Origin of the sequence: uncultured Ruegeria sp., from assembly GCF_947489545.1 — a bacterium.
Taxonomy (GTDB): Bacteria; Pseudomonadota; Alphaproteobacteria; order Rhodobacterales; family Rhodobacteraceae; genus Ruegeria.
This window is the reverse complement of record NZ_CANLDZ010000006.1, coordinates 1-226,704: the sequence shown is the minus strand read 5'-3', so window position 1 is coordinate 226,704 and position 226,704 is coordinate 1. Positions and strand designations below refer to the sequence as shown.

The 226,704-nt window shown below is 57.1% G+C and carries 230 protein-coding genes, 4 tRNA genes and 1 other RNA gene (1 of these 235 only partly in view); 151 read left to right on the top strand and 84 right to left on the bottom strand.

The genetic code is table 11. The annotated features are described in order from the left end of the window. From gatA to Q1B13_RS11245, 7 genes are all read left to right on the top strand, one after another. Positions 1–1,153: the 3' portion of an Asp-tRNA(Asn)/Glu-tRNA(Gln) amidotransferase subunit GatA gene (gene gatA / locus Q1B13_RS11275; RefSeq protein WP_299079593.1), read on the top strand. The gene continues 335 nt to the left of window position 1, outside the view; only the last 1,153 of its 1,488 coding nucleotides appear in the window; its start codon lies beyond the left edge, outside the window; the stop codon is at positions 1,151–1,153. Positions 1,154–1,191: 38 nt separating this feature from the next. Then, positions 1,192–1,896, top strand: coding sequence for a hypothetical protein (locus Q1B13_RS11270; RefSeq protein WP_299079596.1), 705 nt, complete (start codon positions 1,192–1,194; stop codon positions 1,894–1,896). After that, on the top strand, positions 1,880–2,566 hold the full coding sequence (locus Q1B13_RS11265; RefSeq protein ID WP_299080095.1) for an N-acetylmuramoyl-L-alanine amidase: 687 nt from the start codon (positions 1,880–1,882) through the stop codon (positions 2,564–2,566). Before Q1B13_RS11270 ends, Q1B13_RS11265 begins: the two co-directional genes overlap by 17 nt. Positions 2,567–2,691: 125 nt before the next feature. Next, an RNA gene (rnpB, locus tag Q1B13_RS11260) (RNase P RNA component class A) lies at positions 2,692–3,091 on the top strand. Positions 3,092–3,253: 162 nt separating this feature from the next. Next, positions 3,254–3,961 carry a DUF533 domain-containing protein gene (locus Q1B13_RS11255; RefSeq protein ID WP_299079599.1) on the top strand — a complete coding sequence of 236 codons (708 nt, stop codon included), beginning with the start codon at positions 3,254–3,256 and terminating at the stop codon, positions 3,959–3,961. Positions 3,962–4,088: 127 nt separating this feature from the next. Beyond that, the gene (gene rpmG / locus Q1B13_RS11250) at positions 4,089–4,256 is read left to right on the top strand and encodes a 50S ribosomal protein L33 (protein WP_007799108.1); all 168 of its coding nucleotides are present in this window, start codon (positions 4,089–4,091) and stop codon (positions 4,254–4,256) included. A 219-nt stretch (positions 4,257–4,475) separates the two neighbouring features. Continuing rightward, on the top strand, positions 4,476–4,982 hold the full coding sequence (locus Q1B13_RS11245) for a hypothetical protein (RefSeq protein WP_299079602.1): 507 nt from the start codon (positions 4,476–4,478) through the stop codon (positions 4,980–4,982). Positions 4,983–5,156: 174 nt separating this feature from the next. Here Q1B13_RS11245 and Q1B13_RS11240 read toward each other — a convergent pair whose 3' ends face one another. Further along, positions 5,157–5,894, bottom strand: coding sequence for a Bax inhibitor-1/YccA family protein (locus tag Q1B13_RS11240; RefSeq protein WP_298933385.1), 738 nt, complete (start codon positions 5,892–5,894; stop codon positions 5,157–5,159). A 183-nt stretch (positions 5,895–6,077) separates the two neighbouring features. Beyond that, positions 6,078–6,287 carry a DUF1127 domain-containing protein gene (locus Q1B13_RS11235; RefSeq protein WP_298933383.1) on the bottom strand — a complete coding sequence of 70 codons (210 nt, stop codon included), beginning with the start codon at positions 6,285–6,287 and terminating at the stop codon, positions 6,078–6,080. A 127-nt stretch (positions 6,288–6,414) separates the two neighbouring features. Between Q1B13_RS11235 and Q1B13_RS11230 the strand changes: the two genes are divergently transcribed. After that, positions 6,415–7,296: a LysR family transcriptional regulator gene (locus tag Q1B13_RS11230; RefSeq protein ID WP_298933381.1), complete on the top strand. Its 882-nt coding sequence runs from the start codon at positions 6,415–6,417 to the stop codon at positions 7,294–7,296. 6 nt (positions 7,297–7,302) lie between these two features. Here the strand turns inward: Q1B13_RS11230 and Q1B13_RS11225 are convergent, their stop codons facing one another. Further along, the gene (locus Q1B13_RS11225; protein ID WP_299079605.1) at positions 7,303–8,259 is read right to left on the bottom strand and encodes an NADPH:quinone oxidoreductase family protein; all 957 of its coding nucleotides are present in this window, start codon (positions 8,257–8,259) and stop codon (positions 7,303–7,305) included. A gap of 344 nt (positions 8,260–8,603) precedes the next feature. Here Q1B13_RS11225 and Q1B13_RS11220 point away from each other — a divergent pair, with 344 nt between their 5' ends. The 3 genes from Q1B13_RS11220 (at position 8,604) to Q1B13_RS11210 (ending at position 11,262) form a co-directional block, all read left to right on the top strand. After that, positions 8,604–8,975: a helix-turn-helix transcriptional regulator gene (locus Q1B13_RS11220; protein WP_298933377.1), complete on the top strand. Its 372-nt coding sequence runs from the start codon at positions 8,604–8,606 to the stop codon at positions 8,973–8,975. A 45-nt stretch (positions 8,976–9,020) separates the two neighbouring features. Further along, complete coding sequence (gene hisN / locus Q1B13_RS11215) at positions 9,021–9,812, top strand: histidinol-phosphatase (protein ID WP_299079607.1); 792 nt, start codon at positions 9,021–9,023, stop codon at positions 9,810–9,812. Positions 9,813–9,927: 115 nt separating this feature from the next. Further along, positions 9,928–11,262: an 8-oxoguanine deaminase gene (locus tag Q1B13_RS11210; RefSeq protein WP_299079610.1), complete on the top strand. Its 1,335-nt coding sequence runs from the start codon at positions 9,928–9,930 to the stop codon at positions 11,260–11,262. Here the strand turns inward: Q1B13_RS11210 and guaD are convergent. Beyond that, positions 11,259–12,545 (bottom strand): guanine deaminase, encoded by a 1,287-nt coding sequence (gene guaD / locus Q1B13_RS11205; RefSeq protein ID WP_299079612.1) that lies wholly within the window; start codon positions 12,543–12,545, stop codon positions 11,259–11,261. The genes Q1B13_RS11210 and guaD overlap by 4 nt on opposite strands. Before the next feature lie 139 nt (positions 12,546–12,684). Between guaD and mgtE the strand changes: the two genes are divergently transcribed. Then, positions 12,685–14,079, top strand: coding sequence for a magnesium transporter (mgtE, locus tag Q1B13_RS11200; RefSeq protein ID WP_299079615.1), 1,395 nt, complete (start codon positions 12,685–12,687; stop codon positions 14,077–14,079). Continuing rightward, on the top strand, positions 14,076–14,633 hold the full coding sequence (locus tag Q1B13_RS11195) for a 5-formyltetrahydrofolate cyclo-ligase (RefSeq protein ID WP_299079617.1): 558 nt from the start codon (positions 14,076–14,078) through the stop codon (positions 14,631–14,633). The genes mgtE and Q1B13_RS11195 overlap by 4 nt, the downstream gene beginning before the upstream one ends. A gap of 2 nt (positions 14,634–14,635) precedes the next feature. On the opposite strand, the gene Q1B13_RS11190 is transcribed toward Q1B13_RS11195, so the two are convergent. Next, complete coding sequence (locus tag Q1B13_RS11190) at positions 14,636–14,869, bottom strand: DUF333 domain-containing protein (RefSeq protein ID WP_298933365.1); 234 nt, start codon at positions 14,867–14,869, stop codon at positions 14,636–14,638. A 132-nt stretch (positions 14,870–15,001) separates the two neighbouring features. Here Q1B13_RS11190 and Q1B13_RS11185 point away from each other — a divergent pair, with 132 nt between their 5' ends. The 3 genes from Q1B13_RS11185 (at position 15,002) to Q1B13_RS11175 (ending at position 18,508) form a co-directional block, all read left to right on the top strand. Beyond that, a complete protein-coding gene (locus Q1B13_RS11185) occupies positions 15,002–15,814 on the top strand; it encodes a TIGR00282 family metallophosphoesterase (protein ID WP_299079620.1) in 813 nt (270 codons plus the stop codon). Between the two features lie 86 nt (positions 15,815–15,900). Continuing rightward, positions 15,901–17,679, top strand: coding sequence for an SLC13 family permease (locus Q1B13_RS11180; protein ID WP_299079623.1), 1,779 nt, complete (start codon positions 15,901–15,903; stop codon positions 17,677–17,679). Between the two features lie 94 nt (positions 17,680–17,773). Next, a complete protein-coding gene (locus Q1B13_RS11175; RefSeq protein ID WP_299079626.1) occupies positions 17,774–18,508 on the top strand; it encodes a YbaY family lipoprotein in 735 nt (244 codons plus the stop codon). Positions 18,509–18,514: 6 nt separating this feature from the next. Here Q1B13_RS11175 and Q1B13_RS11170 read toward each other — a convergent pair whose 3' ends face one another. The 4 genes from Q1B13_RS11170 to Q1B13_RS11155 all read right to left on the bottom strand — a co-directional run bounded on the left by Q1B13_RS11170 (position 18,515) and on the right by Q1B13_RS11155 (position 23,642). Continuing rightward, on the bottom strand, positions 18,515–20,176 hold the full coding sequence (locus Q1B13_RS11170; protein WP_299079629.1) for an FAD-binding dehydrogenase: 1,662 nt from the start codon (positions 20,174–20,176) through the stop codon (positions 18,515–18,517). A gap of 11 nt (positions 20,177–20,187) precedes the next feature. Beyond that, the gene (locus Q1B13_RS11165; RefSeq protein ID WP_299079632.1) at positions 20,188–21,045 is read right to left on the bottom strand and encodes a bile acid:sodium symporter family protein; all 858 of its coding nucleotides are present in this window, start codon (positions 21,043–21,045) and stop codon (positions 20,188–20,190) included. Positions 21,046–21,118: 73 nt separating this feature from the next. Next, entirely contained in the window at positions 21,119–21,853 is a 735-nt protein-coding gene (locus tag Q1B13_RS11160) for a glutamine amidotransferase (RefSeq protein WP_299079634.1), read from the bottom strand. A gap of 16 nt (positions 21,854–21,869) precedes the next feature. Continuing rightward, positions 21,870–23,642: an SLC13 family permease gene (locus Q1B13_RS11155; RefSeq protein WP_298933348.1), complete on the bottom strand. Its 1,773-nt coding sequence runs from the start codon at positions 23,640–23,642 to the stop codon at positions 21,870–21,872. Between Q1B13_RS11155 and Q1B13_RS11150 the strand changes: the two genes are divergently transcribed. From Q1B13_RS11150 to Q1B13_RS11140, 3 genes are all read left to right on the top strand, one after another. Continuing rightward, positions 23,641–23,847, top strand: coding sequence for a hypothetical protein (locus tag Q1B13_RS11150; protein WP_299079637.1), 207 nt, complete (start codon positions 23,641–23,643; stop codon positions 23,845–23,847). The two genes, Q1B13_RS11155 and Q1B13_RS11150, sit on opposite strands and share 2 nt — an antisense overlap. Positions 23,848–23,883: 36 nt before the next feature. Further along, entirely contained in the window at positions 23,884–24,624 is a 741-nt protein-coding gene (locus Q1B13_RS11145) for a YebC/PmpR family DNA-binding transcriptional regulator (RefSeq protein ID WP_299079640.1), read from the top strand. 175 nt (positions 24,625–24,799) lie between these two features. Continuing rightward, the gene (locus Q1B13_RS11140) at positions 24,800–26,074 is read left to right on the top strand and encodes a permease (RefSeq protein WP_298933342.1); all 1,275 of its coding nucleotides are present in this window, start codon (positions 24,800–24,802) and stop codon (positions 26,072–26,074) included. On the opposite strand, the gene Q1B13_RS11135 is transcribed toward Q1B13_RS11140, so the two are convergent. Then, on the bottom strand, positions 26,071–26,976 hold the full coding sequence (locus Q1B13_RS11135) for a LysR family transcriptional regulator ArgP (protein ID WP_298933340.1): 906 nt from the start codon (positions 26,974–26,976) through the stop codon (positions 26,071–26,073). The genes Q1B13_RS11140 and Q1B13_RS11135 overlap by 4 nt on opposite strands. A gap of 86 nt (positions 26,977–27,062) precedes the next feature. On the opposite strand from Q1B13_RS11135, the gene Q1B13_RS11130 reads away from it, so the two are divergent. From Q1B13_RS11130 to Q1B13_RS11100, 7 genes are all read left to right on the top strand, one after another. Beyond that, entirely contained in the window at positions 27,063–27,662 is a 600-nt protein-coding gene (locus tag Q1B13_RS11130; RefSeq protein ID WP_299079643.1) for a LysE/ArgO family amino acid transporter, read from the top strand. A 40-nt stretch (positions 27,663–27,702) separates the two neighbouring features. Further along, complete coding sequence (locus Q1B13_RS11125) at positions 27,703–28,611, top strand: DMT family transporter (protein WP_299079645.1); 909 nt, start codon at positions 27,703–27,705, stop codon at positions 28,609–28,611. 87 nt (positions 28,612–28,698) lie between these two features. After that, positions 28,699–29,271: a transcriptional regulator BetI gene (gene betI, locus Q1B13_RS11120; protein WP_299079648.1), complete on the top strand. Its 573-nt coding sequence runs from the start codon at positions 28,699–28,701 to the stop codon at positions 29,269–29,271. Next, positions 29,268–30,776 carry a choline-sulfatase gene (gene betC, locus Q1B13_RS11115; RefSeq protein WP_299079651.1) on the top strand — a complete coding sequence of 503 codons (1,509 nt, stop codon included), beginning with the start codon at positions 29,268–29,270 and terminating at the stop codon, positions 30,774–30,776. Before betI ends, betC begins: the two co-directional genes overlap by 4 nt. A 73-nt stretch (positions 30,777–30,849) precedes the next feature. Further along, positions 30,850–32,508 carry a choline dehydrogenase gene (betA, locus tag Q1B13_RS11110; protein ID WP_299079654.1) on the top strand — a complete coding sequence of 553 codons (1,659 nt, stop codon included), beginning with the start codon at positions 30,850–30,852 and terminating at the stop codon, positions 32,506–32,508. A 54-nt stretch (positions 32,509–32,562) separates the two neighbouring features. After that, entirely contained in the window at positions 32,563–33,210 is a 648-nt protein-coding gene (locus tag Q1B13_RS11105; RefSeq protein ID WP_299079657.1) for a thermonuclease family protein, read from the top strand. Between the two features lie 88 nt (positions 33,211–33,298). Further along, entirely contained in the window at positions 33,299–33,538 is a 240-nt protein-coding gene (locus tag Q1B13_RS11100) for a DUF465 domain-containing protein (RefSeq protein ID WP_298933327.1), read from the top strand. Positions 33,539–33,610: 72 nt separating this feature from the next. Here Q1B13_RS11100 and Q1B13_RS11095 read toward each other — a convergent pair whose 3' ends face one another. Both Q1B13_RS11095 and Q1B13_RS11090 read right to left on the bottom strand, forming a co-directional pair. Then, entirely contained in the window at positions 33,611–35,011 is a 1,401-nt protein-coding gene (locus Q1B13_RS11095; protein ID WP_299079660.1) for a short-chain fatty acyl-CoA regulator family protein, read from the bottom strand. 65 nt (positions 35,012–35,076) lie between these two features. Next, entirely contained in the window at positions 35,077–36,282 is a 1,206-nt protein-coding gene (locus Q1B13_RS11090) for a multidrug effflux MFS transporter (protein WP_299079663.1), read from the bottom strand. Positions 36,283–36,465: 183 nt separating this feature from the next. Here Q1B13_RS11090 and Q1B13_RS11085 point away from each other — a divergent pair, with 183 nt between their 5' ends. The 6 genes from Q1B13_RS11085 (at position 36,466) to Q1B13_RS11060 (ending at position 42,750) form a co-directional block, all read left to right on the top strand. Next, positions 36,466–37,998: an acyl-CoA carboxylase subunit beta gene (locus Q1B13_RS11085; RefSeq protein WP_298933322.1), complete on the top strand. Its 1,533-nt coding sequence runs from the start codon at positions 36,466–36,468 to the stop codon at positions 37,996–37,998. 78 nt (positions 37,999–38,076) lie between these two features. Continuing rightward, on the top strand, positions 38,077–38,562 hold the full coding sequence (locus Q1B13_RS11080; RefSeq protein ID WP_298933321.1) for a DUF6497 family protein: 486 nt from the start codon (positions 38,077–38,079) through the stop codon (positions 38,560–38,562). A 136-nt stretch (positions 38,563–38,698) separates the two neighbouring features. Next, positions 38,699–39,052 carry a hypothetical protein gene (locus Q1B13_RS11075; RefSeq protein WP_298933319.1) on the top strand — a complete coding sequence of 118 codons (354 nt, stop codon included), beginning with the start codon at positions 38,699–38,701 and terminating at the stop codon, positions 39,050–39,052. 529 nt (positions 39,053–39,581) lie between these two features. Next, positions 39,582–39,785, top strand: a complete 204-nt coding sequence (locus Q1B13_RS11070) for a hypothetical protein (RefSeq protein WP_298933317.1) — start codon at positions 39,582–39,584, stop codon at positions 39,783–39,785. A 117-nt stretch (positions 39,786–39,902) separates the two neighbouring features. Then, positions 39,903–41,948, top strand: a complete 2,046-nt coding sequence (locus tag Q1B13_RS11065; RefSeq protein ID WP_299079666.1) for an acetyl/propionyl/methylcrotonyl-CoA carboxylase subunit alpha — start codon at positions 39,903–39,905, stop codon at positions 41,946–41,948. A gap of 7 nt (positions 41,949–41,955) precedes the next feature. After that, positions 41,956–42,750 carry a hypothetical protein gene (locus Q1B13_RS11060; protein ID WP_299079668.1) on the top strand — a complete coding sequence of 265 codons (795 nt, stop codon included), beginning with the start codon at positions 41,956–41,958 and terminating at the stop codon, positions 42,748–42,750. Between the two features lie 118 nt (positions 42,751–42,868). On the opposite strand, the gene Q1B13_RS11055 is transcribed toward Q1B13_RS11060, so the two are convergent. Next, complete coding sequence (locus Q1B13_RS11055; protein WP_299079671.1) at positions 42,869–43,315, bottom strand: DUF4174 domain-containing protein; 447 nt, start codon at positions 43,313–43,315, stop codon at positions 42,869–42,871. A gap of 167 nt (positions 43,316–43,482) precedes the next feature. On the opposite strand from Q1B13_RS11055, the gene scpA reads away from it, so the two are divergent. The 6 genes from scpA (at position 43,483) to Q1B13_RS11025 (ending at position 48,973) form a co-directional block, all read left to right on the top strand. Next, positions 43,483–45,609, top strand: coding sequence for a methylmalonyl-CoA mutase (gene scpA, locus Q1B13_RS11050; RefSeq protein WP_299079674.1), 2,127 nt, complete (start codon positions 43,483–43,485; stop codon positions 45,607–45,609). A 135-nt stretch (positions 45,610–45,744) separates the two neighbouring features. Continuing rightward, entirely contained in the window at positions 45,745–46,347 is a 603-nt protein-coding gene (locus Q1B13_RS11045) for a VOC family protein (RefSeq protein WP_299079676.1), read from the top strand. Then, positions 46,344–46,832 (top strand): GNAT family N-acetyltransferase, encoded by a 489-nt coding sequence (locus tag Q1B13_RS11040; RefSeq protein ID WP_299079679.1) that lies wholly within the window; start codon positions 46,344–46,346, stop codon positions 46,830–46,832. Before Q1B13_RS11045 ends, Q1B13_RS11040 begins: the two co-directional genes overlap by 4 nt. A gap of 45 nt (positions 46,833–46,877) precedes the next feature. Then, the gene (locus tag Q1B13_RS11035) at positions 46,878–47,558 is read left to right on the top strand and encodes a molecular chaperone DjiA (protein ID WP_299079682.1); all 681 of its coding nucleotides are present in this window, start codon (positions 46,878–46,880) and stop codon (positions 47,556–47,558) included. A gap of 4 nt (positions 47,559–47,562) precedes the next feature. Then, a complete protein-coding gene (locus tag Q1B13_RS11030) occupies positions 47,563–48,564 on the top strand; it encodes an endonuclease/exonuclease/phosphatase family protein (protein WP_298933302.1) in 1,002 nt (333 codons plus the stop codon). A gap of 37 nt (positions 48,565–48,601) precedes the next feature. Further along, positions 48,602–48,973, top strand: coding sequence for a hypothetical protein (locus Q1B13_RS11025; RefSeq protein WP_298933300.1), 372 nt, complete (start codon positions 48,602–48,604; stop codon positions 48,971–48,973). A 12-nt stretch (positions 48,974–48,985) separates the two neighbouring features. Here Q1B13_RS11025 and Q1B13_RS11020 read toward each other — a convergent pair whose 3' ends face one another. From Q1B13_RS11020 to Q1B13_RS11000, 5 genes are all read right to left on the bottom strand, one after another. After that, complete coding sequence (locus Q1B13_RS11020; protein WP_299079685.1) at positions 48,986–50,530, bottom strand: Ppx/GppA family phosphatase; 1,545 nt, start codon at positions 50,528–50,530, stop codon at positions 48,986–48,988. Positions 50,531–50,579: 49 nt separating this feature from the next. Then, positions 50,580–51,269 carry a DnaA/Hda family protein gene (locus Q1B13_RS11015; RefSeq protein ID WP_299079688.1) on the bottom strand — a complete coding sequence of 230 codons (690 nt, stop codon included), beginning with the start codon at positions 51,267–51,269 and terminating at the stop codon, positions 50,580–50,582. Then, positions 51,270–52,343 (bottom strand): AI-2E family transporter, encoded by a 1,074-nt coding sequence (locus tag Q1B13_RS11010; RefSeq protein WP_298933293.1) that lies wholly within the window; start codon positions 52,341–52,343, stop codon positions 51,270–51,272. Between the two features lie 90 nt (positions 52,344–52,433). Next, the gene (locus Q1B13_RS11005; protein WP_299079691.1) at positions 52,434–53,408 is read right to left on the bottom strand and encodes a 2OG-Fe(II) oxygenase family protein; all 975 of its coding nucleotides are present in this window, start codon (positions 53,406–53,408) and stop codon (positions 52,434–52,436) included. Next, complete coding sequence (locus Q1B13_RS11000; RefSeq protein WP_299079693.1) at positions 53,408–54,772, bottom strand: FAD-dependent oxidoreductase; 1,365 nt, start codon at positions 54,770–54,772, stop codon at positions 53,408–53,410. The genes Q1B13_RS11005 and Q1B13_RS11000 overlap by 1 nt, the downstream gene beginning before the upstream one ends. A gap of 167 nt (positions 54,773–54,939) precedes the next feature. Here Q1B13_RS11000 and proS point away from each other — a divergent pair, with 167 nt between their 5' ends. After that, entirely contained in the window at positions 54,940–56,280 is a 1,341-nt protein-coding gene (proS, locus tag Q1B13_RS10995) for a proline--tRNA ligase (RefSeq protein ID WP_299079695.1), read from the top strand. Positions 56,281–56,375: 95 nt separating this feature from the next. Here the strand turns inward: proS and Q1B13_RS10990 are convergent, their stop codons facing one another. After that, positions 56,376–56,735, bottom strand: coding sequence for a hypothetical protein (locus Q1B13_RS10990; RefSeq protein WP_299079699.1), 360 nt, complete (start codon positions 56,733–56,735; stop codon positions 56,376–56,378). 691 nt (positions 56,736–57,426) lie between these two features. Here Q1B13_RS10990 and Q1B13_RS10985 point away from each other — a divergent pair. Beyond that, the gene (locus Q1B13_RS10985) at positions 57,427–58,722 is read left to right on the top strand and encodes a lipoprotein-releasing ABC transporter permease subunit (protein WP_299079702.1); all 1,296 of its coding nucleotides are present in this window, start codon (positions 57,427–57,429) and stop codon (positions 58,720–58,722) included. Beyond that, positions 58,715–59,401: an ABC transporter ATP-binding protein gene (locus Q1B13_RS10980; RefSeq protein ID WP_299079705.1), complete on the top strand. Its 687-nt coding sequence runs from the start codon at positions 58,715–58,717 to the stop codon at positions 59,399–59,401. Before Q1B13_RS10985 ends, Q1B13_RS10980 begins: the two co-directional genes overlap by 8 nt. Here the strand turns inward: Q1B13_RS10980 and Q1B13_RS10975 are convergent. Continuing rightward, positions 59,385–59,822: a DMT family transporter gene (locus tag Q1B13_RS10975; protein WP_299079708.1), complete on the bottom strand. Its 438-nt coding sequence runs from the start codon at positions 59,820–59,822 to the stop codon at positions 59,385–59,387. The two genes, Q1B13_RS10980 and Q1B13_RS10975, sit on opposite strands and share 17 nt — an antisense overlap. A gap of 97 nt (positions 59,823–59,919) precedes the next feature. Between Q1B13_RS10975 and Q1B13_RS10970 the strand changes: the two genes are divergently transcribed. Continuing rightward, on the top strand, positions 59,920–60,327 hold the full coding sequence (locus tag Q1B13_RS10970; RefSeq protein ID WP_299079711.1) for a cytochrome c: 408 nt from the start codon (positions 59,920–59,922) through the stop codon (positions 60,325–60,327). A gap of 4 nt (positions 60,328–60,331) precedes the next feature. Here Q1B13_RS10970 and Q1B13_RS10965 read toward each other — a convergent pair whose 3' ends face one another. Next, positions 60,332–61,018 carry a hypothetical protein gene (locus Q1B13_RS10965; RefSeq protein ID WP_299079714.1) on the bottom strand — a complete coding sequence of 229 codons (687 nt, stop codon included), beginning with the start codon at positions 61,016–61,018 and terminating at the stop codon, positions 60,332–60,334. Positions 61,019–61,146: 128 nt separating this feature from the next. Here Q1B13_RS10965 and Q1B13_RS10960 point away from each other — a divergent pair, with 128 nt between their 5' ends. The 3 genes from Q1B13_RS10960 to Q1B13_RS10950 all read left to right on the top strand — a co-directional run bounded on the left by Q1B13_RS10960 (position 61,147) and on the right by Q1B13_RS10950 (position 64,122). Continuing rightward, positions 61,147–61,668, top strand: a complete 522-nt coding sequence (locus Q1B13_RS10960; protein ID WP_299079717.1) for a DUF2478 domain-containing protein — start codon at positions 61,147–61,149, stop codon at positions 61,666–61,668. An 88-nt stretch (positions 61,669–61,756) separates the two neighbouring features. Then, complete coding sequence (locus Q1B13_RS10955; RefSeq protein ID WP_299079720.1) at positions 61,757–63,004, top strand: D-arabinono-1,4-lactone oxidase; 1,248 nt, start codon at positions 61,757–61,759, stop codon at positions 63,002–63,004. Then, the gene (locus Q1B13_RS10950) at positions 63,001–64,122 is read left to right on the top strand and encodes an alanine racemase (protein ID WP_299079723.1); all 1,122 of its coding nucleotides are present in this window, start codon (positions 63,001–63,003) and stop codon (positions 64,120–64,122) included. Before Q1B13_RS10955 ends, Q1B13_RS10950 begins: the two co-directional genes overlap by 4 nt. A gap of 34 nt (positions 64,123–64,156) precedes the next feature. Here the strand turns inward: Q1B13_RS10950 and Q1B13_RS10945 are convergent. Then, positions 64,157–64,240: transfer RNA gene (locus tag Q1B13_RS10945), tRNA-Tyr, on the bottom strand. 116 nt (positions 64,241–64,356) lie between these two features. Here Q1B13_RS10945 and rlmB point away from each other — a divergent pair. The 3 genes from rlmB to Q1B13_RS10925 all read left to right on the top strand — a co-directional run bounded on the left by rlmB (position 64,357) and on the right by Q1B13_RS10925 (position 66,649). After that, on the top strand, positions 64,357–65,127 hold the full coding sequence (gene rlmB, locus Q1B13_RS10940; RefSeq protein WP_299079726.1) for a 23S rRNA (guanosine(2251)-2'-O)-methyltransferase RlmB: 771 nt from the start codon (positions 64,357–64,359) through the stop codon (positions 65,125–65,127). 402 nt (positions 65,128–65,529) lie between these two features. Further along, positions 65,530–65,982, top strand: coding sequence for a YHS domain-containing (seleno)protein (locus Q1B13_RS10930; RefSeq protein WP_299079728.1), 453 nt, complete (start codon positions 65,530–65,532; stop codon positions 65,980–65,982). A gap of 196 nt (positions 65,983–66,178) precedes the next feature. Then, complete coding sequence (locus Q1B13_RS10925; protein ID WP_299079731.1) at positions 66,179–66,649, top strand: CoA-binding protein; 471 nt, start codon at positions 66,179–66,181, stop codon at positions 66,647–66,649. Between the two features lie 2 nt (positions 66,650–66,651). Here the strand turns inward: Q1B13_RS10925 and Q1B13_RS10920 are convergent, their stop codons facing one another. The 3 genes from Q1B13_RS10920 to hisF form a co-directional block, all read right to left on the bottom strand. Continuing rightward, entirely contained in the window at positions 66,652–67,227 is a 576-nt protein-coding gene (locus tag Q1B13_RS10920) for a hypothetical protein (protein ID WP_299079734.1), read from the bottom strand. Positions 67,228–67,311: 84 nt separating this feature from the next. Further along, positions 67,312–67,629 (bottom strand): phosphoribosyl-ATP diphosphatase, encoded by a 318-nt coding sequence (locus Q1B13_RS10915; RefSeq protein ID WP_299079737.1) that lies wholly within the window; start codon positions 67,627–67,629, stop codon positions 67,312–67,314. Beyond that, complete coding sequence (gene hisF / locus Q1B13_RS10910; protein ID WP_299079740.1) at positions 67,626–68,387, bottom strand: imidazole glycerol phosphate synthase subunit HisF; 762 nt, start codon at positions 68,385–68,387, stop codon at positions 67,626–67,628. The genes Q1B13_RS10915 and hisF overlap by 4 nt, the downstream gene beginning before the upstream one ends. 117 nt (positions 68,388–68,504) lie before the next feature. Between hisF and Q1B13_RS10905 the strand changes: the two genes are divergently transcribed. Further along, positions 68,505–68,951: a DUF302 domain-containing protein gene (locus Q1B13_RS10905; protein ID WP_299079742.1), complete on the top strand. Its 447-nt coding sequence runs from the start codon at positions 68,505–68,507 to the stop codon at positions 68,949–68,951. Between the two features lie 11 nt (positions 68,952–68,962). Here Q1B13_RS10905 and Q1B13_RS10900 read toward each other — a convergent pair whose 3' ends face one another. After that, a complete protein-coding gene (locus Q1B13_RS10900) occupies positions 68,963–69,427 on the bottom strand; it encodes a DUF2867 domain-containing protein (protein ID WP_299079745.1) in 465 nt (154 codons plus the stop codon). A 4-nt stretch (positions 69,428–69,431) separates the two neighbouring features. Then, a complete protein-coding gene (gene hisA / locus Q1B13_RS10895; protein WP_299079748.1) occupies positions 69,432–70,154 on the bottom strand; it encodes a 1-(5-phosphoribosyl)-5-[(5-phosphoribosylamino)methylideneamino]imidazole-4-carboxamide isomerase in 723 nt (240 codons plus the stop codon). 134 nt (positions 70,155–70,288) lie between these two features. Here hisA and Q1B13_RS10890 point away from each other — a divergent pair, with 134 nt between their 5' ends. Further along, entirely contained in the window at positions 70,289–70,687 is a 399-nt protein-coding gene (locus tag Q1B13_RS10890; protein WP_299079751.1) for a DUF2147 domain-containing protein, read from the top strand. Between the two features lie 5 nt (positions 70,688–70,692). On the opposite strand, the gene hisH is transcribed toward Q1B13_RS10890, so the two are convergent. Then, on the bottom strand, positions 70,693–71,331 hold the full coding sequence (gene hisH, locus Q1B13_RS10885; RefSeq protein ID WP_299080098.1) for an imidazole glycerol phosphate synthase subunit HisH: 639 nt from the start codon (positions 71,329–71,331) through the stop codon (positions 70,693–70,695). Between the two features lie 57 nt (positions 71,332–71,388). Beyond that, positions 71,389–71,976: an imidazoleglycerol-phosphate dehydratase HisB gene (hisB, locus tag Q1B13_RS10880; protein WP_298933248.1), complete on the bottom strand. Its 588-nt coding sequence runs from the start codon at positions 71,974–71,976 to the stop codon at positions 71,389–71,391. Between the two features lie 153 nt (positions 71,977–72,129). Here hisB and Q1B13_RS10875 point away from each other — a divergent pair, with 153 nt between their 5' ends. Continuing rightward, positions 72,130–72,369, top strand: a complete 240-nt coding sequence (locus Q1B13_RS10875; RefSeq protein ID WP_298933246.1) for an Lrp/AsnC ligand binding domain-containing protein — start codon at positions 72,130–72,132, stop codon at positions 72,367–72,369. Positions 72,370–72,372: 3 nt separating this feature from the next. Here Q1B13_RS10875 and Q1B13_RS10870 read toward each other — a convergent pair whose 3' ends face one another. The 4 genes from Q1B13_RS10870 to Q1B13_RS10855 all read right to left on the bottom strand — a co-directional run bounded on the left by Q1B13_RS10870 (position 72,373) and on the right by Q1B13_RS10855 (position 73,504). Continuing rightward, complete coding sequence (locus tag Q1B13_RS10870) at positions 72,373–72,825, bottom strand: hypothetical protein (protein ID WP_299799801.1); 453 nt, start codon at positions 72,823–72,825, stop codon at positions 72,373–72,375. Between the two features lie 8 nt (positions 72,826–72,833). Next, a complete protein-coding gene (locus Q1B13_RS10865) occupies positions 72,834–73,301 on the bottom strand; it encodes a GNAT family N-acetyltransferase (protein ID WP_299079757.1) in 468 nt (155 codons plus the stop codon). Between the two features lie 19 nt (positions 73,302–73,320). After that, positions 73,321–73,395: transfer RNA gene (locus Q1B13_RS10860), tRNA-Gly, on the bottom strand. A gap of 34 nt (positions 73,396–73,429) precedes the next feature. Beyond that, positions 73,430–73,504, bottom strand: a tRNA-Gly gene (locus Q1B13_RS10855). 151 nt (positions 73,505–73,655) lie between these two features. On the opposite strand from Q1B13_RS10855, the gene Q1B13_RS10850 reads away from it, so the two are divergent. Continuing rightward, a complete protein-coding gene (locus tag Q1B13_RS10850) occupies positions 73,656–73,802 on the top strand; it encodes a hypothetical protein (protein WP_298933244.1) in 147 nt (48 codons plus the stop codon). A 39-nt stretch (positions 73,803–73,841) separates the two neighbouring features. On the opposite strand, the gene Q1B13_RS10845 is transcribed toward Q1B13_RS10850, so the two are convergent. From Q1B13_RS10845 to Q1B13_RS10830, 4 genes are all read right to left on the bottom strand, one after another. Next, positions 73,842–74,225, bottom strand: a complete 384-nt coding sequence (locus tag Q1B13_RS10845) for an MAPEG family protein (protein ID WP_298933242.1) — start codon at positions 74,223–74,225, stop codon at positions 73,842–73,844. A 77-nt stretch (positions 74,226–74,302) separates the two neighbouring features. Then, positions 74,303–77,740, bottom strand: a complete 3,438-nt coding sequence (locus Q1B13_RS10840) for a pyruvate carboxylase (RefSeq protein ID WP_299079759.1) — start codon at positions 77,738–77,740, stop codon at positions 74,303–74,305. 146 nt (positions 77,741–77,886) lie between these two features. Beyond that, positions 77,887–79,023 carry an alpha-hydroxy acid oxidase gene (locus Q1B13_RS10835; RefSeq protein WP_299079761.1) on the bottom strand — a complete coding sequence of 379 codons (1,137 nt, stop codon included), beginning with the start codon at positions 79,021–79,023 and terminating at the stop codon, positions 77,887–77,889. 39 nt (positions 79,024–79,062) lie between these two features. Further along, a complete protein-coding gene (locus Q1B13_RS10830; protein WP_299079764.1) occupies positions 79,063–80,853 on the bottom strand; it encodes a diguanylate cyclase in 1,791 nt (596 codons plus the stop codon). 188 nt (positions 80,854–81,041) lie between these two features. Between Q1B13_RS10830 and Q1B13_RS10825 the strand changes: the two genes are divergently transcribed. Continuing rightward, positions 81,042–83,438, top strand: coding sequence for an ATP-dependent helicase (locus Q1B13_RS10825; RefSeq protein ID WP_299079767.1), 2,397 nt, complete (start codon positions 81,042–81,044; stop codon positions 83,436–83,438). 403 nt (positions 83,439–83,841) lie between these two features. On the opposite strand, the gene Q1B13_RS10820 is transcribed toward Q1B13_RS10825, so the two are convergent. After that, positions 83,842–84,066, bottom strand: a complete 225-nt coding sequence (locus Q1B13_RS10820; protein ID WP_298933232.1) for a DUF1127 domain-containing protein — start codon at positions 84,064–84,066, stop codon at positions 83,842–83,844. 945 nt (positions 84,067–85,011) lie between these two features. Here Q1B13_RS10820 and mraZ point away from each other — a divergent pair. The 9 genes from mraZ (at position 85,012) to Q1B13_RS10775 (ending at position 94,671) form a co-directional block, all read left to right on the top strand. Beyond that, on the top strand, positions 85,012–85,479 hold the full coding sequence (gene mraZ / locus Q1B13_RS10815) for a division/cell wall cluster transcriptional repressor MraZ (RefSeq protein ID WP_299799799.1): 468 nt from the start codon (positions 85,012–85,014) through the stop codon (positions 85,477–85,479). 4 nt (positions 85,480–85,483) lie between these two features. Next, entirely contained in the window at positions 85,484–86,476 is a 993-nt protein-coding gene (gene rsmH, locus Q1B13_RS10810; protein WP_299079770.1) for a 16S rRNA (cytosine(1402)-N(4))-methyltransferase RsmH, read from the top strand. After that, positions 86,473–86,841, top strand: coding sequence for a cell division protein FtsL (locus Q1B13_RS10805; protein ID WP_299079773.1), 369 nt, complete (start codon positions 86,473–86,475; stop codon positions 86,839–86,841). The genes rsmH and Q1B13_RS10805 overlap by 4 nt, the downstream gene beginning before the upstream one ends. Continuing rightward, positions 86,838–88,625, top strand: coding sequence for a penicillin-binding protein 2 (locus tag Q1B13_RS10800; protein ID WP_299079776.1), 1,788 nt, complete (start codon positions 86,838–86,840; stop codon positions 88,623–88,625). The genes Q1B13_RS10805 and Q1B13_RS10800 overlap by 4 nt, the downstream gene beginning before the upstream one ends. A gap of 22 nt (positions 88,626–88,647) precedes the next feature. Next, complete coding sequence (locus Q1B13_RS10795; protein WP_299079779.1) at positions 88,648–90,129, top strand: UDP-N-acetylmuramoyl-L-alanyl-D-glutamate--2,6-diaminopimelate ligase; 1,482 nt, start codon at positions 88,648–88,650, stop codon at positions 90,127–90,129. Further along, positions 90,126–91,520, top strand: a complete 1,395-nt coding sequence (murF, locus tag Q1B13_RS10790) for a UDP-N-acetylmuramoyl-tripeptide--D-alanyl-D-alanine ligase (protein ID WP_299079781.1) — start codon at positions 90,126–90,128, stop codon at positions 91,518–91,520. The genes Q1B13_RS10795 and murF overlap by 4 nt, the downstream gene beginning before the upstream one ends. Before the next feature lie 35 nt (positions 91,521–91,555). Next, positions 91,556–92,638: a phospho-N-acetylmuramoyl-pentapeptide-transferase gene (gene mraY / locus Q1B13_RS10785; protein ID WP_299079783.1), complete on the top strand. Its 1,083-nt coding sequence runs from the start codon at positions 91,556–91,558 to the stop codon at positions 92,636–92,638. Positions 92,639–92,790: 152 nt separating this feature from the next. After that, positions 92,791–94,191 carry a UDP-N-acetylmuramoyl-L-alanine--D-glutamate ligase gene (gene murD / locus Q1B13_RS10780; RefSeq protein ID WP_299079787.1) on the top strand — a complete coding sequence of 467 codons (1,401 nt, stop codon included), beginning with the start codon at positions 92,791–92,793 and terminating at the stop codon, positions 94,189–94,191. Between the two features lie 105 nt (positions 94,192–94,296). After that, positions 94,297–94,671 carry a glycine zipper family protein gene (locus Q1B13_RS10775; protein WP_298933213.1) on the top strand — a complete coding sequence of 125 codons (375 nt, stop codon included), beginning with the start codon at positions 94,297–94,299 and terminating at the stop codon, positions 94,669–94,671. Here Q1B13_RS10775 and Q1B13_RS10770 read toward each other — a convergent pair. Continuing rightward, positions 94,668–95,846 (bottom strand): NAD(P)/FAD-dependent oxidoreductase, encoded by a 1,179-nt coding sequence (locus tag Q1B13_RS10770; RefSeq protein ID WP_299080100.1) that lies wholly within the window; start codon positions 95,844–95,846, stop codon positions 94,668–94,670. The two genes, Q1B13_RS10775 and Q1B13_RS10770, sit on opposite strands and share 4 nt — an antisense overlap. Positions 95,847–95,986: 140 nt before the next feature. On the opposite strand from Q1B13_RS10770, the gene Q1B13_RS10765 reads away from it, so the two are divergent. From Q1B13_RS10765 to Q1B13_RS10690, 16 genes are all read left to right on the top strand, one after another. Continuing rightward, on the top strand, positions 95,987–96,385 hold the full coding sequence (locus Q1B13_RS10765; RefSeq protein ID WP_299079789.1) for a rhodanese-like domain-containing protein: 399 nt from the start codon (positions 95,987–95,989) through the stop codon (positions 96,383–96,385). Between the two features lie 176 nt (positions 96,386–96,561). Next, the gene (ftsW, locus tag Q1B13_RS10760) at positions 96,562–97,725 is read left to right on the top strand and encodes a putative lipid II flippase FtsW (protein WP_299079792.1); all 1,164 of its coding nucleotides are present in this window, start codon (positions 96,562–96,564) and stop codon (positions 97,723–97,725) included. Then, positions 97,725–98,822, top strand: a complete 1,098-nt coding sequence (locus Q1B13_RS10755; RefSeq protein ID WP_299079795.1) for a UDP-N-acetylglucosamine--N-acetylmuramyl-(pentapeptide) pyrophosphoryl-undecaprenol N-acetylglucosamine transferase — start codon at positions 97,725–97,727, stop codon at positions 98,820–98,822. Before ftsW ends, Q1B13_RS10755 begins: the two co-directional genes overlap by 1 nt. Next, positions 98,819–100,228, top strand: a complete 1,410-nt coding sequence (gene murC, locus Q1B13_RS10750) for a UDP-N-acetylmuramate--L-alanine ligase (protein ID WP_299079798.1) — start codon at positions 98,819–98,821, stop codon at positions 100,226–100,228. Before Q1B13_RS10755 ends, murC begins: the two co-directional genes overlap by 4 nt. A 76-nt stretch (positions 100,229–100,304) precedes the next feature. Beyond that, positions 100,305–100,553, top strand: a complete 249-nt coding sequence (locus Q1B13_RS10745; protein WP_299079801.1) for a DUF2484 family protein — start codon at positions 100,305–100,307, stop codon at positions 100,551–100,553. After that, the gene (locus Q1B13_RS10740; protein ID WP_299079804.1) at positions 100,550–100,792 is read left to right on the top strand and encodes a DUF2484 family protein; all 243 of its coding nucleotides are present in this window, start codon (positions 100,550–100,552) and stop codon (positions 100,790–100,792) included. Before Q1B13_RS10745 ends, Q1B13_RS10740 begins: the two co-directional genes overlap by 4 nt. Positions 100,793–101,064: 272 nt before the next feature. Beyond that, on the top strand, positions 101,065–102,012 hold the full coding sequence (gene murB, locus Q1B13_RS10735; RefSeq protein ID WP_299079807.1) for a UDP-N-acetylmuramate dehydrogenase: 948 nt from the start codon (positions 101,065–101,067) through the stop codon (positions 102,010–102,012). 112 nt (positions 102,013–102,124) lie between these two features. Further along, positions 102,125–103,039, top strand: coding sequence for a D-alanine--D-alanine ligase (locus tag Q1B13_RS10730; protein WP_298933195.1), 915 nt, complete (start codon positions 102,125–102,127; stop codon positions 103,037–103,039). After that, the gene (locus Q1B13_RS10725; protein ID WP_299079810.1) at positions 103,027–104,034 is read left to right on the top strand and encodes a cell division protein FtsQ/DivIB; all 1,008 of its coding nucleotides are present in this window, start codon (positions 103,027–103,029) and stop codon (positions 104,032–104,034) included. The genes Q1B13_RS10730 and Q1B13_RS10725 overlap by 13 nt, the downstream gene beginning before the upstream one ends. 8 nt (positions 104,035–104,042) lie before the next feature. Further along, positions 104,043–105,377, top strand: a complete 1,335-nt coding sequence (gene ftsA / locus Q1B13_RS10720; RefSeq protein ID WP_298933476.1) for a cell division protein FtsA — start codon at positions 104,043–104,045, stop codon at positions 105,375–105,377. Beyond that, positions 105,364–105,783, top strand: a complete 420-nt coding sequence (locus Q1B13_RS10715; RefSeq protein WP_299079813.1) for a hypothetical protein — start codon at positions 105,364–105,366, stop codon at positions 105,781–105,783. Before ftsA ends, Q1B13_RS10715 begins: the two co-directional genes overlap by 14 nt. A gap of 347 nt (positions 105,784–106,130) precedes the next feature. Further along, on the top strand, positions 106,131–107,750 hold the full coding sequence (gene ftsZ, locus Q1B13_RS10710; protein WP_299079816.1) for a cell division protein FtsZ: 1,620 nt from the start codon (positions 106,131–106,133) through the stop codon (positions 107,748–107,750). A 213-nt stretch (positions 107,751–107,963) separates the two neighbouring features. After that, entirely contained in the window at positions 107,964–108,884 is a 921-nt protein-coding gene (gene lpxC / locus Q1B13_RS10705) for a UDP-3-O-acyl-N-acetylglucosamine deacetylase (RefSeq protein WP_299079819.1), read from the top strand. A gap of 127 nt (positions 108,885–109,011) precedes the next feature. Continuing rightward, a complete protein-coding gene (locus Q1B13_RS10700; protein ID WP_298933185.1) occupies positions 109,012–109,875 on the top strand; it encodes an outer membrane protein assembly factor BamD in 864 nt (287 codons plus the stop codon). Between the two features lie 36 nt (positions 109,876–109,911). After that, positions 109,912–111,561, top strand: a complete 1,650-nt coding sequence (gene recN / locus Q1B13_RS10695; RefSeq protein ID WP_299079822.1) for a DNA repair protein RecN — start codon at positions 109,912–109,914, stop codon at positions 111,559–111,561. A 90-nt stretch (positions 111,562–111,651) separates the two neighbouring features. Then, positions 111,652–113,337, top strand: coding sequence for a chloride channel protein (locus Q1B13_RS10690; RefSeq protein ID WP_299079824.1), 1,686 nt, complete (start codon positions 111,652–111,654; stop codon positions 113,335–113,337). A 3-nt stretch (positions 113,338–113,340) separates the two neighbouring features. Here the strand turns inward: Q1B13_RS10690 and Q1B13_RS10685 are convergent, their stop codons facing one another. The 3 genes from Q1B13_RS10685 to Q1B13_RS10675 all read right to left on the bottom strand — a co-directional run bounded on the left by Q1B13_RS10685 (position 113,341) and on the right by Q1B13_RS10675 (position 115,880). Further along, positions 113,341–114,708: a DUF3179 domain-containing protein gene (locus Q1B13_RS10685; protein WP_299079826.1), complete on the bottom strand. Its 1,368-nt coding sequence runs from the start codon at positions 114,706–114,708 to the stop codon at positions 113,341–113,343. Positions 114,709–114,901: 193 nt separating this feature from the next. Next, on the bottom strand, positions 114,902–115,528 hold the full coding sequence (locus Q1B13_RS10680; protein WP_299079828.1) for an alpha/beta hydrolase: 627 nt from the start codon (positions 115,526–115,528) through the stop codon (positions 114,902–114,904). Continuing rightward, positions 115,515–115,880 (bottom strand): glycine zipper family protein, encoded by a 366-nt coding sequence (locus Q1B13_RS10675; RefSeq protein ID WP_299079831.1) that lies wholly within the window; start codon positions 115,878–115,880, stop codon positions 115,515–115,517. Before Q1B13_RS10675 ends, Q1B13_RS10680 begins: the two co-directional genes overlap by 14 nt. A 162-nt stretch (positions 115,881–116,042) precedes the next feature. Between Q1B13_RS10675 and Q1B13_RS10670 the strand changes: the two genes are divergently transcribed. Next, entirely contained in the window at positions 116,043–116,552 is a 510-nt protein-coding gene (locus tag Q1B13_RS10670; protein WP_299079834.1) for a hypothetical protein, read from the top strand. 9 nt (positions 116,553–116,561) lie between these two features. Continuing rightward, positions 116,562–116,768, top strand: coding sequence for a helix-turn-helix transcriptional regulator (locus Q1B13_RS10665; RefSeq protein ID WP_120635971.1), 207 nt, complete (start codon positions 116,562–116,564; stop codon positions 116,766–116,768). Between the two features lie 49 nt (positions 116,769–116,817). Here Q1B13_RS10665 and Q1B13_RS10660 read toward each other — a convergent pair whose 3' ends face one another. The 6 genes from Q1B13_RS10660 to cobS form a co-directional block, all read right to left on the bottom strand. Next, entirely contained in the window at positions 116,818–117,159 is a 342-nt protein-coding gene (locus tag Q1B13_RS10660; protein WP_298933170.1) for a DUF427 domain-containing protein, read from the bottom strand. A gap of 63 nt (positions 117,160–117,222) precedes the next feature. Beyond that, positions 117,223–119,013, bottom strand: a complete 1,791-nt coding sequence (locus tag Q1B13_RS10655; protein WP_299079838.1) for an aminopeptidase P family protein — start codon at positions 119,011–119,013, stop codon at positions 117,223–117,225. Positions 119,014–119,087: 74 nt separating this feature from the next. Continuing rightward, positions 119,088–120,254 carry a winged helix-turn-helix domain-containing protein gene (locus Q1B13_RS10650; RefSeq protein ID WP_299079841.1) on the bottom strand — a complete coding sequence of 389 codons (1,167 nt, stop codon included), beginning with the start codon at positions 120,252–120,254 and terminating at the stop codon, positions 119,088–119,090. A 296-nt stretch (positions 120,255–120,550) separates the two neighbouring features. Then, a complete protein-coding gene (cobT, locus tag Q1B13_RS10645) occupies positions 120,551–122,428 on the bottom strand; it encodes a cobaltochelatase subunit CobT (RefSeq protein WP_299079844.1) in 1,878 nt (625 codons plus the stop codon). After that, the gene (locus Q1B13_RS10640; RefSeq protein WP_299079847.1) at positions 122,428–123,126 is read right to left on the bottom strand and encodes an aspartate/glutamate racemase family protein; all 699 of its coding nucleotides are present in this window, start codon (positions 123,124–123,126) and stop codon (positions 122,428–122,430) included. The genes cobT and Q1B13_RS10640 overlap by 1 nt, the downstream gene beginning before the upstream one ends. A gap of 12 nt (positions 123,127–123,138) precedes the next feature. Then, the gene (gene cobS / locus Q1B13_RS10635) at positions 123,139–124,125 is read right to left on the bottom strand and encodes a cobaltochelatase subunit CobS (protein ID WP_298933159.1); all 987 of its coding nucleotides are present in this window, start codon (positions 124,123–124,125) and stop codon (positions 123,139–123,141) included. Between the two features lie 391 nt (positions 124,126–124,516). Between cobS and Q1B13_RS10630 the strand changes: the two genes are divergently transcribed. Further along, positions 124,517–125,614 (top strand): hypothetical protein, encoded by a 1,098-nt coding sequence (locus Q1B13_RS10630; protein ID WP_299079850.1) that lies wholly within the window; start codon positions 124,517–124,519, stop codon positions 125,612–125,614. A 21-nt stretch (positions 125,615–125,635) separates the two neighbouring features. On the opposite strand, the gene Q1B13_RS10625 is transcribed toward Q1B13_RS10630, so the two are convergent. Beyond that, positions 125,636–126,259 carry a DnaJ domain-containing protein gene (locus Q1B13_RS10625; RefSeq protein ID WP_298933155.1) on the bottom strand — a complete coding sequence of 208 codons (624 nt, stop codon included), beginning with the start codon at positions 126,257–126,259 and terminating at the stop codon, positions 125,636–125,638. Between the two features lie 106 nt (positions 126,260–126,365). On the opposite strand from Q1B13_RS10625, the gene Q1B13_RS10620 reads away from it, so the two are divergent. The 3 genes from Q1B13_RS10620 to Q1B13_RS10610 are packed head-to-tail and all read left to right on the top strand — an operon-like array spanning position 126,366 to position 128,075. Beyond that, positions 126,366–126,620, top strand: a complete 255-nt coding sequence (locus Q1B13_RS10620) for a BolA family transcriptional regulator (protein ID WP_299079853.1) — start codon at positions 126,366–126,368, stop codon at positions 126,618–126,620. Further along, entirely contained in the window at positions 126,592–127,389 is a 798-nt protein-coding gene (locus tag Q1B13_RS10615; RefSeq protein ID WP_299799797.1) for a hypothetical protein, read from the top strand. Before Q1B13_RS10620 ends, Q1B13_RS10615 begins: the two co-directional genes overlap by 29 nt. Next, complete coding sequence (locus Q1B13_RS10610; RefSeq protein WP_299799795.1) at positions 127,389–128,075, top strand: hypothetical protein; 687 nt, start codon at positions 127,389–127,391, stop codon at positions 128,073–128,075. The genes Q1B13_RS10615 and Q1B13_RS10610 overlap by 1 nt, the downstream gene beginning before the upstream one ends. A gap of 209 nt (positions 128,076–128,284) precedes the next feature. On the opposite strand, the gene Q1B13_RS10605 is transcribed toward Q1B13_RS10610, so the two are convergent. The 7 genes from Q1B13_RS10605 to pepN form a co-directional block, all read right to left on the bottom strand. After that, the gene (locus tag Q1B13_RS10605; RefSeq protein WP_298933147.1) at positions 128,285–129,316 is read right to left on the bottom strand and encodes a fatty acid desaturase; all 1,032 of its coding nucleotides are present in this window, start codon (positions 129,314–129,316) and stop codon (positions 128,285–128,287) included. A 177-nt stretch (positions 129,317–129,493) separates the two neighbouring features. Then, the gene (locus Q1B13_RS10600) at positions 129,494–129,940 is read right to left on the bottom strand and encodes a DUF4177 domain-containing protein (RefSeq protein ID WP_299079864.1); all 447 of its coding nucleotides are present in this window, start codon (positions 129,938–129,940) and stop codon (positions 129,494–129,496) included. Between the two features lie 80 nt (positions 129,941–130,020). Further along, positions 130,021–131,277, bottom strand: coding sequence for a peptidase T (gene pepT / locus Q1B13_RS10595; RefSeq protein ID WP_299079867.1), 1,257 nt, complete (start codon positions 131,275–131,277; stop codon positions 130,021–130,023). A 148-nt stretch (positions 131,278–131,425) separates the two neighbouring features. Then, a complete protein-coding gene (gene gatB / locus Q1B13_RS10590; RefSeq protein WP_299079870.1) occupies positions 131,426–132,937 on the bottom strand; it encodes an Asp-tRNA(Asn)/Glu-tRNA(Gln) amidotransferase subunit GatB in 1,512 nt (503 codons plus the stop codon). Positions 132,938–133,018: 81 nt separating this feature from the next. Continuing rightward, on the bottom strand, positions 133,019–134,278 hold the full coding sequence (locus Q1B13_RS10585) for a hypothetical protein (protein ID WP_299079873.1): 1,260 nt from the start codon (positions 134,276–134,278) through the stop codon (positions 133,019–133,021). Between the two features lie 130 nt (positions 134,279–134,408). Beyond that, entirely contained in the window at positions 134,409–134,783 is a 375-nt protein-coding gene (locus Q1B13_RS10580; protein WP_299079875.1) for a hypothetical protein, read from the bottom strand. 50 nt (positions 134,784–134,833) lie between these two features. After that, a complete protein-coding gene (gene pepN, locus Q1B13_RS10575) occupies positions 134,834–137,386 on the bottom strand; it encodes an aminopeptidase N (RefSeq protein ID WP_299079879.1) in 2,553 nt (850 codons plus the stop codon). Between the two features lie 202 nt (positions 137,387–137,588). Between pepN and Q1B13_RS10570 the strand changes: the two genes are divergently transcribed. The 3 genes from Q1B13_RS10570 to Q1B13_RS10560 all read left to right on the top strand — a co-directional run bounded on the left by Q1B13_RS10570 (position 137,589) and on the right by Q1B13_RS10560 (position 141,190). Next, positions 137,589–139,724, top strand: coding sequence for a malate synthase G (locus Q1B13_RS10570; RefSeq protein ID WP_299079882.1), 2,136 nt, complete (start codon positions 137,589–137,591; stop codon positions 139,722–139,724). A gap of 71 nt (positions 139,725–139,795) precedes the next feature. Next, positions 139,796–140,221: a heme-binding protein gene (locus Q1B13_RS10565; protein ID WP_299079884.1), complete on the top strand. Its 426-nt coding sequence runs from the start codon at positions 139,796–139,798 to the stop codon at positions 140,219–140,221. A 189-nt stretch (positions 140,222–140,410) separates the two neighbouring features. After that, positions 140,411–141,190, top strand: a complete 780-nt coding sequence (locus Q1B13_RS10560; RefSeq protein ID WP_298933129.1) for a gamma-glutamyl-gamma-aminobutyrate hydrolase family protein — start codon at positions 140,411–140,413, stop codon at positions 141,188–141,190. A gap of 46 nt (positions 141,191–141,236) precedes the next feature. On the opposite strand, the gene Q1B13_RS10555 is transcribed toward Q1B13_RS10560, so the two are convergent. Next, entirely contained in the window at positions 141,237–143,477 is a 2,241-nt protein-coding gene (locus tag Q1B13_RS10555; protein ID WP_299079887.1) for a molybdopterin cofactor-binding domain-containing protein, read from the bottom strand. A gap of 3 nt (positions 143,478–143,480) precedes the next feature. After that, on the bottom strand, positions 143,481–143,945 hold the full coding sequence (locus Q1B13_RS10550; protein WP_298933125.1) for a (2Fe-2S)-binding protein: 465 nt from the start codon (positions 143,943–143,945) through the stop codon (positions 143,481–143,483). 99 nt (positions 143,946–144,044) lie between these two features. Between Q1B13_RS10550 and Q1B13_RS10545 the strand changes: the two genes are divergently transcribed. After that, positions 144,045–144,623, top strand: a complete 579-nt coding sequence (locus Q1B13_RS10545) for a TetR/AcrR family transcriptional regulator (protein ID WP_299079890.1) — start codon at positions 144,045–144,047, stop codon at positions 144,621–144,623. Here the strand turns inward: Q1B13_RS10545 and kynU are convergent. Further along, positions 144,616–145,809 carry a kynureninase gene (gene kynU, locus Q1B13_RS10540; RefSeq protein ID WP_299079892.1) on the bottom strand — a complete coding sequence of 398 codons (1,194 nt, stop codon included), beginning with the start codon at positions 145,807–145,809 and terminating at the stop codon, positions 144,616–144,618. The genes Q1B13_RS10545 and kynU overlap by 8 nt on opposite strands. 173 nt (positions 145,810–145,982) lie before the next feature. On the opposite strand from kynU, the gene Q1B13_RS10535 reads away from it, so the two are divergent. The 6 genes from Q1B13_RS10535 to Q1B13_RS10510 all read left to right on the top strand — a co-directional run bounded on the left by Q1B13_RS10535 (position 145,983) and on the right by Q1B13_RS10510 (position 152,645). Then, positions 145,983–146,432, top strand: a complete 450-nt coding sequence (locus tag Q1B13_RS10535) for an isoprenylcysteine carboxylmethyltransferase family protein (RefSeq protein ID WP_299079895.1) — start codon at positions 145,983–145,985, stop codon at positions 146,430–146,432. Positions 146,433–146,561: 129 nt separating this feature from the next. Further along, complete coding sequence (locus Q1B13_RS10530; RefSeq protein WP_298933116.1) at positions 146,562–148,133, top strand: Re/Si-specific NAD(P)(+) transhydrogenase subunit alpha; 1,572 nt, start codon at positions 146,562–146,564, stop codon at positions 148,131–148,133. A gap of 13 nt (positions 148,134–148,146) precedes the next feature. Then, the gene (locus Q1B13_RS10525; protein WP_299079898.1) at positions 148,147–149,601 is read left to right on the top strand and encodes an NAD(P)(+) transhydrogenase (Re/Si-specific) subunit beta; all 1,455 of its coding nucleotides are present in this window, start codon (positions 148,147–148,149) and stop codon (positions 149,599–149,601) included. Between the two features lie 93 nt (positions 149,602–149,694). Continuing rightward, a complete protein-coding gene (locus tag Q1B13_RS10520) occupies positions 149,695–150,051 on the top strand; it encodes a VOC family protein (RefSeq protein WP_298933113.1) in 357 nt (118 codons plus the stop codon). Positions 150,052–150,159: 108 nt separating this feature from the next. Beyond that, the gene (locus Q1B13_RS10515) at positions 150,160–151,437 is read left to right on the top strand and encodes a DUF3422 family protein (protein ID WP_299079901.1); all 1,278 of its coding nucleotides are present in this window, start codon (positions 150,160–150,162) and stop codon (positions 151,435–151,437) included. A 110-nt stretch (positions 151,438–151,547) separates the two neighbouring features. Then, entirely contained in the window at positions 151,548–152,645 is a 1,098-nt protein-coding gene (locus Q1B13_RS10510) for an MFS transporter (RefSeq protein WP_299799794.1), read from the top strand. A gap of 8 nt (positions 152,646–152,653) precedes the next feature. On the opposite strand, the gene Q1B13_RS10505 is transcribed toward Q1B13_RS10510, so the two are convergent. From Q1B13_RS10505 to Q1B13_RS10495, 3 genes are all read right to left on the bottom strand, one after another. Next, entirely contained in the window at positions 152,654–153,634 is a 981-nt protein-coding gene (locus Q1B13_RS10505; RefSeq protein ID WP_298933107.1) for an ABC transporter permease, read from the bottom strand. Next, on the bottom strand, positions 153,627–154,634 hold the full coding sequence (locus Q1B13_RS10500; RefSeq protein ID WP_298933106.1) for an ABC transporter permease: 1,008 nt from the start codon (positions 154,632–154,634) through the stop codon (positions 153,627–153,629). The genes Q1B13_RS10505 and Q1B13_RS10500 overlap by 8 nt, the downstream gene beginning before the upstream one ends. A 94-nt stretch (positions 154,635–154,728) precedes the next feature. Continuing rightward, positions 154,729–156,435: a peptide ABC transporter substrate-binding protein gene (locus Q1B13_RS10495; protein ID WP_298933104.1), complete on the bottom strand. Its 1,707-nt coding sequence runs from the start codon at positions 156,433–156,435 to the stop codon at positions 154,729–154,731. A 284-nt stretch (positions 156,436–156,719) separates the two neighbouring features. Here Q1B13_RS10495 and Q1B13_RS10490 point away from each other — a divergent pair, with 284 nt between their 5' ends. From Q1B13_RS10490 to Q1B13_RS10470, 5 genes are read left to right on the top strand one after another with little or no spacing between them, the layout of a single operon-like run. After that, on the top strand, positions 156,720–158,540 hold the full coding sequence (locus Q1B13_RS10490) for an ABC transporter ATP-binding protein (RefSeq protein WP_299079909.1): 1,821 nt from the start codon (positions 156,720–156,722) through the stop codon (positions 158,538–158,540). 5 nt (positions 158,541–158,545) lie between these two features. After that, a complete protein-coding gene (argE, locus tag Q1B13_RS10485) occupies positions 158,546–159,712 on the top strand; it encodes an acetylornithine deacetylase (RefSeq protein ID WP_299079912.1) in 1,167 nt (388 codons plus the stop codon). A gap of 43 nt (positions 159,713–159,755) precedes the next feature. After that, positions 159,756–160,922 (top strand): M20 aminoacylase family protein, encoded by a 1,167-nt coding sequence (locus tag Q1B13_RS10480; protein ID WP_299079915.1) that lies wholly within the window; start codon positions 159,756–159,758, stop codon positions 160,920–160,922. 16 nt (positions 160,923–160,938) lie between these two features. Beyond that, the gene (locus Q1B13_RS10475) at positions 160,939–162,102 is read left to right on the top strand and encodes a M20 aminoacylase family protein (protein ID WP_299079918.1); all 1,164 of its coding nucleotides are present in this window, start codon (positions 160,939–160,941) and stop codon (positions 162,100–162,102) included. Between the two features lie 22 nt (positions 162,103–162,124). After that, the gene (locus tag Q1B13_RS10470) at positions 162,125–163,288 is read left to right on the top strand and encodes a M20 aminoacylase family protein (protein ID WP_299079921.1); all 1,164 of its coding nucleotides are present in this window, start codon (positions 162,125–162,127) and stop codon (positions 163,286–163,288) included. A gap of 81 nt (positions 163,289–163,369) precedes the next feature. Here Q1B13_RS10470 and Q1B13_RS10465 read toward each other — a convergent pair whose 3' ends face one another. Both Q1B13_RS10465 and moaA read right to left on the bottom strand, forming a co-directional pair. Further along, a complete protein-coding gene (locus Q1B13_RS10465; protein WP_299079924.1) occupies positions 163,370–164,659 on the bottom strand; it encodes a 3-deoxy-D-manno-octulosonic acid transferase in 1,290 nt (429 codons plus the stop codon). 1 nt (position 164,660) lies between these two features. Next, a complete protein-coding gene (gene moaA / locus Q1B13_RS10460; protein ID WP_298933091.1) occupies positions 164,661–165,668 on the bottom strand; it encodes a GTP 3',8-cyclase MoaA in 1,008 nt (335 codons plus the stop codon). A 90-nt stretch (positions 165,669–165,758) separates the two neighbouring features. On the opposite strand from moaA, the gene Q1B13_RS10455 reads away from it, so the two are divergent. Beyond that, positions 165,759–166,181: a hypothetical protein gene (locus Q1B13_RS10455; RefSeq protein WP_299079927.1), complete on the top strand. Its 423-nt coding sequence runs from the start codon at positions 165,759–165,761 to the stop codon at positions 166,179–166,181. Here Q1B13_RS10455 and Q1B13_RS10450 read toward each other — a convergent pair. From Q1B13_RS10450 to glmU, 5 genes are read right to left on the bottom strand one after another with little or no spacing between them, the layout of a single operon-like run. Continuing rightward, entirely contained in the window at positions 166,163–166,855 is a 693-nt protein-coding gene (locus Q1B13_RS10450; protein ID WP_299079930.1) for a DNA alkylation repair protein, read from the bottom strand. The genes Q1B13_RS10455 and Q1B13_RS10450 overlap by 19 nt on opposite strands. Before the next feature lie 6 nt (positions 166,856–166,861). Further along, entirely contained in the window at positions 166,862–167,404 is a 543-nt protein-coding gene (locus tag Q1B13_RS10445) for a pyridoxamine 5'-phosphate oxidase family protein (protein ID WP_299079933.1), read from the bottom strand. Between the two features lie 42 nt (positions 167,405–167,446). Beyond that, on the bottom strand, positions 167,447–167,803 hold the full coding sequence (locus Q1B13_RS10440) for a hypothetical protein (protein WP_299079936.1): 357 nt from the start codon (positions 167,801–167,803) through the stop codon (positions 167,447–167,449). A 19-nt stretch (positions 167,804–167,822) separates the two neighbouring features. Then, a complete protein-coding gene (gene glmS, locus Q1B13_RS10435) occupies positions 167,823–169,646 on the bottom strand; it encodes a glutamine--fructose-6-phosphate transaminase (isomerizing) (RefSeq protein ID WP_298933081.1) in 1,824 nt (607 codons plus the stop codon). Positions 169,647–169,651: 5 nt separating this feature from the next. Further along, a complete protein-coding gene (glmU, locus tag Q1B13_RS10430; protein ID WP_299079939.1) occupies positions 169,652–171,004 on the bottom strand; it encodes a bifunctional UDP-N-acetylglucosamine diphosphorylase/glucosamine-1-phosphate N-acetyltransferase GlmU in 1,353 nt (450 codons plus the stop codon). Between the two features lie 134 nt (positions 171,005–171,138). Here glmU and Q1B13_RS10425 point away from each other — a divergent pair, with 134 nt between their 5' ends. The 4 genes from Q1B13_RS10425 to Q1B13_RS10410 all read left to right on the top strand — a co-directional run bounded on the left by Q1B13_RS10425 (position 171,139) and on the right by Q1B13_RS10410 (position 175,140). After that, the gene (locus tag Q1B13_RS10425; RefSeq protein WP_299079942.1) at positions 171,139–171,810 is read left to right on the top strand and encodes an HAD-IA family hydrolase; all 672 of its coding nucleotides are present in this window, start codon (positions 171,139–171,141) and stop codon (positions 171,808–171,810) included. 39 nt (positions 171,811–171,849) lie between these two features. Then, complete coding sequence (locus Q1B13_RS10420; protein ID WP_299079944.1) at positions 171,850–173,049, top strand: aminotransferase class I/II-fold pyridoxal phosphate-dependent enzyme; 1,200 nt, start codon at positions 171,850–171,852, stop codon at positions 173,047–173,049. 117 nt (positions 173,050–173,166) lie between these two features. Beyond that, the gene (locus Q1B13_RS10415; RefSeq protein ID WP_299079947.1) at positions 173,167–173,889 is read left to right on the top strand and encodes an EF-hand domain-containing protein; all 723 of its coding nucleotides are present in this window, start codon (positions 173,167–173,169) and stop codon (positions 173,887–173,889) included. A gap of 87 nt (positions 173,890–173,976) precedes the next feature. After that, positions 173,977–175,140 carry an isovaleryl-CoA dehydrogenase gene (locus tag Q1B13_RS10410; protein ID WP_299079950.1) on the top strand — a complete coding sequence of 388 codons (1,164 nt, stop codon included), beginning with the start codon at positions 173,977–173,979 and terminating at the stop codon, positions 175,138–175,140. Between the two features lie 50 nt (positions 175,141–175,190). Here Q1B13_RS10410 and Q1B13_RS10405 read toward each other — a convergent pair whose 3' ends face one another. Continuing rightward, positions 175,191–175,796 (bottom strand): OmpW family outer membrane protein, encoded by a 606-nt coding sequence (locus tag Q1B13_RS10405; protein WP_298933064.1) that lies wholly within the window; start codon positions 175,794–175,796, stop codon positions 175,191–175,193. Positions 175,797–175,932: 136 nt separating this feature from the next. Between Q1B13_RS10405 and Q1B13_RS10400 the strand changes: the two genes are divergently transcribed. The 37 genes from Q1B13_RS10400 (at position 175,933) to Q1B13_RS10220 (ending at position 207,495) form a co-directional block, all read left to right on the top strand. Next, positions 175,933–177,459, top strand: a complete 1,527-nt coding sequence (locus Q1B13_RS10400) for an AMP-binding protein (protein ID WP_299079951.1) — start codon at positions 175,933–175,935, stop codon at positions 177,457–177,459. Next, the gene (locus tag Q1B13_RS10395; protein ID WP_299079954.1) at positions 177,456–177,971 is read left to right on the top strand and encodes a hypothetical protein; all 516 of its coding nucleotides are present in this window, start codon (positions 177,456–177,458) and stop codon (positions 177,969–177,971) included. The genes Q1B13_RS10400 and Q1B13_RS10395 overlap by 4 nt, the downstream gene beginning before the upstream one ends. Next, complete coding sequence (locus Q1B13_RS10390; RefSeq protein WP_299079957.1) at positions 177,968–179,572, top strand: carboxyl transferase domain-containing protein; 1,605 nt, start codon at positions 177,968–177,970, stop codon at positions 179,570–179,572. The genes Q1B13_RS10395 and Q1B13_RS10390 overlap by 4 nt, the downstream gene beginning before the upstream one ends. Position 179,573: 1 nt before the next feature. Further along, a complete protein-coding gene (locus tag Q1B13_RS10385; RefSeq protein WP_299079960.1) occupies positions 179,574–179,999 on the top strand; it encodes an ASCH domain-containing protein in 426 nt (141 codons plus the stop codon). A gap of 5 nt (positions 180,000–180,004) precedes the next feature. Continuing rightward, positions 180,005–181,939 carry an acetyl/propionyl/methylcrotonyl-CoA carboxylase subunit alpha gene (locus Q1B13_RS10380; protein ID WP_299079963.1) on the top strand — a complete coding sequence of 645 codons (1,935 nt, stop codon included), beginning with the start codon at positions 180,005–180,007 and terminating at the stop codon, positions 181,937–181,939. Continuing rightward, on the top strand, positions 181,936–182,559 hold the full coding sequence (locus Q1B13_RS10375; protein ID WP_299079966.1) for a glutathione S-transferase family protein: 624 nt from the start codon (positions 181,936–181,938) through the stop codon (positions 182,557–182,559). Before Q1B13_RS10380 ends, Q1B13_RS10375 begins: the two co-directional genes overlap by 4 nt. Positions 182,560–182,607: 48 nt before the next feature. Further along, positions 182,608–183,459, top strand: a complete 852-nt coding sequence (locus tag Q1B13_RS10370) for a hydroxymethylglutaryl-CoA lyase (RefSeq protein ID WP_299079969.1) — start codon at positions 182,608–182,610, stop codon at positions 183,457–183,459. Position 183,460: 1 nt separating this feature from the next. Further along, positions 183,461–184,249, top strand: a complete 789-nt coding sequence (locus Q1B13_RS10365; RefSeq protein ID WP_299079971.1) for a crotonase/enoyl-CoA hydratase family protein — start codon at positions 183,461–183,463, stop codon at positions 184,247–184,249. 187 nt (positions 184,250–184,436) lie between these two features. After that, a complete protein-coding gene (locus Q1B13_RS10360) occupies positions 184,437–184,802 on the top strand; it encodes an NADH-quinone oxidoreductase subunit A (RefSeq protein WP_010442778.1) in 366 nt (121 codons plus the stop codon). Beyond that, entirely contained in the window at positions 184,793–185,326 is a 534-nt protein-coding gene (locus tag Q1B13_RS10355) for an NADH-quinone oxidoreductase subunit B family protein (RefSeq protein ID WP_037307875.1), read from the top strand. The genes Q1B13_RS10360 and Q1B13_RS10355 overlap by 10 nt, the downstream gene beginning before the upstream one ends. Beyond that, complete coding sequence (locus Q1B13_RS10350; RefSeq protein ID WP_299079977.1) at positions 185,323–185,748, top strand: ribonuclease E inhibitor RraB; 426 nt, start codon at positions 185,323–185,325, stop codon at positions 185,746–185,748. The genes Q1B13_RS10355 and Q1B13_RS10350 overlap by 4 nt, the downstream gene beginning before the upstream one ends. Then, positions 185,745–186,350 carry an NADH-quinone oxidoreductase subunit C gene (locus Q1B13_RS10345; RefSeq protein WP_298933012.1) on the top strand — a complete coding sequence of 202 codons (606 nt, stop codon included), beginning with the start codon at positions 185,745–185,747 and terminating at the stop codon, positions 186,348–186,350. Before Q1B13_RS10350 ends, Q1B13_RS10345 begins: the two co-directional genes overlap by 4 nt. Further along, positions 186,350–186,523: a hypothetical protein gene (locus Q1B13_RS10340; RefSeq protein ID WP_010442775.1), complete on the top strand. Its 174-nt coding sequence runs from the start codon at positions 186,350–186,352 to the stop codon at positions 186,521–186,523. The genes Q1B13_RS10345 and Q1B13_RS10340 overlap by 1 nt, the downstream gene beginning before the upstream one ends. A gap of 1 nt (position 186,524) precedes the next feature. Continuing rightward, complete coding sequence (locus Q1B13_RS10335; protein ID WP_299079980.1) at positions 186,525–186,662, top strand: hypothetical protein; 138 nt, start codon at positions 186,525–186,527, stop codon at positions 186,660–186,662. Further along, complete coding sequence (locus Q1B13_RS10330; protein WP_174235126.1) at positions 186,662–187,885, top strand: NADH-quinone oxidoreductase subunit D; 1,224 nt, start codon at positions 186,662–186,664, stop codon at positions 187,883–187,885. The genes Q1B13_RS10335 and Q1B13_RS10330 overlap by 1 nt, the downstream gene beginning before the upstream one ends. Next, complete coding sequence (locus tag Q1B13_RS10325) at positions 187,882–188,334, top strand: hypothetical protein (RefSeq protein ID WP_299079989.1); 453 nt, start codon at positions 187,882–187,884, stop codon at positions 188,332–188,334. Before Q1B13_RS10330 ends, Q1B13_RS10325 begins: the two co-directional genes overlap by 4 nt. Continuing rightward, the gene (locus tag Q1B13_RS10320; protein WP_299079992.1) at positions 188,324–189,466 is read left to right on the top strand and encodes an NADH-quinone oxidoreductase subunit E; all 1,143 of its coding nucleotides are present in this window, start codon (positions 188,324–188,326) and stop codon (positions 189,464–189,466) included. Before Q1B13_RS10325 ends, Q1B13_RS10320 begins: the two co-directional genes overlap by 11 nt. Before the next feature lie 41 nt (positions 189,467–189,507). After that, on the top strand, positions 189,508–189,732 hold the full coding sequence (locus Q1B13_RS10315) for a DUF5337 domain-containing protein (protein ID WP_298932980.1): 225 nt from the start codon (positions 189,508–189,510) through the stop codon (positions 189,730–189,732). A gap of 7 nt (positions 189,733–189,739) precedes the next feature. Further along, positions 189,740–191,038 carry an NADH-quinone oxidoreductase subunit NuoF gene (nuoF, locus tag Q1B13_RS10310; RefSeq protein WP_299079995.1) on the top strand — a complete coding sequence of 433 codons (1,299 nt, stop codon included), beginning with the start codon at positions 189,740–189,742 and terminating at the stop codon, positions 191,036–191,038. Between the two features lie 2 nt (positions 191,039–191,040). Next, on the top strand, positions 191,041–191,538 hold the full coding sequence (locus tag Q1B13_RS10305; RefSeq protein WP_298933472.1) for a DUF3291 domain-containing protein: 498 nt from the start codon (positions 191,041–191,043) through the stop codon (positions 191,536–191,538). A gap of 12 nt (positions 191,539–191,550) precedes the next feature. After that, on the top strand, positions 191,551–191,970 hold the full coding sequence (locus Q1B13_RS10300) for an MAPEG family protein (protein ID WP_299079998.1): 420 nt from the start codon (positions 191,551–191,553) through the stop codon (positions 191,968–191,970). Continuing rightward, complete coding sequence (locus Q1B13_RS10295; protein WP_299080001.1) at positions 191,967–192,470, top strand: DUF3291 domain-containing protein; 504 nt, start codon at positions 191,967–191,969, stop codon at positions 192,468–192,470. The genes Q1B13_RS10300 and Q1B13_RS10295 overlap by 4 nt, the downstream gene beginning before the upstream one ends. Before the next feature lie 145 nt (positions 192,471–192,615). Beyond that, on the top strand, positions 192,616–192,906 hold the full coding sequence (locus Q1B13_RS10290; protein ID WP_299799792.1) for a hypothetical protein: 291 nt from the start codon (positions 192,616–192,618) through the stop codon (positions 192,904–192,906). A gap of 98 nt (positions 192,907–193,004) precedes the next feature. Continuing rightward, a complete protein-coding gene (locus Q1B13_RS10285; protein WP_299080007.1) occupies positions 193,005–193,409 on the top strand; it encodes a DUF5333 domain-containing protein in 405 nt (134 codons plus the stop codon). A 3-nt stretch (positions 193,410–193,412) separates the two neighbouring features. Continuing rightward, on the top strand, positions 193,413–195,434 hold the full coding sequence (nuoG, locus tag Q1B13_RS10280) for an NADH-quinone oxidoreductase subunit NuoG (RefSeq protein ID WP_299080010.1): 2,022 nt from the start codon (positions 193,413–193,415) through the stop codon (positions 195,432–195,434). After that, positions 195,431–195,655, top strand: a complete 225-nt coding sequence (locus tag Q1B13_RS10275; protein ID WP_299080013.1) for a hypothetical protein — start codon at positions 195,431–195,433, stop codon at positions 195,653–195,655. Before nuoG ends, Q1B13_RS10275 begins: the two co-directional genes overlap by 4 nt. After that, a complete protein-coding gene (gene nuoH, locus Q1B13_RS10270) occupies positions 195,648–196,685 on the top strand; it encodes an NADH-quinone oxidoreductase subunit NuoH (protein ID WP_298932966.1) in 1,038 nt (345 codons plus the stop codon). Before Q1B13_RS10275 ends, nuoH begins: the two co-directional genes overlap by 8 nt. A 1-nt stretch (position 196,686) precedes the next feature. After that, positions 196,687–197,181: an NADH-quinone oxidoreductase subunit NuoI gene (nuoI, locus tag Q1B13_RS10265; protein WP_050602762.1), complete on the top strand. Its 495-nt coding sequence runs from the start codon at positions 196,687–196,689 to the stop codon at positions 197,179–197,181. Further along, the gene (locus tag Q1B13_RS10260) at positions 197,178–197,588 is read left to right on the top strand and encodes a carboxymuconolactone decarboxylase family protein (protein ID WP_298932963.1); all 411 of its coding nucleotides are present in this window, start codon (positions 197,178–197,180) and stop codon (positions 197,586–197,588) included. The genes nuoI and Q1B13_RS10260 overlap by 4 nt, the downstream gene beginning before the upstream one ends. Continuing rightward, positions 197,585–198,187, top strand: coding sequence for an NADH-quinone oxidoreductase subunit J (locus Q1B13_RS10255; RefSeq protein ID WP_170784220.1), 603 nt, complete (start codon positions 197,585–197,587; stop codon positions 198,185–198,187). The genes Q1B13_RS10260 and Q1B13_RS10255 overlap by 4 nt, the downstream gene beginning before the upstream one ends. A gap of 580 nt (positions 198,188–198,767) precedes the next feature. Further along, positions 198,768–199,073: an NADH-quinone oxidoreductase subunit NuoK gene (gene nuoK, locus Q1B13_RS10250; RefSeq protein WP_005984024.1), complete on the top strand. Its 306-nt coding sequence runs from the start codon at positions 198,768–198,770 to the stop codon at positions 199,071–199,073. Between the two features lie 7 nt (positions 199,074–199,080). Next, positions 199,081–201,234 (top strand): NADH-quinone oxidoreductase subunit L, encoded by a 2,154-nt coding sequence (nuoL, locus tag Q1B13_RS10245; protein ID WP_299080022.1) that lies wholly within the window; start codon positions 199,081–199,083, stop codon positions 201,232–201,234. After that, positions 201,234–202,778 (top strand): NADH-quinone oxidoreductase subunit M, encoded by a 1,545-nt coding sequence (locus Q1B13_RS10240; RefSeq protein ID WP_299080025.1) that lies wholly within the window; start codon positions 201,234–201,236, stop codon positions 202,776–202,778. The genes nuoL and Q1B13_RS10240 overlap by 1 nt, the downstream gene beginning before the upstream one ends. A 15-nt stretch (positions 202,779–202,793) precedes the next feature. Then, entirely contained in the window at positions 202,794–204,236 is a 1,443-nt protein-coding gene (gene nuoN / locus Q1B13_RS10235; RefSeq protein ID WP_299080028.1) for an NADH-quinone oxidoreductase subunit NuoN, read from the top strand. Positions 204,237–204,290: 54 nt separating this feature from the next. Continuing rightward, positions 204,291–205,040 (top strand): biotin--[acetyl-CoA-carboxylase] ligase, encoded by a 750-nt coding sequence (locus tag Q1B13_RS10230; protein ID WP_299080031.1) that lies wholly within the window; start codon positions 204,291–204,293, stop codon positions 205,038–205,040. Positions 205,041–205,051: 11 nt separating this feature from the next. Then, the gene (locus Q1B13_RS10225; protein ID WP_298932948.1) at positions 205,052–205,831 is read left to right on the top strand and encodes a type III pantothenate kinase; all 780 of its coding nucleotides are present in this window, start codon (positions 205,052–205,054) and stop codon (positions 205,829–205,831) included. Then, positions 205,828–207,495: a ribonuclease J gene (locus Q1B13_RS10220; RefSeq protein WP_299080034.1), complete on the top strand. Its 1,668-nt coding sequence runs from the start codon at positions 205,828–205,830 to the stop codon at positions 207,493–207,495. Before Q1B13_RS10225 ends, Q1B13_RS10220 begins: the two co-directional genes overlap by 4 nt. 10 nt (positions 207,496–207,505) lie before the next feature. Here Q1B13_RS10220 and Q1B13_RS10215 read toward each other — a convergent pair whose 3' ends face one another. Continuing rightward, complete coding sequence (locus Q1B13_RS10215) at positions 207,506–208,207, bottom strand: NUDIX hydrolase (RefSeq protein ID WP_299080037.1); 702 nt, start codon at positions 208,205–208,207, stop codon at positions 207,506–207,508. 21 nt (positions 208,208–208,228) lie between these two features. After that, positions 208,229–208,642 carry a DUF983 domain-containing protein gene (locus Q1B13_RS10210; RefSeq protein ID WP_299080040.1) on the bottom strand — a complete coding sequence of 138 codons (414 nt, stop codon included), beginning with the start codon at positions 208,640–208,642 and terminating at the stop codon, positions 208,229–208,231. A gap of 207 nt (positions 208,643–208,849) precedes the next feature. On the opposite strand from Q1B13_RS10210, the gene Q1B13_RS10205 reads away from it, so the two are divergent. Genes Q1B13_RS10205 through Q1B13_RS10190 form a run of 4 tightly spaced genes read left to right on the top strand, consistent with a single transcriptional unit; the run spans position 208,850 to position 210,754 of the window. After that, positions 208,850–209,317 (top strand): EF-hand domain-containing protein, encoded by a 468-nt coding sequence (locus Q1B13_RS10205; protein WP_299080043.1) that lies wholly within the window; start codon positions 208,850–208,852, stop codon positions 209,315–209,317. 6 nt (positions 209,318–209,323) lie between these two features. After that, entirely contained in the window at positions 209,324–209,938 is a 615-nt protein-coding gene (locus Q1B13_RS10200; protein WP_299080046.1) for an RNA polymerase sigma factor, read from the top strand. Continuing rightward, entirely contained in the window at positions 209,931–210,284 is a 354-nt protein-coding gene (locus tag Q1B13_RS10195) for a hypothetical protein (protein WP_299080049.1), read from the top strand. Before Q1B13_RS10200 ends, Q1B13_RS10195 begins: the two co-directional genes overlap by 8 nt. Beyond that, positions 210,281–210,754, top strand: coding sequence for a periplasmic heavy metal sensor (locus Q1B13_RS10190; RefSeq protein WP_299080052.1), 474 nt, complete (start codon positions 210,281–210,283; stop codon positions 210,752–210,754). The genes Q1B13_RS10195 and Q1B13_RS10190 overlap by 4 nt, the downstream gene beginning before the upstream one ends. Here Q1B13_RS10190 and Q1B13_RS10185 read toward each other — a convergent pair. After that, a complete protein-coding gene (locus tag Q1B13_RS10185) occupies positions 210,751–212,154 on the bottom strand; it encodes a diguanylate cyclase (protein ID WP_299080054.1) in 1,404 nt (467 codons plus the stop codon). The genes Q1B13_RS10190 and Q1B13_RS10185 overlap by 4 nt on opposite strands. A gap of 88 nt (positions 212,155–212,242) precedes the next feature. Here Q1B13_RS10185 and Q1B13_RS10180 point away from each other — a divergent pair, with 88 nt between their 5' ends. The 5 genes from Q1B13_RS10180 to Q1B13_RS10160 all read left to right on the top strand — a co-directional run bounded on the left by Q1B13_RS10180 (position 212,243) and on the right by Q1B13_RS10160 (position 216,627). Beyond that, a complete protein-coding gene (locus Q1B13_RS10180) occupies positions 212,243–212,527 on the top strand; it encodes a DUF3572 domain-containing protein (RefSeq protein ID WP_299080057.1) in 285 nt (94 codons plus the stop codon). Positions 212,528–212,556: 29 nt separating this feature from the next. Next, positions 212,557–213,264, top strand: coding sequence for an HAD family hydrolase (locus Q1B13_RS10175; RefSeq protein WP_299080060.1), 708 nt, complete (start codon positions 212,557–212,559; stop codon positions 213,262–213,264). A 105-nt stretch (positions 213,265–213,369) separates the two neighbouring features. After that, positions 213,370–214,929 (top strand): trimethylamine methyltransferase family protein, encoded by a 1,560-nt coding sequence (locus tag Q1B13_RS10170; RefSeq protein ID WP_298932925.1) that lies wholly within the window; start codon positions 213,370–213,372, stop codon positions 214,927–214,929. 121 nt (positions 214,930–215,050) lie between these two features. Next, positions 215,051–215,638: a heme NO-binding domain-containing protein gene (locus Q1B13_RS10165; protein ID WP_299080063.1), complete on the top strand. Its 588-nt coding sequence runs from the start codon at positions 215,051–215,053 to the stop codon at positions 215,636–215,638. Beyond that, positions 215,638–216,627 carry a diguanylate cyclase gene (locus Q1B13_RS10160; RefSeq protein ID WP_299080066.1) on the top strand — a complete coding sequence of 330 codons (990 nt, stop codon included), beginning with the start codon at positions 215,638–215,640 and terminating at the stop codon, positions 216,625–216,627. Before Q1B13_RS10165 ends, Q1B13_RS10160 begins: the two co-directional genes overlap by 1 nt. 43 nt (positions 216,628–216,670) lie before the next feature. Here Q1B13_RS10160 and Q1B13_RS10155 read toward each other — a convergent pair whose 3' ends face one another. The 8 genes from Q1B13_RS10155 to Q1B13_RS10120 form a co-directional block, all read right to left on the bottom strand. Continuing rightward, entirely contained in the window at positions 216,671–217,369 is a 699-nt protein-coding gene (locus tag Q1B13_RS10155) for a CbiX/SirB N-terminal domain-containing protein (protein ID WP_299080069.1), read from the bottom strand. Between the two features lie 72 nt (positions 217,370–217,441). Beyond that, entirely contained in the window at positions 217,442–218,374 is a 933-nt protein-coding gene (locus Q1B13_RS10150; protein ID WP_298932916.1) for an AEC family transporter, read from the bottom strand. Positions 218,375–218,431: 57 nt separating this feature from the next. Next, positions 218,432–219,229, bottom strand: coding sequence for an MBL fold metallo-hydrolase (locus Q1B13_RS10145; RefSeq protein WP_299080072.1), 798 nt, complete (start codon positions 219,227–219,229; stop codon positions 218,432–218,434). Further along, positions 219,226–220,032: a TatD family hydrolase gene (locus Q1B13_RS10140; RefSeq protein ID WP_299080075.1), complete on the bottom strand. Its 807-nt coding sequence runs from the start codon at positions 220,030–220,032 to the stop codon at positions 219,226–219,228. Before Q1B13_RS10140 ends, Q1B13_RS10145 begins: the two co-directional genes overlap by 4 nt. Continuing rightward, positions 220,029–221,150, bottom strand: coding sequence for a DNA polymerase III subunit delta' (locus Q1B13_RS10135; protein WP_299080077.1), 1,122 nt, complete (start codon positions 221,148–221,150; stop codon positions 220,029–220,031). The genes Q1B13_RS10140 and Q1B13_RS10135 overlap by 4 nt, the downstream gene beginning before the upstream one ends. A gap of 3 nt (positions 221,151–221,153) precedes the next feature. Further along, positions 221,154–221,780 (bottom strand): dTMP kinase, encoded by a 627-nt coding sequence (gene tmk / locus Q1B13_RS10130; RefSeq protein ID WP_298932908.1) that lies wholly within the window; start codon positions 221,778–221,780, stop codon positions 221,154–221,156. Continuing rightward, on the bottom strand, positions 221,777–222,943 hold the full coding sequence (locus Q1B13_RS10125) for a D-alanyl-D-alanine carboxypeptidase family protein (protein WP_299080080.1): 1,167 nt from the start codon (positions 222,941–222,943) through the stop codon (positions 221,777–221,779). Before Q1B13_RS10125 ends, tmk begins: the two co-directional genes overlap by 4 nt. Before the next feature lie 15 nt (positions 222,944–222,958). Beyond that, positions 222,959–224,074, bottom strand: a complete 1,116-nt coding sequence (locus tag Q1B13_RS10120) for an SPOR domain-containing protein (RefSeq protein ID WP_299080083.1) — start codon at positions 224,072–224,074, stop codon at positions 222,959–222,961. Positions 224,075–224,276: 202 nt separating this feature from the next. Between Q1B13_RS10120 and Q1B13_RS10115 the strand changes: the two genes are divergently transcribed. Then, positions 224,277–224,366 (top strand) — tRNA-Ser (locus Q1B13_RS10115). Positions 224,367–224,446: 80 nt separating this feature from the next. Here the strand turns inward: Q1B13_RS10115 and Q1B13_RS10110 are convergent. The 3 genes from Q1B13_RS10110 to Q1B13_RS10100 form a co-directional block, all read right to left on the bottom strand. Further along, positions 224,447–225,445: a site-specific integrase gene (locus Q1B13_RS10110; protein ID WP_299080086.1), complete on the bottom strand. Its 999-nt coding sequence runs from the start codon at positions 225,443–225,445 to the stop codon at positions 224,447–224,449. Then, on the bottom strand, positions 225,439–225,645 hold the full coding sequence (locus Q1B13_RS10105; protein ID WP_299080089.1) for a hypothetical protein: 207 nt from the start codon (positions 225,643–225,645) through the stop codon (positions 225,439–225,441). Before Q1B13_RS10105 ends, Q1B13_RS10110 begins: the two co-directional genes overlap by 7 nt. A gap of 193 nt (positions 225,646–225,838) precedes the next feature. Next, a partial coding sequence (locus tag Q1B13_RS10100) for a hypothetical protein (RefSeq protein ID WP_299080092.1) occupies positions 225,839–226,704 on the bottom strand: 866 nt, incomplete at its 5' end.

Here is a 226,704-nt window from a genome sequence, read left to right as displayed (position 1 = left end):
CGCCGGTGCGGTGATGCTGGGCAAGCTGAACATGGATGAGTTTGCCATGGGATCGTCCAACGAAACCTCTGCCTATGGCAACGCGGTCAGCCCATGGCGGCGTGGCAACGACGACGCGCAGCTGACACCGGGCGGCTCGTCGGGCGGTTCCGCCTCGGCCGTTTCCGCAGATCTGTGCCTGGCTGCGACCGGCACCGATACTGGCGGATCAATCCGCCAACCGGCAGCATTTGTGGGCATCACCGGCATCAAGCCGACCTATGGCCGCTGCTCGCGCTGGGGCATCGTGGCGTTTGCGTCCTCGCTGGATCAGGCTGGACCGATGACCAAAAACGTGCGCGACGCGGCGATCATGCTTGAAACTATGTGCGGACACGATCCCAAAGACTCGACCAGTGCCGAATTGGCCGTCCCTAATTTTGAGGCGATGCTGACCGGCGACATCCGAGGAAAGAAAATCGGTATCCCCAAGGAATACCGTATGGATGGAATGCCGTCCGAGATCGAAGAGCTGTGGGCCGATGGCGCCGCAATGCTAAAGGATGCGGGCGCCGAGATGGTCGATATCTCGTTGCCGCACACCAAATACGCACTGCCGGCCTACTACGTGATTGCCCCGGCCGAAGCCTCCTCGAACCTCGCACGCTATGACGGAGTGCGCTATGGCCGCCGGGCCACGCTGGCGCAGGGCGACGGCATCACTGAAATGTATGAAAAGACCCGCGCCGAAGGCTTTGGCCATGAGGTGCAGCGCCGTGTGATGATCGGGACTTATGTTTTGTCGGCTGGTTTCTACGACGCTTACTACAATCGGGCGCGTAAGGTGCGGAACCTGATCAAGAAAGACTTTGAGGATGTGTTTGCCAATGGCATCGACGCCATCCTGACGCCTGCGACACCATCGGCCTCCTTTGGTCTGGGCGAAATGACCGAGGCGGATCCGGTTCAAATGTACTTGAACGACGTCTTTACGGTCACCGTGAACCTGGCTGGATTGCCAGGTATTTCGGTGCCAGCTGGCCTGGATTCGCATGGTTTGCCTTTGGGTTTGCAGCTGATCGGGCGCCCTTGGGATGAAGGTGACCTGCTCAACACCGCCTATGCGCTGGAAAACGCGGCTGGTTTTGTGGCCAAGCCTGGAAAATGGTGGTAAGCCTCGGGCCGCCAGGACAACAGATACGGAGCCATCGAATGCGCTTTATGCCTTTGATCCCCACCGTCGCACTTTTCGCTGCGTGCAATACAGTTGCGCCGGTTGCCGGTACGGGTTTCAACACGCCACAATATCAGGCGCAGCGCGAGGCTGAACTGGCGGGGCAGGGCGCGGTTTACGATCCCCTTTTGGCCCCTGCTGATGTGTCGCAGGAAACTCTGGGCGCGCAGGGCACGGTTCTCGCGGCGACGGGGTCAAATGCCGATATCGCCAACCAGACAGCGGCCGCATTGGCCAGCACCTCTGGGGCGGCAGGCGCAACGGCAGTTGCAGCCACGGCCGCGAGCAACACAGGGATTTCCGACGAACAGGACTTTGCCGCCGTGTCCGAACGCCGCAGCATCGAATCCGATGCTGCCCGGATCGACCAGAACCGTCAAACATACGAGGTCGTTGCCCCGACCGCCGTTCCCGAACGCAGCGCTGACGGCCAACCTAACATCGTACAATACGCGCTGAGCACCACGAACCCCGTTGGTGCCCAGCTTTACAGCCGGGCTGGGTTTAACTTGCAAGCCAAGGCCCAGAGAAATTGCGCCCAATTCCCGTCATCCGACCAAGCTCAGATAGAATTTTTGTCGAATGGGGGCCCTCAGCGTGACCGCAAGGGTCTGGACCCGGATGGGGATGGGTTTGCCTGCAGCTGGGACCCCAGCCCGTTTCGCAGTGCCGTCAACAACTGACCGACTGACGCCGATCTGGCACCCATCGCCTAATTTTGGCCAGCGCCGAGATGGGTTGCTGCCGTCCCTCATCGTCATGCACTACACCGCTATGGACAGCGCCAAGGCGGCGCTTGATCGTTTGTGCGATCCACAAGCGCAGGTTTCAGCACACTATCTGATCGGTGCCGACGGGACCGTTTGGCAGATGGTACGCGAAGAAGATCGTGCCTGGCACGCAGGCGCCGGTGAGTGGCACGGCAAGGATGACATCAACTCGCGTTCCATCGGGATCGAGCTGGACAATAAGGGCGACCACCCATTTGCGCAGCCTCAAATGGATGCGTTAGAGCGTCTGCTCCCCGGTATCATGGACCGATGGACCATCGCGCCGGACGGCGTCATAGGCCATTCCGATATGGCCCCCGGGCGTAAGTCTGACCCTGGTGCCAAATTCGATTGGCAAAGACTGGAACATCAACACCTGGCAAAACAGCGCAGATGCGCCCAAGGCCCCGAGAGGGTTTCGATGGATGAGTTTCGCGCGTTAGCAAGGGATGCAGGTTTCACCTCTGATGCGGGCGATGCCACCCTGCTTACAGCGGTTCGTCTCCGGTACAGACCATGGGCCAAAGGCCCACTGACACCTGAAGATGTCTCGCCGCTCCGTTACAAAGCCCTCTCGACCTGATCCACCTTCTCATCTGGCTCAAAATATCCCGGGAATGAATTGGCCAAAGGCCAAGAAGAGGCTGGCCCCTTCCTGCCTAAACGGAGCTTGACCTGCGGCGTCGCCCGTCATACCTGAACCCTCGCGCGGAGGGCCGGATGGCCGCTGGGGCCTGAGGGCCCGAGAGGAAAGTCCGGACTCCACAAGGCAACGGTGCCGGGTAACGCCCGGGCGGGGAAACCCGACGGAAAGCGCCACAGAAATCAGACCGCCTCGGATTTCGGTCCGTGGTAAGGGTGAAACGGTGGGGTAAGAGCCCACCGCGCCGCTGGCAACAGCGGTGGCACGGCAAGCCCCACCGGGAGCAATGCCAAATAGGGTCCCCGCGCGCGTTGGTCGGCGTCAGCCGATACCACCGCTAAGCACGTCTTGGCCGAGAGGGACCGGGTTGGCAGCTTGAGCCGCGCAGCAATGCGCGGCCTAGAGGAATGGTCATCGAAGGGGGCAACCCCGGAACAAGATCCGGCTTACAGGCCCTCCGCGCATGTTCTTTTTGAGCGACCAGCGTTAAGCCGAATGTGCTGGGTCTCTTGTCTTCTTGCAGAGTGGATTTGCGACACCCCAGGTAATCCTATGAACAGTATTCTAATGTTCGATCTGCTGTTACAGTTTGAAAACGGATTGCAGTAGGAGTCTGGGAGGAAAGTTATGAGTTTCATGAAAGCGCTGGCTTCGGTTGCGGTGGGATTTGCGGCGGCCAAAGGTTTGGATAAGTACAAGCAGATGGGCGGCATGGCTGGTTTGCAGGATATGATGAAAGGGTCAGGCGGTGGGTTCGGAATGGACCAGTTGGGCAAAATGGCCGAGCAGTTCGGGATGCCCGGCGGTGCTTCTGGTCTGCAGGACATGATGGGCAAAATGGGAATGGGCGGCGGCGCCGCAGGCGCAGCCGGTCTGGGCGGCCTGCTGAACGCAATGCAGGGCGCCGCCAGAACCGGAAGCCAGCAAACAACAAATATGATGGAGACAGTTTTCCAAGGCACACCAGCCGGTGCGGCGATGGAGGAACAGGCCAAACTGATGCTCCGCGCCATGATCCAGGCTGCCAAGTCGGATGGTGAACTGGATGAACAGGAAAAGGACACCATTCTTGGCGAGTTGGGCGACGATATCAGCGATGAAGAACGCGCATTCGTGCAGGAACAGTTGAATGCACCGATTGATGTCATGGGGCTGGCCGCCGATTCAGGGGCGCCACTAAAGACCCAGATCTACGCGACCTCACTGGCAGCGATTCGACTGGATAACGAGCGCGAGGCCTCTTACCTACACCAGCTGTCCAACGCATTGGGCCTTTCCGATGAGGAGCGGGACCAGATTCATACCTATATGGGCGCGCCAAACCTGTCTGTCTAAGCTGGCGGCAGAATCCTGGCCACAGCCGATGTGATTGGCCTTGACATGCGCTGTGCAGGGCGTAAAAGCGCACGCTCATAGGAATTCAACCGAAAGGCCCCTGCCTTTTCGGACGCAGGAGATAACCATGGCGAAGCCGACGACAATCAAGATCCGTCTGAACTCGACCGCGGGCACGGGCCACTTCTACGTGACCAAGAAAAACGCGCGCACCATGACTGAGAAAATGACCGTTCGTAAGTACGATCCGGTCGTTCGCAAGCATGTTGAGTACAAGGAAGGCAAGATCAAGTAATCTGCCGTTCCGATTGGACATTCGAAGGGGCTCTGCGCAGGCAGGGCCCCTTTTTTGTTGTCCTTTTTTCCATGGTTCGACCCTATAGTGCCGTGCAATCGAAGGATCGTGCCGTTGCAGTGGCGCATCAGGGCTGAGCGCAATCGTCTTGGCTCCGGCTTGCAATTTACGCCGACCTGCACATACGGTTGAGCAAACCGCCACAAAATGTTGACCGCCATGAAAAAAATCTTGTTATCCACAATTACCGTCCTGTCGCTTGCGGGCTGTGAAGATCCCTTCAACCGTGAAGGTGTTGGGTTTGCTGGGATCGATGGCGAGCCGCGCACCATCTCGGATGTTCCGGGCGCAGTCGCGTTTGTTCCGCCAGCAACCAATATCCCAGCGGAACTTGCAGAACTTCGTACAGTGTCTGTTTTGTCCGATCAGGTTGACCCGTCCAAAGTGGCCGGTGTCGCCATCGACAATGGTGGGCGCACGGATACCTCTGCGGTTCAATTGACAGGCAGCGATACCAATCTGTTCCTGAGCACCGTCAACGTAAACGGCACATTATTCGGTGTGTTGCGTACGCCGACCAACACCACAACCGTGGACAACTCGATCGGCGCCACCTTCGGAAGTCAGACCGAGCGTTTCACCGGGTGTCTGCCGGCAGGTGACGTTTTCCGCAAAGGCTCGTCCGAGCGGAGTTCAGGCTTTGCAGTTCCTTTGAACTGTAGCTGAACCTTAGCCAACTAAGACCAATGAGGCCCTCATCTTGATGGTGGGGGTTTTGTTTTTGGGAATCTCGACATTGACCGATATCGTGTTGCGTCGCAGCCGAGCGCAGTTATTAAGACAAAAGAAAAAGGGCGGGTCGTTCGGACCCGCCCTTTGACAATTGTACTTTCCGGTTTGTTATTCGCGGCTTCCGAACAACTGCAGCAGGAACATGAACATGTTGATAAAGTCCAGGTACAGGTTCAGTGCGCCCATGATGGCGGCTTTGCCCAACCATTCCTGATCACCGGCATGTGCCATCTGCAAATAGGTGGTCTTGATCTTTTGCGTGTCATAGGCGGTCAGACCGGCAAAGATCAGCACACCCAGAATGGAGACTGCAAACATAATCGCAGGCGACTGCAAGAACAGGTTGATCACCATGGCAACGACCAGACCGATCACGCCCATCATCAAGAACGTGCCCATTCCGGACAGATCCTTTTTGGTGACATAGCCGTACAGCGACAAGCCCGCAAAGGCGATGGACGTCACCAGAAACACCTGAGCGATTGAGACGCCGGTGAAGGCGACGAAAATCCAGCTTAGCGACAGGCCCATGACCCCAGCAAAGACATAGAAGAACAACTGCGCACCGGCAGCAGACAGGCGGTTGATTGCGGCTCCAAAGCCGAACACCATTGCCAACGGAGCAAACATCACGATCCAGCCCAGAATGTTGGGGCTCAGCGTGACCGGGTCACGAAACACGGACAGTAGTTGCGGGCTGGATCCAACAGCCCAGGCCACAGCAAACGTGATCAGCATACCTACGGACATTGTGCCGTAGACTTTATTCATATGGGCGCGCAGGCCCTCATCGATCTCGGCGGCGCGCGCGCCGGATGCCGTCCGGATCGTGTCGAATTGTGCCATCAAAGGGTCTCCCTAAACATACTTCTTGTTCGCCCCACCGATGCAGAGCGCTTTCTCTGCAAATATCGGCAACTACAGGCTGTGTTTCAAGAGTTTACCGCATAAAACCGACTAAAACGCGCAACAAAAATGGCGATCCACCGCAGCGGACCGCCATTATTGCACTACAATGCTGATTTTTCGTCATTTCTGCCAGAAATCCGGTGCGTCCCATATGTAACGGCTGGCTTCTATATTGGCCTCGCTCCGAGTCACTCCGATGTCTTTCAGGGCGCGGTCATCCAGCTGAGCCAAACTGCTGCGCTGGCGCTTCAGGGACATTGCGTTTGTGATCATGCCAAGAACAGATCGCTTAGCGGGCTTGCACGGGCGATGAATTGCAACTTGGGTCATACTTATTGTCCTTTCTGCGGTTTGCGATGGATATGATGAGTTCCATCAACTTCCTTGATTGATATGGGGGAGTATGACATATATTGAAAACGAATATTTATGATGTAACCCATAAGGAATCGTGAAGATGCGAAATCTGGACATAACCACACTGCGATCTTTCGTGGCGGTGGCGGATCAAGGCGGCGTCACTCGGGCAGCCGGGTTTTTGCACCTGACGCAATCAGCGGTTTCGATGCAACTTAAGCGTCTGGAGGAACTGCTGGGCCTTGAATTGCTGGATCGCAGCGGACGAACAATTGCTCTGACCGCGTCTGGGGAACAGTTGTTGGCCTATGCCCGTCGGATGACCGCACTGAATGATGAGGTGATTTCCAAACTTACCGATCAGGCGTTTGAAGGCGAGGTCATCCTCGGAGTGCCGCATGATATTGTCTATCCGGCTATTCCGCGTGTTCTACAGCGCTTCAACGCGGACTTCCCACGGGTCAGGGTGCAGCTGGTTTCGTCCTATTCACTGCAGTTGAAGGACATGTACAAGCGCGGCGAATGCGATGTGATCCTGACGACCGAACCGTCAATTGCCGATGGGGCTGAGACAATTGCTGAGCTGCCGTTGCGCTGGATCGGTGCCCCGGGCGGGTCAGCCTGGCGCAAACGGCCGCTGCCTTTGGCGCTGGGGCGGCGCTGCCTGTTCAGACCGCAGGTGATTTCCGCACTGGATGCCGCCGGAATTCCTTGGGAGCTTTCAGTCGAGACTGAAAACGACCGTACGATAGAAGCCACTGTCAGCGCGGATCTAGCGGTACACGCGATGTTGGATGGCACAGAGGCTGCACACCTGGAGCAGATAGACACAGGGGGTGTCTTGCCTGAACTGCCCGCACACATGATCAATTTATACGGTGGCGAAGCTGGTCGTGACCCGGTGGTCGAGGCGCTAGCTGCCTTAGTGCGGCAGAATTTCCGCATGCTGGGTGGCAGCCCGTTAAGGGCCGTAGCCGGATAGACGTGTTCAGGGTTTGATAACAATCTTTCCTGTCGATTTCCGCTCTCTAAGCAACCGCATACCGTTTGCCACGTCCTGCAAAGGCAGGACATGGCTCATGTGCGGTTTAATCCTTCCCTCTGCGTGCCACCGGAACAGGGTATTGAAACTGTCGCGCACGATCTCGGGGCGGAATCTCAGATAGCCGCCGATGTAAAAGCCGATCACCGTCAAGTTCTTGACCAAGAGGTGATTGGCAGGGATCTGCGGGACGTCCCCGCCGGCAAACCCAATCGGCAGCAAACGCCCCTCGGGATTTGTGGCGCGAAACGCGGCTTTGAACACGTCACCGCCGATGGCGTCATAAACAACATCCGCCCCGCCCAACGCCCTGACCCTGTCGCGCAGGTTTTCGGACGCGTCTATTAGATGATCTGCCCCGGCGGTCTGGGCAACGGCCAGCTTGTCTTCGCCGCGTGCCTGCGCGATCACGGTGGCGCCCATCAGTTTTCCGATTTCCACTGCGGTGAGGCCGACGCCACCGGCGGCGCCAGTGACAAGCAGCGTCTCGCCCGGTTGCAATCTGGCCCGGTGATCCAGCGCGATATGGCTGGTGCCATAAGCGATCTGAATAGCTGCGGCATCTTCAAAGCTGGTGGACGAGGGCAAGGCAATTGCACGATCAGCATCGAAGACGCCGTATTCTGCCAACCCATCCTGACCGGAATAGACTGCGACCCGGTCCCCGCATTTCAGGTGTGAGACCCCGGCACCAACGGCGGCCACCACTCCGGCAATTTCCATGCCCAACGTGAACGGAGGCTCAGGCGTATCTTGATACGTGCCCTTCTGCATCAAGAGGTCAGCAAAATTCAGTCCACAGGCCTTGATCGCAATCCTGACCTGACCTGCCTTAGGGGCGGGAATGTCCACATGGCACAGTTGGGCCGCGGACCCATTAGATTGAATGCGATAAGCCAGCATAGAGAACCCTTCGGTGCTTTTCGCATATACGTTCGCGCTGAGCCAACATTGTCAATAACTTGACCCTTGCGGCAAAGTGAAACGCATAGGCGAACTGAGTCGGCAACGACAGGTGCGATTTGAAGTGATTGTGTCTCAAAACGACACAACCATAAACCACTGTGCGGTGTTGATGACTCAACCAGCTTGAAAAAAAGTCAAAAAGCAGCAATATAGGCGCCTAGTGCTGTTTCGGGGGAAGGCACGATCCGGATTAGTGAGTGCTTAAGACTGGCACGCTAATGATGCGATCACGGTCGTCGCGCGATCCCTTTCAGATGTTTGTGTAGTAGAGGAGAATACCAATGACTCATCACGTCGATGTCCATGTGGGCAAGCGCGTTCGGCATCGCCGCTGGCTGATTGGGATGACCCAACAGCAGTTGGCGCAGCAGGTTGGTATTAAGTTTCAACAGATTCAGAAATACGAAACGGGTGCCAATCGAATCAGCGCGTCTCGCCTTTGGGACATCGCCGAGACATTGGATGTACCGGTCAGCTTCTTTTTTGAGGGTTTGGAAGAAACCCAAAAGGACGAGGCAGACAAAAAGTCCGTTCCTGTGGACTTGATGGGTGACAAAGAAGCTCTGGATTTGGTGCGCTCTTACTATGCGATCCCGGAAAACCAGCGCCGTCGTCTGTTCGAGTTGGCTCGCGTTTTAAGCGACGTCGCCTGATAAATCCCGCTTGACTATCTGGGGCGTTAATCGCACCTCTGCTGCATGCGAACGACCCAGGTAAGTGATATAGAAGTTGCCGAGGAAATGGCCGACGCAGCACGCGCGGCCATTCTTCCGTATTTCCGGCAAGGAAATCTCGAAACATCCAACAAACTGGCCGAAGGCTTTGATCCGGTAACGATTGCGGATCGTGCGGCAGAGAAGGCGATGCGAGACGTGCTGTCCCGTCATTGCCCCGATGACGGTATTTTTGGCGAAGAATTCGGTCACACCGAAGGCGTCAGCGGACGTACCTGGGTTTTAGACCCAATTGACGGAACCCGTGGATTTATCAGCGGCACACCGACTTGGGGTGTCTTGATTGCACTTAGCACTCGGGACGGGCCAGTTTTGGGTGTGATTGATCAGCCCTATATCGGCGAGCGTTTTGTCGGCACGCCAGAGATCGCGCAGGTCACCGGTCCGTTGGGCACCAGCGCACTGAAAACGCGTGCGACCAAGGCCTTAGATCAAGCGATGTTGTTTACGACTTTTCCGGAGGTTGGCACATCGGAAGAGGCTGCAGGGTTTCGCTCCGTCGCCGAACAGGTTCAACTGACGCGATACGGAATGGATTGTTACGCCTATGCACTGGTTGCGGCGGGTCAGGCAGACCTGGTGATCGAGGCCGGTTTGAACGCCTATGATATTCAGGCACCTATTGCAGTCATTCATGCGGCGGGCGGGATCGTAACAGACTGGCAAGGTGGCCCGGCACATAATGGCGGTCGGGTATTGGCAGCGGCCAACCCCGAGATTCACGCTGCCGCGCTGGAGATCTTGCGCCGCTACTGAATTCTGTTGCCGTAGCGCCTGTAGGCAGGTACATCAGTCCAAGCTGGTTCTTGCGCCCGTTTTCCACCAGCTTTCGCACTCCTTGCATGAGACGGGCATATGCAGGAGGGCCCATATGACCGAATTTCTGATCAAAAACGCTGATTCCGTTTTAACAATGGACGACAAACGGCGCGAATTGTCCGGTGCAGACATCTTGATTGACAGCGGCCAGATCGTTCAGATCGGTCACGGATTGGCGACGAACGGCGAGGTCCATGATGCGTCAGGCTGTGTTGTGACACCAGGTCTGGTGAATACCCATCACCATCTTTATCAAACACTGACCCGAGCTGTCCCCGGGGGACAGGACACGTTGCTGTTTGGATGGCTGCAGACCCTCTATCCGATATGGGCGCGGTTCGGCCCGGATGAGATGTTTACGTCGGCTCAGATCGGGTTGGCGGAACTTGCCTTGTCCGGATGCACGCTCAGTTCGGACCATCTATATCTGTACCCAAATGGGTCACGATTAGAGGATACCATTGCGGCTGCTTCCGAGCTGGGCCTAAGGTTTCATCCCACACGCGGCGCGATGAGTATTGGAGAAAGCGACGGTGGTCTTCCTCCAGACAGTCTGGCCGAAGCCGAAAGTGATATCCTGAACGACATGATTCGTGTTGTGGACGCGTTTCATGATCCTCGTGAAGGGTCCATGTGCCGCGTGGGGCTGGCACCCTGTTCGCCGTTCTCGGTTAGTCGCGACTTGATGCGGGACACGGCGTTGCTGGCGCGGGACAAAGGCGTGATGTTGCACACACATCTGGCCGAGAACGACGAAGATATCGCCTATTCCAAGGCTCAATTTGGCTGTCGTCCGGGCCAGTATGCCGAAGATCTGGGGTGGACGGGTCAGGATGTCTGGCACGCACATTGCGTCAAGCTGGATGGGGCTGAAATTGATCTGTTTGCCAGGACCAGAACCGGTGTTGCCCATTGCCCCTGTTCGAATTGTCGTTTGGGGTCAGGTATCGCCCCGGTGCGAGCCATGCGGGACTGCGGCGTGCAGGTTGGCCTTGGTGTCGACGGTTCTGCCAGCAATGACATCGCCAACCTGATGGCTGAGGCGCGACAGGCCATGTTGTTGCAGCGCGTCGCGAACGGGGCGGATGCCATGTCGGCCCGCGAAGCCCTTGAGATCGCGACACGAGGTGGCGCAGATGTGCTCGGTCGCCCCGATTGCGGTCGCCTGATGCCCGGCAAACGCGCTGATATCGCGGTTTGGGATACGCGCTGCGTTGAAAGCGCAGGCAGCTGGGACCCTGCCGCTTTGCTTTTGGCAGGTCCGACGCGCGTTCGCCACCTGTTTGTCGAAGGGCGCCAGATTGTTCGCGACGGACATCTGACAACCATCGATCTGCCAAGGATCATCGAGCGTCAGAATACCCTTGCGCGGGCGCTGCGGGACTAGGCGGCCCGTTTCCCGCCGATCCAAACCTCGGATACTGCCCGGTCATCGCCCATCATGATGGTCGGGAAAACAGCTTCCCAAATGTCATTGGCGTGGGCTTCGCGCTGTGCAATGGCAGGGGTCGAAGCCAAGTCCAGCACGACCAGATCCGCCTCCATCCCCGGAACGATGTTGCCTATGCTCGCGCCCATCCGCAAAGTTCGGGCGGATCCGACTGTTCCCAGCCAAAGCAGTTGGGCCGGGTGCAGCGGGCGCCCGCGCAACTGGCCGACTTCATAGGCAGACGCCATTGTACGCAACATCGAAAAGCTTGACCCGCCGCCGGTATCAGTGGCCAGACCGATCCGATGACCTTCGGCAATCAGTCCGTTCATGTCAAAGAGGCCAGAACCGATGAATGTGTTCGATGTCGGACAATGGACCAGCGCGGCGTCTACCTCGCGCAGCCGATGGCGTTCGCGGTCTTCCAAATGGATGACATGGCCGTAGACACCGTTCTGACCCAAAAGACCGAATTTCTCATACGTGTCCAGGTAATCACGTGCATCCGGGAACAAGGATCGGACCCATTCAATCTCGTCGGTCTGTTCGCTCAGATGCGTTTGCATCAGGCAATGCGGATGCTCTGCCCAAAGGGCACCCATGGCTTCCAGTTGTTCCGGTGTGGATGTCGGCGAAAACCGTGGCGTGATCGCGTAGGACAGGCGGTCAACACCGTGCCATTTCTCCAGCAGGGCTGCGGACTGGTCATAGGCCGTTTGTGCGGAATCGCGTAGCCCGTCGGGCGCATTGCGATCCATACAGGTTTTTCCAGCCACAACGCGTTGCCCGCGTTCTTGCGCGGCACCAAAGAATGCGTCAACGCTCTCGGGATGAATCGTGCAAAAACTGCACATCGTCGTCGTGCCATGTGCCGTTGTGAGGTCGAGATAGCGATTGGCAACTTCCTTTGCATAGTCGATATCGCCGAATTTCATCTCTTCTGGGAAGGTGTAAGTGTTCAACCAGTCGATCAGGCGCTTGCCCCAGCTGGCGATCATGGCGGTTTGCGGATAGTGCACGTGGGGGTCGACGAAACCGGCCATGATCAGGTGGTCACCATGATCTCTGACCTCGGCCTCGGGATACGACCGGATCAGACTGTCAGCTGTCCCGAGTTCCGCAATGTGCCCGTCCTGAACCAAAACTGCTTCGTTAAGGCGGATTGCATCGGTCGGCTCACCCTCGAAGGGTGATCCGTCAAAACTCAATACCCGCCCTTTCAAAAGCGTCTTGTGCGCCATTTGCCCTAATCTCCAAGTGTTTTGGACCGCTCTGCAGCATAAGCGGGGGAAAGATGCGGGTAAATCTGAGCATTGTCATTGTTTTCCGGTAGCTGCTTCTTCTATTTAAGGGCCAATCGCCGTGAAAGAGGGGCAGCGCATGACGACAGGCATTGACGAAGCCAAACCTGATCAGCCCCGGGACGAAGACGTCTATGCGCTGGATCGCAAGACCGTGGCGACCATTCTGTACACCTTGGACGTGGAAGATCGCGACAAGCTGATCGAGCTGATGGAGCCGTTGCACCCGGCCGACATCGCCGACCTTCTTGAACAGATCAACCCATACGATCGGGCTCGTTTGATCCGATTGTATGACAAGGATTTTGACGGGGACATCCTGTCAGAACTGGATGAAGCCGTTCGCGAAGAAATCATCAATGTCCTTAACCCGGATGTTCTGGCCGAGGCGGTTCGGGACATGGAAAGCGATGATGTCGTTGACCTGCTGGAAGATCTTGAGGAACCGCAGCAAGAAACGATTCTGGATGCGCTTGAGGATTCCGAACGGGTTGCCGCGGAACAGGCGCTGGCCTATCCCGAAAATTCTGCCGGTCGTCTTATGCAGCGCGAAGTGGTTATGGCGCCCGAGTATTGGTCGGTTGGACAAGCCATTGACTTCATGCGCGCCAATGATGACCTGCCTGACCAGTTCTACCATATTGTTCTGGTGGACCCGCGGCTGAAACCCGTCGCCCAAGTGACCTTAGGCATGCTGATGGCCACGCGGCGCGAAGTGCCCCTGCACGATATCGCAGAAGAGGAATTTCACACCATCCCCGTCGATCAGGACGAAGAGGATGTGGCCTATGCCTTCAACCAGTACCACCTGATCTCGGCCCCTGTGGTAGATGCGGATGGCCGCCTGGTTGGCGTAATCACGATCGACGACGCGATGGTTGTTCTGGATGAGGAGCACGAAGAAGACATCTTGCGCCTCGCGGGTGTCAGCAACGAAAGCTCTCTGTCTGACAGCGTTGCTGCCACCAGTCGGCGGCGTCTACCTTGGTTGGCGGTTAACCTGTGCACATCCATTTGTGCGTCGCTGGTGATCTCGCAATTTGAAGCAGCGATTGATCAACTGGTCGCACTGGCCATTTTGATGCCAATCGTGGCGTCGATGGGCGGGAATGCGGGCACGCAATCCTTGACAGTCGCAGTGCGTGCCTTGGCCACGCGCGATCTGACGGGCGCGAACGTCATGCGGGTGATCCGGCGCGAGCTTCTGGTGGGCATGCTGAACGGGCTGTGTTTTGCCATCGTTCTTGGGACTGTCGGAATGCTTTGGTTTGGCTCTCCGTTGTTGGGGGTCGTGATTGGGTCGGCTTTGGTCGTGAACATGATCATCGCGGGTTTTGCCGGTACGGTAGTACCTGTGGTGCTGGACCGTTTGGGTGTTGACCCGGCGCTGGCGTCTGGAACCTTCGTGACCACGACCACCGATGTCATGGGGTTCTTCATCTTCTTGGGACTTGCCAGCGTGGTGCTTTTGTGACCGATCTGACCGAAATCAAAGCCGTCGCACGCAAGGTGGCGTTTGCCCGCCGCAAAGGAGCTTTCGACACGCGCCCAGCGGGCGCAGCGGGACGTTTATCCGAAGTTCTGGCCGGATACCGGGGTGTGCCGTTGTCAGGATACATGCCCATCAGGACCGAAATTGATCCGCTACCGGCTATGTCCGAGGCCATAGCCTATGGGCCCGTGGGTGTACCAGTGATTCAGGCGGCCGGACAGCCGCTGAAGTTTTCCCGCTGGTCGCCCGAAGGCATACTGAAGGACGGTCCCTTCGGGGCGAAAATACCTGAAGTTGATGATTACTTCGATCCTGAAATTCTGATCGTGCCGCTGGTTGCATTTGACGCGCAAGGCGGCAGGCTGGGCTATGGTGGCGGCTTCTATGATCGTACATTGGAAGGTCTGCGCACCAAACGCTCTACTCTGGCCATTGGCTTTGCCTTCGACGCTCAAGAGGCCGAAAACCTACCGCTTGAGCCAACGGATCAGCCGCTGAACATGGTTGTCACAGAAAGCCGAGTGCTTACTTTCTAACCCTATTGGTTTTCGAAATGGCTGCGCAGGTAGTCCCAGGCATCGACCTCGGTGCCGTCTTTCAGGATGCAGACACCGTACTCGCTGCCGTCTGAGTTTTTTCGAATCTGATACTCTCCATCGTTTTCGACGCAAAACGTGGCGGCGGGGTTGGCCATCGTTGTCTTAGTCGTCGCCTGCGCCCAGGCACCTGTGGTGGCAAAAGCGGCGATCGCGGTTACGGCAAGGGGTTTCATGAAATTCTCCGTGAACAAAATTGCTGCGTTTCAGATTGGCATCTTCGCATGTGATTGCAAGACTGCGCCGAGGCCCGTAATTTGCACGGTTCCGCCTTGTTATTGCCGTGCGCAGCCCCTACGACCCGGAATATGAGAATTTTGTTTCTGGGTGATGTCATGGGTCGTGCTGGACGCGCGGCCATTCAAGCGCACTTGCGGCGTCTTCGCGACGAGTGGCGTCTGGATTTCGTTGTGGTCAACGGTGAAAACGCCTCGAACGGGATGGGCCTGACCGGTGATCACGCCAAGCTGCTGTTGGATGCCGGGGCTGATTGCGTAACCTTAGGCGATCATGCTTTTGACCAGAAAGACATGCTGCAATTCATTGAGAAAGAACAGCGTATCGTGCGCCCGGTGAATTTTGCTAAGGGAGCGCCCGGACGGGGGCATCGGCTGTTCACAGCGCCCGGAGGTCGTAAGGTGCTGGTGGTTCAGGTGCTGGGGCAGGTGTTCATGAAGCGCCCCTTCGATGATCCGTTCTCGGCCATCGAACCTATCCTGAAATCCCACCCGCGTGGCGGGCAAGCGCAGGCGATCATCGTCGATATGCACTGCGAGGCGACCTCGGAAAAAATGGCGATGGGCCATTATTGCGATGGGCGTGCCAGCCTTGTCGTGGGAACACACACGCATATCCCCACGGCGGATTCTCAAGTTCTGCCCCAAGGAACAGGGTATCTGACCGATGCCGGTATGTGCGGTGACTACGACTCGGTGATCGGTATGGACAAACAGGAACCGCTGCGTCGGTTCATCACCGGCATGCCCAAGACGCGGTTTATCCCGGCCAATGGCGAGGCCACCTTAAGCGGCGTGTTCGTAGACACCGACGACCGCACCGGTCAGGCCAAGTCGGTGCGCATGGTGCGTGTGGGTGGACGTCTGGAACAGGCAGGCCCCTAAAAGAGACGTCGGGCTTGCCCTGTTGCACGCAATGCGTGAAACTGTTGGTCAGGCGCTTGGGCCAGGGTTCAGATAGAATACCACGAATGCAATTCCTTTCACTGACAGACACAGGCAGCGCGATTCTTGCGCTCATGATTGTTGCGGGTATGTTCGTCATGTTCCTGCGCGAGGTCTATCCGACCGAGGTTGTGGCCATCGGTGGCGTGGCTCTGATGCTGGTTACCGGGATACTCCCTTACCAGAACGCGTTGATCGTTCTGTCTAATCCAGCCCCTTGGACGATTGCCGCGATGTTTATCATCATGGGCGCTTTGGTGAGGACCGGCGCGCTGGATGCTTTCACATCAGTGGCCCAGAGACAGGCGCAGGTGTCCCCAAAGATCGCCATCGCATTGCTGATGGGCTTTGTGATTCTGGCCTCGGCCGTGGTGTCAAACACGCCGGTCGTGGTTGTGATGATCCCGGTTTTCATTCAAATCGCGCGGACATTGAATGTTCCGGCCTCGAAACTGCTGATCCCGCTCAGCTATGCAGCCATTCTGGGGGGAACCCTGACACTGATCGGCACGTCAACCAACCTGCTGGTGGACGGTGTGGCCCGGTCACAGGGCATGACACCATTCACGATCTTCGAGGTCACGCCGCTGGGCATCGCCCTGGTGATTTACGGCATGTTTTACCTACGGTTCATCGCGCCGCGGTTGCTGCCCGAGCGTGACAGTATGGCATCGATGCTCAGCGATCGGTCAAAGATGAAGTTTTTCACCGAGGCGGTCATCCCACCAGAAAGCAACCTGATTGGCCGGGAGGTCACGGGCGTGCAACTGTTCAAACGTCCCGGCGTTCGCCTGATCGACGTCATCCGGGGGGATGAATCCCTGCGGCGCAACCTAAAAGGTGTTGCACTGCAATTGGGAGACCGGGTGGTATTGCGTACCCAGATGACCGAGTTGTTAAGCCTTCAGAGCAACAAGGAACTGAAACGGGTCGATCAGGTCTCCGCGGTGGAAACCAAAACGGTTGAAGTTCTGATAACGCCCGGTTGCCGCATGGTGGGCCGTACTTTGGGCGCCATGCGACTGCGGCGCCGGTACGGTGTCTACGTACTAGCCGTTCATCGCCGCAATCAAAATATTGGTCGTCAGTTGGAGGATCTGGTCGTCCGGGTCGGGGACACTTTGCTGTTGGAAGGATCGCCGGCGGATATTCAAAAGCTGGCCGCCGACATGGACATGGTCGACGTGACCCAACCTTCGGCACGGGCGTTCCGGCGCAGCCATGCCCCTATCGCTATTGCCGCGCTTTTTGGAATTGTCGCATTGGCGGCGCTGGGCGTGGCGCCGATCCTGCTGCTGTCGATTTCGGCTGTTGCCGTGGTTCTTTTGACCCGCTGCATTGACGCGGACGAGGCTTTTTCGTTTGTCGAGGGGCGCCTGCTTGCCCTCATCTTTTCAATGCTGGCAATTGGTGCGGCTTTGGACAGTTCCGGCGCTGTGTCATTGATCGTCGAGGCCATCGCACCAGGTCTGAGCACCCTGCCGCCGTTCCTGATCATCTGGGCCGTTTATCTGCTGACGTCAGTCTTGACCGAACTGGTTTCCAACAATGCTGTTGCTGTTGTGGTCACACCAATTGCGATCGGGTTGGCCCAAGCTGTCGGCATTGATCCGCGACCATTGGTGGTGGCGGTGATGGTGGCTGCGTCTGCCTCGTTCGCCACACCAATAGGGTACCAGACCAACATGATGGTCTACGGACCCGGTGGCTACAGGTTCACCGATTTCATGAAGGTTGGAATTCCACTGAACCTGAGTGTTGGGTTGCTGGCTTCGTTGCTGATCCCACTGATCTGGCCTTTGTAAGTTCGGCACAGACCTGCCGCTGGGTTGGTGAACGTCTTGTATAAGCTCGATCAGGCACGATCTTTTAGATGTGATTGCCTGAGGAGATTTGAACATGCTCGGAACCTGTCATTCAATACTGGCCAGCGTCGCAATTCTGGCCACGCTCGCCAGCGCGACCTTTGCCGGAACGGTCGAAGGGTCGGCCACCTACCGCGAGCGGATCGCCGTTCCACCTGACGCGACTTTGTTTGTTGAGCTTCAGGATGTATCGATGGCCGACGCACCTGCCTTAACTCTTTCAGCACAACGATATGCGATCGGTGGCGTGCCTGTCGGGTTTGAACTGACCTATGACGACACATTGATACAGGACAATCACAGCTACGTCGTCAGGGCTTCGATCACGCAGGGTCAAAACCTGCTGTTCACCACGGATACGGCTTATCCGGTGCTCACGAACGGGGCGGCGAACTCCGCTGACCTGATTTTGGTTCAGGCCCAACAGGATGCTGTGCTGGAAAACACAGATTGGACTGCTGTTTTGTTGGATGGCGCGCCGATTGAAACGGATCGCCGCCCTGAGCTTTCATTTGTGTCAGGCGGCGCGTTTTCCGGGTCCGGAGGCTGCAATCGCTTTAGCGGTACGGCCGAGATTTCGGGCAATCGGATCGAGTTCCCGGAAAACATGGCCGCGACCCTAATGGCCTGCCCATCGCCACTGGACGAGGTTGAACGGCAGTTCTTTAAAGGGTTGCAGCGCGTCACCACCTATGCAGCGCAGGGAAATGCGCTGGCTCTGTTGGATGCCAATGGCGAGCCGGTCGTTGAGTTTTCACGCAAGCAGTAGCACATGTCAGGCAACAGCCCGTGATCGTCCCGCATTGCGTCCCGAGAAAATGCAACCGCCCAGGAATGTCCCCTCCAGCGCATTGTAGCCGTGATAGCCACCGCCGCCGAAGCCCGCGACTTCGCCCGCTGCGAACAGGCCTGGTACGACCTTCCCGTCGGCGCCGATCATCTGACTGTCGAGGTTGGTTTGCAGACCGCCAAGCGTCTTGCGCGTCAAAACATGCAGTTTCACCGCGATCAGCGGCCCGTTGGACGGATCCAGGAATTTGTGGGGTTTCGCGGTGCGGATCAGCTTGTCGCCACGATAGTTTCGCGCGGCAAGGATCGCCATCATCTGCGCATCTTTGGAAAACGGATTGTCGACCTGAGAATCCCTGGCCTCGATCTGGGCGCGCAAATGGCTTTCGTCGATCAGGCCACCGCCAAGTTGGTTCATACCACCGACAAGTTCAGTCAGTGTGTTCGCCACTACGAAATCTTCACCCTTCTCCTTGAAAGCCTCGACCGGGGCCGTCGCTTTGGAGCCTGAGAGTATGCGTTGGCGGATAACCTCTTTCCAACTGCCCGATGTAAAGTCCGGATTTTGTTCCGACCCCGACAAAGCGAATTCTTTCTTGATCACTTTCTGGGTCAGGACAAACCAGCTGTATTCATAGCCCGTTTTGAGGATCTCCCGCAGGGTCCCGAGTGTGTCAAACCCCGGCAGGCAGGGCGGCTCCAGTCGCTTGCCTGTTGCGTCAAACCACATCGAGCTTGGCCCGGGCAGGATACGAATGCCATGGTCGGGCCAGATCGGATCCCAGTTTTTGACGCCCTCGGTATAATGCCACATCCGGTCGCCATTGATCACATGGCCGCCCGCCTTTTCACTGATCGGGATCATTCGGCCATCTACGTGGAAGGGAACGCCCGCCACCATGTCCTTGGGTGGCGCGCCCAACCGGTCGCGTGGCCAGTTTTTGCGCACCATTTCAAAATTGCCGCCAATCCCACCTGACGTGACGATGATCGACGGGGCGTAGACTTCGAACTCTCCGACCTCGTCGCGGTTGGTCTTTTCACCGCGCTGGGCGGCGTCATCGGCCAAAACCTCACCCGAGACCCCCTTGGCAGTGCCATTCTGTACGATGAGGTGGCTGACCTGATGGCGGAACTTTATCTGGATCAAACCCGCGCTGACATGTTCCTGCACCCGGCGAATGAAATGCTCGAGAATTCCCGGTCCAGTGCCCCAGGTGATGTGAAAACGCGGGACCGAGTTTCCATGCCCGTTGGCATAAGATCCGCCGCGCTCAGCCCAACCAACAACCGGAAACCAGCGCACGCCCATCTCATGCAGCCACGGGCGCATCTCACCAGCTGCGAATTCAACATATGCTTCAGCCCATCTCTGGGGCCACTTGTCATCCTCCCGATCAAATTGCGCGCTGCCCATCCAATCACGAAGAGCAAGATCGTGACTGTCTTTGATGCCCATTCTGCGTTGTTCTGGTGTGTCGACCATGAACAACCCACCCAGGCTCCAGAACGCCTGACCGCCCAGAAAATGCTCGGGCTCCTGATCGACGATGATTACCTTCTTGCCCCGGTCCCCCAATTCTGCTGCGGCCGCCAAACCGGCCAGGCCGCCACCGACGACAATTGCATCTGCACTGTTATTGCTCATTAAATGTCCTTTCAGCGATTGCGGAACCAGGCCAGGAACGGAATCGCCACGGCGTACATTGTTATCCCGTAAACGGCCGAGGGCAGGGCCAGGGGGCTGAACCCGCTTTCCGTTCCGGTGATCAGTGCGGCCAGCGTAATGCCCAAAGTAGAGTTCTGAATGCCCGTTTCGATTGAGATCGTCTTGCTTTCATTCCAAGATAAACTTGCCGCGCGCGCCAGTCCCAATCCGATCAGCAACAAGGCAACGTTCAGGGAGATCAATCCGGCGCCCATGACGCCAAGATTATCAACAAACAGCTGCCAGTTCCCAGCCAGCGCGGCCAGGACAATCAGAACGAACAGCGCGGTGGCCAGTCTTGAAAGTGGGGCATCGATCTTTTGGGCAAAGGTGGCGGCGAAATGACGAACGCTCACGCCAATTGCCACAGGCAGGGTGGTGATCAGGAACATCGCAACTGCCAGCCCGCTGATCGAAACCTCTGGCGCATCTTCCCCCAGGAAGTGATTGATCGACCACGCGGCAAGGATTGGAACAGTCAGGATCGAAAGCAGACTAATCACCGCTGTCAGGCTGACCGACAAAGCAACATCCGCCTTGGCAAGTTTAGACAGGATATTGCTGGTCACCCCGCCGGGGCAAAAGCTCAGCAGCATGAACCCCACTGCGATTTCTGGCGGAAGGCCAAACAGTTTGACGGTCGCAAATGCAGCGACGGGTAGCAATACGACCTGACACAATGCACCGATGGCGAAGGGGTAACGACGGCTGATGACCCGCCGAAAATCCGCAATCTCTAGTCCAATGCCCAGGGACAACATGATGATGGCCAGAGAAATCGGCAGGCCGACGCTAATAAGTAGATCCAAGAACAACCCCTCCCAAAGTCGTGTCAGATCAACCTAGTCGAGCAGGGACCCAACCGGCAACCGCTCCGTTGGGTCAGGTGTACCGTTCGGCAAACCGACGCAGGATTTCGCCGGGCTGGGTGACATCCGCCGCCTTACAGGTGTCGATCAGTCGCTGGGCGTCCCCGGGTGGGAAATAGCCGTGGTGCTTATAGATGTTGATGCGCTGTTCAAAGTCTTCAGCGTCTGCCTCGGGGTGGAATTGGGTGGCATAGACATTCTGTCCCCAGCGGATCATTTGAATGGGGCAGGTGTCCGAAGCCAACAGATGCACGCACCCATCGGGCAGAGCCTGAACAGCCTCTTTATGACCTACAAAGGCGTCGAATTCTGGTGCCAGCCCCGCGGTCAATGGATCATCCTCGCCGTCGCCGGTCAGGCGACAGGTCGACGGGCCGACAGGTTCACCGAATTGTTCCTTGCTAACCTCTCCACCCAAATGTGCCGCCAATATGCCCAGGCCATAACAGCAGCCCATGAAAGGATGATCCCGCTGCGTGATCTGGGGCATCAGGCCCATGATGGTGTTTTCGATCTTTGCATCCAATTGGGTTTTTGTCGCCGGGTCATCGCTGACGCACCCGGGGCCGCCACCAACTATGACGCCTGCATAGTCGGTGACATCCAGTCCTTCGAGCAAATCCTCGCAATCCAACCGGATGCGATGGGTCTGGTCTGGCACCAAACCGGTTTTGTCCAGGATCGAGGCATACTCGGCATCCGAGGCATCGGTTTCCGGGCGCAGCTGCAAGATCAAAAAACGTTTCATCCGCTGCCTTTATCCTTCAGAGCGGCCAGAACACAAGGATGGCAGGGACCGACACACAGATGATCAAAACTTCCAGGGGCAGCCCCATGCGCCAATAATCACCGAACCGATACCCACCCGGACCCAGCACAAGCGTGTTATTCTTATGCCCGATTGGTGTGAGGAAGGCTGCCGAGGCCGCCACTGCGACAGTCATCAGGAACGGGTCAGGCGACACATCCAAAGCCCTTGCCATTTGGATCCCCACTGGTGCGGCCACAATTGCCGTGGCCGTATTGTTCAGAACGTCAGACAACGTCATGGTGACAACCATCAGCACGGTCAGAATGGCCCAAGCCGGCAGCCCATCGGTCAACTGGATCAGTGCGTTCGCAATAAGCTCGGTCCCGCCGGATGTCTCCAGCGCGCTGCCCAATGGGATCATCGATCCCAGCAAAACCACAACCGGCCATTCGATGTGATTATACAGGTCGGAGATCGGCATGATTTTGGTCAGCACGTAGCCAATCACAACCAGCCCCAGCGCCACGGGCAGGTAGATCAGCCCGATGCTTGCCGCCAGCACAGCAGCGGCGAAAAGCCCAATGGCCAGCCAGGCCTTATTGTTGGCGGTGACGTTCAAGCCGCGCTGTGCCAGTGGCAAACAGCCAAGCCATTCGGTAACGTCTGCACTACGGTCGCGGGGGCAGAGCAATAACAGGATGTCGCCAGCTTCAACCTCGGTCTTGCGGACTTGTTCGGTGATCCGCTGGCCCTGTCGTGACATGCCCATAAGCACCGTGCTTTGGCGCCAGGCAAGGCCCAGCCCCTGCGCCGTGCGCCCAGTGATGCGGGCGTTTTCGGGCACTACCACCTCGATCACCTCAAGCCCATCTCCATCGGCGGTTAACAATTCCTGTCTGCGCGTATCGGAAAAATCCAGATTCAGCGCCGCCCTAAACTCATCCAGCGCTTCCGGGCGAGCCTCAAGAACCAGCGCGTCGCCTTCTTTCAGCGTTGCGTGGGCCGACCGGCCATAGCGACGTTTGCCGTCCCGGATCAACCCGATGATGGCCACGTCAGACTTTTCGGCCGCCTCATAAAGTTCACTGACACGTTTGCCGATATGCGGGGACTCCTGCGGCAGCGTCAATTCCGCGATGTATTCGGCCAGAACCTCGGAGGTTTCCGTTTGTGGACCACGGTTTGGGATCAGCCGCCATCCGATCAGAGAGACAAAAGCCAGCCCGGCAATCGCAGCTAAGCCACCGACCGGGGCGAAATCGAACATGCGAAACGGCTCACCCAGTGTCTCTGCCCGGATCGACGCGATGATGATATTGGGTGGGGTTCCGATCAGGGTCGCCATGCCACCCAGAATGGTCGCAAAGCTTAACGGCATTAGCGTCAGGCCCACCGAACGTCCCGCTTTACGCGCGGTTTGGATGTCGACGGGCATCAACAGCGCCAAGGCAGCAACGTTGTTCATGAATGCCGACAGCACAGCACCGATCCCGCCCATAAGGGCTATGTGTGCTCCCAGTCCGCGAGAGGCATCGACCAGCGTGCGGGTGATCAGGAACACTGCACCGGATCTGACCAGCCCGGCTGAAACCACAAGGACCAGTGCAACGATGATGGTGGCAGGGTGCCCGAACCCTGCAAATGCATTATCGACGGGCACAACGCCCAGAACTACGCCGACCATCAACGCCGCGAATGCAACAAGGTCATATCGAAACCGGCCCCAAAGCAGCATGCCAAAGACGGTGAAGAAAAGTGCGAAAAGGATGATCTGATCCGTCGTCATGAGCGGACCTTATCCGCACAACCTGGCCAAAGCGAAGGGGAATTTTCCCGCAGCTGCGACGAGACCTCTGTTCGATGTCGCGTTGAAAACGATGTCAATTCCGGCCCTGTGGATGATCGAAACACCGGTGAACCCTCAAATGAGGACGTTGCGCAAGCTGGCAATGGCCGCTGATCCTATTGAAACCGAACCCATCCTTGCGTAATAGACCCGGGATTACAGAACGCGACAGGAGTAAGCCATGGCCGGTCATTCCAAATGGGCCAACATTCAGCACCGCAAGGGGCGCCAGGACGCCGCGCGGTCCAAGCTGTTTTCCAAACTGTCGAAAGAGATCACCGTCGCTGCCAAGATGGGGGATCCCGATCCTGAGAAGAACCCGCGCCTGCGTCTGGCGGTAAAAGAAGCCAAGTCGAATTCTGTCCCCAAGGACGTGATCGACCGCGCGATCAAGAAATCGGTTGCAGGCGAAGGCGACGAATACGAAGAAATCCGGTACGAGGGGTATGGCCCCAACGGCGTGGCGGTGATTGTCGAAACGATGACGGACAATCGCAACCGAACCGCGTCAACGGTCCGGTCAACCTTCTCGAAAAATGGTGGCAATCTGGGCGAAACCGGATCTGTCGGGTTCATGTTCGAACGCAAGGGTGAGGTTGTCTATCCGTTGTCAGCGGGCGATGCCGACACGATTTTCGAGGCCGCAATAGAATCGGGTGCCGAAGATGTCGAAAGCTCGGACGATGGTCACATCATCTGGTGTGCAGACACCGACCTGAACGATGTATCGAGCGCGCTTGAGACAGCGCTGGGCGAAACGGAATCCACCAAACTGGTCTGGAAACCCACGACGACGACCGAACTGGGCTTAGAAGACATGCAGCGCCTGATGAAGCTGGTTGATGCTTTGGAGGATGATGACGACGTTCAGCGCGTCACCACCAACTTTGAGGCCACGGATGAAGTCATGGCGCAGCTCTGACTGGGTCAGTTTTGGTATGATACGAAACCCGGCTTGAAAGGTTGGCTTTTTGCAAATGTTTTTGTTGGATGATTGGCCGGGGCCGCAGAACCCTTTAGGCTGACGTGCAGCACCTAACGGAGGAGAGGGGCACGCAGATATAGGCTCTGTTGTGCCGGATCTTGAGTTCATACCGATGGTAGAAGTCCCCTCGAACCTTGCAAAGCGGAATGTTCCGGTTCTAACCGGTCAAAGTATTCTCTCCCAGGTCGCATGGACCTTGGGCAGCCCTTCGGTCGTGCTGCCGTTTCTTGCTGTGTCGTTTGAACTGCCAATGTTCATCGCCGGGGCTTTGGTGTCTGTGCGGATGGTTGGGAGTATGATTGCCGACATCTTTCTGGCTCAGATGCTGGCTGCAAAACAGCAAAAGAAGCGTGGAATTGCGCTGACCGAATTCGCGGTTGGCGTGTGCCTGATTCTGGCAATCGCTGTTGCGGCCACCGGCGTGGTGCCTTTGATTGCGGTGGCGTTTGTATCGGTGTTTTTTCTGATTGGTCTGTTTGACGAGATTCAGGGCCTGATGTATGCAGATCTGCTTGGCGATCACGTGCAGTCGAAATCCCGGATGATCATGCGCTACGTTCAACTGGGGGTTGGCGGTCTGGGGGCCATCGGGCTTGCCTTGTTGGTCCACGAGATAACCAAGGGAAACCCGCCATTTTCCCGGCACTCCACCATGATCGCCGTCTCATTCGGATTTTTTCTGTTGTCCGGATTATCCATTCTGGCGATGTTTGAAATTGGGCAGCGTGATCAGCAAGTTCAGGCCTCAAAACCGTCACCGAAACTTTCCCTTGCTGCAAACATCAAAGGCATCCTGGACATGTTCGATCACGCATGGTTCAGGCGGTATATGGTTATGCGTATACCTCTGGTCTTTGTTTCTCTGTCGGTGCCCTTCTTTGCTCTGATCGCTGCCGAAGCCCATCATGCGTCAACCCGGGGCCTGACGGCGCTCATCGTATCCTCGGCGTCCGGATATCTTGTTGCCGCACCATTGTGGCAACTTGTGAACATGAAGTCTCATCGTGCGGTCATGGTGACCGGAACGCTCATGGTGGCAATCACGGGTGTGGTACTACTGACTTTCCACTATTTGCACATCGACCATGATGTACACTTGCATGCGGCTGCCTTGTTTGTTGTCACCGTCGCCTCGACAGGCGTTAGCAGTGCCCGCAAATTGTATTTTCTGGATGTCGCACCCAAAGCTCAGCGTGTTCAGGGGGCAGCTGCAGTTAAAAGCATCGCCCGTGTGACTGCTGTAGTTATCTCGGCCACATTGGCAGGGATAGCGCATTTACACGAAGTTGCGCTGGCGATCGACATTATCATCTTGGCCAGTTTGGTGGCCAGCGTTGCGTGTTATCGCATTGTTGTTCCCCCAGCCAAGGAACCGGCGCATTCCTAACGGTGCCGCTCGGCTTTGACCGGAGATAGCAATACCTTCGCGGCGGCCTTCTGAACCGCACTGGTGAGTGGCATGAGGGCAGGGGCAAGAATGCGGCCAACCTGCCAGGTCAACGTAACGTCCAAATGTGCATCCGGGATGATCGAGCGTAGTTGCCCGTCTTTGATCGGCGCGCGCACCAGCTCTTGAGGGTTCATCCCCCATCCCAGCCCGGCAATTGCGGCTTCGACAAAAGCGTGTGAAGAAGGCATGAAATGTGTCGGAGGCGAGAGGCGGCTGCCTGTCTGGGCCTCCATCCACGCATTTTGAAGGCCGTCTTTCCGGTTGAATGTCAGGCTCGGCGCCAGATCCAGCGTTTTGGCAGTGACGCCGTTTTTGAACCACGTGCTGATAAAATCGGGACTAGCCGTGGGCAGGTATCGCATGGCTCCAAGCGCCACGGCATCACAACCGGAGACAGGCTGACCGCCGACAGTGACTGCCGCGCTCACTTCACCTCGCCGCAACCAATCTGCCGAGTAGTCCTGATCATCGACAATCAGATCAAACATCATGTCCTGGGTCTGGGCCATCGCATCAACGAACCAGGTCGCAAGGCTATCAGCTGGCACCGCAATCCGTACCTGACCGGGTCCCGCGCCCTGTTCCAGGGCCAGCTCACGCGACAATTGCGCCTCAAGCAGGCCAATATCTTCTGCGTATTGGGCAATGCGCAACCCCGCCGGGGTTCCGGTGCAGGGGGATCCCCGATTGATCAACGATGCGCCCACGCGATCTTCCAGCGCTTTGATCCGCTGGGATACCGCCGACGGGGTTACAGCCAGTTGAGACGCTGCTGCGTCAAAACTGCCATAGCGCAAAATGGCGGACAGCGCGGAAAGATGATGAGGATCGAGCAGCATTAGTGCAACTTAATTCAGGTAAGCATCTTTAATTTGATAGATCGTCGGCTGGGCTTTAGTCAAATATCTTGAACACAGGAGGTTTTATGTCCCCATCTCTGATTGCTGGTTTTGCCCTTGGCTTTAGCCTGATCCTTGCAATTGGTGCACAAAATGCATTTGTCCTGCGACAGGGGCTTAGACGCGAGCATGTGTTTGTTCTGTGTCTGACCTGTGCCGTGTCTGATGCAATTCTGATCGGTGCCGGAGTGGCTGGGTTTGGCACTTTGGCGCGGGCCGTGCCATGGTTCGAAACCGTGATGCGCTATGGTGGGGCAACGTTTTTGCTATGGTACGGATTGCGCAGTTTTTGGTCTGCGTGGCAGGGCGGGTCGGCATTGGAGGTCGGTGAAGGCCATCGCACCAGCCTACGCACGGTGTTGCTGACAGTCCTGGCGTTCACATGGCTGAATCCACATGTGTATTTGGATACAGTTGTTCTGATTGGGTCGATTTCGGCGCAGTATGACGACCGGCTTGGGTTTGCCATCGGTGCGATGTCATCCAGTTTTGTTTTCTTCTTTTCTTTGGGCTACGGGGCCGGTGTTTTGTCGCCCGTTTTCGCGCGCCCTCGCGCCTGGCAGGTTCTGGATGTCGTGATCGGTGTTGTCATGCTGGGTATCGCTTTGAAACTTGTTATCATGTGAAGGGTTGTCCCCGGCCAGCTTTCCGTGTTCAACCAGGGCCATGACAACAGCTGTCGCCTCATCTCGTCCGATCGCGGGCATGTTCTGGATGTTCGCCGCCGGCATTTCATTTGTTGTCATGACGGCGCTTGTGAAATCCTTGGGCACGACGATGGACCCCATTCAGGCGGCTTTTCTGCGCTATGTTCTGGGGTTGGTTTTCGTGTTGCCCGCGCTGCGCTTGATCCTAAAAACGCACCTGACGACCCGACATCTGACCTTGTTTGGGCTGCGCGGTGTTATCCATGCAGCGGCCGTCATGTTGTGGTTCTTCTCCATGACCCAAATCCCATTGGCCGAGGTTACGGCGATGAACTACATGACGCCCGTCTATGTCACCCTCGGCGCGGCGCTGTTTTTGGGCGAGAAACTTGCCATTCGCCGCATTGCCGCGATTGTGGTCGCGTTGGTTGGGGTTCTGATCATCCTGCGCCCGGGATTCCGAGAGGTTTCCGCAGGCCACCTTGCCATGCTAGGAACTGCACTGACCTTGGGCGGATCATATCTGTTGGCCAAGCTACTGGTGCGTGACATCCCACCTTCAGTCGTTGTGGCACATCTGTCGATCTGGGTGACTATCGCGCTGATTCCCTTTGCCATCGCCGTTTGGAGCACGCCCAGCCTGCGCGATCTGGGCGTGCTGTTCTTGGTCGCGAGCTTTGCAACAGCCGGTCACTACTTCATGACGCTTGCCTTACAAGCGGCCCCGGTGGCCGTCACGCAACCCGTTACGTTTCTTCAGCTTATCTGGGCAACGGCGCTTGGCGCTGCAGTGTTTCACGAAAGCGTCGATGTCTGGGTGATTTCCGGTGGAACACTGATCCTTGCTGCAGTCAGTTTTATTTCCTGGCGCGAGGCGGTGCTCAACCGTCGAGACTTGACGCCCCCAAGTATTGCGCCAAAGCTATAGTGTGGCATAGGTCCGTCCGTTATTGATTGACGAGTCAATAAAAACCGCATAGCGTTCGCTCCCATAGCGCGTGTTCAGGGGGTAGCGATGCCAAAAGTCGGAATGGAGCCAATTCGCCGTGATGCGATCGTCCGTGCGACGATCGCTGAGCTGGGCGTCAAAAAGTCCCTCGATGTAACTGTCAGCCAGATTGCCAAACGCGCCGGTATGTCAAGCGCGCTGGCACATCACTACTTCGGCGGCAAGGATCAGATATTTCTGGCGGCGATGCGACAGATCCTCGCCGATTTTGCCAACGAGGCCCGCAGCGAACTTAAAGGGGCCGCGCCGGATCAGAGGGCCCAAGCCATAATCCGGGCCTGTTTTGCGCCGTCCTGTTTTACCCCTGATGCGATTGCAGCCTGGATGACCTTCTATGTGCTGGCACAGACCAATAAGGACGCATTGCGGCTGTGGCAGATTTATCAGGCGCGCATCCGATCCAATCTGATCTACGCGTTGCGCCCCCTTCTGGAAGATCCCGTCGAAGCGGCCGAGAACATGATCGCGCTTATTGATGGTTTGTACATTCGCGCTGCCCTTAGCGCTCCGGAAGAGCCGCAACTGGCGGTAAACCACGCGCTGCGTGTCCTCAATACTCTGCTCGAGGCTGAAAAATGACAAAGCCAAACATTCTGATCCTGATGGTGGATCAGTTGAACGGAACCCTCTTTCCCGACGGTCCCGCCGACTGGCTGCATGCGCCGAACTTGAAGAAGCTGGCGGAGCGATCGACCCGGTTTGCCAATGCTTACACCGCGTCGCCGCTATGTGCACCGGGGCGGGCCAGTTTCATGTCAGGTCAGATGCCCTCGCGCACGGGAGTTTATGACAATGCGGCCGAGTTCCGCAGTGATATTCCAACCTATGCCCATCATCTGCGCCGTGCAGGTTACTACACCTGCCTGTCGGGCAAGATGCACTTTGTTGGGCCGGACCAGATGCATGGTTTCGAAGATCGACTGACGACCGATATCTACCCGGCCGATTTCGGTTGGACCCCGGACTATCGCAAACCGGGCGAGCGGATCGATTGGTGGTATCACAATATGGGCTCGGTAACCGGTGCGGGCGTCGCCGAAATCTCGAACCAAATGGAATATGATGACGAGGTTGCCTACAACGCCACGGCCAAGCTTTATGATCTGGCACGAGGCAAGGACGACCGACCCTGGTGCCTCACCGTCAGCTTCACGCATCCGCATGACCCTTATGTGGCGCGGCGGAAATACTGGGACCTATACGAAGACTGTGAGCATCTTTTGCCCGAGATTGCGGATCTTGGCTATGATAATCAGGATGCACATTCGCGGCGGATTTTCGACGCCAATGATTGGCGGAGCTTTGACATCACCGAGGAGGATATCCGTAAATCCCGGCGCGCTTACTTCGCCAATATTTCCTATCTCGATGATAAGATCGGTGAGATCCTGGACGTGTTGGAAACCACCCGGCAAGACGCAACCATTCTATTCGTTTCCGATCACGGCGACATGCTGGGCGAGCGTGGCCTGTGGTTCAAAATGACCTTCTATGAAGGCTCAGCAAGGGTGCCGCTGATGATCTCGGCGCCGGAACTGCCAACGGGCCGGATCGACACTCCGGTATCGACTATCGATGTCACCCCGACGTTGGGTTCACTCGCCGGTGTCGACATGGAAGAAATCTCGCCTTGGACGGATGGCCAGGATCTTGTGCCCTTGGCAAAGGGGACCGAACGCACCGCTCCGGTCGCCATGGAGTACGCGGCCGAGGCGTCGTATGCCCCCTTGGTGTCCTTGCGTTACGGTAAGTGGAAGTACAACCGGTGCGATTTGGACCCTGATCAACTGTTCGATTTGGACGCAGATCCAAACGAATTGATAAATCTGGCTGACAATCCGGAACATTCGGGCACATTGGCCACCCTGCGCGCGAAATCCGAAACCAGATGGGATCTGGAGCGGTTCGACGCAGACGTTCGTGCCAGCCAGGCTCGTCGCTGGGTCGTGTACGAGGCGCTGCGGCAGGGCGGCTATTACCCGTGGGACTACCAACCACTGCGGAAAGCATCAGAACGTTACATGCGCAATCACATGGATCTGAATATCGTCGAGGAAAACGCCCGCTTCCCGCGCGGAGAATAACCTCTTCATCTTTTCAAAAATACTCCCGCCGAAGGCGCTGCAACATGTTTCGGCGGAGCAAGGAGTCGTAAGTATGGAAGCAGATTTCGTCATCGTGGGCGCCGGGTCCGCGGGTTGCGCGATGGCCTATCGCCTCAGCGAGGCGGGCGCGTCGGTTTTGGTTATCGAACATGGGGGCTCTGATGTCGGGCCGTTCATTCAGATGCCCGCAGCGCTGAGCTATCCGATGAACATGTCGCGCTATGACTGGGGCTACGAATCCGAACCGGAACCGCACCTGAACAACCGTCGGCTGGCGTGCCCACGGGGAAAGGTGATTGGCGGGTCATCCTCGATCAACGGGATGGTCTATGTGCGCGGCCATGCGCGGGATTTCGACACATGGGCGGACATGGGGGCTGACGGATGGTCTTATGCTGACGTCTTGCCCTATTTCAAACGAATGGAGACATGGCACGACGGTGGCCATGGGGGCGACCCAACATGGCGCGGAACTGATGGCCCACTGCATGTGTCACGCGGCCCCCGACAAAATCCTTTGTTTCAAGCTTTTGTCGATGCTGGGCAACAGGCGGGATACGAAGTCACCGGTGACTACAACGGTGAAAAGCAGGAGGGCTTTGGCCCGATGGAGCAGACCGTCTGGAAAGGTCGGCGCTGGTCTGCGGCAAACGCCTATCTGAAACCGGCGCTCAAGCGCGAGAATTGCGATATCGTGCGCGGGCTGGCCACGCGCGTGATCCTGGACGACGGGCGCGCAACCGGGGTTGAGCTGGTCCGTGGGGGCAGAACGGAAGTCATCCGTGCCCGCCGCGAAGTGGTGCTTGCGTCATCTTCGATTAACTCACCCAAGCTGTTGATGCTGTCCGGGATCGGCCCAGGTGCGCACTTGGCCGAACACGGGATTAACGTTGTTGCGGATCGCCCGGGTGTTGGCGCCAACCTTCAGGACCATTTGGAGCTTTACATCCAGCAGGCCTCGCTACAGCCGATCACGCTCTATAAGCATTGGAACCTGTTCAGCAAAGGCCTGATCGGGGCCCAATGGCTGTTCACCAAGACCGGTCTTGGCGCGTCGAACCAGTTCGAGAGCGCAGCATTCATCCGGTCGAAGCCGGGCGTAGAGTATCCCGATATACAGTACCATTTTCTACCTATCGCGGTTCGATACGATGGCCAGGTTGCGGCCGAAGGGCATGGGTTCCAGGCCCATGTCGGCCCGATGCGTTCGCCTTCGCGGGGGGCGGTCACGCTGCGCTCGGCCCAGCCCGAGGACGCACCAGTGATCCGGTTCAACTACATGAGCCAAGAAGAAGATTGGGAAGACTTCCGCAACTGTATTCGCCTGACCCGTGAGATCTTTGGGCAGGAAGCTTTCAAGCCCTATGCGGGAAAAGAAATTCAACCAGGCGCTGACGTACAGACGGATAAAGAGCTAAACGAGTTTATCGCTGAACATGCTGAAAGCGCTTATCATCCTTGCGGCACCTGTCGCATGGGGCGAGCGGACGACAAAAACACGGTTGTTGATCCGCAAGGTCGTGTCGTTGGCGTGGAAGGTCTGCGGGTCGCGGACAGTTCGATTTTCCCTCAGATCACCAATGGTAACCTGAACGCACCGTCCATCATGGTTGGTGAGAAAATGTCCGATTCCCTGTTGGGTAAGGGCCCTTTGCCTAAGTCAAATGATCGCCCGTGGATCCATCCAGGATGGGCGGCCGCACAGCGTTAACCTTGGTGAACAACCCCCGTTGAATATGCCTGAGTCTGGGCGCATATCGAGGGAATGTTAAGGTTTTGTTTGGCTTTTGTTTTGTTCGCCCCGTCTCTAGATATCGCGGCTGATCTGGTCGAAGGGCCAGTGAATGTTATCGATGCCGACACCTGGGATGTGGGCGGTGTTCGAGCACGATTGCATGGCATAGATGCACCGGAGCTGGGTCAGAACTGCGAAAAGAACGACGGCACAGCCTGGGCCTGTGGAAATTGGGCGACCCAAGAAGTGCGTCGGCGGTTTCATGGAAAATCTGCGCAGTGCACTCGACTGGATCGGGATCGATACGGCCGAGTGATCGCGCGTTGCCGGGTCATTGGACAGGACGCCGGGCGTGACATGGTGCGCCGTGGGGTGGCTTTTGCTTATCGTAAGTACTCGACCGATTATGTAGCGGAAGAAGCTCATGCGGCGTCCGAGCGGGCTGGATTGCACGGTGTGCATGTTCAGATGCCGTGGGTGTACCGGGCGTCTGGTGTTACGCAATCGTCCGGACCTTGCCGGATCAAGGGCAACATCTCATTTTCTGGCGCACGTATCTATCACGCGCAGGGACAAGAACACTATTCGAAAACACGGGTAAGTGCAGGTGGCAAAGAGCGATGGTTTTGTTCCGAGACCGAGGCCAAAGCCGCAGGATGGCGTAAGGCAAGTCGCTAAAAGTCACACAACTTGATCCGCGTCAAAGAGGTATGCTGCCATCAACTCTAGCTATGGATTGCAATGACAGATCAAGGAGCGAACAGGAATGTCTCACACCCCGCATGAACTGGCGGAAGAATTCCCCGACAAGACGGAACTTATGAGCCAGCTCAAGCAGTCGGACGCACATTTTGCCCGGCTGGCAGATGAGTATCACGAGGTCAATCGCGTCGTGCACAGGGCTGAAACACATGTCGAGCCGATGGAGGAGTTGGCGGAGATCGAGCTGCGCAAAAAGCGGGCCGCGCTCAAAGACGAAATTTGGACCATTTTGTCTAAGGTCTGAACAAAGAGGCGGGGCTCTGCCCCAGGCGCGGCAAGCCGCGCCTCCCCCGGGATACTTGTGGCCGGATGAAGATCAGGTGACCTCATAGGGAAGTGTCCCGCGAGTATGCGCGTCGATGGTCAGGCGACGTTCGAGCGGTGGAACCGAGCGCTGGTGACAGTTTTGCCGCTCACAGATACGGCAGGAAATGCCAATGGGTTCGAATGCGCTGGCCTTGTTGACGTCGAGGTTGTCAGCATAGACCAATGCTTGGGCGTGCCGCACCTCGCATCCCAGGGCGATGGCATATCGGCGCACAGGCGCACCGAAAGACCCGCCCGATTTCGACACGTCTCTTGCCAAAGAAATATAGCGCACCCCGTCCGGGGTTTCTGCAAGTTGCAGCAGGAAGTGGCCGGGTGTCTCGAACGCGCGATGTACGTTCCATAGTGGGCAAGCCCCACCAAAACGAGCAAATTGTAAGCGCGTCGCCGAGTGGCGTTTGGTGATGGTGCCTGCCTGATCAACCCGCACGAAAAAGAACGGAATGCCCTTGGCGCCGGGTCTTTGCAATGTGGACAGGCGGTGGGCCACTTGTTCTATCGACGCGCCGAACCGGTTGCTGAGCAATTCGAGATCGTGTCGGTCTTCCTGAGCTGCCGCCAGGAAGGCGGCATAGGGCATCAGGGACGCCCCTGCGAAGTAATTGGCCAAACCTATCTTGGCGATAGACCGTGCCTCTTCGCTTTGAAATTTGGCGAAGTCCAATGTTGCCTCGAGCAGTTTGTCTTGACTGATCAAAGCGACCTGAAGCAGCAGTTGAAACACCTGGGTTTGTGGAGCGGCGCGAGACGACAGGCGCAGGATCCTGCTTTCTGTATCGTAACTGCGCAAGGACGCGATGTCTGAAAAGATGACCTGTATCCCACGTTCGGACAGGCTGGTCAGTGCTGCCTGACGAACGCCACCCGGACCTTCGGCGCGATTTGCGAACAGTTCAGCAGCGCGGTCCACTGCGTCGATGTAATTGTCGCAATAGTGGAAGAAATCGCGCACCTCCTCCCACGGGCTGGCCTGAATACGTGCATCTTCCCGACCCAGTGCCTCGTCCAATGACGCAAGCCGTTCATGAGTCTGGCGATATGTTCGGTGCAATTCGATGAAGGCCCGCGCAAGTGCCGGAGCATTTGAGGCAGTCAAACGCAGATCTGCCAAGGGGGGAAGGACATCCGCAAATACCGGGTCCGCCAGCGCTTCGCGCATATCTGAGACCAGACGCTCGCTGTCACCTGTGCTGAGTTCAGTGACGTCCATTCCGAATTCCTGCGCCAAAGCCAAAACAACCGTGGTTGATATCGGCCGGTTGTTGTTCTCCATCTGGTTCAGGTAAGGCAGTGAGACGCCAAGTTTTGCCGCAAACTCGCGTTGCGTCAGGGTCAGGCGCGTGCGCATTTCGCGCAGTTTCGCGCCAGCATAGAGTTTTTGGGTGCCCATGTGGTGCCTTTGCAACTTTTCTAAAGTTGAAAGCTAACTTTGCAAACCCTTAAGGGCAAGTAGTGTTACAACCCCAGCTGCCGTTCGCGCCAGACCACAACACTTATGGCTGCGATGGCCAGAACAGCCGTCGCGAGCATAAGCCACAACAAGGGCATTGCTCCGGTCTCTTTTGTCAAAACTGCACCGGCGAGTGCGCTCAGCCCCGCACCGCCACCCAGCATGATTGCGCCACTCAGGCCTGAGGCTGTTGCCGCCAAATGCGGGCGCACCGACAATGCACCTGAGGTGGCATTTGGAATGGTCATTCCGTTGCCGACGCCCACGAATGTCATGAATCCGAAAAAGCTTAGCGCGGTTCCCATTCCGGCTAGGAAAAGAACAGCAGAAAGCGCCACGCCCAAAGCGTTGAGCCAGCACCCCCAAAGAACCATGCGATTCACGCCAAAGCGTACAGAGTATCGCCCGCTAAGGAAGTTACCGATAAAATAACCAACGGCCGGGGCGCCAAAATAAATGCCGACTTCGGCGGCGCTCATCCCGAACAGTTCGGTGCCAATGAAGGGGGCTCCGCCGAGATAGGCAAAAAATGCCCCTGACGAAAACGCCGATGACAGCGAATAACCCCAAAACCGCGGCGACGTCAGCAGTTCGGGATATTCCCGGAATTGCTGGAGCAACGTCTTGCCGCTTTTGGTCGAGGTTTCGCCGAAATCTGTGAATGTAAGGGCGAGAGTCAGGGCGCCGACCGCGAAGGGCAGCCAGAAGTTGGCCCTCCAGCCAAAACTTTCTTCAAGCAATCCTCCAATGGCAGGGCCGATCATCGGAACCACGGCCATTCCCATTGTGACATAGCCGATCATGGATGCGGCTTGGTCTTGATCGTAAAGGTCGCGAACAGCCGCACGGCTCAGGACCATCCCGACCACCACCACTGCCTGACACATTCGGAACGCCAGAAAAACTGCGGCGCTTGGCGCATAGATGCAGCCAAGGGTTGCAAGCAGAAATAAACTCAGCCCCCAAAGTAATACCGGTCTGCGCCCAGCTTTGTCGGCAATTGGGCCGATCAGAATTTGCAGAACAGCATTAACCAGCAGGTACAATGCAATGGACAGCTGCATGACCTTATAGTCGGTTTCGAAATGCAGAGCCATGTTGGGTAGGCTTGGCAGAAACAGATTCATGCTCAGGGCGGACAGCCCCGAGAGCAAGACAAGCGTTGTAATTGAGGGCGGTGTGCGGCGAACCGTGGACGAACTGAACTGCATTGTTCACATGTATAGTCACGGAATTTGGGATTGCCAGACGTCCACCCGTTTCAATTTGAAACTTAGCAAGTTTACACTTTGTCAGTTTCTGGTTGCCAAAACTTTGCAAATTTGCGGAAAACCACTTTGGCTGAGACATCGAAACATATACGGTCCGCTCAGATTTTACAGGGGATTATCGCCATGAAAGACATCCTTTCCGAGCTTGAAGACCGCCGCAACGAAGCCCGGCTGGGTGGCGGGCAAAGGCGGATCGATGCGCAGCATGCGCGCGGAAAATTGACTGCGCGCGAGCGTGTCGAATTGCTGCTGGACGAAGGCAGCTTTGAAGAGTTCGACATGTTCGTCAGCCACCGCTGTACTGATTTCGGAATGGAAAAACAAAAGCCTGCGGGCGATGGGGTTGTGACAGGTTGGGGCACGATCAACGGTCGCATGGTCTATGTGTTCAGTCAGGATTTCACAGTTTTCGGTGGATCACTGTCAGAAACCCACGCACAAAAGATTTGCAAGATCATGGATATGGCGGTGCAAAATGGCGCGCCAGTGATCGGTATTAACGACTCGGGCGGGGCGCGAATCCAGGAAGGTGTGGCGTCTTTGGCGGGCTACGCCGAAGTGTTCCAGCGCAATATCATGGCGTCCGGCGTAGTGCCGCAGATCAGCGTAATCATGGGCCCGTGTGCCGGTGGTGCAGTCTACAGCCCGGCGATGACAGACTTTATCTTCATGGTCAAAGACACGTCCTACATGTTTGTGACTGGCCCGGAGGTGGTGAAAACCGTCACGAATGAAGTGGTCACGGCCGAAGAGCTTGGAGGCGCATCGACCCACACCAAGAAATCCTCGGTCGCGGATGGCGCGTTTGAAAACGATGTTGAGGCGCTGGCAGAAGTGCGACGCCTTGTTGACTTCCTGCCGCTCAACAATCGCGAGAAACCGCCCGTTCGCCCGTTTTTTGACGAACCGGATCGGATCGAAAGCTCGCTAGACACGTTGATCCCTGATAACGCCAACACGCCTTACGACATGAAGGAACTGATCACCAAAGTGGCGGATGAGGGCGATTTCTACGAGATTCAGGAAGACTTCGCCAAGAATATCATCACTGGTTTCATCCGTTTGGAAGGCCAAACCGTTGGCGTTGTCGCCAATCAGCCGATGGTTCTGGCTGGCTGTCTTGACATTGACAGCTCACGCAAGGCCGCGCGGTTCGTGCGTTTCTGTGATTGCTTCGAAATCCCAATCCTGACTTTGGTCGATGTTCCCGGATTTCTGCCCGGCACCAGTCAGGAGTATGGCGGTGTTATCAAACACGGAGCCAAGCTGCTCTTTGCCTATGGTGAAGCGACGGTGCCTAAGGTGACAGTAATCACTCGCAAAGCATATGGTGGGGCTTACGACGTTATGGCGTCCAAACATCTGCGCGGCGATTTCAACTATGCTTGGCCCACGGCCGAGATCGCGGTGATGGGCGCCAAGGGCGCAACCGAGATCATTCATCGCGCCGACCTCAGTGATGCGGACAAGATTGCTCAGCATACGCAAGACTACGAGGACAGGTTCGCCAACCCATTTGTTGCGGCTGAGCGGGGATTTATCGATGAGGTGATCATGCCGCATTCGACTCGCCGCCGCGTCTCCAAGGCGTTTGCCAGCCTGCGTGGCAAACAGTTGAAGAACCCATGGAAAAAGCACGACAATATTCCGCTCTGATCTTTGAAAAGGTGTAGCGGAATGTTCAGAAAGTGCCTGAAAACAGCGCAAGTTTGACAAAAACCGCCAAATAGTTGAATGATCCGATCCATCAGACATAAAACCGCGCAGGCCAACAGCGCTGCGCGCGCGATCCCGGAAGGAGGAGCCTGCCGCTGGCGGGTCCGGGATTGCGCCATTGGTCTGATGCTTTTCTTTCATTGCGCTCCGGTTTTGGCTCAGACAGAAACACTGTTGCCGGTGCCATCGGGTCAGCCAGTTCATCTGAGCGACGTTCTTCTGGACAATAACCCCGGCGAGCTGTGGGTCCGGTTTCGTTTCATAGCACCAAAGATCGGGTCCTCAGTGGGTCGGATCGGCTACGATGTGGCCACCAAAGACATGGAGCACCTGTGCCAGACATTGGCCGTTCCTTACGTGGCGCAACATCAGTTAGAGCCGTTTCGCGTTGTTGTTTCGCTGTCCGACCGCCCAATTGATTTTGGCGATGCCGCTCCGGATGCGACACAGTTTTTCGAAGCCTACCGGCTGGAGCAGTCCCGGTGTATCTGGGAGGGACTCTGACCGTGAACCATTGCTTTCATGATCCCAGAGCGTCTCAGACCAACGGTGCGGCTTTGGAGGTGCACAACATGATCCCATCCTTTGGCGGATGCAAAATTTCCGACTTGGTAAACACTCTAGCGACTGAGGGGCCGACATGCTGAAACATCGCGGATTCCCTGGCCGTCTGACAGGCACGGACTTTCAGTTCACCATTCGTCGGGCCAACCCAAAAGGCGTCACTCCGCTGACCAAGCGCGAAAGGTTCCGTGATCGCAAACCCGCAGACAGGCGCGCGGATGCAGCTTTCATGGAGGCGCTGTGGGGGCATTTCGGAGATCAGCCTTTTGAACGTGGCAATCTGGATGCGGGTCGGATCAGTTGGCTGTTCGAACGCGAGGTTATTCCGGCAGAAGATCCGTTTGATCCTGCAAGCTATGAAGCTTTGCTGGTGATCGACCTGGATGTGGCCCGCGCATCTTTTCCCGACATCTTTGGTGAGACATCCTGATCATGGGTGCCGTGACGCCACATATTTCGGTTCCAACGGATGAAACATCGCTTCACGCGAGGTGGCGTCGAGGCGTGGCAGCACAAATGCGGCGACGCTCGACACTGTCAAGGCGCGGATTTCGCTGCGATGCAGCGCGATCTCCCGATCTTTGGAGCGCAAATCGTCGTCTGACCGTGTTCGGCACGAATTTGCGCGGTGTTTCGCCGAATGGGCAGAAACCAGCCGGAATCTTGACTGGAAACAATACTTTGCTTGCGGGCCTGATTGTGCCGTGCATTCTGATGCAGCCGTGTGGCTCTATTTTGCCTGCGCCGCACATGCACCTACTATTCCGTACCCCTTCCTTCCGCGGGCAGGCTTGTGGTTTCCACATCATCCTGCCCGCGTTTTTCTTTGCGCATGTTCCGGGCAAAAAGCGGCAGATTTCTGCGCAAAACACCGATCAACAGCATCGTTTATTGCCTGTGAGCTCCTGCTGCCCGCAACTGCACCCAAAGCAGTCAAAAACATCAGAAGGGCAGACAACATGCGAATCCCACAGATTTTCTTTGTATTGGCGACCTGTGCGGGCCTTGCGGCCTGCGGCGACACCACTGGCGAACAGGCGTTGCTTGGCGGAGGCGCCGGCGCGGTCGGGGCCGCCGTCCTTAGCGCCGACCCGCTTTTCGGCGCTGCGGTCGGTGCAGCGGGCAACGTGCTGTATTGCAAGACGCAGAACAACTGTAACTAAGACACCTTCTTTGGGGCCTGCAGCGTCCCAACACATATCGCGCAACACGCCGCTACGGGGTCAATGCCCTGTGGTGGCGTTTTTGCGTTTTCAGACCTTCAAGACAAAGGACGTACCATGTTCAACAAGATCCTGATCGCCAACCGAGGCGAGATCGCCTGCCGCGTTATCAAGACCGCGCGCAAAATGGGCATCGGCACGGTCGCCATCTATTCGGATGCGGATCGTCAGGCTCTGCATGTTGAGATGGCGGACGAGGCTGTGCATATCGGCCCGGCCCCGGCCAACCAATCCTACATCGTGATTGACAAGGTCATGGATGCGATCCGTCAAAGCGGTGCGCAGGCGGTCCACCCCGGCTATGGTTTCTTGTCGGAAAACGCCAAATTCGCCGAAGCGCTTGAGACTGAAGGTGTTGCCTTTGTCGGCCCTCCGAAAGGCGCAATCGAGGCGATGGGTGACAAGATCACATCAAAGAAGATCGCTCAGGAGGCAAATGTCTCAACAGTACCCGGGTATATGGGTCTGATCGAGGATGCGGATGCAGCGGTGAAGATTTCCAATGAAGTCGGTTATCCGGTGATGATCAAAGCCAGTGCCGGAGGTGGTGGCAAAGGCATGCGGATCGCCTGGAATGACGACGAGGCGCGTGAAGGGTTTCAGTCATCCAAGAATGAGGCAGCAAATTCTTTTGGCGACGACCGGATTTTCATCGAAAAATTCGTAACCCAACCACGCCACATCGAAATTCAGGTTCTGTGCGATAGCCATGGCAATGGTGTCTATCTGGGCGAGCGCGAATGTTCGATCCAGCGCCGGAATCAGAAAGTGGTGGAAGAGGCACCATCCCCTTTTCTGGATGAAGCGACCCGTCGCGCCATGGGCGAGCAATCGGTCGCCCTGGCCAAGGCGGTGGGCTATGCCAGTGCAGGTACGGTCGAGTTCATCGTCGATGGTGACAAGAACTTCTATTTCCTCGAAATGAACACCCGTCTGCAGGTGGAACACCCGGTGACCGAGCTGATCACCGGTGTCGATCTGGTCGAACAGATGATCCGCGTCGCTGCTGGTGAGCCTTTGTCGATCACACAGGATGATATCACCCTGACGGGCTGGGCCATCGAAAACCGCCTGTATGCCGAAGATCCGTATCGTGGCTTCCTGCCATCAATCGGTCGTCTGACCCGTTATCGCCCGCCGCAGGAAACTGCCGCTGGGCCGATGTTGATCAATGGTAAGTGGCAGGGGGATGCACCGGCGGGCGCTACCGCTGTTCGCAATGACACTGGCGTCTATGAAGGCGGCGAGATCAGCATGTACTACGACCCGATGATTGCCAAACTGTGTACCTGGGCGCCGACCCGGGATCAGGCCATCGAATCCATGCGCGTGGCGCTGGACAGTTTCGAAGTCGAAGGTATCGGGCATAACCTGCCGTTCCTGTCGGCTGTTATGGATCATCCCATTTTCATCAGTGGCGACATGACAACCGCTTTCATCGCCGAGGAGTACCCCGATGGGTTCGAGGGCGTCGAACTTCCCGAAACGGACCTGCGCCGAATTGCAGCCTCCTGCGCAGCGATGCATCGCGTCGCAGAAATTCGACGTGCCCGCGTCTCCGGTCGAATGGACAACCACGAGCGCAAGGTTGGCACTGACTGGGTCGTCACGTTGCAAGATCAGGAATTCGAGGTCGCTATCGAGGCTGACCAAGACGGCTCCACAGTGACATTCTTGGATGGTGGCGTGCTACGAGTTGCATCAGATTGGACGCCAGGGAACCAGTTGGCGGTTCTGGACGTCGACGGCAGCCCGCTAATTCTGAAGGTTGGCAAAGTATCCGGTGGCTTTCGCATTCGCAATCGTGGCGCTGATCTTAAGGTGCATGTACGCACCCCACGTCAGGCAGAGCTTGCCCGCATGATGCCAGAGAAACTACCGCCCGATACGTCAAAAATGCTGCTTTGCCCGATGCCCGGCCTGATCGTTAAGATCAACGTCGAGGTCGGCGCGGAGATTCAGGAAGGTCAGGCATTGTGCACCGTCGAGGCGATGAAGATGGAAAACATACTGCGTGCTGAAAAGAAAGGCGTTGTGACCAAGATCAACGCAGGCCCGGGTGACAGCCTGGCTGTTGATGATGTGATCATGGAGTTCGAATAGTCGGCTGATGACCGAGTTTCTCACAAATAACTGGCTTTTGTTGGCAGTGGGCGCCTGCGCCGTCCTCGTGATTGCTTTCTGGCTGTCCGAGGATGCCCATGTGGCGCGCCGCGTATTTGTGCAATTCATTCTGAATATCGCCCTTCCGCTGTTGGTCATTTTCGGCACCGGGCTGGCGATTATGGCCGTGCGCACGGATTTTGATGAACGTATCTGGGCGGCAATTATTGCAGGCTTTGTGATCACGACAGGTTGGTTAACAACAGCGATTTTCGGCGAACTCGGGAAATCCCGAGATAAGGCCGAAAAGCTGCGGGACTACCACAAAGCGCTCTACGCTGAGATTGGTAACACGCTACAGGTGCTGTGGGATCGCGGTAAGGCTGAAGACGAGGCCGAGGCGATGGTCGAACGGATGACCGCAGACCCGGATTTCATTCCATTGATCCCGCGCGAGCATCACGATTTTGTCTATGATTCTCTTGTTGATGAAATCGAGGTCCTGCCTCGCATCACGATTGATGCGGTGGTCGCCTATTACAGTCTGATCAAATCAATATCGGCGCAGGCCGAAGATATGCGTGGCGATGTATTTCGCAGCTCTGATATGGCGCAGGAACGGCGCATCCTGATGTATTGCGACTATTTTGAAACACGAAAAAGCGCCTTTGCCATGGGGCAATTCGCGCTTCGCCTGATCAAGGAATATGCGGATAAAGGTCAGCCAGCCGCTGAAAGGCTGGCCAAAAAGCTTAGTAACCCGGCCGCGGTCCAGTCCGACCTGTCACAGGGATCGGAGTAAACGGAATGTTAGGATCTTTCTCCATTCAGTTGCCCTTTCCTTGTTTGCCTGCAGGACACAACGCCCTGCATGTCCTAAATATAGGTGAATCCAACAGGTTTTACAAGCGCAGTGCGGCTCAGTTCCCGCCACGCCGGTCACGGATTTCCCGCTGGCGCAGCGGCGTTTTGTCGATGGACCGCCCGATTTCCCGTACGCTCCACGGCGCGGGTTTGCGCAGCTTCACGACACCATCCTTGTCGACGAAAACCATCTGGAACCCGCGCGGGCGCAATTCGGACCGGATTGCGGAGCGGGCAGATGGGTCGGTATCGGTCAGAACCACCACATCGCGGTCGCGCATCACATCTTCGCCCTTTGTCAGCATATCGATTTGCTGTTGGAACCTTGGGTCCGCCGGGGTGTCCGCAAAGACCACAATCGGTCGATGGGTCCACAGAAAATCGGCCAACTCACTGTCGCCGACAGGACGGACAAACGCGTCATCGACAGGCGCGGCGCCGTCGGCTGCCATAGCGGTCAAAGGGAATAGTGCCGAAAAAACAAGGACAAGCGTACGATTCATGGGGCCTCCTGTTCTGTTGAATATAGCCCCTATGCGCCCGAATGCGACCGGCGAAATGCGTCGGGCACTCAAAATGTCGCGCTTAGCCGTTTTCGAAACAACGGCCCCCAACACATTTACGCACAGGCTTAGCCCTGCGCGATCCGAAATGACGAGAGGATAACTCAATGACTGACACCAACGACTGGCGCGCGCTAGCCGGGAAAGAACTGCGCGGACGACCGCTGGACGACCTGACCAAGGAAACTCTGGAAGGTATCGAGGTCAAACCGCTCTACACGCAGGAAGACACCGCTGATCTGCCACATATGGGATCGATGCCCGGGTTCGGGCCGTTCACGCGTGGCGTGAAGGCAACGATGTATGCGGGCCGTCCTTGGACCATCCGCCAATACGCCGGTTTTTCAACGGCTGAGGAATCGAACGCCTTCTACCGCCGTAACTTGGCAGCAGGTCAGCAGGGAGTATCGGTGGCCTTTGATCTGGCGACACACCGCGGCTATGATAGCGACCATCCGCGTGTGGTTGGCGATGTCGGTAAAGCAGGTGTGGCGATCGACTCTGTTGAAGATATGAAAATCCTATTTGACGGCATCCCGCTGGACAAGGTCTCGGTCTCGATGACCATGAACGGTGCGGTGGTCCCGATTCTGGCGAGCTTCATCGTTGCGGGCGAAGAGCAGGGGCATGACAAGTCGCTGCTGGCGGGCACCATTCAGAATGACATTCTGAAAGAGTTCATGGTGCGCAACACCTATATTTATCCGCCGGAACCCTCGATGCGGATCATTTCGGACATTATCGAATACACCTCGAACGATATGCCCAAGTTCAATTCGATCTCAATCTCCGGCTATCACATGCAAGAGGCCGGGGCGAACCTGGTCCAGGAACTGGCCTACACGCTGGCCGACGGGCGCGAATACGTACGCGCCGCGACCGAGGCCGGGATGGACGTGGACAAGTTCGCAGGCCGTCTGTCGTTTTTCTTTGCCATTGGCATGAATTTCTTCATGGAGATCGCCAAGCTGCGCGCGGCCCGCACGCTGTGGCACCGGGTGATGACGGATTTTGGCGCAAAATCCGAACGCTCTAAGATGCTGAGGACCCACTGCCAGACATCTGGCGTGTCTCTGCAGGAACAGGACCCGTACAATAACGTGATCCGCACCGCTTATGAGGCAATGAGCGCGGTTCTGGGCGGTACGCAGTCACTGCATACAAACGCTCTGGACGAGGCGATTGCCTTGCCCACCGATTTCTCTGCCCGCATCGCGCGCAACACGCAACTGGTGCTGCAGGAAGAAACCGGGGTGACGGACGTGGTCGACCCGTTGGCGGGCTCTTACTACATCGAAAGCCTGACCAATGAGTTGGTCGAAAAGGCCTGGGCTTTGATGGAAGAGGTAGAGGAGATGGGCGGCATGACCAAGGCCGTTGCCAGCGGCATGCCCAAGCTGCGGATTGAAGAAAGTGCTGCGCGCCGTCAGGCCATGATCGACCGTGGCGAAGAGGTGGTCGTCGGCGTCAACAAGTACCGCAAGGAACAGGAAGATCCGATCGACATTCTGGATGTCGACAATGTCGCAGTGCGCGAAGCGCAGATTGCCCGGCTGGAACGCATCCGCGCAACGCGAGACGAAGCGGCGTGCCAGACAGCACTGGACGCCCTGACCAATACCGCCCGCGACGGCGGTAACCTTCTGGCCGCCGCGGTTGAGGCCGCCCGCGCCCGTGCATCAGTAGGAGAGATCAGCATGGCAATGGAAAAGGAATTTGGCCGCCACCGCGCCGAGGTCAAGACACTGGCCGGCGTCTATGGGGCTGCGTATGAAGGCGACGAAGGGTTTGCTGCGATCCAGAAATCTATCGAGGAATTTGCGGAAACCGAAGGCCGTCGTCCCCGCCTTCTGGTCGTCAAGATGGGGCAGGACGGGCATGATCGCGGCGCCAAAGTGATCGCCACAGCCTTTGCCGACATCGGATTTGACGTTGATGTAGGTCCGCTGTTCCAGACGCCTGCCGAAGCAGCACAGGACGCCGTGGACAACGACGTGCACGTTGTTGGCATTTCTTCACAGGCGGCGGGGCACAAGACTTTGGCACCACAGCTGGTGGAAGAGCTTAAGAAAGCCGGAGCAGGCGACATCATCGTAATCTGTGGCGGCGTTATCCCACAACAGGATTACCAGTTCCTCTATGACCATGGAGTCAAGGCGATCTTTGGCCCGGGTACCAATATTCCCGAGGCTGCGCAGGATATCCTGAGACTGATCGCTGAGGCACGCCGTTAAAGCTAAGGAACGAAGTCAGAGATCTTGCCGGACGAAAAGACGGCGAAGCAGGTACTCAATCGCAGAAAAAATGGGCGCAGCTTAGGCTTGCGCCCATTTGGTTCAACGGTAGGCTGAACGTGTTTGGGAGGTGCTATGGAACTGGATCATATCGCGGTGGCCGGCGCCACCCTGGAAGAGGCGACAGCCCATGTCGAGGACGCCCTCGGGGTAAAGCTGCAGGAAGGCGGCAAGCATGAGAAGTTTGGAACGCATAATCAGCTGTTAGGACTAAAGGACGGGCTTTATCTCGAAGCAATTTCCATTGATCCAAATGCGCGCCACCCGCAACGCACAAGATGGTTCGATCTGGATCGGTTTGCAGGGCAGCCCCGCCTGACCAATTGGATCTGCCGCGTACCCGACATCGAAGCGGCCTTGTGCGCGTTCCCAGATGGTGTTGGTCAGCCGATTGATTTGACCCGCGGATCGCTACGCTGGCGGATGGCCGTGCCACCCGATGGCCGTTTGCCGTACGACAATCTGTTTCCTGCCCTTATCCAATGGCAGGGCGATCTGCACCCCGCCCAGATGTTGAATGACAGCGGATGCCGTTTGAAACGGTTGATCGTCAGTCATCCAGATGCGCCGACACTGGAACAACATTTGGGTGAGCTAAAGGATGTGGTTTTCGAACCCGGTTCAGCGGCGTTACGTGCCGAAATTGAGACACCACATGGGATGCGTGTGTTGGAATGAACATCCGTCAGGCACGGGTCGAGGATGCTGGTTCCATAACCTCCATCACCAACACGATTATTCGTGAAACATTGGTGACGTTCACCACAAACGAACGCAGTGCTGAAAGTATCGTCGCTGATATCAGGGCCCGCGGTCCCGGCTTCCTTGTAGCCGAGCATGAGGGTGAAGTGATTGGGTTTGCCACCTATGGCCCCTTCCGTTCCGGCCCTGGATATGCGCAATGCCGCGAACATTCGATACAGCTTGCACCCGAGGTGCGCGGCAGCGGGCTGGGTCGTCTTTTGATGGCAAAACTGCAAGAGGTGGCACAGGCAGAACGCGTGCATGTGTTGATAGCAGGGATATCCTCGGCAAACCCTGCGGCTGTGGCCTTTCACGCTGCTTTGGGTTTTGCCGAAGTTGGCCATTTGCCCGAAGTGGGGTTCAAATGGGGTCAACGGCTGGATCTAGTATTAATGCAGAAAATTCTTTCGCCGGAGTGATCTGTCGCACCTGACAGTCTGGTTTTGTAGCGCTAGGGTACGCGCATGTCGATCTGGCTTAGAATATCCGATGCGCTCAGCGCGCTCGCCCAAGGCGAAAGCCTGACCGCTGTTTTTGAAAAACTGCGCACGCCGCCCGAACGTTCCGTGGCCTTCACGATTGCCGTGATTGCCTTGGGCGCCAAGATGGCCAAGGCAGATGGGCAGGTGACACGGGACGAAGTGACCGCTTTTCGCGACGTCTTTCAAATCGCGCGCGAGGATGAAGAGGGCGCAGCGCGCGTTTTCGATATGGCACGCACTGATGTCGCAGGATATCGAGATTACGCGCAGCGAATTGCGCGAATGTTCTCAGAAGACAGCACTACCTTGTGTGACCTGATGGAGGGGCTGTTTCACATAGCGATGGCCGATGGCTTCTACCATCCGAACGAAAATGAATTCCTTGAAGACGTCAGCCAGATCTTTGGCCAGACCGATGCCCAATTTATGGCTTTGCGGGCACGGTTTGTGCCAGATGCGCCAAATGATCCGTACACGGTCCTTGGCGTGCCTCGCGATATGCCGGTGTCTGACATTCGCAAGATCTGGCGCCAGTTGGTTCGCGACACACATCCCGATGCGATGATGGCGCGGGGCGTGCCTGAGGAAGCCATACGTCTGGCTGAAAAAAAGATGATAGACATCAATCGCGCCTGGGACGAAATCAAAGGCGTGCGAGCCTGATCAGATGCGATTGGCGACCTACAACATCGAGTGGTTTGCCAATCTGTTTGACCGAGAAGACAATCTGATTGTCGACAACAGTTGGTCGGGCCGCCATGACGTTACCAAGGCGCAGCAGATTGAGGCCATCGCCAAAGTCCTGACGGCAATTGATGCGGACGCCGTCCTGATCGTCGAAGCGCCGAACACCGGCAAGACCCAGAATACGGTTCGCGCCCTGCAGGTATTTGCGGAGGCGTTCGGACTGCGTACATCCAATGCCCTTATGGGGTTTGCCAATGACACACATCAGGAATTGGCGTTGCTGTATGATCGCGATGTGTTGACCGCACGCCATGATCCCAAAGGGGACGTGACGTCGACGCGTGCCCCGCGATTCGATGGTGATTTTCGGATCGATTTGGACATCGACGCGACCGAGGATGTGATTCAGTTCTCAAAGCCACCAATGGAACTGGCGGTGCGGACCCATGCAGGTTCCGAGTTCCGGCTGATCGGCGCACATCTGAAATCCAAAGCGCCGCACGGGGCGGACTCGCGGGATGAAGCGATCCGCATTTCGATTGCCAATCGCCGCAAGCAGCTGGCACAGGCGATCTGGCTGGCTCGGCGGGTCGAAACGCATATTGGTGCGGACGAGCCGGTGATATTACTGGGTGATCTGAATGACGGGCCGGGTCTGGATGAATTCGAACATTTGTTCGGGCGCTCTTCGGTGGAAATACTGTTGCAGGCGGGGTTGTATGATCCACACGCGGCCATGGCCCATGGGCCAAGGCCCGGTTCCGTCCTGTCGACGGCCCGGTTTGCGCGCCCGGACAAGGGTACATTCCTCGAGGCTTTGCTGGACTATATCATGATCAGCGAAGACCTGCAGACCAACCGACCCGCTTGGCGCATCTGGCACCCATTTCGCGATGCAGCTTGCTGGGCCTCGCCTGATCTTCGCGATGCCTTGCTGACCGCCTCGGATCATTTCCCCGTTACACTGGATATCGAGTTGTGACCTTTCAAGCGTGCATTGCGTCGCTTATATTTCACCCATGAAACGGATTCTGATGATCAGTGCGATGGTTAGTGCCTTAGGTGCGCCTACTATTGCGCAAGAAAACGGTAAGTCACTGATGGAGCAGGGGGCCGAGCTGTTTTTCGAAGGCCTGCGCAAGGAAATGGAACCAGCACTGGGGGAGTTGCTGGGGCTGGCTGATGAGTTCGGCCCGGCAATGCAGTCATTCTTTGAAGAAATGGGTCCTGCACTAGCGGAGCTGGCTGGTGAAATCCAAGACTGGAGCGTTTATGAAACGCCCGAGATATTGCCGAACGGTGATATCATCATCCGAAAGAAGCCGACACAGGACCCGCCGGAAGACGTCGAACCTGACGAAGAAGAATCTGAAGGCGTAACCGATATTTGATTTTCTGCCGGGTCAGCCCTTTACGATGACACGTGCGTCGGATTTCAGCGCGTTCGCCAACGAACTCAGGCGCGCCTCGGCAACCTCGTTGAACAGCGACGCAGCAGCTTTGGGTAGAAACAGTTCAAGTTCTCGCTTCTTTGGATAAAACCGCAACCGGCCCATATTGGCGTCACTGTGCATCCAAAGCATTGCCCCGAAGCGCATCGCTTTGCCCAATATCTCGGCTTGCTTCTGGTCCTTTTCATCCAAAAGTTCGTACAACGGGGCAAACCGGTTGCCTTCGCGCTTGTTGCGATACCTGTGTTGCAGGGCGAGACCAATGAAAACCCGTTCTGAGTGCTTTAGACCGCCCAGATTTGCGCGGGTGACATTGTCGAAACAGACCTCGGCGCGATAATCGGGATGCGCGCGCCAGCTGACGTCATGCAGCAGACAGGCCGCCTTGATCAGCCGAATGCGTGTTGGTGGGGCGGATTTGAACAGGGGTGTTACGAAATCATACAGATGACGGCCAAATCCGGGCAGTCGGGCATCCTTGGATTCGGAAAATCGGCTGGCTTCAATCAGCGGGTCCCGGTCGCGCTGCTCTTGCGACATCTGCTCATACAACAGCCCTTCGCGAATCCCATAGCTTGAGATTGCGATGTCTTTGGGTTTGAAGGTCCGGATTAGCCGGGCCAACACATCCATCGCATAGGGGACTAGCGCCATGCGCGAGCTTGAAACACCCGCCTGACTGCGCAACTTGTCGCGGTCATTCTTTTCGATGAACTTGATCGTTTCGCGCACTTGTTTGGTGGTCATACGGTATTCATGAAGAACGTTCAGCGGGTATCCTCGCCGCAACATGTCCAGTCGGGCAAAAGCCCGCCAACTGCCGCCGACAAGAAACAGCCGATCTCGCTGTGGTCCCATCTGATCGCGCAACTCTTCCATCGTGCATTTGATATGCGCCTTTCGGGCGCGTCGTCCGCCTTTGATATCGCGCAGCTTCAGCGGGCCAAGGGCAGAGGTTACCCGCCGACCAACCTGACCATCGCCGATTTCGGCCAGCTCCATGGAAGATCCGCCAATATCGCAAATCAGACCATAAGCACCGGGCCAGCCCAAAAGCACGCCTTGCGCTGATAATCGCGCCTCTTCCTGCCCGTCGATGACACCAACATGCAATCCGGTTTCGTCCCGAACCTGTTCGCAAAAATCTGGGCCATCTTTGGCTTCTCTTACGGCGGCGGTGGCCACAACATGCAAACCGGGCAAGTCCAGATCCTGTGCAAGCTGCTGAAACCGCCGCAACGCGGCCAGCGCGCGCTCCCGTCCGCGCGGGTTGAGACAGCCGGTTTCCAACAGACCCGCCCCCAGTTCGCACATCACTTTTTCATTGTAGAAATAGGCGGGCGATCGCGCCGCGCCGTCAAAGATCACCATACGGACCGAGTTTGACCCTACATCGACAACCCCAACCCGCGATAGGGCGCGGGCCCCCGGGTCATCGAACAAAGGTTTTCCGAAAGGTCCCCAATCCGGGATGTCGGCATCGACAGTCTGATCCATATCTTTTCCAGGTGTTGCAGGCGCAGGATGCGAAATCGATGCTTGCGGGTCAATCATCGGCATCAACTGAATTTACATCCGAATTCAGAACCCGAACCGCCAAAGCGCGGGTGATGTCGCGTTTCTCGGACAGCGCCAGCTGATCCAACTGCGCCACCGTATCAGCGGCGGTTTCAAAGCGCCGATCCATGTGTTTGACCAGGTAAGAGATCACGTCTGGCGAAGGGTTCAGCTGCCTGTCCAGGAACAGTTTCGCCAACACCGCGCCCAACAAGGCATCATCGGGCGGATCCAGCGCAACATGATGAGCGCCTTCAACCCGGCTTTGCAAATCTGGCAGGGGCAATTGCCAGAGTTTTGGCGCCAGACGCCCGGTCATCAACAAGGCATGCCCTTCGGCCAGAACCAGGTTGTGTAAGTGAAACAGTGCTTTTTGCTGGTCCATATCGCCAGCAATATTGGGGATATCTTCAACAGCAATTGGTGCCTGCGCCAGTTCCGGCACGTCATCATACCGAAGTGTTGTGGCCTGAACGATACGCCCGCCTGTTTCGGCTGCCCAAACATGTGCCAGATGCGTCTTACCCGCGCCGGTCGGCCCGCTGAGGACCAGCTTGTTTCCCGGCCAGGACGTAGCCGATATCATTGCAACTGCCAACGCATTGGCTGGTGAGACAAAGAAATCCTCGCGTCCCAGCGCAGTCTTTGCTGGTAGATCAAAGCTCAATTGCCGAGGCATTTATTCGTCTTCCTGATCCTGGCCCTGCAAGCCTGTATACAGGCGGCTGTCCAGATACATTGAGGTTCCGAACCGCGCCAATACGCCCAATGCTGCGGCGACTGGAACTGCGATCAGCATGCCAACAAAACCAAAAAGGGCGCCAAACACCGACAACGCAAGCAGCAGCCAGACCGGGTGCAACCCGACCGAACTGCCGACCAGTTTTGGTGTCAGGAAATTGCCCTCGGTCACCTGACCCAGTGCAAAGATCCCGGCCACCAACCCGATATGGGCCCAGTCACCCCAAAACTGAAACAGCGCCAAACCAATCGCTAAACTGCCGCCGATCAACGCCCCGAGATAGGGAATGAAGGTGACCAGACCGGCAATGAACCCAACGATCAGGCCGAATTGCAGACCCACCAGCATGAGGGCGACAGCATAATACGTGCCAAGGATCAGACAAACTGTCCCCATCCCGCGCACAAATGACGCAAGAACCGCGTCAATCTCTCCCGCCAGACGTTTGATGGTCGGCGCGTGGTCGCGTGGCAACAGCTCGGCGATCCGGGCGATCATGCGATCCCAGTCCAGCAGCAGGTAAACAGCGACAACGGGAACGATGACCAAGAGAACAACGATGTTCAGCGCGGATCCCAGTGAACTGAGGACGGTCTGCAGCACATCCCCGGTTTTGGACTTCAGCGTTTCGCCGAACGAGATCAGCATCTGATGCGTGTTCGAGTCCTGGTCGAGAAGGGCCGGAAACTGTTTTTCGATGAACCCGCGTAGTTCCTTGAACAGGCTGGGCAGCACATCGATCAGATCCAACAACTGCGTGATCAGGGCGGGAACAACCATCAGGATCATCAGGACAAACCCCAAAACCCCGACGACTGTGATGATTGCAGTCGCGGCCATGCGCGACAGGCCCAGTCTTTCCAGCCGGTCTGCAACCGGATCCAGAAAATAGGCGATCGCGCCGCCAATCACGAAGGGCAACAGGACGTCCCCAAGCGCCCAAAGCAGCAGCACGATAACCGCGGAAACGACGCCCCAGTACCTGAGCTGATCCTTTACCGGCAAAGCCATGTGGGTCCCCTTGTTGCGACCTTTCCTTGCGTTCTTGGCGTATGAAGGCTTGCGATGCAAGCGCTTCATAGATCTGCCGTTTTCGGGTCGTTAATCCTGCAACGTTCCCAGTTTCGGGGTGTCCTCGGCCGCCGTCTGGTCCGGCCAGTTGGTACGCCAGATTTCGGCTGACCAATGGCCGCAATGCACTGAGGGGCGCTCGAAGCCGGGCAGGGCGGGCAGCAATGGCGCGACAACCACATCGTGTCGTGGGACCGCGAAGTAAGGGAACGAGTAGCGCTGTCTGCCTGATTTGTTCACAACACGATGTGGCGTGGATTTCAAACGACCACCGGACCAAAGCTCCAGCATGTCCCCGATATTGACCACGAAACCGCCGGGGGGGCAGTCAGGTGTGATCCAGCCGCCATTGCGGGTCTGAATTTCAAGGCCGCCAACGGGGTCGGGGGCGATGATCGTCAGGGCATCGGTATCCTTATGCGGGTGAATCCCATAGCCGCCTTCGTCCGGGGCCTGCGGCGGGTAATGCAACAAGGTCATGTTGGTCATCGGGTCTCGAAAAGCATCGCGCAGAATGTTCGGTGGCAGATCCATACCGACCTCCAACGCGTCTAACAGGCGATCTGCGACCTGATCCAATTGAGCCCAGTATTCCAGAATGGCGTCCCGCGCCTCGGGCACCTCCTCGGGCCAGATATTGGGTCCATAGAGGGCGCATTGCTGACGAACCTCGGCATCCTCAGCTACGTCATAATGCAGCTTGTACCCTTCATACTTGTCGGTCTGCCCCGAGCCGTCATTGGGTGAAAAGAATCCCATCGGGATATAGCCGCGATAATTGTCACGGGTGATGGCCTGATCCCATTTTCGTTGCTCATCGACATCGAAAATCGCCTGGATCACGCGCCGAACCTGGTCGACTTTATCTTGTGGCGCGTGTGTTCCCGTGATCGATAAAAATCCGATTTCGGTGCAGGCTTCTAAAATCTGCCGAACTGTCTCATCGTAGCCCGCGCTGGTTTTGTCCCACAGTGGAGATATGTTTATAGTTGGAATTCGCACCATCAGTGAACCCTGACGCCCTGGCGATCCAGCTCGGCCTGGACCGGCGCAAGGTCCATGCTGTGCAGGTCCTGATTGCTTCGGAGGGCAAGCGCTGCTGCAATTCCTGCGCCTTGGCCCATGACGGCGCAACAGGCCATATTCCGGGTCGCGGCATGTGCCACCTTGTCTGATCCGTGCGAGCGGCCCGCGACCAATAGGCCTTTGATCCCTTTTGGCAGCATAGAGCGATAGGGGATCTGCATGTACCGGCCCGTGGTGGGCAGGATCAGGATGCCATATCCATCGATGAATTCGGGATAGATCCCGATCGAGTCTTCGAACCGCCCCTGATGACGCGCGTCATTTTCGCTCATGTTGTAAACCGCATCGATCTTGCGGGTATCGCGGATGCCGATGGTCATTCCGAAATTGCGCAGCCGCGCATTTTCGCAGCCCGGCATGAAACGGCGCAGCGCCTCGATCGCCTGCATGGATTGCCGCCGGCCTTCGATCTCACCTCGGGTCAGGCTGTCGGGATCTGTGCCATCGATCTCGGCCAGATGGATCAGGTTCATATAGGTCAACTCGCCGGTATCGTGCATCGCACCCCATGTGCCCGCGCTGGTATTCAGATGCGGCGGGATAAGACCTTGATCAATAGCCTGCTGAAACGGTTTGTGCACAAAGGGCGAGAACATGTCGTCCTCCTTACCGCTGGTCTCGATGTTCCACTCACCGCCACCGCCCCAGTCCTTATAGGTCTGCGGATCGGATTTGACCCCGTCCATAAAGGCACGTTTGTCGACGCCTGCAAGATGGAACATGACCGACGCCGCCATCATATCTTCCGGCGCTGTCTTGCGCGTGGGGGCACCAGCGCGATGCGCCACATCGGCGTCCCCCGTCGCGTCGATGACGAGACGGGCTAGGATCGCCTCACGCCCGGCTTTGGATTCGGTGATGATACCGGTGATCCGGTCGCCCTCCATGATCGGGGCAACGAACTGGCGGTGCAGCATGGGATGCACACCTGCCTCTTCTACCAGCTTGTCAGCGACCAGTTTGAACCCCTCGCTGTCTAGCTCGTAGCTCAGCGATTGGCTCTCAGGCACCGCTGCGCCCATATCCTTGGCGCGGGTTTCGAACTCCATGCCGATGCCACCAGCCTCGACCGTTTGCTCATGACGATACCAGGCAAACCCTTCGACGCCCACGGCGGTGATGTTGCCACCCATGCAACCGAAGCGGTCGACCAGCGAGACCTCGGCACCGGCGCGTGCGGCTGCAAGTGCTGCGGCCAAGCCCGCAGGGCCAGACCCCACGACCAATACATCTGTTTTGTGGACAACAGGGATCTGACGGGCGGGTTCCTGAATGGTCTGCATCGACGCCTCATGAAGTTTGTGGTTCCGTCACATTTGAAATTCCTGATCGGCGGGTCAATCAAAAACCGACCATTCTGAGGTCGCAAATTCATCAATGCATGATTGCCCCCGGCGGGGCTTTGGCATAATCACTTTTGAAGTCGATTTTCACCTTTGAAGGTTAAACAATGCGCCTCAGCCGTTACTTTCTGCCCGTTCTCAAGGAAAATCCCTCCGAGGCCCAGATTGTCAGCCATCGGCTGATGCTGCGCGCGGGCATGATCAAGCAGGCCTCGGCCGGTATCTATTCCTGGCTGCCACTGGGCTTCAAAGTACTGCGCAAGATTGAAAACATTGTGCACGAAGAACAGGCGCGCGCTGGCCATATCGCGATCCAGATGCCGGTCATCCAATCGGCAGATCTGTGGCGGGAATCCGGGCGCTATGATGATTACGGTCAGGAAATGCTGCGGATGAAAGACCGGCATGACCGGGACATGCTGTTCACCCCCACGGCCGAAGAGTTGGTGACCGACATCTTCCGCGGCCATGTCAGCAGCTACAAGGATCTGCCGCTGACCCTCTACCAGATCCAGTGGAAGTTCCGTGACGAAATCCGCCCGCGTTTTGGCGTGATGCGTGGCCGCGAATTCTATATGAAGGACGGCTACAATTTCGACCTAAATAAAGAGGACGCTCTGCACGCCTATAACCGCCATCTGGTGACCTACCTGCGCACCTATGAGCGCATGGGTCTGCAGGCCATCCCGATGCGCGCCGATTCCGGCCCCATCGGTGGCGACAATACGCACGAATTCCTGGTGCTCGCCGATACGGGTGAATCCGAGGTCTTCTATGACGGTGCAGTCACCGATCTGACCTTTGGTGATCGCGAGATCGATTATGACGATCGCGCGCAATGCCAGTCGATTCTCGAAGAGTTCACCTCGAAATACGCCCGCACGGATGAAACCCATGACGAAGCGCTTTTCAAACAGATCCCCGAAGACCGCCGTCGCGTGGCGCGCGGAATCGAGGTTGGACAGATTTTCTACTTCGGCACCAAATACTCCGAGCCGCTGGGCGCGACCGTCCAAGGCCCCGATGGCAAGCCGGTTCCTGTGCACATGGGCAGCCACGGTATTGGTGTCAGCCGTCTGGTCGGAGCGATCATTGAGGCAAGCCATGACGACAAGGGCATCATCTGGCCTGAAGGCGTAACCCCGTTCCATTGCGGCATCGTCAACCTGAAGCAGGGCGACGATGAAGCTGACGCAGCGTGTGACAGTATCTACAAAGCGCTGACTGCGCTGGGTCTGGACCCGCTGTATGATGATCGCAAAGAACGCGCAGGCGGGAAGTTCGCCACGATGGACCTGATAGGACTGCCCTGGCGTATCACCGTCGGGCCACGCGGTTTGAAGAACGGTGTAGTCGAGCTGACAAGCCGCCGCACCGGCAAAAGCGAAGAGCTCAGCCCCGAGGCAGCCGTCACGAAGATCGCCGAGATCTATCAGAACATCGCTTGACCTAAAGACCTCGGGCAAAAAAGGCCTGGCACCTGCCGTTCAGTGGACGGCAGGGCATCCCTGGAAGACGCTGTCTAACCGCGTGTGATTAGCGTTCAGGTCTGGGCAGATGTTGGCCGCACAGCCAGTACGTCGCCATCCGCCTGATTGCCGCGTGCAACAACGATTGGACGGCCCAGTCGGCTGATTAGGTCCTTTAATTCGAAACCAAGAAACCGTAGCCCGCAAACCCGCGCACCCGTCGCAACATCCGTGATGCACAACCGACCCTGTCGAAACGCCAGGTGGTAACCTTTGTCTTTCAGGATGTCTGACAGGTTACCCCAGCTTGCGGCGCTGGCAAAAACTGGGCGGATCGCTGCCCGCAGAAGTGCTGCGGTTTCACAATCCAGATCTGTTGATACCTTGCGGGTCAAAATCGGACCCGACCCTTCCGTGTTCGTTTGAATATACATGAGCGACCCCCGCTCTTTAAAATGTGTTCCCCCAAATCAGGGTGACAAAGTTTCTTAAAATAAGCAAAAAGCGAAATAAAATTGCCTGCGAAATGTGGCATTTTGAGTTCAGTGACTCACGTAATGCCCGCATTGACTTCATAAGTGAAACAATGCGCCCTTGTCTGTGATGAGCGTCACAACCACAGGTGTAAATCATTGGTACCGCAAGCGACTTTTTTCCGAAGATGGCCCCGCAAACGGCCGGAAATGATTCGTTTCAGAATCGCTAAACAGGAAATTTGACGGCGTGGTTTTGGTCATAAGGGGGTGCTGAAGGCCGAGAAGGATCAGGGTTTGCGGGGTTTCGCCACATCCGTTTGCTCAGGAGACTTTCCATTGCTTGGGCTCTAGGTGCTGTACTTCGCGCCGTTTGTTCGGCCGGAACAGACTACCTCGACACACGTGATCCCGACCGATATCGATGAGGCGATGCTCAAGGAAGGCATCTCGCCAAATCCGCAAGCGGCTTTGTGTTGGCAAGTCCCTTCACAGCTCGAATTCCGCAAAGTCTGCGATCGAACCACGGCCGAAACTGCGCTACAGCAAACTTCGGCCTTAAAGGGCTGAGGGGCAGGCGTCGGCACACAACCGGCTTGACCATCCGACGAAATGCCGAAAGTGTCGCCGCGATACAAAAACCGGAGCAGGTATGGCCAAAACACCCCCGCCCTTTGCGCCTTTTGAATGGAAAATTGCTTGGCGTTATCTGCGTGCGCGCAGGGCTGAAGGTGGCGTCAGTGTGATGACCTGGATTTCGTTAATCGGGATCACGCTGGCCGTGTTCGCTCTGATCGCGACGCTGGCCGTTCGGTCCGGGTTCCGGGCGGAGTTTGTCGGGACGATCCTTGGGGCCAACGCACATGTCACCATTTTTTCTTCTGGCGAGATCGATGCGCAGGGGCGAGTGGATCGCACCATGGTCGATTACGAAGAACGGGCCACAAGTATTGCGCAGGTGCCGGGTGTTGCGCGCGCTGCACCTTTGGTCAAAGGCCAGGTTCTGATCACCAATCGCGACCGCAGCAGTGGCGTCGAGGTCTTTGGCATTCGTCCGGATGACCTGCGGGATCTGCCGGGCGTTGCGCAAAGCGAACAATCCGCTGGCGATTTGTCCCTGTTTCAAACGGGCGAAGATGTGATCGCCATTGGGTCGGGCGTGGCGCGCAGTATCGGTGCGACTGTCGGGGATACGGTCAAGCTGACCTCGCCCAACGGCGTGAAGACCGCATTTGGCACCTCGCCTCGCGTCAATGCGTACCGCGTGGTTTATGTGTTTTCCGCCGGGCGCTACGACATCGATCGCACTCGCGTCTACATGCCATTTTCACAAGCGCAGGGCTTTTTCAATCGTGACGGTGTTGCCGATGAAATTGAGGTGATGGTCGACAAACCTGAAGATCTGGGGCCAATCCTGATCCCTATCCTGGAAGCCGCTGGCGAGCGCAGCCAGATCTGGACATGGCAGGACGCCTCGGGGGGGTTCCTGCGCGCGCTTGAGGTCGAAGACAACGTGATGTTCATCATTCTCTCGATCCTCGTGCTGATCGCCGCGATGAACATCGTTTCGGGTCTGATCATGTTGGTTAAGAACAAAGGCCGCGACATCGGTGTCCTGCGCACCATCGGACTGAGTGAAGGCTCGATCCTGCGCGTCTTTTTCATCTGCGGTGCCTTTACGGGGATCATCGGAACCGCGATGGGCGTGGTTTTGGGGTGCCTTTTTGCGATCTATATCGACCCGATCTTTTCATTCGTGAATGCAGTCATGGGTGGTGGGGTTTGGGATCCGTCCATTCGGGGCATCTATGCGTTACCGGCCGAGCTGCACCTGAACGATGTGCTCAAGGCCGTGGGGCTATCGCTTGGCCTGTCCTTCATCGTCACCTATTTTCCCGCCCGTCGCGCAGCGCGGCTGAACCCGGTTGAGGCACTGCGCTATGAATGATCTGACGATGCGGCTGAGTGGTCTGACCAAGACCTATCTGAAAGGAACCCCTGGCGAGGTTCAGGTGTTGCGCGGGGTCGATCTGGACCTGCGCACGGGCGAGGCTGTGGCAATGGTCGCACCATCGGGTGCAGGCAAGTCAACGCTGCTTCATATTGCCGGGCTTCTGGACAAACCTGACGATGGGACCGTCGAAATCGGCGGGCAGAACGTGTCGGGTAAAGGGGATCGGACCCGTACATCGCTACGGCGGCAAGACGTCGGGTTTGTGTATCAGTTCCATCATCTGTTGCCCGAATTCACGGCGCTGGAAAACATCACCCTGCCGCAGCTTGCCAACGGGCAGTCCGAAAAGACCGCTCAGGACAGGGCCATGAGTTTGTTGGAACGCGTGGGTGTCGCCGCGCGAGCGGATCACCGTCCGGCGGCTTTGTCTGGCGGCGAACAACAGCGCGTGGCCTTCTGTCGGGCCTTGGCCAACAAACCACGAGTGATGCTTGCGGACGAACCGACGGGCAACCTCGATCCAGACACAGCTGATCAGGTGTTTGATGCACTGATGTCGCTTGTGCGCGATGAAGGTCTGTCGGCCCTTATCGCCACACATAATCTTGAGCTTGCTGCACGCATGGACCGGATGGTCCGTCTGGACGGTGGGGTGCTCAGGCCAGTTGAGTGATGGCCACACCCACCACCATGACAGTGATACCACCCGCACGAATCCACGTCAGCGGCGTGACCTGAGCGCCAAACAGGCCGAAATGGTCAATTGCAGCGGTGCTGATCAGCTGTCCAACAAGCACAAAGAAAACGGCATTCCCGACACCGAAATGCGGCGCTACATGGGTGATCGACAGGACATAGAATGCGATCAGAACACCGCCCAGCAACAGATGTTTGGGCGCCTGGGTAACCTTTGACAGGGCGTCAAACCCGGGAAACAACACCATCAACGAAGCGGATGCCAAAAACGCGATAGCAAACAAGATGACCGCCGCAGTTGTTGGCGATCCAATCAGTTTGCCCAGCGCGGCGTTCAGCGCTGCAAGGATCGGAACTCCGATTCCAGCGGCCAGCATGATGGTGGCGTATTGTGTCATGGCCCGGACCCTTTGCGACGGTTTCGTTGATCTGGATCATTGCGCCAAGACGCCCGACGGGCAAGCCTGCAAATGTCAATCTTGACAGGAGGATGCAATGATCAAGGCAAGAATTGGGGCTGGGGTATTTGGGCTTGTTGCGTTGGCGTCCCAAGTCGGGTGGGCGCAGGATGTTGAAACAGGCGAAGACCTGTATATGCATTATTGCGCGACCTGCCATGGGATCGACGCCACCGGACAAGGACCGATGGCCGGAGTGCTGCTGATCCAGCCAACAGATCTGAAGTCTCTGGTCAGTGAGGATGGCGTTTTTCCTACAGCGCGCGTTGTCGCCCGGATTGATGGGCGCGACCCTTTGGTCAGCCACGGCAGCCCAATGCCGGTCTACGGACCTTACTTCGAAGGGCAGGACACAGCCATCAAAACCCATGAAGGTCAACCGATCCTGACCAGCCAACCGATTGTCGACCTGGTCGCGTATCTGAAAACTCTCCAAAAGGATTGAGTTCTCAGCGGCAAATCCCTTGAACTTTAGCCTCGCTCCAGGGGATAACCACGTCGCGCTCTCGCCCTTTCTGGGGCAGGGCTGACAAGTCAAAATGCTCGCCCAGCATGTTGTGCAGTCTTTGGGTGCGTTCCGCTTGGGGATCAAGCGCGCGGCAGCAGACGTATTCCTCCACAATAGCGCCTTGCTGTTCATACCCGTATGAGAGGAAGTCCGGCGACGTATCGAGGTCGAAAAGATAGGGATCTTTCCGTCCGCCATGCTCGGCCGCTGCGCGCAATGGATGGTATCCGGTTGTTTTGCGGTTCTGCCATTGCCAAACATGGGTCAATTCATGGGCCAGCAGCATTGCCGCGATCAAATTCATCTCGTCCGGGTATTCGGACATATAGTCTTCAAGAAACCAATCCCGCGCAAAATATACCCTGTTGAACAGGGCAATGGCTGCAGGCTTGCCAGAGACGGTGCCCTCTTCGATCGGCGGCAGAATGCGTTCGCGGCAGGCCAAACGCGGGCGCGCTTCGCGAAAATAGGTGATCTGCGTAACTGGCGCACCATCGACAAGGCGCACTCGGTCCAGATCAAGTGTTTCGCCTTGAACTGTGCTGGCAAATTCGCGCTCCAGATCTGTCAGGGGACGACCGCAAGACGCAAGACACAAAAGGGCAAAAAACAAACCGCGCAGAACCATGAAGTTAAGCCTAATATGCTGCACCCTTTCCGCAAGCCGTTTTCACACGCTAGTCGCAAAGAAAAGTAGCGGGGTGCCGGTCGGCGTGCTATCTGAGTCAGCAGCCTTGAAGGAACGGGGGTTTCTGAATGTATCTGGCTTATGTCACAACAACGGATCGCGGCGCGACGGATCGCCTGCTAAGTGCAGTGGCCGAACACTTGTTGGCTGGCGGTGCGCATCTTGCGGGGGTGGTTCAAACCAATACCGAATGCGCCGACGACAGCAAATGCGATATGGATGTGCGCGTTCTGCCGGATGGTGAGACCATTCGAATTTCGCAAACTTTGGGAACTCAATCCCGTGGATGCCGTCTGGACCCGGCTGCTTTGGAACAAGCCGTTGGATACGTGACCGCATCCCTGAAAGATGCGCCGCAGTTGCTGATCATCAATAAATTTGGCAAGCACGAGGCTGACGGACGCGGATTCCGTCCCGTGATTGCCGAGGCCCTGGCGCAGGACATTCCTGTTCTGGTTGGCGTGAACGGATTGAATGCCGAAAAGTTTAACGAATTCACCGGCGGTGAGGCTGAACAGCTTGTCCCAGATGTGCAAGCCATCGCAGATTGGTTAGACCGTGTCACCGCGCAGCGAGAGGCTGCTGCCTAGGTGACGATCACCTCGCGTAACGTCCTGATATACTGACTTGTTCCGCGCCGCCCGGGCTGCGATCTTCGACGGTGGGAGGAACAGTTACATGTGGACCAATTGGGCGGGCAATCAAAGCGCCAGCACAAAACTGACGCGGCCCGCAACACTGACGGCGTTGCAAAGCGCTGTTTCTGAGTCGCAAAATTTGCGAGTTGTCGGGGCAGGGCATTCCTTTACACCCATCGTGGCAGGCGCGGATCGCATTCTGGATCTGTCGAATCTGCAAATGCCCACAGTCGGGCCTATAGAGGGCGGGCAGGTTTGGGTGAACGCCAATGCGCGTCTGCGAGATCTCTCGCTAGCGCTGGCGCAACATGGCTTTGCATTTCGCAATCTGGGCGACATCAACGCCCAGTCGCTGGCCGGTGCCGTCTCCACCGCAACCCATGGAACTGGACAGGAACTGCCAAGCATCGCCGCTGAACTTACCGCTGCAAAGCTGGTCGGAGCCGCAGGGGACGTCCTTACCATATCAGATATCCCGCTGGACATGGCACAGGTCACGCTCGGGTTGCTTGGGGTTCTGACCGAGGCGTGCATCAAAGTTGTGCCTAAATTCAACCTTCGCCGTCAGGTGCGATTGGCCGCGCTGCAAGACAGTCTGGACATGATGCATCAAAACTGGACCGAAAACCGGAACTTTGAGTTTTTTTACATTCCCTTCACCGGCGCGACTGTCGAAATCCGTCATGCGTTAAGCGATGCGCCGGAAACCAATGCACCACGCGATCTGGACATGATTGCAATAAAGGTGCTGAGACTTGCGCGAAATGCCGGGCGTCTCAGCCCACGTCTGCGCGCCATGCTTTTGAAATTGCTGATACTTGCCCAGTCCGAAGAGGACTATGTCGGTGAAAGTTGGCGTGTTCTGTGCAGTGACAGGCATGCGCGTTTCAAAGAGATGGAGTATCACTTGCCACCTGACGCGGCAGGCGATGTGTTGGCCGAGGTGTTTCGGCTGCTGGAGAGGGATCACAAGGATATCTATTTCCCCGTCGAGGTTCGGCAGACTGCTGGCGATACAGCCTGCTTGTCACCGTTTCAGGGTGGGCCGCGTATTTCAGTGGCAATTCACACTGATGCGCATGAAGATCACCGCAAGTACTTTAACTCGATGGAACCGCTATTTGTCGAAGCAGGCGGAAGACCACATTGGGGAAAGATGCACAGCTTGACATACTCTGACTTGTCCAGACTTTACCCAGATTTCGACCGGTTCTGTGCGGCGAGAGAGCGATTGGACCCAACCGGGAAATTCCTGACGCCTGCTTTGTCCCGGCTGTTTCAGCCATGAGCGATCCGTATCTGGCCCAGCTGTCTGACACGCTGCGCAACTACGGCGTCGATCAACCGGTGACGGTTGTCGATCTTGACCGTCTGGAGGCCAATTGTACCATCGCATTGGCGGCCGCAGATCCTGGAGTAAACCGGCGTCTGGTCGCCAAGTCGTTGCCTTGTCTGCCGTTGTTGGACCATATCAGACATCTGATCCCGACCTCAGGCCTGATGACCTTTTCCGAGACCATGCTGACAGCCTTGCTCAGGGCGGAAACCGGCACTGACCATCTGCTTGGCAAACCGCTTCCTGTCAGTTCGGCCGCGCGTTTACTGGCGGCGTGTTCCGATGCAATCGATCGGGTGCAATGGTTGATCGATACCCCGGATCGCTTGCAGGAGTATCTGAATCTTGCGGAGGGCGGCAAATCTCGGCTGCGAATTTCGTTGGAAGTGGATATCGGCCTGCACCGCGGAGGGATGACATCTCATCAGGTGGCCGAGGCCGCGCGAGCCGTAGCCGCCCATCCAAATGCCCAACTCAGTGGGTTAATGGGGTACGAGGCCCATTTGGCCAAGTTGCCCAGATTTCTCAGATCCCGCGCCAGTCGATCCTGCGCCGAAGCCTATCGCCGTGCCATTGATGCCCTTCCGGCGACCAATTCTCAGCTTTGCTTGAATACTGGTGGCAGCCTGACCTTTCAGTCCTACAAGGCGGCAGGGTTCGCGAACGAGATCGCCTTTGGCTCGGTTCTGGTGAAGCCATCAGACTTCGACCATGCCTCGACGAGGGACTTCACACCTGCGACCTATCTGGCGACGCCAATCCTCAAGGTCATGCCCGGTAACACGTTGCCAGGTTTGGGTTTTCTGCCGCGTCGGAAAACTGATATCGCCGTCTTTGGCGGGTACTACATGGCTGATCCGCTTTATCCCAACGGGTTCGCCTATTCTTCTGTCTTTGGACGCTCAACCAATCAAGAGGTCTGGACCGGTCCAATGGCGGCATCCGTTCAACCCGGTGACATCGCCCTGCTTCGGCCCACCCAAAGCGAGGCGGTCTTGAATCAGTTCGGCAGATTGCTTGCGGTCCGGGATAACCAGGTTGTCCACGAATGGCCTTGCCTGACAAATTAAAGGCTGGTTGCTAAAATCACTCATCTTTGGAAGATGGTGGGCGACCCTGGAATCGAACCAGGCGTGCGTCTCCGCGAGGGAGTTACAGTCCCCTGCCACACCTTGCGGCCTGTCGCCCACTGTCAGGCGTTGCACCTGACGTGGAGGCGTGATTACTAGCGCGCTAAAGAAGCGTCAACAGGAAAATACCGCATTGGCGCAGGAAACCTTTCGCCCGGCTTGGAGGCCCAAGAAATGAAAAAACCCAAGTGGGTCGTCGAAAAGGAACAGGCGCGCAAAGCGACCGCATCCGAGACTGTCTGGCTGTTTGGTTTGCATGCCGTACGGGATGCTTTGATGAACCCGAAACGTCAAAAACTGCACCTTGTTGTGACCCGAAATGCGCGGGACAAACTGGCCGAAGCCATTGAGTTTGCAGGTATTGAGGCCGAGATGGCTGATCCGCGCAAATTCAGTGCTCCTGTCGATCCGGGATCTGTCCATCAAGGCGCCGCGCTGGAGGTAAAACCGCTGGATTGGGGTGGTCTTGCTGAGAACTGCATTGGTCGCGAACACCCGCGGGTAGTATTGCTTGATCGGGTGACCGATCCGCATAACGTGGGCGCAATTCTGCGTTCGGCCGAGGTGCTGGGGGCCAGTGCGGTGATTGGTACGCGACATCATTCTGCGCCAGAAACCGGGGCGCTGGCCAAAACAGCCAGTGGTGCGTTGGAACGCCAGCCCTATCTACGAGTACGAAACCTGGCCGACGCGATTGTTGAGCTTCAAAATATGGGATTTCTGGTGCTTGGACTGGACGGTGATGCCGAAAATACGATTGAGGCCGCGCTGGGTGATGGACAGGATCGTCCAGTGGCATTGGTTCTTGGGGCAGAGGGGCCCGGCTTGAGGCAAAAGACCAAAGAAACGGTGGATCAACTGGTGAAAATTGACGCAGCTGGCGGGTTCGGCTCACTGAACGTATCAAACGCGGCGGCAATCGCCCTATATGCATCTCAGCACTGAAGTTAGGAGAGCGCCATTCCAGGACCGTCCAAAATCGCGACCTGCTGTTACTGCGGCACACGCGCCGCTCTGGTGCTCAAAGGGAAAGACCGGCACGAGCTCAGCTGCTCGAGCTGCGGTGCCCCACTGCATAACCTGAAGATGTTGCCCAAGCGAAAGACGTCAGATTCCAGGCCGACGCGCGATGTAGCAGCTTACCCGTCTTCTCGAAAATCCAAGCGCAAGAAAAAGAAGAAAACGATGTTTTCGCGCGTTCTGGATGAGGCATGGGATGTGATCGAAGATATCTTCGACTAAGCCACCCTGACAGCGATACAGGCGTTCACAACCGCGTCAACGGGGGTTTCACCGGGCGTCAAAAGTTGCAATTTATCACCCTCTGATCCTGATTCTGAAACCGTGATGCTGACCCGACGTTTCCTTCTTGGCGCGCTGACCGCCATCTTTTTTTCCCCTGCTGTGCAAGCACAAGACGTGCCGGTCTACTTCGAAGCAGACGGCGCCGCCATGGCGGGTTATGACCCCGTGTCTTACTTCGAAAACGAGGTACCAGTCCTTGGTGAGCCAGAGATTGCTGTTATGTGGAAAGGGGCGGAGTGGCATTTTGCCTCTCCTGAACACCGGGAAATGTTTGAAAGCAATCCACGCGCTTTTGCGCCTCAGTTCGGCGGATATTGCTCGTACGCCGTGGCGCATGGTGTTCTCAAAAGCACTGACCCAAACGCGTGGCAGGTTGTTGACGGGAGATTGTACTTGACCCATTCACCTCAGGTCGAACAAATCTGGGATCAGGATCGAGGTGAATATATTCAAATGGCTGATGAAAACTGGCCAGCCATCCTGTATCAGGAATAGGGACGGGTGCGACATTTGTGAAAAGTCATCACAAAAATGAGCGCGACCTCTTTTTTTTAAACAGATCATGCCTAAATGTCACAGTGACCGCGGAACGGAACTGCCGCGGGTCATTTCACTGTCCCTCGTTCCATAACTTGCGCCCAAGGTTTCTTGGGCGCTTTTTTCTTTTCAGGACCCTGCTAAGTATAGGGTCATGACCGATTATTCTGACAAATACCTGAAATCCATTTTGCAACGGACCAAGACCGTGGCCGTTGTAGGGGTTTCGATGAACCCTGTCCGCCCCAGCTACTACGTAGCGCGGTATCTGTCCCTGAAAGGCTATACGGTCATTCCGGTCAATCCGGGGCATGCTGGCAAAGACCTGTTCGGTCAAACGGTACGCGGCAATCTGGCCGATATAACTGATCAGGTTGATATGGTGGACATATTCCGCCGGTCCGAGGCGGTGCCACCGATTGTCGACGAAGCGCTGGAGGTGTTTCCCGACCTTCAGACGATCTGGATGCAGATCGGCGTGGAACATGCTGAGGCGGCCGCTAAAGCGCAGGCGCGGAACGTCGATGTGATCATGAACCGTTGTCCAAAAATCGAGTATCAGCGTCTGTTTGGCGAGCTTCGCATGGGCGGGTTCAGCACCGGGATCATTTCATCAAAACTGTAACTCTAACCGCCGGTGTAGGGCTTTAAACGGGCCACCTGCTCCTGACGGCGTTTTTTCAGAACCACCTCGCGCGGAACCCAGTCGTATCGGGTATCTTCAGCCAACGGCGACCAGAACAGCACGCCACCATAGCGCCACGGGTCCAGTACGATCCCTTCATACATGGTTTCGCCACTGCCGCTGATGATGGCCGTACTGTGATCGATTCGGAACGGGTTGTCGGCGTTGGCAATGGCACGGTGCAGGGTAAGCGTGCGGAAGTTTTCCTGCTTCAATCGCCGTTCGATGTCCTCGGCCCAGTGCCAGCACAGCCCGCGCGGGCGCGTTCCTCGGTTCACCTTGGTGTTGTGGATCAGCGGCGGATCTGTGATCTGGTACTCCTGCGCCAACTGCGCGGTATAGGCATAGGCGATACTGGCCGCGCGCTGTGCCTCTTGTGGGTCAACATCTGGCCCGAGACGTTGGATTTCGGTTGCCAGACGCTGAACATCGTCACTACTGGACGGGGGTGGCGCAGAACACGCTGTGAGCGTTAGCAGCGCAAGCAGGGCCAAAACATAGGCCATGGGTCTGATCATTCCTGCGTCCTTTGATCTGTCCTGCGCGAATGCGCGTCGAGCGGTCACTATAAAGGGGAAGTCAGGGTGGCGGAACCCGCAGGATCAACTGTCAGGCCGCGATGCCTTTTCCGCAATGCCACTTGTCCCCTGACGCCGCTCAAGCTCACTCAACACCGTGCTCAACGCCACATCGCGCGACGCCAGCATAACCAGGAGGTGGTACAGCACATCCGCCGCCTCTGCGGTCAGCTTCTCTTGGTCGCCCTTGATAGCTTCGATGATGGCCTCAATGGCCTCTTCGCCGAATTTTTCGGCACATTTCTCAGGCCCCTTCGCCAGTAGTTTAGCTGTCCAGCTGGAGTCTGGATCTGCGCCTTTGCGCGCTTCAATCGTTGCTGCCAGGTCGTTTAGAATGCTCATGCCATCCTCATGGGAATGCCGGCTGCGGCCATATGTTCCTTAGCTTCTCGGATTGTATATTCGCCGAAATGAAAGATCGAGGCTGCCAGTACCGCGCTTGCCCCGCCCTCGGTCACACCTTCGACCAGATGGTCTAGGGTGCCCACGCCGCCCGAGGCAATAACAGGTACATCCACCGCATCTGAAATCGCGCGGGTCAGGGGCAGGTTGAACCCGGCTTTGGTGCCGTCCCGATCCATCGATGTCAGCAGAATTTCGCCCGCGCCCTTGGCAACAACCGTTTTGGCAAATTCAACCGCATCTATGCCGGTTGGTTTGCGCCCGCCATGGGTGAAAATCTCCCACTTGCCGGGGCTGACGGTTTTGGCGTCGATGGCAACTACGATACACTGGCTGCCGAACTGGTCCGCCGCCTCGGCCACCACATCAGGGTTAGCCACAGCGGCCGAGTTGAAACTGACCTTGTCTGCCCCTGCCAACAGCAGCGCCCGCACATCATCCTTGCTGCGTACTCCACCGCCGACGGTCAGGGGTACAAAGCACTGCTCGGCCGTGCGCTGGACGACGTCGAACATGGTGCCCCGATTTTCATGCGTTGCATGGATATCCAGAAAACAGATCTCATCCGCCCCGGCTGCATCGTAGGCCTTTGCCGATTCTACTGGGTCACCCGCGTCCCGTAGACCAACAAAGTTGACGCCTTTGACCACACGGCCATCAGCGACATCCAGACAGGGAATGATGCGGGTTTTCAGCATGGAACATCCTTTGTTGCCGCACCTCTACCGGCAAAGCCCCGCCGATGCCAGACTTGTGATTGCCCGAACACGCAAAGCTGTGAAAACTAGGGTGAAATTCACAGAAGGAAGTCCGATATGCGCAAACTGATACTGGCAACTATTTTCACCTTCGGAGGGGCGCTGTCCGCAATGGCTGACGACATCATCAAAGTTCCAACAGACAAGTCTGTGGCAGAGGCGCTGGACGCGCTTGAAGCCGCAGTGGGCAACGCTGGCGCAACTGTCTTTGCCCGCGTCGATCACGCGGCAGGGGCCGAAAAGGTGGGAACGCCCATCCCGGCTAACCAAGTGCTGATTTTCGGCAACCCCAAGCTGGGGACCCCAGCCATGATGATCGATCCCGGTGCTGGCCTGTTTCTGCCGCTGAAGGTACAGGCATATGAGGACGCGGGTGGTCAGGTTTGGTTGGCCTATGAAGACCCCAAAGAAACAATGGACGAATTCGACGAGGTCGAAAAATCACCCGTCATCGAAAAGATGCGCGGCGCGTTAAAAAAACTGACAGCCGCGGCGGCCGGTTAAGCGCGATCAGATCAGGTGCTTGCGTGGCGTACCCGCGCAAGCGCATTCCGGGCGATGAGGATGTGAAACGGTAGGATCAAAGCCAGATACAGGCGCCCGCCCAGATTGTGCCGATGGACCCAAGTGGCCAATGAAACACGACCGTTTTCCGAATGTACGGAAACCCGGAAGTCAAGATGTCGGTCGTTGAAACCCGCGATCACCTCGGTTTCGTCATCATGCTCCACCGGAAAAATTCCCAATTTGTCGCTGGCATCGGGTCCGGTCTTACTGATCCCAAACGGCGCCACCAACAGGCCACGCAGGCGAACCAGCGCCGTTGCCCATGTCGGAAAAGCGGTGATGATTTCTGCCGCCCGACGCGGTGGCAGGTCCGAGGCGACGCTGAAACAATCCAGAAAATCGCCGCTTTGTAGTCGCTTGTGCAACAGACTGCTGGCGGGTAAATCAGTCCGTTTGACACGCGTTTCGAACATCAGACTATTCTCTGAGCGCTGCCAGAGCCTCTTTCAGATCTATCGCCCCATCATACAGCGCGCGGCCCGAAATCGCACCGTTCAAATCTGAGCCACAATCGCGCAGGGCGATCAAATCGGTGATCGAAGACACACCGCCTGATGCAATGACGGGGATCGAAACCGCCTGCGCCAATGCGGCGGTGGCGTCGACATTCGGGCCTTGCATCGCGCCGTCGCGGTTGATGTCGGTGTAGATGATCGCAGCAACGCCCGCGTCCTCAAAACTGCGGGCCAGATCGGTGACCTGAACATTGGTTTCTTCGGCCCAGCCTTTGGTTGCGACCAGCCCGTTGCGCGCATCAATCCCCACAGCGACCTGACCGGGGAAAGCGCGCGCTGCTTCGCGAACGAGATCTGCGTTCTCGACCGCGACCGTGCCCAGAATGACGCGGGCCAAGCCCTTGTCTAACCACGTCTCGATTGTGGCCATGTCGCGAATGCCACCCCCAAGCTGGGCGGGAACGTCACAATCTTTGAGGATCGCTTCGACCGGGCCAGCGTTCACCGGCGTGCCCGCGAAAGCGCCGTTCAAATCAACAAGGTGCAGCCAGTCACATCCTGCGTCGACAAAAGCACGGGCCTGAGCGGCCGGGTCTTCGTTGAACACGGTGGCCTTGTCCATTTCACCGCGCAGCAGGCGTACGGCCTGGCCGTCTTTGAGGTCGATGGCGGGGTAGAGGATCATGTCGGGCGGCCCTATGTCATAGTTATTCGGGCGGGATATCGCACAAGCGGGGCAGGGGATGCAACGCGACGCAAAGTCATTCTTGCCCGAAATCCCCGACGGGGCCAGACTGCATGCAAAATAGGGAGAATATTATGAAGAAGCTTACACTCGCCGCGGTCTTCGCCGCCATGGCAACCAGCACCTTTGCAGATCAGGTTGACGGCCTTTGGAAAACGCAATCCGGCGACACGGGCGGCTATCTTCACGTGTCCATCGGGTCCTGCGGCAGTGCCATTTGCGGTACGATTGACACCGCTTTTGACAAAGATGGCAATGAGCAGCTGGAATACGAAAACCTGGGCAAGCAGATCATCTGGGATATGATTCCCGAAGGTGGCGGTAAATATGATGACGGTAAGATCTGGGCGCCAGACCGGAACAAGACTTACAGTTCGAAGATGTCGTTGGACGGCCAGAATACCTTGACCGTCAAAGGGTGCGTCGCGGGTGGTCTGGTCTGCCGTGGCCAGACATGGACACGCGTTCAGTAACCCCTTTATGGGGTCCAGGTCAGGAAATTCCCGATCATGCGGAGGCCGACCTCCTGGCTTTTTTCCGGGTGGAACTGCATCCCAATCATTGTGTCACGGCCAATCACGGCCGTGACCTCCTGCCCGTATTCCACATAGGCCAGACGCTGCGCCGGGTCAGTGACCCGAAAATGGTAGGAATGCACGAAATAGGTGTGATCACCTGATTTGACCCCGGCAAACACCGGATGATCACTTTCAAGAACCAGATCGTTCCAGCCCATGTGGGGTACCTTCAACACGCTGTCTGACGGTTCAATTCGAACCACATCGCCCGCGACCCAATCCAATCCATCCGTTTCTGTGTACTCTAAGCCTTTCGAGGCCATCAACTGCATCCCAACGCAGATGCCCAGAAACGGCCGGGCTTTCTGTTCGACCGCTTCGACCATCGCATCATAGATGCCTTTGTGCCCGCGCAGTTCGGCCGCGCAGGCCGGAAAGGCCCCGTCGCCGGGCAGAACCAGTCGGTCGGCCCGTGCGATAACATCCGCGTCCGAGGTCACCACAACTTCGCCCGCACCCATCTCACGCGCCATACGCTGAAATGCTTTTTCGGCGGAATGCAGGTTGCCGCTTTCATAGTCAATAATCGCAGTGAGCATCTGAGTCCTTTCTGCGCGCAACTTGTCCGAAAACCGGGCCGATTTTTCGAGTTGCACTTACAGCGCGCCTTTAGTCGACGGGATCGCATCCGCCTTGCGCGGATCGGTCTCGACCGCCAGCCGCAATGCGCGGGCAACGGCCTTGAACGCCGCCTCGGCAATGTGGTGGCTGTTGAAACCGTGCAATTGGTCAATGTGCAGCGTGATGCCGCCATGGGTGCTGAGCGCCTGAAAGAACTCGCGTATCAATTCGGTATCGAACGCCCCGATCTTGGGTGTCGGCAGGTCCACGTTCCAGATCAGAAACGGACGGCCCGACAGATCAAGCGCACAGCGCACCTGAGCGTCATCCATGGGCAGGTGGCATTCGCCATAACGGCGGATGCCCTTCTTGTCGCCCAACGCCTGAGTCAGTGCCTGACCCAGCGCGATGCCGGTGTCTTCGACCGTGTGGTGATCGTCGATGTGGTAATCGCCCTTGGCGCTTATCGTCATGTCGATCAACGAGTGGCGCGCCAGTTGGTCCAGCATATGATCGAAGAACCCGACACCGGTCTTGTTGTCATACTGGCCTGTGCCGTCCAGATTGACCTCAACCGAGATGTCCGTCTCGGCGGTCTTGCGGCTGATCAAAGCGGTGCGCATGGGCGAATTCCTTTTGCTACAGGCGCGCTTATAGACGGGGCAGGGTGGATTGATCCAGACCAAGCGTGGCAATCGCTGCAAACTGTTGCAGGGGATTGCGCCTGCACGCCCGGCATGCCAGCCTGCCCGCAACTCAACCAACAGGGTCAAGCCATGTCCACCTGCGTTTTCATCCAGATCCGCTGCAAACCCGGCACCACCTACAAAGTCGCCGAAGAGATCGCGCTGCGCGAAATTCACTCCGAGCTTTACTCGACCAGCGGCGAGTATGACCTGCTGTTGAAGCTCTACATCCCCGAATCCGAGGATGTGGGGCATTTCATCAACGAACACCTTCTGGTGATTCCGGGAATCGAACGATCTTTGACCACGATCACGTTCAAGGCGTTTTAGGAGTCATCCCAGCTCAAACGTGGTTACGCCAAAGATACGGTCCAAGTCGATATCAGGCTGATGGTGGGAATACATCCGGGCCGTTTCAAACACCTTTTCCAGCCCCAACTCATCCGCCAATGCAAAGGCCGAAGCGTTGGGTTGAGGCATATCCACAAACACCTCGTGTTCTTTGTGATCGTCGGGAATTGTGTCCAACACCGCCGCAATTAGGGCGCGTGCGATATCTGCACTATCTGCAAACAAAGGCCCGATCTTGTACCCGGGCTGACAGGGGCGCAGGGTGGCATACCCCTTTATCTGGCCCCTCTCGGAATAGACTTTGGAGACGTGGCTGTCGGCATCTAGCCAGCTTTGCAAAAACAAATCACGCGCGGCAGGAAACAGCTTGCGATCATAGGCTCTCAGATCGTCTGACAGGCTGACCAGTTGGATGATCTGGTCCACAGGCTCCATCAGCTTGTTCAGGATTCCGTTTTTTGTGCCGACAAAGCGATAGTTGTTGTAGGCGGAGGTGAAACCGGATTTGCGGTAATTGTCCTGCTGCTCGACCACACCTCCAATCCCATGTTGCGACCGGTGCAATGGGTCAGCGCATGCTGGGCGATTTCCAGACCGTGCCCTGACCCCCGAAACTCAGGCCGTACAATGTAGAATCCTAGAAACGAAAACGCTTCATCGTAATTCACCGCTGATACGGATGCGATCATCTCACCGTCGAGAAACCCGCCCAAAAACCCTTCGGGATCTGTGGTACGGAAACACTCGGCGTCGTGTTTGCCAGGATTCCAACCCTCGCGCCCGGCCCAGTTCACGGCGTGTTGTAGTTCGGCAGCGGTGAGGGGGCGAATGGTATAATCCGACATCGGCGTGGTCTCGTCCTGGTTGCAATCGCAGCCAGAATGGCGCAACGCCCGGGAAAGAACCAGCATGTTCAGAGAGGCTTGTATCTGGAGCGGGCGAGGCGATTCGAACGCCCGACCCTAACCTTGGCAAGGTTATGCTCTACCCCTGAGCTACGCCCGCATCAGATACTTATGGCGACCTTTCGGTCTCTCAATGGAGCGGGCGAGGCGATTCGAACGCCCGACCCTAACCTTGGCAAGGTTATGCTCTACCCCTGAGCTACGCCCGCGCCGTTGAGTGAGGCGTGAAGTATTAATTCTGGCGCAAAGCTGCAAGAGGAAAAACGCCTCATCGCTAAAAAATCTTTCGTGCGACGGAATTCATGCGCTGATCCGTTCAAAGGTCAGAAAGCAAAAACAAGCGTGTAGCAGAGGTGACAGATGACGCGGAAAGAAACTCTGAAAATGGCAATGCTGGCGGCGTTGATTGTTGTTGGTACGCTGGCCCAAACAGACAGGTATGGCGCCCAGGCGGCCGAGCCTGTCCAAGCGCCGGAATTCTGTGAAACCGACCAGTTGCAGCCCTGACGCCCTTACCCTGTTGCACTGCTGACAAGGGTTTCCTTGTCAGAGCGCCAGTACAAGGTTTGCAAGTGCAGCAACCAATATAGCGGCAAAGGTCAATAGCATGCCGATCTGGCGCAGAATGATGACCTGAGGTGTGCGCCCGAATCCGTAGGCATGCAAAACGCGACCGCCCAACAGTGACAGCCCCAACAGGTTCAACAAGAGCGCACCGGCACCTTGCAGCTCGACCATGGCGATCAACAGCAGCGCAAACGGAGCGTATTCGGCACAGTTGGAATGCGTGCGCATGGCCTTAATCATGTCTTTGCTACCTCCGTCACCAACCGAAATCCGGCCGCTTCGGCGTTGCGAGATGACATTGGCGCTGAGCGCGACGAACAATAGCGCGATTAGTGCCGCGTAGATCGGAGTGATGGCAAGCATGGGGGCCTCCGTTAGAGCATCAAAAAAGGCCACGCAGTACATTGCGCGGCCTTTGGTAGGTTAATGCTTTTTTTCTTTTATTCCAGTTCGATCAGCAGATCCTTGGCGTCAATCTGGCCGCCCGGCTGGACATGGACAGTCTTGACCGTCGCGTCACGCTCGGCGTGGATACCGGTTTCCATCTTCATCGCTTCGATGGTCAACAGCATGTCGCCTTCCTTGACTTCCTGTCCGGCTGCGACGGCAACGGTAGCCACCACACCTGGCATCGGCGCTCCGACATGGTTGGGGTTGCCAACTTCGGCTTTTGGACGCGCCTGCGTGGCAGAGGTCACCAACCGGTTTGGCACCCGGATTACGCGCGGTTGACCATTGAGCTCAAAGAACACTTTCACCTCGCCCTTTTCATCGGTTTCGCCGATGGCTTGGCAGCGGATCTCAAGCGTTTTGCCGGGGTCGATCTCGGCGGCAATCTCTTCACCTGGTTCCATGCCATAAAAGAAGGTGCGGGTGGGGAGGGTGCGGACCGGACCGTAGACCCGATGGCGCCCCATGTAATCCAGAAACACCTTAGGATACATCAGATAGCCGTTCAGATCCTCGTCATCGACCTCTTTGCCATCCAGTTGCTTGGATAGATCGGCGCGAGTGACCTCCAGATCGACAGGGTCGACACCTTTACCGGGACGTTCGGTTTTAGGCACCTCATCCTTCAGAACTTTTTGGATGATGACGTCAGGGAACCCGCCCGGAGGCTGGCCCAGATTTCCGCGCATCATATCCACAACCGAATCCGGAAAGGCCACATCGGTATCGGGGCTTTCCACCTCGGCGCGGGTCAGGCCCTGGCTGACCATCATCAGTGCCATATCGCCAACCACTTTGGACGACGGCGTTACCTTGACGATATCGCCGAACATCTGGTTCACATCGGCATACATCTGCGCCACTTCGTGCCAACGCTCCTCCAGCCCCAAACTGCGCGCCTGCGCCTTGAGGTTGGTGAACTGGCCACCAGGCATTTCGTGGAGATAAACCTCAGAGGCTGGCGCTTGTAGGCTGGATTCAAACGCCGCGTATTGACCGCGCACAGCCTCGAAGTAGTCGCTGATTTCGCGGATCGCTTTGATGTCCAGCCCGGTATCCCGCTCGGTATGACGCAGTGCTTCGACCACGGTGCCAAGCGTCGCCTGCGAGGTGTTGCCCGAGAAACTGTCCATCGCACAATCGACCGCGTCCACGCCTGCCTCGGATGCGGCTAGAATGGTCGCACTGGCGATGCCGGCGGTATCGTGAGTGTGGAAGTGGATTGGCAGCCCAACCTCTTCCTTCAATGCCCGGATCAGGATCCTGGCCGACGCTGGTTTGAGCAGGCCCGCCATGTCTTTCAGACCCAGCACGTGCGCGCCCGCATCGCGCAGCTCTTTCGCCATGCCGACATAGTATTTCAGGTCATACTTTGCACGATCCGGGTCCAGAATGTCACCGGTGTAGCAGACGGTGCCTTCACAGATTTTGCCGTTTTCTACGACTGCATCCATCGCGACACGCATGTTCTCAACCCAGTTCAGTGAGTCGAACACCCGGAACACATCGATGTTCTGCGACGCCTGACGCACGAATTCCTGCACCACATTGTCGGGGTAGTTGGTGTAGCCAACCCCGTTTGCTCCGCGCAGCAACATCTGAGTCATTAAATTCGGCATCGCTTCGCGCAGATCACGCAGACGCTGCCACGGGCATTCCTGCAAGAACCGATAGGCCACATCAAAGGTCGCACCGCCCCAGCATTCAACGCTGAATAGCTGCGGCAGGTTGGCCGCATAAGTGGGCGCCACCTTGATCATATCGATCGAGCGCATCCGGGTCGCCAGCAGCGACTGATGCCCGTCGCGCATGGTTGTGTCGGTGATAAGCAACTGCCTCTGTGCTTTCATCCAGTCGGCAACGGCCTGGGGACCTTTCTGCTCTAGCAGATTGCGGGCACCCATCTGTGGTTCGGCCTTCGGCGCGGGGGCTTTGGCCTCTTTCAAATCGGCGCGGGGTTCCGGGCGGTCTTTCGTTTCGGGGTGCCCATTCACGGTGATGTCCGCGATGTAGGTCAAAACCTTGGTGCCCCGATCGCGTCGCCGCTTGAAGGTGAACAGGTCCGGCGTCGTGTCGATGAACTTGGTGGTGTATTCATTGGACAAAAAGGTCGGGTGCTTCAGCAGGTTGATGACAAAGTCAATATTGGTGCTGACGCCGCGAATACGGAATTCACGTAGTGCCCGGTCCATCCTGCTAATCGCCTTGTCAGGCGTTGGCGCCCAAGCGGTCACTTTGGTTAACAGCGAGTCGTAATACCGTGTGATCACCCCGCCGGCATATGCCGTGCCGCCATCCAGCCGGATCCCCATTCCTGTGGCGGAGCGGTAGGCCGTGATGCGGCCGTAGTCCGGGATAAAGTTGTTCTGCGGATCTTCGGTGGTGATCCGGGTCTGCAGTGCGTGACCGTTCAGCTTTACCTCGGCCTGGTTTGCTGCGCCGGTCGCTTCGGCCAACGACTTTCCTTCGGCGATCAGTATCTGTGCCTGGACAATATCGATACCGGTGACTTCCTCGGTCACGGTGTGCTCGACCTGCACGCGGGGGTTCACCTCGATGAAGTAGAACTTGCCCGTTTCCATATCCATCAGGAACTCAACGGTGCCCGCACATTCATAATTCACATGCGCGCAGATCTTGCGGCCAAGTTCGCAGATATTGGTACGCTGTTCTTCACTGAGATAGGGGGCAGGCGCGCGCTCTACGACTTTCTGGTTTCGGCGCTGAACCGAACAGTCGCGCTCATACAAGTGGTAAATCTCACCATGCTTGTCGCCCAGAATCTGCACTTCGACATGGCGGGCGCGGGTGATCATCTTTTCTAGATACCCCTCGCCATTGCCAAAGGCGGCTTCGGCTTCGCGGCGGCCTTCCAGAACCTTTTCTTCTAGTTCATCCTCGGACTCGATCGGGCGCATGCCACGTCCACCGCCGCCCCAGGACGCCTTGAGCATCAAAGGATAGCCAACTTCAGCTGCTTCTTTGCGGATTGCATCCATGTCATCGCCCAGCACTTCGGTGGCGGGTATCACCGGCACTCCGGCCTCGATCGCAACCCGCCGTGCGCTCGCCTTGTCGCCCAGGGCGCGCATGGTTTCGGCTTTTGGTCCGATAAAGGTGATGCCGTTTTGCACACAGGCATCCACGAAATCCGGGTTCTCCGACAACAGACCATAGCCCGGGTGGATCGCATCCGCGCCGCAGTCCTTGGCAACACGGATTATTTCGTCGATCGAGAGATATGCCGCGACCGGCCCCATCCCTTCGCCAATGCGATATGCTTCATCCGCTTTGAAACGGTGCAGGCCCAGCTTGTCTTCTTCGGCAAAGACGGCAACGGTGCGTTTGCCCATCTCGTTGGCTGCGCGCAACACGCGAATGGCAATCTCGCCGCGATTGGCGATCAGGATCTTGTTGAAGTCTGTCATTTTAGGTCCCGGTCTTTTTTGTATGGCCGTGTTAATAGGCGGACATTACGGCCGCGTACATCTGTAGTTCTGGGTAGAACCGGCATGTTATCGCTCGCAAACGCCGCCCTAAGGCGCTTTCCTTTTACATACGCCGCGCTGCAGCATCAATTGTTTGATTGACCCGGGGGAAATTGGGCAAGTGTTGCGATCCCCATTTGCCCCATATTGGCCAGCATGTCCTGTCTCAGTATGTCGATGACATGCGCAGGGCCGCGTGCACCAAGCGCCGCAATTCCATAGAGAAATGCCCGGCCCAGCATGACAAAATCGGCACCCTTGCTTAGTGCGCGCAGAACATCCAACCCGCTTGCAACCCCGCTGTCGAAGATCAGCGGCAGATTGGTGACGGCGCGGATGGCGGGCAACGCTTCGATGCTGGCGGGTGCGGCATCGAACTGACGACCGCCATGATTCGAGACCCAAAGCGCATCGATACCAGCTTGTTCTAAGCGGCCCGCATCCTCGGGGCGCAGAATTCCCTTAACAACAAATGGCCCATCCCAGTGATCACGGAGCCATTTCACATAGTCCATGTCAGGAGAGGTGCGTAGCAGATATCCGATATGCGCTGTCGGCGGCAGGTTCTGGCTGTCATCGATGTATTTATCGAGCGTCCGCATATGAGGAACCCCGTAGCGCAACATGCCCAAAGCCCAAGCGGGTCTTAGCGCGATTTGCGCCATCAATCGCGGTGTCATCTGCGGCGGGTGCGTCAGCCCGGACCGTGTCTGCCGTTCCCGACGGGATGCGACCGGTACATCGGCGGTCAAAACCAGGGTTCGGAAACCCGATTGCCACGCCCGGTTCAGCAGATCTGATCGAATTTCCGGGTCTTTCGGTGGGTACAGCTGAAACCAGGCATTGTCCCCAAGGTGGGGCGCCAGATCTTCGGGGCATTGGCTGGCAACTGTCGATAATGTGTATGGTATTCCAGAATCGGCTGCGGCCCTTGCCAATATGCCTTCCGCGTCAGGCCAGACCAACCCTGACATCCCGATGGGCGCGATACCAAATGGCAATGGATAGTCATGTCCCAAGACCCGAGTGCTGGTGTCAAACTCCAGCGCGCCATGCAGGATCGAGGGGGGGAAACGGATCTGATCCAGCGCATCTCTGTTGCGGTTTACGGTCGTTTCCGCGCCGGTCCCGCTGTCGATGTACTCCCAGACGAAATGCGGCAGTCGTCGTTTAGCGCGCTGTTTCAGATCCGATATGCCGGGATAAGTGCTGTGCAGGTCCATGCATCTTGATCGGGCTTACAGCGCGATTCGGCAAGGATGTCAGGCCGCGTTTGCAGGAGGGATCGCTGCTCCAAGCTCGTTACGTGCCTGTTGATCAGCATGTTCGTGGCGGGAAATCCCGCGCGCCACCTGCATCTGATTGCGCCCTTTGTCCTTGGCAGCATAGAGCGCGTCATCTGCCGAGCGCATCAGGTCCTGCGGCATATGTCCATGGGTCGGATAATGCGCCACCCCGATGGATATCGTGATGCGTGGCAGGGATTTTTCGCCATACCGGACCGAGACAGATTCGACCGCCTGCCGCAATTTTTCCGCTCGCGTCACGGCGTCTTCGGGCGTGTTGTCCGGTAGGATTAGCATGAATTCCTCACCCCCAATGCGGCAGGCCACCTCGTCTCTGTCACAGCCTTGTTCCAGCGCCGCACCAACCGCCCGCAAGACCATGTCACCGGCATCATGACCATGGGTGTCGTTGAATTTTTTGAAATGATCCACATCCACCGCAATCAGGCTCAGCGGAGCGCCGGTCTGTTGGCTGCGGCTGATCGACTTGCGCAGGTTTTCGGTCATATGGCGGCGGTTGAACAATCCGGTCAACGGGTCGCGAACCGATTGGTCATGCAACTGATCGCGCATCCGGACATTGGCAATTGCCATGCTGATCTGCTCGGCGCACATCTGAGCGAGTTTTTTGCTGGCGTGAAACGCTTCCGCTTCCGAAGATTGTGCCCGGAGATGCAGTAGCCCAACCGTTTCACCATGCGCCAGAATTGGAAAGCAAAAGTAGGGCCTGCCATCATGCGGTTCGGCATGTTCGCAGACGAAATCAATTTCGGACGCGCCGAACTCATAGGTGCGGCCACGACGCAGGCCCCAGCATCCTTCGGGGTGAATATGCGCTTTGTGACTGCCACCATTCCAGCTCGCGCAGCCATCCAGCACATCGCGTGAATTCGAATAGACATAAACGCTGCCTTCAGCGTCGGGCAGAATATGTGTCATGAAGCGCGCAACCATATCAAACAGCTCTTCCAAAGAGCGGCTTGATTGTAACCATTCGTTAAGTTCACCCAACAGGCGCACTTCGCGCGCCAACCGCAACTGGTCGTTCAGCAGATCCCGTTCCTTGGTGTTCCGGCTGCGCAACGACGACATCCGCGATCGGTTGGTTTGGTAGATAACCAAAGAAACCGCAGCCATCGCACATAAAGCCACAGCCGATAAGACAACCAGAGACAGCCGCACCCGTTTGACAAAGGTCGCGCGAAGGTCGGTGAAATCGGTAAAGAATTCGATTGCGCCGACAAAACGCCCGTTGACCATCACAGGCACAAAAACTTCGGCGACGTGGCGCATTTCGATGCTGTTGGCGTGTTCGACATGTAGATCCAGCCCATCGATTTCGGACAATGGCAAGGTTTCGTGAATAAAGTGGATCATGCCCTGTGCGACATCGTTGCGAAAGAACGAGGCGCTTTCAAGCTGCCCGATTTCGTGGTCGCGCGTCGACCAGATGACCTGACCAGTGGTGTCGAACAGTTTGAAGCGATAGACATCTGACGCTTCCGGCAATGCTTCAAGAAACTCCTGATCATGGGGGTCCAGGTGCCCGGTTCGAAAGCCATCTTCAACGTTGCCCATGTGAAAGACCACGCGTCGTTTCCACAACTCGGCGGAATGAAGAATATCGGTCTGCAGCATCCGATCCACCAAAGGGCCCGGAATACGATAGATGCCCCAACCGGCTGCGATGGTCATGAGAACCAGCATCGCACTGATTCCGGCCCATTTCAGTCTATGTCGCGTTGTTTCTGATAGTTTTCTATTCATGATCTGACACTTCCCAACTCCAACGCAACAATGTCGGGCAGTGCTTGACAGAGGGTTAACGTCAGGCGTTTTAGACGCGGACAGTTTCAATCGAATTGGCTGAGTGGTTTGGCATATTGGTGAATTTCAGGTGAACAAGTCATGAACAAACTCTTTCCCTCGTCATCAAACCGGCGTAGCTTGCAGCCATGAGCAGTTTTGACGAAATGGACGCCTTCGAGGGCGCATCGCTGTCCCAAAGAGCTATGGCACGGCCATCAACTCCGTATCTTGATGATCTGAACCCGGCGCAGCGCGAGGCGGTTGAGCAACTTGATGGTCCGGTATTGATGTTGGCTGGGGCGGGGACTGGTAAGACCAAAGCGCTGACGACGCGTATTGCGCATCTTTTGACCACCGGACGCGCCCGCCCGAACGAGATTTTGTCGGTGACGTTCACCAATAAAGCCGCGCGTGAAATGAAAGAGCGTGTAGGGCGTCTGCTTGGCCAGCCCGCCGAGGGAATGCCCTGGCTGGGCACCTTTCACGCGATCTGCGTCAAGCTGCTGCGCCGCCATGCAGAGTTGGTGGATCTGAAGTCGAACTTCACCATTCTGGACAGCGACGACCAGCTTAGGTTGCTCAAACAATTAGTGCAGGCGGCAAATATCGACGACAAACGCTGGCCTGCGCGGATGCTGGCCGGGATTATCGATGACTGGAAGAACCGCGCACTGACACCGGACAAGGTGCCCACCGCGGATGCCGGGGCTTATAACCACAAAGGCATTGAACTCTACGCCCAATACCAGACTCGCCTGCGCGAGTTGAATGCCGTCGATTTCGGCGACCTGTTGCTGCATATGGTGACAGTCTTCCAGATGCATGGGGATGTGCTGGAACAATACCAGCGTTGGTTCCGCTACATCCTTGTGGACGAATATCAGGATACCAACGTCGCTCAGTACCTCTGGTTGCGATTGCTGGCCGGCGGGCACAAGAATATCTGCTGCGTGGGCGATGACGATCAGTCGATCTATGGCTGGCGAGGGGCCGAGGTGGGCAACATCCTGCGGTTCGAAAAGGATTTTCCCGGCGCTTTTGTGGTGCGGTTGGAACAAAACTACCGCTCGACCCCACATATTCTGGCGGCTGCTTCGAATGTCATCCGAGGCAATGAAAGCCGTTTGGGCAAGGAGCTTTGGACCGCCGAGGAGAATGGCGAGAAGGTGCGCCTGATCGGTCACTGGGACGGCGAGGAAGAGGCGCGTTGGATTGGTGAAGAGATCGACGCGATGCAGGGCGGTACCCGAGGCGTGCGTCCGATGAATCTCGACGAGATGGCTATCCTTGTCCGCGCATCCCACCAGATGCGCGCATTTGAAGACCGGTTTCTGACCATCGGTCTGCCCTACAAGGTGATCGGCGGGCCACGCTTTTATGAGCGGATGGAGATCCGTGATGCCATGGCCTATTTCCGGCTGGTGGTCAGCCCCGAAGATGATCTGGCCTTCGAACGGATTGTGAATACGCCTAAGCGCGGTCTGGGCGACAAGGCACAACAGACGATCCAGATGACGGCACGGGAAAACGGTGTGTCCTTGGTCGACGGTGCGCGGATCGCGATCGACAATGGGTTGATCAAGGGGAAAGGCAGTAAAGCGCTGAGCGAGTTGATCGACGGGCTGGCCCGTTGGAACGCGATGACCCGTGGGCCCCGGATCGAACTTGACGACGAGGCGGTGATCGACGATGGCACGGCGCCGATGCGGTTTGGCGCGCCCGAGCATACACATATCGAACTTGCCCAAATCGTATTGGACGAATCCGGCTATACTGGACACTGGCAAAACGACAAAACGCCCGAGGCACCGGGGCGGCTGGAAAACCTTAAGGAACTGGTCAACCAGTTGGATAATTTCGAGAACCTTCAAGGGTTCCTCGAACATGTCAGCCTCGTCATGGATAACGAGCAGGACTCGGATGGTGCGAAAGTGTCGATCATGACCTTGCACGCAGCCAAGGGGTTGGAATTCCCTGCCGTGTTCTTGCCGGGGTGGGAGGATGGGTTGTTCCCGTCCCAACGCTCGATGGATGAGACCGGCATCAAGGGCCTCGAGGAAGAGCGGCGGCTGGCCTATGTCGGCATCACTCGCGCCGAAGAGGTCTGTACCATTTCTTTTGCCGCCAACCGGCGTGTTTTCGGCCAATGGCAGAACTCGATGCCATCGCGGTTCATTGATGAACTGCCCGAGGACCATGTAGAGGTGCTGACGCCTCCGGGACTTTATGGCGGGGGGCAGACGACAGCCGGAATCGAAACCCGCGCGGCCGAGGCGAATGTCTATAACTCTCCTGGCTGGCGGCGAATGCAGGCCCGGCAAGGGCAGTATGGTATGTCGCAACCAAAAGAGAGCCGCAATACGGTGATCGATGCCACTGCCGTGGCCAGTTTCACACTGGGCGAGCGGGTGTTTCACCAAAAGTTTGGCTATGGCGGTGTGATCGGGATCGAGGGCGACAAGGTCGAAGTGGATTTCGACAAGGCCGGCACCAAGAAAGTTGTCTCTCGGTTTTTGTCCGCCAAGGACGATGTTCCGTTTTAATCATATGGAATGTGCCTGACGGCACATGCTCTTTTTTACAAAAGGCGCCCAGCTCTGGCTGTGGCGCTTTTTTCGTGTTGGGGAAATCAAAAACGGCGGTTTCCAGGGAGGAGGAGAGGAAACCGCCGTTCTTATTAACATCGAAGCAGGGAGGAGGAGAGCCCCGATGTATACGAACCCGGGTTTGATCCCGGTATGGGAAGACGCGGCGACATCAGGGAGGAGGAGACGTCGCCGCGCGCTTTCAACATCAGGGCAGGGAGGAGGAGAGCCCCGATGTATCAAGTTCCGGCGTTCAGGGCCGGTATTAGATGCGGCAGCATCAGGGAGGAGGAGAGATGCCGCCGCTGATTACAGACCCAAAGGGAGGAGGAGGGCCTGATCTCGGTTGTTCTTCAGGTGCTTAACGCACCGCGTTTTCTTCGGCCGCTTGCATTGCAATGCGGCGGATCATCGAACGGTGCAGGCCCAGATCGGCCAGTTCGCGATCCGACAAAGATGCCAGTTCGCTGACCGTTTGGCGGTACATGCGATAGCGATCAAAACGCGTTTTTGCTGCTTCGATCAGAGCGCTCAGCCCACCTGTGGATGCGCCTTTCAGCGCGGAAGTATTGGTTGCCACTGTCATGTGCGTAACCCGATGTCTCATGTTGTTGCCGGTGTGTTCCGGCGTTTGCTTGAGACTGAAAATAGGTGAATGCTGCAATTGCACAATAGCTGACGTCGTCAATGCTGCTATGCAGCAAACGCATAGATATCAATTCGTTGGGTGTTGATTTGGAAATTCGCCCTAAAAATATGGGTTTGGCGCGCGTCTGGTTTGCGTCAGGAATTTGCAAAAAAATGTTAGCGCAAGCGGATGCTTCATGTTTGTGCGCCCAACTCTAAAATTTGTGCGGTGGGAAACCATCGTTTGCATGCTGTGTGAGTTTGGTGCGCCTGCCGCGATGACATAGGAAACCATGGGAGGGTCGGCTGAGCTTTGTGAAAGGCATGTGGCCGGTCTTACAGGATGCGCGTGATTCGTAGCGAAATACTGAAACTCACCGCAGGTTTGAAAGGTATTTGCACTAAAGTCTGATCTATGCGGGAAATCATGGGAAATTTTGATGGCCACCTATCTGCGCATATGTTGTGCCTGCCTAGATCAATATGTCGACATAGTGTGTACATCGCGCGTTTTTCACGATAAGAATATCAGTATTACGCTGCTTGAGTCGTTTCTAGTTTAAAAATACTAGTTGATTTCCATGAATTCCCATGGCATCCCTTATTCATCCGATGAGGACGAGGCAGCAGGGGCGCCAAACGACCCCGAACCAAAAATAATCAGGTTTCATACAGGCATCTCGCTTTCATCAATCAAGAGATCCGGCGCGCGGGCGAGCAGACATCCCCCCAGGTGGCGCGTGCAGCTGGACATCCCGCACAGCGGGTCAATGCGGCGGGTTGATCAGTGGCAGCAGATCAACCCGCCGTTTTTACTTCCGGGGGAACGTAGTTTTCTGGTGGGGCGCAAGCGAAAGGGACAGTCGTCTTGGCGCGCAGGTTTAGAGGTGAAAGCCACCATAAGGTGGACACAAAAGGCAGGGTCTCGATCCCGGCCTCGTTTCGCCGTGTGCTTGAAGCGTCCGATCCCAATTGGCAGCCCGGAGACAGTCCTGAACTGGTAATTGTCTACGGTGACCACCGCCGCAAATATCTTGAGTGTTATACGATGCAGGCCATCGATGAGGTTGACGCCAAGATCGATGCCTTGCCGCGCGGCTCGATGCAGCGCCGGATGCTGCAACGCATGTTCCACGGTCAGTCGTTCCCGACCAATGTGGATGAGACCGGGCGCTTGGTGCTGCCCGCCAAGTTGCGCAGCAAGATCGATCTTGAGAATGAGGCGTTCTTCATAGCTGCCGGTGATACATTCCAGATATGGAAGCCTGAAACCTACGAGGCCGAGGAACTGGCCGCAGCCGAAGATTGGCTGGACGATCTGCCCGAAGATTTCGATCCGCTGCAGTTCCTTGATGGCACCGGGGATGCGTAGCGGCATGGCCGGCGCGACCCCCTCCTCGGATAAACCACATATCCCAGTTTTGCTGCGCCCCTTGCTGGCTGCGGTGGCCCCTGTTTCAGGCATCTGGTTGGATGGTACTTTTGGTGCTGGGGGCTACACCCGCGGATTGCTTGAAGCTGGCGCGGATAAGGTCATTGGTGTGGATCGCGATCCGCTGGCTTTTGAAATGGTTGCCGATTGGGCCGGGGACTATGGCGACCGTCTGGTGATGCAGCAAGGTGTGTTTTCGCGCATGGATGAATATGCCCATGATCTGGACGGCATCGTTCTGGATCTTGGGGTCTCTTCCATGCAGCTGGATCAGGCCGAGCGCGGGTTCTCCTTCATGAAAGACGGTCCGCTGGATATGCGCATGAGCCAGGAGGGCGACAGCGCTGCCGATATGGTCAATACTGCAACCGAGGCGCAGCTGGCCGACATTCTGTTTCACTATGGTGAAGAGCGCGCCAGCCGTCGCATCGCCAAAGCCATCGTAAAAGCGCGTGCTGAGGAGCCGATCACAACAACCTTGCGATTGGTCGGGATCATCGAGTCCTGCCTGCCGCGCCCAAAACCCGGGCAATCACACCCAGCAACACGCAGCTTCCAAGGCCTGCGCATCGCAGTAAACGCAGAATATGAAGAGCTGTTTCAAGGCCTAATGGCGGCTGAACGGGCGTTGAAACCCGGCGGGCAACTGGCCGTTGTCACCTTCCATTCCATCGAGGATCGGATGGTGAAACGGTTCTTTCAGTCGCGCGCGGGCAAAACAGGCCGGGCCAATCGTTATGCGCCTGAAATGAAAGAAGAACAGCCGCAGTTTAACCTGAAAACCCGTAAGGCCGTTGGTCCGGATGATCAGGAATTGCAGGACAATCCACGCGCGCGTTCGGCCAAGCTGCGCGTTGCTGTGCGCACGGATGCCACTGCGGGGGAAATCGATGCCCGCGCTATCGGCATGCCGCAACTTGGGGGAAGGGCAAGATGAGGGGTTTCTTGTATGTGTTGACTGCTCTGGCGGTGTTCGGATTGGCATTATGGGCGTATCAGGAAAACTACCGTACCCAGCAGGTGTTGAAAGAAACCCAAGGGTTGCAGCGACAAATCGGCACCGCACAGGTGCGGCTGGCCGTGCTCAACGCAGAATGGGCCTACCTGAACCGCCCTGATCGGCTGCGAGAGCTGGCGGATCTGAATTTCGAACGCCTCGGTCTGCTGCCGCTGCGTTCTGAACAGTTCGGGCGGGCCGATCAGATCACCTATGCCGAGGACCCGGATCTGCCGATTGTTGATCCGATCGAGCTGCAGGCAATCACCGATATTCAGGCCCTTGGCGAGGTACAGTTCCCATGACCCGCACGCCACTCCGTCCTTTGGCCCGCGTTCTGGATGCCCGCGCCCGTGGCGAAAACCCCAAAGCGATTGAACGGGAAAATATCCGCCAGCGCCACGAAGATATGAAGGACCGAGCCCGCGCCCGCGCCGAAGGGCGCCTGCTTGTACTTGGGCTGTTCTTTTTCTGCGCCTTTTCGGTTGTGGGCGTGCGCATGGGCATGCTTGCCACATCCGAGGCCCAGGAGCCGCTGGCCAGTGCGCCCGGCGCGGCAATTGCCATGCAACGGGCCAATATTGTCGACCGCGAAGGGCGCATACTGGCGACCAATCTCGACACTTATTCGGTTTACGCTCAACCGCCTTTGATGATCGATCCGAACGCGGCCGCCGACCAGCTTGTCGCGATCTTCCCAGATCTGGAGAAAGAGCGCCTGATCAAGGACTTCACTGGCAACCGCAAGTTCATCTGGATCAAAAAGCGGATCTCGCCCGAACAGAAACAGGCGGTACATGACATCGGAGATCCGGGCATCTTGTTCGGCCCGCGCGAGATGCGCCTGTATCCCAATGGCCGTCTTGCGGCACATATACTAGGTGGTTCCGGGTTTGGGCGTGAAGGCGTCAGCGCGGCCGAGGTCATCGGCGTGGCCGGGGTCGAGAAAAAGTTCGACGACTATTTGCGTGACCCGGCCAACGGCAACAAACCCCTGCAACTGTCGCTGGACCTGACCATTCAGGCCGCGGTCGAACAAGTGCTGCATGGTGGCATGAAGATCATGAACGCCAAAGGGGCCTCGGCTGTTTTGATGAATGCGCATACGGGCGAGGTCGTTTCGGCTGCGTCGTTGCCTTCCTTTGATCCCAACGACCGTCCGCGCCCGCCAACCTCGGGCTTTGATCCGTCGGACAGCCCCTTGTTCAACCGCTATGTGCAGGGTGTTTACGAGCTTGGGTCGGTCTTCAAAATCTTCACCGCTGCGCAGGCGGTGCAACTGGGGCTGGTGAATTCGAACACGATCATCGACACTTCGGGCCCGATGAAAATTGGCCGGTTTCCGATTGGCGAGTTTAACGGCAAGAACTACGGCAAAATCAGCGTGGCTGATGTGATCGTGCACAGCTCTAACCGGGGCACTGGTCGCCTAGCCTTGCAGATCGGCGCGCAGCGGCAGCAGGCCTTCCTGGAAACGCTTGGTATGTTCGAACCTACGCCGTTCGAAATTGTCGAAGCCGCAGGTGGCGAACCCCTTAAGCCCAAGAAATGGGGCGAACTGAGCACCGTGACCATCTCTTACGGCCATGGGTTGTCGACCAGCCCAATGCATTTGGCAGCAGGATATGCGGCCATCGCCAATGGCGGCCACTATGTAAGCCCGACAATTTTGCGCAAAAATGGCCCGCAATATGGGCCGCGAGTGATGTCGCAGGACACGGCCAGTCAGGCGCAGAAGATGCTGCGCAAGGTCGTCACGGAAGGGACAGCAAGTTTTGGCGATGTGTCGGGGTATTACGTTGCAGGCAAAACCGGCACTGCCGACAAACCGAAACCCCGCGGTGGGTATTATGACGATAAGGTCATTGCCACCTTTGCCACGATGTTCCCGTCTTACGATCCGAAATACGTTCTGATCGTCACACTGGACGAACCGTCCATCGTGGCCTACGGCGAAAAGCGCCGAACGGCAGGCTGGACTGCAGTTCCTGTCGCCGCCGAATTGATCGGTCGGATCGCACCGCTTTTGGGTTTGCGTCCCCGGCTTGAGCCTGAAGCCGGCGCTGCTATAACCCTGACCTCGAACTAGGTTGTTGGACAGAAGGTGGGTTATGGGCGATCAGTCAAAGAAACTTAGCCAGCTGGCCCTGACTGCGCGGGGGGGTGCGAACCCGTCGATCACCGGGCTGGCCGTCGATAGCCGCGAGGTCAAGGATGGCTACCTGTTCGCGGCCCTTCCGGGCACGCGGGTTCATGGCGGAGAGTTCATTCAATATGCCCTGCGTATGGGCGCAGCTGCGATCTTGACCGATGCCGAGGGCGCCGAAATCGCCGCGACTGATCTGTCGGCCTCGGATGTGGCCCTGATCGTGACCGAAGACCCCCGGCAGGCCTTGGCCGGATGTGCCGCGCTGTGGTACGGGGCGCAACCGCAGACCATTGTGGCCGTCACCGGCACCAACGGTAAGACATCCGTCGCAACATTCGTGCGTCAAATTTGGACCGAGCTGGGCCATGCCGCCGTAAATCTTGGCACAACCGGGGTGGAAGGAGCTTGGACCGCACCGCTGGCCCACACTACGCCCGAACCGATCACCCTGCATCGGTGTTTGGCCGAAGCGACCCATAATGGTGTAACCCACGCCGCGATGGAAGCGTCTTCCCACGGTCTTGAACAACGCCGCCTTGACGGCGTGCAGTTGGCCGCAGCCGGGTTTTCGAATTTCACGCAGGACCATCTGGACTATCACGAAACGTTCGAGGCGTATTTCGACGCCAAGGCGGGTTTATTTGATCGGGTTCTGCCACAGGACGGTGTCGCAGTTATCAATCTGAGTGACCCGAAAGGCGGGCAGGTGCGGCGGATCGCCGAAGCGCGCGGCCAATCGGTGCTGTCGGTTGGGCTTGGACAGGCAGACCTGTGTCTGATGAACCAGCGTTTTGACGCGACAGGACAAGATCTGCGGTTTTCCTGGCAAGGCAAAACCTTCCTGACTCGTCTGAACCTGATCGGTGGGTTTCAGGCTGAAAACATACTGCTCGCTTGCGGATTGGTGATTGCAGCCGGGGATGACCCGGAGCGCGTGTTCGAAACGTTACCGCATCTGACAACTGTGCGAGGCCGTATGCAACTGGCTGCAACCCGCGAAAATGGCGCGGCCGTCTTTGTTGACTATGCCCACACACCGGACGCGGTTGCGACGGCACTGAAAGCCTTGCGTCCGCATGTGATGGGGCGTCTGATCGCCATTGTTGGCGCGGGCGGGGACCGCGATGCCACCAAACGCCCCTTGATGGGCAGTGCTGCGACAAATCACGCCGACATCGTTTTTGTCACCGATGACAACCCGCGCAGCGAAGATCCGGCCACAATTCGCGCTGCGGTGATGGACGGAGCCCCAGGAGCCACTGAAGTGGCTGATCGGGCCGAAGCCATCCTGCGTGGCATTGACGCCCTGCAACCGGGCGACGCGTTGTTGATTGCGGGTAAAGGGCATGAAACGGGCCAGGTTGTCGGCGATCAGGTTCTGCCGTTCGATGATGTCGAACAGGCCAGTATCTCGGTCGCCGCATTGGATGGGAGGGTCGCATGACCCTTTGGACTGCAGCCGAGGCCGCCGGCGCAACCGCAGGGCGCGCCACCACCGATTGGGTGGCAAACGGTGTGTCCATCGATACGCGCACGCTGCGGCCTGGCGATCTTTTCGTGGCCCTCAAGGCGGCACGTGACGGGCATGATTTCGTGGCACAGGCGCTTGAAAAAGGCGCCGGCGCTGCGCTGGTCTCGCGTATTCCAGAAGGTGTCTCTGAAGATGCGCCCTTGTTGATCGTGAAAGACGTGCAGGCCGGGCTAGAGGCATTGGGACAGGCCGCCCGGGCCAGAACAGCGGCAAAAGTTATCGGGGTAACCGGCAGTGTCGGCAAAACCTCGACCAAGGAAATGCTGGCTGCGATCTTATCGACACAAGGCCGCACGCATGCCAGCGTTGCCAGCTACAACAACCACTGGGGTGTTCCTCTGACACTGGCCCGGATGCCCCGGCAGACCGAGTATGCCGTGATCGAAATCGGCATGAACCATCCGGGAGAAATCTCGCCACTGGCGCGACAAGCCCGCCCTCATGTCGCGCTGGTCACAACGGTTGCCGCCGTGCATCTGGAGGCGTTTGACTCGGTTGCTGGTATTGCTCATGAAAAAGCTGCGATCTTCGACGGATTGACCGCAGGCGGCACCGCTGTCGTCAATGCAGATATCGAACATGCTGGTATTCTGCGCCAACACGCGCAGGCGCTGGGTGCGAAAACAGTCGATTTCGGCCGTGCAGCCTGCGATTTTGTTTTGACTGATGTCGAGCAGTTATCAGACTCGGTTCACGCTGTGGCAACAATAGGCGGAAAAACCTTTGCCTATGACGTGGCGTCGGCGGGCACGCATTTTGCGATGAATGCGCTCGGCGCTTTGGCTGCTTGCCGTGAATTGGGTGTCGATATTGACCGGGCCATCGCTGGTCTGAAACTCTGGTCACCGGTGCAAGGGCGCGGGGTGCGCGAGATCATCGCACTGCCTAAAGGCGGGCAAATCGAAGTGCTGGATGATAGCTATAACGCCAACCCCACATCGCTGGTAGCGGCCCTTGATGTTCTTGCCGCGGTTCAAGGCACACGACGGATCGCTTTTCTGGGCGATATGAAAGAGTTGGGCCCAGAAGAACAGGCGATGCATGCCGACGTGGCAGGCGTGGGCGCCATGGCGCATATTGATCAGGTACATTGCATCGGCCCGTTGATGCAGGCCCTGTATCAGGCGTTGCCGGAAGGTCGGCGCGGGCTGTGGTTTGAAACCAGCGATGAGATGGCGACGCATCTGCCGGACGTGATCCGGCCCGGTGATGCGGTTCTGGCCAAAGGGTCTCTCAGCATGGCATTGGCACGGATTGTTGACGGTTTGCGGAAAATGGGGCAAGGGGGCGCGCCTGATGTGTAACCCACCCGTGAAACGCGTTTGAGAAAGGTCTTATAATGCTCTATTGGCTGACCGCCCTGTCGGACGGGGGAGATTTTTTTAACCTCTTCCGCTACATCACATTCCGCGCAGGCGGCGCCTTCCTGACTGCACTGATATTCGGGTTTCTGTTTGGCAAACCATTGATTAACGTGCTGCGCAAGAGGCAGGGCAAAGGTCAGCCAATCCGTGACGACGGGCCCGAGGGCCATTTGTCCAAAGCCGGAACGCCGACCATGGGTGGATTGCTGATCGTGGGCGCGCTTTTGACATCCACCCTGATCTGGGCCCGGTGGGACAACCCTTATGTCTGGATGGTGCTGTTTGTAACGCTGGCGTATGCGGCAATTGGCTTTGCTGATGACTATGCAAAAGTATCGAAGCAGAATTCCAAAGGTGTTTCTGGCAAAATGAGGCTTGCTTTGGGGGTCATCATCGCGGTGCTGGCCGCAGGGTGGGCATCCCTGAACCATCCCGATGCGTTGCAAAACCAGCTGGCCCTGCCGGTGTTCAAAGATACACTGATCAACCTTGGTGTCCTTTACATTCCGTTCGCAATCATCGTGATCGTTGGCGCTGCCAATGCGGTGAACTTGACAGACGGTTTGGACGGGCTCGCCATCATGCCGGTGATGATTGCAGCCTCGACGCTTGGGATCATCGCCTACGCCGTTGGACGGGTGGACTTCACTGAATATCTGGATGTGCACTATGTGCCAGGCACGGGCGAGATCCTTATCTTTACCTCGGCCCTGTTTGGTGCGGGTCTTGGCTTCCTTTGGTATAACGCTCCTCCAGCAGCTGTCTTCATGGGCGACACCGGGTCTTTGGCTTTGGGCGGTGCGCTGGGTGCCATTGCTGTCGCGACCAAACACGAGCTGGTTCTTGCGGTAGTTGGCGGCCTGTTTGTGGTCGAAGCGCTGAGTGTGATCATCCAGGTGCTTTACTTCAAGCGTACTGGCAAACGGGTTTTTCTGATGGCGCCAATCCACCACCACTATGAGAAAAAGGGCTGGGCGGAACCTACGATTGTCATCCGTTTCTGGATCATCTCACTGATCCTGGCGATGATTGGTCTGGCGACCCTCAAAGTCAGGTAATGCTCCCGCCAGGTTCGACTGGCCTGCGGCCCGCCTTGCACATGTTGGGCCCGGCTCGCGCTGCCGCGCGAGCCCGATGCCGCCCTTGCCAATGGCAATTTCTTCGGTGCAGTGTGGCGGCCAATTCAAGATTGAAGTGAAGGTAGGGCAGCATGATCCCGGTCAAAGGGTTTTCAGGACAAAAGGTGGCTGTTCTGGGGCTGGGCCGTTCGGGTCTGGCCGCGGCACGCGCCCTTCTTGCAGGTGGAGCCACGCCCATCTGCTGGGACGATAATCCGGCCACGCGTGACTTGGCCGAGCAGGAAGGATTTACCTGCGCCGATCTGTTGCGCCATGGCGCCTTTGACGATGTTGCGACGCTAGTGGTCTCGCCGGGTATTCCGCATCTTTACCCAAAACCAAACCCGGTTGTAGCCGCAGCGCTTGAAGCCGGTGTTCCGGTGGACAACGACATCGGCCTGTTCTTCCGGTCTTTCGCGGATCAGGATTGGGGCAAGTTCGAAACTCCACCACGGGTGATTGCGGTTACTGGATCAAACGGCAAGTCTACGACAGCCGCACTGATCCACCATATTCTGACCGAAGCCGGACGAGATGCGCAATTGGCCGGTAATATCGGGCGTGGGGTGCTTGATATCGAACCAGGTGGCGATGGCTCGGTCGTTGTGCTGGAACTCAGCAGCTATCAGACTGAGCTGGCCCGCGCGCTGACGCCGGATGTGGCGGTGTTTACCAACCTCTCACCAGATCATCTGGACAGGCATGGCGGCATCGGCGGGTACTTTGCAGCCAAGCGGCGCCTGTTCGCGGAAGGTGGCCCGGATCGCGCCGTCATTGGCGTGGACGAGGCCGAAGGCGCATTTCTGGCAGGCCAGTTGGCCGAAGGCCCGACCGATGACCGGGTGATCCGCGTTTCGGTTGCGCGCAAGCTTACAGGGCCGGGATGGCAGGTTTTTGCTCGTAAAGGTTTCCTGTCGGAATACCGTAAGGGGCGTCAGGCCGGTTCGATCGATTTGCGCGCCATCAAGGGCCTGCCCGGTGCGCATAACCACCAGAACGCCTGTGCAGCCTATGCTGCCTGCAGGTCGCTGGGTCTGGCACCACGGGTGATCGAAGATGCGTTGCACAGCTATCCGGGTCTGCCGCATCGCAGCCAGATCATCGCCGAAGCCGATGGTGTGACCTATGTCAACGACTCCAAGGCGACCAATGTGGACAGCGCTATCAAAGCGCTAAGTGCCTTCAAAAAGATCCGCTGGATTTGCGGCGGGTTAGAGAAAGAGGGCGGTATCGTGGCCCTGAACGGTGCCACTAAAGACGTTCTCAGGGCCTATGTCATCGGGCGTGAGGCGGCAAATTTTGCCATGCAGTTGGACATTGACGCACAGGTCTGCACGACCATGGAGGCGGCCGTTGCGCAAGCAGTGGCAGACAGCCATCCGGGGGAGACTATATTGCTCGCCCCGGCCGCTGCCAGTTTTGACCAGTATGACAATTTCGAACAGCGCGGAGACGATTTCGCGGAACAGGTCAAAAGCCAACTGGAAGACTAGCTCATTTGCAATTGACCGCCGTTTCGGACAGAGTCCGAGGTGATTGGCTTGACGCCATTTAAGAATTTGTTTTGTTTCTCGATAGCTCAACACGAGGTCATGAATATGCCAAACCGTAAATCTCTTATGATTGTTCCCGCTTTGATGCTGGCTGGTGCCTGCGCGAATACCGGGGCTAGCTATCAGCCGGTTATCGATGGGCCGATTGGGCCGAACTACAGCAACGATCTGGCGCAATGCCAGCAATTGGCTGCATCGCAGGCAACTATTGACGGTAGCACTGCCGGGAACGCAGCTATCGGTGCGGCAGGTGCGGCCGCAGTCACCGGGATTGTTCAGGACAGCAGCGACAATCTGGGTCGTGCTGCTGTTGCAGGTGCTTTGTTGGGGGCGAGTGCTGATGCCATCGGCAAGAACCAGAACAAGGAAGTCATTGTGCGGAATTGCATGCGTGGTCGTGGCTACAACGTAGTCGGTTAATCACCAGCAATCGCGGTTCCGGCGGCGTGGCCCGAGGACCACGCCCACTGGAAATTGTAGCCGCCCAACCATCCGGTGACATCCACCGCTTCGCCAATTGCATAGAGGCCGGGGATTTCCTTGGCCTCCATCGTTTTTGACGACAAATCATCCGTATCTATCCCGCCCAAGGTCACCTCGGCAGTGCGATACCCTTCGGTGCCCGAGGGCACGAGGTGCCAATCGGAAAGCGCTTTCGTCAGTTCAGCCAGTTTCGTGTCTGACTGATCGGCTAGCTTGCCGGACACCAGAAGCTGTTGGCCAAGGTAGTCCACAAGCCGCCCTGGCAGATGCCGCGCCAACTCGGTGCTCAGGTCCTTGCGCCCGGACGCCTGTCTTTGGTCGCGCAGAAGGTCGTACAAAGGCAGATCGGGGATCAGGTTGACCCGGATCGCCTCGCCTTCGCACCAATAGGATGACAGTTGCAACACCGAAGGACCGCTGAGGCCACGATGAGTGAACAGCAGGGCTTCGTCAAAGCCCGTCCGGTCATTGGACAGTCGAGCCGGCAGGGACACCCCCGACAAATCCTTGAATTTACCGTCCGAGAATGTGAACGGCACCAAACCAGCGCGGGTGTTGGTCAGACGCAACCCAAACTGCTGCGCTATGTCATAGGCCAGTCCCGTGGCACCCATCTTGGGGATCGACTTGCCGCCCGTCGCCAGCACCAGATTGTTACAGGTCAGGCTGTGCCTTTGCCCTTCGCGTTCGACCTCCAAGGCAAACCCGGCGTCGGACTTGCGGAGGAAACGCAGTGAAGTCTGCACCCAAAGCTCGGCACCCGCGCGCTCCATCTCAGTCAGCAGCATCGCGATGATCTGCTTGGAGGAGCCGTCGCAGAACAACTGGCCCAACGTCTTTTCATGCCATGCTACGTCGTGCCGGTTTGCCAGATCGATGAAATCCCACTGGGTATATCGCGCCAGCGCCGATTTGCAGAAATGGGGGTTCTGCGACAGAAAGTTATCGGGGGCCGCATAAATGTTGGTAAAGTTGCAGCGCCCACCGCCCGAGATGCGAATTTTCTCACCCGGGGCCTTCGCGTGATCGATCACCAGAACGCGCCCGCCGCAATGGGCCGCGCACATCATACCGGCAGCACCGGCCCCAAGGATGATCGTGTCATAGGTCATACCCAGCGCATGGCGTGGATCGTTGAGGAAGGCAAGAGGTTGCCTGTCTGGATTGCGTTTGCCGGGCCGCCCACACTCGGGTAGATTCAAGCAAATTGTTCAAGCTCCGATACGAACCCCGAAACATAGGAACATCGCCCATGTCACAGACCATCACGAAGGGGATCAAAGCCCTGCTTGCCGAGGCAAATGCCGTCGTTACGACTATCTCGATCGAACAAGCCAAAGGTTTGATCGACAGCGAAGAGCATGTTCTGGTCGATTTGCGCGATATTCGCGAGTTGAAGCGCGCGGGTAAGATACCCGGCGCTTTTTCATGTCCACGTGGCATGCTGGAATTCTGGATCGACCCGGAAAGCCCGTATCACAAGGACATCTTCGATCAGGACAAAACATATGTCTTCTATTGTGCCAGCGCGTGGCGGTCGGCGCTCAGCGCCAAGACAGCAATGGAAATGGGTCTGGCCCCGGTCGCACATATCGAAGGTGGGTTCAGCGCCTGGGTTAAGGCAGATGGCCCTGTCGAGGATGTCGACTAGCGCAATTCGACAAAGCGTCTGGCGGCACAAAACCCGCCCCGGCAAGGTTCCGCACGCCGCCAATTGTTTTCCGCCACGACCCGTCATTCCACTGGCCCAAACGCGAATTTCCCTGTAGACTCTCAATCAGATCCCGAAAAACGGGACGTTGTTGAGGCAGATAGTGGCGGTATCTCATGACTGAGATGGTGTATGGCGCGGTCCAGGACCAGCGCGGCGAACCGATTCTACCAAAGTGGTGGCGGACGATTGATCGTTGGACGATGTCCTGCGTACTGATCCTGTTTGTGATCGGGCTGTTGTTGGGGCTGGCCTCATCGCCACCGCTGGCAGGTCGCAATGGGTTTGATCCCTTTCACTATGTAGAGCGACAGGCATTGTTCGGCGGGTTGGCCTTGGTTTCGATGTTGCTGACCTCGATGATGTCGCCGACGCTTGTACGACGTCTGGCGGTACTGGGCTTTCTGGCTTCATTCGTGGCGCTGGCCTTCCTGCCCATCTTCGGCACTGATTTCGGCAAAGGCGCCGTGCGTTGGTATTCGCTGGGCTTTGCCTCGCTACAACCCTCGGAATTCCTGAAACCCGGTTTCGTCGTTGTGGCCGCATGGTTGTTGGCAGCGTCCCAGCAAATCAATGGCCCACCGGGGCGGATCTGGTCGTTCGCCTTGTGCATGGCCATTGTTGGCATGCTGGTGATGCAGCCTGACTTCGGTCAGGCCTGTCTAATCCTATTCGGCTGGGGTGTGATGTACTTCGTCGCCGGTGCGCCGATGCTGCTGCTGGTCGGCATGGCCGGGGTCGTTGTTCTGGGCGGCATGTTTGCCTATTCCAATTCCGACCACTTCGCCCGCCGCATTGATGGCTTTCTGAACCAAGAGGTCGACCCGACCACCCAGCTTGGCTATGCCGCCAACGCCATTCGCGAAGGCGGGCTATTTGGCGTTGGCGTTGGCGAAGGACAGGTGAAATGGTCGCTGCCCGATGCCCACACAGACTTCATCATTGCCGTTGCGGCCGAGGAATACGGCCTGATCCTTGTGCTGATCATCATCGCTCTGTATTCGATCATCGTGGTGCGTTCGCTTTTGCGCCTGATGCGTGAGCGTGACATGTTCATCCGCCTGGCGGGCACTGGTCTGGCCTGTATGTTCGGCGTTCAGGCGATGATCAACATGGGCGTTGCCGTGCGCCTGCTGCCCGCAAAGGGCATGACCTTGCCGTTTGTCAGCTATGGTGGCTCGTCGCTGATTGCCGGCGGCATCGCAGTTGGCATGTTGCTGGCCTTCACCCGAACCCGCCCACAGGGCGAACTTGGCGATATTCTGCGCGGACGAGGCTGATGGGCAAACCCTACCTATTGATTGCGGCTGGCGGCACCGGGGGCCACATGTTCCCTGCGCAGGCACTGGCCGAGGCAATGTTGTATAAAGGCTGGCGCGTGCGTCTCTCCACCGACGCGCGCGGCGCGCGATATACCAGTGGTTTCCCGCATTCGACCGAAATTGTCGAAGCATCCTCCGCCACGTTCGCGCGCGGCGGGTTGGCTGCCAAGGTGCTGGCCGGGCCCAAGATTGCAGGCGGTGTTACCTCCATGTCATTTGGCATGATGCGCGATAAGCCGAATGTGGTTGTGGGCTTTGGCGGATATCCGTCGATCCCGGCACTCAGCGCCGCAACCCTGCTGAAAATTCCCCGCATGATCCACGAACAGAACGGTGTTCTGGGGCGCGTGAACCAGCTGTTCGCAACCCGGGTTGCGCATGTAGCTTGTGGTGTCTGGCCCACGGATCTGCCGGAAGACGCGAACGGTATTCACACCGGAAATCCTGTCCGCGCCGCAGTGCTGGACCGCGCGGCAGCGCCCTACATTCCACCGGGGGACTACCCGATGTCGGTCTTGGTGATGGGCGGCTCTCAGGGCGCTCGCATCCTCAGCGATGTTGTGCCGGGGGCGATTGCAGCTTTGCCCGAAGATCTGCGCCGCTATGTCCGGGTTGCCCATCAGGCCCGCGACGAGGATGGTGAGCGTGTCACTGCATTCTACGCCGATCACGGCATCCTGGCCGATGTGCAACCGTTCTTTCAGGATGTCCCTCGCCGGATGTCCGAAGCGCAGCTGGTCGTCTCCCGTTCGGGCGCATCCAGCGTCGCTGACATCTCGGTCATCGGACGCCCGTCGATCCTGATCCCCTTTGCCGCGGCGGCAGGCGACCACCAGACAGCCAATGCACGCGGACTGGTTCAGGCGGGCGGGGCGATCATGATCCCCGAAAACATGCTTGACGTTTCTTCGCTAACCGAACAAATGACCACGGTTTTGACCAACCCCGAAGCCGCACAGAAAATGGCCCATGCCGCCTTGTCAGTCGGGGCACCGGACGCAACCGAGCGTCTGGTGGCCCTTGTCGAACAACTGGCGCAGAAGGAGACCACATGAACCCAGCAACCAAACTGCCGCAGGATGTAGGTCCGATCCACTTTGTCGGGATCGGTGGGATCGGGATGTCAGGCATTGCCGAGGTACTGTTGAACCTGGGTTATCGGGTGCAGGGGTCCGATCTGAAAGCCTCTAAAATCACGGATCGTCTGGCAGGTCTGGGTGCTGAGATCTTTGTCGGTCAAAAAGCCGAAAACCTTGAAGGCGCTGCAGTCATCGTTACTTCCACCGCGATCAAACCCGGCAACCCGGAACTTGACGAGGCGCGGGCTCAAGGCTTGCCGGTCGTGCGCCGCGCAGACATGCTTGCCGAGCTCATGCGCCTGCGCTCCAACATCGCCATTGCCGGGACCCATGGCAAAACCACCACAACAACGATGATGGCCGAGCTGATGGTTGCAGGTGATTTCGACCCGACCGTGATCAATGGCGGTATCATCCACGCCTATGGCTCTAACGCACGGATGGGGCAGGGCGAGTGGATGGTGGTCGAGGCGGACGAAAGCGACGGTTCCTTCAACCGCTTGCCCGCGACCATCGCAATCGTCACCAATATCGACCCCGAACATATGGAGCATTGGGGCGATTTCGATCAATTGCGCGATGGTTTTTACGAGTTCGTCTCAAACCTGCCCTTCTATGGCCTTGCAGTTTGCTGCACCGATCATACCGAAGTTCAGGCGCTGGTTGGCCGTATCACCGACCGTCGGGTGCGCACCTATGGCTTCAACGCGCAGGCTGATGTGCGCGCCGAGAACCTGACTTACAAGGGCGGCGTCGCGCATTTCGACATCCACCTGCAATACGAAGACAAGGTTATCGAAGGCTGCACTCTACCGATGCCCGGCGATCACAACGTCTCGAATGCGTTGTCCGCCGTGGCTGTCGCCCGCCATCTGGGTATGAAGGCGGTAGAAATCCGTGATGCGCTTGCTAATTTCGGCGGCGTCAATCGCCGCTTCACCAAGGTGGGTGAGGTCGAAGGCGTCACCATCATCGACGATTACGGCCACCACCCGGTTGAAATTGTCGCCGTTTTGAAAGCCGCCCGCCAGGCTACCGAAGGCCGTGTCGTTGCGGTTCATCAGCCGCACCGCTATTCCCGCCTGTCCAACCTGTTCGACGATTTCTGCACTTGCTTCAATGACGCTGACGTCGTCGCCATCGCCGAGGTTTTCGCCGCTGGCGAAGACCCGATTGAAGGGGCCAGCCGCGACGATCTGGTCGAAGGGTTGATCCGCCACGGTCACCGTCATGCCCGTGCGATCCTGAATGAAGAAGACCTTGAACGCCTCGTGCGCGAACAGACCCGTCCCGGTGATATGGTTGTTTGCCTGGGCGCAGGGACGATCAGCGCCTGGGCTAACGGTTTGCCCGAGAGATTGCAAAGAAAACAAGCTGTTTGATGTCCATGTTGATTTGGCACACAACCATAAAGTGTGATACGATGCTCGCTGATACCGCGCGTCCTTGGAGGGGCGAATGGACTATTCGATGATCTTTGCCGCCCTCTGGGTGATCTGCGCCACAATCGTGGCGCTGTTGCCGATGCGGCTGCAATTTCCGCCGGGCATCGCGCTGTTGATCTGTGCGCCAGCGCTTATCATCTGGCTGGGCTATGACCACGGCTGGTTCTGGTCGGTTCTCGCTTCCGGCGGGTTCATCTCGATGTTCCGCAATCCCATCCGATTTTACTGGCGCAAATGGACAGGCCGAGAGGTGACAGAATGATCTGGTCTCTCGCCCTTGCCGCGCTCTGGGGCCTTGCGGCCAATATTCTGGCGATGATCCCTAGCAAAGACAATCACTGGGCTCGTGCCTATTTCCTAATCGCGGTAGGCATTCCGATTGTAGGTTACGTGACTTACGAGAACGGCCCGTGGATTGGGCTGCTGGTCCTCGCCGCAGGAATGTCGGTGTTGCGCTGGCCTGTGATCTATCTTGGGCGGTGGTTGCGCGGTCTGATGTAAGGGCGTTCCTCTTTGTTTGATTCGATCTTCGTAATCATGGCCCCAATTTTCTTTGGCTTTATTGGCTGGTTTTTGACCTTTGCCTACGCGGCTCTCCACAGAAAGCTTCGACTGGCATATACCGCTTCCATCTTGTGGTTTGTTCTTTTGGGTCTAGCGCTGTATTGGCGCTCGATTGAGACCTACGACATTACCCTCGCAGTGATAGCGTACGTTATCTGGATACATTTGTGGTACGGAGTGGTCGCGATAATAGGATGGAGTATCGGGGCATGGTGGCGGAAACGCTCACGGAGCTGAACCTTAAAAGCCTACGTGGCAAACTCGCAAATGGTCGCCTGTTGTCCGACCTCACATGGCTCCGCGTTGGCGGTCCAGCGGACTATTTGTTCCAGCCGGCGGATATCGAAGATCTGCAAACCTTTCTGGGCGATCTGCCAGCAGATGTCGCGATCTTCCCTATGGGCGTCGGATCGAACCTGATCGTCCGAGACGGTGGGCTCCGTGCCGTGGTAATTCGGCTCGGGCGCGGGTTCAACGAGATCTCGGTCGAAGGCAACACCGTCACTGCGGGCGCAGCAGCGTTGGATGCGCACGTGGCGCGCAAGGCGGCGGACGCGGGCGTTGACTTGACCTTTCTGCGCACCATCCCCGGTTCAATCGGCGGCGCGGTACGGATGAATGCCGGGTGCTATGGCAGCTATACGGCAGATGTGTTGCGCAAAGCCACAATCGTGACCCGGCAGGGCGAGATTTTGGATCTCACGCCTGAAGAGCTAAATTTTCGATATCGCCAGTCCGATTTACCGGACGGTGCGGTGTTGGTTTCGGCCCAGTTCGAGGGCCCTGCAGGCACTCCCGCTGATCTGCATGCGCGTATGGACGCCCAACTGAAGAAACGTGACGAGACGCAACCCACCAAGGACCGCAGCGCCGGATCGACCTTCCGAAACCCTGCGGGCTTCTCGTCCACTGGCCGCACTGATGATGTGCATGACCTCAAGGCGTGGAAAGTGATTGATGACGCAGGCATGCGCGGCGCCACGAGGGGCGGCGCACAGATGAGTGAGAAGCATTCGAATTTCCTGATCAACACCGGAGACGCCACCGCCGCAGACCTCGAAGGGCTGGGCGAAGAGGTGCGAAAAAAGGTTTACGAAACAAGCGGTATCACGCTAGAGTGGGAAATCATGCGGGTCGGTGATCCGCTGACAGAATAAAGCCCAAACCGTCAGACCAATAACAGGCAATTTAAGGCGACGGATCAAAGGCATAAACGCAGTACGGACCACCAGATAAGGTCCGGGGACATTGAGGCGCACGAACGTGGGTATGTCGAGCAGGACAAACCCCAAAGTGGCGGTATTGATGGGCGGCCCCTCGGCTGAACGCGAGGTGTCTCTCAGCAGCGGGCGCGAATGCGCAACCGCCCTCAGGGGAGAAGGTATTGAAGTGGTCGAGCTGGACGCAGGTCCCGACCTCTATGCGCGCCTTTTGGACATCAAGCCGGATGTTGTTTTCAACGCCCTGCATGGCCGTTGGGGCGAAGACGGCTGTGTGCAGGGCCTGCTGGAATGGATGCGCATCCCTTACACGCACTCTGGTGTTTTGGCTTCAGCTTTGGCGATGGACAAGCAGCGCAGCAAAGAGGCGTTTCGCATCGCGGGGCTGCCCATTGCCGACAGTGTGATCCTGCCCAAGACCGAGGTGGTGGCCAAGCACACAATGCCAGCACCTTATGTGGTCAAGCCCAACAACGAGGGGTCCAGCGTCGGCATCTATCTGGTGTTTGAGGGCGCAAATGGCCCTCCGAAACTGTCAGATGACATGCCCGATCAGGTGATGGTCGAACAATACATCGCAGGCCGCGAGTTGACCGTGACCGTGATGGGCGACCGCGCCCTGACGGTGACCGAGATCATGACCGACGGCTGGTACGACTATGACGCCAAGTACAAACCCGGCGGATCATGGCATGTTCTGCCCGCCGAAGTTCCATCCGAGATTTTTGACATGTGCATGGAGTACGCTTTGCGCGCCCACACTCTGTTGGGATGCCGGGGTGTTAGCCGTACCGATTTTCGTTGGGATGACAGTCAGGGTACGGACGGGTTGTTCTTGTTGGAAACCAACACCCAGCCCGGGATGACGCCAACCTCGCTGGTGCCGGAACAGGGCGCGCATTGTGGCCTGACGTTCGGCCAGCTCTGCGCCTGGATGGTGGAGGACGCCTCATGCGACCGCTGATCGCCACCCGCGCACCCGTGATCCACCGCGCCAAACCATTGGCCGGGCCGGATGCAGATTTTGAGTCCGCTGGATCAGAGGACAGCGATGTTCAACCTGTCCTGCGGCTTCGCGGGGCCAAGGTCTTTGCGCGAACCGCACGACGCAGTGACCCTGCGCCGTCGCGGCTCAGCTATCGGTTCCAGCGCTGGATGTTGACGCCGGGCATTCGCCTTGGTGTCAAGCTGGGCGTTCCGATCTGCGCCATTGCCGCAGCAGCTGGTCTATATTTTGCCTCTGAAGATCGGCGCGAAGCCGTTAGCGCTTACATCGCTGACATTCGCACCTCGATTCAGGAGAGACCGGAATTCATGGTCAATCTGATGGCGATTGATGGCGCCGGAACCGGGTTGGCCGATGATATTCGCGAGATCGTTCCATTGGATTTCCCGATTAGCTCCTGGGATCTGGATGTCGAGCAGATGCGTGACACCATCACAGGTCTGGACCCGGTGAAATCCGCGACGGTGCGCATTCGCCCCGGCGGTATTCTGCAGGTTGATGTCATTGAACGGCAGCCCGTTATCGTCTGGCGCACCCGGGACGGTGTCGAGTTGCTGGACGAAACCGGCGTGCACGTGGATCAGGCCGTTTCGCGGAGGGATCACGTGGATCTGCCGTTGGTTGCTGGAACTGGTGCAGATCAGCACGTGTCCGAGGCGCTGCAGATTTTTACCACCGCCCGCAGCCTCGGCGATCGGGTTCGCGGATTGGTTCGCGTCGGTGAGCGGCGTTGGGATCTGGTGCTCGACCGCGGGCAGCGCATCATGTTGCCCGTCGAGCGCCCGGTGCGCGCGCTGGAACGCGTGCTGGCGGTGAACGAAGTGCAGGATCTTCTGGAGCGAGACGTGGCCGTGGTGGACATGCGCCTTGGGCAGCGTCCGACAATCAGAATGACAAAAGCTGCCAGCGAGGACTGGTGGAATACAAAAGTGACAGTGGGTAACGGGCAGTAACGATCATGATGACCGATCTATATCAGTCTCAACGCGCCATGCGGCAGATGCGTAGACAAGCCATGCAAAGGGGCGTCGTCGCCATTCTGGATGTCGGAAGTTCCAAGATTAGCTGCCTTGTGCTGCGGTTCGACGGATCCGGGCGGCTCAGCGAGGATAACACCATCGGGTCCATGGCGGGTCAGACCGGGTTCCGCGTTGTCGGGGCCGCCACAACACGCTCACGCGGTGTGCAATTTGGCGAAGTCACCGCCATGCAGGAAACCGAGCGGGCCATTCGCACGGCGCTGCAGGCAGCACAGAAAATGGCCGATATCCGCGTTGATCATGTGATCGCCTGTTTCTCGGGCGCCAACCCTAGGTCTTATGGGCTGGATGCGCAGGTCGATCTGGAAGGCCAGCTTGTGACCGAGGCCGAAGTAGGCCGCGTTCTGAACGCCTGCGATGTGCCTGACTACGGAGCAGGGCGCGAAGTGTTGCATGCCCAGCCGGTGAACTTTGCGCTCGACAACCGCTCGGGCCTGATTGATCCGCGCGGTCAGCTCGGGCAATCGTTGGCCGTCGATATGCACATGCTGACCGTTGATGCTGTGGCAATTCAGAACATCGTGCGCTGTATCAAACGCTGCGATCTAGAGCTCGCTGGTATTGCAAATTCGGCTTATGTATCGGGCATCTCTTCGCTTGTTGAAGATGAACAGGAACTGGGCGCGGCTTGTATCGATATGGGCGGTGGCACGACCAGCGTATCGATCTTCATGAAAAAGCACATGATCTATGCCGATTGTGTGCGCATGGGCGGAGATCACGTGACGTCGGATATTTCCATGGGGCTGGGTGTGCCCGCGTCGGTGGCCGAACGGATCAAGACATTTAATGGTGGCGTCCATGCGACCGGCGCGGATGATCGCGATATGATCGATATCGGTGGCGACACTGGAGACTGGGAACATGATCGCCGCACCGTCAGCCGCGCTGAACTGATCGGGATTATGCGCCCTAGGGTCGAAGAAATCCTTGAAGAGGTACGCGTACGTCTGGACGCGGCCGGGTTTGAACATATGCCAAGCCAGCAGATTGTGTTGACCGGCGGTGGTAGCCAGATCATGGGGCTGGACGGCCTCGCGACACGGATCCTAGGCCAGCGTGTGCGCCTGGGCCGTCCGCTTCGCGTCCACGGGCTGCCGCAATCGGCTACCGGGCCGGGTTTTTCCTCGGCGGTCGGACTCAGCCTGTTTGCTGCGCATCCGCAGGATGAATGGTGGGACTTCGAAATTCCGGTCGACACGGACGCGGCACGCCCCTTCAAACGGGCCGTCCGGTGGTTCCGTGACAATTGGTAAAACACTGCGCTGGTTCGGTCTTGGGGCGCTGCTGCTGCCCGGCTGGGCTGCGGCCCAAAACATCATCACGCCCGAAGCATTTCTGGATGTCACAATTGGGAAAACGTTAGAATTCTATGAAATCCGAAGCGGCGACCTGGTGGGAACCGAACAGTTTCTAAGCCGTACAACTTCGGTCTGGCGGCAAGAGGGCGAGGGGTGCGTTTATGGTCAGATCACCACGCCCAACGGTCAGATCTGCTTTCTGTACGACAATGATCCGGATGGTCTGCCTGTATGTTGGTGGCCCTTTATGCATAAAGACCGCCTGTTGGTGCGGCTTGCTTCATTCTCGGACGGTGAAATTCAGGAAGTGCGCAGCATCACCACGAACAGTTTGAACTGCCCAGGTGCTCCGATCAGCTAAAGAAACGGGTTGCGGCGACCGGATTTATCCCTAAAGATATCCACAAGGCCCGCAAGAGGCCCCGCGGCAGGACCCTGAGCAGTTTTCCGCATGTACCGATACGATCCACTAACCCGTGACGCACCCAAAATGCGGCGCGGATGACGCTTGTCTTGTTGTGATTTGCCTGTGTTCCCCAATATCTGGCGTTGGATGCGAAATACCGCCGTTCAGCGCCTTATTTCCTCCATATTTTGTGGAATCACGCAATTTTTGACGTGACCTTTTCGTATTGGAGCGATAGAATCATGGGCAGATAGGCAAGAAAAACACCGCTTTGGCGGAACATAAAAACAGGCGGACAGAGCATGACATTGAATCTTTCGATGCCCGGGCACGATGAACTGAAGCCTCGGATCACAGTATTTGGCGTTGGCGGCGCCGGCGGCAATGCCGTTAACAACATGATTGAAAAGCAACTAGATGGGGTCGACTTTGTTGTCGCTAACACCGACGCTCAGGCGTTGCAGCAAAGCCATTCATCGGCGCGCGTGCAACTGGGCGTAAAGGTCACCGAAGGTTTGGGTGCTGGGGCACGGCCGACCGTAGGGGCTGCTGCCGCCGAAGAAAGCATCGAACAGATCGTTGATCACCTGGCGGGTGCGCATATGTGCTTTATCACCGCCGGCATGGGTGGCGGTACCGGAACCGGGGCCGCTCCGATTATTGCGCAGGCCGCACGCGAGCTTGGCGTACTGACTGTTGGTGTCGTGACCAAACCCTTCCAGTTCGAAGGGGCCAAGCGTATGCGACAGGCCGAAGACGGCGTTGAATCGCTGCAACGGGTTGTTGACACGCTGATCATCATTCCAAACCAGAACCTGTTCCGCCTGGCTAATGAAAAGACCACGTTCACCGAAGCGTTCTCGATGGCCGACGACGTCCTGTATCAGGGTGTCAAAGGCGTCACCGATCTGATGGTGCGTCCGGGCCTGATCAACCTCGATTTTGCCGACGTCCGTGCGGTGATGGACGAGATGGGCAAAGCCATGATGGGCACCGGCGAAGCAACCGGCGAAGATCGCGCGGTTCAGGCGGCTGAGAAGGCCATTGCCAACCCGCTGCTGGATGAAATCAGCCTCAAAGGCGCCAAGGGCGTGCTGATCAACATCACCGGCTCGCACGATCTGACGTTGTTCGAACTGGACGAAGCGGCCAACCGCATCCGCGAAGAAGTTGACCCCGAGGCGAACATCATCGTCGGCTCGACGCTGGACACCGCGATGGAAGGTGGCATGCGCGTATCGGTTGTTGCCACTGGCATCGACGCCACTGAAAAGCAGGAAGATATCCCGGTTGCCCGCCGCTCGATGTCCGCACCACTGACCCGTACGGTTTCAGCGGAAGAGCACATGCCCGAGGAAACGCCTGTTGCAGTCGAAGTGGCCGAGCCAGCTCCGCAGCCAGAAGAAATCCGCGAGCCTTCTCTGTTCGAAGCAGCCGAAGAGCCTGCCCCGACGCAGTTTCATGCACGGGACGAGCGGGATGATGACGGTCTGCCGCCTCCGGCTTACCAGCCGCGTGTGGCCGAGTTTGAACCGCAGCCCGATCCCGTTGAGCAGGCACCAGAAACCTTTGTTGCTCCGCGTGGGCATGCCGCTGGCACACCCTCACCCGAAGCACTTCAGCGCCTGCAGGCGGCCGTTCAAAACGTGCCGTCAGCCAAGCAGCGCATGACCGCTTCGCGGCCTCAGGAGGCGGCGCAGCAACCGCAACCCGAGACCGAGGAACGCCCCCGCTTTGGCTTCAATCGGTTGATTGACCGGATGACCGGCCATGCGACAGATACTCCGGCACAGGCCCCGCAGCCGGTGCGTCAACAGCCTGCAATGCGTCAGGCTGACGCTACGGCACCTATCCATGATGAGGCCGACCCTGAACAGGAACGGATCGAAATTCCGGCCTTCCTGCGCCGGCAAGCCAACTGATGGCGGTAACAAATTGATTGCAAAGGGTCGCCTACTGGCGGCCCTTTTTACTTTATTACCAAAGTATTATAGGTGGGTAAGCAGGGTTTTGCCGATCTGTTACATACATGTTTCATTCGGTTACAAAGAGTGAGTTGAGCCTTGACGCGCGCTTCCTTAACTGGGGATGCAACACAGCCCTCGCAGGCTGGACACCACTCTCTGAGGCACCATTTGCAACATACGCTCAAATCTCCGGTCACGTTCCAAGGCGTCGGACTGCATGGCGGTCAGCGTGCCAAGATGGTCCTGAAACCGGCAGCTGCCGGTCACGGCATTTGGTTCAAGCGGACGGATATCGAGCTGGGCAATGCCCTCATCCCTGCGATCTATGACGTGGTCGAGCGGACGCCACTTTGCACCCGCCTGGTGAATGACGCTGGTGTGTCGGTGTCTACCGTTGAACATATCATGGCGGCTCTGGCCGGATGTGGCGTGCACAATGCACTGATCGAGATTGATGGGCCCGAGGTTCCGATTATGGACGGGTCTTCCATCGATTTCGTGCGCGGCATTGTGGCAAAGGGTGTGCGCCGTCAAGCCAGCCCGGTTCTGGCCTACGAAGTTGTAAAACCAGTGACTGCTTCGCGTGAAGGCGCCAGCGCCACGATTGTGCCCGCAGACGGGCTGATCATCGATTTCCACATCGATTTCGAAGACGACGCCATCGGCAGCCAGACCAAAACTCTGGACATGCGCAACGGGTCGTTTGCCCGCGAGCTTAGTGACTGTCGGACGTTCTGCCGTCGTACAGACGTCGAAGCCATGCGTGAAAACGGTCTCGCACTTGGCGGTACGTTGGAAAACGCGGTTGTTGTGCAAGGTAACGAAGTTCTGACCCCGGGCGGCTTTCGCCGCGCAGATGAGGCCGTGCGCCACAAGATGCTGGACGCTCTGGGCGATCTCTATCTTGCGGGTGGTCCGATTCTTGGCCACTTCACTGGTGACAAGTCAGGTCATTCGATGACCAATACTTTGCTGCGCAAGCTGTTCGAAACGCCCGGTGCGGTGCGTCCAGTTCTGTGCACCCCCGAACAAGCTGCGCGCCTGCCAGGGCAGGGCCTCGTTCTGAACGAAGTTCCCGAAGTCGCCTGATCTGATCAACTCTGACGACAATTGCGCCAGAGCGTGGATAAGGCGTTTTGCACCGGAATTTTCTGTGCTAGACCATGGCTCAATCCGGGGCGAACCCCGTTAAGTTAAGACGACAAGGATGGGCGGTATGGTTGGCAGCAAAGCGGCAGTCAGGTTCGCAAGCGCGATTCTTCTGGCAGCAACTTTGACGGCATGCGGCAACGCGGGGGGCCTGTTCGGCAACAAAGGCGCGGATCGCAGTCAAAACCTGGAAGGCTATACGCCGGAGCAGATTTACACCCGTGGTGAATACGAACTATCGCAGAGTCGTTCGGACGATGCGGCTTGGTATTTCTCGGAAGTGGAGCGTCTGTATCCTTATTCCGACTGGGCCAAACGTGCGCTGATCATGCAGGCGTTTTCGTTCCACTCGGACAAGAACTATGAAGAAAGCCGTGCGGCCGCGCAGCGTTACATCGACTTCTATCCAACGGATGAAGACGCGGCCTATGCGCAGTATCTTTTGGCGCTCAGCTATTACGACCAGATTGACGAAGTTGGTCGCGATCAGGGACTGACCTTTCAGGCATTGCAATCCCTGCGGACAGTGATCGAGGTTTATCCAGACAGCGAATACGCCACGTCGGCCGTGCTGAAATTTGACTTGGCCTTTGACCATCTGGCGGGAAAAGAAATGGAAATCGGGCGCTATTATCTGCGTCAGGATCACTACATCGCGGCCATCAACCGGTTCCGTGTGGTGGTAGAGGATTTTCAGACCACATCGCATACCGCCGAAGCGCTATATCGTCTGGTCGAAGCCTACTTGTCACTTGGTCTAGTGGATGAGGCCCAAACGGCCGGTGCGATCCTCGGCTACAACTACCAGTCTTCGGAGTGGTATGATGACGCCTACAAGCTGCTGACTTCGCGAGGGCTGGATCTCAAGAGCCGTGGCAACAATTGGCTCAGCACGATCTATCGTCAAACCATCAAGGGTGAGTGGTTGTAGTCGTCATGGCTTTTGGCTTGGGACGGTAAAGACCCGATGCTGCGCGCCCTCGATATCCGCGACATGCTGATCATTGACCGGTTGGAGCTATCGTTCCAGCCGGGGTTGAACGCATTGACCGGTGAGACGGGTGCGGGCAAATCGATTTTGTTGGATTCACTGGGTTTCGTACTTGGTTGGCGCGGCCGAGCTGAACTTGTCCGCCAAGGGGCCGCGCAGGGCGAGGTCGTAGCAGAATTCGAACTGCCAGACGAACACCCTGCCCACGAAATTCTATCCGAGGCCGGTTTGCCCGGCGGAGAAGAGTTGATCCTGCGCCGCGTCAATACAGCCGAAGGGCGCAAGACCGCCTGGGTTAATGACCGCCGCTGTTCTGGTGAGGTGTTGCGGGCCCTGTCTGAAACCCTAATTGAACTGCATGGCCAGCATGATGATCGTGGTTTGCTGAATCCGCGCGGCCACCGAGCGATGTTGGATAGCTATGCCCAGCTTTCGGGTCATCTGCATGCCGTACGCACCGCGTGGACTGAACTGTCCCGCACACGTAAAGCGCTGGCCGAGACCGAAGCCGCATTGGCGACCATGCGCGCCGAAGAGGAATATCTGCGCCACGCCGTGGCGGAACTGGATCAACTTGACCCTCAGCCGGGTGAAGATGCCGAACTCGACGCGCGCCGCCGCATGATGCAGGGGGCTGAACGCATCCGTGATGACGTCGCCCGCGCCTTTGATTTGTTGGGCGGGGGCGGCGCAGAAGGGGCCATGGCTGATGCCGTGCGCTGGCTCGAAGGCGTATCCGATCACGCAGGCGGGCAACTGGAAGGCCCTATCGCCGCGCTGGGGCGCGCCATGATCGAACTGGGTGAGGCACAGGACGGCGTCAACGCCTGCCTACAGGCGCTGGATTTCAACCCGGCTGACCTTGAAGCCGCCGAAGAACGTCTGTTCGCGATCCGTGCATTGGCTCGCAAGCATGATGTTGCGCCAGATGAACTAGGTGTCTTTGCCGAAACGCTGCGGGATCGTCTCAACCGGCTTGATGCAGGGGATGCGGATCTTGCTGATCAGCGCGCCGCTATGGATGTGGCACAATCTGCTTATGATACGGCGGCCAATGCGCTGAGTACCAAGCGAAAGTCGGCAGCCGGGCAACTGGATGCAGCCGTCATGGATGAATTGGCGCCGCTGAAAATGGAGCGCGCGGTGTTTCAGACCGAAATCACCGCCGCTGATCCCGGCCCTGAAGGAACTGACGCGGTTGCATTCACAGTCGCCACCAACCCCGGTGCACCGTCGGGGCCGCTGAACAAGATCGCCTCGGGCGGGGAACTCAGTCGCTTTCTGTTGGCGCTCAAAGTGTGCCTGTCCGGTGATGACAGCACCCTCACAATGATCTTTGACGAGATTGATCGCGGCGTCGGAGGCGCTACCGCTGATGCCGTTGGGCGACGTCTTGCGTCGCTGGCAGAAGGTGGGCAGGTGCTGGTTGTCACCCACTCGCCGCAGGTTGCCGCCCGTGCAGCGCATCACTGGCGCGTTCAGAAACATGTCGCCAACGGGCAGACCCTGTCCACTGTCACCCCTTTGGCCGATCCCGACAGGGTGGATGAGATCGCACGCATGGTTGCAGGCGATACGATAACGGACGAGGCCCGCGCCGCCGCCCGCGCTTTACTGCAAGCCTGAAACAACTCGCTACTACCTGGGGTCGCTATCCTACTTTTATATGAGCGCCCCGTGGCTTACTAAGGGATATGAGATGATCCCTGAGGGCCAATGACCCAGTCTACCCGCACCGTTCTGCGCAACCAGCTTAGTCAGGCTCTGGCCGCGATCAAGGACGCCTGGCGGGTGATGCTGCGCCGGGGTCCCAGCCAGATCCAGTTCTGGTTCATTGCACTGGTCATCGGAATAGCTGCGGGCTTCATGGCGCTTGGATTTCGTAAGGCGATCCGGGCGTTGCAGGCCTATGTTTACGAAACGGAAGACATTCTGCTGCTGCATAGCCACGTCGAAAAACTCCCGTGGTTTCTGATCCTGATCACCCCCATTTTCGGTGGTTTGATCGTCGGGGTCATACTGAATAAATTCACTGATGACGGGCGTGTTCGATCCGTGGCAGATGTAATCGAAGGTTCTGCCGTGACTGATGGGCGGGTCGAAACCAAAGCGGGTATCGCGTCGTTTTTTGCTTCGCTCATCACCCTCAGTACAGGCGGGTCCACCGGGCGGGAAGGGCCGGTGGTCCATATGGCGGGTGTGATTTCCACTTGGGTTAGCAATCGCATTCACGCAGATGGCATTACCGGGCGTGATCTGCTGGGTTGCGCTGTTGCCGCCGCCGTCTCGGCCAGTTTTAACGCGCCCATCGCCGGAGCCCTGTTCGCGCTCGAGGTCGTGCTGCGCCATTTTGCCGTGCACGCATTTGCACCCATCGTCATTGCGTCGGTCGCCGGAACAGTGATCAACCGACTGGAATATGGTGACGTCACAGAGTTTGCGCTGGAAACGCCCGGCTCTCTGCAATTCTATGTCGAATTGCCAGCCTTTCTGATCCTTGGGCTGATCTGCGGCTTCGTGGCAGTGCTGCTGATGCGTTCGATCTTCTTTGCCGAGGATATCGGCAGCCATGTTCAAAACCGCCTATCCATGCCGCGGTGGTTGCGACCAGGGGTGTCCGGCGCGATGCTGGGTCTTTTGGCAATCTGGTTCCCGCATATCATTGGGGTCGGATACGAAACTACGATCCGTGCCTTGACCGGTGATCTTGTGCTGACAACCGCGATCCTGTTTGCCGTGATCAAGACCGTAGCGGTAGCGATCACCATGGGCGGGCGTATGGGCGGCGGCGTGTTTTCTCCATCGTTGATGATTGGCGCGCTGACCGGGTTGGCCTTTGGTCTTATTGCCACCGGATTGCTGCCGGAAGTGTCGGGTACCCATACGCTGTATGCCTTTGCGGGCATGGGCGCCGTGGCCGCCGCCGTTCTGGGCGCGCCGATCTCTACCACTTTGATCGTGTTCGAACTGACCGGGGATTGGCAGATTGGTCTGGCAGTGATGGTGTCGGTTTCGATGTCCACCGCGTTGGCATCTCGCCTGGTCGACCGTTCGTTCTTCCTGACCCAGCTAGAGCGTCGCAACGTGCATCTGGCCGCCGGGCCCCAGGCTTATCTGCTGGCCATGCTCAGGGCAGGGGCTGTAATGCGGCCTATCGGAGACCCGCGTTCGATTTCAAAGGATGAAGCGCAGATCCTGATCGATCAGGGGTTCTGCGTCAAAGCCAGCGCAACGCTCGAAGCCGCGATGCCCTATTTCGACCGCGACGATATCCCGTGTATTCCAGTGGTCATTGTCGATGACGTTGGGCGAGAAACGCCCGTTGGCGCGCTCTATCACGTAGATGCGCTCAAAGCCTATAACCGAGCTTTGGCGGCAACAGCGGCCGAGGAACATTCCTGACCGTCAGCCGTCATACACGCTTGCGGCGTCACCCATATAGTTGTCCCACGCAAACCAGTAGGAGATATGACCAGCCACCCGCGGCAGCCGTGTGCCATCCGCGCCGACAATCGCCTCTTCCGTGACGGTCCAGTCAGCGCCCTTGGCATCCCGCAACCCGCGCCCTGACGCGCTGAATTTGTGGGACTTGCGTTCATAGGCCCGAACACTGCGCTCGGCTGGATCACCGATCAAAACCAGCGGGCGGCCGGCGATGGCGTCATTGATCACCGGAGTTCGCTTGAAAGCATCCAGCGGCCAAGCCCGCGCTGCCCCAAATTGGCGTACCGCAAACACGTAGTCCTTTTGCCGATGCTTAGACTGATCCACGAGCGCCGGGAACATCAACTCGCTCGACGCAAAATAGTCCCGGTAGACGACACCCGAACCATAGTTACGCCGATGCCCTGTGTTCAGCGACAGCACCCGCGTGCCCGGATGCGATGTCTTCCAGCTGTCCCAGGTCGTGATCACAACAGGGCGTTGCTTCAGGGTAATTCCGCTATCCACCAACGGCCCCACCACCGGTTTTCCGGTGTATTGGTTCCACAGCGAATGTGTCGCGCGGTCAAACATCAGCTTGTTGGACCGATACAGGAACCCGGATGAGCCAAACACCAGTGGTTTTTGCCGTCCCTGAACCTGCGTTTCAAACAGAATGCCCGAACCGCATAGGGTGCAGTAAGCCAAAGCAACCGGCACGCCGCCAATCACATCGTTGAACATCTCGTGCCATCCCATGATCCGCAGCGGGTAGGCTCGCTCATCCCCGTTGATCGCCACGCCAAACACCAGATCGTCGCCCTTCATATAGTCGGCGTTTGCAGCCGAAATGAGTGTCGGGTTGTCCAACGACGGAATGCCATCTTTGCGCACGCCACCCCAGGCGATCTCTTCCAGCCGGATCTTCATCTTGTCGCGTTGCAGATATTCTGGCTGCAGGAATACGTCGAAATTGGAATCGACACCCAATAGAACTTCGCGTTTGAACGGGATCAGCGATGGGTGGGGCACCACCTGCGGGTTGCGTTCCTGCCATAGCATCCATTCGAACCAGTCGGTGCCCAATTGCTTACCCGTCAGAGCCTCCATCACTTCGACGATGTCGTCTCTTCGCCGGTCGGAAAACCGCATTCCTGTCAGCAGGGCCGGAACAACGTCAGGGTTGCCGCGATCCTTAAGAAACGCCATGTGTGCCTCAAACTCAGTCCTGCGGCCGAAAAGCGTGCTGCGAACTGCCTCAAGCACCGGGTCCTGTTGGGCCCAGAGCGCAACTGGCGCGAATGCGCCTGCCCCGGCTAGCCAAACAAAGCTGCGACGAGATATCGACATGGCCCGCTCCCTTTCTGTTCACGCCCAATATGCACGCTGGGATGATCAATTGCATGCCACAGCCGCGTGAGCAGCGTGTGATCGGATTTCTGGCTTTCGCGAAACGGAGAGCATATGCACCGATCAAAATGTAGTAGGCAGGCGCGTCGAAATCTGCGTGCCTGCGGTCACATCGACTTGGGGCATTGGATGGCTAGTTCGTCAATAACCCGTATTTTTTGATTTCGCTGCTAGTCATGAAGTGCATGCCATCAGCCGATGCGGCATAAATCGTAAACCAGTAGAATGACTCATCGCCCAGCACGTGCTCGATGTACAATCGGTTCTGTTCGTGTTCAGGGGCATCGCCCGGGTAGTCTTTCGCGTCCCGCGATCCGTCTGACCAAGAATGCACACCAATCTGTGCGCCCGGCTCCATGGTGCGACGGACGCCCGCCAGAAACAAGTCCACCCCGCCTGACTGGATCAGGCTAGAGGCTTCCAGATGGGTGTTAAGTCCCAGCTCTCGTACTCGGTAGGCCAACGCAATCATGGTGTCATCATCAAGCGATCCGGGCACATCCAGTTCGACCAAAGTCTTGATGTCAGGGTGCTTGGCATAAACGTCTTCAAACTGTTTCAGCGTCTGAGAGTTGATAGCCCCTTGCATATACAGCCGTGTGCCGTCGACGCGGAACTCGGTCATCGGGACCTGGTTCCACGCCAAGATGGACATCTGAGTACACCCGCCCATTAAAACCGCGACCATTGCCGCCAGCATGGCGGCATAGCGGCTCAGGCGGCGGCCACGCGGCGAAAGATGTCTTCTAACCAACGACATTGTGGCCTCGACCCCGCATACAGTTAAAAACGATACGTTTTCTGGCGCCGTCTGCCTCAGATGAATCCTCGGCTGTTCCTATGAGGCCGCCAACGGCTGCACCAATACCGAGCCCGGCCAGTGCGTCGCCGCTGTCTGCTTCGGCTGCGCCGACCAGCCCGCCGATTACGGCACCGGTAATCGCCCCGTCATTGGTTTTTTCGCGCTGCATCGACACCTGCTGGCAGGCGGTCAGGTCGGATTGGAAATTCGCTTTTTTCTGGCCGTCAACAATCAAAGTGTCTGCACTGTCCGAGCACGCCGCGACCGTCAATCCAAGTATCAGTATGCCGCAAGAATTGGTCAGTTTCATCGTTTTGTCCTTTTTTAGTGCGATCGAATTACTCGGCAGCGGACCTAATCGAAGGTTCAATGATTTTCAACAATGTTTTTATGTTTTATTTAAATTACGTAAAGTAAGGGTTTGTGTACTTGACGAATTGCGATAAGCACGATCGGCAACACAGGAGGTATGATGAGTTTTCTTGCAAAGGCCGCGATGGCATTGAGCATGACCTACTATCTTTTTATCTTTGGCTTCCTCTGGATTGGCCAAATGTTGGGTCTTCACAACGAGATATGGGACATTTTTGAGTTTCCCATACAACCGTCGTCCCCACCCGTTTGGACATTGATGATCGGATTGATCCTGACCCTACTTGCCCTTTTGTCTCTGGCCGGTGCGTTTCGGGGCGCTTGGTTAATCTTGAACGGCGGGCAGGGTCAGGATTTTCGCGATCTGGCACGCAATCTGCGTCGCATGGCTTGGGGGCTGATCGGCTTTTGGATCGGCTACAATATCATTTCAGCCGTGATGCCGTATCTGATCGTGATTGGTTTGGACTCGACCGAAGGGTTCGAATTTGGCTGGGACCCACTGGATTTGGACATTATCTTTGCCATAACGGGTGTTGTGTTGCTGGCGATCTCGCAAACGCTAGGGCGTGCCTGGCAGGCCGAAGATGAAAACAAACACTTTCTATAGGGGGACTGTATGACAATTCAGGTGAATCTCGACCTGATGCTAGTAAAGCGCAAAGTCTCCTCGCGGGAATTAGCGGCGGCAATCGGGTTGTCCGAGACCAACCTGTCGCTGATCAAATCAGGCAAAATAAAAGGCGTCCGGTTTTCGACACTGGACGCGATCTGCAAGTATCTTGAGTGTCAGCCAGGCGATATCCTGAGTTTTGAGCCTGACTAAGAATGAACGCCTGGCCTGACTGGGCCTGGCGCTTCGGATCGTGCGATACCTAGATTTGTTCGACCTTCACCGACTCCTGCGGATAAAACGCCAGATACCCTTTGATCTCGGCCACAGCCGGAATCGGGTCTTCATAGCTCCAGGCTGCATTTTCCGTGACCGAGGATTTGTTGACGATGGAAAAATGCGTCGCATCACCCTTATGGGGGCAATGGGTTGCCTTGTCGGTCTGATCCAGAAAGGCCATGGCGATGTCCGAGCGCGGAAAGTAGATCACCGGATCAAGATCGCCTTCGTTCAATTCCAGCGCGTTGCTTGTCTCGCCCAGAATCGCTCCGCCCGAGCGGACGGTCCATTTCCCCGGCGCTTTTTGGATCGTGATCTCAGTCATTTCTGCTCCTACTCTCGTCGTATCAGGGCCTTTCCTCTGCCCGGTCTGGGTAACAGTCCGGTTTCAGATCGGCGCAGTTGCGGCATCCAACCACAGTTGCGCGTCGGGGCCCAGCCTTGGTCGGATCTTTTCTGCAACGTCTCGATGATAGGCGTTCAGCCAGGTGCGCTCATCCGTTGCCAGCATCTCGGTGACGATAAGTCGGCGGTCGATCGGCACATATGTCAGCGTGCGCCAACACAACATTGCCCGTTCGGCATCGCCACCGGGCAAGGTGTCGGCATCTTCCACCACCAACAAGTTTTCGATCCGGATGCCAAACGCGCCTTCGCGGTAGTAGCCCGGTTCATTCGACAGGATCATGCCGGGCTCAAGCGGGACATGACTGACCTTGGACAGACGTTGCGGTCCTTCGTGAACGCTGAGATAGGCACCAACACCATGCCCAACCCCGTGGTTGAAATCCTGACCGGCCAACCACAGCGGCGTACGGGCGATGCATTCGATATCGCGGCCGGCCAACCCAACCGGCCAACGCAACATCGACAGGTTGATCATGCCCTTCAACACGCGGGTGAAACAGGCTTTTTCCTCGTGGTCGACTTCGCCAATCGCTATGGTACGGGTGATATCGGTTGTGCCATCCAGATACTGCCCGCCGCTGTCCAGAACCAGCAGATGACCGTCCTCAAGCTTGCTGTCCGTCTCTTCGGTCACGCGGTAATGCATGATGGCGCCGTTCGGCCCGGTGCCCGCGATTGTATCGAACGAGATGTCCTGCAGTGCATTGTCTTTGCGGCGATTTTCCTCAAGCCGCGTCACAACCTGAGACTCCGTCAGACTGCCAGGGGAATGCGTATCCAACCAACACAGCGTTTCAGTTACAGCGACCGCATCGCGCAGATGCGCCTCGGCGCTGCCCGCGATTTCAGCGGCGTTCTTGCAGGCCTTGGGCAGGGCGCAAGGATCGCCACCTTCGACCAGCCGATCCCCCAGGGCATCCGCAACGATCTGGGGCACGGTGTTGGGGTCAACCTGAATGCGCCCTTCCAACTTGCCTACAGCATCCAGGAAATCAGATGGGTCATGCACCAGGACATGTGGGCTTAGATGACCTTCCACACCCACCAACTTTTCAGCGGCCATAAACAGATCTACCCGGGCGTCGGCGTGCAGAATGGCGAACCCGTGGGCCACCGGATTATAAGGAATGTCTGATCCCCGAATATTCAGCAACCACATGATCGAATCCGGTAGGGTGATCACCGCTGCCGCGTATCCGTCCTTTTGCAAACCATCGGCCAATCGACCAATCTTGCTGTCTGCGGTTTCGCCGGCAAATTCAATCGGGTGCGCCTTGACTGGGTTCATCGGTGGCGCGGGTTGATTGTCCCAAACCCGGTCCACCAGATTGTCGCATTGCGCCATCGTGATGCCACTGCCATCCAACTCGGTTCGCGTCTTGGAAATTTGCCCAGCCGGGTGTAACCACGGGTCAAACCCAATCTTGCCGCCATTTGGCAGCTGTTCCTTCAGCCAGGCACTTAAGCCGACTTCAGGCCATGGAACCGGCGTGTAATCCCGCGCCACCTCGGCCTTGACCTGCGTCCTATAGCGCCCGTCGATAAAAACCCCGGCCACATCGACGAGAGCCGCGCAAAACCCGGCTGATCCGGTGAAACCGGTCAACCACGCCAGCCTCTCGTCCCGGGGGGGCACATACTCACCCTGATGAGCATCCGCTCGCGGAACCAGAAACCCGTCCAACCCGTCGCGTGCCATCTCGCCCCGCAGTGCCGCCAACCGAGGGGGGCCTTGTTCAGGGCGTGCGGTGGCTGTGAAAGACTGGAACATGGGGGCCTCATTTTTGCATGGTCGATGTGAAACCTGAGCGCTGCGCCGAGAAATGTCCAGCGCCCGATCCGACCTTAGTCGGGTGCTTCAAGAAACGCGGTTAGGCTTTGCAAATAGGTGTCATATGCTGCGTTTCCGGGCAGGGGTATCTGATTGCCGGTTTCCAGGACCACCAGTGAGGCGTTGGGTATTCCAGCCGCCAGTTTCCGCGCCTCTGACAACGGGTGAACTGCAGCGTGACGCCCGTGCAGAACTAGGGTGGGACACTCGATTTTTGGCAGTATGTGCAAGGCAGATGTGCTGTTGCCTATGTCGCGGTAGTGCAGCTTTTGCTCTCGGGAATACAACGACTGCATCTCGTCGACCATCTGCCGGACATCATCAAGCGGGCCATCCGGAAAATAGCTGAGCGTAGAGCCCAGTGCGTACCCGCCTCCCGGAGTTTGCCAGCCCTCGGCAATCAACGTTCGGATCGAGTCCGGCTGTTGCGCGTCCGCGCGATGATCTCGCCCTTCGGCCCAACCACCTGCGATCACCAGCTTGTTCACCCGCTCGGGGTGCTGCGCTGCAAAGTGCAACGCAGGGAATGTTCCGCCGAACTCACCGACGATAGAGAAACGCTCAAATCCTGCGGCCTCAGTCACGGTCAGGATTTCGTCGATCCTGTGATTATACACAGCTTCGTGGTTTGAATTCGAACTCGCACTGTGGTCCTTGTTGTACCGCAACAGACGAAACCGATCAGCCATATCTGTCAACCGCTTGTACTCTGATGACAACCGCCATTCTGCTTCCAGATCATGAACAACGGACCCTAAGCGAAGAACCGGCAGGCCCTCGCCGAACAGGGTAAACGGGATTGCCTGGCCATTTCGACCACGTGCATACCTCAATTGTTGAGTATGCTCGCCCTTTCCCGAGCCCGCGTCGTCATCGCGGCTTACCTCCGCTGCCAATTGCAATCCACGCCGCACGATCGTTTTAATGATCCGCTGCGTCTTGCCATCGTCACCGACGGCTTTCCGGGCCGCAGCTATGCGCGCGCTGATCGTTGAATCCGAGACGAAGCGCCCCTGCCAAACCCGTTCGATAATCTCTTCACGCGGGACCAGCTTGCCGGGGCTTTGCGCCAGCAATTCCAACAGATCAAAAACTTGCGGCTCGACAGATACGGTTTCGCCACCGCGCAACAGCACGTGACGATCTATATCCAGAACACAATCTGCAAACTCATATCGCATGGGGCGAATACACCCGGTTTTACCCGGCCTCACAAGGTTGAACGGCAATCCCAAAGGTTTCTTAGGGAAATCTCAAGAGTATCTTCAAGCAGGCGCACTAACTGGTTGGCAAATATGAGATCTGAAACAGGAGATCACACCATGATGCCCCCATTTGACACCGCCCTTTTACAACACCTGGCCGCACGTCATACGCTGCCAGATCCGCGAGACATCACGAGCCCGCCTGAAAAACCTGCCCGGAAACACTTTCTTAGCGTCTTGGCTGGTATGCTATTTCACCGACCGCAACAGGCCTAACTGGCCCGTTTCATCCCCATCACTCGCGCCCGCGCGCGGGGATCGCTGTCAAACAACGCTGCCAGTTGTTCGGTCATCGCACCGGCAAGTTGTTCGACATCGGTGATCGTCACCGCCCGGTCATAGTACCGGGTCACGTCATGGCCGATGCCGATGGCCAGCAGTTCCACCATCTTGCGCTTTTCCACCATGGCGATCACGTCGCGCAGGTGTTTTTCCAGATAGTTGGCCGGGTTCACACTCAGCGTTGAGTCATCGACGGGCGCACCATCGGAAATCACCATCAGGATCTTGCGCTGTTCACGCCGCGCCAGCATCCGGCGATGCGCCCATTCCAGCGCCTCACCGTCGATGTTTTCCTTCAGCAGGCCTTCTTTCATCATCAGCCCTAGATTGGGTCGTGCCCGTCGCCACGGTGCATCCGCACCCTTGTAGACGATGTGGCGCAGATCGTTCAGACGCCCCGGCTGCTGTGGGCGGCCATCGTTCAACCATGTCTCGCGCGCCTGACCACCCTTCCACGCCCGGGTGGTAAAGCCCAGAATCTCGACCTTGACGTTGCAACGTTCCAGCGTCCGCGCCAAAACATCGGCACAGATCGCCGCAATCGAAATCGGGCGTCCGCGCATCGAGCCTGAATTGTCCAGCAGCAACGTCACAACGGTATCTCTGAACTCGGTATCCTTTTCGACCTTAAAGCTCAGCGGTGTGGTCGGGTTCGCAACCACCCGCGCCAGACGGCCAGCGTCAAGAATACCTTCTTCGCGATCGAACTCCCAAGACCGGTTCTGCTGCGCCTGCAAGCGACGCTGCAACTTGTTGGCCAAACGACTGACAGCACCTTTCAAAGGCTCCAGCTGCTGATCGAGATAGGCGCGCAAACGCTCCAATTCAGCCGGTTCCGCCAAATCTTCGGCCAAAATCTCTTCGTCATGGGTGTTCAAGTATACCTTGTAGTCCGGGTCAGCCTCGGACGCTGGCGGTGGCGCAGGTGGCTCCATCGGGGCCTCGCCCTCGGGCATTTCGGCCTCATCACCCATCTCATCCTCGGCCATCTCATCCATCGAGACCTGCGCCTGAGATTGATCCTGCTGCTCTTCCTGCGTTTGCTCAGGCGTCGCGTCGGCGTCCTGTTCGTCCTGATCATCTTGGCCGGTACTGTCTGGATCAGGCTGTTCTTCCGCGTCGTCCTCGGCCTGATCTTCCTGATCTTCATCCAGCTCATCCGGGTCATCGCCCAGTTGGTCGCCATACCCCAGATCCTTGATCATCTGGCGCGCGAACTTGGCGAATTCGGCCTGATCCGAGAGCACCTCATCAAGGTTTTCAAGCACGCCGCCAGCCTGTTCTTCGATAAACCCACGCCACAGGTTCATGACGTTTTCAGCCGCAGGCGGCAGATCGCGCCCGGTCGCCAGATGGCGGATCAGATAGCCTGCCGCCACGGACAACGGTGCCTCGGCCGGTTGCTTGCACTGATCATAGCCACGCCGGATCGCCTCATGCCCGATCTTCACGTCGATATTGCGGGCGGTGCCGGGCATATCCCGGGCCCCCATCGCCTCGCAGCGTGCGACCTCCATCGCTTCATAAAGATCACGCGCCATATCACCTGGAGGCGCATAGCGGTTGTGGGTCGCATCGTCATGATACCGGCGCTGCAACGCCAAGGCGTCCGCAGTGCCCCGTGCCAGCAAAACCTCCTCGCGCGTCATCCGGCGGGAGACCTGCGGCAAACGCATCGACTCACCCGTCATCCCTGACGGATCAACCGTGTATGAGACGTTCAACTCAGGATCGTCCGCCATCACTTTGGTGGCTTCGGCCAGAGCTTTCTTGAACGGATCGGCAGGGTTGTCGTTTTGTTTAATCATTAATCTGCCCCTGCTTCTTCAAGCGTCAATTCTTTGCCTGCCAGACGAGCGAGCAACCCCACATGCACGTCCAACGCATCTACTACAGTATAGCCGGGATCCTGCCCGTCAAAAGCAAGGTTTAGATCGGTTCCCGCCAAAACGATGGCGTCAGCATTCAAGTCATTCACCATACGGTGGCCTGCGTCCAGAAACAGCGCGCGATCCTGTTCGGAACAGATTCCGGCGACTGCCATATCCTGATAGGTCTGCCCCAGCGTGTCGATCTCGTCTTCCAGCGCGACTGCCCGAGTTTGCACAAGCTGACCATAGAGTTTTGTCTGCATCACAACCCGCGTGCCCAGCAATCCAACTGTCCCAAACCCCCGAGAGGCGAAATAGGCATCCAAAGGCTTTACGGCCGAAACCAACGGGATAGGAGATAGCGGGACTGTCTCATCATAGCAGAAATGCCCGCCCAGTGAGGTGATAGCCGCACAATCTGCACCTGCTGCCTGTAAACGGTTCAGCAACCCAGCATAGACTCGCGCCTGCGCGTCTCGCTCATCAGCCAGATTGTTACGGATCAACTCCTGCACATCCGCGTTCACGATGGTCAGTTCAAGCGGCTTTCCACGTGCCGCCATGGCCGCACTCAGCCGCTGATAATACACCACTGTTGCAGCAACACCGATCCCGCCAATCAATCCGATATGCATGGCGGACCTCCGTCACCCCAGGCTGACGCTGGCCGCGCTCTCTGGTAGTTCTTCGTCAAAGCAGCGCTGATAGAATTCAGCCACGGTCTGGCGCTCCAGCTCATCACATTTGTTCAGGAAAGACAGGCGGAAGGCATATCCCACATCGCGGAAGATATCGGCGTTCTGGGCCCAGTTAATCACGGTACGCGGGCTCATCACTGTGGACAGATCGCCATTCATGAAGGCGGTCCGGGTCAGGTCGGCAACAGTGACCATCTGGCTGACCGTCTTGCGGCCCTCGGCGGTGTTGTACAATGGCGCCTTGGACAGGACGATCATCGTTTCGGCATCATGGCTCAGATAGTTCAGCGTCGAGACCAGCGACCAACGGTCCATCTGCGCCTGGTTGATCTGTTGGGTGCCGTGATAGAGGCCCGTGGTGTCACCCAAGCCAACAGTGTTGGCGGTGGCGAACAGGCGGAAGTTCGGGTTGGGTGTGATAATTTCGTTCTGGTCCAGCAAAGTCAGCTTGCCGTCATGCTCCAGCACACGCTGGATTACGAACATGACATCCGCACGACCCGCATCATATTCGTCGAACACGATGGCCACGGGGTTGCGCAGAGCCCAGGGCAGGATGCCTTCGTGGAATTCTGTCACCTGCTTGCCGTCGCGCAGTTTGATGGCGTCCTTACCAATCAAGTCGATCCGGCTGATATGGCTGTCCAGGTTCACACGCACGGCGGGCCAGTTCAGGCGGGCGGCGACCTGCTCGATATGGGTCGATTTGCCTGTGCCGTGGTAGCCTTGGATCATGACGCGGCGGTTGTGCGAGAACCCCGCCAGAATCGCCAGCGTCGTCTCGGGATCGAACTTGTAGGTCGAGTCGATGGCAGGCACGCGATCACTGCGGTCGGCAAAGCCTTTGACCGCCATGTCGCTGTCAATTCCAAACACTTCACGGACCGAGATCTCTTCGGTGGGTTTCGCGTTGATATCGATCGATCCGTCAGCCATGCGTCTTGTCCTTATCCTTTGCCCCGTTTCCCGGGTTTGAACCCGTGTGTGGTGCAACATATTGCGGGCAAGGGCAAGGGAAAGCCGCGCGTGTCAAAAGCTAGGCGGATGTTTCTTTGAAACTGGCCTTATCGATGTGCGGGACCGTCTGATCGGGAATGTCCCACATACGCATCGGACCTTGCCTACCCAATAGTCGCAGGACTAGGCACATTGCCCGGGTCACCAAGGTTGCCGCGCCTGGGCGGTTTCCATATGTCGAGCTTTAGAAGTGCTTCTTCACAATTCCAGAGCGCCAAAAACCGATCGCGGACGCACTATTCGCTCGAGTTCAAAGTTTTGGGGCGCTAGGATTTGCACGCAAAAAGGGATTGAATAAGGCTCAAGCCAAGTGGAACAACCTATAACTGACAGTGAGCGGCTCGAAACTCTAAATCATTTGGCGGCGCAAGTTGATAGGCGAGCAGCGGTTGATCGTGACTTTGTCCGGGCCATCGGAACGTTGCCGGAAGATTTGACCTACGTAACCAATGCCCTCACCTCTGATCCCCAACTCTGGCGTCAGAACAGGGCGTTTCATGTCGTGCACGTGCCCAGTTTTATTGCGATTTTTGCAATGCTCGAAGACATGGACCAAATGACATCGATCTCGGAAGATGAAAGACACCAGGTCTATGCGTCCATAAATCGCGCGGCGACACTGGCCAAAGAGGCTCGGCGGCGGATCGAAGGCTCGAGCTTTGCCGAAGCGCGTGTGAACCTCGAGGTGTTGGCAGAATATGCTCCCTCTCCGGTTGAACCTTACAAAAAGGCTTCAAGATTCACCCGCGCGTTGGACGGTTTGAGCTCGGCGTCGGAAACTGTTTGGAGTGGTGCAAAATCTCACGCGTCTTCGGTGCCTGGGTTGATGGGCAGTCTGCAAGACGGTGTTTCAGATACCCTGTCACGTGCAAGCTCTGTACCTGAACTGGCCGCAAACCTTCACAAGACCGTGTCGGCTGCGCTGTCGGACAATGTTACTTCTCCAATCTCCATCCGCCTCGACGCTAGTGGGCGCGCGCTTAGAAACGGGGTCGGCACGGGTGTTGGTTTGGGCGTCGTTGTCGGAGTTCTGTGCCCACCGTTATTGCCGCTGACGGCCGGCGGCGCCGTATTGGCGGCCATGCACACTTGGCGCAAGGAAATGGACAGGGCCCGCGTGCTAAGTGAAGAGGAACGGACCGTGCGCGTCGCCGAGCTGAAGGCCGAGCGCGAAGCCTCGCTGCGCAAGTTGACGCAGGGTGCGCAAGCCCTGCAAATGGAAACCGATGACATCAGCATGACACTGGATGTCGAATCCGGCGAAGCGGATGCCGTCGTCCTCAAGGGCGATTATGCTGGCCGCATGTGGTCCAGCATGTCCACCGCCGAGAAAGCCGAAACCGGCCTTCTGCTTGCCGAGGGGGCAAACAATCTGCTCAGCATTCTTGAAATCGCAATCAGGGACTAAGTGATCGCTGCTTGGCCAGCCCTATTTAAAACTCCGGCTGTCCTTGATCTGATCCCAGGCCCAGACGACCTCTTGCAACTGTTCTTCCTGCGATCGATCGCCGCCGTTCATGTCCGGGTGTAGCACCTTGATCAGTTTTTTGTAGGCTTTGCGTATCTCGGCCTTGGACCAGCTATCCTGCGCTTCCAGAATTTCGACGGCGCGGCGTTCGGTCGGGGGCAATCGGCGGCCGCCGGAATTTGCCCGTCCCGGGTTCTTGGTCGCGTTCTCGCCCAACACCTGATGCGGGTCTTCGATGCCGAGACGGGCCCAAGCGCGGGCCTCGGGGTCGCCCATCGGTTTGGTCTCACGCTCCCATACTTTGTCCTTGGATCGCTGTGCGTTCAACTCGGCCTCGGTGGTGCCGTCGAAGAAGTTCCACTTCTGATTATATTCGCGCACATGCTGCTGGCAGAACCAGAAAAAGTCGTCCAGCACATCTGGTGCTTTGGGTGCGCGGAACTTGCCCGCCTCTTCACAACCTTCATGGTCACAGACCCGAACCGAAGTTTCTGACGCACCCGACATGCCCCGACGCCCGCGCGGGTTCTTTTTCTTTGACGTGGAAACGGACATATCGAATCCGAAGGGGTCTGACTTTGCCATGCTCTGATCCTCACGAACGTATCTTTTCGACTCGGAGGCAGCAGTTTAGTCTAAGCAGCCGAAAGTAGAAGAGGGGGACGGCAATTAATTTGCCGTTGAGCAAAAAATGAGCATCACCGAAGAAATTGAAAATCGCCTGCAGGCCGCATTTGAGCCGCATGAGCTTGAAGTTGTGGACGATAGCGAAAGTCACCGTGGCCATGCAGGTTTTCAAGAGGGTGGCGAAAGCCATTTCAACGTTCGAATCCGCGCGTCTGCGTTCGAGGGCCAATCCCGCGTCGCCCGGCATCGCGCGGTTCACAAGGCACTGGGCGACATAGTGCCGCGCATCCATGCGCTGGCGTTGGATATTGGGGTTTGAACATGAAACCTGCCGTAGTTCTGCCTTAGATTGTATCTATTCGAACGTTGAAATGATCCTTGCATCAAAAGCTCTCTTAGTCGTTGTGCTGGTCGCCTTAACCTCAGCATGGTCGGGCGTTCAGGCGCAGGCGCAAAATCCGCACCTAGAATTGAATGCTCGTCGTACTTCTGTAGAGCTTGAAATAATGGCACCCGAGTCCGCTATTTCCTGTAAGGCTCCGATGCGCCCTGCAAAGATTGACATCGTCCATGCGTTGAACCCACAGACTCATGACTTGTCATCTTTTGTCGAAACCGCGCTAGGTAAAAAGCCAGTTGTCGTGCGGCGCGGTGGGCAGACCGATACGGAAGGACCAGAAAGTCAGGCGCGGTTTGCAAGCAAGTCTTTTTCAAAAGTGCAGGCTGCAGATGCTGCAGATGTGGAGTTGCGCACAGTGCTCTATTTTTGCGAATACCTTGGTTTTCCTGAGTTTGTGGGCCTTGTTTACACGGCTTCGGGCGAAGTTGGGAATTTCACAGTTCATAAAAGAGATGCCGTAACGTTAGATCAGGGCGAGAGTTTTTCGCTAACATTCGAGCGGGGGTTTAAGTGGTATCGAGGTTCCGACGTTGGAAAGGCTAAAAATCCAGGCACAATTGGTCGCCTGCATCTTTCGTTGAAATTGAAAGATATACCTTTTCAGACGCAGGAAGGGGACGGAGAGATGCTGGTAGACTTGACCCTAAGCAGCTTTGTAGAGTTTCCGATGCCCGAGAGCAGTCAATAATGTGCCACGCGTTTTTTCGTAAAGCTGTACGGATTTTTCTCTGGGCGTCCCTGACTTGCTCGGTTTTTAACAACCCGGTCGCTGCCCGAACTTGGGAAATTACATTTTTGCCCAATGAATTCGTGACTGCCAAGTTGATGAACCTGGAGCCGGGTGAACCGAGACCCGTTTGCCCGGCTGGCTTCCGGCCAATGCGCCTTGCGAGTCAAATCGATCTGCGTGACAATGGGCAACTAACCGTCGGTACGTCTTCCCCCGAGCACTACAAATCCACGAAAACTGGCGTAGAGCGTATTCGTGAGAACTTAAACCCGAAGCTTGAATTCGACCTTAAAGGTTGCGCGTTTTTGAAACATTTCTTGCCGCAAAGTGGCCACATCGATTTGTCTGGCACGTTCGGGACGGGAGAAATCAAACCAACTCGGTTTCATTTTCAGGCGTCCGGCGGCGAAAACGACGCAGGATTTTGGTATAGGGCACAATTGGCTGGATCTCTACAACCAACGTGGTTGGCATGGAACAAAACAATCGAAGCTCCGGCGCACCTTTCAGATGAAAAAATACTTGGGACTTTGTGGGGTAACGTTTCTCACGAACCGTTTGCCATCCTGTCGGGTGAATATGCAAATGACTTTGTGAAATTCGATTTGGATGGTCCCAGGATCATCGTTGTTTCAGATGATTAGACCATTGCGTGCTTTTCTTTGGCCGTAAGGCGGTCTGGAAAAGTATTTTTGGTTTTCAGGTCAAAGGTTTTTGCTGCGGTAATTTGAATAATGGGCTTTTCCGCAGGCTGCCAAACCCGCGGAGTCTGCGCTGCAACCAAAACGCTGAGCATCGTCTGCTTACACAGGGATATTGCACGTGGGTTGTGAGACTGAACCTTTAGTCCGGTTCAGCCCAGCAATCTAGCCTGTGCGAAGGACAGCAGCTTTTTGCTCTGCTCATCCCACAGATGCAGGCGCGCGTTGGACAGGCTTTCACGGATGGTCATCCGGTTGCTATGCGCAAGAACGGCGTGATCGCGCAGGACCTCGGGCAGCCGATAAAACGGGATGCGAGAGTACAGGTGGTGCACGTGATGAATGCCTATATTCGCGCTCATCCATTGCAGCATTTTGGGCAACACATAGTGCGAGCTGCCATGCAGGGCCGCGTCATGCAGATCCCAATCCGTATCTTCAGACCAATGGGTGTTTTCGAACTGGTGCTGCACATAAAACAGCCAGACCCCGGCTGTTGCGGCCAGCAGAGTCGTTGGCACGAAAATCAGAAGGATTGGCATCAGCCCACCGAAGTAGTAGATCAGCGACAACGCAATCAGGATCCCTGCATTCGTCCCCATGGCGCTGACCCAGTAGCGTGCCTGGTTGGTGAACCCCAAAGGCAGCCTGTTCTGGAAGAAGAACAGATAACCGGGCCCAAGACCGAACAGCACGATTGGATGGCGATAAAGCCTGTAAGACCAACGCCCTAGCGGCGAAAGCTCTTTGTATTCTGCAACAGTCAGCGTGTGAATGTCACCCATGCCCCGCCGCCCCAGATTGCCGGCAGAGCTGTGATGCATCGCATGCGATCGGCGCCACACGTCATAGGGGGTCAGTGTCAGCACACCGATGACGCGACCCAACCAGTCGCTGGCCGTACGGTTGTTGAAAAAGGCGCTATGCCCACAATCATGTTGGATCGCAAACAGGCGCAGCAGGAATCCCGCGTTGAGCAGGGCAATTACAAACGCCAACCAGCCACTGAAAGACAGGGCAAACCAGGCAAAAGCCCACAAAGCTATGAACGGACCAAGCGTAACGGCAAGCTCGAAGGCACTTCGGGACCCGCTGGGTTCGCGATAAGATGAGAGAACTTTTACCCAATCCCGCGCGTGCGTCTGATCGGTGTCCTTTTGAAAGGAGTCGGGATTGTGTTGCATTTGCCTGCTTTTATCGGTGTCACCGGCCTTGATAGACGAAAGCGCCAAGTAAACAACGCATAAAACTCATCATTGGCCTACCGTGGGTAAACAAAACTTGAGGCGTGATCCAAAAACATCCGTTGCTCGGACTGAATCCACACGCGGTGTTCGCAATATCCGTGGGAATTACCTGCTTCAGGCTTTGTCAGCAGCTTCTGTTGAGGTCTTCTGGTCGGCCCCTTGAGTCGTTGGGTTCTCGGACCCTTTCAGTGACAAAGGCGGCTCGTCTGCCGTCTCTGAAATGGGTGCGGGTGCTGCCACGGTGTCGGGTCCCGAAATCGGTTGTGCCAGCGGAACACCCTCGGGTGTTTCTGTCGGACCGGGGGCAGGGATGACGACGGCATCCCCCTCGACCGCGCGCCGAAATACCAGAACATTGCGCCAGTTCACTGTTGATCCCGTCAGGCCGGTTCTTTCTTCGCTGGGCAGCAATTCAGCGCGCTGGTACTCCCAGCCGTCCTGACCCATCTGGTTCAACAGTTGTTCGACCGAAACTGCAAAACGTCCTTCTGCCGTTTTGACACCCTTGGCTTTGGCGCCCTTTTGCGGGGCGGGGACAACCTTGTATTCGTAACGCTGCATCAACTGTTCCTAAATGCCTGTTGCGCCCAATCTAACACGTTGATCCCCGGACGAAAGAGATGTTGCCCAACCAGCGGATTTCAGCCCTGACTGTTGCGCGTATTCAGCGCGGCTTTTTGCACAACAGACAAGCATAGTTCCGTAGCCAGGGCCATATCCTGAACTGAGATCCATTCCAACGGGCCGTGGACACATTGCATGCCGGTAAACAGGTTGGGGCAGGGCGTGCCAAACTCGGTCAGGCGAGAACCGTCCGTTCCGCCCCGGATCGGGACCGAGCCGGGCTCGATCCCCAAGCCGCGGCAGGCATCTAAGGCCAATTCTACTGGCGTCATGTCCTTTTCCAGCCAGTAGCGCATATTGCGGTACTGGTGGGATATGTCGCAAGAGATCACTGCCCGTGGTTCGGTGGCCTGTACGGCGGCACAGACCTGCCGCACCAGATCACCTTGCGCCTCTAACGCATCCAGTTCGAAGTCGCGCAGGATCAGCCTGATCTCCATCTCGGATGACCCGCCTTTCATGTCAGTGACATGGATGAAACCTTCGCGCCCATCAGTGACCTCGGGCGTCATCGTGGCCTGCGGCAGGGTCTGTACGATTTTGGCGGCCAGATTGGCGGCGTTAACCATCCTGCCCTTAGCCAGCCCCGGATGGATCGAAACGCCTTCGATTTTGATGATGGCCCGATCAGCCGAAAAGCTCTCATACTCGATGTTGCCGATGTCCTGACCATCCAGAGTATAGGCAAAGTCAGCTTTCAGATCCTTGGGCAGGCTCTCTGTGACACCGCGCCCGATCTCTTCATCTGGTGTAAAGGCAATGCGGATTGGGCCATGCGGGATGTCTGTGTTTTCCAGCAGATACCGCGCCATGGTCATCAGAATCGACACACCCGCCTTGTCATCACCGCCCAACAGGGTCGTACCCGAGGCGGTGATCACATCATGTCCGATTTTTTCCGCCAGATAGGGATGTTCTTCGGGCGACAGAACCAATTCCGGATCATCGGGAAAGGTAATCTCACCACCATTGTACCCTTTGATCACCCTCGGTTTGACGCCTGTTGCATTGAACTGCGGCGCCGTATCGACATGAGCCAAAAAGCCTATGGTCGGGCCTGGTGCTGTGCCCGGAATGGTGGCCACCACCACGCTGTCCGCCGTCAACTCGATATCCTGCGCGCCTATATCGCTCAATTCCTGCTGCAACAGGTTTAGCATGTCGAATTGGATATCCGTGCTGGGGGTTGACGGCGATATGTCGTCGCTCTGACTGTCGATCGCTGCGTAGCGGACTAGCCGGTCTTCCAGTTCCTGATCAAATCGTTTCTGCATGACACCTCATCTCTCTGATGCAGAAGAAAGGGTGCCAACGGGGGGAAGTCAACCGGGTGGTCTGACCCCCAAACCTTCACAAGGGTTGGAATTCTGTTTTGTACAAGTCAGACAATCTGTACTGCCCGACTTATACAAGACGAAAGATTTACGATCCCAGCTTCTGGCTGACCAATTCGTTAACAGCTTTGGGATTTGCCTTGCCGCCAGTTGCCTTCATCACCTGACCAACAAACCAGCCAGCCAGTTTCGGGTTTATCTTGGCCTTCTCGACCTGTGCCGGATTGGCGGCTATAATCTCATCCAGCGCAGCCTCGATCGCGCCGGTATCGGTGACCTGTTTCATGCCGCGATCTTCGACAATCTTGGCCGGATCCCCGCCTTCAGTATAGACGATTTCGAACAGGTCCTTGGCGATTTTGCCCGAGATCGCATCCGATGAAATCAGGTCAATGATGCCGCCCAGCTGCGCGGGAGAAACCGGCGACTCGGTGATGTCATGATCTTCTTTTTTCAGTCGGCCAAACAGTTCGTTTATGACCCAGTTTGCGGCCAGCTTGCCATTGCGACCGTTGGCAACATCTTCAAAATATGCCGCAGATTCCACATCAGCGGTCAACACCGATGCGTCATAGTCGGACAGGCCGAAGGCACTGATAAAACGCGCTTTCTTCTCATCTGGCAGTTCCGGCAATTTGGCGGCGATATCGTCGACCCAGGCCTGCTCGATCTCCAACGGCAGCAAATCCGGGTCAGGGAAATAGCGATAATCATGCGCTTCTTCCTTCGACCGCATCGATCGTGTTTCGCCCTTGTCGGGATCATACAGGCGTGTTTCCTGATCGATCTCACCACCGCCTTCGACGATTGCGATTTGGCGGCGGGCCTCAACCTCGATGGCTTGCTGAATGAATCGCATGGAGTTCATGTTCTTGATCTCGCAGCGGGTGCCCAGATGCGAAAAGTCTTGTGTTTCCTGATACTTCTCGTATGCACCCGGCAAGCAGATCGAGACGTTCACATCTGCCCGAAGGTTGCCATTCTGCATGTTGCCATCGCATGTGCCCAGATACCGCATAATCTGACGGATCTTAGCGATATAGGCGGCTGCTTCTTCGGGCCCGCGAATGTCAGGGCGCGAGACGATTTCCATCAGGCACACGCCGGTTCTGTTCAGGTCCACGAAAGACATATGAGGATCCATGTCATGGATCGATTTGCCGGCATCCTGCTCCATATGAATACGTTCGATCCGTACCATACGCGCAGTACCATCCCCCATCTCGACCAAAACTTCACCCTCGCCGACAATAGGCTGATAAAGCTGGGAAATCTGGTACCCCTGTGGCAAATCGGGATAGAAATAGTTCTTGCGGTCAAAGGCAGATTTCAGGTTGATTTCCGCTTTCAGGCCCAACCCGGTTCGCACCGCCTGTTCCACGCAATACTCATTGATTACCGGCAACATACCGGGCATCGCCGCGTCAACAAAGGCGACGTTCGAATTTGGCTCGGCCCCGAATTGGGTTGAGGCGCCTGAGAACAATTTGGCGTTGGAAGAAACCTGCGCATGCACTTCCATCCCGATCACCAGCTCCCAATCGTGCTTGGCACCGGCGATTGTTTTGGGTTTGGGCATTTCGTATGTCAGATCGAGCATGGCGCGCCTCTTTTCCGCAGAAGTCTAAGCCTGCGTATTAGGCCCGGCGCGACAAAGGGGCAAGGGGGAATCCTGCTTGGATCAGTTCTCTGAGAAGCGCAGGCCCGACGGCGTGAAGGTTACATCCATCCCGCTACCCAATTCATCCCGGAACAAATCACCGATCGCCCGCAATGCATCCCGGTGACCACGTGCCGCGAACCGCTCGGGCGAGTTGATGCGAACGCTATTGTTGAACCCGTTGGCGGCATGCGCCCAGATCAGCGGGTGCAGTTCGGTCAGATGATCACGGATCAGCCAGTTGGCGGTTTCCCGCATCTGCGTCCGAACCAGATCGGCCTTTTCGTTCAAGCCCAGACCGTTTTGAAGCGTGATTGCGCAATAGGCAGATAGCATGTTGATCATTTGCTGATCCGGACGTTGCCGCACAATGTTTCGCAACCCTTCTTGGAAGTAATCTAGATCCACACGCGCGCAGGCTTCGTCGTCCAGAGCTATGGCATCAAACTGTACCCAGGTATAGCCGCCTGCGCCCCAAATACTTTGCGTCCGGGCGGCGTTGCGCAGGGCCTGAACCTCAAGCTCTTCATAGCTGCCGAACCAGCGTGGCAGCAGGTGGCTGCCCATCGCGCGCATATGGCGCTGGTTTTGCGGGTCCAGTGTTATCAGACGCTCGTACTCGTCAGCGACACGTGCCGTCGTTTTGCGTTGTCCAGCCAACAAGGCGCATCCTGCAGCGGCGATCAGTGGGCTGCTAGGGGCCGCCGTGCGACACATGGGCAGGATCGCGGCGGCCCTATCAAAATGCGCAGCGCAGCGTGACCGGTGCAAAGGGGGCAGGGTGGCGTCAAGGGCTGTTCCGCGCCAGGCCCAGGCAATGTCGATATGTGCCAGTGCAACAACCAGGGCAAGCATCGCGTCATCAGGTGCTTCGCGCATCTCTCCTTCAAGTTCAGAGATGCCTGTTAGCAAGTCATAATCGGATATTGCTTTGCCATCGGACAACGCATGTTCAACGGCCAGAACCACGTCAGAGCGCGCGCCGAACGCCAACAAGTCGGCGGTTGGCATTCCGTCCGGGGCCGTCTCCCGGGTTTCGTCAGCGGCTTGCATTTCCGCTGACAACTCACTCCAGCGATCCTGCCGAGCAAGAAACCGGCCATGTTCGATGGTTGCGCGGCCAATCATATCTTCCGAACCAAGCTGGGCGACCGGAATGTTAAGTTGCCCTTGTTCCGGAAGCGCTGCCGCCAATGCAGATTTTGTCGCGCACAATTCGGGCGCGTTACCTGGTGGGGAACCTTCTGATCGGGCCGAAAACGCCCTGAACAACCGAAACATGGTAAAACTCGAAACTATTAACAACGCATAACTGAGGTAGCAGTCTGGGCGCTAATGGCATTCAGTTCAAGTTAATTGCTGGTCGTTTTGTAGTTTTTCTGGTCAATCGCGCCCTGATGCCACGATCGTTTCAAAAAACAGTAAAATGATGGCGCTCGACGCGATATCCCGCTTGACTTAATAGGCCCTCGAATTCTCGATGCGGCGGCAGAGACTCATCTGGAAGGCGTATCCGTTTACCGGAATGCAGGACCAGAGAGATCCTTACAGAAAAGTCCCAGCGCGTGTCGAATCGGAAGAAATCGATGTCGTTCAGTTCGATCTCGCCTTGGCGTTGGCCTGAATACCAGCGCAACTGTTCTGGCCCCAGGCACAGGCCGGCTTGGGTGTCTTGAAAGACATCCCAAACCGCCGGCAGTGTCGCCAGCGCCAACAGGGCCATCAGCCACCAAGCGGCGTTCAATAGGATCACCAAGGCCAGCAAAGCGGCATAAACGCCGATCAAAATGATAACGGTGCGAGAGGTCCTGTTCCGGCGCGTGAAGGTGTACGGGCTCATGCGCCGAGGATTCGGGACACCATTTCGGTCGTGTCGCGCGATAGGTTGGGTGTTTCTGAAATCCGCGTGAGTTGAGCGCGCATCATGTCCTGACGGTCCGCGTCATAGCGTTTCCAGGTCTGGAAGGCTGAACACATACGAGCTGTGGTCTGCGGGTTAACCGGATCCAGGCGGATCAGCCACCCGGCCAACAGCTCGTATCCTGCCCCATCCGGTTGGTGGAACCCGGCGTGGTTCATGGCCAACGCCCCCATCACGGCGCGGAAACGGTTGGGATTCTTCCAATTGAATTCCGGGTGCTCGGTCAGTGTGCGGGTGGTTTTGGGCGTCGCCTCAGGGGACGCCATTGCCACTTGCAGGCCGAACCATTTGTCCATCACAAGCCGGTCGTGCCGCCATTGGTCGTAGAAGGCAGCCAGCTCTGCGTCGCCTTTTGCAGCCCGCAAGAGGCAGGACAGGGCGGTCAGTTGCAGGGTCATGTTATCCGCCTTGGCGTAAACCTCAGCGGCCATGGCCCCGCCGTCCAGGCGAGAGGTCAGCGCCAGCGCCGCGCTGCCCAGCGCGCGTTTGCCGGATTGCTCAGCATCAGGGGAATAGGGCGCATCGACCAAAGCTTCACTGTGTAACCTTGGCAGCAGGTCCTGCATGTGCTGCGCGGTGGCCTGCCGCAGTGTTTCCACCGCTGTCCAGATGGCCATCGGATCGGGCGTTTGGCCTTTCTCATGCAGCGCAGCAACTAGTTCCGATTGCGTCGGCAAACCAAGCATCAGCGCGCGATAGGCCGGGTCCAGTTCGCCATCCCGCAGCACGGCCAACAACCCTTCGAGATAGTCCGCATCCGGTGTTGCCTCGTCCGAAATCATCCGCAGCAGGGTATCCTGCGCCAGTGACCGGCCGGCCTGCCAGCGGTTAAACGGGTCGGTGTCATGCGCCAGCAAAAAGGCGCGTTCAGCATTGGATTGATCCTGCTCCAGGATAATTGGTGCCGAGAAATCGCGCAGGATCGATGGCGTGGGTTTGGCGGTCAACCCGGTGAACGAAAAGCTCTGCTCGGGTTCTGTCAGCTCAAGCACTTCGGTCCCACGAACCTCGTCCCCATTTGGCCCCAGCAGGCCAACTGCGACGGGGATTACCTGCGGGTGCTTTTCATCTTGTCCCGATGTGGGTTGGGTCTTTTGTTTCAAGGTCAGGGTATAGGTGCCGTCCGCCCAGTTATCTGATACGGCGACACGAGGTGTCCCGGATTGGCTGTACCAACGTTTGAATTGGGTCAGATCGCGATCCGTCGTATCCTCGAACACTTTTAGCCAATCATCGATCGTGCAGGCCTGCCCATCATGGCGCTCGAAGTACAGGTTGAGCGCTTTGGTATAGGCCTCATCCCCAACCAGCCGTTTGAGCATCCCGATCACTTCGGCGCCCTTCTCATAGACGGTCGAAGTATAGAAGTTGTTGATTTCCTGAAAGCTCTCAGGCCGAACCGGGTGCGACAATGGCCCGTTGTCCTCGGGAAACTGCCGCGCACGGAGGTCAATCGCATCGTGGATGCGTTTCACCGGGGCCGAGCGCATGTCCGAGGTGAACTGCGCGTCGCGGAAGACGGTCAGACCTTCCTTGAGGCACAGCTGGAACCAGTCACGACAGGTGATGCGGTTGCCGGTCCAGTTGTGGAAATACTCATGCGCGATAATCGCCTCGATCCGTTCGAAATTGGTATCGGTCGAGGTCTCCGGACTGGCCAAAACAGCTGACGAGTTGAAGATGTTCAGCCCCTTGTTCTCCATAGCGCCCATGTTGAAATCGTCCACGGCGACAATGTTGAAGACATCCAGATCGTATTCGCGACCATACACGTCCTCGTCCCATTTCATCGACTTTTTCAAGGCTTCCATGCCAAAGGCGCATTTGCCTTCATCGCCCGGACGCACCCAGAGGTTTAGCTCGACATCGCGATCCGATTTGGTGGTGAACTGTCCCGGATGGGCAATCAGATCGCCGGCGACCAGCGCAAACAGATATGCCGGTTTCGGCCATGGATCAGTCCATTCGGCCCAACCTTCGCCTTTGCCTGACAAGTTTCCGTTGGACAGCAGTACCGGTAAATCGCCATTGATGCGCACGGTGAAGGTGGACATCACATCGGGGCGGTCGGGGTAGTAGGTGATCTTGCGGAACCCTTCGGCCTCGCACTGAGTACAGTACATGCCGTTCGACATATACAGCCCTTCGAGCGCGGTGTTGTTGCAGGGATCAATCTCAACCTCAGCCTCCCAGATGAAAGGCGCGTCTGGTACGTCTGCACTTAGGCCTTGGTCTGTGATTTCAGGGGAGATGTCAGTTCCATTGATGGCGGCGCTGATCAATGTAAGATCCTCGCCGTGCAGGAAAAACGTTTGATCCGTTGCTTGGGGATTGGGGCGGAACGCGATCCGTGAGGTGACCCGTGTGGCATGGGCTGCAAGGTCAAAGGTCAGATGCACGCTATCCACCAGATAGCCGAACGGCGTGTAGTCTTTGAGGTAAATCGTGGTGGGGGCGGCGTCACGCATCGGGGCCTCGCTTCGGTACAAATTTGACGCGAAACTATGGGGAACGTCTGCAGGCTGCAAGCAAATGGCAGAGGCGAGCGTCGGTGAACTTCTAGTTGGTAATATTATTTTACCAAATCGACATTTGGGTTGTTGCCTATCGGAAACTTTGCCCCTAATTGATGGAAGAATACTATCGCATCCAGCGCGGGAGAATAGGGATATGAGCGGCAGACAGATCCGAAACGGATTGCAGATTGCGGATGAATTGGTTGATTTCATCGACAATCAGGCACTTCCCGGGACGGGTGTTGCACCCGACACATTCTGGAAAGGTCTGGCCCGCATCGTGGACGAGCTTGGTCCGAAAAACCGCGAACTGCTTGCCAAACGTGCTGACATTCAAGGGCGCATCGACGGGTGGCATGCTGAGCGCAAAGGTCAAGCTCATGATGCCACCACCTACGAAGCGTTTCTACGCGAGATTGGATATCTGGTCGAAGACGGCCCGGATTTTGAGATTGAAACGGCCAATGTCGATCCCGAAATTGCCCTAACGCCGGGTCCTCAACTGGTTGTGCCGATCACGAACGCCCGTTTTGCGCTGAACGCGGCCAATGCACGCTGGGGCAGCTTGTATGATGCGCTTTATGGCACGGATGCGATGGGCGACTTGCCTAGCGGCAGAGGGTATGATGAAGCGCGTGGAAACCGGGTGATCGACTGGGCCAAGTCGTTTCTGGATGATGCGGTTGCGTTGGCAGATGGTTCGTGGGCTGCGGTCGATAGCCTTCGCGTGGAAAGTGGGGGCCTTGTACCAGCCTTGTCCGATCCGGGCGCGTTTGTCGGCTTTGGCGGAACTGCTGAGAAGCCCGATTTTGTTTTGCTAAGGAACAACGGTCTGCACATTCAGATCATGATTGATCCGACAAGCGACATCGGCGTTTCCGATCCGGCCGGTATTTCGGATGTGCGTCTGGAATCCGCTTTGTCCACGATTATGGATTGCGAAGACTCTGTCGCGTGTGTCGATGCTGAGGATAAGGTTGGCGCCTACGGCAACTGGCTTGGCCTGATGAAAGGCGACCTGACCGAAGAGGTTGCCAAAGGCGGAAAGACCTTTACCCGCAGGCTGTCAGGTGATGTCGAATTCACTACTGCACACGGTGAACAAGCCGCGCTCAAGGGGCGGGCGTTGATGCTGATCCGCAATGTCGGCCACCTGATGACCAACCCCGCCGTGCTGGACGCCGAAGGCCGCGAGATTGGCGAAGGGTTGATGGATGCGTTGTGCACCACGCTCATTGCGATGCATGATCTGAAGCGGGACGGAGGCAACTCGGTCGAAGGGTCGGTCTATGTCGTAAAGCCCAAGATGCACGGGCCGGAGGAAGTCGGTTTTGCCATGGATATCTTCGATATGGTCGAAGAAGTTTTGGGCCTGCCACGCAACACCGTGAAACTCGGGATCATGGATGAGGAACGCAGAACTTCTGCGAACCTCAAAGAGTGTATCCGCGTCGCGAAATCGCGCGTGGCTTTCATCAACACTGGCTTTCTGGATCGAACCGGAGATGAGATCCATACCTCGATGGAGGCCGGGCCGATGCTGCCCAAGGGGGATATCAAGAACACGCCCTGGATTTCATCCTACGAGGACCGGAATGTCGATATTGGTTTGGCCTGCGGTTTGAAAGGCAAAGCGCAGATCGGTAAAGGCATGTGGGCGATACCCGATCGGATGGGCGAAATGCTCGAAGCCAAGATCGGGCACCCGCAATCTGGAGCAACCTGCGCATGGGTGCCATCGCCAACCGCGGCAACACTGCACGCCACGCATTATCACAAGGTCAAAGTGTTGGCGCGTCAGGATGAAATCGCCGCTGGCGGAGCCCGCGGCACATTGGGCGATCTTCTGACTATCCCATTGCTGGGCGGTCGCAATCTGAGCGACGACGAGATCACGCGCGAGATCAAGAACAATGCGCAGGGAATACTGGGCTATGTGGTGCGCTGGGTCGATCAAGGTGTCGGTTGCTCCAAGGTGCCAGATATCAATGATGTCGGTCTGATGGAGGATCGCGCAACCTGCCGGATTTCGTCTCAGGCGCTGGCCAACTGGTTGCATCATGGCGTGGTGGACGAGGCGCAGCTGATGGCGGCGATGCAAAAAATGGCAGCCGTGGTTGATCGTCAGAACGAGGGGGACCCGGGCTACTCGCCAATGGCACCCGGGTTCGACGGCATCGCCTTTCAGGCTGCTTGTGATCTGGTGTTCAAAGGGCGGGTTCAGCCCTCGGGCTATACCGAGCCGGTTCTGCATGCGCGACGCCTGGAATTGAAGGCCAGCCAAGAATAAGCGGCGAACTAAGCCGGGGGCGTTGGTCCTCTGGCTCCACATAAAACCCGATCTGACAGGAGGACGCATACATGTCGGTTTCACTGCGCAAAGCGCGTACGATTATCCGCAAAACGCTGGAAAAAGGGCGCGAAATGGAACTTAAGCCGTTGTCGGTGATTGTTCTGGATGCAGGTGGGCACGTCATTGCCTTTGAGCGCGAAGACGACGCAGCCCCCGGTCGCTTTGCCATTGCGCATGGGAAAGCCTATGGCTCGGTCATGCTGGGCATGGCGGGGACCGCGCAGATGCAGCGGGCCGAGGCACAGGCCTATTTTATGGCAGCAGTGAACGGTGTTTACGGCGGGCAGGTTGTACCAGTCCCGGGTGGGGTTCTGTTGCGGGACCGCAAAGGCGCTGTAATCGGCGCTGTTGGTGTCACCGGTGATACGTCGGACAACGATGCGGCGGCCGGTATGGCGGGTATTGAAGCCTCTGGTCTGACAGGAGAAATTTGACCACAGCAGGCTGTTTGCCAGCATTTGGAGGTGTTGCAAAACGCCCGTTTCTTAGGCTTTCAGCAATAAGGCATGAGATGTGCGCTGTTGAACACGGTCTTGCGCTGTCATGCAGGTCGTGTGCTGTTGCACGTTTATCCCGCTGCAGATAGCCTCGCGGTGAACTACTGTCACAGCAAGGTATGCGGAATGTCTCGACCCGTCGTTGGTATTATCGGCAATTCTTATCTTATGAACGATCAATACCCGACACATGCCGGTGGGACGATGAATTCGGATGCCGTGGCCAACGTCTCGGAATGCTTGCCGCTGCTGATCCCGGCTGATCCACGTTATGTTTCAGTGGAGGAACTGCTGGAGGTGTGCGATGGGTTTCTGCTGACCGGCGGTCGACCCAACGTGCATCCTGAGGAATATGGTGAGTCCGCAACCGACGCGCATGGCGATTTCGACCGGGCGCGTGACGCGATCACCTTGCCCCTTGTGCGCGCCTGCGTGGATCGCGGCCAGCCGTTCCTTGGCATCTGCCGTGGATTTCAGGAAGTGAATGTCGCCATGGGTGGCACGCTTTACCCCGAGATCCGAGATTTGCCCGGGCGTATGAACCACCGCATGCCACCAGACGGTACCCTGGAAGAAAAATTTGCGCTGCGTCATGTTGTAAAGCTAAGCGAAAATGGCGTGTTTCACGATCTGTTTGGTGCGTCTGAAGTGATGACAAACACGCTGCACGGGCAGGGGATCAAGACGGTCGGGCAGCGTGTCCTGGTCGATGGGCATGCACCGGATGGAACGCCCGAAGCGATGTATATCAAAGACGCACCTGGCTTTACACTGTCGGTGCAATGGCATCCCGAATGGGACGCTATCAATGATCCAGTCTCCCGCCCGTTATTCGAGGCTTTTGGGGCCGCCGTTCGTGCATGGGCGACGGGGTCGGACACGCAATTGATCCAACAATCTGCTTAAGATGAAGCTAGCCCGGCATTTGCGCTACCGGACCAGTGTTCTGTGGTCAGATCAGCAAGTCGAACTGAGTGTTCAGCGGCAGGGTTCGGGCCCGTTTTCCGGTCAGGTCAAACAGCGCATTTCCAAGCGCCGGCATTGATGGGGGCGTGCCGGGCTCTCCCGCGCCACCCATGTGACGGTTGGTTTCCAGCACGCGCACTTCGACCTGCGGCGCGGTGTGCATGCGGATCGCGTCATAGTCCGGGAAGTTGTACTGCTCGACCTCTCCTTCGGAGAAGGTAATCTCTCCGTAGCAGGCGGCCGACAGGCCATACATCATGCCACCGAACATCTGCGCTTTGACATTTTCGGGATCCAGTGCGAGTCCCATATCGCACGCGATCCAGGCCTCGTTGATGCGGATGGTGCCGTCTTCGTCCACCACTTCGATGACCTGAGCGACGGGGGTGCCAAAGCTGTAGGTAAACGCCACGCCGCGACCAACACCATCCGGTGTGTTACCGGTCCAGCCTGACATCTCTCGCACGGCCTCTAGGCAACCGGCCGATGGGGCGTGTTCGTTCTTCATCAACTCCAGCCGAAACTCTAAGGGATCGCGACCCGCGGCATGTGCCATCTCATCCATGAAGGTTTCATGGAAAAAACCGTTGTGGCTGTTACCTACGGACCGCCAAAAGCCGACCGGGATTGCCAAATCGGCGATATGGCCGCTCATCCTGTAGTTTGGGACCGCGTAGGGTTGGTTGAAGAACCCCTCGACCAGCACCTTGTCGGGGCCAGCACCCGGCATGCCCGTGTAACGTTCGACAGCCTGCTGCGTGCAGGATTGCGATGCGAGTTTGCCATCGATCAAAACTGCGGTTCCGTCCTGAACTGCACCGCGCATACGTGCAATTGCGCCTGGGCGGAAATAATCGTGACGCATATCCTCTTCGCGGCTCCAGGTTGTTTGAACCGGGGTGCCGGGCATGGCCATGGCGACTTTGGTGGCAATCTCACCAAAATCCAATTCGCCCCGACGACCGAATCCACCACCCAGATAGGTGGTGTGGATCTGCACCGCCTCGGTTTCCAGACTGGCCGTGTTGGCAGCACGGAACTGGATCAATGTCGGGGCCTGGTTGCCGCACCACAGTTCCAATGCATCTTCGGAATAAAGCGCAGTGGCGTTCATCGGCTCCATCGTGGCATGGGCCAGATAGGGCACTTGATACTCTGCCGTGACCTCTGTTGCGCCTGCGGGCAGCGTGCCGACATCCCCATCGTCGCGCATTGTAGAGTTCGGCGAGTCGTCAAACGCCTCAGCAATCTTGGCAAAGATACCGTCTGTTTCTGGCGGGTAGGGGGCATCACCCCAATCGACATCGATGGCCTCAACAGCCTGAATGGCCAACCAGGTATTGTTGGCGATAACCGCAACGCCAGTGCCCAGATCGACGATTTTTTCAACACCGGGCAGTGAGGTCGCGGCGCTGTCGTCATATCCTTTCATCGCCCCACCCAGTTTGGGGTTCATCCGAACGCTGGCATACTTCATGCCGGGCAGGCGCACATCGACGCCGAATTTGGCCGTTCCGGTGGCCTTTTCGACCATATCCAGCCGCGGTTGGGTCTGGCCCAGATAGCGCCATTCGGATGGGTCGCGCAGGGGCACATCGACGGGTTCCAAACCCGCCGCATCGACGGCCAGTTCTGTATAAGCAATCTGACTACCGTTCGGTGCGATCACATGACCCGATGCTGTCTGTAGCTCAGATGGGTCTACCCCAAGCCGGTTGGCAGCGGCGCGCTTTAGGGTTTCGCGTGCCGAGGCACCTGCCTGACGCATGCGTTCAAACCCATCCTTCATCGAGGTCGAGCCGCCAGTGACTTGAAGGCTGAGCACTTTGCCCAACACGCCCAGGGCCTCACCCAGATTGTGTTGGAAGTTCGTAATGTCATAGCCTTTGTTGGGAAGGCCTTCACCGACCAGAGCCGAGTTGTAATACGCTGCTGCTGCCGGGCCGTGCAGAACCGTGATCTTATCCAGATCCACGTCCAATTCTTCTGCGATCAGTGCTGCCCAGGTGGTCTGGACGCCCTGTCCCATCTCGGCGCGCGGTGCAAACAGAGTGACGCCTTTCTGGTCAATCAGGATGAAGGGGTTCAGCGCCGCTTCGCCTTCTTTCGGTTTCAACGGATTGGCCGCCGGACGGCTGACGTAATACGCGCCGAACGCCACACCGCCAACAATCGCGGCAGAGCCAATCAGAAAAGTACGGCGGAGGATTTTTCCAATGCGAGCCATTGCTTATGCCTCCTTCAATTTGGCAGCTGCGTCATGAATAGCAGCGCGAATGCGCGGATAGGTGCCGCAGCGGCACAAGTTGCCCTGCATGGCATCGTCGATATCGGCGTCTGTGGGGGTCGGGTTTTCAGCCAGCAAAGTGGCAGCCTGCATGATTTGGCCTGACTGGCAGTAGCCGCATTGCGCTACTTGATGGTCAACCCATGCTTGCTGGATTGTGGTCATCGCATCCGGGGTTCCTACGCCTTCGATTGTAGTCACATCGCCCCAAACATCGGACAGCGCGACTTGGCATGAGCGCACAGCTTCACCATCGATGTGGACCGTGCATGCCCCACACGAGGCAACGCCGCAGCCAAACTTGGTTCCGGTCAGACCGACCTCATCCCGCAGGACCCACAACAGGGGCACATCATCCGGCAGGTCCACTTGATGAGACGTTCCGTTGATCTTAAGGGTGGTCGCCATGGCTCACCTCGCTTGGCTGTGGCTGGTTTATGACATAATTGGTGAAAAGTGTCAGTATGTCAATTGACAAAATATACAAAAAATGTCAGGTCTGCGAGTATGAACGACACCGGTGACGATACACGGCGAAAGGCGATCCTGACCTCGGCGTTTCAGGCTTTTTCGTCCTATGGGTTTCGCAAGACCTCGATGGATGACATAGCGCGCGGGGCGGGGATGTCCCGCCCTGCGGTTTATCTGCACTACAAGAACAAAGAGGCGATTGTTAGGAAGCTGACCGAATTGCACTATGCCGAAAAGATCGCCGCAGTGACCGAAGCCCTAAACGGGTCCGGAGCAGTTTCTGACCTCGTGACACGGGCAATCCTGGCGCAGGCAGACGGGATGGCTGCCATTCTTGCCTCACCACATGGGTTAGAGATGTTGGATACGACCAAATCGATGTCCATCGACATTGTTGAAGAAGGCGAGGCCGAGCTAACGGATCTTTATGCGGCGTGGCTGACCCGCGAAGACGTCGCTGGTCGGGTCCGGTTGTTTGAAACCCCTGATGAAACCGCAAAGACCATTACGGTTGCTCTCAAGGGGGTCAAAATGACGGCGTCCGGCGCGGAAGAATTTGAAAGGCGGACCGCGCAACTGGCCGCCCTGATCGGCGCCGGGCTTGAGGTCAGGTAACGCGCTGGCGCGTTTTGTACTCGGGCGTATCCCACAGTTTGTTGGTCATGATATCGGCCAGGATATCCGCCGCCTGAGCGACATCGTTTTCGTCAACATATAAAGGTGTGAAGCCGAACCGCATGATGTTGGGTGCACGGAAATCACCGATTACCCCACGCGCAATCAGCGCCTGCATCGCGGCATAGCCTTCTTGGAACCTGAAGGAAATCTGACTGCCACGTTGTTCCGGATCACGCGGACTTGCCAACTCAAGATCGGCGCAGGTCGCTTCGACCCGGTCTACGAACATCTCGGTCAATTCAATGGATTTGGTGCGGACGTCCGCGATATCGGCAATATCCCAAACATCCATCGCGGCGGACAAAGCCGTCATCTGAATGACGGGCGGCGTGCCGACGCGCATCCGCTCGATCCCTGCTCCGGGTCGGTAATCCAGATCGAAGTTGAACGGGGCTTCGTGCCCCAGCCAGCCTGACAAAGCAGGGCGCACGTTGGGTGCCAGTCGGGGTGCCACGTACACAAAGGCAGGCGCGCCTGGTCCACCATTCAGGTACTTATACGTGCAGCCCACCGCAAAATCGGCATTGCATCCGGCAAGATCAACCGGGATCGCCCCGGCCGAGTGCGCCAGATCCCACACCGTTACGACGCCGTTTGCATGGGCCAACTCGGTCAGGGCCTTCATGTCGTGTTTGCGACCTGTACGATAGTCGACCTCGGTCAGCATCAAGACCGCGATTTCTTCTGTCAGCGCGTCAGCGACATTCTCAGGGTCAACGACGCGCAATTCGTATTCTGCCCCAAGGGAGCGCAACAGACCGTCTGCCATGTATAGGTCTGAGGGGAAATTACCATTGTCGGACAGAACCACCTTGCGCTTTGGATTAAGCTCTAGCGCAGATGCAACGGCCTGATAGACCTTGATCGACAAGGTGTCGCCGACGACGACGCTGCCAGCCTCGGCTCCGATCAACCGACCAATACGGTCTCCAAGGCCCGTGGGCAGCCCCATCCAGCCGGCTTTGTTCCAGCCGGTGATCAACATCTGGCCCCATTCGTCGCTCATCATGCGCTGGACCCCGGTTGCAGCCGCTTTTGGCAATGGTCCCAGAGAGTTACCGTCGAGATACAGAACCCCTTCGGGCAGATGGAACATGGCCTTGGTTGCGGCAAAATCGGTCATGGCGGCTCACAATTCTTTCTTACACATCGCAGGGTGCTTTTGGCCTATCCGATCCTCTTGTATCTGTCCATTCATGCGACATACTGAGGTTTTGCTATTCCGGTCTGAAAGCGATAGGACATCGCGCAGAAGCGACATGTGCCACTGCGTGTCGCCATCCACGGGGACGATGCATGCGTCGGATCGACATTCCGCCTGTTTGGCTATTGGGGTTTGTTTTTCTGGCGTGGCTGCAGGCGCGCTTTTTGGGTTTTGGATTGTCGCTGGAAGGCGGAGTGACCGATCTCATCAGTGGTGTTTTGATTGGCGGCGGTATTTTGATCGTGGTTATGGCGATCGTCGAGTTTCGTAGGCAAAAGACCACAGTCATCCCGCATGAAACGCCGACGGCGCTGGTGCAATCGGGTATCTACAAATACAGTCGCAACCCGATCTATCTGGCCGATATCCTGATTTTGGCCGGGCTTGTACTGCGTCTGGATGCCGTGCTGTCATTGGTCTTGGTGCCGATCCTTGTCTCGCTGCTTGAACGTCGCTTTATAATACCTGAAGAAGACCGTCTGCGCCGTACTTTTCGTGCGGATTTCGCCCGATATGAACGCAAAACACGTCGTTGGATATAGGGTGTTTCGTGCTGTGACATCACGTAACGATTGCTGCGCTTGCGAAATAATCTTGCGCAAGATACATCTTTGCTTAACTAACAATACCGATCACCCGCTCTGCCAGAGTGATAATTAGGGGGACTGCCAGTGAAAATAGGCACGCCAAAGGAAATACTGGACGGTGAAAACAGGGTCGCGATGACCCCGGACTCCGCCGTGCAACTGCAGAAACTGGGCTATGATTGCGCCATTGAAAAGGGGGCCGGGCAAGCGGCGGGCTTTTCAGACGCGGCGTATAAGGCGGTCGGCGTCGAGATCGTCAAGACTGCAGCCTCGTTGTGGAAATCGGCTGACATTGTAGCCAAGGTTCGGATCCCGACCGAGGCCGAGCTAAAGCGCCTGACCAAGGGTAAGACGCTGATTTCCTTCTTCAACCCGGCTGGGAACGAAGAAGGAATGGAGTTGGCCAAGTCCAAGGGTGCCAACGTGATCGCCATGGAGATGGTGCCGCGGATTTCCCGTGCGCAGAAGATGGATGCGCTGTCTTCGATGGCGAACATCGCGGGCTATCGCGCGGTTATCGAAGCTGGCAACAACTTTGGCCGTTTCTTCACTGGCCAGGTGACGGCGGCTGGTAAAGTGCCGCCCGCGAAGGTTCTGATCGTGGGTGCTGGCGTGGCTGGTCTGGCGGCGATCGGTACGTCGACCTCGCTGGGTGCGATTACCTATGCGTTCGACGTCCGCCCCGAAGTGGCCGAGCAGGTCGAGTCGATGGGTGCGGAATTTGTCTATCTGGACTTCGAAGAAGAACAGCAGGACGGCGCGGCCACGGGCGGTTATGCATCCGTCCAGTCCGACGAGTTCCGCGAAGCCCAACTGGCCAAGTTCCGTGAACTGGCACCAGAAGTGGACATCGTAATCACCACCGCACTGATCCCGAACCGCCCGGCGCCAAAGCTGTGGCTCGAGGATATGGTCAAGGCCATGAAACCGGGTTCGGTGATCGTTGACCTTGCGGCCGAACGGGGCGGCAACGTTGAGGGTACGATCGCGGATGAGAAGGTCGTGACCGATAATGGCGTGACCATCATCGGCTATACCGACTTCCCCAGCCGTATGGCCTCACAATCCTCGTCGCTCTACGCCACCAACATCCGTCACATGATGACTGACCTGACGCCCGAAAAGGACGGTCAGATCAATCATGACATGGAAGATGACGTGATCCGCGGTTCGACCGTGACACATGAGGGTGAGATCACCTTCCCGCCACCACCGCCCAAAGTGCAGGCAATCGCGGCTCAGCCCAAGGCTGAGGTGAAAGAGCTGACGCCGGAAGAAAAGAGGGCGCAGGAAATTGCGGCCTTCAAGGCGCAGACCAAGCAGCAGTTTACCCTGCTGGGGGTCGGCGGCGTGCTGATGCTGCTGGTGGGGCTGATTGCTCCGGCCAGCTTTATGCAACATTTCATCGTCTTCGTGCTGGCCATTTTTGTGGGCTTCCAGGTGATCTGGAACGTCTCGCACAGCTTGCACACTCCGTTGATGGCGATCACCAACGCGATCTCGTCGATCATTATCGTTGGCGCGCTGATGCAGATTGGATCGGGATCCTTCCTGGTCATTCTGCTGGCGGCACTGTCTGTCTTCATGGCCGGGATCAACATCTTCGGCGGCTTCCTCGTAACCCGGCGCATGCTTGCCATGTTCCAGAAATCTTAAGGAGGCCGGGCACATGGATTATGGCTTCACTACCGCCGCTTACGTTGTTGCGGCTGTCCTTTTTATCCTGTCCCTAGGCGGACTGTCGAACCAGGAAAGCGCCAAGCGCGCGGTCTGGTATGGCATCGTCGGTATGGGGCTTGCGGTCTTTGCTACGCTGGTCGGTCCCGGGTCTGGCTTGTGGCTGTTGTCGCTACTATTGATCGCTGGCGGTGGCTTTATCGGCCAGTACGTCGCGCAGCGCGTACAGATGACCGAGATGCCACAGCTTGTGGCCGCGATGCACTCGCTGGTGGGTCTGGCGGCTGTTTTTGTTGGCTACAATGCGCATTTCGAGATTGGCAATGTTGCGCAGGTCATGGCTATCGTGGATTCGGCCAATCAGGCGGACCTGTCTGATCTGGGGGCTTTCGCCAAGCTGATTGCAAAGAAAACCCCGGCAGAGCTGGGCATCCTGCATGTGGAACTGTTCCTGGGTATCTTCATTGGCGCGATCACCTTTACCGGTTCGGTCGTGGCCTATGGCAAGTTGGCGGGCAAGGTGACATCTGCGGCGACCAAGCTGCCGGGTGGCCATGCGCTGAACGCGGCGGCCGCAATCATCTCGTTGATCTGCCTGATCTGGTACACCGCGTCGGGTGGGTTCTTCCCGCTGTTCCTGATGACGCTGGCCGCGTTGTTCATCGGTTATCACCTGATCATGGGCATCGGCGGTGCCGACATGCCGGTAGTTGTGTCGATGCTGAACAGCTATTCCGGCTGGGCGGCTGCGGCGATTGGCTTCTCGCTGGGCAACGACCTGCTGATCGTGGTTGGTGCGCTCGTGGGCTCGTCAGGTGCGATCTTGTCCTACATTATGTGTAAGGCGATGAACCGTCACTTTGTCAGTGTGATCCTGGGCGGCTTTGGTGGCCCGCAAGGTGAGCAGATGGCTGTTGAGGGCGAGCAGATCGCAATCGAAGCCGACGGTGTGGCTGCGGCCTTGAACGATGCCGACAGCGTGGTGATCATCCCCGGTTACGGCATGGCCGTGGCACAGGCGCAGCAGTCGGTTTCCGAACTGGTGCGCAAGCTGCGGGCGCAAGGCAAGAACGTACGCTTTGCCATCCACCCCGTTGCGGGCCGCTTGCCGGGCCACATGAACGTTCTGCTGGCCGAGGCAAAGGTGCCATATGACATCGTTCTGGAAATGGACGAGATCAATGACGACTTCCCGGACACGGATGTGGCCATTGTCATCGGTTCGAACGACATCGTGAACCCTGCTGCACAGGAAGATCCCAACAGCCCCATCGCCGGGATGCCGGTTCTGGAATGCTGGAAGGCCAAGCAGGTATTCGTCTCAAAGCGCGGCCAGGGCACCGGGTACTCGGGTATCGAAAACCCGCTGTTCTTCAAAGAAAACACCCGCATGTTCTATGGCGACGCCAAGGCTTCGCTGGACAAGCTGTTGCCGATGATCGACTGATCTGGGCCCGATACCCTTTGGAAAGGCGCCCATATGGGCGCCTTTTCTGTTTTTGCCAGCATTGAGGTACCATGCGATTACAGGAGGTGTCCGATGGAAAAAGTGAATGGCATAGGTGGCGTGTTCTTTCGCGCTCGTGATCCGCAGGCGCTGACGCAATGGTACGAGACGCATCTGGGCGTTCATCACTATGATCCGGTTCCGTGGAAACAGCGCGAGGGCTATACGGTGTTTACCCCCTTCGCGCAGGACACGAGCTATTTTGGCCGAGACGAGCAACAATGGATGATCAACTTCCGTGTTGATGATCTGGAGGCCATGACCAAACAATTGCAAGCGGCCGGGATCACCGTAGAAACCAACCCAGAGTGGGACAGCGAGGTCGGGAAGTTTGCCCGCATCCACGACCCTGAGGGCAATCCGATTGAGCTCTGGCAACCAAATCAATGAGATAGCGTGTCTTGTATACCGTTGTATCCATGTAAGTTACTGAAATAAAAAGAGAATTGATGTCTGCCGTTCATACCGTATAGTCCGGGGAATTCAACGGAGCGACCAATGACACCGATCCAGGACCATCCGCTGCGCTATGCGCTGGCCAATGAATTGCATGCGCGCCCTTTTCCGGTAGCTCAGATGCCCTGCACGGTTGTGTTTTTGGCAATCAAAAAGCCCGAACAAGCGGTGGGTCGGGACAGAAGTGAAGATATCGCACATCTGACAGACCTCTTGGACCGCCACGGCGCGCCGCATCCGCAACCCGGTGCGACGCATTACGCGGGGCAAATCGGGCGCCACTGGCTCAAATGGGAACAGCATACGGAGTTTGTCACGTTCACCGCGATCACAAACAACGTTAGCGAGCGTGCGTTCAATCCCGCTGATTTTGAGGTTTTTCCACCGGACTGGCTGATGTCCAGCCCGGGACAACGGGTAACCTCGGTTCTGATGCGTGTAGTACCATGCCCCGATGACGATCAAATCAGCGCGTCGCTGACCGATTGGTTCGAGCCGGAAAGTCTGGCCGTTTCCCGAGTGTTGGATAATGCTGCCACTTGCGCCAGCGATTTTCGCATCGACCCGGCCGGGCACATGCGGTTTGCAATGTTCGTCTCGGAAGGGACCGGCGAACGACGAATTGGCCGCATCATCCAACGACTGTGTGAGGTCGAGACCTATAAGGCAATGTCCATGCTTGGGTTCGCGCGCGTCAAAAGTCTGACAGAACGCATCAGTGAATTGGATCAAAAACTGACCGAGCTGATGATTGAAATGACCGACGATGCCAACCGGCCCGATGATCAGTTGCCGCAACTGCTCGCAATCTCGACCGAGTTGGAAACACTGTCTGCCCGCAATGCATTTCGGTTTGGTGCAACCGGAGCTTACGAGGCCATCGTGAATCAGCGGATCGAAGTATTGCGAGAGGAGCGCTTTCTCGGCAGGCAGAGCTTTGCCGATTTCATGATGCGCCGGTATGACCCCGCCATTCGCACCGTGAAGTCCACGGAGCGGCGCTTACAGACCTTGTCGGATAGGGCAATCCGTGCAGGTGATCTGCTGCGCACGCGGGTGGACGTCGAACGCAGCGCCCAGAACCAGGCATTGCTGGAAAGCATGGACCGCAGGGCCGATCTTGCGCTGCGTCTTCAACACACGGTCGAAGGGTTGTCTGTTGTGGCGATCAGCTATTACGCGGTTTCGCTGGCCAGCTATTTGCTCTATCCGTTGACGGCCGCCGGGATCAGCAAAGGCATGCTAACGGCGGCTGTCACGCTTCCGGTTGTGTTGTTGGTTTGGGGCGCAATCCGAAAAATACGCAGCCGTTTAGAGTAAGAGCGGCTTGCCACCGACTTCGACCTTTGTAGAAGTGGTCGCAAGTGTCGGTGAAAGGGCAGAGGTTTCCAGTGATCAGTGTTGCAACTGCGTGGCGGGCCGTGGCCGCCATGTTTATTCTGAACGGTGCTTTGTTCGGCATTTGGGCGTCTCGTATTCCTGCCGTTCGCGACCACCTGCAACTAAGCCACGAAGACCTGGGCTATGGGCTGTTGTTCATGGCGGCCGGGGCTGTCTGTTCCTTCCCAGTGACTGGGCGTCTGACAGACCGGTTTGGCGCTGTTGCCATCACCCGGATCATTGCGGTCCTATACACATTTTCTCTAGTCCTGTTGGGTCTTGCAGACAGTTTTGTTGCGCTGGCGGCTTTTCTGTTCGTTTTCGGCGCGTTTCATGGGTCGATGGATGTGTCCATGAACGCCTGGGGCGCAGAGGTCGAGCAAACCTACGACAAGCCGTTGATGTCCTCGTTCCATGCGATGTGGAGCTTGGGTGCCGGTCTGGGCGCGGTCAGCGGTTTCATAGCGGTGCAATTTGATCTGACGACATTTCAGCATTTTTTGGTGGCCGGTTGCATGGTCGTTCTTCTGGCTTTGGCGATGTCGTGGGTGCCTTGGGTATCGCGCCGGTCAGCCTTGTCGCAAGGATCGGTTTTTGCGTTGCCTTCGGGCGCATTGATCCTTGTCGGGTTCACAGCACTGTGCGCTGCGCTGGGCGAGGGCGCTGTTGCCGATTGGAGCGCCTTGTTCATGCGCGACGTGACAGGATCTACCGAAAGTGTGGCGACCTTGGGCTATGCAGTGTTTTCGGTTGCGATGGTGGTTTGCAGGCTTGCCGGAGGCGTGGCCATCGCTCGGTTTGGACCCGTCGCGTCGGCGCGTTTTGGTGGTCTCTGTTCGGCCTTGGGGGTGTTCTTAGTTGTCTCTTCCGGCAATGTGCCCCTCGCTTTGATCGGGTTTACCCTGATGGGGGTTGGCTATGCCGTGATCATGCCATTGGCGTTTAGCCGGGCGGCAAATGACCCGAATGTTCCGCCCGGTCAGGCGATCGCCAGTGTCGCAACACTTGGATATGGCGGGTTGTTGATTGGGCCACCGCTAATCGGGTTTCTGGCCGAGCTTTTGACGCTGCGGATGGCCTTCGCGGTTTTGCTACCGTTGGCCGTTATGATCGTAGTGTGCGCCGGCGCGCTAAGGCGCGCCGACTGATTTTTTGTTTACCGTCCGCGAATACGCGGATCGAGCGCGTCGCGCAGGCCGTCGCCCAAATAGTTGACGCTCAGCACTGTCAGCGAGATTGCCAGGCCGGGCCAGAATACACGCTCCGGGTATTGCTGCAGGTAGTCGACACCATCAAACAGCAGCCTTCCCCAGGTTGGGAAATCAGGCGGAAAGCCCAATCCAAGGAAAGACAGGGCGCTTTCCGTGATGATCGCCGTAGCAATCCCCAGCGTTGCCGATACCATGATCGGCGACAGCACGTTGGGCAGGATGTGCCGCGTGATGATCTGGCTGTTGCTGGTGCCGATGGACCGGGCGGCCAGCACGAATTCTCGTTCCTTGATGGCCAGCACGTCACCCCGCACGATCCGCGCTGTCGGCATCCAAGATGTGATCCCGATGGCGCAGACGATCAGGATGAAAATCCCACGCTCTAGCCCGAAGGCTGCGGACAAAGGCTCGCGGAACAACAGCATCATCACCAGCAGCAAGGGCAGCAGTGGTAAAGCCAGGAACAGGTCCGTCAGGCGCATCAGCGGACCGTCCAACCGTCTGAAGAATCCGGCGACAACGCCGATGAACGAGCCCAAGAACAGGGCCAGAAGCATTGCCGTGATGCCCACTGAAACCGATGTTTGACCACCTGACATCATGCGAGCCATGATATCGCGCCCCAACTGGTCAGTGCCAAAGGGATGAGCGAAGCTGGGCCCCTGATTCCGAGACCGGATGTCGATCTGCGTTGGATCAATCGTCCAAAGAAACGGGCCGAGATAGACGGCAGCCACGATGAAGATGAATAGAACCGCCCCCAGCATGGCGCCCTTGTGGGTTTTGAACTGATCCCACACATCGCGCCATTGGCTGCGGGGTGGGGTTGCCAGCTCTTCCAGCACGTCGGCCGTTGGCAGGGCTGTTGATGCCGGGGCAAGTCCTTCATCGGGGATCAGCGTGTCTGAATGATTGTGATCAGTCATAGCGAATCCTCGGGTCCAGAATGCCATACAGAACGTCTGCGATCAGATTGAACAGAACGATCAGCACAGCAAAGATGAAGGTCAGGGTTTGCACCATCGGCAGGTCGTTGGCCTGAATGGCACCAATCAGCAGTTGGCCGATACCGTTCACCTTGAACACCTGTTCGGTGATGATTGCGCCGCCAAAGATGGCGGGAATTCCCAACGCGATCACGGTGACGACAGGGATCATCGAATTGCGCAAGACGTGAACCATAACCACGACATACTCGCTCAGGCCTTTGGCGCGGGCAGTGCGGACGTAGTCTTGATTAAGGTTGTCCAGCATCGAGGCGCGCATGAACCGGCTGAGTTGCGCTGTGATCTGTAGTGCCAGAACCATGACCGGCATGATCATCTGTTTCAGCTGCAATACAAAGCTGTCCCAACTGTTCACAACAAGTGTGGTGTCATAGATCGACGGGAACCAGCCCAGTTGGACCGAGAAGATCACGATCACCAGAACACCCGAAAAGAACGGCGGAACCGAGAAGCCGATCATCGACACAAATGTCCCCATCTGGTCGAACCAGGAGTACTGGCGATATGCAGAGTAGATGCCGATGGGCAGGGCAATCAGGATGGCAACCACATAGGCGGTGCCAACAACCCACAGGGTCTGCGGGATACGCTGAACAACGATGTCCATAACCGGCGAGCGGGTCTGCCAAGAAATCACGCGCAGATCACCTTCTGAGAAGGTTGTGCCGAACATTGCGTCGATCAGCACCTGTGGTTCGATCCAGAAGAATTGCACGATCCATTTCCAGAATCGGATATGCATCGGCTGGCCGAGGCCTAGTGCCTCGCGCATCTTCTCTTTGACTTCGGGCGGAACAGTGAGCGGAACCTGCGCCATCGGATCGCCAGGTGCGAGCTCGAGCAGCAGGAAAATGACGAGGCTGATGAACAAGAGCGTCGGAACGGCCAGTATCAGTCGTCTGATTGTGAAGTTAAGCATTAAGAGGCGCCTTTATATGCGTCTTCTTGTTGGTGGATTATGCGAAAGACCGCGCCCCGATAAAGATCGGGGCGCGGCTTTGCAAGGCTAACGCTTAGGAACCGGTCTTGCGGTACCAGTCAGCGATATTCCACAGTTCGCTGTCCCAAACGTTCAGGACAACGCCACCCAGCGTGTTCGCGTGCGCCGACAGACGGCCACGGTGCACCAGCGGGATCATACCACCGTTCTGAACGATGATATCGTTCAACTGTGTGGCGATAGCAGCGCGCTGCTCCAGACCTGCGGTTTCGGCCAGCTGTGCGTGCAGCTTGTCGAACTCTTCGTTGCAGAAGCGGCTGATGTTCTCACCCTGCCACTGCGAGTCGGGGCGAGGTGCCTTGTCGCACAGACCGTTGCCCAGATAGGACTGTGGGTCGGTGCCGTTGAAGGTGTTGGCATACATTTCAACGTCGGCATAGAACTTCTGGAAGGTATCAGGCGAACCCGGGTCACCCCCGAAAAAGACTGACGCGTTAATGTTACGCAGCTCGGATTCGATACCGATCTGACTCCACCATTCCTTGATCAGCGCCTGGAAGTCCTGACGGACGGCGTTGGTCGAGGTCTGGTAGACAACTTTCAGCGGAACACCGTCTTTTTCGCGCACGCCGTCGCCATCTGTATCGACGATACCTGCGTCATCCAGCATCTTCTTCGCGCCTTCGATATCCTGCGTGTCGCAGGTCATCGAGGTCGAGTTGAACGCGGCCGGCGCCGGAACCCAGTTGCAGGTCACTTTACCTGCCTGACCATAGCCGATTTCCACCAGCAGCGGACGGTCGATGGCCATTGACATGGCTTTGTAAACGGCCGGGTCCTGAAGGAACGGATGCGGATGGGCAGCCGTCGAACGCTCACCTTCCGGTAGGTCGGGCGATGGGTTCGTTTGGTTCAACATGATCCGCTCGACCAGTGGACCAAAGCCCGCGACGGGCGTACCCTTGCCACCTTCCTGCATCTGGGCGATCACTTCGGGCGCCAACTGCAGGTTCCAGGCATAGTCAAACTCGCCCGTTTCCATAACGGCGCGGCCTGCCGCTGTCGCGTCGCCGCCGCCTTTGAACGTCACAGAAGCAAATGCGGGTTTGGCCGGGTCGCGGTAATTGTCGTTGGCCTGGAATGTGATCACGTCATTCGGTTTGAACTCGGTGACGATAAACGGACCCGTGCCGATTGGGTTGAAGTTCTGGTCCGTGCATTCCGGCGCTTTCGCGCCTGTGCAATCGGCAAATTGCGCAGCCTGAATGATCGGGCTTTCGCCGCCAACGAACGGGCCGTAGGGGAATGGGGTTGGTTTGTCGAATGTGACTTTGACGGTCAGGTCATCGACTGCTTCTACAGCGGTTACGCCTTCGAATTTGGTCACCTGCGCACAGCCACCATCGGGGTCCATGCAGTAGTCGGCGGTGAATTTCACATCTGCGGATGTGAAGGGCGTTCCGTCGGACCAAGTGATTCCCGGTGCGATTTTCCAGGTGATCGAGGTCAGATCTTCGCTAACGCCGCCATTTTCAACGGTTGGGATTTCAGAGGCAAGGAAAGGCACCATATTGCCGTCTTGGTCATAGCGCGCCAACGGTTCAATCACGAGCGACGATGCTTCGACGTCCTTGGTGCCGCCTGACAGGAAAGGGTTCAGGATTGACGGAGCCTGCCAATAAATAATGCTGACATTGCCGTCCGATCCGCGCTCTGCCATGGCCATCGGGGCCATAGCCGTGCTTGCGATCGCGCCAAGCAAAAGGGTTTTGATTTTCATCATACACTCCATGTTGGACACTTGCGTGTCTCGATTTCTTCCGCAATGCCTGCGGATTTGGCGTTGCCGAAAGGGGAGTAAGATCCTGATTTCGAATCGCAAATTCAGGCAGCATTCTGATGATGCCGTATTCTCCCCAATACGGTTACGCTTGGTATCGAAACAGAACTTTGGAAAATTGCAAGAGTTGCTGTGGCGAAAAGGTGCAACCGGTTTGACTTTCCCCTTATTGCCGCCTTAGCGTCGGGCAATAGAACAAAAAAGCTGCCAAGGGGAGCGTGTGCGTGCTGGACCAACCGATTGCACAGATAAAAAAACTTCGCGTCGAGTTTCAAACCAAGGACGGCCCAGTGGTTGGGGTCGAGGATGTCTCGTTCGAGGTGAATCCCGGCGAAACCGTTTGTATCGTTGGTGAATCCGGGTCTGGAAAGTCGGTCTCGTCGTTGTCACTGATGCGGTTGGTCGAGTTCGGAGGCGGCGAAATCGCGGGCGGAGAATTGTTGTTCGACCGGCGTGATGGCGAAGAGATGGACCTGTCCAGGGCCGATCAGGACCTGATGAAACAGATTCGCGGCAATGAAATTGGGATGATTTTTCAGGAGCCGATGACTGCCCTGAATCCGGTTTTCACAGTAGGTCGGCAATTGACCGAAGGCCTGCGCATCCACAAAGATATGACCAAACCCGAGGCTGAAGCGCGGGCGCTGGAACTTTTGCGCCAGGTACGCATCCCCGAGCCGGAACGACGCCTGAAGCAATACCCACATGAATTGTCCGGTGGGATGAGGCAACGGGTTGTTATCGCCATGGCAATGGCGTGCGAACCGCGCCTGCTGATTGCGGATGAACCGACGACGGCGCTGGATGTGACCATTCAGGCCGAAATTCTGGCTCTGATGGACCGGCTGAAACGGGAAACGGGCACCGCTGTTATGTTCATTACGCATGACATGGCAGTGGTTGCGCAGATGGCCGACCGTGTCGTGGTCATGTTCCGCGGCAACAAGGTTGAAGAAGGTTCAGTCAAAGAGATCTTCGAGAACCCGCAGCACGATTACACCAAGGCCTTGCTGGCGGCAGTGCCGAAGCTGGGTGAAATGCAGGGCAAAGCCGCGCCCGAACCGATGAAGCTGTTGGGCGTGGAAGGGCAGAATATCGCGCCGATCCCAGGCACCGAGGAGGTTCTGTTAACGGTTAAGAACCTGACGACTCGCTTTCCGGTCAAGGGCGGGTTGTTACGTCGGACCATCTCGAACGTCCATGCGGTCGAGGATGTGTCGTTCAAATTGAACAAAGGGCAGACCCTAAGCCTTGTGGGCGAATCCGGATGCGGAAAATCCACGGCCGGTCGATCTATCCTGCGTTTGGTCGAGCCTTTGTCTGGCGAGGTCGATCTGGATGGCTTGGACATCATAAAGCTGGATCAGAACGGTCTGCGCAAGGCGCGGCTGGACATGCAGATGATCTTTCAGGATCCCTTCGCCTCGCTGAACCCACAGATGCAATTGCTGGACCAAGTGGCGGAACCGATGCGGAACTATGGCGTGGCGACCGGGTCAGAGTTGCAGGACCGCGTGGCACAATTGTTCGACAAAGTGCAACTGCCGCGCAGTTTCATGCGCCGGTTCCCACATGAAATGTCAGGCGGTCAGCGACAGCGAATCGCGATTGCCCGCGCGTTGGCCTTGAACCCAAAGCTGATCATCGCAGATGAGGCCGTTTCGGCTCTGGACGTCTCGGTGCAGGCGCAGGTTCTGAACCTGATGATGGAGCTACAATCCGAGCTGGGCTTGTCCTATCTCTTCATCAGTCATGATATGGCCGTTGTGGAACGGGTCAGCCACCACGTCGGTGTCATGTATCTGGGCCGGATCGTGGAACTGGGACCACGTGCGCGCGTGTTTGAAAACCCGCAGCACGCCTATACACAGGCCCTGATGAAAGCAGTGCCGATCGCTGATCCGAATAAACGGAAGTCGGAAAAGGACCTAAACTTCAAACCGATCCCATCTCCGATCCACCCGATTGGGTACACACCAGAGCCGTCGGAGTACCGCGAGGTCGAACCGGGGCATTTCATTCTCACCACTGACAGCGGGTACTAGACCCCATGGCACTGCGCCTGACGCCGCTTGAGATCATGACCAAGCTGATCTCATTCCCGACGGTGAGCCGCGACAGCAACCTGCCTTTGGTGGATTGGGTCGAAGGCTATTTGCGGGACCACGGGATCACGTCATATCGCTGGCCAGACCCGGAGCAGCCGCACAAGGCGGCGCTGTATGCTCATGTCGGCCCCTGGGAAGAGGGCGCAATTGTTCTGTCCGGTCACACGGATGTGGTGCCGGTGGACGGGCAGCCATGGGATACCGATCCGTTCTTGGTGACAGAGAAGGACGGCAAGTATTTCGGGCGCGGCACCTGTGACATGAAAGGCTTTGATGCCCTGGCCATCTGGGCCTTGGTTGAGGCGCACTACGCTGATGTCAAACGCCCGCTACAGCTGGCGCTCAGCTTTGATGAAGAGGTCGGATGCACCGGTGCGCCGCCGATGATCAAGGCGATGCAGGGCGTGCTGCCGAAAGGCTCTGCTGTGATTGTGGGTGAGCCATCGATGATGCAAGCTGTGACCGGCCATAAGGGGGGCTTTGGCTATGACACCCATATGGTCGGGTTTGAAGTTCACAGCTCGATCATGCACACAGGTGTCAACGCCATTATGGAAGCAGCCCCGTTGATCGACTGGGCCAACAGGCGAAACGCCGACAACCGGCTGGCCAGGCCCAGTGACATAGCGGCGGTCTTTGATCCGCCATGGACCACCTGCCATGTGGGGATGATTCAGGGCGGAACGGCCCATAATATCACCGCCAAAGACTGCCGGTTCATGATGGATTTCCGGGTTGTGCCGGGTGAAGAGGCTCGCACTTGGCGAGATGCCTATCTACGGCAGGTCCGCGAGGCCGAGACACGGATGCAAAAGGTCCATCCGGAAGCCCGCATCGAGGTTTCCGAGAATTTTGCGGTACCTGCCTTGGTGCCGGAAAAAGAAGGTGAGGCCGAGGCTTTGGTGCGCACCCTGACAGGTGACAATGCCAGTCATGTCGTCAGCTATGGCACAGAAGCCGGACAGTTTCAGGAGGCGGGTTATTCTGCCGTGATCTGCGGACCGGGCGATATCGCGCAGGCGCATCAGCCAAACGAGTTCATTTCGATCGCGCAGTTTGACTCGGGCCAGACCTTCATGAAACGCCTTGTATCAAGGTTGGCGGCATAATCTATTTTATTTGTTTATCAAATAGCTACGTGGAGAACTTAAATTGCCGGTCAAAAACAGACTTGCTGAAATGCATGACGAGATCACCAAGTGGCGCCGTCATCTGCATGCTCATCCAGAGCTGATGTATGACGTACACGAGACTGCGGCATTTGTTGCTGAGCGTCTGAAAGAATTTGGTGTAGACGAGATAACCCCGGGCATTGGGAAAACCGGTGTTGTGGCCGTGATCCGCGGACGTCAGGATACGCAAGGCCGCGTGATCGGGTTGCGTGCGGACATGGATGCGCTACCGATCGAAGAAGCGACGGGGCTGGACTATGCTTCGACCGTGTCCGGCAAGATGCATGCTTGCGGCCATGACGGGCACACCTCGATGCTGTTGGGCGCGGCACAATATCTGGCAGAGACACGGAATTTCGATGGTACAGCCGTGCTGATCTTTCAACCTGCCGAAGAAGGTGGCGCGGGCGGTCTGGCCATGTGCCAAGACGGAATGATGGACCGGTGGGGTATTCAGGAAGTCTACGGCATGCACAATATGCCGGGTCTGCCTGTCGGAGAGTTTGCGATCCGGCCCGGGGCACTGCTGGCCTCCTCTGACGAGTTTGAGATCGTTGTCACCGGCAAAGGGGGGCACGCCGCCGCACCCCATGATGCGGTCGACACAACGCTGGTGGCTTCTCATATCGTCGTGGCCCTTCAATCGGTTGTGGCGCGTACGGTCGATCCGATTAAGCGCGTTGTCCTGACGGTGGGCACGTTTGAAACCGACAGCTCGGCCTCGAATGTCATTGCGCATACGGTGCGCCTTTTGGGTACTGTCAGAACGCTTGACCCCGAATACCGCACCATCGCGGAAGAGAGGGTTCGCAGGATCGCAGAAGACACAGCCTCGGCCTTTGGGGCGACTGCAACGATGACGTGGACGCCCGGCTACCCGGTGACGGTAAATTCCGAGGCGGAAACGGGGTATGCGGCCGAGGCCGCCGCCGCCGTAGCAGGCAAGGTGACCGAGAACACCGATCCCATAATGCCGTCCGAAGATTTTGCCTATATGCTTGAAGAACGGCCCGGAGCCTACATCTTTGTAGGCAATGGGGACACCGCGATGTGCCACCACCCGGAATACAATTTCGACGACGACGCGATACCCGCCGGCTGCAGTTGGTATGCCGAGCTTGTGGAACGACGATTGCCCGTCGCATAATAACAGGGAGCATGACATGCCGATCAAGAACCGCCTTGCAGAAATGCACGAAGAAATCACCGGCTGGCGGCGTGACATTCATCAGCACCCGGAAATCCTGTATGACACGCACCGCACCAGCGCTTTGGTTGCCGAAAAACTGAAAGAATTCGGCTGTGATGAGGTGGTGAACGGAATAGGTCGCACCGGCGTGGTAGGGGTGATCCGGGGCAAGTCGGATACCCGAGGACGTGCCATCGGATTGCGTGCCGATATGGACGCGCTGCCGATGCAAGAACAGACCGGGTTGGAATACGCCTCGCAGACTCCAAACGCCATGCATGCTTGCGGCCATGACGGCCATACAGCAATGGTGCTGGGGACGGCCAAGTATCTGGCTGAGACGCGGAATTTCGACGGCACGGCGGTTGTGATCTTCCAGCCCGCCGAAGAAGGCGGCAACGGGGCCGAGGCCATGTGCAAAGATGGTCTGATGGATCGGTTTGGCATTCAGGAAGTCTATGCCATGCACAACGTGCCCGGCGTTCCCACGGGTCAGTTTGCCATCCGCTCGGGGCCCTTGCTGGCGGCGGCGGATGAGTTTGAAATTCATCTGGAAGGGCGGGGTGGCCATGCGGCGAAACCCCATGACACCGTGGATACAACCGTGATGTTGTCTCAGTTGATTGTTGCGTTGCAAACCGTGGTGTCGCGCAATGCGGATCCGATCCAGCAGGGCGTTTTGTCGGTGACATCCGTGGAGACATCCTCAAAGGCGTTCAACGTGATCCCGCAATCTGCGAGCGTGAACGGAACGGTGCGAACCCATTCCAACGAGATGCGCGACCTGATCGAAAAGCGCCTGACAGAAATTGCGGAAGGGATTGCTGCTACCATGGGCGGGACCGCGACTGTCGCCTATAAGCACGGCGTTCCAGTGACAATCAATGCTGAGGAACAGACAGGTTATGCCGAAGAGGTCGCGATCTCGGTTGGTGGCAGCTGCGACGAAGCACCGATGGTGATGGGGGGCGAGGACTTTTCCTTTATGCTCGAAGAGCGCCCTGGCGCGTTCATTATTTTGGGTAATGGCGAAACAGCAGGGCTGCATCACCCGGAATACAATTTCAACGACGAGATCATACCGATCGGATGCTCGTGGTTCGCCGAAATGGTCGAGCGCCGGATGCCGGCAGCTTGAAGTGAATTAGGAGAGAGACAGTATGCCCGTTAAAAACCGCTTTGCTGAGTTGCAGGATGAAATCACATCTTGGCGACGTGACATGCATGAAAATCCAGAAATCCTGTTCGACACTCACCGCACAAGTGCTCTGGTTGCTGAAAAGCTGAAAGAATTCGGTTGTGATGAGGTCGTCACTGGGATTGGTCGAACCGGTGTGGTCGGCGTAATCAAAGGCAAGGTTGATTCTTCTGGGAAAGTCATTGGGTTGCGCGCCGATATGGATGCTTTGCCAATCCATGAGGCCACGGGATTGGATTATGCTTCAAAAACACCCGGAGCCATGCATGCATGTGGTCATGACGGGCATACCGCGATGTTGTTGGGGGCCGCCAAGTACCTTTCCGAAACCCGCAATTTCGATGGCACTGTTGTGGTGATCTTCCAACCCGCCGAAGAAGGCGGCGGCGGTGGCCGCGAGATGTGCGAAGATGGCATGATGAACCGCTGGAACATCCAGGAAGTTTATGGAATGCACAATTGGCCGGGCAAACCGGTCGGAAGCTTCTCGATCCGCCCCGGAGCTTTCTTTGCGGCGACGGATCAGTTCGACATCACATTCGAAGGGCGTGGAGGCCACGCAGCCAAACCGCATGATACTGTGGACACCACAATCATCGCGGCCAAAGCGGTTCTGGCGCTGCAAACGATTGCGTCGCGCAACGCTGATCCGATTGATCAGGTGGTCGTTTCGGTTACCTCTTTCGAAACTTCGTCGAAAGCGTTCAACGTCATCCCGCAGACCGTACAGATCAAAGGCACCGTGCGTACGATGAGCAAAGACATGCGCGATCTGGCCGAAAAGCGCATCAATGAGATCTGCATTGGTGTCGCAGCCACGTTTGGCGGCACGGCAGATGTCACTTACATCCGTGGCTATCCGGTCATGGTCAACAGTGACGAACAGACCGATTTTGCTGCCGATGTCGCACGCTCGATCTCGGGCAATTGCGAAGAAGCGCCGTTGGTGATGGGTGGCGAGGACTTTGCCTTCATGCTCGAAGAGCGCCCCGGCGCCTATATTCTGGTTGGCAATGGTGACACCGCGATGGTGCATCATCCTGAGTATAACTTTAATGATGAGGCCATTCCAGCCGGGTGCAGCTGGTGGGCGGAAATTGTCGAACAGCGGATGCCTGCTGTCTAGGGATGACTTGGGCAAGCGAGGGGCCAGCCCCTCGCGCTCCCCGGGATATTTTTAGCCAGATGAAGGAGCGAGTCGTGTGCGTCAGGTGAGATCAAGGCGCTTGCACAGCGTGTCCAAGACCGAGTCCAGAGCATTTTCCTGCGTCTTCACACAGGCGCTTGCGGCGGCTTGAGCTTCGCGCAGCGCGCTTTCAACTGTAAGCCATCGTTCAACTGTTTCGCTGAGGTCTTGTGCCGATTGAACTTTGATGGCACCGCCGCTTTTCACCAAAGGTGCAAAGGTTTCTGCGAAGTTGAAATATCCCGGACCTGTGATCACGGCGGCGCCGGCTTGCGCTGGCTCAAAAGGGTTATGGCCGCCGATTTCCTTCAGCGATCCACCAAGAAACACGATTGGGCAAAGCGCGTACCAGGTGCCGGTTTCGCCTAGCGTGTCAGCCACATAGACTTGAATTGTCTCAGTTATCGATTCGGCGGCCATGCGGAAAGAAGCTGTCAGCCCGGCCTGTTTCAGTATCGCGGCCACGTCGTCACGACGGTCCGGGTGGCGCGGGATCAATAAAAGCAGGAGGTTGGGCCAACGTTTCAAAAGACGCGTGTGTGCAGCCAGAACCGTTTCTTCCTCGCCATCATGGGTGGAGCTGGCAATCCAGACCGGCCGCCCAGAGATTTCTTTGCGAATGCCATCCAGAACTTCTTGGTCCACGGGTAACGGATCGGACATGGCTTTAAGGTTGGTGCCGCGCTGGACATGGTCGGGGTTCGCCCCTAAGCCGATCAGGTTTCCGGCGGTCCTGTCGTTTTGGGTTAGAAACAGGCGGAAACTGTTCAGAATAAAGCGTGCGGTTTGGGGGCGTTGCGACCAACCTTTCACGGACTTCTCGGACAAACGCGCATTGAGCAAGGCCAATGGCATGCCTCGCCGGGCGCTTTCGACGATCAGGCGCGGCCAAATCTCGCTTTCGACAAAGATACCGGCGTTAGGTTGCCAATGATCCAGAAAACGTTTTATGGGGCCGCCGGTATCCAGCGGTGGGTATTGATGCCGTGTGCGCGTGGGCAGGCGCTTTTCGATCAAGGCTGCAGAGGTCGGCGTGCCCGAGGTGATAAGGAAATGCGCTTCAGGCAACCTGTCCCCCAAGCGCTTGATCAGGCTAAGCACCGACAGGCTTTCGCCGACACTGGCGGCGTGAAACCATATCAGCTGACCATCGGGACGGGGCGCGGACGCATGACCCAAGCGTTCGCGTTGACGTGCGACGGACACGTCTGCCGCTTGTAGTTTCTTTTGAATTGTGCGCCATGCGAGTGGTTCAACAAGCGAGGTCAGGCCGCAATACAGCCGATACAACAGCGTCGGACGTTCAGGCATCTTAGCCGCCTGTATGGCTCATGTGGCGGCTCATCTGACCATCGATCGTTTGGCGCGAATAGTCGAAATCATGGCCTTTCGGCTTGAGATTGATCGCCGCGCGAATTGCGTTTTCAAGTGGTTCTTCCGAATCGAGGTGATCACGCAATGGCGCGCGCAGGTCAGCCATGTCTTCCTGGCCCAGGCACATATACAGCTCTCCGGTGCAGGTCAGGCGCACCCGATTGCAGCTTTCGCAGAAATTGTGGGACAGCGGAGTGATAAAGCCGATTTTCTGACCGGTTTCTTCAAGGCGTACATACCGCGCAGGGCCACCGGAGCGTTCGGCCAGATCGCTGACCGTATAGTGGTTTTCGTACTCAGCCCGCACGTCTTTGAGGGACCAGTACTGATCAAGACGATCTTCGTTGCCGATATCACCCATGGGCATGACCTCGATCCATGTCAGATCCATATCACGTTCGGCGCACCATTCGGTGATCTTTGGCAGCTCGGGTTCGTTGAACCCTTTTAGGGCCACGGCGTTGATTTTGACGCGCAATCCCGCTTTTTGTGCCGCGTCGATGCCATTTAAGACCTGTTTCAGACGACCCCAGCGCGTTACGCGGCCAAACTTGTCTTCATCGAGCGTATCCAGCGAGACATTCACCCGTCGCACGCCTGCCGCATAGAGATCATCGGCAAAGCGATGCAATTGCGATCCGTTGGTGGTCAGCGTCAGTTCTCTCAATGCGCCGCTGTCCAGATGGCGGGTCATGGCGTTGAAAAACGTCATGATATTGCGGCGCACCAATGGCTCACCACCGGTAATGCGCAGCTTCTCGACGCCCATTTTGACAAAGGTTGAACACATCCGGTCCAGCTCTTCCAGCGTCAACAGGTCTTTCTTGGGCAGAAAGGTCATGTTTTCGGACATGCAATAGACGCAGCGAAAGTCGCAGCGGTCCGTGACGGAGACGCGGAGATATGTGATGGCGCGTGCGAACGGGTCAATAAGCGGAACTGTCATTCGGTATAGGTAAAGCTGGAACCTGTCCGCGACAAGGGTGAACTGTGCTTTGCGCTGGTACAGATGCGCACAGGGCTGTAGGTTTCAGACATGAGATACGTGCTTTTGATATCATGTGTTGTGCTTGGTGGCTGCGATGCAATTCGGTCCACGACAGACCGCGTTTTCGGAAAAGATGAGGCACCCGCCGAAACAACGCCTGCGGCGGTTGAGGCTGACACTGAAACGCCAGACCCTGCGCCGGTTTCGGCGTCTGCGGGCTGGGTTGGCGCCAGGACGACTATTGCTGGTCTGGGCGATCCGTCCACCCCCGGTCGCTGGATGCAGACGCCACTTGTTGATGCGGAAGTTACTGCGCGCGTTGTTGTCCCGAAAACCGGTGCACAGGCTTATATCACTCTGGTTCCCGCGCCGGGACCAGCCGGCAGCGGAAGCCGATTGTCGGTGGATGCAATGCGGGCGCTATTGGTGCCAGTTGACGAATTGGTTGAAGTTCAGGTCTTCGTCGATTGATCCTTCAGGTACTTGCCCGCTTCGCGGCGGGCAAAGGGCTTCATGGCGTCACCCTGGTTTTCTAGAAATGCAATCACACGGTCCGGGTCGTGTTTGGACAATTCGCGCAACCACCAAGCAATCGCTTTCTGAATGAACCAATCACGATCCTGCACATAGCTTGCAGCCCAGCCGAGCACCCGATCTCGATGTAGGAGGTCATCAGGTTTTGGATGGTTCTGTTTGGTCCAGGGCAGGGTGGCCACCAGCGCCGCCCGGCGCGTCCACATATGATCTGACGTCGTCCATAGCTCGACCTGATCCAAGCGCTCCGGGTCGGCCGACAGACGTTTCTGCATCGCCATGCAGGCGTGGTCTGCGACCGCCCATGCGTCGAAGTCCGGTAACCAGCTTTGCAACAGGCTCCAAACCTCGGCATCGGGGCGGATGCGCGCTTGGGTCAGCAGTTTTGCTGCAGCAAGACGCGCCTCGTGGATGTTGGTTTTCCAAAGCGCACCCGCGAGTTCCACACGTGCTGGCACGTCCAATTCTTGCCGCCACATCTTGGTCAAGTCGTTCAGCACCGGGTTTGCGACGCCCAAATGGGGTCGATCTGCCTTATGATATGCCGCCATCTGTTTTGCGCGTTCAGGGTCGGCGTGGGCTTTGATCTGGTTCAGATACGCGTCCATCATGGTTGGTTAGCCCAGAAGTCCAGTGGGTTTGCCGTCGATTGTATGTTGGTTTTTCTCAACCCAATAGGCGCGAATATCGTCGTCCGATTTGCCATCAACCCATTTTTGCATCGTGTCCCGTTCGGACTGATACTCCATGAAAGGGACGGCATAACCACAAGAGGTTTGGACCAGATCGACAGTCAGGTCGTAGATCTGCCGCGCGCTGCGATGATCGGGAAACTGCTGGGCCATTTCAGCCCAATCTTCGTCCCCGGTCTGGACCATGCGGGCGGTGCCATAGGTGCGCAAGATCAGCGGGCGGGTGGTGAACGAGCACCACATCAGTGTCATGCGATTTACGTCCAGCAGATGCCCGGCAGTTTCATTTCCGCTGCCGGTCAGGTTCATCCAGACAATCCGATTGGGCCCCAGAACCCGCAATGAATCCATACCCTTGGGTGAGATGTTTACACGCCCCTCGGTGCCCGCAGAGCCAACAAAGAACATGTGCTGGTCTTCAATGAATTTTTGGTGCGCGACATCGATTTGTGGGAATTGCTTGGCCATTGGGCTCTCCACCGTGACTGTCAATTTCGGAGCGGCTGCGCCTCAGATCTTGCGACCCCTGTCCTTTTGGTACTGTGCCAGAAGCGCGTCCAGATGCTTTGGATACGTCTTGTAGCCTGTAAAGACAAACGGATCATCATCCTTGGGGCCCAGAGTGGCCTGTTCGCGATCCCAGCATTGTGCCCAGTCTTCCAAATGTTCTTTCAGGTCCTGAAGGCCCGCACCCAATGTGTCGTCTGGTCCAAAACCTTCGGCCGCGATTAAGTCGAGGACGGCTTGATTGTTTTCTCTCAGCTTTCTGGCATGAAGGAACGTTCGCCCATTGCTCAGGTACAGCTCGTATTCCTGTTTCGAGCTGCGCATCAGACGCAAAAGGGTCCGGATGTCAGTGTCGTTCAAGTTGCTGGTCCCAAAGTGATCATTCCACAGTGACAGATTTCGCGAGGTTGCGCGGCTGATCGACATCTGTGCCCTTGGCGACGGCTGTGTGATAGGCCAGCAGTTGTGCCGGAACCGAATACAGGATCGGCGCCAGGTTAGGGTGGATATGAGGCATGCGGATCGTGCTCCAGACGCCATCCTCAGCCTCGGCGATGCCGTCATCATCAGACACAAGGATGACCTTGCCCTTCCGCGCCATCACTTCTTGCATGTTGGACACAGTCTTGTCGAAAACAGCGTCGCGCGGTGCCATGACAACCACTGGCATATGCTTGTCGATCAGGGCGATGGGGCCGTGTTTCAGCTCGCCCGATGCATACCCTTCGGCGTGGATATAGCTGATTTCCTTGAGCTTCAGCGCACCTTCCATCGCAAGCGGATACATCAGGCCACGGCCCAAAAACAGAACGTCGCGTGCTTCGGACAAGCGCTGGGCGGATTTGCGGATGGCCCGGTTCTGGTCCAATGCGGTATTGAGCACCGAAGGCAATCCGCGCAGGGCGGCCGCGTGATCGGCGATTTCCTCATCGGTCAACGTGCCCCGGTCCGCCGCAGCCTTCAGTGCCAGCATCAGCAGAACGCTCAGTTGGCACGTGAAGGCCTTGGTCGAGGCAACGCCAATCTCGACACCCGCGTGAATTGGCAAAGCCACATCGCTTTCCCGCGCAATCGAGCTTTCAGGGACGTTCACAACCGAGACGATCTTGTCAGCTCTGCCATCGCAATAGCGCAGCGCCGCCAGTGTGTCGGCAGTCTCACCCGATTGGCTGACGAACAGGGCTAAGGTGCGGTCAGTGATCGGTGGTTCGCGATACCGAAACTCGCTGGCGATATCGACCTCGACTGGCATTTTGGCCAGCTGCTCGAACCAGTATTTCGCCGTGAGGCAGGCATAAAACGCTGTGCCACAGGCGACCATGGTCAGGCGGTCTAGCTTGGTGAAATCGAGATCTGTATCGGGGAGAATCACCTTATCGCCGCCGGTGGGCATATAGGATCTGATCGCTTCCGCCACCACAACGGGTTGTTCGGCGATTTCCTTGGCCATGAAATGCTTGTGCTCGCCCTTGTCGGCCCGCGCATGATCCAGTTTGATTTTGCGCATTTCGCGGTTGGCCAACTCACCAACCTCGTTGCGGATTTCCAGCGAAGTGCGGGTCAGAACGGCGCGGTCGCCTTCTTCCAGATAGGTGATCTTGTTTGTCAGAGGGGCCAGAGCAATGGCATCGGATCCCACATACATTTCACCATCTCCGTGACCGATGGCCAAGGGTGAGCCTTTGCGCGCGGCCACGATCAAATCGCCCTGACCGTCGAACAAAAAGGCCAGCGCGAAAGCACCCTGCAGCCGGTCGATGGTTTTGAACGCAGCCTCAACGGGCGACATACCGGATTTGAGGAAATGTTCCGCCATCAGGGCAACGGTTTCAGTATCGGTTTCGGTTTCGAAGCCGATGCCATGCTCTGCAAGTTCTGAACGCAGTTCCCGGTAGTTCTCGACGATCCCGTTGTGCACGACAGCCACCGGACCAGCCTTGTGCGGGTGGGCATTGTTGACCGAAGGTGCCCCGTGTGTGGCCCAGCGGGTATGGCCGATCCCGGATTTGCCGGGCAGGGGATCATGTACCAGCAAGTCGCTTAAATTGACCAGTTTGCCGACGGCGCGCCTGCGCCCCAACGCACCGTCGTTGACGGTCGCAATCCCCGCGCTGTCATAGCCGCGATATTCGAGCCGTTTGAGCGCCTCGACCAGTATGGGGGCTGCTTCATGCTGTCCCAGAACGCCTACAATGCCACACATAGGTCTCAGGCTCCTTTGCTTAGGCGAGCCTTCTTCGCCTTTAACATGTCAAACAATTTACGCGCATACCCCAGTTTGTTGTCCTGCCGGGCGCGGGCCACGGCCAGGGCATCTGGCTCAACGTCACGGGTCACAACGGTTCCCGTCGCAGTCATCGCACCATCGCCCAGCGTCACCGGGGCCACCAGCATGGTGTTCGAGCCGATGAAGACGTGCTCACCAATCGTGGTTTGGTGCTTCATCACGCCATCATAGTTGCAGGTGATGGTCCCCGCGCCGATATTCGTCGCAGCGCCAACAGTGGCATCGCCGATATAGCTCAGGTGATTGACCTTGGCCCCTTCGGCGATCTCGGCATTTTTGATTTCGACAAAGTTGCCGATCCGCGCGTTTTCGGCCAGTTCGGCACCGGGTCGCAATCGGGCATAGGGGCCAACGATAGCCCCGCGGCTGACATGACAGCCTTCAAGATGCGAGAACGCCCGGATCGTTGCGCCGCTTTCGACAGTCACACCGGGGCCAAAGACCACGTTGGGTTCAATCACGCAATCGCGTCCAATGACGGTGTCAGCCGCCAGATAAACAGATTCTGGGGCCATCAGCGTCACGCCCAGATCCAACAGTTCGATACGCGCGCGCGCTTGAAATACAGCATCCGCTGCCGCCAGATCAGAGCGGGAATTGACGCCCAATGTTTGGCCTTCGTCGCAAGCGACTGCCGTCACGGTCAGCCCCTTGCCCCGGGCGATTTCCACCACATCGGTCAGGTAGTATTCACCTGATGCGTTGTCGTTTCCAACCGCGTCAAGCAGGTCAAACAACGTCTTTGCGTTGCATGCTAAAAGACCTGAATTGCAAAAGGTTATGGATCGTTCTTGTTCCGTGGCGTCTTTGAATTCCACGATCCGTTCCAAAGTGTCGCCCTGCATTACAAGACGTCCGTACCGTCCGGGGTCGGCGGCTTCGAACCCAAGGATGACCAGATCATTCTGGGCCCGGGCTTCGATCATCCGCTCTAACGTGTCGGGCTGCAAAAATGGCGTGTCACCATAAAGGACAACAACGTCACCATCGAACCCATCCAGCGCCGCGCGGGCCTGAGCGACCGCATGCGCTGTGCCAAGCTGTTCCTCCTGCACGGCGACCTGCGCTGTTTCATCCTCGGCCTGGGCGACTTTGGCCACAGCTTCTGATCCATGGCCCGTGACGATAACGGTGCGTTCCGGCGAAAGCACTGCACCCGCCCGCATCGCGTGAACCAGCATCGGCGCCTGGGCGATAGGATGCAGAACTTTTGGAACATCCGAATTCATCCTGGTGCCTTTCCCGGCGGCAAGGATGACAAGGGCAATGGTCATGAAATCAATTTCTCTTTTGTTTTGTCGCAGTCCGTTTTATCCGCTGAGGGCAAAGGCGCAAGCGGTTCGGCCATCAAACAAGGTTGCCGTTTTGAAATACGACATGGCGAAAACCCGCCGAGGCAGGAGAAAAAATGCGAACAGTCATCTTCGATCTGGACGGCACATTGGCGGATACGTCAGGCGATTTGCTGGCGGCGGCGAACCATTGTTTTCGTCACATGGGGCATGGTGATGTGTTGGTTCACGGGCAGGATGCAGGTGTTGCGCTGCGCGGTGGCCGGATGATGTTGACCCATGGCCTAAAGCGGGTCGGGGCTTTTCAGGAGCGGACTGTTCTCGACTATTACCCGATGCTGCTGAAGGCTTACTCCGAAGCTATCGATACACATACAACCTTCTACCCCGGCGCATTGCAGGCGGTCGATCTGCTGAAACGCGCTGGTTACGGTGTTGGCATCTGTACCAACAAGCCCGAGGCGCTGGCCGAGCTATTGTTAACCCGCATGGGCGTTCGCGACCGGTTCGCGTCGCTGGTCGGGGCAGATACGCTGACCGTGCGCAAGCCAGACCCTGAACCACTGCGTGAGGCGGCTCGCCGCGCTGGCGGAGATCCGGAGTTATGCGTCTTGATCGGAGATTCGGATACCGACCGAAACACCGCGCGGGCCGCAGGGGTGCCCTCGGTTCTGGTCACATTTGGCCCGTCCGGTGATGACATGGCGGCTCTGGAGCCAGAGGCTTTGCTGCATCATTTCGATGATTTACCCGGAATGGTTCCGGGATTGATCGGTGCGGCTGCTTGATCCCTTGACCCCGGCCCTGTGCGGCCCCACAACAATGCCATGACTGAGACATTTACCGGCAGTTTCACCCAACAGGAACCTATCCCCGACGACGCGATCGAGGCCGCATTGGCGGTGCTGCGTCACGGGCGCCTGCATCGTTACAACATTGCCCCCGGAGAGCTGGGGGAGACCGCCTTGCTAGAACAGGAGTTCGCGGCCCAAATGGGGGCGAAATACTGCCTTGCGGTGTCGTCCGGTGGCTATGCGATGGCGACCGCGCTGCGGGCGGTGGGAGTGCAGCCGGGCGATCGGGTTTTGACCAATGCATTTACTCTGGCGCCGGTGCCAGGGGCGATCGCGTCGGTTGGGGCCAAGCCGGTTTTTGTTGGCGTGACCGAAGGCCTGACCATCGATCTGGATGATCTGGAAAGTAAGCTCGGACAGGCGCGGGTCCTCATGCTCAGCCATATGCGTGGGCATTTGTGCGACATGGACCGGCTGATGGAGCTATGCGACACGGCGGGTGTCACCGTGATCGAAGACTGTGCACATACCATGGGGGCGGCTTGGCGCGGGCAATTGTCCGGGCGTCAGGGCGCTATCGGGTGCTATTCCTGTCAGACATATAAACACGTCAATTCAGGCGAAGGTGGTCTGCTGATCACAGATGATGAGGAATTGGCGGCCAAAGCAACAATGCTATCTGGGTCCTACATGCTGTACGAACGCCATTTGGCGGCACCAGGCCCAGAGGTGTTTAACCGGATCAAGTACACCACACCCAATGTCTCGGGCCGAATGGACAATTTGCGCGCTGCGATCCTTCGCCCACAATTGCGTGATCTGGATCGACAGGTGAATCGATGGAACGAACGTTACCGCGAGATCGAAACAGGTTTGCGGGGAACACCGGGCCTGCAGGTGGTGGAGCGCCCCGAGGATGAGACCTATGTTGGGTCTTCAATCCAGTTTCTGTTGCTGGATTGGTCAGCGGACCGCATAGCTGACGTCATCAGCCGCTGCGCCAACCGCGGTGTCGAGTTGAAATGGTTTGGTGGGGCAGAGCCGACCGGGTTCACGTCGCGCTATGACAGTTGGCGTTATGCTGACAGCGCGCCCATGCCGACCAGCGACAGGGTGCTTGCTGGGATCATCGACATGCGCGTCCCATTGACGTTTTCATTGGAAGATTGTCGCCTGATTGCTCGGATCATTCGGGATGAAGTGACGCGCATCCACAACCAGGTGGCGTTCTGAAGTCGCCAATCGGTTTGTCTGGACACGAATTTCCTCGTGTCTGGACGGTATCCTGCTAGCATTCTGAGGTGCCCCAGCGTTTTTGGCCGGGCACGCTATCAACATCATTGCGAAACCATGCGTAAAGAGAAGAAATCAGAATCCCTCGAAGTCAGGCTCAGCCTGTCAGAGAAAAATGCGTTTGCATCGCGGGTTGAATCCCGTGGTGAAACCATGAGCGCCGCGTTGCGCCGATTGATTGCCGAAGATGGCGTGCCTCATTCAAAAACGAAGGAGGCCTCGACCTTGAAAAAGATTACTATCGCCGCGTCACCGGTGGTCCTGACGGTCGCTATTCTTGCCGCAGTGTCACTGGCCGGAGCGTCGGCAAAAACCGACTTCGCGGGCAATTTCCGTGCGAAAGACACGAACGGCGACGGTTTTGTTGACCGCATGGAAATGCTGCAGCACATGACACAGCAAGCAGCCGAAGTGAATTTGCCCAGCGATTGCGATGGAACCGAATTGGCTAAGGTTTGGTCGATGTCACCACAAGAATTGGCGGAGGATGCGATCAGTTTTTCGGATGCCGACAAGGATGGACGCATTACCCTGTCCGAAGTTGTAGCTGCGAACGAACGTTTCAGGGCAGACGATTTTACGTCGGCGGATACAAACGAAGATGGTTTTGTGAGCCTGGCTGAGTTGGAATTCGGTTTTCGAGAAGATGAAGCGAAAGTCAGCGCCGAATGCCGAGCGGCCATTGGCATGCATAGCGCGGCCCGCGCCCCTGAGATTTTAAAGCAACTCGATACGGATGGCGACGGCCGGATCAGCCTGGGGGAGTTCGTCAACCACTGACGCAGTATTCTGACTGGACAGCAATCTCTTGCGTCGCTATTAATGAACGGGTGTTCAATTATTTTTGGCGACGTACGGGAAAGCGATATGTTCCAGGCAACGATGCAATTTGATCTGGGTGAAGATGTAAACGCGCTGCGCGAAATGGTGCATCGCTGGGCGCAAGAACGGGTCAAGCCGATGGCGGCAGAGGTCGATGCCTCTAACGCCTTTCCCAATGAATTGTGGAAAGAGATGGGGGAGCTTGGCCTGTTGGGCGTGACCGTGCCTGAAGAATATGGCGGTGCGGGAATGTCCTATCTTGCACATACGATTGCTGTGGAAGAGGTCGCGCGCGCATCGGCCTCGGTGTCATTGTCTTACGGAGCGCACTCAAACCTGTGTGTGAACCAGATCAAGCTGAACGGGACTGAAGAGCAAAAGCAGAAGTATCTGCCGCGTCTGATCTCAGGCGACCATGTAGGTGCTTTGGCCATGTCCGAAGCCTCGGCCGGGTCTGATGTTGTGTCGATGAAGCTGCGCGCGGAAAAGCGTAACGATCATTATCGTCTGAACGGGAACAAATACTGGATCACCAACGGGCCGGATGCGGATACGCTGGTCGTCTATGCCAAAACCGATCCGGATGCTGGGTCCAAGGGAATCACCGCCTTCCTGATCGAGAAGGAGATGAAGGGCTTTTCCACGTCTCCCCATTTCGACAAGCTTGGCATGCGCGGGTCAAACACGGCCGAGCTGATCTTTGAAGATGTCGAAGTCCCATTCGAAAATGTTCTGGGAGAAGAGGGTAAGGGCGTTGCCGTTCTTATGTCGGGCCTGGACTATGAACGCGTGGTTCTGGCTGGCATCGGCACTGGGATCATGGCCGCCTGCCTGGATGAGATCATGCCGTACCTGGCTGAACGCAAGCAGTTTGGCAAACCCATCGGCAGCTTCCAACTGATGCAGGGCAAGATTGCCGATATGTATACAGCGATGAACTCAGCCCGCGCCTACATCTATGAGGTTGCGAAAGCTTGCGATCGTGGAGATGTCACCCGTCAGGACGCGGCGGCCTGCTGCCTCTACGCCTCGGAACAGGCGATGGTTCAGGCGCATCAGGCCGTTCAGGCGATGGGCGGAGCTGGGTTCCTTGCGGACTCGGCGGTTAGCCGAATTTTCCGGGATGCCAAGCTTATGGAAATTGGGGCGGGAACCAGCGAAATCCGCCGGATGCTGATCGGGCGCGAGTTGATGAACGAAGTTCTCTGAGAAAAAACGCCCCGCAGACGAGGTCACTGCGGGGCGATCCGATCAAAGGATCAGAAGCGATGAACGTAAGACAGGCCGATCAGCCAGGGATCGATTTCTGCCGTGCCAATATTGGCGCCGTCCAACGTGACATCCGAGTCGATATCGAACCAGCGCACGTTCAGACGCACAGCGCCCTTGTCGGTGATCGCGTAGTCCAGACCGGCCTGCAACGAGACGCCGAAGGAGTTGTCCACCTTCAGATCGCCCAGCGAGGACTGCTCGTCAAAGAAAATGGTATAGTTCAGACCCGCGCCAACATACGGCTTCCAGGCCGTGTTGGTCGGGATGTGATAGTTCAGCGACAAGGTCGGCGGCAGGTGCTTGACACTGCCAGCATCGGTGCTTCCACCAAGGGTGATATCGTGGCTGAACGGGGTAGCAGCCAGCAGCTCGATGCCCAGGTTGTCACGGATGAAGTATTCGGCCGTAAAGATCGGGCGCGTGTCTGCATCGATCTCGGCGTTCAGGCCCGCAAGGGTACCGTTGTCCGATTTCGGGTCCAGATAGCCGACACCAATACCAAGCGTCCAGTCACCCTGCGATTGGGCAAATGCGGGAACGGCCAAAGCCACCAGCGCGGTGGACAGGGTCAAAGCGGCGAGTTTCTTTGTCATTGTCTTGCCTTTGGTTGTGTTGATGTCCTTGGCTTCGCAGCAAAGCGTTCGGCAAACTCTGATCTGCATCAAATCTGTGTGAAGTTCTCGGGTGCGCCTGTGTTGCGAGCTGCCTGGAAAACAAAGGGAATGCGCTGTGGTAGACGCTAGGCGCATACCGGGTTTGCGTTTTGAGGGTAGCTGGGACATCCCGGATCAGCTGAACATGGCGCGTCAGTGCCTGAACCAACCGTCCGATCAGGTGGCCCTGATCGATTTGACCGGGTCGTCTCGCGACGACATCACGTACGGCCAGCTGTCGCAGATGACCGACGGTATTGCGCGCGGGTTGTTGTCAAAGGTGCAGCCCGGGGATCGCGTCGGTGTTTTGCTTAGCCAGTCGCCGTGGTGTGCGGCGGCACATCTGGCGATCTGGAAAATCGGTGCGATATCTGTGCCCTTGTTCAAGCTGTTCAAACAGGATGCTTTGCGGTCGCGTATCAGCGATGCCGGGGTGCGAATTGTTCTGACGGATGAGCAGGGCGCAGATTTGGTTGGCGATCTAGCCGAACCTCTCATTGCCGCAAACACCGCCGAGCCCGGCCCAAACCTTCCATTTGCCGCCACTGGACCCAACGACCCCGCCGTGTTGATCTATACATCGGGAACAACCGGCAGCCCCAAAGGCGCGCTCCATGGGCATCGGGTTCTGACCGGACACCTTCCGGGCGTGTCGATCAGCCACAATCACCTGCAAGGCGGAGATTGCCTGTGGACGCCAGCGGACTGGGCCTGGATCGGTGGATTGTTCGACGTGCTGATGCCCGGGCTGGCGCTGGGTATTCCGGTCGTCGCGGCGCGGTTGGAGAAATTCACGCCTGAGGCCTGTGCCGACGTGATTGAGCGTGGGGGCGTACGGAATGTGTTCTTTCCGCCGACAGCGTTGCGGATGCTCAAAGCGGCGGATCGGGCGATCCCCGGTTTGCGTTCGGTTGCGTCAGGGGGTGAGCCGCTGGGGGCCGAGATGCTGGCCTGGGGACAGCAGGCGTTTGGCCTGACGATCAACGAATTTTACGGGCAGACCGAATGCAATATGGTCGTGTCCTCCTGCGCCGAGGATTTCCCTGTTCAACCCGGCTGCATCGGCAAACCGGTGCCGGGGCATGAGGTGGCAGTTGTCGACGAGGATGGCAATCCGACCGAGGAAGAGGGGGACGTGGCCATCCAGCGCAGCACGGCCTCGATGATGTTGGAATACTGGAACCGGCCCAAGGCGACGGTAGAAAAGTTCCGCGGCGATTGGCTGATCACTGGAGATCGCGGCGTGTGGCAGGGCGAGTATCTGCGCTTCGTCGGTCGCGATGACGACGTGATCACCTCGGCGGGTTACCGCATTGGCCCGGCCGAGATTGAAGACTGTCTGCTGACTCACCCGGCGGTGGCGACGGTTGGCGTGGTCGGCAAGCCCGATCCGCTGCGCACCGAGATCGTCAAGGCTTATGTCGTTTTAAAGCCGGAGGTCGAAGCCTCGGCCTCGGAGCTGCAGGACTGGGTCAAGGACCGTCTGGCGCAGTATTCCTACCCGCGTGAAGTGGCGTTTCTGGCGGAACTGCCGATGACGGTAACAGGTAAGGTGATCCGCAAGGAATTGAAGGCGCGGGCGATGGCGGAGGTAAGTCAGTGAAAGCAATTGTGAAGACACTGCTTTTAGCAGTGGTGGGGTTTGCACAGATGTCTGGCGTGCTAGCCGCCAAGGAGGTCAAACTCAGTGCCGGTTCCCTTCTGCAATTCTGTTCCGACAATATTCCCAATACTGAACTGGCGACTATTATGGATGGCGAGTGCGTTAGCCACGCTCGCAAAATGTGCGAATATGCATATGACCTAGCAAAGAACGAATATTGTCTTGTTGAAGTCACTGCTTGGATGCGGCGTGATGCTGACATCCGCTGGCAGCGGCTTCCTGAAGGGCAAAAGTTAGGCTTCGAAAGCCTTCCAACAGCAAAAGAACTCTTCGAAAGCGAAATTGGTCTTGGACTTGTTTTGCCGCTGCCTGATTGCAGTAAAATTGACGTCGAGGGTGTCTCAGAAGAGACGGTATGCTCCTATACAGATGCTTTGGCAGGCTGGCGCACATCCCGAATAATCGAGCGATCCTGGCTATCCGAAACTGAGAACTTAATAGAGGTGCCATGAAACTCACATCCAAAGTTATGCCCGCCTCCGAAGGCTTTAACACAAACCGCACGGCCCATCTCGACGCGCTGGCGCAAATCTCCACTGCTGCCGAAGCGGCTCGTATGGGCGGTGGTGAAAAATCCCGTGCGCGGCATGAATCGCGGGGCAAGATGCTCCCGCGTCGTCGGGTGGCGAACCTGTTGGACCCGGGTTCTCCGTTCCTGGAAATCGGCGCGACGGCTGCGCATGGGATGTATGGCGATGCCGCGCCCTGCGCCGGGGTGATCGCGGGCATCGGCCGGGTGCAGGGGTGCGAGGTTATGGTGGTCTGCAACGACGCCACCGTGAAGGGTGGCACCTATTACCCGATGTCGGTTAAGAAACATCTGCGCGCGCAGGAGATCGCAGAGGAAAACAATCTGCCCTGCATCTATCTGGTCGACAGTGGCGGCGCGAACCTGCCCAATCAGGATGAAGTTTTCCCCGACCGCGACCACTTTGGCCGCATCTTCTACAATCAGGCGCGGATGAGCGCGAAGGGTATCCCTCAGATCGCTGTCGTCATGGGATCATGTACGGCCGGCGGAGCTTATGTGCCTGCGATGTCGGATGTAACGATCATCGTGAAAGAGCAAGGAACGATCTTTCTGGCCGGGCCACCGCTGGTCAAGGCGGCGACCGGAGAGGTGGTCAGCGCCGAAGACTTGGGCGGTGGCGATGTGCATACGCGCCTGTCCGGTGTGGCGGATTACCTTGCCGAAGACGATGCCCATGCGCTCGCCCTGGCGCGGCGGGCGGTTCTGTCTTTGAACCTGAGCAAGCCGCAGACGGTAGATTGGGCCAACCCGGAAGATCCAGCCTATGACCCTGAGGAGATCCTCGGCGTGGTTCCTGCCGACCTCCGCACGCCTTATGACATCCGTGAGGTGATTGCTCGTCTGGTCGATGGCTCTCGGTTCGACGAATTCAAACCGCGCTTTGGCGAAACGCTGGTTACCGGGTTCGCCTATGTCAAAGGATGCCCCGTCGGGATCATCGCCAACAACGGCGTGTTGTTTTCTGAGGCCGCGCAAAAGGGTGCGCATTTCGTGGAGCTGTGCTCGCAGCGTAAAATCCCGTTGGTGTTTTTGCAGAACATCACCGGCTTCATGGTTGGTCGTAAATACGAAAACGAAGGTATTGCGCGTCACGGTGCCAAGATCGTGACGGCTGTTGCCACGACATCAGTACCCAAGATCACCATGCTGGTGGGTGGGTCTTTCGGGGCGGGGAATTACGGCATGGCGGGGCGCGCCTATCAGCCGCGATTCCTGTGGACCTGGCCCAACTCTCGCATCTCGGTCATGGGCGGTGAGCAGGCGGCAGGCGTTCTGGCAACCGTCAAACGCGACGGGATTGAGCGGCAGGGAGGCACATGGTCCGCCGAGGAAGAGGCTGAGTTCAAACGCCCGACCTTGGACATGTTCGAAGAACAATCCCACCCGCTCTATGCCTCGGCCCGTCTGTGGGACGATGGCATTATCGATCCGCGCAAAAGTCGGGATGTACTGGCCCTGTCGCTGAGCGCTGCTCTGAACACCCCGATCGAGGAGACACGTTTCGGCGTGTTCAGGATGTAAGATGAGCGTAGGCTTGAATGACATTTTGGCCCGCTACCCCGGTGCACAGACATTTAAATTCGGTGACAACGCGGCGCTGAGCGCAGAGCTTCTGGCTTTGGTTCGTTCCGGCCGCAAAACAGCGACCTGCGACGCGCTCAGCAATTATCCTGATGGCAGCCCTGATATGCCGAAACCCGGCCGCCGTGATATTGCTCTGAACTGGGATGACACACCGGCTTTGGTCATTGAAACCGTAGATGTTTCGGTCAGGCGGTACTGCGATGTGACCGAGGATTTCGCTTTGGCGGAAGGTGAGAATGAAACGCTTGAAGGATGGCAGGAAGATCATCGCCGCTATTTCCAACGAAACGGTGGTTTTGATCCCGAGATGAAACTCGTGTGCGAACGGTTTCGGCTTGTGGAAGATTTGGCATTGGAAGGGTGAAGACCATGTTCAACAAAATTCTTATTGCCAATCGGGGTGAGATCGCCTGCCGGGTCATGGAGACGGCTCAGAGCATGGGCGTGTCTTGCGTCGCGGTTCATTCCGATGCGGACGCATCAGCAAAGCATGTGCAGATGGCGGATGAGGTCGTTCATATTGGCGGTCCCGCCCCAGCGGATAGCTACCTCAAGGCCGATGTGATTATTCAGGCGGCTTTGGACACAGGTGCGCGGGCAATCCATCCGGGATACGGGTTTCTGTCCGAAAATCCCGGTTTTGTGGATGCGGTCGAAGCCGCAGGTCTGACATTCATTGGTCCCTCGGCGGATGCGATCCGTAAGATGGGGCTCAAGGACGCGGCCAAAGTTCTGATGGAACAAGCGGGTGTGCCCGTTGTGCCTGGGTATCACGGCGACAACCAAGACCCGGAACATTTGGCCGCGGCTGCCGACACGATCGGATATCCGGTTCTGATCAAAGCAGTCGCTGGCGGTGGTGGCAAAGGCATGCGACTGGTCGAAAATCCCGAAGACTTCGCAGCCGCATTGGACAGTGCAATGGGAGAGGCGCAGACCGCCTTTGGCAATGACGCTGTTCTGGTTGAGAAATTCGTCGCCAAGCCACGCCATATCGAAGTGCAGGTATTCGGCGATGGCACCCATGCGGTGCATTTGTTCGAACGCGATTGCTCGTTGCAGCGTCGGCATCAGAAAGTGATCGAAGAGGCTCCGGCGCCGGGCATGACGTCCGAGATGCGCGAAGCGATGGGGCGGGCAGGTGTGCGCGCCGCCGAGGCGATTGGCTACAAAGGGGCCGGGACGGTCGAATTCATCGTTGACGCTTCGGACGGTCTGCGCCCGGATCGGTTCTGGTTCATGGAGATGAACACGCGCCTACAGGTCGAACACCCGGTGACCGAAGCGATCACAGGTGTCGATCTGGTCGAATGGCAATTGCGGGTTGCGTCAGGTGAGAGCTTGCCGATGCAGCAAGAGGATCTGTCGATCAACGGGCATGCGTTCGAGGCGCGACTCTATGCCGAGGATGTTCCGAAGGGCTTCTTGCCAGCGACAGGGCTGTTGACGCATCTGCGGTTCCCGGACGAGTGCCGCGCCGATAGCGGCGTGCGCACCGGCGATACGATTAGCCCTTGGTACGACCCGATGATTTCGAAAGTTGTCGTCCATGGGCCAACACGTGCCGTCGCTCTTGAAACGTTGCATCGTGCCTTGCGCGGGACCGAGGTTGGCGGGACGGTCACCAATCTTGCGTTCTTGGGCGCTTTGACACGACATTCGGGCTTTGCGTCGGGCGACGTCGACACGGGGCTGATCGGTCGGGATATTGACGCGCTGGTTCAACAGGCCGAAGTCACGTCGTCAGCTTTTGTTGCGGCAGCGATGCACGCGCTTGATCTGGTCGAGCCCAATGATGAAACCGGGTTCACCTTGTGGTCTCCGCTGCACCGGGCCGTGCAGTTGGTGCAGGACGGGGAAGTTGTGGATCTGGACGTTCAGGTCGAAGGGCCCGACCGGCAAGTTTGGCAGGTTGGTGAGGCCCAGGTGATCGCTGAACGTCATGACGGGCGGTGGAGTGTCGGCGGAAGGCCAATGCCGAACGTTGCAATCTCAGGCGGCGAGATCACTGTTTTTGAGGACTATGGGCAGGTCTTTGAGAATGTTGACCCGTTGGATCGCGACGTCAGCGCAGCAGGTGACACCAACGTGATCGAAGCGCCAATGCCCGGTTTGGTCAAAGCTGTGTTCGCGACTGCGGGCCAGACCGTTTCGGAAGGTGACCGGCTGGCCATTCTTGAGGCCATGAAGATGGAGCATTCGCTGTTGGCGGCACGTGATGGCGAGGTCGCCGAAGTGCTTGTCGATGCCGGGGCACAAGTCGAGGCTGGCGCCGCGTTGGTGCGGTTGGAGGACAATGATTGAAAGCGCTGCGGGTCATAGGTTACAGCCACAGCGTCTTTTCCCGATCAGTTCGCATCGCGTTGGCTGAATTGCCTCATCCCTACAGTTGGGAAGAGGTCGATCCGTTCGGTGAAGCATCCGACGATCATCCGTTCGGGCGGGTGCCGGTTTTGTTTGATGGTCAGACACGTGTGTACGAAAGCTGGGCGATCCTTAGTTACCTCTATCGGATCAGCGACCGCAATCGCATCCGCGCCCCGCTTGTCGAAGCGCGCGCGGCACAGATTGCCGGAATCGTGACCTCTTACGCCTATTGGCCTTTGGTCCGGCAGGTTTACTCCCATGGCGTTTTCAGGCCGGCTTTTGACCTTGAATACGATATGTCGAAAATACAGGACGGCCTTGAACAAGCGGGTTCTGTTCTGAGCGCATTGGAGGACATAGCCGCTGAGAACCTCGTGCTTGGTTCAGGGTGTGAGCCCGAGGATTGTATCCTGTTTCCGATGATCGATGCGTTCCGGAGATATCCGGCAGCTGCGGAATTGCTTGCCCATTACCCCGCATTGAACTCATGGTGGGCACGGATGAACAATCGGGACAAAGTTGCCGAAACCTTCTGCAGGTTGGGACCCGAGGCGTGAGAACACAGTGGCGCGTCGGCAAACGATGCGCAGTCAATGGAGGTTAGGATGGGTGAGCGGATAGAAATCTTCGAAGTAGGTCCACGGGACGGGCTTCAGAACGAGAAACGCGAGATCCCGGTGGCCGAGAAAGTGGCGCTGGTTGACTGCTTGTCGCGCGCCGGGTTCAGCCGGATCGAAATGGCAAGCTTTGTCTCTCCGAAATGGGTGCCGCAAATGGCTGGCAGCGCCGATGTTCTTGCCGGCATCACTAGGGCCAAAGGGGTTCGATACGCAGCGCTGACGCCGAATTTGCGCGGATACGAAGATGCGATGGCCGCCGGTGCGGATGAGATCGCCATCTTTGCCTCGGCATCCGAAGGTTTTTCTAAGGCGAATATCAACGCATCAATCGCCGAATCCATCGAACGTTTTGTTCCGGTTCTGGAAGCCGCCCGCCACATCGACTTGCCGGTCAGGGGTTATGTGTCTTGCGTGACGGATTGCCCCTATGACGGGCCGACCCCGCCTGAAAAAGTGGCGGAAGTTGCTGATATTCTGTTCTCGCACGGCTGCTATGAAGTGTCGTTAGGCGATACGATTGGGCAGGGCACACCGGACAAGATTGCCCATATGTTGCTGGCGGTGCGTGAAAGGGTCCCGGTCACCCGATTGGCTGGGCATTTCCATGACACGAACGGTCGTGCGATGGACAATATTGATGCTTCAATTGCGCTTGGGGTTCGGGTCTTCGATGCGGCGATTGGTGGATTGGGGGGATGCCCCTATGCGCCAGGAGCGGCCGGGAACGTCGCAACCGAAGCCGTTGCCGCACATCTTGAACGGCTTGGATATGAAACCGGTCTGGACGCTGCGTTGCTGGAAGAGGCCGCTCAGATGGCTCAGGCGATGAGAGGCTGACATGTACGAAGCGATCACGCTCACCTCAGATGACCGGGGCGTTGCAACGCTGACCCTGAACCGTGCCGAAAAGCACAATGCAATGTCGGCCATTATGATCGCGGAACTGACGCATGCGGCGGCTGATCTGGGGAACGATCAAGATGTGCGTGTGGTCGTTTTGACCGGCGCAGGCAAAACCTTTTGCGCCGGCGGTGATCTGGGCTGGATGAAAGAACAGATGGTGGCAGATTCGGCGACGCGTTTTGTCGAAGCACGCAAACTTGCGGAAATGCTGCAAGCTTTGGACATGTTGAACAAACCGTTGATTGGCGCGTTGCAGGGCAATGCCTTTGGCGGCGGCGTCGGTTTAGCCTCAGTCTGTGATGTAGCCATCGGCGTCGACAGCCTGAAGATGGGGCTGACCGAAACCCGGTTGGGGCTGATCCCGGCCACGATCGGACCTTATGTGATTGCCCGGATGGGTGAGGCGAAAGCCCGGAGGGTGTTCATGTCTGCGCGGTTGTTCGATGCGCACGAAGCCGTGGATCTGGGGTTATTGGCCAAGGTGGCGCCCGCAGATGAGCTCGATGCGGCGATCGAGGCAGAGGTTCAACCTTACCTGAGCTGCGCGCCCGGTGCGGTTGCCTCCGCAAAGGAACTTGTCCGGGAACTGGGTCCTCGTATCGATGACAGCGTGATTGATCACACCATCCAAAAACTGGTCTCCCGCTGGGAGACATCTGAAGCCCAAGAGGGGATTGGTGCGTTTTTTGACAAGCGTAACCCCGCGTGGAACAACAAAGTTTAACGCTTACCGTACAAGGCAACCTAGGGTTCATCGGTTGCGATTCTTCCTGACGTTGTCAAGCGCAGGATTGATGCGGTGTGCGCTTGTGTTCGGTTGACCCTCTGACCCCGCAGGGATAGAGAATGTCCAGTCAACACGCCAATTGACGGCGCATTCCAATAGAGGATGCGCAGGAAAGGAGCTACTAGTGGAAGACCTGCTGCGGGAATACCTCCCGATCCTGGTGTTTCTGGCCGTGGCGGTCGGTCTTGGAATCGTTTTGATTCTTGCCGCCGTCGTGCTGGCCGTCCGCAATCCTGACCCGGAAAAAGTCAGCGCCTATGAATGCGGTTTCAATGCTTTTGATGATGCGCGGATGAAATTCGACGTGCGGTTCTATCTGGTTGCGATTCTCTTCATCATCTTTGATCTGGAGATTGCGTTCCTGTTCCCTTGGGCCGTTGGGTTCAAAGACATCAGCGATGTAGGCTTCTGGTCGATGATGGTGTTCCTAGCCGTTCTGACCATCGGCTTTGCCTATGAGTGGAAGAAGGGAGCCTTGGAATGGGAGTGATGACGGGCGCAAACACCGCGGGCGTCGACAAAGAAGTCGCCACCCAGGCCCTGAACGCCGAGCTGCAGGACAAAGGATTTCTGCTGACCTCGACCGAGGACATCATCAATTGGGCCCGTACTGGCTCGCTGCACTGGATGACCTTTGGTCTGGCCTGCTGCGCGGTTGAGATGATGCACACCTCGATGCCGCGGTATGATGCGGAACGGTTTGGCATTGCGCCCCGCGCGTCTCCGCGTCAGTCGGATGTGATGATCGTGGCCGGAACGCTGACCAACAAGATGGCCCCTGCGCTGCGCAAGGTTTATGACCAGATGCCCGAGCCGCGCTATGTGATCTCTATGGGATCCTGCGCCAATGGTGGCGGATATTATCACTATTCATATTCGGTTGTACGTGGTTGTGATCGTATCGTTCCGGTGGACATTTACGTCCCTGGCTGCCCTCCAACAGCCGAAGCGTTGCTATACGGATTGATGCAATTGCAACGCAAAATCCGCCGTACTGGGACGATTGTTCGATGAAATCAGAGACGTACACAGAACCATCTGAGGCGCTGATCGCGGAGAATGCCATTATTTTTCAGCGCTTCGAAGAAAACGGTGTTGATCTGCGTCAAAAGCTATCTTTTGAGTTCACAATCGAATTCCCAAGCAAGCAAGACGCTGAAGCCTTTGTTGATCAAGCACGTGCTTTGATGCGGTCGATTGAGGCTGACCATCGGCTAGGAAAATCAGATGCCACCTTGTTTTGCGATGAGGATGAGGAATCGGTCGATGTGACTTATTCTGTCTCTGCGAAGGCAGAGGTGCGCTTGATTTCTATGATTGAACAGACACTGGGAAATCTGGCAGCAGATCATGGTGGAAGTGAGTGTTTCTGGGAGTTTCCTGACCCGGCGAATGCCGAACTTTCCGTCAATTCTGTTGAGGAGTTGAAGCGGTGAGCGAAGCACTCAAAGAACTCGGCGCCCAGCTGGAACTCAAGCGAACCGATTGCGTTCTGTCCTGGGACGTTACCCACGGTGAGCTGAACGTCGATGTGGCCCCGTCTAACCTGGTTGAGTTTATCGAATTTCTGAAATCTGATCAGAACTGCAAGTTCTCGACTTTGGTGGATATCACTGCTGTGGACTACCCCGAGCGGGCCAAGCGGTTCGACGTGGTCTACCACTTCCTGTCGATGTATCAGAACCAGCGCATCCGCCTGCGGGTCTCGATCCGGGAAGAAGACATGGTTCCGTCGATCGTCGATGTACACCCCTCGGCCAATTGGTTCGAGCGGGAGGTGTTCGATATGTTCGGCATCTTGTTCTCGGGTCATCCGGACCTGCGGCGCATCCTGACCGACTATGGGTTCCGTGGCCATCCATTGCGCAAGGATTTCCCGACCACCGGCTATACCGAAGTTCGGTATGACGAGGCGCAAAAGCGTGTCGTGTACGAGCCGGTCTCGCTGGTGCAAGAGTACCGTCAGTTTGACTTCATGTCCCCGTGGGAAGGTGCGGAGTACATTCTGCCTGGCGATGAAAAGCAGGAGGCCGAATAATGGGTGGTATCTGGTGGCTGATCCTTTCTGCGCTGACCATCATCCCGATGGTGAAAATTCTGCCGTTTTTCGGGATCAACAAATACTGGTGTCTGCTGTGCCTGGTCCCATTTGGCACTATTGCGCTGCTGTGGTGGGTCGGTTTGAAACTTCAGGAATTGGAGCGCCGCTGAGATGCTGATGCTGCTGGGGGAACTGATCGCTTTGGGCGCGCTGGGCGTCCTGCTTGGGGGCGCTGCAGTCAAAGCGGCCGAGGCCGAAAAGGTTCGAGTGCGGGCCGCGGCAAAGAAGAATAAGAGGGGACGGCGTTGATGGACGGCTCCAGATATGATGACGGCAGTTCGGACGCGCTGAGCGGCGAGCAGAAGATCCGCAACTTTAACATTAACTTTGGTCCGCAGCACCCTGCCGCGCATGGCGTTTTGCGTCTGGTGCTTGAGCTGGACGGCGAAATCGTCGAGCGCTGTGACCCGCATATCGGCCTGCTGCACCGTGGCACCGAAAAGCTGATGGAAAGCCGGACGTATCTGCAAAACCTGCCGTATTTCGACCGTCTCGATTACGTGGCGCCGATGAATCAGGAACACGCCTGGTGTCTGGCCATTGAAAAGCTGACCGGCGTTGAAGTGCCCCGCCGGGCCTCGCTGATCCGGGTCCTGTATTCTGAGATTGGGCGCATCCTGAACCATCTGCTGAACGTGACCACCCAGGCGATGGACGTCGGCGCGCTGACCCCGCCGCTCTGGGGCTTTGAAGAGCGCGAAAAGCTGATGGTCTTCTATGAGCGTGCCTGCGGCGCGCGTCTGCACGCAGCCTATTTCCGCCCCGGCGGTGTGCATCAGGACCTGCCGCCCGAATTGCTGGACGATATCGAGGCGTGGAGCCACGAGTTTCCTGCCGTGATGGACGACATCGACGGGTTGCTGACCGAAAACCGCATCTTCAAGCAGCGCAACGCCGATATCGGAGTCGTGACCGAAGATGACATCCAGAAATACGGTTTCTCGGGCGTCATGGTGCGCGGGTCTGGCCTGGCCTGGGATCTGCGCCGTGCACAGCCCTATGAATGCTACGACGAGTTCGAATTTCAGATTCCTGTGGGCAAGAACGGCGACTGCTATGACCGCTATCTGGTGCGCATGGAAGAGATGCGCCAATCGCTGCTGATCATCCGTCAGGCTATCGCCAAAATCCGCGAGTGTCCGGGGGATATTTTAGCGCGCGGCAAGATCACCCCGCCAAGCCGGTCGGACATGAAGACCTCGATGGAGAGCCTGATCCATCACTTCAAGCTGTACACCGAAGGCTTCCACGTTCCAGCGGGCGAGGTTTATGCCGCCGTCGAGGCCCCCAAAGGCGAATTCGGCGTCTACCTGGTCGCCGATGGTACCAACAAACCCTACCGCGCCAAACTGCGCGCGCCAGGCTTCCTGCACCTGCAAGCCATGGACTACATCGCCGGGGGTCACCAACTGGCCGACGTCGCGGCGATTATCGGCACCATGGACGTCGTGTTTGGGGAGATTGATCGGTGAAGAAGGTGCATTTTGTCGGAATAGCGGGGATCGCCGTCGTGCTAGTGCTCGCGATACCATTCCTTCGGGGCCCGACAAAGAACTACGAACGTTCTGTGATTTGCAACTTCAAGAAAGACGCGCTCGATCAATCTGTTGCTCGGAGCGGTTGGGATAACGCTGACTGCTACATTAAGGAGCTAGTTGACAACTGGTATTATGTCGTTGGGGAGATTGGTTGGTTTCAAGGTACGACCAACTACTCAGAAGCAGTCGCGGCGCCAACGTTGTTTGTCCAAATTAGATCGGGAGAAACACCGCTGAGCCGAGAATATGCTGATTTCTGCGAAGAGATTTTCGTTTCGACGATAAGTAACAATCAAACTGAAATAGTGGATATCATGAAAAACGATTCTACTGGTGGTTTCTCGCTTTCCTGTCCCGCTGAGGAAACGTCGAATGCTACGTAGACTCCACCTAGAACAACCCGACAGCTTCGCCTTCACCGCTGCCAACCAGCAATGGGCCGAAGCGCAGATCACCAAATACCCCGAGGGACGTCAGGCGAGCGCGGTCATCCCTCTGCTGTGGCGGGCGCAAGAGCAGGAGGGTTGGCTGAGCCGCCCGGCGATTGAATCCGTCGCCGACATGCTGGGCATGGCTTATATCCGGGTTCTTGAAGTCGCCTCTTTCTACTTTATGTTTCAATTGCAGCCGGTGGGGTCGGTCGCCCATATTCAGGTTTGTGGCACGACTTCCTGCATGATCTGCGGGGCCGAAGACCTGATCGCGGTCTGCAAGGACAAGATCGCCGAGAAACCGCATGCTTTGTCCGCCGATGGTAAGCTGAGCTGGGAAGAGGTCGAATGTCTGGGCTCCTGCACCAATGCGCCGATGGCGCAGATCGGCAAGGATTACTACGAAGATCTGACGGCCGAGAGTTTTGGTAAGATCATCGACGATCTGGCGGCGGGCAAAGTACCGCTGCCGGGCCCGCAAAACGGGCGCTATGCCGCAGAACCTCTGAGTGGTCTGTCCAGCCTCACCGAATATGACGCAGGCAAGCCGCAATACAATGCCAGTGTCGCCTTGGCCAGTGATCTGGGCGACACCGTAAGACGGATCGACGGAACCGAGGTTCCAATCCTGACGCCATGGTTGGGCAAGGATGGCAAAGCCGCTGCGACGAAGTCGGCTCCGAAACCACCCAAGGCACCTGCAACTGGCAAACCTGCGGCAAAGCAGGCGGCAGAGGCTAAATCCAAACCTGCCAAGGCCAAGAAAGCCGAAGCAACACCGGCCGAGCTCAAAGAAGAACAGCCCGAAACGCTGACTGGCGCTCGGGGTGGCGCGCCAGATGACCTGAAGCTGTTGAAAGGCGTGGGACCGAAGCTGGAGCAGACGCTCAACGAGTTGGGCTTCTATCACTTTGACCAGATCGCAGCCTGGACAGAGGGGCATGTGGCGTGGGTTGATGCGCGATTGAAGTTCAAAGGTCGGATTGAACGTGATGGCTGGATCGAACAAGCGTCGAAACTGGCAGCGGGTGAAGAGACAGAATTCGCCAAACGCGCAAGAAAAGACGGGCTTTACGAAGACTGACACAGGGATGAGTGGCGCCAACAATTGGGTGCCGGGATAAGATGGACGACAAGGAACAAGCAATAGCCCGCAAGGGCCGGCATATCGGGGTGGTCATTGCTGTGACCATGCTGTTGTGGCTTGCTGTGTCGCTGTTCATCGGCCCGGCTTTGGAAATGCCCGGGCGCTATGCGCTGCTATTTGATTTCGCCGCATTGGGCGGATTCATCTACGCGGTGATCAACATATTTCAACTCTGGCGCATGCGTCAGGACAACCAAAGGTAAGCGAGCGATGCTGAAGGATCAGGACCGGATCTTTACCAACATCTACGGGATGCACGAGCGGACGCTGAAAGGCGCGCAAGCTCGGGGGCATTGGGACGGCACCGCTGGCCTGATTGGCAACGGGCGCGACTGGATTATTCAAACGATGAAAGATTCAGGTTTGCGCGGTCGGGGCGGTGCGGGTTTTCCAACCGGTTTGAAATGGTCGTTCATGCCCAAGGAAAGCGATGGCCGCCCGGCCTATCTGGTGGTGAATGCCGACGAATCCGAACCCGGCACCTGCAAAGACCGCGAGATTATGCGCCATGATCCGCATACCTTGATCGAAGGCTGTCTGATCGCGTCCTTCGCGATGAACGCAAACACTTGTTATATCTACCTGCGCGGCGAGTATATTCGAGAACGCGAGGCGCTGCAGGCCGCGATTGATGAGGCTTATGATGCCGGTCTGCTGGGTAAAAACGCCGCTGGATCGGGATGGGATTTCGATCTGTTCCTGCATCACGGGGCCGGGGCTTATATTTGCGGTGAAGAAACCGCGCTGATTGAAAGCCTTGAAGGCAAAAAGGGCATGCCGCGGATGAAGCCTCCGTTCCCGGCGGGTGCGGGTCTTTATGGTTGCCCGACCACAGTGAACAACGTGGAATCCATCGCTGTTGTGCCAACCATTCTGCGGCGCGGAGCTGACTGGTTTGCTGGCTTTGGCCGTCAGAACAACGCAGGCACCAAACTGTTTGCGATCTCTGGTCACGTCAACAATCCTTGTGTTGTCGAAGAGGCGATGTCGATCCCGTTTGAACAGCTGATCGAAACCCATTGCGGCGGCATTCGCGGTGGTTGGGACAACCTGCTGGCAGTAATCCCGGGTGGGTCCTCGGTGCCATGTGTTCGCGGCGAGAACATGCGCGATGCGATCATGGATTTTGACCATCTGCGTAACGATCTGGGCTCGGGCCTCGGGACCGCTGCCGTGATCGTGATGGACAAGTCCACGGACATCATTAAAGCGATCTGGCGTCTGTCAAAATTCTACAAGCACGAAAGCTGCGGCCAGTGCACGCCCTGCCGAGAAGGCACGGGTTGGATGATGCGTGTTATGGACCGTCTGGTGCGCGGTGAAGCGGAGCTGGAAGAGATCGACATGTTGTTCGATGTGACCAAACAGGTCGAAGGCCACACGATCTGCGCCCTTGGGGATGCGGCTGCCTGGCCGATCCAGGGCCTTATCCGCAACTTCCGCGAAGAAATCGAAGATCGCATCAAGGCCCAGAAATCGGGTCGCATGGGTGCGATGGCGGCCGAGTGAAAATGCAGCCATCGGGTTATCATATCGCCGAATTCAACATCGGCACGTTGCGCTACGACTGGGAAGATCCGCGCGTCAAAGACTTTGCGGATAACCTCGACCGGGTATACGCGGTTGCTATGCGTGCCCCCGGTTTTGTATGGCGCATGTCGGATGATGCGATGGAAGACGCGCAATGCGATCCGACAGGCCCGTTGGGGGGCAATCCGCGAACGGCTTCGACATTGTCGGTATGGGAAGATATTACCAGTTTGGAGAACTTCGTGTGGAACACCGTTCACAAACAGTTCTATGACCGAAAACACGAATGGTATGCGCCTAGTGACGCCTTGCGGTTGGTTTTGTGGTGGGTTCCGGCTGGGCATCGACCGACAATTGCGGAGGCGGCCGAACGGTATCGTCATCTGGAAGAGCACGGCGAGACCGAGTTCTCCTTTGGGTGGGCTGGTGCCAAAGAAGCGGCGCTTTGGAAAGCCGCTCAATGCGAACAGGTCGGGTGAAGGAGAGACGGTATGTTGGATGTATTCGCTGAGTATTCACACGCAATCGCCTCGCTGGTGATCTTTACCTTGATCGTCCTGTTCATGTCGCCGTTCACAGCTCTGGCAAAACAGGGCAAGGGACTGGCCCCGGGCGCAACGCCAGAGCAGGACTATTCCGATAAAGCCTATCGCCTGAATCGCGCTTACCTGAACGGAACCGAGACACTGCCAGCGTATCTTGCCGTGACCATTGCGGCGATCCTTTTGGGGGCAAGCCCGTTTTGGGTGAACCTGTTGGCGTCGGTTGCGCTGGTGGCGCGGATCGTCATGCTGGTGATCCATTTGCGCGGAATTGGGAAGCAAAACAGCGGGTTGCGGTCGATTTCTTATGTCGTCGGATGGGCCTGTATGGTCATTCTGGGCGTTCTGGCATTGGGGGCGGCGTTTTGATCCAACCTGACGGACATCACCTGGCGGAATTAAACATCGGGCGTTTGCTGACCCCGACTGATGATCCGCGTGTGGCGGAATTCATGAACAATCTCGACCGTATCAACGGGCTTGGCAAGCGCATGCCGGGCTTTGTCTGGATGATGGAGGGATCAGGCGAGCCGGGAACCGGCAATACCGAAAACAACATCGACGGTGATCCACAATTCGTTGCTAACATGACTGTTTGGAAAAATGTCGAAAGTCTTGAGCGTTTTGTTTGGGGCACGATCCACAAACAGTTCTACGAGCGCCGGCATGACTGGTTTGAAGTGCTGGGCGAGCAGCACTTTGTGATGTGGTGGGTGCCTGAAGGGCACAAACCGACCCTTGAAGAAGGGTTGGAGAGGTTGGACCACCTGCGGACAAATGGTCCCGACACCCAGGCCTTTGGCTGGGATGAATTGAAACAGGCAAGCAAGTGGCGCGACAATCGGTGCGCCCAGGTTGCAGCGGAGTGATTGCGATGCAGACACAGTTAACGGTCTCGGTCGTTGTCGACATGCCGCTCAGGCCAGCCACTAAACGGGGGTGGTTACCTTGGTAAAAGTCGTTCTTAAGCGCGCTACACTTGTTTCTGCGTGTCTTCTTGTATCAGCTTGTGGATTGCTCAGGCCATCGGATGATCGGATTCTGTTCGATGGTCAGGCTTTTCGGGCCAAGGCTAAAGTGGTGGACAAAAAAGTCTCGCCAGCCGATTTCTCGGTGGTCGTGAATGGCGTATCCGCATCTTTGGATGGCGCCCGCGAGGCCGGGCGTTATGAGGGTACGAAGTTCTGCATTGAAAATTTTGGCTCGTCGCGGATCGAGTGGAAGGTTGGCCCGGATACCGAACCACAGCAATTGCAGATCAGTGACGACAAGCTGACATTTGCGGGGACGTGCCAAAGACCATGAGCAGTGTTTTTGCATATCACAACACGATCCCTGGGCCGTTATTGCATAGCAACCGGGTCGCACGTCGTCTTGGGGAACCCAAGACGAAAGGAAAAACCATGTCTCTTGCAAAAACAATCGCTTTGGCGGCCCTCATGACAATCCCGGCGGCAGCAGACGCAAAACCGCCCTTGAGAGATGTCAAAGAGATCGACAATGAACTCTACTACATCGCCATTGCAAACGAAATTTCGGACTATTGCCCGTCGATAAGCGGGCGCAGGATGAAGGCGATCGGGGTGATGTGGGGGTTGCGGTCCAAGGCGAACAAACTGGGGTATTCAGACAAGGAAATCCGCGCCTACGTGGACTCTGATTCCGAAAAAGACCGGATGCGATCCAAAGGTGAGGCCTATTTGGCCCAGCATGGCGTCTCTTACGACAATCCGAATTCCTTCTGTACGTTGGGTCGTACGGAAATCGAAAGAAACAGCGCCATCGGCGTTTATTTGAGGGCGAACTAGACCATGTCTGACCTCCGCAAAGTCAATATCGACGGGCAGGAAATCGAAGTCGATGGTGCGATGACCCTAATCCAGGCCTGCGAACAGGCTGGGGTCGAAGTGCCGCGCTTTTGTTACCACGAGCGCTTGTCGATTGCCGGGAACTGCCGGATGTGCCTTGTCGAAGTTGTTGGCGGCCCGCCGAAACCAGCGGCCTCCTGTGCGATGCAGGTGCGCGATCTGCGCCCCGGTCCGGAAGGGCAGGCGCCGGTGGTCAAGACGAACTCGCCTATGGTCAAGAAGGCCCGCGAAGGGGTGATGGAATTCCTGCTGATCAATCACCCGCTGGACTGTCCGATCTGTGATCAGGGCGGCGAGTGTGACCTTCAGGATCAGGCAATGGCCTACGGTATGGCTGGGTCACGGTTTAAAGAGGCCAAACGCGCGGTCGACGACCTGAACCTCGGACCACTTGTCGGCACCGCGATGACCCGCTGCATCAGCTGCACGCGTTGCGTTCGGTTCACAACCGAGGTGGCCGGGATCACCCAGATGGGCCAAACCGGCCGCGGAGAGGATGCCGAAATCACGGCGTATCTAAACGAAACGCTCGACTCCAATTTGCAGGGCAATATCATTGATCTCTGCCCGGTTGGAGCGCTGACGTCAAAGCCTTACGCATTTACCGCGCGGCCTTGGGAGCTGACCAAGACAGAATCTGTTGATGTGATGGATGCTTTGGGTTCGAACATTCGCGTCGACACCAAAGGCCGCGAAGTGATGCGGTTCCTGCCGCGCAATCATGACGGCGTAAATGAGGAATGGATCAGCGACAAGACCCGTTTTGTCTGGGACGGTTTGCGTCGTCAGCGGTTGGATCGGCCTTACGTGCGTGAAAACGGCAAACTGCGTGCTGCGACATGGCCAGAGGCACTTACCAAGGTGGCCGAGGCGTTCAAAGGCGCCAAAAAACCAGCTGGAATCGTGGGTGATTTGGTGCCAGTCGAGGCAGCCTTTGCGCTGAAACAGATGATTGAAGGGCAGGGTGGCGTTGTTGAATGCCGCACCGATGGGGCCAAGCTGCCTGCGGGCAATCGAGGCGCCTATGCTGGAACAGCTGCGATTGAAGACATTGATACGGCCGAGCGCATTTTGCTGATCGGAACAAATCCGCGCGACGAAGCACCGGTTCTGAACGCGCGTATCCGCAAGGCTTGGATACACGGGGCCGAGGTGGCGTTGGTCGGGCAGGCGGCGGATCTGACCTACGGCTATCACCATATGGGGGATGACCGGGCGGCGCTGCAAAAGGTCGTCGACATGGGTGGTGACGACGAAATCAAGGGTAAACGTTCACTTGTCATTGTTGGGCAGGGCGCGTTGCAAGAAGCGGACGGTGCTGCCGTTCTGGCAGCTGCGCAAAGCGTTGCGACAGATACCGAAAGCGGTCTGCTCATCCTGCATACCGCAGCTTCGCGTGTTGGTGCGATGGATGTGGATGCGACCAACGAAGGCGGTATGGATGCCGTCGGCGCTGCCGATGTGATCTATAACCTCGGGGCGGACGAGGTCGAGATCAGCGACGGCGCTTTTGTGATCTATCAGGGCAGCCATGGCGATCGCGGTGCCCACCGCGCTGACGTAATCTTGCCGGGTGCCGCCTATACCGAAGAAAACGGTCTGTTCGTGAACACAGAAGGTCGCCCTCAGCTGGCGATGCGCGCAGGCTTTGCGCCGGGTGAAGCCAAGGAAAACTGGGCTATCTTGCGGGCTTTGTCGGCGGAATTGGGTGCCACGTTGCCCTTTGACTCGCTGGCCCAGCTGCGCAGCACGTTGATCGAAGCGGTGCCGCATCTGGCGCGCCTCGACGAAGTGATTGAGAACGAAGTTCAGGCATTGGACCCGGCCGCTCTGGGCAAGGCAACTTTCCGCAATGCAATCAAAGACTTCTATCTGACCAACCCGATCGCGCGCGCCTCAGAGTTGATGGCAGAACTGTCGGCGCAGGCACAGACCCGCAAATCCGAGCAGATTGCCGCGGAATGAAGCAGACTTTCGTCATATCGCGTTCAAGCGCGCCTGCACGTGACGCAAGGTGGCGGGCGGCCGCGTGCGATTTGGATATGACGCTGAACAAAAAGGGTGGCGCAATAGCGGCAGATGCTGTTTACACCAGCACGCCGACCCAGCCGCAATATGCGCAGGCACATGGCCTTTGCATCGCACGCGGAAAACGGAATACCCACGGTGTGAGGACCAATGGCTGAATTCTTTAACACCCCAGGCGGAATAGCTATCATCATTCTGGCGCAAGTGCTTGCGGTTGTTGCCTTTGTGATGATCTCACTGTTGTTCCTTGTCTATGGCGACCGCAAGATTTGGGCGGCTGTTCAGATGCGCCGGGGGCCCAACGTGGTTGGCGTCTACGGCTTGCTGCAAACCGTAGCAGACGCTCTGAAATATGTGGTCAAAGAGGTGGTCATACCCGCCGGGGCCGACCGCACAGTATTTATCCTCGCCCCTTTGACATCCTTTGTCTTGGCGATGATCGCCTGGGCGGTGATCCCGTTCAACGACGGCTGGGTCCTGTCCGATATCAACGTGGCCATTCTGTACGTCTTTGCTGTGTCTTCGTTGGAAGTTTATGGCGTGATTATGGGTGGTTGGGCATCAAACTCAAAGTACCCTTTCCTGGGTTCGCTGCGCTCGGCAGCGCAGATGATCTCTTATGAGGTCTCCATCGGCCTGATCATCATCGGCGTGATAATCTCGACCGGGTCGATGAATTTCGGGGCCATCGTACAGGCACAGGACGGCAATCTAGGCCTGTTCAACTGGTACTGGCTACCGCATTTCCCGATGGTGTTCCTGTTCTTCATCTCGGCGCTTGCCGAAACCAATCGCCCCCCGTTTGATCTGCCCGAGGCGGAATCGGAACTGGTCGCTGGCTATCAGGTCGAATACTCGGCCACGCCCTTCCTGCTGTTCATGGCCGGTGAATACATTGCCATCTTCCTGATGTGCGCGCTGACCACGCTGCTGTTCTTCGGCGGCTGGCTGTCACCGATCCCTGGCTTGCCGGATGGCGTATTGTGGATGATCGCCAAGATGGCGTTCTTCTTCTTCCTGTTTGCAATGGTCAAGGCAATCACGCCCCGCTACCGCTATGACCAACTGATGAGGCTGGGCTGGAAAGTCTTCCTGCCGTTCTCACTGGCATGGGTGGTCTTTGTGGCCTTTGCAGCGAAATTCGACTGGTTCTGGGGCGCGTTCGCCCGCTGGAGCGTAGGAGGCTGATATGACTCAAATCGACTACACCCGCGCCGCCAAGTACTTTTTGCTGCAAGACTTCTGGGTCGGCATGAAACTGGGGCTGAAGTATTTCTTTGCCCCCAAGGCCACCATCAACTACCCGCACGAAAAGGGCCCCCTGTCGCCACGGTTCCGGGGTGAGCACGCTCTGCGCCGGTATCCGAATGGTGAAGAACGCTGCATCGCCTGCAAGCTGTGCGAAGCGATCTGTCCGGCGCAGGCCATCACCATCGACGCCGAACCGCGCGAAGATGGCAGCCGCCGCACCACGCGGTACGACATCGACATGACCAAGTGCATCTATTGCGGCTTCTGTCAGGAAGCCTGCCCGGTCGATGCCATCGTCGAAGGTCCGAACTTCGAATTCGCCACGGAAACCCGCGAAGAGCTGTTCTACGACAAGGAAAAACTGCTCGACAACGGTGAGCGTTGGGAAGCCGAGATTGCCCGCAATCTGGAAATGGACGCGCCGTACAGATGAGTGACACGCCGACAAATCCGTTCGAGCTGATGATGAAGCAGGCTCAGGACATGGCCAAGGCAATGAACCCTGCAATGGAAAGCTTTTCGCCCAAAGGGTTCGAAGCGCTGTGGCCGACCATGCCCAAAGAGGTCATGGAGATGATGTTCGGCAATACCGTCAACACCGACGGGCTGGACGCCAAAACCCGCCTGCTGCTGACGCTGGCCGGGCTGACTTGTCAGGGCGCTCAGGCCGATGCAGCGGTGCGTCAGACCGTCCGTCACGCGCTGGAAGCGGGTGCCAGGAAACAAGAGATCGTGGAAACGATCGGTCAGATGTCGGTCTTTGCCGGCATCCCGGCCATGACCCGCGCGCTGGAACTGGCGCAAGAGGTCATGGGCGACAACGAGGATGAGGATCAATGACCGTCTTTGCCTTCTACCTGTTTGCCATCAGTGCCATCACCGGCGGGCTGTTCACGGTGATCAGCCGCCAGCCGGTGCACTCGGTCCTGTGGCTGATCCTGTCTTTCCTGTCCTCGGCGGGGCTGTTCGTGCTGTTGGGGGCCGAGTTCGTGGCGATGCTGTTGATCATCGTCTATGTCGGCGCGGTCGCGGTGCTGTTCCTCTTTGTGGTCATGATGCTGGACGTGGACTTTGCCGAGCTGAAGGCCGAGATGGCGCGCTATATGCCGCTGGCCTTGCTGATCGGGCTGGTCATCCTGATGCAGTTTGTCATGGCTTTCGGGGCCTGGGACAGCGCGCAGGGCGCGGCAGCCAATCTGGCCCAGCCGATCCCGGCGGACCGCCACAACACCGAGGCGCTCGGCGTCATCCTTTACGATCAATACTTCCTTCTGTTCCAACTGGCCGGCCTGATCCTGCTGGTGGCCATGATCGGCGCCATCGTTCTGACCCTGCGCCACCGTCAGGACATCAAGCGTCAGGACATCATCGGCCAGATGATGCGCGACCCGGCCAAGGCGATGGAATTGAAGGACGTGAAACCGGGGCAGGGGTTGTGAACCGTGCTTTGCAAATAGTCGCAGCGCTAGCGGCAATGTTGTGGTCGGTGGGTCCAGCTTCGGCGGAGGATTGCAACGTTATTGTCTGTGAAATGGCCCCCAAGCCTTTTTGGCATGTCGATAATAGGATCAGGGTTTCGACAGACTGTTCGTTCAAGAACGCTGGTGATGAATGGGGACACTTCTTGGAGGGTAACTCTGCTGTCGACATAGGAGGCGGTCGGGTTGGTCAGCGTTGGATATCAAGCGGTTGTGGTACTTACGAAACTGTAGTCTTTACCGACTGTAATTCGAAAGAGGTCGTCGAAGTCAGTGGAGTATGTACCGCAAACACAAACAATCACTCTGGGATCGATCTTAAGGGAAAATCGACGTCGGCAGATTTGTTGTTTCCTCCATACGGAAATCTAAAATTGACCTCCAACTCTACGATTCCTGAAATCCAAGAATTGGCAAACAAAAACGGATACGGGATTTCGACCAACCGGCTGGAGTTAATAGGTAGCATGAAAAAGCGAAATCAGATGGACGCTTTTTGTGGCTGCAAACTCTACTACGCCGACTCGCCAGGAGCGAAGCTATGATCGGACTTGAACACTATCTTACGGTCGCGGCGACGCTGTTCGTCATCGGCATCTTCGGTCTCTTCCTGAACCGCAAGAACGTCATCATCCTGCTGATGAGCATCGAGTTGATGTTGTTGGCGGTGAATATCAATCTTGTGGCGTTTTCCAGCTTCCTGGGCGATCTGGTCGGGCAGGTGTTTACGCTGTTCGTGCTGACCGTGGCGGCGGCCGAGGCGGCAATTGGTCTGGCCATTCTGGTCTGCTTTTTCCGCAACCGTGGCACCATCGCGGTTGAAGACGTCAATATGATGAAGGGCTAAGAGAACCATGGAAACCACCATCCTCTTTGCCCCTCTCGTGGGCGCGCTGCTTTGCGGCTTCGGCTGGCGCTTCATCGGCGAGAAAGCCGCCATGTGGACGGCCACAGGCCTGCTGTTTCTGGCCTGTTTGCTGTCCTGGATCGTTTTCCTGACCTTCGACGGTGTCACCCAACAGATCGAGATCATGCGCTGGATCGAGAGCGGCTCGCTGTCGACAAGCTGGGCGGTGCGTCTGGACCGGCTGACCGCAATCATGCTGATTGTGGTGACGACCGTCTCGGCGCTCGTGCATCTGTACTCCTTTGGCTACATGGACAACGACCCGCAATGGCGCGAGGGCGAAAGCTATAAGCCAAGGTTCTTTGCCTATCTGTCGTTCTTTACCTTCGCCATGCTGATGCTGGTGACATCGGACAATCTGGTTCAGATGTTCTTTGGCTGGGAAGGTGTGGGTGTCGCGTCTTACCTGCTGATCGGGTTCTACTATCGCAAGCCGACGGCGAACGCTGCCGCGATTAAAGCGTTCGTCGTTAACCGAGTGGGTGACTTTGGATTTGCGCTGGGAATTTTTGCACTGTTCTTCCTGACCGACAGCATCAACCTCTCAGACGTCTTCACGTCGGCCCCGAAACTGGCTGAAACGCAGTTGCATTTCCTTTGGGGCGAATGGAGCGCAATTGAAGTGATTTGTGTTCTGTTGTTCATCGGCGCGATGGGCAAATCGGCGCAGTTGATCCTGCACACATGGTTGCCGGACGCGATGGAAGGCCCGACACCTGTGTCCGCGCTGATCCACGCGGCCACCATGGTGACGGCTGGTGTCTTTCTTGTCTGCCGTATGTCACCGCTGATGGAGTTCGCGCCGGGTGCGACCGGGTTCATCACCTTCCTTGGCGCGTCCACCGCGTTCTTTGCCGCGACCGTGGGTCTGGTTCAGACCGACATCAAGCGCGTCATTGCCTATTCGACCTGTTCTCAGCTGGGTTATATGTTCGTGGCGGCTGGCGTCGGGATGTACTCGGCTGCGATGTTCCACCTGCTGACACACGCGTTCTTCAAGGCGCTTTTGTTTCTTGGGGCCGGTTCGGTCATCCACGCGATGCATCACGAGCAGGAAATGACGGAATACGGCGGGTTGCGTAAGAAAATCCCCTATACCTTCTGGGCGATGATGATGGGAACGCTTGCCATCACTGGTGTTGGCATTCCACTGACCCATATCGGATTTGCTGGATTTCTGTCCAAGGATGCCATCATCGAAAGCGCCTTTGCCGGTGGCACTGGTTACGCGTTCTGGATGCTGGTGATCGCGGCTGCGTTCACATCGTTCTATAGCTGGCGCCTGATCTTCCTGACATTCTACGGCGAGCAACGCGGCGACAAGCATACGCATGAGCACGCGCATGAAAGTCCGATGACCATGCTGATACCGCTGGGCGTTCTGTCGCTGGGCGCGGTGTTTGCCGGGATGATCTGGTACGGAAACTTCTTTGGCCACGCGGACAAGGTCGGCAAGTTCTATGGCATTCCGGTGGCTGAGGCATCCGAGCATGCCGCTGCCGGCGACCATGGCACTGTTGATGAGACCCATGGTGACGACACACATGCCGATGAGGCGCAAGCGGACGAAAGCCATGGCGACCAAGCTGCGCATGATGACAAAGCGGCCATTGGCGGCGATCACCACTATGTATTTGCGGGTGAGCCGGGCGAGGGCGCCTTGTACATTGCGCCGGACAATCATGTGCTGGACGATGCGCATGCGGCTCCGAAATGGGTCAAGGTCTCACCTTTTGTGGCCATGGCACTTGGCTTTATCGTGGCCTATTGGTTCTACATAGTGAACACGTCGCTGCCCGCACGTCTGGCCGCGAACCAGCGTCCGCTGTATTTGTTCCTGCTGAACAAATGGTACTTTGATGAAATCTACGATGCGGTCTTCGTCAAACCGACGTTGGCAATTGGCCGGTTCCTGTGGAAACGCGGGGACGGCAATACAATCGACGGTTTCCTGAACGGAGTGGCCATGGGCGTGGTACCCTTCTTCACGCGTCTCGCGGGTAAGGCGCAGACCGGGTATATCTTTACCTATGCGTTCTGGATGGTGCTGGGCATCGCAGCCCTTGTCACCTGGATGTCGATCGGCGGAGGGGCGCAATAATGGACAACATCCTCTCGATCGTCACCTTCATCCCCGCCATTGCGGCAGGCATCTTGGCCCTGTTCCTGCACGGGGACGACGCGGCAGCACAGCGCAATGCAAAGTGGATCGCGCTGTTGGCAACCACGGTCACCTTCCTGGTTTCGATTGGCATCTATACAGGCTTTGATCCATCCAACACCGGCTTCCAGATGGTGGAAGAGGGTGAATGGCTGATGGGCTTAAAATACAAGATGGGCGTTGATGGGATCAGCGTGCTGTTTGTGCTGCTGACCACCTTCATTATGCCCCTGACCATTCTGGCCAGCTGGAGCGTGACGACCCGTGTCAAGGAATACATGGTCGCCTTCTTGCTGCTTGAAACCCTGATGCTGGGCGTCTTCATGGCGCTCGATCTGGTGTTGTTCTACCTGTTCTTTGAGGCAGGCCTGATCCCGATGTTCCTGATCATCGGGATTTGGGGCGGGGCGAACCGGATCTACGCCAGCTTCAAGTTCTTCCTGTATACCTTCCTCGGCTCAGTTCTGATGCTGGTGGCAATGGTTACCATGTATGCGGATGCGGGCACCACGGATATCGAGGCGCTGATGACCCATCAGTTCTCGTCCGAAGGGTTCAGTGTTCTGGGCGTATATGTCGTGGGTGGATTGCAAACGCTGATGTTCCTGGCCTTCTTCGCCAGCTTTGCGGTGAAGATGCCCATGTGGCCCGTTCACACCTGGCTGCCGGATGCGCACGTTCAGGCCCCGACGGCGGGGTCGGTCGTGCTGGCGGCGATCTTGTTGAAGATGGGCGGCTATGGCTTCTTACGGTTCAGCTTGCCTATGTTCCCGGTGGGCTCTGCGGTGATGACCGATGTTGTGCTGTGGATGTCTGCGATTGCGGTTGTTTACACATCACTGGTGGCGCTGGTGCAGGAGGACATGAAAAAGCTGATCGCTTATTCCTCGGTTGCACATATGGGCTTTGTGACCATGGGAATTTTTGCAGCGAACCAGCAGGGCATCGACGGAGCTATCTTCCAGATGCTCAGCCACGGGTTCATCTCAGCAGCGTTGTTCCTGTGCGTCGGCGTGATCTATGACCGGATGCACACGCGCGAGATCGATGCGTATGGCGGTCTGGTCATTCGCATGCCGGCCTATGCGTTGGTCTTCATGCTGTTCACGATGGCGAATGTTGGCCTGCCGGGCACAAGTGGCTTCATCGGCGAATTCCTGACAATGATGGGTGCATTCCAGGTCAACACCTGGGTGACGGCTGTGGCGGCAACGGGTGTGATCTTTTCTGCTGGATATGCGCTGTGGCTTTATCGTCGGGTGGTCTTTGGCGATCTGATCAAGGAAAGCCTGAAGGCCATGACAGACATGACTTCGCGAGAGCGTCTGATCTTTGCCCCACTGATCATCATGACGATCCTGCTGGGGGTCTATCCGTCGCTGGTGACCGATGTGATCGGCAACTCGACCGCTGCGCTGATCTCGAACTATGACACGGCTCTGGCCGCGGCAGAGGCCGTGACCCAGACGGCCGCATCGCATTAAGGGAGCTTTGGAAACATGATCCAAGCTGATCTGACAATTGTCCTGCCGGAAATCATTCTGGCGATCTATGCGATGGCGGCACTGATCGGAGCTGTCTATACCACAAAGGATGCGCTGGCTCCGGTCCTGATCTGGACGACAGCGGGTCTGATGGCGCTGTTGGCGTTTTGGATTGCCACCAATGGCGACGGCACGAATGTGGCCTTCAACGGCATGTTCGTCGATGACGGATTTTCACGCTTTGCCAAGGTTGCGATCCTGTTGTCGGCTGCCTCTGTTTTGGTGATGAGTCAAGACTACATGGCGCGCCGGGATCTGTTGCGCTTCGAATACCCGTTGCTGGTGGCGCTCGCAGCCGTAGGCATGATGATGATGGTCAGTGCCGGCGATCTGATGTCGCTTTATATGGGTCTGGAACTGCAGTCATTGGCGCTCTATGTCGTGGCAGCGTTGCGTCGGGACAGCGCAAAATCGACCGAAGCCGGTCTGAAGTACTTCGTTCTAGGCGCGCTCAGCTCGGGCCTACTGCTTTACGGTGCATCGTTGGTGTATGGCTTCACCGGAACAACACTATTCTCGGGCATCATACAGACCGTGCATCACGGAGATGTTTCAGTTGGTTTGTTATTCGGCCTTATCTTCCTGATTTCGGGCCTGGCCTTCAAGGTTTCGGCCGTGCCCTTCCATATGTGGACCCCGGATGTTTACGAGGGTTCTCCAACACCTATTACAGCCTTCTTTGCAACCGCACCCAAAGTGGCCGCTATGGCGTTATTTGCCCGAGTGCTACACGATGCGTTCGGCGGAGTGGTGAAAGACTGGCAGCAGGTCATCGTCCTATTGTCCGTCTTATCGATGCTGTTGGGTGCTGTGGCCGCAATCGGGCAACGCAACATCAAACGCCTGATGGCGTTTTCGTCGATCGCCCATATGGGCTATGCCCTGATCGGCCTGGCTGCAGGTACCGAGTTGGGTATCAAGGCCATGCTGATGTATCTGGCGATCTATGTGACGATGAATATCGGCACGTTCGCGTTCATTTTGATGATGGAACGTGATAGCAAGCCCGTGACTGATATTGACGCGCTGCGCCAGTATTCGAAACATGACCCAGGTAAGGCACTGGCCGTTCTGATCCTGATGTTCAGCCTTGCGGGCGTTCCACCAATGTTGGGCTTTTTTGCCAAGTTCGGTGTTTGGCAGGCCGGTGTCAGCGCCGGGCTGACCGGGCTGGTCGTCGTCTCGGCGATCGCTTCGGTGATTGGGGCGTTCTATTATCTTCGGATCGTGTTCTACATGTATTTTGGGGATGAAAACGAGGAACCGATCGAAACCCGATCGACGCCCGTTTTGTGGGTGGCCTTGATGGGATCTGCGGCTTTGATGTTGATCGGCGTGTTCTATCAGTTCGGTATCGAGGGCGCAGCGGCTGCTGCGGCGGCAACACTTGTCAACTGATCTTCGAATGTTTCCTAAACAAGGGGCTCGGTCTGTGGATCGAGCCTTTTTGACATGAGCGACTGGCCGCAGGGATACGGGCTTCACGTGCTGCAGGAGGTCGACAGCACATTGAACGAGGCTGCGCGCATTGCCCCAGCAGCTCAGGGGCCTGTTTGGATCATGGCACATCATCAAACCGCTGCACGCGGTCGGCGTGGCCGGGCCTGGACCAATCCGAAAGGTAATCTGGCGGCTACGTTGTTGCTGCGCCCGCAAGGGACGCCAGATCAGATTGCGCTGCGCAGCTTTGTGGCGGCTTTGGCGCTGTTCGATGCCTGTGTCGCCGTGACGGGACGCGCCACGGGGTTATCCTTGAAATGGCCGAACGACGTTCTTTTGAACGGGGGCAAACTGGCGGGCATTCTGCTTGAGAGCATGGGGCAGGGGCGCGGTGTCTCACATCTGGCCATCGGCATTGGTGTGAATTTGGCCGAAGCCCCCGGTGTTGAAATGGTGGAACCCCAAGCTTTGCGCCCGGTCTCATTGCTGTCGGAAACCGGGGCGCTTGTTTCGCCCGATGATTTCCTGACCGAACTGGCGGCTGCTTACGCGCGGTACGAAACGCAGTTTGTCACATATGGGTTTGATCCGATCCGCATAGCGTGGTTGTCCAGTGCCGCGCGGTTGGGCGAAGTCATCACCGCACGTACCGCAACGTCCGAGACCGTAGGAACCTTTGAAACGGTGGACGCGGGGGGTAACCTTGTCCTAAACACCGCAAAAGGCCGTGTCAGCATTCCGGCGGCGGATGTGTTTTTCTGAAAGGGGCTCAGATGCTTCTGGCCATTGATTGCGGCAACACCAATACCGTCTTCTCGATTTGGGATGGTGAGAAGTTCCTATGCACTTTGCGTACTTCGACCCACCACGCACGAACGGCGGATGCCTATTTCACGTGGTACTCGACGCTGGTGAAACACTACGGGATCGAGGCGGACATTAGTGACGTGATAATCGCATCAACCGTCCCGCGTGTTGTGTTCAACCTGCGTGTTTTTGCAGACCGCTTTTTTGGCTGCCGACCCTTGGTGGTCGGTAAACCCGAATGCCTGCTGCCTGTGAACCCGCGTATCGACGAAGGAACGGTTCCGGGCCCGGACCGACTGGCCAATGCGGCCGCGGCTTTTGACCGCCATGGCGGAAATATCGTCGTTGTTGATTTTGGCACAGCGACCAATTTCGATGTGGTGGCGGCGGATGGTGCATATGTCGGGGGGATCATTGCACCCGGTGTGAACCTCAGCCTTGAGGCCTTGCACCAAGGGGCCGCAGCGTTGCCGCATATTGACATTACCCGCCCGGAAAAAGTTATTGGCACGAATACTGTTGGCTGCATCCAGTCTGGCGTGTATTGGGGCTATTCCGGGCTGATCGAGGGGCTTATTGCCCGCATAAAGACGGAATACGGAATGCCGATGAAAGTCGTTGGAACCGGGGGTCTTGCGCCCTTGTTCGATCAGGCTGACGTAGGGTTCGACGCAATCGAAGATGATTTGACGATGCACGGCCTGACCGTGATCCATCGCTATAACAAGGAAAACGGGTCGACATGAGCAGCGAAAGACTGATCTACCTGCCGCTGGGCGGCGCAGGTGAAATTGGCATGAACGCTTACGTTTATGGTTATGGAAAACCCGGTCAGGAGCGTCTGATCCTTGTGGATTTGGGCGTGACATTCCCGGATATGGACACAACGCCCGGGGTGGATCTGATTCATGCCGATATCTCGTGGCTGCGGGAACGAGCGGACCAGTTGGAAGCTGTATTTGTTACGCATGCGCATGAAGACCACGTGGGCGCTGTTGCGCATTGCTATGATGTTTTGAAGGTGCCGGTCTATGCACGAGCGTTTACGGCCAACATCGCGCGTCGCAAGATGGAAGAACATGGCCATCCGGAAGACGCAGTTCATACGGCGTCTGCATGGCCGGAACAAATCTCGGTTGGTCCCTTCAAAGTGGGTTTTTTGCCGGTTTCGCACTCGATCCCGGAAAGCGCTGCGCTGGTGATCGATACGCCCGCTGGCCGGATCGTGCATACCGGTGATTTCAAACTGGATGCGAACCCTGTTGCGGGCGAGCCCTTTGACCAAAACCTTTGGGGCGAAGTGGCCAGGTCAGGTGTCAAGGCGTTGGTTTGTGACAGTACCAATGTGTTTTCAACTCATGCCGGTCGTTCGGAGTCGGAGGTCGGCCCTGAGATCACCAAACTGGTCGAAAACGCGGAAAGCATGGTGGTTGCAACCACGTTTGCATCCAACGTTGCGCGGGTCAAAACGCTGGCCGAGGCAGGCGAAAGAGCCGGGCGTTCGGTTGTGTTGCTGGGTCGCGCCATGCGCAGAATGATCGAGGCTGCGACCGAAACCGGCATCTTGTCCGACTTCCCACGCGTGATCAGCGCCGAAGAAGCCCTGGATCTGCCGCGCCAGAACCTGATGCTGATCGTCACAGGCAGCCAGGGCGAGCGCCGGGCTGCCAGCGCACAGCTGGCGCGCGGCAAGTATCGTGGGCTGGAGCTGAAAGAGGGCGATCTGTTCTTGTTCTCGTCCAAAACCATTCCCGGGAACGAGCGTGGTGTGATATTCATCATGAACCAGCTCAGCGAAAAGGGTGTGGATGTGGTGGATGACAGCGCGGGCTTGTATCACGTCTCGGGCCATGCCAACCGCCCCGATCTGGAACAGGTTCATGGTCTGGTCGACCCACAGATGATCATTCCGATGCATGGTGAACACCGGCATCTGCGTGAACATGCCAAACTGGCAGAAGCGGGTGGCCGCACCGGGGTGCTGGCGGTGAACGGAACCATGCTGGACTTGACCGGAAATGCGCCCAAGGTCGTGGGTTTTGTCGAGACCGGTCGGACCTATCTGGATGGGTCCGTCAAGGTCGGCGCACTGGACGGGGTTGTGCGGGATCGTATTCGCATGGCACTGAACGGGCACATCACGGTCACGGTTATTCTGGATGAAGAGGATGAACCGTTGGGTGAGCCATGGTGCGACACGATGGGCCTGCCTGAGATTGGGACATCGCGTGCAGCACTGGTTGAAGTTCTGGAGGAAGACCTTAACCAGTTTCTGATGCGTGCCGAAGCCAAGACGTTGCGAGATGACGACAGGCTGGAAGAAGAAATGCGCCGGATCGCGCGCCAAACTGCGAAATCCGAAATCGGCAAAAAGCCCGAAGTGACTGTAGTTGTAAGCCGGATGAAGTAATCCGACGGCCTCAGTCAATCTCCGGCATGGGGTATCCTCTGAGCCGCAGAAACAGGCTTTGTTCTTCTTTGTTTAGGTAAAACGGGACGGATTCGGGTGGTTCCGGGTCCGAAATGCGACCCGCAATCTCGGCCAGAACAACCTCGGTAATGAATGGCAGGTCCAGATCCCGTGCCCGATCCAGCTCGACCCATTGCAAATGAGAAAGCTCGTCCGAGGCGTGACTGAAATCGTCCAGGTCGCCTTGTATTGCAGCAGCGTCGACAAGAAAAAAACGGGCGTCGAACCGGCGTGGGCGACCCGGCGGCGTGACCGCGCGAAACACGAACTGCAACGCAGCTGCGGATGGCATGAACCCTTTTTGGGCGAAGCTCTGCCAATCGGCTGGAGCATTCTGAGGCCATATACCCGGCTGCCCCAGGATCAGACCTGTTTCTTCCCATAGCTCCCGAATAGCAGCGGCAGCTAATGCCGCTTGCATGCCGTTTTCGGACTTTTCCGACAGGCGTTCATGACACAGATCGGGAAGCGCTGTGGCCAAGGGCACGTCTGCATCCGCAGGATCGACGGCGCCACCTGGGAAGACAAATTTGTTTGGCATAAAGGCCGCTTTTGCACCGCGCTGTCCCATCAGGATCGAAGGGTTAGTCATGCGGTCCCGCAGCACAATGACAGTGGCTGCGTTTCGGATTGCGGTTTTATCGGTGGTCATGCCCTGTCTAACCTGCCTGGGTCACGAGGGTCTTTCAAACCCGTTCATGCGTCGCGCCCATTGATAGGCAACGACAGCCCCCTTCAGTCGCGGAAGAAGAAAGAGGGACAGCGCAACACACGCGATCGACAGGCTTATGGCCATGGTCCATGGATCCGGGCGCCAATGCACATATGACACGTGTAAGGCAGGTGCCAGCAGGTGCCCGACCAGAAGGATTGTCAGATAGGCCGGTCCGTCATCGGCACGATGATGGAACAGCTCTTCTCCACAGGTCGCGCAGGTGTCGTTGACTTTCAGGTAGCTGTGCAAAATCTTGCCTTCGCCACAGTTTGGGCATTTGCACCGAAACCCTTTGACCAGAGCGGGCCATGTCGGACGCTCATTCTCGGTCGTCGTGTCGATCGTCTGATCCATCTTAATAAACTCGCGCATTCAGATTTGACAGATAGTGCGCCTGTTTGAGTCCACAATAAAGGGGGGTGCGTCGCTTTGTGCCGCCTGGTTGAGGGAAAATAGTCAGGGTGTGTTTCCGGGCGAGCCGAAAAGATTTTTCTTTTTTGGCGACGGAAACCCAACGGTGCCGCGTTTGAATAGATATGAGCAGCGGCAATAAGGTCGCGCCAGCAAGGGAAAACCGATGTGAAAAACGCAAAATTCATCCCGGCCATAGTTCTTTCGGCGGTCGCAATCACAGGCACATCCGTTTTGGCGGCCGGTCCAAAAGACCGCGAACCCGTGTCTTTCGAAGAACTTGACGCCAATGGTGATGGCCAAGTGACACAGGAAGAGATGCAGGCCCAGCGCAGCCAGCGTTTCACAAATGCCGACACCGACGGCGACGGACAGTTAAGCGTTGAGGAAGTGCAGGCTGCCAGACAGCAGCGCACCAACGACCGCGTTGCGAAGATGTTCGAAAAGCATGACGCCAACAACGACGGATATCTGAGCGAAGACGAGTTGCCGAAACAGCGCCGGGCTGACAAGATGTTTGACCGGATCGATGCGGATAACAGCGGTGGGATCTCGGAGCAGGAATATGCCGATGCCAAGGACAAGATGGGCCGTCACAAAAAGAAACGTGATGCGGCGGACTCTGACAGTAACTGATGCAGGATGGAGGATCTGACCTCCCATCCGCAAGATGTTCGCGGCGTTGATTTCGCCGCGAACGACCTCAGCGACGATGCGTTGCTGAGGCGCTTTGCCGACGGTGACGCCGGGGCGGCGCGCGTTTTGACAGATCGTTTGGGACCACGCAGTTTTTCGGTTGCTTTGCGTATGCTAGGGAACCGTGCCGAGGCCGAAGATGTGACACAGGACGCGATGATGCGGCTTTGGCAGATGGCGCCAGATTGGGTGCCAGGAACCGCCAAAGTGTCAACATGGCTGTATCGGGTGACGTTGAATCTGTGCGTGGACATCAGGCGCAAAAAAAGGCCTGACAGATTGTCCGACGTGCCCGAGCCCGAAGACGGCAAGGCCAGCGTGGTTGACCGATTGCAGGACGAGGCCCGCAAAGATGCGCTACAGCTTGCTTTATCGGAATTGCCGGAACGGCAGCGGCAGGCGGTAGTCTTGCGCCATATCGAAGAGCTGCCCAACCCCGAGATCGCAGGGGTCATGGGTATTTCAGTAGAAGCAGTTGAAAGCCTGACGGCGCGTGGAAAACGATCTTTGGCTGCTATGCTGGCCGACCGACGAGATGAATTGGGGTATGACAATGGCTGATGAAGACCTGAAACTGGATCATCTGTTCGCCAACGCAAGGCGAGATCGGCCAACGTTGGCTGATGACCTGGTTGTTCGCATCCAAACGGACGCCGAAGCGATTCGGTTGGAGCGTTTGGCGCCCACGGCCCGCCCGAAACGCGGGGCCTGGACGCGGCTTTTTGAAACTATTGGCGGTTGGCAAGGCTTTGGCGGTTTGGTTGCAGCCAGCGCCGCTGGCGTCTGGATCGGCTTTGCGGCCCCGACATTCTTACCCGATCCGGCCAACCTGCTGACGGCGCAGGATACAAGCTATCTGGTGGCCGACCTCGGATTTGATACGAGTTTTCTGGAGAATACGGAATGAACGCTGAACCCAAAACAAAGCGGCGATGGATGTCAGTGGTACTGATCGTGTCGCTGGCCCTGAATTTGTTGATAGTCGGTGTTGCCGTCGGAACGGTGCTGCGTGTGAAGGGCAGCGATCATGCCAAGGCGCCGCCGGGGTTTGGACCGGCACTTTATCGTGCGTTGCCGAAAGAAGATCGCAAAGCAATGCGGGGTGAATTGTCCGGACTGCACAAAGAAGGGTCAAACGCGCGAACTCAGGGGTTTGAAGCCATCAGTGCGGCTCTGCGCGCTGTTCCGTTCGATCCGGTTGCGGTTGAAGGATTGCTGCAGCAACAGGCTCAGGCAACGGCAGATCTGCAATCTGAGTTGCAGGCGCAATGGATGGTTCGGGTCACTGCCATGAGCGATGAAGAGCGTCAGACCTATGCCGAACGCCTGCAAGAGGTGATCCAGAAAGGTCCGCATTCACGCAAGAAAAAAGACTAGTTGGATAATGCCGCGCTCGGCCTGACCCATACCTGATTGCGTCCGGCTCGTTTAGCGGCATAGAGCGCTTTGTCCGCGCATCTTATTACTTTTTCGAAAGACTGGGGATCTTCTGTTGGTTTCGACGGGTTCGACAGTTTCAGGCCAACACTGATCGTGACAGAGATCGGTTCTTGTTGATCGGGCAGATGAAAGGGTTCATCGCATATGCAGTTGCAAAGCGCTTCTGCAAGCCTCAATGCCGCATCTCGGGACAGATCTGACGTGCCGATCATGAATTCTTCCCCGCCGATCCGGGCGATAAAACCATTTGATCCCAGGATATTCTGCATACGCTCGGCAGCCTGAGACAGAACGAAATCGCCGTTTGCATGCCCATAACGATCGTTGATTGTTTTGAAATGATCGAGATCCGCGAGCATGACGGCGAAGCCTTGGTTGGATTGCATCGACTGCCGAGTAATCTGGTCCATAGCACGCATCGCGTAGCGACGATTGTGCAGGCCGGTCAGCGGATCAATCCAGGATTCTGCAATACCCTGTCGCAACGATGCACGCATCTGGTCTATCCGCGCTTTGCGGGCTATCTGATTTTTCAGGCGTAGCTCAATTTCTTCTGCACAAAACCCGCCTAAACATACGGCGTCGGCGCCGCGGTCCAGAATTTCGGAGGCCATGGAGGCATTGTTGTCCTTCAGCACACCAATCAAAACAGTGTGCCGCGTGGCGCTGCGCGATCTGAGATCGGCCAGGACGTTCAACCCGTAGGGGCTTGCATCCAGTTCAACCACTATTGCGTCCGGAATTGATCCGGACAACACACCGTTGAAGTTTGACCGAGTGTGCCAGGAAATCTGATGTCGACTTTGATCGGATAACGCCTTTTGCCAGGCTGAGCCCGTTCGCGCTGTCTGTGCCAGAATGTCTACACGGGCCGTTTGGGGGGGTGTGATCAAAGCGGTGGCTGATTCCGCAAACCCGATTGATTGGCCCCCGTTGTCGACCTGTAACTCCTGTGTGTCTGCATGCACGCGCAGTAAGCTTCGGATACGGGCCAACAGTAGCGCGTCTTTGTAAGGATGCGTCAGGACATCATCCAGCCCATCCGCCAATGCACGCAGACGCGCCTCATTATCGTTCTGTGGTGCAATCGCGACAACGGGAACTTCGACGAGATCTGGTTGTGTTGTGATCAGCTTTTTTACGTCTGCCGCAGTACCATCGGGCAATGTCTGCGCTGTCAGCACCAAGTCTGGCCGGGTTCGGCGCACCAGCGACGTCAACCCTTTGAGTTTTTCACCCTGAACCACGTGGTACCATGCCGCAGTCAGCTGAACCTTCAGCATAATGCGGTTGGTTGATACCCCGTCGAGGACAAGGATGGTTCCCTGCACGGACATAGTTGCTCACCATTGATTGCATGCGTGAACAAAGTGTTTATGAGTCTGGTTAATAAACCCTTTCCAAAACCTATCCTGAGGCTCGTTTATGCCGATCTCTACCGATTCCGCCGAAACACTGGCGCTGAGGGCCCTTGCGTGGCTTGTCGGCAATGACGAGTTGCTGCCCGTTTTCCTGGGATCTACAGGTGCTGCAACAGAAGACCTGCGTGACAGAGCGGGGGATCTGGATTTTGCGGTGTCTGTTCTGGATTTTCTGATGCTTGACGATTCCTGGGTCATGGCGTTTTGTGACACCAATTCGATCCCCTACGACCGCCCCGCTCAGGCGCGCGCGGCATTGTCGGGCAATGCTGACACGCATTGGACCTGAACGATAGACTTTGCAGGAGCACTCAATCAATGCCAATTGACGCCATCGTCTTCGACAAGGACGGTACTTTGTTCGACTTTGCTAACACATGGGGGGCGTTCGGATGCTCCATGCTGCTGCGTTTGAGCAACCAAGATGAAACGCGTGCGACGGAACTTGGGCAAATCATCGGGTTCGATTTTCAGCAGCAGCGTTATGCCGAAGATAGTATCGTGATCGCCGCAACCGTGGACGAAATCGCCGAGGTTTTGGCTCCACACGTCGAAGACATGTCATTCGGTGAACTGGTTGAACTGATGAATGCCGAAGCAGCGGCGGTTCCACAGGCACCGGCTACCCCTTTGGCTCCATTGCTGGAGCGGCTTCAGAACTCGGGAATCAAGTTGGGGATCGCGACAAACGACAGTGAACACCCCGCGCTTGAGCACTTGGTATCTGCCGGGGTCAGACAGCATTTTGACTTTGTCGCGGGCTATGACAGCGGTCATGGTTTCAAACCTGGCCCTGGCCAATTGCTGGCATTTGCGGCGCATGTCGGTGTTGAGCCGGCGCGTATCGCGATGGTGGGCGACAGCTTGCACGATTTGCAGGCCGGGCGTGCTGCAGGCATGACAACAATCGGTGTTTTGACCGGGTTGGCCACGGCCGAAGCATTGGCGCCGATGGCAGATGTTGTGTTGCCGGACATCGGGCACATTCCCGGCTGGTTGCTGGAAAACCAACACGCCAAACTTTGAATTCAGCAATCGGATCGTAAAAACCGACACACTCTGTCGCAGACAGAGCGGCTTGATGCCCGTCTTCGGGGCTTGCTTGGACAAAAGCAAACGCAGGAGGCGACGATGGCCGACACGAAAACACGCAAACGTCGGGGCGGTGGACGCGCAGGGGCGGCTGCTCGCCGAGGCAGCGCGGCCATTGATCAAATGCCATGGAACCCACCGATCAACACGGATCAACCGACCGAGCCTTTGGATCAGGACGGGATTGAGGCGATCCATGACGGGGCGATGCGTATCCTCGAAGAAATCGGCATCGAGTTCTACAATGAAGAGGCCATCGGTATCCTGCGAGAAGCGGGCTGTACCATAGAAGGCGATAACGTCCGCATGGGGCGTGATTTTGTGATGGAAATGGTGGCGAAGGCGCCAAGCCAGTTTTCGATCACGCCAAGAAATCCGAGTCGAAAGATCGAGATTGGCGGTAAAAACCTGCTGTTTGGAAACGTTTCGTCGCCGCCGAACTATTGGGACATGGAAATTGGAACCAAGGTTCCCGGCAATCGTGAGATGTGCCGGAATCTGTTGAAACTGACGCAGTATTTTAACTGTATCCATTTTGCGGGTGGGTATCCGGTCGAACCGGTGGATATACATGCAAGTGTTCGCCACCTTGATGTGCTGTATGACAAGCTGACCCTGACGGACAAAGCGATGCATGCATACTCGCTAGGGAAAGAACGCGTTGAAGATGTTATGGAGATGGTGCGCATCGCAGGCGGTCACAGCCATGAAGAGTTTGAGGCGACACCTCGGATGTACACCAACATCAACTCGACCTCACCGCTGAAACACGACCATCCGATGATTGACGGCTGCCTGCGTTTGGCGCGCCGTGGGCAGGCCATAGTCGTGACTCCGTTTACATTGGCCGGTGCTATGGCGCCGGTTACAATGGCGGGTGCGGTTGCTCAGTCGTTGGCCGAAGCGTTATGCGCGATTGCGTTGTTCCAATATGTACGCCCCGGCATTCCTTGCGTGATTGGGACCTTCACGTCGAATGTGGATATGAAATCTGGCGCACCCGCTTTTGGCACACCCGAATACATGCGCTCTACCCAGATGACGGGGCAGATGGCGCGGTATTATGGGTTGCCTATGCGATCCTCTGGTGTTTGCGCGGCGAATGTACCGGATGGGCAGTCAGTGTGGGAAACTTCAAATTCGCTTTGGGCTGCGGTGCAGTCGGGCACGAATATGGTTTATCACGCTGCGGGCTGGCTTGAAGGCGGGCTGATCGCAAGCCCCGAAAAGTTTATCATGGATTGCGAAATCCTTCAGCAAATTCAGCGCTATATGGATCCCGCACTGACGGCAACGGGGCCAGATGAAATTGCGTTGGATGCCATTCGTTCGGTCGGAAATGATGGCCATTTCTTTGGGATCCAGCACACGCAGGACCGCTACACCACAGCCTTTTACCAACCCTTCCTTAGCGATTGGAAAAACTACGAAGGATGGGACGTTGCCGGTGGTATCTGGACCACCGAACGCGCGCATCACATGTTCAAAGAGATTATCTCAAGCTTTGAACCGCCTGCCATTGATGATGGGATACGAGACGAGCTTGCCGATTTCGTCGCGCGCCGAAAAGCAGAAGGCGGTGCGCCGACGGATTTCTAGTGACTACTGGACTGGTGTCGCTCTGATACTCGGTTGCATTCGCGGTATCTTGGAGGTGATTTTGGCTGTTTGTTAAGGTTTGTCGGACCAAAATTGAGATGCAATTAATCTGAGGCATCTCATGCATGGTCTGATCAATCGGGCGATTCAGTCTTTTGTATGCGCAACCTATGGTCGGTCGTGCTGGCTGCGCGTTACCGAGGCTGCGGAGCTGGGTTTTGTCGAGTTCGAGGCAATGCTCGTCTACGATGATGATGTATCCATTCGTGTTATGGACGTGTTGAGCGCAGAAATTGGCCGTCCGAAGGCGGAAATTCTGGAGGATGTCGGCACCTATCTTGTGTCTCACCCAAACATGGAGGGGCTGCGCCGTTTGCTGCGGTTTGGCGGCGGAACCTATGTGGAGTTTCTGCATTCCCTCGACGATTTGTCTGATCGTGTCAGATTGGCTGTCTCCGACCTCGCCCTGCCAGCGCTCGAACTGAGAGAACTGTCCACGACAGAGTACCAGCTGCTCTGCGATCCGGGTTTGCCAGGTTACTCGAGCGTCATGGTTGGCGTGTTGCGCGCAATGGCTGACGACTATGGTGCGCTGGTTATACTGTCGCATGACGGGCAGCACGAAACCACTGAGGTGATCACGGTAACGCTGGTAGAGAGTGCTTTTTCCGAAGGTCGCCACTTTGATTTGGGGGCGCGTGCGGAGTAATGAACACCCAAGACCTGGCGAGCCTTCTCGAAACCTTGTGCCCGATGTTCCTGCTGATAGACGAGAAGGGGGACATTCGGCAGGCAGGACCAACCCTAAAAAAACTGCGCCCCAATATCCCGTTAGTGGGTTCCAGCTTTCTGGATATCTTCGAGCTGATCCGTCCCCGAACGGTCACAACGATTCCTGCGCTCATGTCGATGGCTGGTGCAAAGCTGCACCTTAAGTTCCATGATGAACCGCGCACTGCCCTAAAAGGATTGGTCGCCCCTTTGCAGCATGGCGAAGGGGCTGTCATCAACCTGTCCTTTGGTATCTCGATCTTGGATGCCGTACGCGACTATGCTCTGACAAGCGCGGACTTCTCGGGCACTGATTTGGCAATCGAACTTCTGTATCTTGTCGAGGCCAAGTCTGCAGCGATGGAGGCCTCACGGTCTCTGAACCTCAGGCTTCAGGGGGCCATGCTCGCCGCCGAGGAAAAGGCCTATACGGACACGTTGACAGGATTGAAAAACCGGCGGGCAATGGACCATATGCTTGACCACCTGACTTTTTCCAATTCCAGTTTTGCCCTGATGCATCTGGATCTTGATTTCTTCAAATCCGTGAATGACAGGCTGGGCCATGCGGCAGGTGATTTTGTCCTGCAGCAAGCGGCGCGTATCATGGTCGAAGAAACGCGTGGCGATGACACAGTGGCGAGGGTCGGAGGCGATGAGTTTGTCATTATTTTCAAAGGCCTGATACGTGAAGAAACGCTCGCATCGATTGCTGAACGACTTATCCTCAGGTTGAATGAACCGATGACGTTCCAGCAGCAGACTTGCCACGTATCTGCAAGCATTGGGACCGCCTTATCAACACAGTTTAGGGCACCAGAAGCGGAAGAACTTCTTCATGCTGCCGACCTTGCCCTTTATCAGGCCAAACGAGACGGGCGATCCTGCCATCGCCTTTATTCGACCTTGTCAAAGGCCCAGCAGTAGCTTTGCTTGATGCATCAACAGAAGGGCGTTTGCGCCGCAAGGTCTAAGCTGATTGATACGCAAGACCTAATTTCTTTGCTATTTGCAGCTGGATTGGCGGTAGTTCTCCGACCACTGGCAAAACGACCCCCTTAAACTCCGCCCGGCCCAGCTCTTCCGGAACGTCCTCCAAAACATGCCCGCCGGTGCATGCAAAGAATGGAAGACACAGGGCCTGCACGCCTAATCCGGTAGCAGCTGTGGCGATGGGTGGGGCTTCTTCAACAAACCCAACTCGGATTGAGTTGAAAGAAACCAATTGTCCTAGTTTCGATGCGAATTCTGCCGCAACGGCGGACGGGTTGCGGCTGCGACCGGAGCCATGCGCAGCGACAACCAGATCGGTTGAGGCGGCCTCCCATCGCTTGTCAGATAGTGTGGTGTGCAGCGCGCGCGCAGTAAGTTTGGGTAGTTCAGGATCGATGCCCAGCGGATCTAGAATGCGCAAGTTCCGGTCTCCGACGCGTTTCGGCAATGCGCTGGTCACGAACCAGCCTTTCGCCATGAAAAGCGGATAGATCACGGTATCTTCGGGTAGGCTGTCCATCCGACCCTCGAACGTGCCTGGCGCAGCTAAGGTAGCGGAATGAACGGATACATCTGTTGTCAAAGCGTCAACCTTGGCAGCAAAATCTGCAAGCGCCGCCTCGGCGGGCTCGGGGTCAGAGGGCTGACCATGGGCGACGATGATGGCATGCGGCATGCGAAGGCTCCTGTCCAATTGTGCGATAGATGTACCGCCGCCACAAATTGTCAATCCGTGCGTCGCGTGGGCTTAGCCCAAGAGGGTCAACCAAAGCCAGACGCTTAGAATTGATGCAGCCGTCCCAATCAGTACGGACGAGGCCGCGACACGTTTGGCGCGGCCATACATATTGGCAAAGATGTACGCGTTGAACCCTGGCGCCATTGCTGCGTTCAAGACACCTGATCGAAACAAATCCTGAGGCAGCCCAGTGGATTTTCCGAACATCCAAACCAGGCTAGGATGCAACATCAAAGAGATTGCACACACATAGGCAATGGTACGCAGATCACCTTCGGGTTTGTATTTGACCAGCACGCCCCCCAGCGCAAACAAAGCGCCGGGCAGGGCGGCGCGGGTTACCAAGCCAAGGGCCTCGTCAACAACGGCCGGAATGGCAAAACCTGACAGATTGACTAGAAACCCCAACGCGATCCCAAGGATCAGTGCATTTTTAAACATCGCGGACAATACGGACCGTGCCATACGCACCCCGCCATGTCCCCTGTTGCGCACCACTTCCATGACGGTGATTCCAACGCCGTAGCAAAACGGGGAATGGAACGCGATGATCGCATAGTTGCCTGTGAGGTTCTCGGGGCCATACGCACGTTCGGTGATTGGTAGACCTAACAAGACTGAGTTTGAGAACAAGCAGCAGAACCCAATGGCAACGCAGTCTTCCCAGTCACGACCAAAGATGATGCGTGCGCCAAACAGGCCAGCCATAAAACAAAGCGCGGCAGCGGAATAGAAGCTGGCCAGCAGCCGTGGATCGAAACTGGCGCTCAGGTCGAGATGCGCGATTGCCAAAAACAGCAAGCAAGGGATGGCGAAGCCCTGGGTGAATTTCATCAACCCATCGACGTGAACTTCGTTGAAGTACCCCGAGCGGGTGGCCGCATAGCCAGCACCTATAACCAGAAACACCGGAAGGATGACGTCGATCAGACTCTGGAGCATTTCACCCCCATTGGCTGTGCCACAGACGGTGATATCCGCGGTGTTCCGGGCAGAGCCTTACAGCGCCTGATGGATCACCATACCGTCATAGGCGGGGGTGATATGATCGGGAGTTTCCGCCTCGACGGTCGCGAAATCGAGATCGATATGCATATTGGTCAGAACCGCGCGTTTAGGATCCAGTTTTGCAATCCAACCAAGCGTCTTTTCCAGATGTGTGTGGGTCGGGTGTGGTGAGCGGCGGAGGGCGTCGATGACAAGGCAGTCCAAGCCCTCAAGCTCCGGCCATGCATCGTCATAGATTTCCGCCACATCAGGCAGATACACAAGTTTCCCCATCCGAAATCCTAACGAGTCGATCGAGCCGTGGTTTACTTTGAATGGTCGAAACGGGATAGGTCCGCCAGGACCATCAATTTCAAAAGGGCCATCAATGGTTTTTAGGTCCAGAATAGGCGGGTAAGGCGAGCCTTCGGGCTGAATAAACGCGTATCCGAAGCGTCCCAACAAGGCGTTTTGTGTATCCCCATCGGCCCAGACTGGGACGCGGGATTTCATGTTGAACACGATCATGCGCAAATCATCGATTCCATGGACGTGATCGGCGTGCGAATGCGTATAGACCACGCCGTCCAATCGACCGGTCCCCGAATCCAAAAGTTGACCGCGCATATCCGGTGTGGTGTCGATCAGGACCGAGGTTGTCCCCTCTGGACCGTCACGTTCAACCAGCATTGAGCATCGCCGACGAATGTTCCTGGGGTTTGCAGGATCACAATCACCCCAATGTCCGCCCAAACGGGGGACGCCGCCGGATGACCCGCAGCCCAGGATGGTGCATCTCAGCTGGGTCATGCAGCCGCCTTGAACGCGGCGACCTTAGCAAAAAGCCGATCGAAATTCGCCTGTGTCTGGGCCGCGAAGGCAGGGTAATCCATTTCGAAAATCTCTGCCCCTTTTTGCGCCGTATGCGCAGTATAGGCTGGTTCATTGCGTTTCCCGCGATAGGGCGGCGGCGCCAGATAAGGCGCGTCAGTTTCGACCAGAATCCGATCTACAGGGGCGCTGGCAAAAATATCGCGCAATTCCTGGCTTTTGGGGAAAGCCGCGATGCCGGACATGGACAGATAAAAACCCAAATCCAGCGCTGCCCTGGCAAGCTCTGTAGAAGAGGAAAAGCAGTGCATCACGCAGCTGTAGGGCGCATTGCGGAACTCTTCGGACAAAATGCGGGCCATATCGTCATCTGCTGCGCGGGCGTGGATAATCAGAGGCAGGCCCGTGCGTTGCGCTGCCTCGATGTGAACGCGCAATGATTGCTTTTGCACTGCGGCGCTGTCCGCTGTGTAGTGATAATCTAACCCGCTTTCGCCGATGCCAACGAATTTTGGATGCTGTGCCAGCGCCACCAATTCATCGGCGGTTGCCAGTGGTTCCTCGGCGGCGCTCATCGGGTGGGTGCCGGCAGCGTAAAACACCGGCGCGTAGCTTTCAGCAATGGCACGAACGGTCGGTTCGTTTCGAAGCCGCGTGCAGATTGTCACCATCCGAGTCACACCAGCCTGCGCGGCGCGGGTGACAATCTCATCCAGTTGCCCGTCGAAATCCGGGAAATCCAGATGGCAATGGCTGTCCGTGATTTGGGGGGTATCGCTCATCTGTTCTGACCGGCGGCTTCCTGTATCTTGAACACCGTATCTAGGACCAAAGCCGCAGGGTCAAGGTTCACCGCCTGACCGTGTCGACCGCGCGCTGTCACAACGGCAGCAACCTCGGCCCAACGGCGCGCTTGATGCGGTGAAGCAGACAAGCGCGTGAGAATTTCAGCCTCGTTTGGTGCAGCTTCGGGTGACGGCGCCGCGCCGGTTGCCCCTGTCAAAGCCAGTCGCGCCAAAGCGACATCGATCAACGTCAACAAAAGCTCAAACCGTTCTGCCGCCCCACGCTGGGCTGCCGCCGTAGCCAGTGCGAGCGCGCGCTGTCTGTCAATGCGGGGCAGGGTGCCCAGAATGGCGATCAATTCGGCATAAGTTTCGAGCCCGCCAAGATTGATCAGGCGTACGGCGTCCCCGACTGATCCTGCCGCCAAGGCCGCCAGATGATCTGGTTGCGCGGGGACATCTGCCCCTGTTTGCGCAAGGGCGGCTTGCATGTCCTCTGGCCCAAGCGGGGACAGGCGTAGAGTGCGGCACCGCGACCGGATAGTTGGCAGCAGGCGCGAGGGTTGATGAGATACCAGCAACAGTGTCGTGCGCGCCGGCGGTTCTTCGAGCATCTTCAAAAGCGCATTGGCCGCACTGACGTTCATTTCATCGGCCGCATCGACGATCACAACCCGGCGCCCGCCATCGGCGGATGACAAGCCAAAGAACCGCCCGAGCTTGCGGACGTCATCCACAACAATTTCAGCTCTCAGGCGGCCATGATCGTTCAACGAACGGGTAATCGCCGCCAGTCCGGGCTCTGCGCCCGCCAACATGCGATGGCAAACCGGATGATCGGGGTCGATATCCAGCGTCTCAGGCGGTGGCGGCGCGCCAAACAACCCGCCGTCATCCGCCGGAGCTGTGGCGAGAAGAAACCTCGCGATGCGCCACGCAAGTGTTGCCTTGCCCACGCCGCGCGGGCCGGTCAGTAGCCAGCCGTGGTGCAGCCGATCCGAATTGTAGGCGGCCAAAAAGGCTTGCTCGGCCGCGTCCTGTCCGAAGATGCGGAGTGTTTCGCGCGGGTGTGGGGCGCCGGGCGCCTGATCTGGGGTTGGGGTGTCGTCGCTCATCTTCTATCGCAAAGCTGCTGTAACGATCTTTGTCACATCGCGGGCGACGCTGTCCATGTCCCGATTCCCATCCACGATGCGGAATCTGTCAGAAAACTCTTCTGCCAGCGCCAGAAAACCAGCGCGCATCTTACGTTGTAAAGCGGGGCCAAAATCTTCGAACCGTTCTTCGGCGCCTTGCCGACCTTTGGCGCGGGACAGGCCAGTGTGAGGGTCCATGTCTATCAAAACCGTCATGTCTGGCTCGCGCTTGATCATCAGGCTGTGTAACTGGTCCACCAAGCCGCGCAAGTCGCCACGAGACAGGCCCTGATACATGCGAGTACTGTCCGCAAAGCGGTCACAGATCACGACTTTGCCTGCAGTCAATGCAGGCTCGATCGTGCGTTCAAGATGGTCACGACGGGCGGCGGTGAACAGCAGGATTTCCGTTTCTGCTGACCATCTGTCGGGATCACCCTCCAGCACGAGGCTGCGAATTTCTTCGGCTCCGGCAGATCCGCCGGGCTCGCGGGTCAATATCACGTCGCGGCCAGTTTCGCGCAGATGCTCGGCAAGCATCCTTGCCTGCGTTGACTTTCCTGATCCATCAATGCCTTCAAAGGTCAGAAACAACCCGCGCTGCGTCACATCGACTCCAGCGGTTTGTTGATAACATCCTTCAGAACAATGCCCCCAACGGTCAGCATGCGCACAAGGAAACCACCGATTGCCACGCCCTCGGCCGCGACAAGGGGGCGGCGGATTTCGGGCAAGCCCTCGGGTTTGATCACGAGCTCGGCCAGTTGCTGACCTTTTGAAACTGGGGCGTTGATGGGCCCCTCATAGACCACCTCGGCTTCGACGTCTTGCGTGCCCAGAACCGGGAACAGAACCGTCAAGTCGCCTTCGGGCACCAGGCTAACTGTCTTCTTTTCGCCCATCCACAGCCTTGCTTCCGCTATTGGCGCTTCCGCGTCGGCAACTGTCCTCTCGACAAAATTTCGAAACGACCAGTTAACCACGGCCTCAGCCTCCTCTGCGCGCTGGCCGGTGCTGTCGATGCCGGTCAGTACGAAGATCACGCGACGGTCGCCTTGTTTAGCCGAGCCGACGAGGCCATATCCCGCTTCTTGCGTATGTCCGGTCTTTAAGCCGTCTGCGCCGATATCGAGACGCAGCAAGGGATTGCGGTTTCGTGCGTTGGACGGGGCCCTTCCATCGAACTCAAAGACCTCTTCGGCAAACAACGGGTAGTATTCCGGAAAATCGGTGATCAAAGCATTGGCCAAGACGGCAAGATCGTGCACGGACATCATATGCCCTGCCGCGGGCCAGCCGTTTGAATTGGCAAAATTCGAATTGTTCATACCCATTTGCTTGGCACGCTGGGTCATGTAGCGCGCAAAACCAGCCTCAGTCCCGTCAGGGCTGAGCGCTTCTGCGATAACGACGCAGGCATCATTGCCTGACAAGACGATGATCCCGCGCAGCAGATCTTCGACACTGACCCTGTCTTGAGTGTTCAAAAACATCGTTGAGCCGCCATAGCTCATTGCGTGTTCAGACACTGGCAGCGTCTCGCTCAACGTCAGACGCCCATCCCGCAACGCCTCGAACGCAACGTAGAGCGTCATGAGCTTGGACATTGATGCAGGCGGCAAAGGCTGATCGGCCTCTTTCGACAGCAGAACCGTGCCTGTTGTCTGGTCAATCACATAGGCCGCACGGGCCGAGGTATCGAACGCATGTGCGGGCAAGGCCAAAATGGCCAACCCGAGCGTCAAAACGGATGTTCGCAATGAGGATAGCACGCTAAGCCTCCTGTTTCAGTTGGACACGGTGAAAGCGTCGTTAAAGCCAAGAGACTTAACACTGCTCTGAATGGCTTTGCGCTCTGTACGGGTGGTGGCAGGTCCGACCAGAACCCGCCAGACCGTCTTGTCTTCAGTCTTTAGCTCGCGCACCTCAGCAGACAAACCGCCTTTGCGGATCTTTTCAGCTGCGCTGTTTGCATTGGTCTCTACGCCAAAAGTACCAACCTGCACATATGGTTTCGTAAGCGTTGATCCGGTTGCTGTAGCGGCTGCCGCCGGGGTCGGTTCGGCGGCATCGATTGCAGCCGCCGCACCCTCGATCGGATCAAGGGGCGTTTCAGTGATTTCGTTTGGTTGCTTCTTTTGCCACCACTTCCGCTTGGCAGGTTGTTCGGCTGGTGCTGCGACCGGTGCATCCGACAGCCCTGGCGATGTCGCGGCCTCGGTGGCCGCTTCAGTTGCCGCCTCGGTGGTCTCATCCGTTGCTGCAACGACTGCACCGGCAGACGCGGCAACCGCAGGCTCTTTCTTTTGCCACCACTTCCGCTTGGCAGGCTTTTCCGGCGTCGCGTCCTGACCTGTGTCCTCTGCTGACACGGTTTCCGCCGATGCCTCAGGTTCTTCGGTGGCATTGTCGGCTTCCGGCGCTTTTTCGGCCGGGGGCGGGGTTTCTTCAACGGCCTCACGACGCAGAGCAACAACGTTCACTTTGGTTGGAGCGCCGGCCAGCATTCCCAGCTTTTCAGCTGCGGCAGATGATACTTGAAGTGCAGGGCCGGGCAAGTTGCGCTCGCGCCGGAACAAAGCGCCTGTTGTTGTCTTGTTGTTGGACGTGTTCTTGATAACAACGCGTTCGGGCTGGGTGACATCGGGATGTGCAACCCAGATTCCCCCCAGGGACGGTCTGCCATCCCACAGTCCGGCTTCGGTTACCTCAAAGACATCAGGGGCTTCAACATCACGCTGGGAACCGCTTGATACCTCCGGCAAAAGCTCAATCTTTCCCGTGTTTTCTTCTGGTTTCTCTGCTGATCCCAGAGTTTCCTCACATCCAGATAGCACTGCAAAAGTCAAAGCCAGATACGCCAGCCTCTTCGGCCCTGCGCGTGTCTCGGTCGCTCGCTTCATCTTTTCATCCCTTGCCTGATGGGACCTCGTTTTCCGAGCCCCGCCGCCGGTCGGCTGGTTCTGCGTGCCAGCCTGCTACGGTCTTTCGCCCGGATCATAACGCGGGTGATGTGTCATGGAAAGACTGCTGCACGTGCTTCGGCAAGATTTCCCGATTTCGACTTGCCTCTGAATTAAGTTCGCCTTAGACCCTGCCTCACGCGGGGAGGTGGCAGAGTGGTCGAATGCGGCGGTCTTGAAAACCGTTGAACGTGAGAGCGTTCCCAGGGTTCGAATCCCTGTCTCCCCGCCATAAAACCATGGCAAATCCGACCATCATTGCCGTGCCTGCCAAACCCGCGATTTTTCGGTTTCCCAAAAAATTTCCCACGTTCATGTTCGGTTCTTGTTCTGGTCTCGCTTGGTCTGAGCTTGCTTTGCGAGTCGTTTTTGGCTGGCGCCCTTCGAGTATTTCTGAACCATGGACAGACTTTTGTGTCCTGTGATGGCCGCAATCTGGTGGTCGGTACATCCGGCCTCGGCCAACTCACTGGCGGCGCTGTAGCGAAGGCCATGAGGGCTGTAGGCGTCTAAGCCCAGCTTCTTGCGCTCTGATATGGTGGATTTTTGAATCTGATCGTAGTTCAGCTGTCGACCGTGTCCGTCGCAAAGGATGTAGCGCAGGCTACCTCGTGTTGTTGTCGCCAATACGTCGCGCAGTCGATCAGTGAATGGAATCCAAAGCCTTGTCTGTGTTTTGCCTTGGGTGACCCAAATACCGCCATCCTCGATATGCCCCCATTCCATGAGAGTGAGGTCGGTAGCGCGCTGCCCGGTCCCGATGGCCAGTTCGAAGTCCAATAGTGGCAGACCGGTCACATTGCTGCGATAGATGTCGATCGCCGACGCGGGCCAAGGCTTATGCCCATCACCCGTTTTCAGTTTCTCAATGCCTTTGGCAGGGTTGTCACGCTGCCAATCCAAATCAATCGCGTGTTCAAACAAGATCGAAAGCATGTGCGGGATATAGTTCGCAAACCGGGCCCTGTGGCGGTTTGCCATCTGTGCATCAATGATGGTGGAACGCCGCATTTTGGTCGGGTCCTTTTTGCCGACCGTATCAGAGAGATACTCCAATACCTTCGAATAGTCCGACTTGGTGCGAGGCGCGAGCTTTTGCCATTTAGGGCTTTGCTTGTAGCTCGCGATCAGCTTCTCAAAGGTGAGGCGGTTGGAACGTTCGCTACCGCCTCGCATCAGGCGCCAGTATTCGCGGTCATATTCTTCGCTGCTCGGGTCATCCGGCAATCGCACATACCGGCCATCCTTTCGGAAATACTGGTATGTTCGGCCCTTGATGACCTTCGAAGTAGTGAACTTTTTTCTCACCATTTGACGTCCTCGTAGCCATCGATCATCTGGCCTCGCAATATGGCGCGCAGTTCGTCCGCATCCCAGCGTTCATACGGGCCGATTTTCCGGGGTTTGGGTAGGATGCCATCAGTCACCAAGTTCCGAAAGCTGCCGACGGGCATGTCTAGCATCTTGGCTGCATTCTTCTCGCTGACGGCAATTGGTGCGATCTGACCCATTTCCCTGTTTTGTGCGAGCTTAAACAGGGTCTGAATGCGGAACAAATAGGGGTTTTGACGTGAACAAACCCCCTAGCGCTGCCCCCGAAGGCAGTGTTCTATGGGCAGCCGGTCGACCGTTCACTGCGACTGCGATACCAGTTCATTTATGCTTGGTGCGCGCAGAAAGCGCTCTCTGCTGATACACTAGGAGTCAGAAACCATCATCTCTGTTCATCTGGTTAGTCAGCGCCTTCTTTTGTAGATCTGCCTCACGCATTTCGATAACGAGCTGTCGCAATTCAGATGTAATTGAGGCGATAGCATCGACCTGTTCTGTATCGTCGTCATCAGACAAGTCGTCTGGAGTCTCGATATCGACTTCACCGCCATCCTCTGCAAATTCCAACAGGTTCTTTATCGCCCGCTCTAGTTTTGTCGCTACGTCGCCTTTCGGTTTAGAATCAAGGTGTGGCTTCAGTTCTTCGACGATGGATTCGATGGCATTTGATTTTAGTTGTTCTTCTTGCTCTTTGAAGCCCTCTTCCATCCTTTTATTTGTTAGCTTTTTTGCACGCAGATCTTCTACTTTCAGCTGTAGGTCCAAAATGTTTGACGCAACCATCGTTATCGATTTGCTGATAATCGCAAGCAGCGCAGCAGCCTTTGCGGTCATCGCCAGATAGATGAGCAGTGATCCGGTATCTGCGCCTGTTACTTGGGTGTCTTCAACCTTTTCTCCGATAGCTTCAGCAATACCAGCCACCGTAACATGCCATGAAGCTGTCCGCTTTCTGAGATCGGTGACATTGTTGATCGCTGCGTCTGCACGAAAGATAATCGCTACACGGTAACGCCCAGGCCCGGTTTCGTTCTCGTCCTGAGTTTTGCCTAGGCCAAGTGCTGCCAAGCTTTCTGATGCTGAAACCAAACTGATTTTGGCTTGCTCGATTTTCTGGAACGCCTCTGCGACCGCTTGACTGACAGTGGCCATGTCGTAGCTAGGCTCCAGACTCATTGATTTACAGCCAGAATAGGACTGTAGCAGCGAGAGCGATGGCCGAGAGGAATACCTTTGGG

Bases quoted from the DNA above. Each gene is read 5' to 3' on its own strand.
- hisA (WP_299079748.1), bottom strand. From the start codon at position 70,154: ATGATCCTCTACCCCGCCATCGACCTCAAAGACGGCCAGGCCGTACGC.
- Q1B13_RS11105 (WP_299079657.1), top strand. From the start codon at position 32,563: ATGTTAAGGTTTTGTTTGGCTTTTGTTTTGTTCGCCCCGTCTCTAGAT.
- Q1B13_RS10685 (WP_299079826.1), bottom strand. From the start codon at position 114,708: ATGTCGATATCTCGTCGCAGCTTTGTTTGGCTAGCCGGGGCAGGCGCA.
- betI (WP_299079648.1), top strand. From the start codon at position 28,699: ATGCCAAAAGTCGGAATGGAGCCAATTCGCCGTGATGCGATCGTCCGT.
- Q1B13_RS10660 (WP_298933170.1), bottom strand. From the start codon at position 117,159: ATGACTGAGATCACGATCCAAAAAGCGCCGGGGAAATGGACCGTCCGC.
- Q1B13_RS10315 (WP_298932980.1), top strand. From the start codon at position 189,508: ATGGACGACAAGGAACAAGCAATAGCCCGCAAGGGCCGGCATATCGGG.
- Q1B13_RS11225 (WP_299079605.1), bottom strand. From the start codon at position 8,259: ATGCTGGCTTATCGCATTCAATCTAATGGGTCCGCGGCCCAACTGTGC.
- murD (WP_299079787.1), top strand. From the start codon at position 92,791: ATGATCCCGGTCAAAGGGTTTTCAGGACAAAAGGTGGCTGTTCTGGGG.
- Q1B13_RS10565 (WP_299079884.1), top strand. From the start codon at position 139,796: ATGTCGGTTTCACTGCGCAAAGCGCGTACGATTATCCGCAAAACGCTG.
- Q1B13_RS10890 (WP_299079751.1), top strand. From the start codon at position 70,289: ATGAAGAAGCTTACACTCGCCGCGGTCTTCGCCGCCATGGCAACCAGC.
- Q1B13_RS10260 (WP_298932963.1), top strand. From the start codon at position 197,178: ATGAGTGACACGCCGACAAATCCGTTCGAGCTGATGATGAAGCAGGCT.
- Q1B13_RS10920 (WP_299079734.1), bottom strand. From the start codon at position 67,227: ATGATCAGACCCATGGCCTATGTTTTGGCCCTGCTTGCGCTGCTAACG.
- recN (WP_299079822.1), top strand. From the start codon at position 109,912: ATGCTGCGCGCCCTCGATATCCGCGACATGCTGATCATTGACCGGTTG.
- hisB (WP_298933248.1), bottom strand. From the start codon at position 71,976: ATGCGCACCGCTTTGATCAGCCGCAAGACCGCCGAGACGGACATCTCG.
- Q1B13_RS11190 (WP_298933365.1), bottom strand. From the start codon at position 14,869: ATGAAACCCCTTGCCGTAACCGCGATCGCCGCTTTTGCCACCACAGGT.
- Q1B13_RS11030 (WP_298933302.1), top strand. From the start codon at position 47,563: ATGCGATTGGCGACCTACAACATCGAGTGGTTTGCCAATCTGTTTGAC.
- Q1B13_RS10200 (WP_299080046.1), top strand. From the start codon at position 209,324: ATGGAGGATCTGACCTCCCATCCGCAAGATGTTCGCGGCGTTGATTTC.
- Q1B13_RS10210 (WP_299080040.1), bottom strand. From the start codon at position 208,642: ATGCGCGAGTTTATTAAGATGGATCAGACGATCGACACGACGACCGAG.
- Q1B13_RS11170 (WP_299079629.1), bottom strand. From the start codon at position 20,176: ATGAGCAATAACAGTGCAGATGCAATTGTCGTCGGTGGCGGCCTGGCC.
- argE (WP_299079912.1), top strand. From the start codon at position 158,546: ATGGCACTGCGCCTGACGCCGCTTGAGATCATGACCAAGCTGATCTCA.
- Q1B13_RS10625 (WP_298933155.1), bottom strand. From the start codon at position 126,259: ATGGCAAAGTCAGACCCCTTCGGATTCGATATGTCCGTTTCCACGTCA.
- Q1B13_RS10475 (WP_299079918.1), top strand. From the start codon at position 160,939: ATGCCGATCAAGAACCGCCTTGCAGAAATGCACGAAGAAATCACCGGC.
- Q1B13_RS10850 (WP_298933244.1), top strand. From the start codon at position 73,656: ATGACGCGGAAAGAAACTCTGAAAATGGCAATGCTGGCGGCGTTGATT.
- Q1B13_RS11180 (WP_299079623.1), top strand. From the start codon at position 15,901: ATGCAATTCCTTTCACTGACAGACACAGGCAGCGCGATTCTTGCGCTC.
- nuoI (WP_050602762.1), top strand. From the start codon at position 196,687: ATGACTCAAATCGACTACACCCGCGCCGCCAAGTACTTTTTGCTGCAA.
- Q1B13_RS11210 (WP_299079610.1), top strand. From the start codon at position 9,928: ATGACCGAATTTCTGATCAAAAACGCTGATTCCGTTTTAACAATGGAC.
- Q1B13_RS10975 (WP_299079708.1), bottom strand. From the start codon at position 59,822: ATGACACAATACGCCACCATCATGCTGGCCGCTGGAATCGGAGTTCCG.
- Q1B13_RS10150 (WP_298932916.1), bottom strand. From the start codon at position 218,374: ATGCTCCAGAGTCTGATCGACGTCATCCTTCCGGTGTTTCTGGTTATA.
- Q1B13_RS10220 (WP_299080034.1), top strand. From the start codon at position 205,828: ATGAGCAGCGAAAGACTGATCTACCTGCCGCTGGGCGGCGCAGGTGAA.
- Q1B13_RS10180 (WP_299080057.1), top strand. From the start codon at position 212,243: ATGCCGATCTCTACCGATTCCGCCGAAACACTGGCGCTGAGGGCCCTT.
- Q1B13_RS10925 (WP_299079731.1), top strand. From the start codon at position 66,179: ATGACCGATTATTCTGACAAATACCTGAAATCCATTTTGCAACGGACC.
- gatB (WP_299079870.1), bottom strand. From the start codon at position 132,937: ATGCTCGATCTGACATACGAAATGCCCAAACCCAAAACAATCGCCGGT.
- Q1B13_RS10955 (WP_299079720.1), top strand. From the start codon at position 61,757: ATGTGGACCAATTGGGCGGGCAATCAAAGCGCCAGCACAAAACTGACG.
- Q1B13_RS10725 (WP_299079810.1), top strand. From the start codon at position 103,027: ATGCGACCGCTGATCGCCACCCGCGCACCCGTGATCCACCGCGCCAAA.
- Q1B13_RS10585 (WP_299079873.1), bottom strand. From the start codon at position 134,278: ATGTTTCGGTTGTTCAGGGCGTTTTCGGCCCGATCAGAAGGTTCCCCA.
- Q1B13_RS11070 (WP_298933317.1), top strand. From the start codon at position 39,582: ATGCGAATCCCACAGATTTTCTTTGTATTGGCGACCTGTGCGGGCCTT.
- Q1B13_RS10745 (WP_299079801.1), top strand. From the start codon at position 100,305: ATGGACTATTCGATGATCTTTGCCGCCCTCTGGGTGATCTGCGCCACA.
- Q1B13_RS10795 (WP_299079779.1), top strand. From the start codon at position 88,648: ATGGGCGATCAGTCAAAGAAACTTAGCCAGCTGGCCCTGACTGCGCGG.
- Q1B13_RS10640 (WP_299079847.1), bottom strand. From the start codon at position 123,126: ATGCATATCGGATTGATTGGCGGGATCGGTGTTGCTGCAACAGTGGTG.
- Q1B13_RS11000 (WP_299079693.1), bottom strand. From the start codon at position 54,772: ATGCAGACCATTCAGGAACCCGCCCGTCAGATCCCTGTTGTCCACAAA.
- Q1B13_RS10545 (WP_299079890.1), top strand. From the start codon at position 144,045: ATGAACGACACCGGTGACGATACACGGCGAAAGGCGATCCTGACCTCG.
- glmU (WP_299079939.1), bottom strand. From the start codon at position 171,004: ATGACCATTGCCCTTGTCATCCTTGCCGCCGGGAAAGGCACCAGGATG.
- Q1B13_RS11230 (WP_298933381.1), top strand. From the start codon at position 6,415: ATGCGAAATCTGGACATAACCACACTGCGATCTTTCGTGGCGGTGGCG.
- Q1B13_RS11130 (WP_299079643.1), top strand. From the start codon at position 27,063: ATGTCCCCATCTCTGATTGCTGGTTTTGCCCTTGGCTTTAGCCTGATC.
- ftsZ (WP_299079816.1), top strand. From the start codon at position 106,131: ATGACATTGAATCTTTCGATGCCCGGGCACGATGAACTGAAGCCTCGG.
- Q1B13_RS10930 (WP_299079728.1), top strand. From the start codon at position 65,530: ATGCTGACCCGACGTTTCCTTCTTGGCGCGCTGACCGCCATCTTTTTT.
- Q1B13_RS10960 (WP_299079717.1), top strand. From the start codon at position 61,147: ATGTATCTGGCTTATGTCACAACAACGGATCGCGGCGCGACGGATCGC.
- Q1B13_RS10255 (WP_170784220.1), top strand. From the start codon at position 197,585: ATGACCGTCTTTGCCTTCTACCTGTTTGCCATCAGTGCCATCACCGGC.
- Q1B13_RS11240 (WP_298933385.1), bottom strand. From the start codon at position 5,894: ATGGCACAATTCGACACGATCCGGACGGCATCCGGCGCGCGCGCCGCC.
- Q1B13_RS10865 (WP_299079757.1), bottom strand. From the start codon at position 73,301: ATGCTGGTTCTTTCCCGGGCGTTGCGCCATTCTGGCTGCGATTGCAAC.
- Q1B13_RS10445 (WP_299079933.1), bottom strand. From the start codon at position 167,404: ATGGCCAAGCAATTCCCACAAATCGATGTCGCGCACCAAAAATTCATT.
- Q1B13_RS10615 (WP_299799797.1), top strand. From the start codon at position 126,592: ATGCGCTGGCGTTGGATATTGGGGTTTGAACATGAAACCTGCCGTAGT.
- Q1B13_RS11085 (WP_298933322.1), top strand. From the start codon at position 36,466: ATGAAAGACATCCTTTCCGAGCTTGAAGACCGCCGCAACGAAGCCCGG.
- Q1B13_RS11080 (WP_298933321.1), top strand. From the start codon at position 38,077: ATGATCCGATCCATCAGACATAAAACCGCGCAGGCCAACAGCGCTGCG.
- Q1B13_RS11020 (WP_299079685.1), bottom strand. From the start codon at position 50,530: ATGGATCAGACTGTCGATGCCGACATCCCGGATTGGGGACCTTTCGGA.
- Q1B13_RS10730 (WP_298933195.1), top strand. From the start codon at position 102,125: ATGTCGAGCAGGACAAACCCCAAAGTGGCGGTATTGATGGGCGGCCCC.
- Q1B13_RS11125 (WP_299079645.1), top strand. From the start codon at position 27,703: ATGACAACAGCTGTCGCCTCATCTCGTCCGATCGCGGGCATGTTCTGG.
- rlmB (WP_299079726.1), top strand. From the start codon at position 64,357: ATGAAAAAACCCAAGTGGGTCGTCGAAAAGGAACAGGCGCGCAAAGCG.
- Q1B13_RS11025 (WP_298933300.1), top strand. From the start codon at position 48,602: ATGAAACGGATTCTGATGATCAGTGCGATGGTTAGTGCCTTAGGTGCG.
- Q1B13_RS11090 (WP_299079663.1), bottom strand. From the start codon at position 36,282: ATGCAGTTCAGTTCGTCCACGGTTCGCCGCACACCGCCCTCAATTACA.
- Q1B13_RS10285 (WP_299080007.1), top strand. From the start codon at position 193,005: ATGTCTCTTGCAAAAACAATCGCTTTGGCGGCCCTCATGACAATCCCG.
- Q1B13_RS10905 (WP_299079742.1), top strand. From the start codon at position 68,505: ATGCGCAAACTGATACTGGCAACTATTTTCACCTTCGGAGGGGCGCTG.
- Q1B13_RS10560 (WP_298933129.1), top strand. From the start codon at position 140,411: ATGTCTCGACCCGTCGTTGGTATTATCGGCAATTCTTATCTTATGAAC.
- Q1B13_RS10570 (WP_299079882.1), top strand. From the start codon at position 137,589: ATGAGCGGCAGACAGATCCGAAACGGATTGCAGATTGCGGATGAATTG.
- Q1B13_RS11220 (WP_298933377.1), top strand. From the start codon at position 8,604: ATGACTCATCACGTCGATGTCCATGTGGGCAAGCGCGTTCGGCATCGC.
- Q1B13_RS10835 (WP_299079761.1), bottom strand. From the start codon at position 79,023: ATGGACCTGCACAGCACTTATCCCGGCATATCGGATCTGAAACAGCGC.
- Q1B13_RS10690 (WP_299079824.1), top strand. From the start codon at position 111,652: ATGACCCAGTCTACCCGCACCGTTCTGCGCAACCAGCTTAGTCAGGCT.
- Q1B13_RS10190 (WP_299080052.1), top strand. From the start codon at position 210,281: ATGAACGCTGAACCCAAAACAAAGCGGCGATGGATGTCAGTGGTACTG.
- Q1B13_RS10465 (WP_299079924.1), bottom strand. From the start codon at position 164,659: ATGCCTGAACGTCCGACGCTGTTGTATCGGCTGTATTGCGGCCTGACC.
- hisH (WP_299080098.1), bottom strand. From the start codon at position 71,331: ATGCTCACTGCGATTATTGACTATGAAAGCGGCAACCTGCATTCCGCC.
- betA (WP_299079654.1), top strand. From the start codon at position 30,850: ATGGAAGCAGATTTCGTCATCGTGGGCGCCGGGTCCGCGGGTTGCGCG.
- Q1B13_RS10300 (WP_299079998.1), top strand. From the start codon at position 191,551: ATGTTGGATGTATTCGCTGAGTATTCACACGCAATCGCCTCGCTGGTG.
- nuoG (WP_299080010.1), top strand. From the start codon at position 193,413: ATGTCTGACCTCCGCAAAGTCAATATCGACGGGCAGGAAATCGAAGTC.
- Q1B13_RS10215 (WP_299080037.1), bottom strand. From the start codon at position 208,207: ATGACCACCGATAAAACCGCAATCCGAAACGCAGCCACTGTCATTGTG.
- Q1B13_RS11175 (WP_299079626.1), top strand. From the start codon at position 17,774: ATGCTCGGAACCTGTCATTCAATACTGGCCAGCGTCGCAATTCTGGCC.
- proS (WP_299079695.1), top strand. From the start codon at position 54,940: ATGCGCCTCAGCCGTTACTTTCTGCCCGTTCTCAAGGAAAATCCCTCC.
- Q1B13_RS10875 (WP_298933246.1), top strand. From the start codon at position 72,130: ATGTCCACCTGCGTTTTCATCCAGATCCGCTGCAAACCCGGCACCACC.
- Q1B13_RS10105 (WP_299080089.1), bottom strand. From the start codon at position 225,645: ATGGGTCAGATCGCACCAATTGCCGTCAGCGAGAAGAATGCAGCCAAG.
- Q1B13_RS10600 (WP_299079864.1), bottom strand. From the start codon at position 129,940: ATGCAGCGTTACGAATACAAGGTTGTCCCCGCCCCGCAAAAGGGCGCC.
- scpA (WP_299079674.1), top strand. From the start codon at position 43,483: ATGACTGACACCAACGACTGGCGCGCGCTAGCCGGGAAAGAACTGCGC.
- Q1B13_RS10765 (WP_299079789.1), top strand. From the start codon at position 95,987: ATGTCACAGACCATCACGAAGGGGATCAAAGCCCTGCTTGCCGAGGCA.
- Q1B13_RS10845 (WP_298933242.1), bottom strand. From the start codon at position 74,225: ATGCTTGCCATCACTCCGATCTACGCGGCACTAATCGCGCTATTGTTC.
- murC (WP_299079798.1), top strand. From the start codon at position 98,819: ATGAACCCAGCAACCAAACTGCCGCAGGATGTAGGTCCGATCCACTTT.
- Q1B13_RS10340 (WP_010442775.1), top strand. From the start codon at position 186,350: ATGGGTGGTATCTGGTGGCTGATCCTTTCTGCGCTGACCATCATCCCG.
- Q1B13_RS11055 (WP_299079671.1), bottom strand. From the start codon at position 43,315: ATGAATCGTACGCTTGTCCTTGTTTTTTCGGCACTATTCCCTTTGACC.
- Q1B13_RS10380 (WP_299079963.1), top strand. From the start codon at position 180,005: ATGTTCAACAAAATTCTTATTGCCAATCGGGGTGAGATCGCCTGCCGG.
- Q1B13_RS10350 (WP_299079977.1), top strand. From the start codon at position 185,323: ATGAAATCAGAGACGTACACAGAACCATCTGAGGCGCTGATCGCGGAG.
- Q1B13_RS10165 (WP_299080063.1), top strand. From the start codon at position 215,051: ATGCATGGTCTGATCAATCGGGCGATTCAGTCTTTTGTATGCGCAACC.
- Q1B13_RS10275 (WP_299080013.1), top strand. From the start codon at position 195,431: ATGAAGCAGACTTTCGTCATATCGCGTTCAAGCGCGCCTGCACGTGAC.
- mraY (WP_299079783.1), top strand. From the start codon at position 91,556: ATGCTCTATTGGCTGACCGCCCTGTCGGACGGGGGAGATTTTTTTAAC.
- Q1B13_RS10405 (WP_298933064.1), bottom strand. From the start codon at position 175,796: ATGACAAAGAAACTCGCCGCTTTGACCCTGTCCACCGCGCTGGTGGCT.
- Q1B13_RS11245 (WP_299079602.1), top strand. From the start codon at position 4,476: ATGAAAAAAATCTTGTTATCCACAATTACCGTCCTGTCGCTTGCGGGC.
- Q1B13_RS10620 (WP_299079853.1), top strand. From the start codon at position 126,366: ATGAGCATCACCGAAGAAATTGAAAATCGCCTGCAGGCCGCATTTGAG.
- hisF (WP_299079740.1), bottom strand. From the start codon at position 68,387: ATGCTGAAAACCCGCATCATTCCCTGTCTGGATGTCGCTGATGGCCGT.
- Q1B13_RS10140 (WP_299080075.1), bottom strand. From the start codon at position 220,032: ATGAGCGATACCCCCCAAATCACGGACAGCCATTGCCATCTGGATTTC.
- Q1B13_RS10330 (WP_174235126.1), top strand. From the start codon at position 186,662: ATGGACGGCTCCAGATATGATGACGGCAGTTCGGACGCGCTGAGCGGC.
- Q1B13_RS10230 (WP_299080031.1), top strand. From the start codon at position 204,291: ATGAGCGACTGGCCGCAGGGATACGGGCTTCACGTGCTGCAGGAGGTC.
- Q1B13_RS11060 (WP_299079668.1), top strand. From the start codon at position 41,956: ATGACCGAGTTTCTCACAAATAACTGGCTTTTGTTGGCAGTGGGCGCC.
- Q1B13_RS10670 (WP_299079834.1), top strand. From the start codon at position 116,043: ATGAGTTTTCTTGCAAAGGCCGCGATGGCATTGAGCATGACCTACTAT.
- Q1B13_RS10175 (WP_299080060.1), top strand. From the start codon at position 212,557: ATGCCAATTGACGCCATCGTCTTCGACAAGGACGGTACTTTGTTCGAC.
- Q1B13_RS10420 (WP_299079944.1), top strand. From the start codon at position 171,850: ATGACTGAGACATTTACCGGCAGTTTCACCCAACAGGAACCTATCCCC.
- nuoN (WP_299080028.1), top strand. From the start codon at position 202,794: ATGATCCAAGCTGATCTGACAATTGTCCTGCCGGAAATCATTCTGGCG.
- Q1B13_RS10770 (WP_299080100.1), bottom strand. From the start codon at position 95,846: ATGACCTATGACACGATCATCCTTGGGGCCGGTGCTGCCGGTATGATG.
- cobS (WP_298933159.1), bottom strand. From the start codon at position 124,125: ATGGCTGACGGATCGATCGATATCAACGCGAAACCCACCGAAGAGATC.
- Q1B13_RS10510 (WP_299799794.1), top strand. From the start codon at position 151,548: ATGTTTATTCTGAACGGTGCTTTGTTCGGCATTTGGGCGTCTCGTATT.
- Q1B13_RS10495 (WP_298933104.1), bottom strand. From the start codon at position 156,435: ATGAAAATCAAAACCCTTTTGCTTGGCGCGATCGCAAGCACGGCTATG.
- Q1B13_RS10650 (WP_299079841.1), bottom strand. From the start codon at position 120,254: ATGCGATATGAGTTTGCAGATTGTGTTCTGGATATAGATCGTCACGTG.
- Q1B13_RS11160 (WP_299079634.1), bottom strand. From the start codon at position 21,853: ATGAAACGTTTTTTGATCTTGCAGCTGCGCCCGGAAACCGATGCCTCG.
- Q1B13_RS10985 (WP_299079702.1), top strand. From the start codon at position 57,427: ATGGCCAAAACACCCCCGCCCTTTGCGCCTTTTGAATGGAAAATTGCT.
- Q1B13_RS10535 (WP_299079895.1), top strand. From the start codon at position 145,983: ATGCGTCGGATCGACATTCCGCCTGTTTGGCTATTGGGGTTTGTTTTT.
- mgtE (WP_299079615.1), top strand. From the start codon at position 12,685: ATGACGACAGGCATTGACGAAGCCAAACCTGATCAGCCCCGGGACGAA.
- Q1B13_RS10505 (WP_298933107.1), bottom strand. From the start codon at position 153,634: ATGACTGATCACAATCATTCAGACACGCTGATCCCCGATGAAGGACTT.
- Q1B13_RS10470 (WP_299079921.1), top strand. From the start codon at position 162,125: ATGCCCGTTAAAAACCGCTTTGCTGAGTTGCAGGATGAAATCACATCT.
- Q1B13_RS10240 (WP_299080025.1), top strand. From the start codon at position 201,234: ATGGACAACATCCTCTCGATCGTCACCTTCATCCCCGCCATTGCGGCA.
- Q1B13_RS10665 (WP_120635971.1), top strand. From the start codon at position 116,562: ATGACAATTCAGGTGAATCTCGACCTGATGCTAGTAAAGCGCAAAGTC.
- Q1B13_RS11135 (WP_298933340.1), bottom strand. From the start codon at position 26,976: ATGCTGCTCGATCCTCATCATCTTTCCGCGCTGTCCGCCATTTTGCGC.
- murF (WP_299079781.1), top strand. From the start codon at position 90,126: ATGACCCTTTGGACTGCAGCCGAGGCCGCCGGCGCAACCGCAGGGCGC.
- Q1B13_RS10185 (WP_299080054.1), bottom strand. From the start codon at position 212,154: ATGTCCGTGCAGGGAACCATCCTTGTCCTCGACGGGGTATCAACCAAC.
- Q1B13_RS10525 (WP_299079898.1), top strand. From the start codon at position 148,147: ATGGATTATGGCTTCACTACCGCCGCTTACGTTGTTGCGGCTGTCCTT.
- Q1B13_RS11185 (WP_299079620.1), top strand. From the start codon at position 15,002: ATGAGAATTTTGTTTCTGGGTGATGTCATGGGTCGTGCTGGACGCGCG.
- Q1B13_RS10820 (WP_298933232.1), bottom strand. From the start codon at position 84,066: ATGACAGTGGCAACCAATACTTCCGCGCTGAAAGGCGCATCCACAGGT.
- Q1B13_RS10680 (WP_299079828.1), bottom strand. From the start codon at position 115,528: ATGTCGTTGGTTAGAAGACATCTTTCGCCGCGTGGCCGCCGCCTGAGC.
- Q1B13_RS10980 (WP_299079705.1), top strand. From the start codon at position 58,715: ATGAATGATCTGACGATGCGGCTGAGTGGTCTGACCAAGACCTATCTG.
- kynU (WP_299079892.1), bottom strand. From the start codon at position 145,809: ATGACCGATTTTGCCGCAACCAAGGCCATGTTCCATCTGCCCGAAGGG.
- pepN (WP_299079879.1), bottom strand. From the start codon at position 137,386: ATGCGTGACGCCGCCCCCACCACGATTTACCTCAAAGACTACACGCCG.
- Q1B13_RS10155 (WP_299080069.1), bottom strand. From the start codon at position 217,369: ATGCCGCATGCCATCATCGTCGCCCATGGTCAGCCCTCTGACCCCGAG.
- Q1B13_RS11040 (WP_299079679.1), top strand. From the start codon at position 46,344: ATGAACATCCGTCAGGCACGGGTCGAGGATGCTGGTTCCATAACCTCC.
- Q1B13_RS10800 (WP_299079776.1), top strand. From the start codon at position 86,838: ATGACCCGCACGCCACTCCGTCCTTTGGCCCGCGTTCTGGATGCCCGC.
- guaD (WP_299079612.1), bottom strand. From the start codon at position 12,545: ATGGCGCACAAGACGCTTTTGAAAGGGCGGGTATTGAGTTTTGACGGA.
- Q1B13_RS10390 (WP_299079957.1), top strand. From the start codon at position 177,968: ATGAAACTCACATCCAAAGTTATGCCCGCCTCCGAAGGCTTTAACACA.
- Q1B13_RS11095 (WP_299079660.1), bottom strand. From the start codon at position 35,011: ATGGGCACCCAAAAACTCTATGCTGGCGCGAAACTGCGCGAAATGCGC.
- Q1B13_RS10740 (WP_299079804.1), top strand. From the start codon at position 100,550: ATGATCTGGTCTCTCGCCCTTGCCGCGCTCTGGGGCCTTGCGGCCAAT.
- Q1B13_RS10355 (WP_037307875.1), top strand. From the start codon at position 184,793: ATGGGAGTGATGACGGGCGCAAACACCGCGGGCGTCGACAAAGAAGTC.
- nuoK (WP_005984024.1), top strand. From the start codon at position 198,768: ATGATCGGACTTGAACACTATCTTACGGTCGCGGCGACGCTGTTCGTC.
- Q1B13_RS10305 (WP_298933472.1), top strand. From the start codon at position 191,041: ATGCAGCCATCGGGTTATCATATCGCCGAATTCAACATCGGCACGTTG.
- Q1B13_RS10700 (WP_298933185.1), top strand. From the start codon at position 109,012: ATGGTTGGCAGCAAAGCGGCAGTCAGGTTCGCAAGCGCGATTCTTCTG.
- Q1B13_RS11270 (WP_299079596.1), top strand. From the start codon at position 1,192: ATGCGCTTTATGCCTTTGATCCCCACCGTCGCACTTTTCGCTGCGTGC.
- Q1B13_RS11235 (WP_298933383.1), bottom strand. From the start codon at position 6,287: ATGACCCAAGTTGCAATTCATCGCCCGTGCAAGCCCGCTAAGCGATCT.
- Q1B13_RS10775 (WP_298933213.1), top strand. From the start codon at position 94,297: ATGCCAAACCGTAAATCTCTTATGATTGTTCCCGCTTTGATGCTGGCT.
- Q1B13_RS11100 (WP_298933327.1), top strand. From the start codon at position 33,299: ATGTCTCACACCCCGCATGAACTGGCGGAAGAATTCCCCGACAAGACG.
- Q1B13_RS10655 (WP_299079838.1), bottom strand. From the start codon at position 119,013: ATGTTCCAGTCTTTCACAGCCACCGCACGCCCTGAACAAGGCCCCCCT.
- Q1B13_RS10385 (WP_299079960.1), top strand. From the start codon at position 179,574: ATGAGCGTAGGCTTGAATGACATTTTGGCCCGCTACCCCGGTGCACAG.
- Q1B13_RS10990 (WP_299079699.1), bottom strand. From the start codon at position 56,735: ATGTATATTCAAACGAACACGGAAGGGTCGGGTCCGATTTTGACCCGC.
- Q1B13_RS10805 (WP_299079773.1), top strand. From the start codon at position 86,473: ATGAGGGGTTTCTTGTATGTGTTGACTGCTCTGGCGGTGTTCGGATTG.
- Q1B13_RS10110 (WP_299080086.1), bottom strand. From the start codon at position 225,445: ATGGTGAGAAAAAAGTTCACTACTTCGAAGGTCATCAAGGGCCGAACA.
- Q1B13_RS10450 (WP_299079930.1), bottom strand. From the start codon at position 166,855: ATGATGGACGCGTATCTGAACCAGATCAAAGCCCACGCCGACCCTGAA.
- Q1B13_RS11075 (WP_298933319.1), top strand. From the start codon at position 38,699: ATGCTGAAACATCGCGGATTCCCTGGCCGTCTGACAGGCACGGACTTT.
- Q1B13_RS10550 (WP_298933125.1), bottom strand. From the start codon at position 143,945: ATGGCGACCACCCTTAAGATCAACGGAACGTCTCATCAAGTGGACCTG.
- Q1B13_RS11065 (WP_299079666.1), top strand. From the start codon at position 39,903: ATGTTCAACAAGATCCTGATCGCCAACCGAGGCGAGATCGCCTGCCGC.
- hisN (WP_299079607.1), top strand. From the start codon at position 9,021: ATGCGAACGACCCAGGTAAGTGATATAGAAGTTGCCGAGGAAATGGCC.
- Q1B13_RS10145 (WP_299080072.1), bottom strand. From the start codon at position 219,229: ATGACCCAGCTGAGATGCACCATCCTGGGCTGCGGGTCATCCGGCGGC.
- Q1B13_RS10410 (WP_299079950.1), top strand. From the start codon at position 173,977: ATGTTCCAGGCAACGATGCAATTTGATCTGGGTGAAGATGTAAACGCG.
- rsmH (WP_299079770.1), top strand. From the start codon at position 85,484: ATGGCCGGCGCGACCCCCTCCTCGGATAAACCACATATCCCAGTTTTG.
- Q1B13_RS11140 (WP_298933342.1), top strand. From the start codon at position 24,800: ATGGTAGAAGTCCCCTCGAACCTTGCAAAGCGGAATGTTCCGGTTCTA.
- Q1B13_RS10675 (WP_299079831.1), bottom strand. From the start codon at position 115,880: ATGAAACTGACCAATTCTTGCGGCATACTGATACTTGGATTGACGGTC.
- Q1B13_RS11015 (WP_299079688.1), bottom strand. From the start codon at position 51,269: ATGCCTCGGCAATTGAGCTTTGATCTACCAGCAAAGACTGCGCTGGGA.
- Q1B13_RS10365 (WP_299079971.1), top strand. From the start codon at position 183,461: ATGTACGAAGCGATCACGCTCACCTCAGATGACCGGGGCGTTGCAACG.
- murB (WP_299079807.1), top strand. From the start codon at position 101,065: ATGGTGGCGGAAACGCTCACGGAGCTGAACCTTAAAAGCCTACGTGGC.
- Q1B13_RS10830 (WP_299079764.1), bottom strand. From the start codon at position 80,853: ATGAATAGAAAACTATCAGAAACAACGCGACATAGACTGAAATGGGCC.
- glmS (WP_298933081.1), bottom strand. From the start codon at position 169,646: ATGTGTGGCATTGTAGGCGTTCTGGGACAGCATGAAGCAGCCCCCATA.
- Q1B13_RS10915 (WP_299079737.1), bottom strand. From the start codon at position 67,629: ATGAGCATTCTAAACGACCTGGCAGCAACGATTGAAGCGCGCAAAGGC.
- moaA (WP_298933091.1), bottom strand. From the start codon at position 165,668: ATGACAGTTCCGCTTATTGACCCGTTCGCACGCGCCATCACATATCTC.
- Q1B13_RS10965 (WP_299079714.1), bottom strand. From the start codon at position 61,018: ATGGTTCTGCGCGGTTTGTTTTTTGCCCTTTTGTGTCTTGCGTCTTGC.
- Q1B13_RS11045 (WP_299079676.1), top strand. From the start codon at position 45,745: ATGGAACTGGATCATATCGCGGTGGCCGGCGCCACCCTGGAAGAGGCG.
- Q1B13_RS11155 (WP_298933348.1), bottom strand. From the start codon at position 23,642: ATGACGACGGATCAGATCATCCTTTTCGCACTTTTCTTCACCGTCTTT.
- Q1B13_RS10950 (WP_299079723.1), top strand. From the start codon at position 63,001: ATGAGCGATCCGTATCTGGCCCAGCTGTCTGACACGCTGCGCAACTAC.
- Q1B13_RS11150 (WP_299079637.1), top strand. From the start codon at position 23,641: ATGAGCGGACCTTATCCGCACAACCTGGCCAAAGCGAAGGGGAATTTT.
- nuoH (WP_298932966.1), top strand. From the start codon at position 195,648: ATGGCTGAATTCTTTAACACCCCAGGCGGAATAGCTATCATCATTCTG.
- Q1B13_RS10555 (WP_299079887.1), bottom strand. From the start codon at position 143,477: ATGGCTCGCATTGGAAAAATCCTCCGCCGTACTTTTCTGATTGGCTCT.
- Q1B13_RS10900 (WP_299079745.1), bottom strand. From the start codon at position 69,427: ATGTTCGAAACGCGTGTCAAACGGACTGATTTACCCGCCAGCAGTCTG.
- Q1B13_RS11145 (WP_299079640.1), top strand. From the start codon at position 23,884: ATGGCCGGTCATTCCAAATGGGCCAACATTCAGCACCGCAAGGGGCGC.
- Q1B13_RS10610 (WP_299799795.1), top strand. From the start codon at position 127,389: ATGTGCCACGCGTTTTTTCGTAAAGCTGTACGGATTTTTCTCTGGGCG.
- Q1B13_RS10415 (WP_299079947.1), top strand. From the start codon at position 173,167: ATGCGTAAAGAGAAGAAATCAGAATCCCTCGAAGTCAGGCTCAGCCTG.
- Q1B13_RS10970 (WP_299079711.1), top strand. From the start codon at position 59,920: ATGATCAAGGCAAGAATTGGGGCTGGGGTATTTGGGCTTGTTGCGTTG.
- Q1B13_RS10335 (WP_299079980.1), top strand. From the start codon at position 186,525: ATGCTGATGCTGCTGGGGGAACTGATCGCTTTGGGCGCGCTGGGCGTC.
- Q1B13_RS10515 (WP_299079901.1), top strand. From the start codon at position 150,160: ATGACACCGATCCAGGACCATCCGCTGCGCTATGCGCTGGCCAATGAA.
- Q1B13_RS10195 (WP_299080049.1), top strand. From the start codon at position 209,931: ATGGCTGATGAAGACCTGAAACTGGATCATCTGTTCGCCAACGCAAGG.
- Q1B13_RS10520 (WP_298933113.1), top strand. From the start codon at position 149,695: ATGGAAAAAGTGAATGGCATAGGTGGCGTGTTCTTTCGCGCTCGTGAT.
- Q1B13_RS10605 (WP_298933147.1), bottom strand. From the start codon at position 129,316: ATGCAACACAATCCCGACTCCTTTCAAAAGGACACCGATCAGACGCAC.
- Q1B13_RS11255 (WP_299079599.1), top strand. From the start codon at position 3,254: ATGAGTTTCATGAAAGCGCTGGCTTCGGTTGCGGTGGGATTTGCGGCG.
- Q1B13_RS10170 (WP_298932925.1), top strand. From the start codon at position 213,370: ATGGCCGACACGAAAACACGCAAACGTCGGGGCGGTGGACGCGCAGGG.
- rpmG (WP_007799108.1), top strand. From the start codon at position 4,089: ATGGCGAAGCCGACGACAATCAAGATCCGTCTGAACTCGACCGCGGGC.
- Q1B13_RS10500 (WP_298933106.1), bottom strand. From the start codon at position 154,634: ATGCTTAACTTCACAATCAGACGACTGATACTGGCCGTTCCGACGCTC.
- Q1B13_RS10425 (WP_299079942.1), top strand. From the start codon at position 171,139: ATGCGAACAGTCATCTTCGATCTGGACGGCACATTGGCGGATACGTCA.
- ftsW (WP_299079792.1), top strand. From the start codon at position 96,562: ATGACTGAGATGGTGTATGGCGCGGTCCAGGACCAGCGCGGCGAACCG.
- cobT (WP_299079844.1), bottom strand. From the start codon at position 122,428: ATGATTAAACAAAACGACAACCCTGCCGATCCGTTCAAGAAAGCTCTG.
- Q1B13_RS10160 (WP_299080066.1), top strand. From the start codon at position 215,638: ATGAACACCCAAGACCTGGCGAGCCTTCTCGAAACCTTGTGCCCGATG.
- Q1B13_RS10370 (WP_299079969.1), top strand. From the start codon at position 182,608: ATGGGTGAGCGGATAGAAATCTTCGAAGTAGGTCCACGGGACGGGCTT.
- Q1B13_RS10135 (WP_299080077.1), bottom strand. From the start codon at position 221,150: ATGAGCGACGACACCCCAACCCCAGATCAGGCGCCCGGCGCCCCACAC.
- Q1B13_RS10320 (WP_299079992.1), top strand. From the start codon at position 188,324: ATGCTACGTAGACTCCACCTAGAACAACCCGACAGCTTCGCCTTCACC.
- nuoL (WP_299080022.1), top strand. From the start codon at position 199,081: ATGGAAACCACCATCCTCTTTGCCCCTCTCGTGGGCGCGCTGCTTTGC.
- ftsA (WP_298933476.1), top strand. From the start codon at position 104,043: ATGACCGATCTATATCAGTCTCAACGCGCCATGCGGCAGATGCGTAGA.
- nuoF (WP_299079995.1), top strand. From the start codon at position 189,740: ATGCTGAAGGATCAGGACCGGATCTTTACCAACATCTACGGGATGCAC.
- Q1B13_RS10455 (WP_299079927.1), top strand. From the start codon at position 165,759: ATGAGATACGTGCTTTTGATATCATGTGTTGTGCTTGGTGGCTGCGAT.
- pepT (WP_299079867.1), bottom strand. From the start codon at position 131,277: ATGCAGAAACGATTTGATCAGGAACTGGAAGACCGGCTAGTCCGCTAC.
- Q1B13_RS10120 (WP_299080083.1), bottom strand. From the start codon at position 224,074: ATGAAGCGAGCGACCGAGACACGCGCAGGGCCGAAGAGGCTGGCGTAT.
- Q1B13_RS11010 (WP_298933293.1), bottom strand. From the start codon at position 52,343: ATGGCTTTGCCGGTAAAGGATCAGCTCAGGTACTGGGGCGTCGTTTCC.
- Q1B13_RS10225 (WP_298932948.1), top strand. From the start codon at position 205,052: ATGCTTCTGGCCATTGATTGCGGCAACACCAATACCGTCTTCTCGATT.
- betC (WP_299079651.1), top strand. From the start codon at position 29,268: ATGACAAAGCCAAACATTCTGATCCTGATGGTGGATCAGTTGAACGGA.
- Q1B13_RS11035 (WP_299079682.1), top strand. From the start codon at position 46,878: ATGTCGATCTGGCTTAGAATATCCGATGCGCTCAGCGCGCTCGCCCAA.
- Q1B13_RS10755 (WP_299079795.1), top strand. From the start codon at position 97,725: ATGGGCAAACCCTACCTATTGATTGCGGCTGGCGGCACCGGGGGCCAC.
- Q1B13_RS10870 (WP_299799801.1), bottom strand. From the start codon at position 72,825: ATGGAGCCTGTGGACCAGATCATCCAACTGGTCAGCCTGTCAGACGAT.
- Q1B13_RS10840 (WP_299079759.1), bottom strand. From the start codon at position 77,740: ATGACAGACTTCAACAAGATCCTGATCGCCAATCGCGGCGAGATTGCC.
- Q1B13_RS11005 (WP_299079691.1), bottom strand. From the start codon at position 53,408: ATGGTGCGAATTCCAACTATAAACATATCTCCACTGTGGGACAAAACC.
- Q1B13_RS10825 (WP_299079767.1), top strand. From the start codon at position 81,042: ATGAGCAGTTTTGACGAAATGGACGCCTTCGAGGGCGCATCGCTGTCC.